202 protein-coding genes, 8 tRNA genes, 3 rRNA genes, 1 other RNA gene, 3 pseudogenes and 1 riboswitch (1 of these 218 only partly in view) are annotated in these 230,686 nt (G+C 60.1%); of the genes and pseudogenes, 108 read left to right on the plus strand and 109 right to left on the minus strand.

Translation table 11 applies throughout. The annotated features are described in order from the left end of the window. The first annotated feature begins 585 nt into the window (after positions 1–585). From AABM52_RS25380 to AABM52_RS25450, 15 genes are all read left to right on the plus strand, one after another. A complete protein-coding gene (locus AABM52_RS25380) occupies positions 586–1,902 on the plus strand; it encodes a UDP-glucose/GDP-mannose dehydrogenase family protein (protein WP_347908867.1) in 1,317 nt (438 codons plus the stop codon). A 166-nt stretch (positions 1,903–2,068) separates the two neighbouring features. After that, the gene (gene alg8, locus AABM52_RS25385) at positions 2,069–3,553 is read left to right on the plus strand and encodes a mannuronan synthase (RefSeq protein ID WP_347912686.1); all 1,485 of its coding nucleotides are present in this window, start codon (positions 2,069–2,071) and stop codon (positions 3,551–3,553) included. A 36-nt stretch (positions 3,554–3,589) separates the two neighbouring features. Continuing rightward, positions 3,590–4,759 (plus strand): alginate biosynthesis protein Alg44, encoded by a 1,170-nt coding sequence (locus AABM52_RS25390; protein WP_347908869.1) that lies wholly within the window; start codon positions 3,590–3,592, stop codon positions 4,757–4,759. 15 nt (positions 4,760–4,774) lie between these two features. Continuing rightward, positions 4,775–6,274, plus strand: coding sequence for an alginate biosynthesis TPR repeat lipoprotein AlgK (gene algK / locus AABM52_RS25395; RefSeq protein WP_347908870.1), 1,500 nt, complete (start codon positions 4,775–4,777; stop codon positions 6,272–6,274). Beyond that, on the plus strand, positions 6,271–7,758 hold the full coding sequence (locus tag AABM52_RS25400; RefSeq protein WP_347908871.1) for an alginate export family protein: 1,488 nt from the start codon (positions 6,271–6,273) through the stop codon (positions 7,756–7,758). The genes algK and AABM52_RS25400 overlap by 4 nt, the downstream gene beginning before the upstream one ends. A 26-nt stretch (positions 7,759–7,784) precedes the next feature. After that, positions 7,785–9,359 carry a mannuronan 5-epimerase AlgG gene (algG, locus tag AABM52_RS25405; protein ID WP_347908873.1) on the plus strand — a complete coding sequence of 525 codons (1,575 nt, stop codon included), beginning with the start codon at positions 7,785–7,787 and terminating at the stop codon, positions 9,357–9,359. A gap of 10 nt (positions 9,360–9,369) precedes the next feature. Further along, the gene (locus tag AABM52_RS25410) at positions 9,370–10,821 is read left to right on the plus strand and encodes an alginate O-acetyltransferase (RefSeq protein ID WP_347908875.1); all 1,452 of its coding nucleotides are present in this window, start codon (positions 9,370–9,372) and stop codon (positions 10,819–10,821) included. 8 nt (positions 10,822–10,829) lie between these two features. Further along, the gene (locus tag AABM52_RS25415; RefSeq protein ID WP_347908877.1) at positions 10,830–11,954 is read left to right on the plus strand and encodes a mannuronate-specific alginate lyase; all 1,125 of its coding nucleotides are present in this window, start codon (positions 10,830–10,832) and stop codon (positions 11,952–11,954) included. Between the two features lie 258 nt (positions 11,955–12,212). Next, on the plus strand, positions 12,213–13,778 hold the full coding sequence (locus AABM52_RS25420; protein WP_347908878.1) for an MBOAT family protein: 1,566 nt from the start codon (positions 12,213–12,215) through the stop codon (positions 13,776–13,778). A gap of 11 nt (positions 13,779–13,789) precedes the next feature. Further along, positions 13,790–14,962 (plus strand): alginate O-acetyltransferase, encoded by a 1,173-nt coding sequence (locus AABM52_RS25425; protein ID WP_347908880.1) that lies wholly within the window; start codon positions 13,790–13,792, stop codon positions 14,960–14,962. A 14-nt stretch (positions 14,963–14,976) separates the two neighbouring features. Further along, positions 14,977–15,633 (plus strand): alginate O-acetyltransferase AlgF, encoded by a 657-nt coding sequence (locus AABM52_RS25430; RefSeq protein WP_347908882.1) that lies wholly within the window; start codon positions 14,977–14,979, stop codon positions 15,631–15,633. 214 nt (positions 15,634–15,847) lie between these two features. Then, positions 15,848–17,299, plus strand: coding sequence for a mannose-1-phosphate guanylyltransferase/mannose-6-phosphate isomerase (locus AABM52_RS25435; RefSeq protein ID WP_347908884.1), 1,452 nt, complete (start codon positions 15,848–15,850; stop codon positions 17,297–17,299). A 288-nt stretch (positions 17,300–17,587) separates the two neighbouring features. Further along, positions 17,588–18,052, plus strand: coding sequence for a multidrug transporter (locus AABM52_RS25440; RefSeq protein WP_347908886.1), 465 nt, complete (start codon positions 17,588–17,590; stop codon positions 18,050–18,052). A gap of 33 nt (positions 18,053–18,085) precedes the next feature. After that, complete coding sequence (locus AABM52_RS25445; protein WP_347908888.1) at positions 18,086–18,910, plus strand: SDR family oxidoreductase; 825 nt, start codon at positions 18,086–18,088, stop codon at positions 18,908–18,910. Positions 18,911–19,059: 149 nt separating this feature from the next. Beyond that, entirely contained in the window at positions 19,060–19,458 is a 399-nt protein-coding gene (locus tag AABM52_RS25450) for a DUF4440 domain-containing protein (protein WP_347908890.1), read from the plus strand. A 9-nt stretch (positions 19,459–19,467) separates the two neighbouring features. Here AABM52_RS25450 and AABM52_RS25455 read toward each other — a convergent pair whose 3' ends face one another. The 4 genes from AABM52_RS25455 to AABM52_RS25470 all read right to left on the minus strand — a co-directional run bounded on the left by AABM52_RS25455 (position 19,468) and on the right by AABM52_RS25470 (position 24,391). Next, positions 19,468–20,331: an HlyD family secretion protein gene (locus tag AABM52_RS25455; RefSeq protein ID WP_347908892.1), complete on the minus strand. Its 864-nt coding sequence runs from the start codon at positions 20,329–20,331 to the stop codon at positions 19,468–19,470. A 39-nt stretch (positions 20,332–20,370) separates the two neighbouring features. Then, positions 20,371–20,571, minus strand: a complete 201-nt coding sequence (locus AABM52_RS25460) for a DUF1656 domain-containing protein (protein ID WP_028623388.1) — start codon at positions 20,569–20,571, stop codon at positions 20,371–20,373. Then, positions 20,561–22,753 carry an FUSC family protein gene (locus tag AABM52_RS25465; protein WP_347908894.1) on the minus strand — a complete coding sequence of 731 codons (2,193 nt, stop codon included), beginning with the start codon at positions 22,751–22,753 and terminating at the stop codon, positions 20,561–20,563. Before AABM52_RS25465 ends, AABM52_RS25460 begins: the two co-directional genes overlap by 11 nt. Before the next feature lie 138 nt (positions 22,754–22,891). Further along, positions 22,892–24,391, minus strand: a complete 1,500-nt coding sequence (locus tag AABM52_RS25470) for an efflux transporter outer membrane subunit (RefSeq protein WP_347908896.1) — start codon at positions 24,389–24,391, stop codon at positions 22,892–22,894. A 191-nt stretch (positions 24,392–24,582) separates the two neighbouring features. On the opposite strand from AABM52_RS25470, the gene AABM52_RS25475 reads away from it, so the two are divergent. The 7 genes from AABM52_RS25475 (at position 24,583) to AABM52_RS25505 (ending at position 34,570) form a co-directional block, all read left to right on the plus strand. After that, a complete protein-coding gene (locus tag AABM52_RS25475; protein WP_008050110.1) occupies positions 24,583–25,551 on the plus strand; it encodes a LysR family transcriptional regulator in 969 nt (322 codons plus the stop codon). 581 nt (positions 25,552–26,132) lie between these two features. Then, on the plus strand, positions 26,133–27,293 hold the full coding sequence (locus tag AABM52_RS25480; RefSeq protein WP_347908898.1) for an efflux RND transporter periplasmic adaptor subunit: 1,161 nt from the start codon (positions 26,133–26,135) through the stop codon (positions 27,291–27,293). Then, positions 27,290–30,391, plus strand: a complete 3,102-nt coding sequence (locus AABM52_RS25485; protein ID WP_347908900.1) for a multidrug efflux RND transporter permease subunit — start codon at positions 27,290–27,292, stop codon at positions 30,389–30,391. Before AABM52_RS25480 ends, AABM52_RS25485 begins: the two co-directional genes overlap by 4 nt. 8 nt (positions 30,392–30,399) lie before the next feature. Further along, on the plus strand, positions 30,400–31,077 hold the full coding sequence (locus AABM52_RS25490; protein ID WP_056726212.1) for a heavy metal response regulator transcription factor: 678 nt from the start codon (positions 30,400–30,402) through the stop codon (positions 31,075–31,077). Then, complete coding sequence (locus tag AABM52_RS25495) at positions 31,067–32,431, plus strand: heavy metal sensor histidine kinase (RefSeq protein WP_347908902.1); 1,365 nt, start codon at positions 31,067–31,069, stop codon at positions 32,429–32,431. Before AABM52_RS25490 ends, AABM52_RS25495 begins: the two co-directional genes overlap by 11 nt. A gap of 164 nt (positions 32,432–32,595) precedes the next feature. Continuing rightward, positions 32,596–32,820: a hypothetical protein gene (locus tag AABM52_RS25500; protein WP_347912687.1), complete on the plus strand. Its 225-nt coding sequence runs from the start codon at positions 32,596–32,598 to the stop codon at positions 32,818–32,820. Between the two features lie 247 nt (positions 32,821–33,067). Beyond that, positions 33,068–34,570 (plus strand): sensor domain-containing diguanylate cyclase, encoded by a 1,503-nt coding sequence (locus tag AABM52_RS25505; RefSeq protein ID WP_347908904.1) that lies wholly within the window; start codon positions 33,068–33,070, stop codon positions 34,568–34,570. A 173-nt stretch (positions 34,571–34,743) separates the two neighbouring features. Here the strand turns inward: AABM52_RS25505 and lpxC are convergent, their stop codons facing one another. The 18 genes from lpxC to rsmI all read right to left on the minus strand — a co-directional run bounded on the left by lpxC (position 34,744) and on the right by rsmI (position 54,268). Then, positions 34,744–35,655: a UDP-3-O-acyl-N-acetylglucosamine deacetylase gene (gene lpxC / locus AABM52_RS25510; RefSeq protein WP_007939852.1), complete on the minus strand. Its 912-nt coding sequence runs from the start codon at positions 35,653–35,655 to the stop codon at positions 34,744–34,746. Between the two features lie 112 nt (positions 35,656–35,767). Then, positions 35,768–36,961 (minus strand): cell division protein FtsZ, encoded by a 1,194-nt coding sequence (gene ftsZ / locus AABM52_RS25515; protein ID WP_347908906.1) that lies wholly within the window; start codon positions 36,959–36,961, stop codon positions 35,768–35,770. Positions 36,962–37,034: 73 nt separating this feature from the next. Then, the gene (gene ftsA / locus AABM52_RS25520) at positions 37,035–38,294 is read right to left on the minus strand and encodes a cell division protein FtsA (RefSeq protein ID WP_007989901.1); all 1,260 of its coding nucleotides are present in this window, start codon (positions 38,292–38,294) and stop codon (positions 37,035–37,037) included. Positions 38,295–38,309: 15 nt separating this feature from the next. Beyond that, positions 38,310–39,179, minus strand: coding sequence for a cell division protein FtsQ/DivIB (locus AABM52_RS25525; RefSeq protein WP_347908908.1), 870 nt, complete (start codon positions 39,177–39,179; stop codon positions 38,310–38,312). Between the two features lie 4 nt (positions 39,180–39,183). Continuing rightward, the gene (locus tag AABM52_RS25530) at positions 39,184–40,167 is read right to left on the minus strand and encodes a D-alanine--D-alanine ligase (RefSeq protein WP_347908909.1); all 984 of its coding nucleotides are present in this window, start codon (positions 40,165–40,167) and stop codon (positions 39,184–39,186) included. Further along, positions 40,164–41,624 (minus strand): UDP-N-acetylmuramate--L-alanine ligase, encoded by a 1,461-nt coding sequence (murC, locus tag AABM52_RS25535; RefSeq protein WP_108214920.1) that lies wholly within the window; start codon positions 41,622–41,624, stop codon positions 40,164–40,166. The genes AABM52_RS25530 and murC overlap by 4 nt, the downstream gene beginning before the upstream one ends. After that, positions 41,617–42,687 (minus strand): undecaprenyldiphospho-muramoylpentapeptide beta-N-acetylglucosaminyltransferase, encoded by a 1,071-nt coding sequence (gene murG / locus AABM52_RS25540; protein WP_347908911.1) that lies wholly within the window; start codon positions 42,685–42,687, stop codon positions 41,617–41,619. The genes murC and murG overlap by 8 nt, the downstream gene beginning before the upstream one ends. After that, positions 42,677–43,894, minus strand: a complete 1,218-nt coding sequence (gene ftsW, locus AABM52_RS25545; protein WP_046041925.1) for a putative lipid II flippase FtsW — start codon at positions 43,892–43,894, stop codon at positions 42,677–42,679. Before ftsW ends, murG begins: the two co-directional genes overlap by 11 nt. Next, entirely contained in the window at positions 43,891–45,237 is a 1,347-nt protein-coding gene (murD, locus tag AABM52_RS25550; protein WP_347908913.1) for a UDP-N-acetylmuramoyl-L-alanine--D-glutamate ligase, read from the minus strand. Before murD ends, ftsW begins: the two co-directional genes overlap by 4 nt. A gap of 6 nt (positions 45,238–45,243) precedes the next feature. Continuing rightward, entirely contained in the window at positions 45,244–46,326 is a 1,083-nt protein-coding gene (gene mraY / locus AABM52_RS25555) for a phospho-N-acetylmuramoyl-pentapeptide-transferase (protein ID WP_015096766.1), read from the minus strand. Continuing rightward, the gene (murF, locus tag AABM52_RS25560) at positions 46,326–47,693 is read right to left on the minus strand and encodes a UDP-N-acetylmuramoyl-tripeptide--D-alanyl-D-alanine ligase (protein ID WP_347908915.1); all 1,368 of its coding nucleotides are present in this window, start codon (positions 47,691–47,693) and stop codon (positions 46,326–46,328) included. Before murF ends, mraY begins: the two co-directional genes overlap by 1 nt. Continuing rightward, complete coding sequence (locus tag AABM52_RS25565) at positions 47,686–49,149, minus strand: UDP-N-acetylmuramoyl-L-alanyl-D-glutamate--2,6-diaminopimelate ligase (RefSeq protein ID WP_204932066.1); 1,464 nt, start codon at positions 49,147–49,149, stop codon at positions 47,686–47,688. The genes murF and AABM52_RS25565 overlap by 8 nt, the downstream gene beginning before the upstream one ends. Next, the gene (locus tag AABM52_RS25570) at positions 49,149–50,888 is read right to left on the minus strand and encodes a penicillin-binding protein 2 (protein ID WP_347912688.1); all 1,740 of its coding nucleotides are present in this window, start codon (positions 50,886–50,888) and stop codon (positions 49,149–49,151) included. Before AABM52_RS25570 ends, AABM52_RS25565 begins: the two co-directional genes overlap by 1 nt. After that, a complete protein-coding gene (gene ftsL / locus AABM52_RS25575; protein ID WP_007998257.1) occupies positions 50,888–51,181 on the minus strand; it encodes a cell division protein FtsL in 294 nt (97 codons plus the stop codon). The genes AABM52_RS25570 and ftsL overlap by 1 nt, the downstream gene beginning before the upstream one ends. Continuing rightward, complete coding sequence (gene rsmH, locus AABM52_RS25580; RefSeq protein ID WP_086790170.1) at positions 51,178–52,119, minus strand: 16S rRNA (cytosine(1402)-N(4))-methyltransferase RsmH; 942 nt, start codon at positions 52,117–52,119, stop codon at positions 51,178–51,180. Before rsmH ends, ftsL begins: the two co-directional genes overlap by 4 nt. Positions 52,120–52,121: 2 nt before the next feature. Then, complete coding sequence (gene mraZ, locus AABM52_RS25585) at positions 52,122–52,577, minus strand: division/cell wall cluster transcriptional repressor MraZ (protein ID WP_103396242.1); 456 nt, start codon at positions 52,575–52,577, stop codon at positions 52,122–52,124. 356 nt (positions 52,578–52,933) lie between these two features. Beyond that, positions 52,934–53,287, minus strand: an RNA gene (gene rnpB, locus AABM52_RS25590) — RNase P RNA component class A. A 75-nt stretch (positions 53,288–53,362) separates the two neighbouring features. Then, entirely contained in the window at positions 53,363–54,268 is a 906-nt protein-coding gene (gene rsmI, locus AABM52_RS25595; protein WP_162130270.1) for a 16S rRNA (cytidine(1402)-2'-O)-methyltransferase, read from the minus strand. Between the two features lie 177 nt (positions 54,269–54,445). On the opposite strand from rsmI, the gene AABM52_RS25600 reads away from it, so the two are divergent. The 4 genes from AABM52_RS25600 (at position 54,446) to AABM52_RS25615 (ending at position 57,892) form a co-directional block, all read left to right on the plus strand. Then, positions 54,446–56,257, plus strand: a complete 1,812-nt coding sequence (locus tag AABM52_RS25600) for a penicillin-binding protein activator (RefSeq protein ID WP_347908918.1) — start codon at positions 54,446–54,448, stop codon at positions 56,255–56,257. Further along, complete coding sequence (locus tag AABM52_RS25605; RefSeq protein WP_008045939.1) at positions 56,257–56,619, plus strand: YraN family protein; 363 nt, start codon at positions 56,257–56,259, stop codon at positions 56,617–56,619. Before AABM52_RS25600 ends, AABM52_RS25605 begins: the two co-directional genes overlap by 1 nt. A 104-nt stretch (positions 56,620–56,723) precedes the next feature. Beyond that, entirely contained in the window at positions 56,724–57,317 is a 594-nt protein-coding gene (locus AABM52_RS25610) for a phosphoheptose isomerase (protein ID WP_028624534.1), read from the plus strand. Beyond that, positions 57,314–57,892 carry a BON domain-containing protein gene (locus AABM52_RS25615; protein ID WP_046041915.1) on the plus strand — a complete coding sequence of 193 codons (579 nt, stop codon included), beginning with the start codon at positions 57,314–57,316 and terminating at the stop codon, positions 57,890–57,892. Before AABM52_RS25610 ends, AABM52_RS25615 begins: the two co-directional genes overlap by 4 nt. Before the next feature lie 51 nt (positions 57,893–57,943). Here AABM52_RS25615 and AABM52_RS25620 read toward each other — a convergent pair whose 3' ends face one another. The 7 genes from AABM52_RS25620 to rplM all read right to left on the minus strand — a co-directional run bounded on the left by AABM52_RS25620 (position 57,944) and on the right by rplM (position 62,833). After that, a complete protein-coding gene (locus AABM52_RS25620) occupies positions 57,944–58,357 on the minus strand; it encodes a ClpXP protease specificity-enhancing factor (RefSeq protein ID WP_007998247.1) in 414 nt (137 codons plus the stop codon). 16 nt (positions 58,358–58,373) lie between these two features. After that, complete coding sequence (locus AABM52_RS25625) at positions 58,374–58,991, minus strand: glutathione S-transferase N-terminal domain-containing protein (protein WP_007905304.1); 618 nt, start codon at positions 58,989–58,991, stop codon at positions 58,374–58,376. 150 nt (positions 58,992–59,141) lie between these two features. Beyond that, positions 59,142–59,924, minus strand: a complete 783-nt coding sequence (locus AABM52_RS25630) for a cytochrome c1 (protein ID WP_320401561.1) — start codon at positions 59,922–59,924, stop codon at positions 59,142–59,144. Continuing rightward, positions 59,924–61,135: a cytochrome bc complex cytochrome b subunit gene (locus AABM52_RS25635; protein WP_008045954.1), complete on the minus strand. Its 1,212-nt coding sequence runs from the start codon at positions 61,133–61,135 to the stop codon at positions 59,924–59,926. The genes AABM52_RS25630 and AABM52_RS25635 overlap by 1 nt, the downstream gene beginning before the upstream one ends. Beyond that, positions 61,135–61,728 (minus strand): ubiquinol-cytochrome c reductase iron-sulfur subunit, encoded by a 594-nt coding sequence (gene petA, locus AABM52_RS25640; protein ID WP_347908922.1) that lies wholly within the window; start codon positions 61,726–61,728, stop codon positions 61,135–61,137. Before petA ends, AABM52_RS25635 begins: the two co-directional genes overlap by 1 nt. Before the next feature lie 269 nt (positions 61,729–61,997). After that, positions 61,998–62,390, minus strand: a complete 393-nt coding sequence (rpsI, locus tag AABM52_RS25645) for a 30S ribosomal protein S9 (RefSeq protein WP_122604830.1) — start codon at positions 62,388–62,390, stop codon at positions 61,998–62,000. A gap of 14 nt (positions 62,391–62,404) precedes the next feature. Then, entirely contained in the window at positions 62,405–62,833 is a 429-nt protein-coding gene (gene rplM, locus AABM52_RS25650) for a 50S ribosomal protein L13 (protein WP_007917032.1), read from the minus strand. A gap of 245 nt (positions 62,834–63,078) precedes the next feature. On the opposite strand from rplM, the gene AABM52_RS25655 reads away from it, so the two are divergent. Continuing rightward, on the plus strand, positions 63,079–64,119 hold the full coding sequence (locus tag AABM52_RS25655) for an NADP(H)-dependent aldo-keto reductase (protein WP_347908925.1): 1,041 nt from the start codon (positions 63,079–63,081) through the stop codon (positions 64,117–64,119). A gap of 8 nt (positions 64,120–64,127) precedes the next feature. Here AABM52_RS25655 and AABM52_RS25660 read toward each other — a convergent pair. Together AABM52_RS25660 and AABM52_RS25665 are read right to left on the minus strand one after the other, a co-directional pair. Continuing rightward, a pseudogene (locus AABM52_RS25660) lies at positions 64,128–64,205 on the minus strand (outer membrane lipoprotein carrier protein LolA); the annotation flags it as partial. A gap of 17 nt (positions 64,206–64,222) precedes the next feature. Next, positions 64,223–65,359 (minus strand): acyl-CoA dehydrogenase family protein, encoded by a 1,137-nt coding sequence (locus AABM52_RS25665; RefSeq protein ID WP_347908927.1) that lies wholly within the window; start codon positions 65,357–65,359, stop codon positions 64,223–64,225. Positions 65,360–65,580: 221 nt separating this feature from the next. On the opposite strand from AABM52_RS25665, the gene AABM52_RS25670 reads away from it, so the two are divergent. The 5 genes from AABM52_RS25670 to AABM52_RS25690 all read left to right on the plus strand — a co-directional run bounded on the left by AABM52_RS25670 (position 65,581) and on the right by AABM52_RS25690 (position 72,013). Beyond that, positions 65,581–66,501, plus strand: coding sequence for a GlxA family transcriptional regulator (locus AABM52_RS25670; RefSeq protein ID WP_347912689.1), 921 nt, complete (start codon positions 65,581–65,583; stop codon positions 66,499–66,501). Between the two features lie 199 nt (positions 66,502–66,700). Further along, on the plus strand, positions 66,701–68,647 hold the full coding sequence (locus AABM52_RS25675; protein WP_347908929.1) for an FAD-dependent oxidoreductase: 1,947 nt from the start codon (positions 66,701–66,703) through the stop codon (positions 68,645–68,647). 207 nt (positions 68,648–68,854) lie between these two features. Next, positions 68,855–69,742: a nitrilase family protein gene (locus tag AABM52_RS25680; RefSeq protein WP_347908930.1), complete on the plus strand. Its 888-nt coding sequence runs from the start codon at positions 68,855–68,857 to the stop codon at positions 69,740–69,742. Between the two features lie 16 nt (positions 69,743–69,758). Next, positions 69,759–70,952, plus strand: coding sequence for a hypothetical protein (locus AABM52_RS25685; protein WP_347908932.1), 1,194 nt, complete (start codon positions 69,759–69,761; stop codon positions 70,950–70,952). A 77-nt stretch (positions 70,953–71,029) separates the two neighbouring features. Continuing rightward, positions 71,030–72,013 (plus strand): asparaginase, encoded by a 984-nt coding sequence (locus AABM52_RS25690; protein ID WP_347908934.1) that lies wholly within the window; start codon positions 71,030–71,032, stop codon positions 72,011–72,013. Between the two features lie 104 nt (positions 72,014–72,117). Here the strand turns inward: AABM52_RS25690 and zapE are convergent, their stop codons facing one another. From zapE to AABM52_RS25705, 3 genes are all read right to left on the minus strand, one after another. Next, on the minus strand, positions 72,118–73,212 hold the full coding sequence (zapE, locus tag AABM52_RS25695) for a cell division protein ZapE (protein ID WP_347908936.1): 1,095 nt from the start codon (positions 73,210–73,212) through the stop codon (positions 72,118–72,120). Between the two features lie 90 nt (positions 73,213–73,302). Next, entirely contained in the window at positions 73,303–74,658 is a 1,356-nt protein-coding gene (locus tag AABM52_RS25700) for a tryptophan--tRNA ligase (protein ID WP_347908938.1), read from the minus strand. Between the two features lie 24 nt (positions 74,659–74,682). After that, entirely contained in the window at positions 74,683–75,312 is a 630-nt protein-coding gene (locus tag AABM52_RS25705) for an alpha/beta fold hydrolase (protein ID WP_347912690.1), read from the minus strand. A gap of 144 nt (positions 75,313–75,456) precedes the next feature. Between AABM52_RS25705 and AABM52_RS25710 the strand changes: the two genes are divergently transcribed. After that, positions 75,457–75,891, plus strand: a complete 435-nt coding sequence (locus AABM52_RS25710; protein WP_007989833.1) for a YhcB family protein — start codon at positions 75,457–75,459, stop codon at positions 75,889–75,891. Between the two features lie 272 nt (positions 75,892–76,163). Here the strand turns inward: AABM52_RS25710 and AABM52_RS25715 are convergent, their stop codons facing one another. The 7 genes from AABM52_RS25715 to AABM52_RS25745 all read right to left on the minus strand — a co-directional run bounded on the left by AABM52_RS25715 (position 76,164) and on the right by AABM52_RS25745 (position 86,757). Then, on the minus strand, positions 76,164–76,904 hold the full coding sequence (locus AABM52_RS25715; protein WP_347908940.1) for an OmpA family protein: 741 nt from the start codon (positions 76,902–76,904) through the stop codon (positions 76,164–76,166). Between the two features lie 103 nt (positions 76,905–77,007). Continuing rightward, on the minus strand, positions 77,008–77,649 hold the full coding sequence (locus AABM52_RS25720; protein ID WP_347908942.1) for an MBL fold metallo-hydrolase: 642 nt from the start codon (positions 77,647–77,649) through the stop codon (positions 77,008–77,010). 86 nt (positions 77,650–77,735) lie between these two features. Beyond that, on the minus strand, positions 77,736–80,474 hold the full coding sequence (locus tag AABM52_RS25725) for a LuxR C-terminal-related transcriptional regulator (protein WP_347908944.1): 2,739 nt from the start codon (positions 80,472–80,474) through the stop codon (positions 77,736–77,738). 176 nt (positions 80,475–80,650) lie between these two features. Then, positions 80,651–82,015: a DUF1329 domain-containing protein gene (locus tag AABM52_RS25730; protein WP_223465954.1), complete on the minus strand. Its 1,365-nt coding sequence runs from the start codon at positions 82,013–82,015 to the stop codon at positions 80,651–80,653. Positions 82,016–82,043: 28 nt separating this feature from the next. Then, a complete protein-coding gene (locus AABM52_RS25735) occupies positions 82,044–83,945 on the minus strand; it encodes a DUF1302 domain-containing protein (protein ID WP_347908945.1) in 1,902 nt (633 codons plus the stop codon). A 338-nt stretch (positions 83,946–84,283) separates the two neighbouring features. After that, positions 84,284–85,966 (minus strand): fatty acid--CoA ligase, encoded by a 1,683-nt coding sequence (locus AABM52_RS25740; protein ID WP_008045977.1) that lies wholly within the window; start codon positions 85,964–85,966, stop codon positions 84,284–84,286. A gap of 161 nt (positions 85,967–86,127) precedes the next feature. Next, positions 86,128–86,757, minus strand: a complete 630-nt coding sequence (locus tag AABM52_RS25745; protein WP_110658928.1) for a LysE family translocator — start codon at positions 86,755–86,757, stop codon at positions 86,128–86,130. A gap of 91 nt (positions 86,758–86,848) precedes the next feature. On the opposite strand from AABM52_RS25745, the gene AABM52_RS25750 reads away from it, so the two are divergent. From AABM52_RS25750 to AABM52_RS25760, 3 genes are all read left to right on the plus strand, one after another. Then, entirely contained in the window at positions 86,849–87,814 is a 966-nt protein-coding gene (locus tag AABM52_RS25750; protein WP_347908946.1) for a 2-hydroxyacid dehydrogenase, read from the plus strand. A gap of 33 nt (positions 87,815–87,847) precedes the next feature. Next, entirely contained in the window at positions 87,848–88,846 is a 999-nt protein-coding gene (locus AABM52_RS25755; RefSeq protein WP_347908947.1) for a class I SAM-dependent methyltransferase, read from the plus strand. Positions 88,847–88,886: 40 nt separating this feature from the next. Continuing rightward, positions 88,887–89,009, plus strand: a riboswitch (yybP-ykoY riboswitch). 90 nt (positions 89,010–89,099) lie between these two features. After that, positions 89,100–89,684 (plus strand): TMEM165/GDT1 family protein, encoded by a 585-nt coding sequence (locus AABM52_RS25760; protein WP_008016665.1) that lies wholly within the window; start codon positions 89,100–89,102, stop codon positions 89,682–89,684. Between the two features lie 78 nt (positions 89,685–89,762). Here the strand turns inward: AABM52_RS25760 and AABM52_RS25765 are convergent, their stop codons facing one another. Further along, positions 89,763–90,593: a M48 family metallopeptidase gene (locus AABM52_RS25765; protein ID WP_347908948.1), complete on the minus strand. Its 831-nt coding sequence runs from the start codon at positions 90,591–90,593 to the stop codon at positions 89,763–89,765. A 271-nt stretch (positions 90,594–90,864) separates the two neighbouring features. Here AABM52_RS25765 and AABM52_RS25770 point away from each other — a divergent pair, with 271 nt between their 5' ends. Continuing rightward, a complete protein-coding gene (locus tag AABM52_RS25770; RefSeq protein WP_347908949.1) occupies positions 90,865–93,006 on the plus strand; it encodes a methyl-accepting chemotaxis protein in 2,142 nt (713 codons plus the stop codon). A gap of 19 nt (positions 93,007–93,025) precedes the next feature. Here AABM52_RS25770 and AABM52_RS25775 read toward each other — a convergent pair whose 3' ends face one another. From AABM52_RS25775 to AABM52_RS25785, 3 genes are read right to left on the minus strand one after another with little or no spacing between them, the layout of a single operon-like run. Further along, positions 93,026–93,649: an SOS response-associated peptidase gene (locus AABM52_RS25775; protein ID WP_154909519.1), complete on the minus strand. Its 624-nt coding sequence runs from the start codon at positions 93,647–93,649 to the stop codon at positions 93,026–93,028. A gap of 35 nt (positions 93,650–93,684) precedes the next feature. Further along, positions 93,685–93,945, minus strand: a complete 261-nt coding sequence (locus AABM52_RS25780) for a DUF2007 domain-containing protein (protein ID WP_008045983.1) — start codon at positions 93,943–93,945, stop codon at positions 93,685–93,687. A 9-nt stretch (positions 93,946–93,954) separates the two neighbouring features. After that, on the minus strand, positions 93,955–94,137 hold the full coding sequence (locus tag AABM52_RS25785) for a CPXCG motif-containing cysteine-rich protein (protein WP_223536451.1): 183 nt from the start codon (positions 94,135–94,137) through the stop codon (positions 93,955–93,957). A 139-nt stretch (positions 94,138–94,276) separates the two neighbouring features. Between AABM52_RS25785 and AABM52_RS25790 the strand changes: the two genes are divergently transcribed. Further along, on the plus strand, positions 94,277–95,443 hold the full coding sequence (locus tag AABM52_RS25790; RefSeq protein ID WP_347908950.1) for a 1-acyl-sn-glycerol-3-phosphate acyltransferase: 1,167 nt from the start codon (positions 94,277–94,279) through the stop codon (positions 95,441–95,443). Between the two features lie 76 nt (positions 95,444–95,519). Here the strand turns inward: AABM52_RS25790 and AABM52_RS25795 are convergent, their stop codons facing one another. Next, positions 95,520–95,798 (minus strand): hypothetical protein, encoded by a 279-nt coding sequence (locus tag AABM52_RS25795; protein WP_347908952.1) that lies wholly within the window; start codon positions 95,796–95,798, stop codon positions 95,520–95,522. 190 nt (positions 95,799–95,988) lie between these two features. Between AABM52_RS25795 and AABM52_RS25800 the strand changes: the two genes are divergently transcribed. Beyond that, entirely contained in the window at positions 95,989–96,195 is a 207-nt protein-coding gene (locus AABM52_RS25800; RefSeq protein WP_033052291.1) for a hypothetical protein, read from the plus strand. A gap of 102 nt (positions 96,196–96,297) precedes the next feature. On the opposite strand, the gene AABM52_RS25805 is transcribed toward AABM52_RS25800, so the two are convergent. Then, positions 96,298–96,882, minus strand: a complete 585-nt coding sequence (locus AABM52_RS25805; RefSeq protein ID WP_347908954.1) for a YajG family lipoprotein — start codon at positions 96,880–96,882, stop codon at positions 96,298–96,300. A gap of 204 nt (positions 96,883–97,086) precedes the next feature. Here AABM52_RS25805 and AABM52_RS25810 point away from each other — a divergent pair, with 204 nt between their 5' ends. After that, a complete protein-coding gene (locus AABM52_RS25810; RefSeq protein ID WP_347908956.1) occupies positions 97,087–97,326 on the plus strand; it encodes a hypothetical protein in 240 nt (79 codons plus the stop codon). A gap of 738 nt (positions 97,327–98,064) precedes the next feature. Further along, complete coding sequence (mqo, locus tag AABM52_RS25815) at positions 98,065–99,573, plus strand: malate dehydrogenase (quinone) (protein WP_347908958.1); 1,509 nt, start codon at positions 98,065–98,067, stop codon at positions 99,571–99,573. Between the two features lie 66 nt (positions 99,574–99,639). On the opposite strand, the gene AABM52_RS25820 is transcribed toward mqo, so the two are convergent. The 4 genes from AABM52_RS25820 to AABM52_RS25835 all read right to left on the minus strand — a co-directional run bounded on the left by AABM52_RS25820 (position 99,640) and on the right by AABM52_RS25835 (position 101,619). Then, positions 99,640–99,927: a PA4642 family protein gene (locus AABM52_RS25820; RefSeq protein ID WP_347908960.1), complete on the minus strand. Its 288-nt coding sequence runs from the start codon at positions 99,925–99,927 to the stop codon at positions 99,640–99,642. A gap of 63 nt (positions 99,928–99,990) precedes the next feature. Continuing rightward, a complete protein-coding gene (locus AABM52_RS25825; RefSeq protein WP_347908962.1) occupies positions 99,991–100,476 on the minus strand; it encodes a hypothetical protein in 486 nt (161 codons plus the stop codon). A gap of 108 nt (positions 100,477–100,584) precedes the next feature. Beyond that, positions 100,585–101,058 carry a WbuC family cupin fold metalloprotein gene (locus tag AABM52_RS25830; RefSeq protein WP_347908964.1) on the minus strand — a complete coding sequence of 158 codons (474 nt, stop codon included), beginning with the start codon at positions 101,056–101,058 and terminating at the stop codon, positions 100,585–100,587. 3 nt (positions 101,059–101,061) lie between these two features. After that, a complete protein-coding gene (locus tag AABM52_RS25835) occupies positions 101,062–101,619 on the minus strand; it encodes a hypoxanthine-guanine phosphoribosyltransferase (protein ID WP_150728000.1) in 558 nt (185 codons plus the stop codon). 164 nt (positions 101,620–101,783) lie between these two features. Here AABM52_RS25835 and upp point away from each other — a divergent pair, with 164 nt between their 5' ends. Next, positions 101,784–102,422 carry a uracil phosphoribosyltransferase gene (gene upp, locus AABM52_RS25840; RefSeq protein WP_347908966.1) on the plus strand — a complete coding sequence of 213 codons (639 nt, stop codon included), beginning with the start codon at positions 101,784–101,786 and terminating at the stop codon, positions 102,420–102,422. A gap of 2 nt (positions 102,423–102,424) precedes the next feature. After that, positions 102,425–103,699, plus strand: coding sequence for a uracil-xanthine permease family protein (locus AABM52_RS25845; RefSeq protein ID WP_046041878.1), 1,275 nt, complete (start codon positions 102,425–102,427; stop codon positions 103,697–103,699). Positions 103,700–103,877: 178 nt separating this feature from the next. Here AABM52_RS25845 and hemH read toward each other — a convergent pair whose 3' ends face one another. Continuing rightward, positions 103,878–104,900, minus strand: coding sequence for a ferrochelatase (gene hemH / locus AABM52_RS25850; protein WP_347908968.1), 1,023 nt, complete (start codon positions 104,898–104,900; stop codon positions 103,878–103,880). Positions 104,901–104,913: 13 nt separating this feature from the next. Then, positions 104,914–105,816 carry a TIGR01777 family oxidoreductase gene (locus AABM52_RS25855; RefSeq protein WP_347908969.1) on the minus strand — a complete coding sequence of 301 codons (903 nt, stop codon included), beginning with the start codon at positions 105,814–105,816 and terminating at the stop codon, positions 104,914–104,916. A 196-nt stretch (positions 105,817–106,012) separates the two neighbouring features. Here AABM52_RS25855 and AABM52_RS25860 point away from each other — a divergent pair, with 196 nt between their 5' ends. The 7 genes and pseudogenes from AABM52_RS25860 to AABM52_RS25890 all read left to right on the plus strand — a co-directional run bounded on the left by AABM52_RS25860 (position 106,013) and on the right by AABM52_RS25890 (position 111,803). Beyond that, positions 106,013–106,999, plus strand: a complete 987-nt coding sequence (locus AABM52_RS25860; protein ID WP_347908970.1) for an NAD(P)/FAD-dependent oxidoreductase — start codon at positions 106,013–106,015, stop codon at positions 106,997–106,999. A gap of 154 nt (positions 107,000–107,153) precedes the next feature. Continuing rightward, the gene (locus AABM52_RS25865) at positions 107,154–108,113 is read left to right on the plus strand and encodes a DUF523 and DUF1722 domain-containing protein (RefSeq protein ID WP_347908972.1); all 960 of its coding nucleotides are present in this window, start codon (positions 107,154–107,156) and stop codon (positions 108,111–108,113) included. Then, the gene (locus tag AABM52_RS25870) at positions 108,113–109,054 is read left to right on the plus strand and encodes a MerR family transcriptional regulator (RefSeq protein ID WP_347908973.1); all 942 of its coding nucleotides are present in this window, start codon (positions 108,113–108,115) and stop codon (positions 109,052–109,054) included. The genes AABM52_RS25865 and AABM52_RS25870 overlap by 1 nt, the downstream gene beginning before the upstream one ends. Positions 109,055–109,075: 21 nt before the next feature. Next, entirely contained in the window at positions 109,076–110,518 is a 1,443-nt protein-coding gene (gene phrB, locus AABM52_RS25875; protein WP_347908974.1) for a deoxyribodipyrimidine photo-lyase, read from the plus strand. Positions 110,519–110,523: 5 nt separating this feature from the next. Next, positions 110,524–110,619 (plus strand): annotated as a pseudogene (locus AABM52_RS25880) (nuclear transport factor 2 family protein); the annotation flags it as partial. Next, positions 110,616–111,398 (plus strand): SDR family NAD(P)-dependent oxidoreductase, encoded by a 783-nt coding sequence (locus tag AABM52_RS25885; RefSeq protein WP_347908976.1) that lies wholly within the window; start codon positions 110,616–110,618, stop codon positions 111,396–111,398. The pseudogene AABM52_RS25880 and the gene AABM52_RS25885, both read left to right, overlap by 4 nt. A gap of 99 nt (positions 111,399–111,497) precedes the next feature. Next, entirely contained in the window at positions 111,498–111,803 is a 306-nt protein-coding gene (locus tag AABM52_RS25890) for a YkgJ family cysteine cluster protein (RefSeq protein WP_007981864.1), read from the plus strand. Positions 111,804–111,925: 122 nt separating this feature from the next. Here AABM52_RS25890 and AABM52_RS25895 read toward each other — a convergent pair whose 3' ends face one another. The 6 genes from AABM52_RS25895 to hemA all read right to left on the minus strand — a co-directional run bounded on the left by AABM52_RS25895 (position 111,926) and on the right by hemA (position 117,300). Next, on the minus strand, positions 111,926–112,444 hold the full coding sequence (locus tag AABM52_RS25895; protein ID WP_347908978.1) for an acyloxyacyl hydrolase: 519 nt from the start codon (positions 112,442–112,444) through the stop codon (positions 111,926–111,928). 123 nt (positions 112,445–112,567) lie between these two features. Further along, positions 112,568–113,359 (minus strand): glutamate racemase, encoded by a 792-nt coding sequence (gene murI, locus AABM52_RS25900; protein WP_347908980.1) that lies wholly within the window; start codon positions 113,357–113,359, stop codon positions 112,568–112,570. Then, a complete protein-coding gene (locus AABM52_RS25905; RefSeq protein ID WP_347908982.1) occupies positions 113,352–114,107 on the minus strand; it encodes a molybdopterin-synthase adenylyltransferase MoeB in 756 nt (251 codons plus the stop codon). The genes murI and AABM52_RS25905 overlap by 8 nt, the downstream gene beginning before the upstream one ends. Continuing rightward, positions 114,101–114,931, minus strand: coding sequence for a peptide chain release factor N(5)-glutamine methyltransferase (gene prmC, locus AABM52_RS25910; RefSeq protein ID WP_347908984.1), 831 nt, complete (start codon positions 114,929–114,931; stop codon positions 114,101–114,103). Before prmC ends, AABM52_RS25905 begins: the two co-directional genes overlap by 7 nt. Beyond that, on the minus strand, positions 114,932–116,014 hold the full coding sequence (gene prfA / locus AABM52_RS25915; protein ID WP_347908986.1) for a peptide chain release factor 1: 1,083 nt from the start codon (positions 116,012–116,014) through the stop codon (positions 114,932–114,934). It abuts the gene before it with no gap. Continuing rightward, on the minus strand, positions 116,011–117,300 hold the full coding sequence (hemA, locus tag AABM52_RS25920) for a glutamyl-tRNA reductase (protein ID WP_347908988.1): 1,290 nt from the start codon (positions 117,298–117,300) through the stop codon (positions 116,011–116,013). The genes prfA and hemA overlap by 4 nt, the downstream gene beginning before the upstream one ends. Before the next feature lie 233 nt (positions 117,301–117,533). On the opposite strand from hemA, the gene AABM52_RS25925 reads away from it, so the two are divergent. The 8 genes from AABM52_RS25925 to ychF all read left to right on the plus strand — a co-directional run bounded on the left by AABM52_RS25925 (position 117,534) and on the right by ychF (position 124,451). After that, positions 117,534–119,258, plus strand: a complete 1,725-nt coding sequence (locus AABM52_RS25925) for a tetratricopeptide repeat protein (protein ID WP_347908990.1) — start codon at positions 117,534–117,536, stop codon at positions 119,256–119,258. Between the two features lie 4 nt (positions 119,259–119,262). Beyond that, positions 119,263–119,880, plus strand: coding sequence for a lipoprotein insertase outer membrane protein LolB (lolB, locus tag AABM52_RS25930; protein ID WP_347908992.1), 618 nt, complete (start codon positions 119,263–119,265; stop codon positions 119,878–119,880). Position 119,881: 1 nt separating this feature from the next. Beyond that, complete coding sequence (gene ispE / locus AABM52_RS25935; RefSeq protein ID WP_347908994.1) at positions 119,882–120,733, plus strand: 4-(cytidine 5'-diphospho)-2-C-methyl-D-erythritol kinase; 852 nt, start codon at positions 119,882–119,884, stop codon at positions 120,731–120,733. 36 nt (positions 120,734–120,769) lie between these two features. Then, a tRNA-Gln gene (locus AABM52_RS25940) sits at positions 120,770–120,844 on the plus strand. Positions 120,845–120,890: 46 nt separating this feature from the next. Further along, positions 120,891–121,832 (plus strand): ribose-phosphate pyrophosphokinase, encoded by a 942-nt coding sequence (locus AABM52_RS25945; RefSeq protein WP_003171603.1) that lies wholly within the window; start codon positions 120,891–120,893, stop codon positions 121,830–121,832. A 142-nt stretch (positions 121,833–121,974) separates the two neighbouring features. Next, positions 121,975–122,574 carry a 50S ribosomal protein L25/general stress protein Ctc gene (locus AABM52_RS25950; protein ID WP_056726277.1) on the plus strand — a complete coding sequence of 200 codons (600 nt, stop codon included), beginning with the start codon at positions 121,975–121,977 and terminating at the stop codon, positions 122,572–122,574. Positions 122,575–122,743: 169 nt separating this feature from the next. Further along, complete coding sequence (pth, locus tag AABM52_RS25955; protein ID WP_046030136.1) at positions 122,744–123,328, plus strand: aminoacyl-tRNA hydrolase; 585 nt, start codon at positions 122,744–122,746, stop codon at positions 123,326–123,328. A 22-nt stretch (positions 123,329–123,350) separates the two neighbouring features. Next, positions 123,351–124,451 (plus strand): redox-regulated ATPase YchF, encoded by a 1,101-nt coding sequence (gene ychF / locus AABM52_RS25960; protein WP_347908996.1) that lies wholly within the window; start codon positions 123,351–123,353, stop codon positions 124,449–124,451. Positions 124,452–124,654: 203 nt separating this feature from the next. Here ychF and AABM52_RS25965 read toward each other — a convergent pair whose 3' ends face one another. Continuing rightward, the gene (locus AABM52_RS25965; protein ID WP_347908998.1) at positions 124,655–125,872 is read right to left on the minus strand and encodes an MFS transporter; all 1,218 of its coding nucleotides are present in this window, start codon (positions 125,870–125,872) and stop codon (positions 124,655–124,657) included. 334 nt (positions 125,873–126,206) lie between these two features. Between AABM52_RS25965 and AABM52_RS25970 the strand changes: the two genes are divergently transcribed. Continuing rightward, positions 126,207–128,264 (plus strand): methyl-accepting chemotaxis protein, encoded by a 2,058-nt coding sequence (locus AABM52_RS25970; RefSeq protein ID WP_347908999.1) that lies wholly within the window; start codon positions 126,207–126,209, stop codon positions 128,262–128,264. Positions 128,265–128,280: 16 nt separating this feature from the next. Here the strand turns inward: AABM52_RS25970 and AABM52_RS25975 are convergent, their stop codons facing one another. Next, positions 128,281–129,186 (minus strand): LysR substrate-binding domain-containing protein, encoded by a 906-nt coding sequence (locus tag AABM52_RS25975; protein ID WP_347909001.1) that lies wholly within the window; start codon positions 129,184–129,186, stop codon positions 128,281–128,283. Positions 129,187–129,414: 228 nt separating this feature from the next. Here AABM52_RS25975 and AABM52_RS25980 point away from each other — a divergent pair, with 228 nt between their 5' ends. The 6 genes from AABM52_RS25980 to AABM52_RS26005 all read left to right on the plus strand — a co-directional run bounded on the left by AABM52_RS25980 (position 129,415) and on the right by AABM52_RS26005 (position 135,028). After that, positions 129,415–130,533 (plus strand): ABC transporter ATP-binding protein, encoded by a 1,119-nt coding sequence (locus AABM52_RS25980; protein ID WP_347909002.1) that lies wholly within the window; start codon positions 129,415–129,417, stop codon positions 130,531–130,533. Between the two features lie 15 nt (positions 130,534–130,548). Then, complete coding sequence (locus tag AABM52_RS25985) at positions 130,549–131,469, plus strand: ABC transporter permease (RefSeq protein ID WP_347909004.1); 921 nt, start codon at positions 130,549–130,551, stop codon at positions 131,467–131,469. Then, positions 131,466–132,275: an ABC transporter permease gene (locus AABM52_RS25990; RefSeq protein WP_160390431.1), complete on the plus strand. Its 810-nt coding sequence runs from the start codon at positions 131,466–131,468 to the stop codon at positions 132,273–132,275. Before AABM52_RS25985 ends, AABM52_RS25990 begins: the two co-directional genes overlap by 4 nt. A gap of 27 nt (positions 132,276–132,302) precedes the next feature. Further along, a complete protein-coding gene (locus tag AABM52_RS25995) occupies positions 132,303–133,349 on the plus strand; it encodes an extracellular solute-binding protein (RefSeq protein ID WP_347909006.1) in 1,047 nt (348 codons plus the stop codon). Positions 133,350–133,409: 60 nt separating this feature from the next. Next, positions 133,410–134,864: an amidase gene (locus tag AABM52_RS26000; RefSeq protein WP_347909008.1), complete on the plus strand. Its 1,455-nt coding sequence runs from the start codon at positions 133,410–133,412 to the stop codon at positions 134,862–134,864. Positions 134,865–134,951: 87 nt separating this feature from the next. Further along, positions 134,952–135,028, plus strand: a tRNA-Met gene (locus AABM52_RS26005). Between the two features lie 168 nt (positions 135,029–135,196). Here AABM52_RS26005 and AABM52_RS26010 read toward each other — a convergent pair. The 7 genes and pseudogenes from AABM52_RS26010 to AABM52_RS26040 form a co-directional block, all read right to left on the minus strand. Beyond that, positions 135,197–136,375 (minus strand): aminotransferase class I/II-fold pyridoxal phosphate-dependent enzyme, encoded by a 1,179-nt coding sequence (locus AABM52_RS26010; RefSeq protein ID WP_347909010.1) that lies wholly within the window; start codon positions 136,373–136,375, stop codon positions 135,197–135,199. A 49-nt stretch (positions 136,376–136,424) separates the two neighbouring features. Beyond that, positions 136,425–137,114 (minus strand): ABC transporter permease subunit, encoded by a 690-nt coding sequence (locus AABM52_RS26015; protein ID WP_347909011.1) that lies wholly within the window; start codon positions 137,112–137,114, stop codon positions 136,425–136,427. Between the two features lie 13 nt (positions 137,115–137,127). Beyond that, positions 137,128–137,841, minus strand: a complete 714-nt coding sequence (locus tag AABM52_RS26020; RefSeq protein WP_347909013.1) for an ABC transporter permease subunit — start codon at positions 137,839–137,841, stop codon at positions 137,128–137,130. Between the two features lie 36 nt (positions 137,842–137,877). Then, positions 137,878–138,654, minus strand: coding sequence for a transporter substrate-binding domain-containing protein (locus AABM52_RS26025; protein ID WP_347909015.1), 777 nt, complete (start codon positions 138,652–138,654; stop codon positions 137,878–137,880). 54 nt (positions 138,655–138,708) lie between these two features. Continuing rightward, positions 138,709–139,473: pseudogene (locus AABM52_RS26030) on the minus strand (ABC transporter ATP-binding protein); the annotation flags it as partial. A gap of 101 nt (positions 139,474–139,574) precedes the next feature. Continuing rightward, positions 139,575–141,158 (minus strand): amidohydrolase, encoded by a 1,584-nt coding sequence (locus tag AABM52_RS26035; RefSeq protein WP_347909017.1) that lies wholly within the window; start codon positions 141,156–141,158, stop codon positions 139,575–139,577. Between the two features lie 19 nt (positions 141,159–141,177). Continuing rightward, on the minus strand, positions 141,178–142,779 hold the full coding sequence (locus tag AABM52_RS26040; protein WP_347909019.1) for a 5-guanidino-2-oxopentanoate decarboxylase: 1,602 nt from the start codon (positions 142,777–142,779) through the stop codon (positions 141,178–141,180). 276 nt (positions 142,780–143,055) lie between these two features. Here AABM52_RS26040 and AABM52_RS26045 point away from each other — a divergent pair, with 276 nt between their 5' ends. Continuing rightward, the gene (locus AABM52_RS26045; protein WP_347909021.1) at positions 143,056–144,174 is read left to right on the plus strand and encodes a succinylglutamate desuccinylase/aspartoacylase family protein; all 1,119 of its coding nucleotides are present in this window, start codon (positions 143,056–143,058) and stop codon (positions 144,172–144,174) included. Between the two features lie 40 nt (positions 144,175–144,214). Here the strand turns inward: AABM52_RS26045 and AABM52_RS26050 are convergent, their stop codons facing one another. Continuing rightward, complete coding sequence (locus AABM52_RS26050) at positions 144,215–145,324, minus strand: DUF2817 domain-containing protein (protein WP_347909023.1); 1,110 nt, start codon at positions 145,322–145,324, stop codon at positions 144,215–144,217. 166 nt (positions 145,325–145,490) lie between these two features. Here AABM52_RS26050 and ggt point away from each other — a divergent pair, with 166 nt between their 5' ends. Further along, positions 145,491–147,323, plus strand: a complete 1,833-nt coding sequence (gene ggt / locus AABM52_RS26055) for a gamma-glutamyltransferase (protein ID WP_347909025.1) — start codon at positions 145,491–145,493, stop codon at positions 147,321–147,323. Between the two features lie 73 nt (positions 147,324–147,396). Here ggt and ddlA read toward each other — a convergent pair whose 3' ends face one another. Continuing rightward, on the minus strand, positions 147,397–148,491 hold the full coding sequence (ddlA, locus tag AABM52_RS26060) for a D-alanine--D-alanine ligase (protein ID WP_347909027.1): 1,095 nt from the start codon (positions 148,489–148,491) through the stop codon (positions 147,397–147,399). A 165-nt stretch (positions 148,492–148,656) separates the two neighbouring features. On the opposite strand from ddlA, the gene AABM52_RS26065 reads away from it, so the two are divergent. Continuing rightward, the gene (locus AABM52_RS26065) at positions 148,657–149,466 is read left to right on the plus strand and encodes an AraC family transcriptional regulator (protein ID WP_347912691.1); all 810 of its coding nucleotides are present in this window, start codon (positions 148,657–148,659) and stop codon (positions 149,464–149,466) included. 76 nt (positions 149,467–149,542) lie between these two features. Further along, positions 149,543–149,911, plus strand: a complete 369-nt coding sequence (locus AABM52_RS26070; RefSeq protein ID WP_046041843.1) for a cupin domain-containing protein — start codon at positions 149,543–149,545, stop codon at positions 149,909–149,911. A 12-nt stretch (positions 149,912–149,923) separates the two neighbouring features. Here AABM52_RS26070 and AABM52_RS26075 read toward each other — a convergent pair whose 3' ends face one another. The 3 genes from AABM52_RS26075 to AABM52_RS26085 form a co-directional block, all read right to left on the minus strand. Next, positions 149,924–150,523, minus strand: coding sequence for a flavin reductase family protein (locus AABM52_RS26075; protein ID WP_347909029.1), 600 nt, complete (start codon positions 150,521–150,523; stop codon positions 149,924–149,926). A gap of 106 nt (positions 150,524–150,629) precedes the next feature. Beyond that, positions 150,630–151,946, minus strand: a complete 1,317-nt coding sequence (locus AABM52_RS26080) for a PAS domain-containing methyl-accepting chemotaxis protein (protein ID WP_347909031.1) — start codon at positions 151,944–151,946, stop codon at positions 150,630–150,632. A 117-nt stretch (positions 151,947–152,063) separates the two neighbouring features. Further along, entirely contained in the window at positions 152,064–153,377 is a 1,314-nt protein-coding gene (locus tag AABM52_RS26085) for an MFS transporter (protein ID WP_347909033.1), read from the minus strand. A gap of 201 nt (positions 153,378–153,578) precedes the next feature. On the opposite strand from AABM52_RS26085, the gene AABM52_RS26090 reads away from it, so the two are divergent. The 3 genes from AABM52_RS26090 to AABM52_RS26100 all read left to right on the plus strand — a co-directional run bounded on the left by AABM52_RS26090 (position 153,579) and on the right by AABM52_RS26100 (position 156,936). Then, complete coding sequence (locus AABM52_RS26090; protein ID WP_347909035.1) at positions 153,579–154,997, plus strand: TIGR00366 family protein; 1,419 nt, start codon at positions 153,579–153,581, stop codon at positions 154,995–154,997. Positions 154,998–155,092: 95 nt separating this feature from the next. Then, a complete protein-coding gene (locus AABM52_RS26095; protein ID WP_347909037.1) occupies positions 155,093–156,265 on the plus strand; it encodes a hypothetical protein in 1,173 nt (390 codons plus the stop codon). A gap of 146 nt (positions 156,266–156,411) precedes the next feature. Then, positions 156,412–156,936 carry a lysine methyltransferase gene (locus tag AABM52_RS26100; RefSeq protein WP_347909039.1) on the plus strand — a complete coding sequence of 175 codons (525 nt, stop codon included), beginning with the start codon at positions 156,412–156,414 and terminating at the stop codon, positions 156,934–156,936. Positions 156,937–156,942: 6 nt separating this feature from the next. Here AABM52_RS26100 and can read toward each other — a convergent pair whose 3' ends face one another. Beyond that, positions 156,943–157,587, minus strand: a complete 645-nt coding sequence (gene can, locus AABM52_RS26105) for a carbonate dehydratase (protein WP_347909041.1) — start codon at positions 157,585–157,587, stop codon at positions 156,943–156,945. Positions 157,588–157,755: 168 nt separating this feature from the next. On the opposite strand from can, the gene AABM52_RS26110 reads away from it, so the two are divergent. Further along, positions 157,756–158,148: a serine kinase/phosphatase gene (locus AABM52_RS26110; RefSeq protein ID WP_347909043.1), complete on the plus strand. Its 393-nt coding sequence runs from the start codon at positions 157,756–157,758 to the stop codon at positions 158,146–158,148. A 45-nt stretch (positions 158,149–158,193) separates the two neighbouring features. Here the strand turns inward: AABM52_RS26110 and rimI are convergent, their stop codons facing one another. Together rimI and AABM52_RS26120 are read right to left on the minus strand one after the other, a co-directional pair. Then, positions 158,194–158,646, minus strand: a complete 453-nt coding sequence (gene rimI / locus AABM52_RS26115) for a ribosomal protein S18-alanine N-acetyltransferase (RefSeq protein WP_347909045.1) — start codon at positions 158,644–158,646, stop codon at positions 158,194–158,196. After that, positions 158,639–159,385, minus strand: a complete 747-nt coding sequence (locus AABM52_RS26120; protein WP_347912692.1) for an energy transducer TonB — start codon at positions 159,383–159,385, stop codon at positions 158,639–158,641. The genes rimI and AABM52_RS26120 overlap by 8 nt, the downstream gene beginning before the upstream one ends. Before the next feature lie 219 nt (positions 159,386–159,604). Between AABM52_RS26120 and mksB the strand changes: the two genes are divergently transcribed. The 3 genes from mksB to mksF are packed head-to-tail and all read left to right on the plus strand — an operon-like array spanning position 159,605 to position 164,422. Beyond that, positions 159,605–160,894, plus strand: coding sequence for an Mks condensin complex protein MksB (mksB, locus tag AABM52_RS26125; protein ID WP_347909047.1), 1,290 nt, complete (start codon positions 159,605–159,607; stop codon positions 160,892–160,894). Then, a complete protein-coding gene (gene mksE / locus AABM52_RS26130) occupies positions 160,884–161,585 on the plus strand; it encodes an Mks condensin complex protein MksE (protein ID WP_347909049.1) in 702 nt (233 codons plus the stop codon). The genes mksB and mksE overlap by 11 nt, the downstream gene beginning before the upstream one ends. After that, a complete protein-coding gene (mksF, locus tag AABM52_RS26135; protein WP_347909051.1) occupies positions 161,582–164,422 on the plus strand; it encodes an Mks condensin complex protein MksF in 2,841 nt (946 codons plus the stop codon). Before mksE ends, mksF begins: the two co-directional genes overlap by 4 nt. A gap of 212 nt (positions 164,423–164,634) precedes the next feature. Here mksF and AABM52_RS26140 read toward each other — a convergent pair whose 3' ends face one another. From AABM52_RS26140 to mrcB, 17 genes are all read right to left on the minus strand, one after another. Next, complete coding sequence (locus AABM52_RS26140; RefSeq protein WP_347909053.1) at positions 164,635–166,938, minus strand: MlaD family protein; 2,304 nt, start codon at positions 166,936–166,938, stop codon at positions 164,635–164,637. Further along, positions 166,931–167,554: a paraquat-inducible protein A gene (locus AABM52_RS26145; protein ID WP_046043780.1), complete on the minus strand. Its 624-nt coding sequence runs from the start codon at positions 167,552–167,554 to the stop codon at positions 166,931–166,933. The genes AABM52_RS26140 and AABM52_RS26145 overlap by 8 nt, the downstream gene beginning before the upstream one ends. Next, positions 167,541–168,200, minus strand: a complete 660-nt coding sequence (locus tag AABM52_RS26150) for a paraquat-inducible protein A (protein WP_347909055.1) — start codon at positions 168,198–168,200, stop codon at positions 167,541–167,543. Before AABM52_RS26150 ends, AABM52_RS26145 begins: the two co-directional genes overlap by 14 nt. A 148-nt stretch (positions 168,201–168,348) precedes the next feature. After that, positions 168,349–168,464, minus strand: a 5S ribosomal RNA gene (gene rrf / locus AABM52_RS26155). A 151-nt stretch (positions 168,465–168,615) separates the two neighbouring features. After that, a 23S ribosomal RNA gene (locus AABM52_RS26160) occupies positions 168,616–171,509 on the minus strand. Between the two features lie 234 nt (positions 171,510–171,743). Next, positions 171,744–171,819 (minus strand) — tRNA-Ala (locus tag AABM52_RS26165). A 10-nt stretch (positions 171,820–171,829) separates the two neighbouring features. Beyond that, positions 171,830–171,906, minus strand: a tRNA-Ile gene (locus AABM52_RS26170). Between the two features lie 122 nt (positions 171,907–172,028). Beyond that, positions 172,029–173,565, minus strand: a 16S ribosomal RNA gene (locus tag AABM52_RS26175). Together the 16S, 23S and 5S rRNA genes with 2 tRNA genes alongside form the textbook arrangement of a ribosomal RNA operon. 486 nt (positions 173,566–174,051) lie before the next feature. Next, the gene (gene msrQ, locus AABM52_RS26180) at positions 174,052–174,672 is read right to left on the minus strand and encodes a protein-methionine-sulfoxide reductase heme-binding subunit MsrQ (protein WP_347909057.1); all 621 of its coding nucleotides are present in this window, start codon (positions 174,670–174,672) and stop codon (positions 174,052–174,054) included. Next, positions 174,672–175,685, minus strand: a complete 1,014-nt coding sequence (gene msrP, locus AABM52_RS26185; RefSeq protein WP_347909060.1) for a protein-methionine-sulfoxide reductase catalytic subunit MsrP — start codon at positions 175,683–175,685, stop codon at positions 174,672–174,674. Before msrP ends, msrQ begins: the two co-directional genes overlap by 1 nt. 63 nt (positions 175,686–175,748) lie before the next feature. Then, on the minus strand, positions 175,749–176,606 hold the full coding sequence (pssA, locus tag AABM52_RS26190; RefSeq protein WP_056728609.1) for a CDP-diacylglycerol--serine O-phosphatidyltransferase: 858 nt from the start codon (positions 176,604–176,606) through the stop codon (positions 175,749–175,751). A 144-nt stretch (positions 176,607–176,750) separates the two neighbouring features. Continuing rightward, a complete protein-coding gene (gene ilvC / locus AABM52_RS26195; protein WP_007948647.1) occupies positions 176,751–177,767 on the minus strand; it encodes a ketol-acid reductoisomerase in 1,017 nt (338 codons plus the stop codon). 45 nt (positions 177,768–177,812) lie between these two features. Beyond that, the gene (gene ilvN / locus AABM52_RS26200; protein WP_003176102.1) at positions 177,813–178,304 is read right to left on the minus strand and encodes an acetolactate synthase small subunit; all 492 of its coding nucleotides are present in this window, start codon (positions 178,302–178,304) and stop codon (positions 177,813–177,815) included. Between the two features lie 2 nt (positions 178,305–178,306). Next, positions 178,307–180,031 carry an acetolactate synthase 3 large subunit gene (locus AABM52_RS26205; protein WP_347909063.1) on the minus strand — a complete coding sequence of 575 codons (1,725 nt, stop codon included), beginning with the start codon at positions 180,029–180,031 and terminating at the stop codon, positions 178,307–178,309. Between the two features lie 483 nt (positions 180,032–180,514). After that, positions 180,515–180,850: a YqcC family protein gene (locus tag AABM52_RS26210; protein ID WP_347909065.1), complete on the minus strand. Its 336-nt coding sequence runs from the start codon at positions 180,848–180,850 to the stop codon at positions 180,515–180,517. Further along, a complete protein-coding gene (locus AABM52_RS26215; protein ID WP_347909067.1) occupies positions 180,850–181,587 on the minus strand; it encodes a hypothetical protein in 738 nt (245 codons plus the stop codon). The genes AABM52_RS26210 and AABM52_RS26215 overlap by 1 nt, the downstream gene beginning before the upstream one ends. Positions 181,588–181,603: 16 nt before the next feature. Continuing rightward, on the minus strand, positions 181,604–183,922 hold the full coding sequence (gene mrcB / locus AABM52_RS26220; RefSeq protein ID WP_347909069.1) for a penicillin-binding protein 1B: 2,319 nt from the start codon (positions 183,920–183,922) through the stop codon (positions 181,604–181,606). Between the two features lie 116 nt (positions 183,923–184,038). Between mrcB and AABM52_RS26225 the strand changes: the two genes are divergently transcribed. The 4 genes from AABM52_RS26225 (at position 184,039) to AABM52_RS26240 (ending at position 187,349) form a co-directional block, all read left to right on the plus strand. After that, entirely contained in the window at positions 184,039–185,595 is a 1,557-nt protein-coding gene (locus tag AABM52_RS26225) for a bifunctional aminoglycoside phosphotransferase/ATP-binding protein (RefSeq protein WP_347909071.1), read from the plus strand. A 91-nt stretch (positions 185,596–185,686) separates the two neighbouring features. Continuing rightward, positions 185,687–186,031, plus strand: coding sequence for a pentapeptide repeat-containing protein (locus AABM52_RS26230; protein ID WP_347909073.1), 345 nt, complete (start codon positions 185,687–185,689; stop codon positions 186,029–186,031). Positions 186,032–186,277: 246 nt separating this feature from the next. Next, a complete protein-coding gene (locus tag AABM52_RS26235; RefSeq protein WP_008053897.1) occupies positions 186,278–186,550 on the plus strand; it encodes a TfoX/Sxy family protein in 273 nt (90 codons plus the stop codon). Between the two features lie 481 nt (positions 186,551–187,031). Next, the gene (locus tag AABM52_RS26240) at positions 187,032–187,349 is read left to right on the plus strand and encodes a Rieske (2Fe-2S) protein (protein WP_347909075.1); all 318 of its coding nucleotides are present in this window, start codon (positions 187,032–187,034) and stop codon (positions 187,347–187,349) included. Here the strand turns inward: AABM52_RS26240 and sfsA are convergent. Together sfsA and AABM52_RS26250 are read right to left on the minus strand one after the other, a co-directional pair. Then, positions 187,346–188,059: a DNA/RNA nuclease SfsA gene (gene sfsA / locus AABM52_RS26245; RefSeq protein WP_347909076.1), complete on the minus strand. Its 714-nt coding sequence runs from the start codon at positions 188,057–188,059 to the stop codon at positions 187,346–187,348. The two genes, AABM52_RS26240 and sfsA, sit on opposite strands and share 4 nt — an antisense overlap. Continuing rightward, complete coding sequence (locus AABM52_RS26250; protein WP_347909078.1) at positions 188,059–189,231, minus strand: pyridoxal phosphate-dependent aminotransferase; 1,173 nt, start codon at positions 189,229–189,231, stop codon at positions 188,059–188,061. The genes sfsA and AABM52_RS26250 overlap by 1 nt, the downstream gene beginning before the upstream one ends. Before the next feature lie 333 nt (positions 189,232–189,564). On the opposite strand from AABM52_RS26250, the gene dksA reads away from it, so the two are divergent. The 16 genes from dksA (at position 189,565) to AABM52_RS26330 (ending at position 210,248) form a co-directional block, all read left to right on the plus strand. Beyond that, a complete protein-coding gene (dksA, locus tag AABM52_RS26255; RefSeq protein WP_347909079.1) occupies positions 189,565–190,005 on the plus strand; it encodes an RNA polymerase-binding protein DksA in 441 nt (146 codons plus the stop codon). A gap of 77 nt (positions 190,006–190,082) precedes the next feature. Continuing rightward, entirely contained in the window at positions 190,083–190,973 is an 891-nt protein-coding gene (gene gluQRS / locus AABM52_RS26260; RefSeq protein WP_347909082.1) for a tRNA glutamyl-Q(34) synthetase GluQRS, read from the plus strand. A 77-nt stretch (positions 190,974–191,050) separates the two neighbouring features. After that, positions 191,051–191,227, plus strand: a complete 177-nt coding sequence (locus AABM52_RS26265) for a hypothetical protein (RefSeq protein WP_003176118.1) — start codon at positions 191,051–191,053, stop codon at positions 191,225–191,227. Further along, positions 191,211–194,165, plus strand: coding sequence for an ATP-binding protein (locus AABM52_RS26270; RefSeq protein ID WP_347909084.1), 2,955 nt, complete (start codon positions 191,211–191,213; stop codon positions 194,163–194,165). Before AABM52_RS26265 ends, AABM52_RS26270 begins: the two co-directional genes overlap by 17 nt. A gap of 22 nt (positions 194,166–194,187) precedes the next feature. Then, positions 194,188–195,627: a sigma-54 dependent transcriptional regulator gene (locus AABM52_RS26275; RefSeq protein WP_347909086.1), complete on the plus strand. Its 1,440-nt coding sequence runs from the start codon at positions 194,188–194,190 to the stop codon at positions 195,625–195,627. A gap of 805 nt (positions 195,628–196,432) precedes the next feature. Then, positions 196,433–197,833 carry a polynucleotide adenylyltransferase PcnB gene (locus AABM52_RS26280; protein ID WP_347909088.1) on the plus strand — a complete coding sequence of 467 codons (1,401 nt, stop codon included), beginning with the start codon at positions 196,433–196,435 and terminating at the stop codon, positions 197,831–197,833. Between the two features lie 3 nt (positions 197,834–197,836). Continuing rightward, positions 197,837–198,322: a 2-amino-4-hydroxy-6-hydroxymethyldihydropteridine diphosphokinase gene (gene folK / locus AABM52_RS26285; protein ID WP_347909090.1), complete on the plus strand. Its 486-nt coding sequence runs from the start codon at positions 197,837–197,839 to the stop codon at positions 198,320–198,322. 267 nt (positions 198,323–198,589) lie between these two features. Continuing rightward, entirely contained in the window at positions 198,590–199,390 is an 801-nt protein-coding gene (panB, locus tag AABM52_RS26290) for a 3-methyl-2-oxobutanoate hydroxymethyltransferase (protein WP_095965623.1), read from the plus strand. Then, positions 199,387–200,247: a pantoate--beta-alanine ligase gene (gene panC / locus AABM52_RS26295; RefSeq protein ID WP_347909092.1), complete on the plus strand. Its 861-nt coding sequence runs from the start codon at positions 199,387–199,389 to the stop codon at positions 200,245–200,247. The genes panB and panC overlap by 4 nt, the downstream gene beginning before the upstream one ends. A 132-nt stretch (positions 200,248–200,379) precedes the next feature. Next, a complete protein-coding gene (gene panD, locus AABM52_RS26300) occupies positions 200,380–200,760 on the plus strand; it encodes an aspartate 1-decarboxylase (protein WP_003228271.1) in 381 nt (126 codons plus the stop codon). 223 nt (positions 200,761–200,983) lie between these two features. Beyond that, complete coding sequence (gene pgi, locus AABM52_RS26305; protein WP_347909094.1) at positions 200,984–202,648, plus strand: glucose-6-phosphate isomerase; 1,665 nt, start codon at positions 200,984–200,986, stop codon at positions 202,646–202,648. Between the two features lie 193 nt (positions 202,649–202,841). Then, positions 202,842–204,779 (plus strand): acetate--CoA ligase, encoded by a 1,938-nt coding sequence (acs, locus tag AABM52_RS26310; RefSeq protein ID WP_347909096.1) that lies wholly within the window; start codon positions 202,842–202,844, stop codon positions 204,777–204,779. 54 nt (positions 204,780–204,833) lie between these two features. Further along, entirely contained in the window at positions 204,834–205,706 is an 873-nt protein-coding gene (locus AABM52_RS26315) for an oxygenase MpaB family protein (protein ID WP_347909099.1), read from the plus strand. 181 nt (positions 205,707–205,887) lie between these two features. Continuing rightward, positions 205,888–206,904, plus strand: coding sequence for a class I SAM-dependent methyltransferase (locus AABM52_RS26320; protein WP_347909102.1), 1,017 nt, complete (start codon positions 205,888–205,890; stop codon positions 206,902–206,904). Positions 206,905–206,964: 60 nt separating this feature from the next. Continuing rightward, the gene (locus AABM52_RS26325; RefSeq protein WP_347909103.1) at positions 206,965–209,955 is read left to right on the plus strand and encodes a DUF748 domain-containing protein; all 2,991 of its coding nucleotides are present in this window, start codon (positions 206,965–206,967) and stop codon (positions 209,953–209,955) included. After that, a complete protein-coding gene (locus AABM52_RS26330; RefSeq protein ID WP_347909105.1) occupies positions 209,955–210,248 on the plus strand; it encodes a DUF2845 domain-containing protein in 294 nt (97 codons plus the stop codon). The genes AABM52_RS26325 and AABM52_RS26330 overlap by 1 nt, the downstream gene beginning before the upstream one ends. 158 nt (positions 210,249–210,406) lie before the next feature. Here AABM52_RS26330 and AABM52_RS26335 read toward each other — a convergent pair whose 3' ends face one another. After that, positions 210,407–210,763 (minus strand): BON domain-containing protein, encoded by a 357-nt coding sequence (locus AABM52_RS26335; protein WP_347909107.1) that lies wholly within the window; start codon positions 210,761–210,763, stop codon positions 210,407–210,409. Positions 210,764–211,063: 300 nt separating this feature from the next. Further along, positions 211,064–211,483 (minus strand): pilin, encoded by a 420-nt coding sequence (locus tag AABM52_RS26340; RefSeq protein ID WP_347909110.1) that lies wholly within the window; start codon positions 211,481–211,483, stop codon positions 211,064–211,066. Positions 211,484–211,710: 227 nt separating this feature from the next. Here AABM52_RS26340 and AABM52_RS26345 point away from each other — a divergent pair, with 227 nt between their 5' ends. Genes AABM52_RS26345 through yacG form a run of 4 tightly spaced genes read left to right on the plus strand, consistent with a single transcriptional unit; the run spans position 211,711 to position 214,619 of the window. Beyond that, positions 211,711–212,928, plus strand: coding sequence for a type II secretion system F family protein (locus AABM52_RS26345; RefSeq protein ID WP_347909112.1), 1,218 nt, complete (start codon positions 211,711–211,713; stop codon positions 212,926–212,928). A 1-nt stretch (position 212,929) separates the two neighbouring features. Next, the gene (locus AABM52_RS26350) at positions 212,930–213,802 is read left to right on the plus strand and encodes an A24 family peptidase (RefSeq protein WP_347909114.1); all 873 of its coding nucleotides are present in this window, start codon (positions 212,930–212,932) and stop codon (positions 213,800–213,802) included. After that, on the plus strand, positions 213,799–214,422 hold the full coding sequence (coaE, locus tag AABM52_RS26355) for a dephospho-CoA kinase (RefSeq protein WP_347909116.1): 624 nt from the start codon (positions 213,799–213,801) through the stop codon (positions 214,420–214,422). Before AABM52_RS26350 ends, coaE begins: the two co-directional genes overlap by 4 nt. Beyond that, positions 214,419–214,619 (plus strand): DNA gyrase inhibitor YacG, encoded by a 201-nt coding sequence (yacG, locus tag AABM52_RS26360; RefSeq protein ID WP_007970539.1) that lies wholly within the window; start codon positions 214,419–214,421, stop codon positions 214,617–214,619. The genes coaE and yacG overlap by 4 nt, the downstream gene beginning before the upstream one ends. 35 nt (positions 214,620–214,654) lie before the next feature. On the opposite strand, the gene AABM52_RS26365 is transcribed toward yacG, so the two are convergent. Both AABM52_RS26365 and AABM52_RS26370 read right to left on the minus strand, forming a co-directional pair. Beyond that, positions 214,655–215,344 (minus strand): energy-coupling factor ABC transporter permease, encoded by a 690-nt coding sequence (locus AABM52_RS26365; protein ID WP_347909118.1) that lies wholly within the window; start codon positions 215,342–215,344, stop codon positions 214,655–214,657. Between the two features lie 71 nt (positions 215,345–215,415). Beyond that, positions 215,416–216,348 (minus strand): LysR family transcriptional regulator, encoded by a 933-nt coding sequence (locus AABM52_RS26370; protein WP_347909119.1) that lies wholly within the window; start codon positions 216,346–216,348, stop codon positions 215,416–215,418. A 121-nt stretch (positions 216,349–216,469) separates the two neighbouring features. Here AABM52_RS26370 and AABM52_RS26375 point away from each other — a divergent pair, with 121 nt between their 5' ends. After that, positions 216,470–216,712 carry a DUF2790 domain-containing protein gene (locus AABM52_RS26375; protein ID WP_347909121.1) on the plus strand — a complete coding sequence of 81 codons (243 nt, stop codon included), beginning with the start codon at positions 216,470–216,472 and terminating at the stop codon, positions 216,710–216,712. A gap of 9 nt (positions 216,713–216,721) precedes the next feature. Here the strand turns inward: AABM52_RS26375 and AABM52_RS26380 are convergent, their stop codons facing one another. Genes AABM52_RS26380 through AABM52_RS26390 form a run of 3 tightly spaced genes read right to left on the minus strand, consistent with a single transcriptional unit; the run spans position 216,722 to position 220,574 of the window. Beyond that, positions 216,722–217,990 (minus strand): OprD family porin, encoded by a 1,269-nt coding sequence (locus tag AABM52_RS26380; protein ID WP_347909123.1) that lies wholly within the window; start codon positions 217,988–217,990, stop codon positions 216,722–216,724. Between the two features lie 16 nt (positions 217,991–218,006). Further along, positions 218,007–219,227, minus strand: coding sequence for a benzoate/H(+) symporter BenE family transporter (locus tag AABM52_RS26385; protein ID WP_347909125.1), 1,221 nt, complete (start codon positions 219,225–219,227; stop codon positions 218,007–218,009). A gap of 3 nt (positions 219,228–219,230) precedes the next feature. Further along, the gene (locus tag AABM52_RS26390) at positions 219,231–220,574 is read right to left on the minus strand and encodes an aromatic acid/H+ symport family MFS transporter (RefSeq protein WP_347909127.1); all 1,344 of its coding nucleotides are present in this window, start codon (positions 220,572–220,574) and stop codon (positions 219,231–219,233) included. Between the two features lie 219 nt (positions 220,575–220,793). Between AABM52_RS26390 and AABM52_RS26395 the strand changes: the two genes are divergently transcribed. From AABM52_RS26395 to AABM52_RS26405, 3 genes are all read left to right on the plus strand, one after another. Next, positions 220,794–221,420, plus strand: coding sequence for a DUF1780 domain-containing protein (locus AABM52_RS26395; RefSeq protein ID WP_007970534.1), 627 nt, complete (start codon positions 220,794–220,796; stop codon positions 221,418–221,420). Positions 221,421–221,524: 104 nt separating this feature from the next. Further along, entirely contained in the window at positions 221,525–221,698 is a 174-nt protein-coding gene (locus AABM52_RS26400) for a DUF3094 domain-containing protein (RefSeq protein WP_007970531.1), read from the plus strand. Positions 221,699–221,758: 60 nt separating this feature from the next. Beyond that, positions 221,759–223,057 (plus strand): NAD(P)/FAD-dependent oxidoreductase, encoded by a 1,299-nt coding sequence (locus tag AABM52_RS26405; RefSeq protein ID WP_347909130.1) that lies wholly within the window; start codon positions 221,759–221,761, stop codon positions 223,055–223,057. A 176-nt stretch (positions 223,058–223,233) separates the two neighbouring features. Here AABM52_RS26405 and AABM52_RS26410 read toward each other — a convergent pair. The 7 genes from AABM52_RS26410 to rluD form a co-directional block, all read right to left on the minus strand. After that, positions 223,234–223,310 (minus strand) — tRNA-Pro (locus AABM52_RS26410). 95 nt (positions 223,311–223,405) lie between these two features. Next, a tRNA-Lys gene (locus tag AABM52_RS26415) sits at positions 223,406–223,481 on the minus strand. A 5-nt stretch (positions 223,482–223,486) separates the two neighbouring features. Continuing rightward, positions 223,487–223,563: transfer RNA gene (locus tag AABM52_RS26420), tRNA-Pro, on the minus strand. Between the two features lie 9 nt (positions 223,564–223,572). Further along, a tRNA-Asn gene (locus AABM52_RS26425) sits at positions 223,573–223,648 on the minus strand. A gap of 300 nt (positions 223,649–223,948) precedes the next feature. Then, entirely contained in the window at positions 223,949–226,513 is a 2,565-nt protein-coding gene (gene clpB / locus AABM52_RS26430; protein ID WP_347909132.1) for an ATP-dependent chaperone ClpB, read from the minus strand. A gap of 130 nt (positions 226,514–226,643) precedes the next feature. Beyond that, the gene (gene pgeF, locus AABM52_RS26435) at positions 226,644–227,369 is read right to left on the minus strand and encodes a peptidoglycan editing factor PgeF (RefSeq protein ID WP_347909134.1); all 726 of its coding nucleotides are present in this window, start codon (positions 227,367–227,369) and stop codon (positions 226,644–226,646) included. Continuing rightward, positions 227,366–228,328 (minus strand): 23S rRNA pseudouridine(1911/1915/1917) synthase RluD, encoded by a 963-nt coding sequence (rluD, locus tag AABM52_RS26440; RefSeq protein WP_008052092.1) that lies wholly within the window; start codon positions 228,326–228,328, stop codon positions 227,366–227,368. The genes pgeF and rluD overlap by 4 nt, the downstream gene beginning before the upstream one ends. 151 nt (positions 228,329–228,479) lie before the next feature. On the opposite strand from rluD, the gene AABM52_RS26445 reads away from it, so the two are divergent. From AABM52_RS26445 to AABM52_RS26460, 4 genes are all read left to right on the plus strand, one after another. Then, on the plus strand, positions 228,480–229,502 hold the full coding sequence (locus tag AABM52_RS26445) for an outer membrane protein assembly factor BamD (protein ID WP_347909136.1): 1,023 nt from the start codon (positions 228,480–228,482) through the stop codon (positions 229,500–229,502). A gap of 125 nt (positions 229,503–229,627) precedes the next feature. After that, positions 229,628–229,861 (plus strand): PP0621 family protein, encoded by a 234-nt coding sequence (locus AABM52_RS26450; protein ID WP_347909138.1) that lies wholly within the window; start codon positions 229,628–229,630, stop codon positions 229,859–229,861. 106 nt (positions 229,862–229,967) lie between these two features. After that, complete coding sequence (locus tag AABM52_RS26455) at positions 229,968–230,210, plus strand: hypothetical protein (RefSeq protein WP_347909140.1); 243 nt, start codon at positions 229,968–229,970, stop codon at positions 230,208–230,210. After that, positions 230,207–230,686, plus strand: partial view of a sigma-54 dependent transcriptional regulator gene (locus AABM52_RS26460; protein ID WP_347909142.1) — the 5' portion only. Its footprint extends 858 nt past the window's final position; the window shows 480 of its 1,338 coding nt (coding positions 1–480); it begins with the start codon at positions 230,207–230,209; its stop codon lies off the right edge, out of view. Before AABM52_RS26455 ends, AABM52_RS26460 begins: the two co-directional genes overlap by 4 nt.

The following is a 230,686-nucleotide window of genomic DNA, read 5'->3' on the forward strand; positions in this document are numbered from 1 at the left end:
CGAAACGGTAAGTGCTATCAGTTTGAGAGCAGTGCCATCTTTCTCAATATTTCAAAAAATTTCAGATTTCGCGATGAGCGGACTGGAACTATGTCAAAACGCGCCGCTCATACCACCCGTAACGATTCTCGCCGAGCGTGTACGAGATAACTTACGCAGATAAGCGATTCTTGTAGCGAAGTTGTAATACTAACTTGCGCTGACTAATCACTGATTTGGACAACAGCAAGCGGACAGGAGATAACGCGGCATGACTATCCCCTACAAGGCCACGGCAGCGCCCCTATAAACGTGCTCACCCGAGCCCCCAAGCGCTTGATCCACGGGCTTTCGGCCTGAGATCAAGCGTGCAACACCTTTTTGCACCTGCATCCCCTGAAAGGAGGATCGGCTGCATAACAGGGCAAATCATAACAACAAGGCCTAGTTGCGCACACCTTGAGTGCATTTATTTAGACACTCGTAACTTATATGCCAGCACACGGCATTGTTGCGCCTGAAAGTCGCACTTGCGAGTGCACTAAAACCGCTGAACACCATTAACTCCGGCCATCTAATGGCTTGATCAATACAGAGGTAATTGCGATGCGCATCAGCATTTTTGGTTTGGGTTACGTCGGCGCAGTATGTGCCGGTTGCCTGTCTGCACGGGGCCATGACGTCGTTGGCGTCGATGTGGCCAAAGACAAGATCGATATGATCAATGCCGGCAAATCGCCGATCGTTGAACCGGGTCTGGGTGAACTTCTGGCCCAGGGCATCCAGACAGGTCGTCTGCGTGGCACCACCAACTTCGCCGAGGCGATTCGCGACACCGACCTGTCGATGATCTGCGTGGGCACGCCGAGCAAGAAGAACGGCGACCTGGAGCTGAACTACATCGAAGCCGTGTGCCGCGAAATCGGTTTTGTCCTGCGTGACAAGACCACCCGCCACACCATCGTCGTACGCAGCACCGTGCTGCCAGGCACCGTGGCCAACGTGGTCATCCCGATTCTCGAAGACTGCTCCGGCAAGAAGGCCGGTGTTGATTTCGGCGTGGCCGTGAACCCTGAGTTCCTGCGCGAAAGCACCGCCATCGCCGACTACGACCAACCGCCAATGACCGTCATCGGCGAATTCGACAAGGCGTCCGGCGACGTTCTGCAATCGCTGTACGAAGAGCTCGACGCACCGATCATCCGCAAGGACATCGCGGTCGCCGAGATGATCAAGTACACCTGCAACGTGTGGCACGCCACCAAGGTCACCTTCGCCAACGAAATCGGCAACATCGCCAAGGCCGTCGGCGTCGACGGTCGCGAAGTGATGGACGTGGTCTGCCAGGACAAGACCCTCAACCTGTCCCAGTACTACATGCGCCCAGGCTTCGCCTTCGGCGGCTCGTGCCTGCCAAAAGACGTGCGTGCCCTGACCTACCGCGCCAGCTCCCTGGACGTGGAAGCCCCGTTGCTCAACTCGCTGATGCGCAGCAACGAATCCCAGGTGCAGAACGCTTTCGACATCGTCTCCAGCCACGACAAACGCAAAGTCGCCCTGCTGGGCTTGAGCTTCAAGGCCGGCACCGACGACCTGCGCGAAAGCCCGCTGGTCGACCTGGCGGAAATGCTGATCGGCAAGGGCTACGACCTGAGCATCTACGACAGCAACGTCGAGTACGCCCGCGTTCACGGTGCGAACAAGGACTACATCGAGTCGAAGATCCCTCACGTCTCGTCCTTGCTGAACTCCGATTTCGACGCGGTGATCAACAACTCCGACGTGATCATCCTCGGCAACCGTGACGAGAAATTCCGCGCCCTGGTGCAGGAAGTTCCACACGGCAAGCAGGTGATCGACCTGGTGGGCTTCATGTCCAAGGCCACCAGCACAACTGCCCGCACTGAAGGCATTTGCTGGTAACCACGGTTCCGTAGGAGCTGGCGAAGCCTGCGATCCTTTGGCGCCTTCAGGGGCGCCAAAGGTTCCTGGATCGCAGCCTGCGGCAGCTCCTACGGGCTGCTTTCTACGCCTGCCAAAACCCCATCGGGCCACCCCAAAGGCTCGCCCGAGATCGAGACGGATGCAGATTATGCACAGGCTAAAGCACGGCCTACTCCAGGCCGCCGGTTGGCTGTTCTACCTGAGTTTACTGATGGGCCTCGCCATGGCGTTGCCCGTGTCCACGTTCGACTCCGAGTCGAAGGACTTCATTTTCCTGATTGGCGCCGTAGGTATCTGGCGCTACTCGATGGGTGCCACGCACTTTGTGCGCGGCATGATTTTTCTGTACATCGTCTACCCGTACCTGCGGCGCAAAGTGCGCAAGCTGGGCAAAGCGGCTGACCCGTCCCACGTGTTCCTGATGGTCACCAGTTTCCGCATCGATGCCCTGACCACCGCGCAGGTCTACAGCTCGGTGATCCGCGAAGCCATCGACTGCGGCCTGCCGACCACCGTGGTCTGCTCCATCGTGGAGATGTCCGATGAGCTGCTGGTCAAAAGCCTGTGGAACCGGATGAACCCGCCGTCCCGGGTCAAGCTCGACTTCGTGCGCATTCCGGGCACCGGCAAACGCGATGGCCTGGCCTACGGCTTCCGCGCCATCTCCCGGCACCTGCCGGATGATCGCGCAGTGGTCGCGGTGATCGATGGCGACACCGTGCTGGCCGAAGGCGTGGTGCTCAAGACTGTGCCGTGGTTCCAGCTGTTCGGCAACGTCGGTGGCCTGACCACCAACGAATTCTGCGAAGTGCGCGGCGGCTACATCATGAGCGAATGGCACAAGCTGCGTTTCGCCCAGCGCCACATCAACATGTGCTCGATGGCCTTGTCCAAGCGCGTGCTGACCATGACCGGCCGCATGTCGGTGTTCCGCGCCACCGTGGTCACCAACCCGGACTTCATCGCCGACGTGGAAAGCGACTCGCTGCAACACTGGCGCCTGGGTCGCTTCAAGTTCCTAACCGGCGATGACAAGTCGAGCTGGTTCAGCCTGATGCGCCTGGGCTACGACACGTTCTACGTGCCCGACGCGGCGATCAACACCGTTGAACACCCGCCGGAAAAGAGCTTCATCAAGGCCAGCCGCAAACTGATGTTCCGCTGGTACGGCAACAACCTGCGGCAGAACTCCCGAGCCCTGGGCCTGGGGATCAAACGCCTCGGCGTGTTCACTTCGGTAGTGCTGTTCGACCAGCGCGTGTCGATGTGGACCTCGCTGCTGGGCCTGACCGTGGCGCTGATCGCCAGCTTCAAGTACGGCACCGCGTTCATCCTGGTGTACCTGCTGTGGATCGGCATCACCCGGTTCATCCTGACCTTGTTGCTGTCGTGCTCCGGACACCGGATCGGCCCGGCCTACCCGGCGATTCTCTATTACAACCAGATCGTCGGCGCGCTGGTGAAGATCTACGTGTTCTTCCGCCTCGACCAACAGTCCTGGACTCGCCAACCCACTTCTCTGACCCGTGATCTCGCCAGCTTTCAACGTTGGTTCAACACCTGGTCGTCTCGGACCATGACCTTCTCTGCCGGCAGCATTTTTGTCGCCGTGCTGCTGTTGATGGTCTGACCGAACTCGCCTGAATTAACTAGGAAAACGCCCCCTATGAATACCGCCGTCAACGCCAACGTAGTGCACGAATCCGAAGCCCAGCGCCAACATGCCCGAGTGAAAATCCCGGCCAAGTTGCGTTTCTTCGGCCCAGACCGGACGCCGGTCGAAGCCCGGGTGATCGACCTGTCCGCCGGTGGCCTGGCGTTCAACGCCGGTCAATTGCCGCTGAAGATGGGTGACGTGTACAAGGCCCGCCTGCAATTCGTCATCGACAACCTCGGCCTGGCCATGGACGTCGAGTTGCAGGTCCGCTCTTTCGATCGCGAGACCGGACGCGCCGGCTGCCAGTTCCAGAACCTGGAACCACGGGACATCTCGACCCTGCGCCACCTGATCACTTCGCACCTGGCTGGCGACATTGTCAGCGTGGGTGAAATGCTGGCGACCCTGCAGCGCGACAATTTCACCAAGGCGCGCAAGTTGAAGGACGGCGGCCACGGCATGACCGCGTTCGGCCGCATGAAAGCCGTGACCTTCAGCCTGGGGATCTTCGTTGTCGGCCTGGCTGCATTCGGCTTTGTTTTCAAATCGGTGTACGGCATGTACTTCGTCAGCCACGCCCAGGCTGGCCTGGTCAGCGTGCCGGGCGTGAACATCACCATGCCCCGCGACGGCACCGTGCAGAGCCTGGTGAAAGCCGACGGCGTGGCCGCCAAGGGCGCACCGCTGGCGACCTTCAGCACCAGCATGCTCGACGTGCTCAAGGGCCATCTGGACGAAGACCAACTGCAACCGGCCAAGGTTGAAGAACTGTTCGGCAAGCAGATGACCGGTACCCTGACCTCGCCTTGCGACTGCACCGTGGCCCAGCAAATGGTCGCCAACGGTCAGTACGCCAGCAAGGGCGACGTGATCTTCCAACTGGTGCCGCGCAACAGCGAAGCCAATGTTGAAGCGCGCTTCTCCTATCGCCAGTTCGGCGACGTACGCCCGGGTACTTCGGTGCGCTTCCAGATCGCCGGCGAGGACAAGAGCCGCACCGGCAAGATCGTCAGCAGCACCAGCCTGAAAAGCGCCGACCTGTCCTCGGACATCCGCGTGCTGATCCAGCCGGACGAAACCCTGGACAGCTCCCTCGCCGGCCGCCCGGTGGAAGTGAACAGCGACCGTGGCCCGAACCTGAACTGGCTGATCGACAAAGCCATGGCTGTCGGTCTTTAAGTCGAGGACATGCCTGTGACTACTCCAACCCTCAACACGCCGCCGACCCTGTGGGAGCGAGCCAGCTCGCGATGGGATCGACGCGGTCTGTCTGATGCACCGAGTCGCCTGCTTCGCGAGCAGGCTCGCTCCCACATGGGGTCTCTGTGTGCCGTTGCATTGGCGGTGAGCCTGGCCGGTTGCGCCGGCCTGCCCGACCAGCGCCTGGCCAACGAAGCGCTCAAGCGCGGTGACACCACCACTGCAGCGGCGAACTATCGGCAACTGGCAGACCTGGGCTACAGCGAAGCCCAGGTCGGCCTGGCCGATATCCAGGTCGACAGCCGTGACCCGGCGCAGATGAAACAGGCCGAGGCGACTTACCGCGCCGCGGCCAGCGTTTCGCCGCGCGCCCAGGCGCGCCTCGGTCGCCTGCTGGTGGCCAAGCCCGGCTCCACCGAAGCGGAACAACACGAAGCCGAAACCCTGTTGAAAAAAGCCGCTGCCGCAGGCGAAGGCAACACGCTGATCCCGCTGGCGATGCTGTACCTGCAATACCCGCACAGCTTCCCCAACGTGAATGCGCAGCAGCAGATCAGCCAATGGCGTGCCGAGAACAAACCGGAAGCAGGTCTGGCGCAGGTGCTGCTCTATCGCACCCAGGGCACCTATGACCAGCATCTGGATGACGTGGAAAAAATCTGCAAGGCCGCGCTCAACACCAGCGACATCTGCTACGTCGAACTGGCCACGGTCTATCAGAAACAGGCCAAGCCAGAGCAACAGGCCGAGCTGATCAAGCAGATGCAAGCGGCTCATGCCCAAGGCACCGTTTCGGCGCAGCGCGTCGACAGCGTCGCCCGCGTGCTCGCCGATGCGTCACTGGGCAAGACCGACGAGAAAACCGCGCAGTCGCTGCTCGAACCGATCGCACCGGGCTACCCGGCGTCGTGGGTCACCCTCGCGCAACTGCTCTACGACTTCCCGGAACTGGGCGACGTCGACCAGATGATGAAGTACCTGGACAACGGCCGCGCCGCCGACCAGCCCCGCGCCGAACTGTTGCTGGGCAAGCTTTACTTCGAAGGCAAACTGGTGCCGGCCGACGCCAAGGTCGCCGAAGCGCATTTCCAGAAAGCCGTTGGCCGAGAAGTCGCTGCCGATTACTACCTCGGCCAGATCTATCGCCGTGGCTACCTGGGCAAGGTCTATCCACAGAAGGCCCTCGACCATCTGTTGACCGCTGCGCGCAACGGCCAGAACAGCGCCGACTTCGCCATTGCCCAACTGTTTTCCCAAGGCAAGGGCACCAAGCCTGATCCGCTGAACGCCTACGTCTTCAGCCAACTGGCCCTGGCCCAGAACACTCCGCAAGCCACCGAGCTTGCGCAAACAATCCAAACGCAATTGCCGCCCGACCGGTTGGCCGAAGCCCAACGCCTGTTGAAACAAGAACAGGCCGTGCGCGGTGCCCTGAGCCCGAACACGCCGGAAATGCATGCCCTGCAAGAAGAAGATGGCGAGGAATCCCAATGAAGTTGAATCCATTCATGAAGGCCGGCATTGGCCTGACATTCGCGCTGATCTGGTCTTGCCCGACGCTTGCTGCGATGACTGAGACCAAGAACTTTGGCCTCGAGGTGAAGGTTACCGGCCAATCCGAAGACGACAGTGACCTCGGTACCCAGAGCGGTGGCGACGTCAACGGCGTCGGCCTCGACTTGCGTCCATGGATCTATGGCGAAAGCGGCGCGTGGAGCGCCTATGCCATGGGGCAAGCCGTGACGGCCACCGACATCATCGAGACGGACACCTTGCAAGGGACCGCCAGCGATGGCACCACGCCCACCGACAACGGTGATCGCAAGACCAAGAAAAACTACCTGGCCATGCGCGAATTCTGGGTCGGTTACAGTGGACTCACGCCGTATCCGGGCGAGCAGTTGAAGCTCGGTCGCCAACGCCTGCACAACGCCGACGGCCAATGGCGCGACACCAACATCGAAGCCCTGAACTGGACGTTCGACACAACCCTGTTGCGCGCCAACGTCGGGGTCGCCGAACGTTTCAGCGAGTACCGCACCGACCTCACGGAACTCGCCCCGAAAGACAAGGATCGCCTGCACGCCTACGCCGATGCTTCGTATCAGTGGACACCGGGCAACTGGGTCGGTATTCGCGGTCATCATACCCACGACAACGGCAAGCTCGACTACCCGGAACCGGGCGTGCCGGCCGATTCGCTGGACAAGAAACAGAACGGTGACATCAGCTGGATCGGCCTGACCGCCGACAGCGACGCCTATAACTGGCGCAATACCAACACGGTCAATTACTGGGGCAGCATCACCGGCATGAGCGGTGACATCGACAAGGTCAACCCGCTGAACGCCGATGGTACGTCGCCGGCCGAAGCCAAGCGCGGTGAAAACCTCAACGGCTGGGCCACCGATATCGGCGTGCGTCTGCGCCTCGACCCGCAATGGCAAGTCGGTGCCGCCTATGCCCGAGCCAGCGCCGAGTACGAACAGAACGGCCTGGAAAGCAACCGCTCGAACTACACCGGTACGCGCTCGCGGGTTCATCGTTTCGGCGAAGCCTTCCGTGGCGAAATGCAAAACATGCAGACCGCGACGTTGTTCGGCTCGTGGATGCTCAACGACGAATACGACGCAAGCCTGATCTACCACAAATTCTGGCGCGTCGACGGCAACAAGCCGATCGGCAGCAATGGCATCAACGCGGTGGAAAACAACACCGATGACGCCACCGGCGCCATTCTTTCCACCACGTCCCTGCCGCTGAACGATGGCGAGAAAGACCTCGGTCAGGAGATGGACCTGGTGGTCACCAAGTACTTCAAGCAAGGCCTGTTGCCGGCGGCGTTGAGCCAGTCGATCGACGAGCCTTCGGCCCTGGTGCGCTTCCGTGGTGGCGTGTTCAAGCCAGGCGATGCGTACGGCAAGGAAGTCGATTCGTACATGCACCGCGCGTTCATCGACGTGATCTGGCGCTTCTGATGCACATTGCGAAGGGAGTCTCCCAGATGAATCATCCAGCCCGAAAAGGCTCGATCAGCCTGTTGGCCGGCGCGATGCTGCTGGCCAGCATGACTGCCTTCGCCAACGTGGAACCGGCGAAGCCGGTAACCACGGCCAAGGAACTGCAACAGGCCAAGACCTACACCGTCAGCAGCGCACCGACCGCGCCGCTGGAACTGGCCACGCCAAAACTGCCGGACGTTTCCGGCTACACAGCCGAAGCCATCGCCGCGAAGATCGTGCGCAGCAAACCGGGCAAGATCAGCCTGCGCCGGATGATGCAGGAAGACGCCCTCAAGGACTTCATCGGTGGCGACAACAAGATGGCCGAGTGGGTGGTGCGTCAGCACGGCATCCCCCAGGCGATCTTCGTAGACGACGGCTACATGAACCTCAAGGACCTGGCGAAAAAGGTCCCCAAACAGTACTTCAGCGAAACCTCGCCGGGTGTGTTCCTGGCGAAGTTGCCGATCGTGGTCGGTCGTCACGGCATTCTGGAAATCGACAAGCAGACCCAGGAACTGCGCCTGTCCCAGGAGGCCGGTTCGTTCCTGGTCAACGACGGCCAGCTGTTCGTTCGCGATACCAAAATCACTGGCTGGCGCGAGAAGGACAACGGTCCGGCGACGTTCAACTCGCCCAAGGAATTCCGTCCGTTCCTGCTGTCCTGGGGCGGCACCGAGACCTACATCGCCAACAGCAAGATCGCCAGTTTCGGCTACGCCAACAGTAAGTCCTATGGTGTGAGTATTTCCCAGTACACGCCGAACATGGCCAAGGTGCTCAAGCGCCCTGAGCCGACCGGCTGGATCGTCGGTTCCGAATTCTCGGACATGTGGTACGGCTTCTACTGCTATGAGACCCGCGACTTCGTGGTCAAGGGCAACACCTACAAAGACAACATCGTCTACGGCATCGACCCGCACGACCGTTCCCACGGTCTGATCATTGCCGACAACACGGTGTACGGCACCAAGAAGAAGCACGGGATCATTATTTCCCGTGAGGTCAACGACAGCTTCATCTTCAACAACCGCAGCTACGACAACCACCTCTCGGGGCTGGTGATCGACCGTAACAGCGTAAACAACCTGATTGCCCACAACGAGATCTACCAGAACCACACCGACGGCATCACCCTCTACGAGAGTGCCGACAACCTGTTGTGGGGCAACCGCGTGTTGAGCAACAAGCGCCACGGCATCCGCATTCGTAACAGCGTGAACATTCGCCTGTACGAAAACGTCGCCATGGCCAACGGCCTGACCGGTGTCTACGGGCACATCAAGGACCTGAGCAACACCGACCGTGACATCAAGCTCGACCCGTTCGACGCCCAGGTGTCGCTGATCGTGGTGGGTGGTGAACTGGCAGCCAACGGCAGCGGGCCGCTGTCCATCGACTCGCCGCTGAGTGTCGAGCTGTATCGCGTGTCGATGCTCGCGCCGGCCAAATCCAGCGGCATCAGCTTCACCGGCATCCTTGGCGAGCGCCAGGATGAAATTCTCGACCTGCTGGTGCGCCAGCAGAAAGCCGTGCTGATCGACCCTGTCGAACGCCAGACCGAAATGCGGGACTGAGGATAATCTTATGCACCCACACTTGATCAAATTACTCAGCCTGTCGGCCCTGACCGCCGGCATTCTCGCGGCCAGCGGCGGTGTTCGCGCCGATGAAGTCAAAGCACCCAGCTTCACTGCGGAGCCTTGCTGCAGCCTGTGCCCGGCTGCTCACGATGCGAAGAACTACACCACCCGTTATCAGCAGAACTTCACCACGCTGGTACAGGCCCAGGGTGACTGGCTGTTCCGTACGCAAGAAGACTTGCGCACCGAATTCGACACCACGCCCGCCGGCTACAAACGCATGAAACAACTGCACGATGCGTTCAAGAGCAAAGGTGTGGAACTGGTTGTCGTGTACCAGCCGACCCGTGGCCTGGTGAACCGCAACAAGCTCAACCCGGCTGAGAAGGCCAGCTTCGACTTCGACAAGGCGCTGAAGAACTACAAGTCCATGCTCGGTCGTTTCGCGCAGATGGGCTACGTGGTTCCGGACCTGTCGCCACTGACCAACGAGTCGCTGCCCGACACCCTGCCCGCCCACGATTTCTACTTCCGTGGCGACCAGCACTGGACCCCGTACGGTGCTCAGCGCACGGCAAAAATCGTCGCCGAGAAGGTCAAGCAATTGCCTGAATTCGCCGACATTCCCAAGCGCGAATTCGAGACCAAAAAGTCGGGTCGCATGGGCAAGACCGGAACCTTGCACAACATGGCCGGTCAACTCTGTGGCACCAGCTACGCGATCCAGTACATGGATCAGTTCACCACCGAGCCGAAGGGCGAAGCGGGCGATGGCGATCTGTTCGGCGATTCCGGCAACCCGCAAATCACCCTCGTGGGTACCTCCCACAGTGGCAAGAACTACAACTTCGCCGGTTTCCTCGAAGAGGCCATCGGCGCCGACATCCTCAACGTGGCGTTCCCAGGCGGCGGCCTGGAAGGTTCGATGCTGCAGTACCTGGGCAGCGACGAGTTCCAGAAGAACCCGCCGAAAATTCTCATTTGGGAATTCTCGCCGCTGTACCGCCTCGACCAGGAAACCATCTACCGCCAGATGATGGCGCTGCTGGACAACGGTTGCGAAGGCAAGGATGCACAGATGTCCGGCAGCGCCACGCTCAAGCCGGGCAAAAACGAGTTGATGGTCAACAGCAAGAACATGGACCTGCGCAACGCTAGTCACCAGGTCGACATCCGCTTCGCCGACACCTCGGTGAAAACCCTGCAAGCCACCCTCTGGTACATGAACGGTCGCCACGAGGACATCAAGATCGAAAAACCGGAAACCTCCGAGACTGACGGGCGTTTCGCTTTCGAGTTGCGCACGGACGAAGACTGGGCCTCGCAGAACCTGCTGGCCGTTGAAGTCCAGGGCCCGGAACAAGCGGGTGCCGCGCCACAGAAAGTCGAAGCGAAAATCTGCAAACGCAACGTATTCCCGGGCGCCGAACAGCGTACTGCTTCGGTCGGGCAATGAGGTCTGCTATGCGCTATCCGAAATTTTCAACACTGTTGGCACCGACGCTTTTGAGCGTGGCGATGTTCGCCGGGGCCACGCAAGCGGCTGCGCCACTGCGTCCACCCCAGGGCTATTTTGCGCCTGTGGATAAATTCAAGACGGGCGACAACAGCGAAGGCTGCGATGCGATGCCGACGCCGTACACCGGCTCGTTGCAATTTCGCAGCAAGTACGAAGGTTCGGACAAGGCCCGCGCGACCCTGAACGTGCAGTCGGAAAAAGCCTTTCGCGAAAGTACCGCCGACATCACCAAGATCGAGCGCGGCACCAGCAAGCGCGTGATGCAGTTCATGCGTGACGGTCGCCCGGAACAACTGGAATGCACGTTGAGCTGGCTGACGGCCTGGGCCGAGGCCGATGCCTTGATGTCCAAGGACTTCAACCACACCGGCAAGTCGATGCGCAAATGGGCGCTGGGCAGCATGGCTTCGGCGTATATCCGCCTGAAGTTTTCCGACTCCCACCCGTTGGCCACCCATCAACAGCAAGCGCAGTTGATCGAAGCCTGGTTCAGCAAGATGGCCGACCAGGTGGTCAGCGACTGGGACAACCTGCCGCTCGAGCAGACCAACAACCACTCGTACTGGGCGGCCTGGTCGGTGATGGCCACTTCCATCGCCACCAACCGCCGCGACCTGTTCGACTGGGCAGTGAAGGAATACAAGGTCGGCGCCAACCAGATCGACGCAGACGGCTACCTGCCCAACGAACTCAAGCGCCAGCAACGGGCCCTGGCCTACCACAACTACGCCCTGCCGCCACTGGCGATGATCGCCAGTTTCGCCCAGGTCAACGGTGTGGACTTGCGTCAGGAAAACAATGGCGCACTCAAACGCCTGGGTGACCGGGTGCTGGCCGGGGTGAAAGACCCGGGTGAGTTCGAGGAAAAGAACGGCAAGGAACAGGACATGACCGACCTGAAAGAGGACATGAAATTCGCCTGGCTCGAACCGTTCTGTTCGCTCTACACCTGCTCGCCCGAGGTGCTGGCGAAGAAGCACAAGATGCAACCGTTCAAGACCTTCCGCCTCGGCGGTGACCTGACCAAGGTCTACGACCCGGCCAATGAAAAGGGCAGCAAGGGTTCTTGAGGTTTAACACGATCCAATGTGGCGAGGGGGCTTGCCCCCGTTGGGGTGCGCAGCGCCCCCAGATCCTGACAACGCGGTAATTCAGACAGAGCGCGCGGACAGGTATTACGACTGCTTCGCAGCCGAACGGGGGCAAGCCCCCTCGCCACAGGTTCAGTGTCAGGTGTGAGTTTTTTGTGTGTTACCCCCCAGTTTTTCTTGGGGGGTTTGGGGGGGCCGTTGGCCCTTGACTGTTGGTTCAAACAAGGAGAGATCGGGATGGTTTTTTCGTCCAACGTGTTCCTGTTTTTGTTCTTGCCGATCTTCCTCGGCTTGTACTACCTGAGCGGGCAACGCTATCGCAATTTGCTGCTGCTGATTGCCAGCTACGTGTTCTACGCCTGGTGGCGTGTGGACTTCCTCGCGTTGTTCGCCGGCGTCACGCTGTGGAACTACTGGATCGGCCTGAAAGTCGGTGCCGCCGGGGTCAGGACCAAACCGGCACAGCGCTGGCTGCTGCTCGGCGTGGCTGTCGACCTGTGCATCCTCGGCTACTTCAAGTACGCCAACTTCGGCGTCGACAGCATCAACGCGATGATGACGTCGGTGGGTCTTTCGCCATTCATCCTGACCCACGTGCTGCTGCCGATCGGGATCTCGTTCTACGTCTTCGAGTCCATCAGCTACATCATCGACGTCTACCGTGGCGATACCCCGGCGACCCGCAACCTGATCGACTTCGCGGCGTTCGTGGCGATCTTCCCGCACTTGATCGCCGGCCCCGTGTTGCGCTTTCGCGACCTGGCCGACCAGTTCAACAACCGCACCCACACCCTCGACAAGTTCTCCGAGGGCTGCACGCGGTTCATGCAGGGTTTCATCAAGAAAGTCTTCATCGCCGACACCCTGGCGGTGGTGGCCGACCACTGCTTCGCCCTGCAAAACCCGACCACGGGCGATGCATGGCTTGGCGCCCTGGCGTACACCGCGCAGCTGTATTTCGACTTCTCCGGTTACAGCGACATGGCCATCGGCCTGGGCCTGATGATGGGTTTCCGCTTCATGGAAAACTTCAAGCAGCCGTATGTCAGCCAGTCGATCACCGAGTTCTGGCGGCGCTGGCACATCAGCCTGTCGACCTGGCTGCGTGACTATCTGTACATCACCCTCGGCGGTAACCGTAAGGGCACGCTGATGACCTATCGCAACCTGTTCCTGACCATGCTGCTCGGTGGTCTGTGGCACGGCGCGAACATCACCTACATCGTCTGGGGGGCGTGGCACGGCATGTGGCTGGCGATTGAAAAAGCCATCGGCCTGAACACCTCGCCACGCAGCTTCAACCCGATCCGCTGGGCACTGACCTTCCTGCTGGTGGTGATGGGCTGGGTGATCTTCCGCGCGGAAAACCTGCACGTCGCCGGGCGCATGTACGGCGCGATGTTCAGCTTCGGCGACTGGTCGCTGTCGGAACTCAACCAGGCCAGCCTCACCGGTCTGCAAGTGGCGACCCTGATCGTGGCTTACGTGACCCTGGCGTTCTTCGGCCTGCGGGATTTCTACACCAATCAGCCTCCGGTCAAGACCAAGCCTGCCGTGAACGTCGACACCGACGGCCCGGCCGCTGCGACACCGGGAACGATCAAGGCCGTGCCTGGGGATAACCCGGCGAGCATCCACCAGCCTGGCTACACCGTCGGCGTCGAAGCCCAGGTGCAACCGGCCTACTGGACCGCTGACTGGTCGCGCTACGTGATGCGTGCGCTGGTGCTGCTGCTGTTCATTGCCTCGATTCTCAAACTCTCGGCGCAAAGCTTCTCGCCGTTCCTTTACTTCCAGTTCTGAGGGATCTGACCATGACCCGCTCATTACGCATCTTCTACATCGCGCTGTTCCTGGTGACCCTGCTGGTGCTCGGTCTGTGGTCGGTGCGCAGCTTCTTCGGCTTCAGCACCAACGCCGATGCGACGGTGCTCAACGGTCGCTGGACCAAGGCCGTGGAAACGCACTACGACGACGAGTTCCCGATCAAGCGCCTGGGCACCAACCTCTGGGCCGCGCTGGATTTCAAACTGTTCAACGAAGGTCGTCCAGGCGTGGTGCTCGGTCGCGACCAGTGGTTGTACAGCGATGAAGAATTCCACCCGGTGGTCAACGAAGAGCTGAACCTGCAAGGCAACTACGCGCTGGTCGAAGGCGTGCGCCAGACCTTGAAGGAAAAAGGCGTGCAACTGGTGATGGCAGTGGTGCCGGCCAAGGTGCGCCTGTACCCGGAACACCTCGGTGAAGTGAAACCGGCGAGCATCCACGCCAACCTCTACAAGGATTTCCACCAGCGCCTGGCCGCCGACCGGATTCCGGCCCCTGACCTGCTCGGCCCGCTGCAACAGGCCAAGCAGGATGGCCAGCAAGTGTTCCTGCGCACCGACACTCACTGGACGCCGCAAGGCGCCGAGATCGCCGCCAACCGTCTGGCCAAAACCATCGCCGACAAGTACCCGCTGAGCGGCGAGCCGCAGCGCTTCGTCACCGAACCTGCGGAGACCATCACGCACAAAGGTGACCTGCAGTTGTTCCTGCCGCTCGACCCGCTGTTCGAAAACCTGATGCCGGCGCAAGAGCCACTGCAAAAGCGCAACACCGTGGCAGCGGATGACCAGCCGGCCGGTGACGATGCCCTGTTCGCCAACACCGAAGTGCCGGTGGCCCTGATCGGCACCAGCTACAGCGCCAACCCCAACTGGAACTTCGTCGGTGCGCTCAAGCAAGCGCTGCACAGCGACGTGGTCAATTACGCCGAAGACGGCCACGGCCCGATTCTGCCGATGCTCAGCTACCTCAAGAGCGATGCCTTCAAGAACAGCCCGCCACAGGTGCTGATCTGGGAGTTCCCTGAACGATATCTGCCTGTGAACAACGAAATCGGCGACGCCGACCCGCAGTGGGTCGCAGAGCTTAAACAAGCCGGCGCCCGCCAACAAAACGTAGCCATCAACAAATCCGAGACGCCCGACCGGGCGCAAAACTGAAAGAGAGGTACACCATGACTTTCACTACAACTCCGCGTCGTCTCGCCAAACGCATTGCCCTGGTTGCCGGCCTCAGCGTGCTGTCGGTACAAGCTTTTGCCGGTGGCGACGCCGCCCTGTACGGCCCGACCGCACCGAAAGGCTCGACCTTCGTGCGTATCTACAACGCGAGCAACTCCGAAGTCAGCGCCACCGTCGGCAGCACCAACCTGAGCGATGTCGCGCCACTGTCGAGCAGTGACTTCAGCTTCATGCCGGGCGGCGACTACAGCGCCAAGGTCGGTAGCCAGAGCCTGCCGGTGAAACTGGCCGGCGACCACTATTACACCCTGGTCAACAACGCCAGCGGCGTACCGCAACTGATCGAAGAGCCGCCGTTCAAGAACAAGCAGAAGTCCCTGGTACGCGTGCAGAACCTGAGCGACAAGGCGCTGACCCTGAAGACCGCCGACGGCAAGACCGACGTGGTCCCGAACGTTGCGCCCAAGGGCCGCGGCGAGCGTGAAATCAACCCGGTGAAGGTCAGCCTGGCCTTGTACGACGGCACCACCAAAGTCGGCGACGTGAAACCGGTCGCCCTGGAGCGCGGTGAAGCCGCGGTGCTGTACGTCACCGGCAGCGGCAGCAGCCTGTCGCCGGTCTGGGTGAAACGCCCGGTGTCGACGCGCTAATCAATTTGCCTGACTGACGCCGCTCCCCTTGTAGGAGCGAGCCTGCTCGCGATAGCGGACTGACATCCAATAATGATGTCGACTGACACACCGTCATCGCGAGCAGGCTCACTCCTACAGGGGACCGCAGCGTCAATCCGGACACGAAACAAAAACAAGAGTGAAACGACAGAACGCAGTAGCTCTAACCAATCGATATTCAAGGAGTAACAACATGATTCCGGTGATCTTGTCAGGTGGTAGCGGCTCACGTCTTTGGCCGCTTTCCCGCAAACAATTCCCCAAGCAGTTCCTGGCCCTGACCGGCGAACACACCCTGTTCCAGCAAACCCTGGAACGCCTGGTGTTCGAAGGCATGGACACGCCAATCGTGGTCTGCAACAAGGACCACCGCTTCATCGTCAACGAGCAATTAGCGGCGCGCAAACTGGAAACCCAACGCATCCTGATGGAACCGTTCGGTCGCAACACCGCGCCGGCCGTGGCCCTGACTGCGATGATGCTGGTCAGTGAAGGTCGCGACGAGCTGATGCTGGTACTGCCGGCCGACCACGTGCTGGAAGACCAGAAGGCCCTGCAACGCGCCCTGGCCCTGGCCACCGTCGCCGCCGAAAACGGTGAAATGGTGCTGTTCGGCGTGCCGGCCACCAAGCCGGAAACCGGTTATGGCTACATCAAGTCGACCAACGACTCGCTGCTGCCTGAAGGCGTCAGCCGCGTCTCGCACTTTGTCGAAAAACCCGACGTGAAGCGCGCCACCGAGTTCGTTCAGTCCGGCGGTTACTTCTGGAACAGCGGCATGTTCCTGTTCCGCGCCAGCCGCTTCCTCGAAGAGCTGAAGAAGCACGATCCGGACATCTACGACACCTGCCTGCTGACCCTGGAACGCAGCCATCAGGATGCCGACACCATCACCTTCGACGAAGCCACCTTCGCTTGCTGCCCGGACAATTCCATCGACTACTCGGTGATGGAAAAAACCCAACGCGCCTGCGTCGTGCCGCTGACCGCCGGCTGGAGCGATGTCGGCTGCTGGTCGTCGCTGTGGGAAGTCAATGAAAAAGACGCCAACGGCAACGTCACCAAAGGCGACGTGGTGATCCAGGACAGCCGCAACTGCATGATCCACGGCAACGGCAAACTGGTGTCGGTGATCGGCCTGGAAAACATCGTCGTGGTCGAAACCAAGGACGCCATGATGATCGCCCACAAGGACAAGGTCCAAGGCGTGAAGCAGATGGTCAACACCCTCAACGAACAGGGCCGCACTGAAACCCAGAACCACTGCGAGGTCTACCGTCCGTGGGGCTCCTACGACTCTGTGGACATGGGCGGTCGTTTCCAGGTCAAGCACATCTCGGTCAAACCGGGCGCGTGTCTGTCGCTGCAGATGCACCACCACCGCGCCGAACACTGGATCGTCGTCAGCGGCACCGCTGAGGTGACCTGTGACGAGAACGTGTTCCTGCTGACCGAGAACCAGTCGACCTACATTCCAATCGCTTCGGTGCACCGTTTGCGCAACCCGGGCAAGATTCCGTTGGAGATCATCGAGGTTCAATCGGGCAGCTACCTGGGCGAAGACGATATCGAGCGGTTTGAAGATATCTACGGTCGCTCGACGCCGGTTGAGCGTGGCGTGGCGGTGAAAACCATCGCGCAGTAACGCTCAGTAAAACAAGAAGCCCTCGTCCAGCCTGCTGCGTCCCTATCCGCAGCAGGCTGGGCGGGGGCTTTTTTTGCATTGGTTTTTTGCAGTGCCTCGACTGGCCTCTTCGCGAGCAGGCTCGCTCCCACAGGGTTTTGGGTTGATCACAGATTTTGTGCCAGGCTCGGTCCAATGTAGGAGCGAGCCTGCTCGCGATGGGGCCAGTCAGCACACCATGAATCGCCCATCGCCAACCCCACCTGCGCTTAGGTAGGATGACCCTCTCTATTCCCGAGATTTCACGTCATGTTCATCGGCGTCCTGCTGGTCATCACCTGGCTGATCCTGTTGCTGCGCTATCCGGCCAAGGCCTTGCCCGTATCCCTGGCGGCTGCCGTGGGGCTGGGCATCGTCGCGACCTGGGTCATCTGGATGGACCACCGCGAACTCAAGCAACTGCAGCGCCTGGAGTTGCGCATCAGTTACGCACCGCAGCAGTGTCCCGCCGATCGCCCATTGAAATTGACCCTGAACAACGGCAATGACGTGCCGCTGACTGAGTTGCGCTGGCGGGTCGCGGCGTATGCACCGGGCGATACGGTGAACCTGGCCGACAATCAATATACCGCCCCGCGTTATCGTGGCCCCGGCGAACTGCAGGCCGGTGGCAACTGGGAAGACTGTTTGCCGCTGCCGCCACTGCGTCCTGGCTACCGTCCGGAAACCCTGGAGTTTCGCGCCGAGCGATTGCAGGGTAGTTTTTCCGACTGATCCCTCCCCCATTTTTTGCACAAGGAATGCGCCATGCCCGTTGCGTTGATTACCGGTTGTTCCAGCGGCATTGGCCGCGCCCTTGCCGATGCGTTCAAGGTCGCCGGCTATGAAGTCTGGGCCAGTGCGCGCAGGGCCGAAGATGTCGCCATGCTGAGCGCTGCCGGATTTACCGCCGTGCAACTTGACGTCAACGACGGTGTAGCCCTTGAGCAATTGAGCGAGCGCATCAACCAGGAATGCGGTGGTCTCGACGTGCTGATCAACAACGCGGGTTATGGCGCCATGGGGCCGCTGCTCGATGGCGGCGTACCGGCCATGCAACGCCAGTTCGAAACCAATGTGTTCGCTGTCGTTGGCGTCACTCGCGCGATGTTTCCCGTGCTGCGCCGGAGCAAAGGATTGGTGGTGAATATCGGCAGTGTTTCGGGTGTGTTGGTCACGCCATTCGCCGGCGCCTACTGCGCCTCGAAAGCCGCCGTGCATGCCTTGAGCGATGCCTTGCGCATGGAACTGGCGCCATTCGGCGTGCGGGTCATGGAAGTCCAGCCGGGGGCCATCGCATCCAGCTTCGCCAGGAATGCCGGGCACGAAGCCGAGCAACTGATCAGCGAAAAATCGCCATGGTTCCCGCTGCGCGAAGGCATACGCGCCCGGGCTAAAGCCTCTCAGGACAACCCGACCCCGGCCAATGAATTCGCCGCAGGTTTGCTCAAGGCTGTACAGCAGGACAAGCCGCCGCGACTGATTCGCCTGGGCAATGGCAGCCGCGCGCTGCCGCTGCTGGCCGGGTTGTTACCCAAGGGGCTGCTGGAATCAGGGCTGATGAAGCGGTTCGGGTTGCGTGGGCATCTCTGAGACCGATTCGCCTGCAATCGCGAGCAAGCTCGCTCCCACAAGGATTTTTGGTGTGAATGCTATCTATGCCATCCAGCAGAACCCTGTGGGAGCGAGCTTGCTCGCGATGACGCGAGCACCAACACTGCAAAACTCCAGGAAACGCTAGCATGACCGACTACACCGAATACTTCGAAGAAGTGATCCAGGCCCACGTGGCCATCGAACAATGGCTGGCCGAAGAACGCGACGCATCCGAACTCGAAAAACTGCTGACACGTTTTTCTCCGCAGTTCTCCATGGTCTCGCCACTCGGCAGGGTGCTGGATTTTGACGCGCTGAACGAATTGTTCACCCTGGCGGGCGGCAAGAAGCTCGGGTTCCGCATCGAGCTCAGCGAGCTACGCGGTATTGCGCTGTACGACGGCGGCGCGACCGTGAGTTACCGCGAGCAACAGACCGATGCCACCGGGCTGCATTCGGATCGTCGCTCGACCGTAGTGTTCGAGAAGCAGGCGGATGGCCGGGTGATCTGGCGGCATTTGCATGAGACGTTTTGCAAGGAGTGAACCTCTGTCTTATGCACCATCACCTTGCTTGACCACCACCGTACAAGTAATCCCCGCCGCCAACAGCACCCCCTCCGGCACTTCATCGATGTGAATGCGCACCGGCACTCGTTGCGCCAGACGCACCCAGTTGAACGTCGGGTTCACATCGGCAATCAGCTCTCGGCTCTCCGGGTTGTCGCGGTCGTAGATTCCGCGAGAAATGCTTTCCACATGACCCTTGAGCACTTCGCCGCTCATCAGTTGCATGTCGGCCTTATCTCCGACGCGCACATGGGGCAGCTTGGTTTCTTCGAAGAAGCCGTAGACCCAGAACGAGTTCATGTCGACCACGGCCATTTTCGCCTCGCCGATTCGCGCGTAGTCGCCGCGATGCACATTGAGGTTGGTGACGTAGCCATCCACCGCTGCACGGACTTCAGTGCGCTTGAGGTTGAGTTCGGCGGCTTCCAGTTGCGCCTGGGCCTGCTGGTAATCGGCCAGGGCCGAGTCGGCGAGGTTACTGGCGTCGTCACGGTTTTCCCGGGAGATCACCAGGTTGTCCATATCGGCGCGACGATGGGCGTTGACCTTGCGCATCTCCCAGGTCGCCTTGCGCGATGCCACCAGGCTTTGCGCCTGCTTGACCGCCAGACGGTAGTGCTCGGGGTCGATCTGCATCAACAAATCGCCCTTCTTCACCAACTGGTTGTCGCTCACCGGCACGTCCACCACTTCGCCGGTGACGTCGGCGGCGACGTTGATGATATCGGCGCGCACGCGGCCGTCACGGGTCCATGGCGTGTTCATGTAGTGCTCCCACAGGGAGCGGCCGATCCACAGCGCGAGGGCCAGCACCAGCAAGGTCGCGAGCAGGCTGAAAAACTTTTTCATCGGGGCATTCTTCAGAGATAGAGAGTCAGTGATAGAGAGTCAACGGTAGACAGTCAGCGCCAACGCGCCGAACAGACAGGCAAACAGGCTCAGGCGCAGCAACGCCGGATGCCAGAAAAAACGGTACAGGTCGAACCCGGACAGGAACCGGTCCAGCGCCCAGGCCAGCGCCGCCGCGATGAAAAACATCAGGGTCATGGTCGGCATGTACACGCCGTGGAAGGCGATTTCACGAGGCATGTGCAAGTCCTTGTGGCTGGCTGCTTGCGAAGGCAGCGAGCGGTGATTGCGGATCGAGCAGCGAGGTGCGGATGAAGTGCAGGTAGCTCTTCACCCGGCGCAACGCCGAGGTATCGAAGTGCGGGGCGAAGGGTTCGTCGGTGGACTGCACACGGCTGATCGCATGATCGACAGCTATCAGCGCGCGTTCCAGGTTGCTGCTGTTCGGTTGCAGGAACAGCCGCACCAGCGCCCGCCCCATCACCCGGATCGCCTGGCGCCACGGCTGGGATTCGGCGTAGGCCGGGTGCACCGGCAGAGTCGCCTGTTCCTTGCGCAACTCGATGATCGCGTGGCCGACCTCCAGCACCACGAACATCCAGCGCAGCAAGTCCCGCTGCACTTGCGGTTGACCCGCCGCGAAGCCGTAGGCCTGATGCACCAGATCGCGGGTGCGGCTTTCGAAACTCGACGCCAGTCCCTTGAGCTTGCCGCTGATGGCGTACACCACCTGACCACGCAGGTCCTGCTCCAGCCGACGCCACAGCCAGCGGCTGTTGGGCGGCAGAATGATCGCCCCGGCCGCTGCGCACACCAGCATGCCCAGCACCATGGCGATGTAGTCGTTGATGAAGGTGTAGGGGTTGTAGACCGTGAGGTTGTCCGGCACCGAACCGGTGCTGAAGAAGATCAGCAAGCCCAGGCCGACGCCGACGTACTGCGGCCGCGAAGTCAGGAACGAGCCGAGTACGATCACCGGTGCGAGCATCACGCACAGCAACGGAAATCCGTCGATCCACGGGAAAATGAAAAACATCTCGACGAAGCCGATCAGCGCCCCGAGCAATGTCCCGCACGCCATCTGAAAGGCCATGCGCTTGGGGTTCGGGGTGGCGGCGGACAGGCCCACGGTCGCGGCGGCAATCAGGGTCATGGTCGCGCCGCTCGGCCAGGCGGTTGCCACCCAATAGCTGCCCAATACCGCCAGAATGAACGCTGCGCGAATCCCCGATGCTGCCGCCGCCATCCAGTTGGTTTGCGGAGTGAACGGCTCGTCCCAGCGTTCCCGTTCGTGACTGTGATCGGCCAGGGAGGCGTGGGTCTGTGCATAACTGTGCAGGTCGTCGACGAAGCGATAGAGCAGTTCGTAGGCGGTGTGGAAATCCAGTTGCCCGGCATCGCTCGGATTGCTCTGCTGGAACGTCGCCCGCAGACAACGTACCCGCGCCGGCAACCCTTCCTTGTAGGCGCTCAGCACCGTGACCAGGCGCGCCGCATCGGCGCTGGTCAGGGCACGACCGCTGAAGCCGTCGAGCAATTCGGCGAGGTCCTGCAAGCCCGGCTTGATCGCCGCCACTACCTGGTCAGCTGCGCTGCTGCGCAGGCGTTCGAGCAACTGGTGCAAGGCATTGAAGCGCGTGGTGATGCCCATGAACTCGCTGTTCAGGCGACTGAGGCGGCCATTGCGCCGACGCATGTGCGGGTCCTCGAACACAGTAACGCTACGCAAGCCTTCCAAGCCCACGGCTTCGGCGATGAAACGCACATTGCCGGCCTCGAACGCCTCGCGCTGGCTGCGACCGCGCAAGCCATCGGTGACGAACAGGGCGAACACGCCAAAGCGCTGATACAAGGCATTGCGCATCGCCGCGCTCGCCGATTGCGGCAGGATGGCGGCACTGACCAGTGTCGAACAGAGAATGCCCAGCGAGATTTCCAGCACCCGCCAGACCGCCGCCATGAACGCACCCTCCGGGTGGGCCAGCGCGGGCAAGCCGACCATCGCCGCGGTGTATCCGGCGAGTACGAAACCGTAGGCGCGGAAGTTGCGGCAGCGGGCGGCGCCGGCGGTGCAGATACCGACCCAGATCGCCAGAGAGCCGAGGAACAGTTCAGTGTTCTGCGCAAACAGGGCGATCAGCGCGACCATCACCGCCGACCCGGCCAGGGTGCCGAGAAAACGATAGAAACTCTTGGCGAACACCTGGCCGCTTTGCGGCTGCATGACGATGAACACGGTGATCATCGCCGTGCGCGGTTGCGGCAGCTCCAGGCGCATGGCCAGCCATAGCGTCAGGAATGCCGCGAACAGCACCTTGAAGATGTAGACCCAGGTCACGCCGTCACTGCGTGCCCAGTCGAAGAAACCCCGACGCCATTCCAGGGAGTACAGCCAGCGCAAGGGTGCGGGCAAGGGAGTCATCAAATCCTGCTCAGTAAATTCCAGTGAAAACCGGAACCTGTGGGAGCGAGCTTGCTCGCGATAGCGGTGTGTCAGGCGACATGGTTGCTGACTGACACGCCCTCTTCGCGAGCAAGCCCGCTCCCACAGGTTTTGTGTTCAACGCAAAAGGCTCGGAGTTTTCGGCGCCTGGGTCTGTTCGGCGTTCGGCACGTCATTACCGGCACCAAGACCACCGCCGAGCGCCGTCACCAATTGCGCATGGGCGCTCAATCGCGCCGCCTGAACCTGCTGCTGCACTTGCTGCTGCTTGAACAACAAGGTCTGGGCATTGAGCACGTTGAGGTAGTCGGTGAGGCCACGCTGGTAGGCGATCATCGCGATGTCGTAGGTCTTCTGCGCCGTGGCCACCGACTCGGCGGCGAAAGCCTGTTGCTTGTCCATGGACTCGCGACGGATCAACTGGTCGGAAATGTTTTTCAGCGCGTTGACCAGGGTCTGGTTGTACTTGGCCACGGCGATGTCATAACCCGCCGAGGCTTCACCCAGCTCCGCACGCAAGCGTCCGCCATCGAAGATCGGCAACGAAATCGCCGGCCCCACGCTGTAGTTGAGTTTCTTGCCGGTCAAGAACTCCAGGGCCCCACCGCCAGTGGCCATGTAGCCGAGGCTGCCGACCAGATCGACGTTCGGGTAGAAACCGGCATGGGCGACATCGATACCCCGCGCCTGCGCCGCCACTTGCCAGCGACTGGCGACCACGTCCGGGCGTTGGCCGAGCAATTGCGCCGGCAGCGACGATGGCAGTTTCAGTGGCGCACCCAGCGACAGCGTCGGCCGCTGCAACTGGGCGCCCTCCCCCGGCCCTTTGCCGGCGAGGGCGGCGAGCTGGTTGCGGCTCAAGGCGACTTCTTCGTCGAGGGCGTCGATCTGGCGATGGGTTTCCGGCAGCGGCGTCTCGGCCTGGCTGACCTCGAAATGAGTGCCGATCCCCCCGTTCAGGCGTTTTTGCGCCAGCTCGAGAATCTGCTGTTGCTGCTTCAAGGTCGCTTCGACGATGTCCCGCTGAGCGTAATGCAACGACAGCTCGATGTAGACCCGTACGATGTTGTCCTGCAATTCGAGCTGAGCCTGGCGCGCTTCGGCGACGCTCATGTGCGCCATGTCCACGGCACGCTCGGTGGCATTGCTTTCACGGCCCCAGAGGTCGAGGGCATAGCTGAAACCCAGCGCCGCGTTATTGTCCCAGGTGGTGCTGTTGGCCAGCTCACCGGGGCCATAGAACTGGTCGGTAGGCCAGTTGTGACGCTTGAGGGTGGCATCGCCATTGATCTGCAGCGACTCGGCCGCTTCGGCCACGCTGGCCATGGACCTGGCCTGACGCACCCGGGCGGCGGCCATGGCCAGGGTCGGGCTGCCTTGCAGGGCGAGGTCGATCCAGCGATTCAGTTGCGGGTCGCCATAGGCTTGCCACCATTGCGCCGTGGGCCAGTGCGCATCCTGCGCGGCGCTCTGGATCGCTTCGTCGGTGGCCAGTGAATTGGCCTCCAGCGCCTTGCCCTGCGGGGCAATACCTCCGGTTCCGATGCAGCCGCTGATTGCCAGGGTTAAAGCCAAAACACTGAGCGGCTGAAGCGCTCTGCTGATGCGACGCGGCACTGCTGCGATTTCCTGAAATAGGGGGAGGTACAAGTCGGGGCAATTCTATGGGGCGGCCTGAAAGGCGATAAGCTGGGATTCCTGTGAATCTTTGTTACCGTTAACGAGATAATCCGTTGGTAGATCTTTAGTCGCCTGTAAATAAACAGAAACTTCGTGTCACAATTTGTCATTCGACGAGAGAGCACCCTATGGACACTTTGCAAAACATGCGCGCCTTCAGTTACGTGGCCGAAGCCGGCAGCTTCACCGCCGCCGCCGTACAACTGGACACCACCACGGCCAACGTCTCGCGCGCGGTCTCCAACCTGGAAGCCCACCTGCAAACCCGCCTGCTCAACCGAACGACCCGCCGTATCGCCCTGACCGAAGCCGGCAAGCGCTACCTGTTGCGCTGCGAACAGATCCTGGCCTACGTCGAAGAAGCCGAAGCCGAGGCCAGCGACGCCCACGCACGCCCGGCCGGGCAACTGAAAGTGCACACCATGACCGGCATCGGCCAGCACTTCGTGATCGACGCCATCGCCCGCTACCGCAAGACCCACCCGGACGTGACCTTCGACCTGACCATGGCCAACCGCGTGCCGGACCTGCTCGACGAGGGCTACGACGTGTCCATCGTCCTCGCCAGCGAACTGCCGGACTCGGGTTTCGTCTCCCAGCGCCTGGGCATCACCTACAGCATCGTTTGCGCCTCCCCGGCCTACGTCAAAACCAACGGCTGCGCACAAAAACCCAGCGACCTGCTCAACCACGCCTGCCTGCGCCTGGTCAGCCCGGTGATTCCGCTGGAGAAGTGGGCCTTCGACGGTCCCGACGGCCAGGAAATGGTCACCATCAACAGCTCACCGTTTCTGGTGAACTCCGCCGACGCGATGAAATCCGCGATCATCAGCGGCATGGGCGTTGGCGTCCTGCCGCTATACGCCGCGATAGAAGGCCTGCGCAACGGCACACTGGTGCGCGTGATGCCCAACTACCGCTCACAGGAACTGAACCTGTATGCGATCTACCCGTCGCGCCAGTACCTGGATGCGAAGATCAAGACTTGGGTCGAGTATTTGCGTGGATCGTTGCCGGAATTGCTGGCCGCGCATCAGGCGGAATTGGCGGCGTATGAACTGAGCGGGAGTCTGGGTGGGGTTCGGGTGGCGAATTGATGATCTCTCGGCTAATGGATTGATTCTTTGTGGGAGCAAGCTCGCTCCCACAAAAGAGCAAAAACGGATCGGCGTACACCCGTTGCTTCTCACCACTCATCAGGCCGAGCATTAGCTCGCCTGCAGCTTTTGATCTTGATCCACCCGCCCCCTCGGAAGGCTGAGTGGAGGCGTTCATCCGGGGATTGGCGCGCAGCGCCGTTCGACGCAGTCGAACTCATTGCATGTAGGTCGTCGCGAAGCAGACTGGAGGGCAATGCCCCCGGATGAATGCCGGAGCGAAGGAACCCCGAGCCCAGGCGAGGGGCCGTACGTTCGGGGCGAGCGCTTTTTTTGCTTACTTTTTTTGAGGCGCTTGTTAAAAAAAGTGAGTCGCCGTCAGGGCGAAACCCTAAGTCGCCGTTACCGAAGCAACGGATATGTACTCAATCAAAAAAGCAGCCTGGTCGGCCCAGTGGCCGCCAAGACCAGACCAAGCAGCAAACTGACAGCGCCGTCAGTTAGCCGTCACCCTCCTGACCGGCAAACAGGTTTATAAAGGAAAATACCAACCGACCACCCAGCCCCGGCGCCCCACTCGCATGCGAATCCAGAAAAACCCCGCCCTGCTCGTCGCCCTTCTGATCGTCCTGGCAGCGCTGGGCCTGTGGTACGCCAACAAACCGGCCAAGGCCAAACTCGCCACCCCCACCGCCATCCCCGTGCGCGTGGTCGCCGTCGCCGAAAAAGACGTACCGCGCTACGTCAGCGGCATCGGTTCGGTACTGTCCCTGCACAGCGTCGTAGTCCGCCCGCAAATCGACGGTATTCTCACCAAAATCATGGTCAAGGAAGGCCAACTGGTGAAAAAAGACGACCTGCTGGCCACCATCGACGACCGCTCGATCCGCGCCAGCCTCGACCAGGCCCGGGCTCAACTCGGAGAAAGCCAGGCCCAGCTGCAAGTGGCGCTGGTCAACCTTAAACGCTACAAACTGCTGAGCGTTGACGACGGCGTTTCCAAGCAGACCTACGACCAGCAACAGGCGCTGGTGAACCAACTCAAAGCCACCGCCCAAGGCAATCAGGCTTCAATCGATGCAGCTCAGGTACAACTTTCCTACACACAGATTCGTTCCCCGGTGACCGGTCGTGTCGGCATTCGCACGGTGGACGAAGGCAACTTCCTGCGCATGACCGACACCCAAGGCCTGTTCACGGTGACCCAGATCGACCCGATCGCCGTGGAGTTCTCCCTGCCGCAGCAAATGCTGCCGACCCTGCAGGGCCTGATCAACGACCCACAGCATGCCCGGGTCAAGGCCTACATCGGTGCCGACACCGATGGCGAAACCGGCAACCTGCTCGGCGAAGGTCACCTGACCCTGATCGACAACCAGATCAACGCCAACACCGGCACCATCCGCGCCAAGGCCGAATTCGACAACGCCGGGCAGAAACTCTGGCCGGGCCTGCTGGTGACAGTAAAAATTCAGACAGCACTGGATAAAGATGCACTGGTCGTACCGCCCAACGTCGTTCAGCGCGGCCTCGATCAACATTACGTCTACCGGCTCAAGGGTGACAAAGTCGAAACCGTACCCGTGCAGATGGTCTATCAGGACAGCCGCCTGAACATCATCAAAGGCGTGCAGGCTGGCGATCAATTGGTCAGCGATGGCCAATCGCGCCTCAAGCCCGGTTCGGTGGTACAGGTGCTGACCGAGCCGCCGCAGGTGGTGCAATCGGAGCCGACGCCATGAAGGGCCACGGCTCGATCTCGGCCTGGTGCATCGATCACCCGGTCGCCACCATTCTGCTGACATTTGCCTTGGTATTGCTGGGCGCGATTGCCTTCCCGCGCCTGCCCATCGCGCCGCTGCCGGAAGCGGAATTTCCGACCATCCAGGTCGCGGCACAATTGCCCGGTGCCAGCCCGGAAACCATGGCGTCGTCGGTGGCCACGCCCCTGGAAGTGCAGTTCAGCGCCATTCCCGGCGTGACCCAGATGACATCGAGCAGCGCCCTCGGCTCGACCATCCTGACCCTGCAATTCACCCTCGATAAAAGCATCGACACCGCGGCCCAGGAAGTCCAGGCAGCGATCAACACCGCCGCGGGCAAACTGCCCAAGGACATGCCGAACCTGCCGACCTGGCGCAAGGTCAACCCGGCCGACAGCCCGGTGCTGATCCTCAGCGTCAACTCGTCGCTGATGCCAGGCCCTGAGCTCAGCGACCTGACGGAAACCCTGTTGTCCCGTCAGCTCAGTCAGGTCGACGGTGTCGGCCAGGTGGCCATCACCGGTCAGCAACGTCCGGCGATCCGCGTACAGGTGTCCGCCGACAAACTCGCCGCCATCGGCCTGACCCTGGCGGACATTCGCCTGGCGATCCAGCAGACCAGCCTCAACCTGGCCAAAGGGGCGCTGTACGGCGAATCGAGCATTTCAACCCTGTCGACCAACGACCAGTTGTTCCACCCCGACGAATACAGCCAGTTGATCGTTTCCTACAAGGACGGTGCACCGGTTCACCTCAAGGATGTCGCGAAAGTCGTCAACGGTTCGGAAGATGCCTACGTTCAGGCGTGGGCGGGTTCGCAACCGGGCGTAAACCTGGTGATCTTCCGCCAGCCAGGCGCCAACATCGTCGAGACTGTGGATCGCATTCAGGCCGCGCTGCCGGCGCTGCAAGCGATGTTGCCGGCCTCGGTGCAGGTCAAGGTGTTGATCGACCGCACCCAAACTATCCGCGCTTCGCTGCACGAGGTGGAAATCACCTTGATGATCGCCGTGATGCTGGTGGTGGCGGTGATGGCGCTGTTCCTGCGCCAACTGTCGGCCACGCTGATCGTGTCGGCCGTGCTCGGTGTGTCGCTGATCGCCAGCTTTGCGCTGATGTACGTCATGGGCTTCAGCCTGAACAACCTGACGTTGGTGGCGATCGTGGTCGCCGTGGGGTTTGTGGTGGACGATGCGATCGTGGTGGTGGAGAACATCCACCGACATCTCGAGGCCGGCGACGGCATGCGTGAGGCGGCGATCAAGGGCGCCGGCGAGATCGGCTTTACCGTGGTGTCGATCAGTTTCTCGCTGGTGGCGGCGTTCATTCCGCTGCTGTTCATGGGCGGCGTGGTCGGCCGGCTGTTCAAGGAGTTCGCCCTGACCGCCACCTCCACCATCATGATTTCGGTGGTGGTTTCGCTGACGCTGGCACCGACCCTCGCTGCGCTGTTCATGCGCGCGCCGGTACATCACGCCCACGACAAACCGGGGTTCGGTGAGCGCCTGTTGGCGTGGTACGAAAAGGGTCTGCGCCGCGCCCTCGCCCACCAGAAATTGATGATCGGCGTGTTCGGTTTGTCCCTGGGGTTGGCGGTTGCCGGGTACATCTTTATCCCTAAAGGTTTCTTCCCGATCCAGGACACAGGCTTCGTCCTCGGTACTACCGAAGCAGCTGCGGATATTTCCTACGGCGACATGGTGAAAAAACACCTGGCGATGGCCGAAATCGTCGCCGCTGATCCTGCGGTTCAAGCATTCTCTCACTCAGTGGGCGTGTCGGGCAGCAACCAGACCATCGCTAACGGCCGCTTCTGGATCGCCCTGAAAAAACGTGGAGACCGAGACGTTTCGGCCAGCGAATTCATTGACCGGATTCGCCCGCAACTGATGAAAGTCCCGGGCATCGTCCTGTACCTGCGTGCCGGGCAAGACATCAACCTCAGCTCAGGCCCGAGCCGCGCCCAGTACCAATACGTGCTCAAGAGCAACGACGGTGCGACCCTCAGCACCTGGACCCAACGCCTGACGGAAAAACTGCGCGGCAATCCGGCGTTCCGCGACATTTCCAACGACCTGCAACTGGGCGGCAGCATCACCCACATCAGCATCGACCGTAGTGCCGCGGCACGTTTCGGCCTCACCGCCAGCGACGTCGACGAAGCCCTGTACGATGCTTTCGGCCAGCGCCAGGTCAATGAATTCCAGACCCAGATCAACCAGTACAACGTGATTCTGGAACTGGACACCAAACAGCGCGGCAAGGCCGAAAGCCTCAACTACTTCTACCTGCGCTCGCCACTGAGCGGGGAAATGGTGCCCCTGTCGGCCTTGGCCCGGTTCGATGCGCCGACCATCGGCCCGCTGTCCATCGCCCATGACGGGATGTTCCCTGCGGCCAACCTGTCGTTCAACCTGGCTCCCGGCGTGGCGTTGGGCGATGCGGTGATCATGCTCAATCAGGCCAAGGCCGACATCGGCATGCCGACCGCCATCAGCGGCAACTTCCAGGGTGCGGCCCAGGCGTTCCAGAGTTCGCTGGCCAGCCAGCCGTGGCTGATCCTGGCGGCGCTGGTGGCGGTGTACATCATTCTCGGCGTGCTCTACGAGAGCTTCGTGCACCCGCTGACGATCATTTCGACCTTGCCTTCGGCGGGCCTCGGCGCGGTGATCATGCTGTGGATTTGCGGCCAGGACTTTTCGATCATGGCGCTGATCGGGCTGGTGTTGCTGATCGGTATCGTGAAAAAGAACGGCATCCTGATGATCGACTTCGCCCTCGAAGCGCAGCGCAATGGTGGACTGTCGCCTGAGGAAGCGATTTTCAAGGCCTGCATCACGCGGTTCCGGCCGATCATCATGACCACCCTCGCCGCCCTGCTCGGCGCCCTGCCGCTGATGCTCGGCTATGGCACCGGCGCCGAGTTGCGCCAGCCCCTGGGGATCGCGGTGGTCGGCGGCTTGCTGGTGAGCCAGGCGCTGACGTTGTTCACCACGCCGGTCATATACTTGTGGCTGGAGCGGCTGTTCCATCGACCAAAACCTGCGCCACAACCGGTGCTGGCGACCACAGACTGAGGCGGGTCATGCGCGTTCTGATTATCGAAGACGAAGAAAAAACCGCGGACTATCTGCATCGCGGCCTGACGGAACAGGGTTTCACCGTGGATCTGGCCCGCGATGGTGTGGAAGGCCTGCACCTGGCGCTGGAGAGCGACTACGCGGTGATCGTCCTCGACGTGATGCTGCCGGGCCTCGACGGCTTCGGCGTGTTGCGCGCCCTGCGTGCGCGCAAGCAAACCCCGGTGATCATGCTCACCGCCCGCGAGCGTGTGGAAGATCGCATCAAGGGTCTGCGTGAAGGCGCCGATGACTATCTGGGCAAACCGTTTTCCTTCCTGGAACTGGTGGCACGCCTGCAAGCGCTGACCCGGCGCAGCGGCGGCCATGAACCGGTGCAAGTGAGCATTGCCGACCTGTGGATAGATTTGATCAGCCGCAAGGCCACCCGCGCCGGTACACGTCTGGACCTGACCGCCAAGGAGTTCTCGCTGCTCAGCGTGCTGGCCCGGCGCCAGGGTGAAATCCTCTCGAAAACCGCCATCGCCGAGATGGTTTGGGACATCAATTTCGACAGCGATGCCAACGTCGTCGAAGTCGCGATCAAACGCTTGCGGGCCAAACTTGACGGGCCGTTCGAAGAGAAACTGCTGCACACCATTCGTGGCATGGGTTATGTGCTGGAGAGCCGTGGTGTCCAGTAACTCGATCGCGCTGCGTCTGAGCGGGATGTTTACGCTGGTGGCGCTTCTAGTGTTCCTGTTGATCGGCTGGGCGCTGTACCAGCAGGTCGACAAGGGCCTGGGTCTGTTGCCCGAAGCCGAGCTGGACGCGCGCTACAGCGTGCTCGAATCCACGGTCGGCCGTTACGGCACGCCCGAGCACTGGGTGAAAATCAACAACAAGCTCAACCTGCTGAGCGAAGAAGACAAACGCATCAGTTTCTGGATCATCAGTGGCGATTCGCACTACGAATACGGCAACCCGACACCACAGATCCGCGCCTTTGCCCAAGGGCCGCTGGGCACGCGCGACATGCATCTGCCGGAGCACCCGTATCCGCTGAAAGTGCTGGTCAGCGAGTTCCCGGCCAAGGACCAGCGCCCACCGCTGCGCTTCATGATCGCCATCGACACCGAAACGTTTTTCCATACCCAGCATCACCTGCTGGTCGCGCTGATCAGCCTGGCGATTGTCGGCGTGCTGCTGGCCTCGGCACTGGGTTATTGGGTGGCGCGGATCGGCCTCAAGCCGCTGATCAAACTGTCCCAGGAAGCCCAGCGGCTGGCCCCGCCGTTGCGCTCGGGGCGCTTGCGTTTGTCACCGTTGCCGCCGGAACTCGATCAATTCGTCAGCTCGTTCAACTCGACCCTGGAACGGGTCGAGCAGGCCTACTCGCGCCTTGAATCGTTCAACGCCGACGTCGCCCACGAACTGCGCTCGCCATTGACCAACTTGATCGGCCAGACCCAGGTCGCGTTGACCCGCGGACGCTCCGCCGAGCATTACTTCGAAGTGCTGCAATCGAACCTCGAAGAGCTTGAGCGACTGCGTTCGATCATCAACGACATGCTGTTCCTCGCCAGCGCCGATCAGGGCAGCAAGGCGACCAAACTCACCTCGACTTCGCTGGCCGATGAGGTGGCCACGACCTTGGAATATCTGGACTTCATTCTCGAAGACGCTCAGGTCCAGGTCGAGGTCAGTGGTGACGCGCAGGTGTGCATCGAGATCGCCCATCTGCGTCGGGCGTTGATCAACTTGTTGAATAACGCGGTGCAGCACACCGCGCCCGGGCAGGTGATTCAAGTGCGGATCGAAGCCCAGGAGCATCAAGTCAGCATCGGCGTCGCCAACCCCGGCTCGCCGATTGCCAGTGAGCATCTGCCGCGTCTGTTCGAACGCTTCTACCGGGTCGATGCATCGCGCAGCAACAGCGGCCACAATCACGGTCTGGGGCTGGCCATCGTCAAGGCGATTGCGCTGATGCATGGCGGGGATGTGTTTGTGCGCAGTGATCATGGGATGAATACGTTCGGCATTCACCTTCCAGTCTGATTCCCCCCTCCCACATTGGATTTGGCTTGAACACATACAGGCGGCCAATCAACTATTGCCATAACAGCAACAGTCCTTTCATGAATCCGCTCTTTTTCCCCTCGCCTCATATCCTTATCTTTGCCCGCACCAAACAGCACTTGCCAAGCAAGAAGGTTTTAAAGATGTCCAACAGTATGGGTATTGCCAGCGCTTTCGTTTTGTCCTCTTTGTTCCTGTCGCCGTTGGCGATGGCTGAAGAATCGCAGACTTTCGTCGCGCATAACGCCGCACGCGCTGCAACCTTTGAAGAGCATCAGATCGAGATGACGGCCAAGGCTGCGCAAGACTCCCAAGCCCCGCAGGCATCCAGCATCCAGGCCCAGCCACGGGCCGAGAAAGACAGCTGACCGGCACCGGTCACTCCCGTTTCCCTCGACACTTTTCATCGGCTCTTCCCTTTGAAAAGTTGTCTTCAAAGCCGCTGCTGTCAGCGGCTTTTTTTATAGTGGCGACTCGACCTTCATTGCAATTTTTGAAACGAAAGTCACTGACGCCCACACCATTGATCAATCGTTCGATCAACAGGAACGATTCACTCGGCTGCTACGTTTATGCAACTACGCTTAGAGCGTCCCTTTAGCAGACGTCAGCCCTATGACCGCAAGCCGCACCGCACATTTTCAAGGCCCGCCCGGGCGACCCGAGATCATGGTGATCCTCGGCAGCACCCTGACTGTCATCTCGATCCTGTGCATCGTCACTTACCTGCTGATCCGCGAGCACGCCAATGCCCAGCAGACCGCCACACGCAGCGCGACCACCATTGCGCAACTGATCGATGCCGATGTCCTGCGTACGGTCGAGCTCTATGATTTGACCTTGCAGGGCCTGATCGCCGCCGCCCAACGGGACGACCTTAAACAGGTTTCGCCGCAGATCCGTCATCTGGTGCTGTTCGACCGCTCTACTACCGCACGCTACAAGGGTGACATCCTGCTGCTGGACAAGCACGGCGACGTGCTGGCCGACTCATCATTGATCGAGCCGAAACCGGGCAACTTCGCTGACCGCGATTATTTCCTGGCCCATGTCTTCAATCGCGACACCGGCATGTTTATCAGCCGGCCGTTCAAACCACGCTGTGACTGCGATGACAGCGACGAATGGCGCATCAGTTTCAGCCGGCGCATTTCATCGCCCACGGGTGAGTTTCTGGGGGTCGCGGTGGCGTCGATGCGCATGAGCTACTTCGATCAACTGTTCAACAGCCTCGACATTGGCAACGGCAGTACGCTTGGCATCATCAACGATGACGGGATTCTCCTGGCGCAGAAACCGTACCGTGAGCAAAACGCCATCGGCAAAAGCATCTCCAGCCGCCCCAACGTCGTACGCATGCTGCGCGAGCGCAGCGGCACCTTTGAAAGCGTGTCGAGTGTCGACCATCAACAGCGCCTGTACACCTTTACCCGGGTCGGCAACCTGCCGCTGACCGTCATCGTGGCCCTTTCCATCGACGAAGTGTTCGCCACCTGGAACCGCACGGCCTATGCGATCAGCGGTGCAACAGGGGTTTTGTGCATCGGCCTGTTGTGGCTGACCTGGCTGCTCTGCCGGGAGCTGCGACGGCGCCAAAGTGCCGAGCAGGAATTGGCGCAACTGGCGGCCACCGATGCCTTGACCGGCGTGGCCAACCGTCGCTCCCTTGATCAGACCCTGCGCCATGAATGGTTTCGCGCTCAGCGCAGTGGCAAACCGTTGTCGTTGCTGATGATCGATGCCGATCACTTCAAGGCCTTCAATGACCGGCACGGGCATCAGGCCGGCGACGACGCCTTGCGGGCATTGGCCGAGGTCATCCGCGCCAATGTCCATCGCCCGGCGGATCTGGTGGCTCGCTATGGTGGCGAGGAGTTTTCGGTGATCCTGGCCGAAACTGACAGTGAAGGCGCGAAGCAGATCGCCGAGCACATCCGCGAGGCGGTGCAGAAGCTGCCGCTGGTGGACCCCGGTGAGCCACCGATGAGCGTAAGTATCGGTATTGCCACCTGGACGGCGGCCAGCGATATCAACCTGGAGCAATTGCTGTTCAGTGCGGACAAGGCGCTGTATCAGGCCAAGGAAGGGGGACGGAACCGGGTGGTGTGCGCCAGCTGATTTTTTTGTTGAGTGGACGGACGTCATCGCGAGCAGGCTCGCTCCTACAAGGGAATGCAATCCACTGTGGGAGCGAGCTTGCTCGCGATGAGGCCAGCCCAGGCACTACAAACTTCGGATATAAAAAAAGGCCACCCGAAGGCAGCCTTTAAAAAACTAGAGAGGTTTTTTGCTTACACCGCCGCAACCGGACGCATGTAAGAGATTGGTGCGGTGCTGGCGTCTTCGAACGTCACGACTTCCCAGGCATCTGTCTGCTCAATCAACTTGCGCAGCAGCTGGTTGTTCAGTGCGTGGCCGGACTTGAAGCCCTTGAACTCACCAATCAGGCTGTTACCCAGCAGGTACAGGTCACCAATTGCATCGAGGATCTTGTGCTTCACGAATTCGTCTTCATAGCGAAGGCCGTCTTCGTTCAGTACGCCATCGGCGTCGACCACGATTGCGTTTTCAACGCTGCCGCCGAGTGCGAGGTTGTGCTTGCGCAGGTACTCGATGTCACTCATGAAACCGAAAGTACGGGCGCGGCTGACTTCTTTTACGAACGAAGTGCTGGAAAAATCCACGCTTGCACTTTGGGTACGGTCCCGGAAAACCGGGTGATCGAAATCGATCTCGAAGCTCACCTTGAACCCTTCGAAAGGGACGAAAGTGGCGCGCTTGTCGCCGTCTTCCACTGTCACTTCACGCAGGATGCGGATGAATTTCTTGGCGGCGTCCTGTTCTTCCAGGCCTGCCGATTGAATCAGGAATACGAAAGGTCCAGCGCTGCCATCCATGATCGGGACTTCGGACGCGGAGAGCTCGACGTAGGCGTTATCGATGCCCAGGCCAGCCATGGCCGAGAGCAAGTGCTCTACCGTGTCCACTTTGACGTCGCCATTGACCAGCGTCGTCGACATAGTGGTTTCACCGACGTTTTCCGCGCGGGCAGGAATCTGCACCACAGGGTCGAGGTCAGCGCGACAAAACACAATGCCAGTGTCGACAGGCGCAGGCTTGAGGGTCAGGTAGACCTTCTCCCCGGAGTGCAGGCCTACACCTGTGGCACGGATAATATTTTTCAGTGTGCGTTGTTTAATCATGGCTTGGGCCGCTTCAGCGCAAATTGCGAACTGGTATCAACAAAGGCTGGCGATGATAGCAGACCGAGCCTTTGCTGAACACCAATCACCTTCATAGCCCTGATACATTCCATCAATCGGCCTGACGACGCAGGAAAGCCGGGATGTCCAGGTAGTCCAGGTCATCTTGCGGATTCATCTTCGCGGCAGTCGCAGCACCGGCCTGGGCCTGGTTGCGCATGACGGTCGGACGGTCCAGGTCACGGTAGTTCACCGCTGGAGCTTCCTGACGAACAGGGGCCTGTTGTTGTGGCTGTGCAGCCATCGAAGTGTGAACGGTGTTGTCGATGACCTTCACAGGCTTCTCGATTTTAGCGCCCAGACCTGTGGCAACGACAGTTACGTGCAGCTCGTCGCGCATGTCCGGATCGATAACGGTACCGACCTTGACCATAGCGTGCTCGGAAGCGAAGGCTTCGATGATGCTACCCACGTCGGAGTACTCACCCAGGGACAGGTCAGGACCGGCGGTGATGTTCACCAGGATGCCGCGAGCGCCTTGCAGGTTCACGTCTTCGAGCAGCGGGTTGCGAATGGCCGCTTCGGTGGCTTCGCGTGCACGGTTCGGACCGCTGGCGCAGCCAGTGCCCATCATCGCCATGCCCATTTCGCTCATCACGGTACGCACGTCGGCGAAGTCGACGTTGATCATGCCCGGACGCTTGATGATGTCGGAGATACCGCGAACGGCACCGGCCAGTACATCGTCAGCCTTGGCGAAAGCCGACAGCAGGCTTGCGTCTTTACCGAGGATGGTCAGCAGCTTCTCGTTGGGAATGGTGATCAGCGAGTCGACGCTTTCAGACAGCAGACGGATGCCTTCGTCGGCGATCTGCATGCGCTTGCGACCTTCGAACGGGAACGGACGAGTCACGACCGCAACGGTCAGGATGCCCATTTCCTTGGCCACTTCGGCGATGATCGGCGCAGCACCGGTACCGGTACCTCCGCCCATGCCAGTGGTGATGAACACCATGTTGGTGCCCTGCAGGACTTCGGCAATGCGCTCACGGTCTTCCAGAGCGGCTTGACGGCCGACTTCAGGGTTGGCGCCAGCGCCCAGGCCCTTGGTCACGCCCGTGCCCAGTTGCAGGATGGTCCGCGCGCCGATGTTTTTCAGCGCTTGAGCATCGGTGTTGGCGCAGATGAACTCGACGCCTTCGATGTTGCTCTTGACCATGTGGTTGACAGCGTTGCCGCCGCCACCGCCGACACCGATAACCTTGATTACCGGGCTTGCGGGGATGTTGTCTACGAGTTCGAACATTTTCCCTCTCCTTTACATTCTCTAGTTTTTTCGCCTACTGCGTGCTTCGGTGTAACGGTATTGCGGTAAATCTTCAGAAATTGCCCTGGACCCACTTCTTCAGGCGGTCCAGCAGAGGAGCCTGTGGCTCTTCGTTGCTGTAGCTGTCGCGGCTGCCGATGCCCGAGAACGAGATGCCATCGGACTGCTTCTGCAGGCCGTACATCAACAGGCCGACGCCGGTGGAATAGATCGGGTTGCGCACTACGTCATCCAGACCTTTCACGCCATGAGGCACGCCCAGGCGCACCGGCATGTGGAAGATTTCCTCGGCCAGTTCGGTAGCGCCTTCCATCTTCGACGTACCGCCGGTCAGCACGATGCCGGCCGGGATCAAGTCTTCGTAGCCACTGCGGCGCAGTTCGGCCTGGATCAGCGTGAACAGTTCGTCGTAGCGCGGCTCGACCACTTCGGCCAGGGCCTGGCGGGACAGCTCGCGCGGCGGACGGTCGCCGACGCTTGGCACCTTGATGGTTTCACCGGCACCGGCCAGCTTGGCCAGGGCGCAGGCGTAGCGGATCTTGATTTCTTCGGCGTACTGGGTCGGAGTGCGCAACGCCATGGCGATGTCGTTGGTCACCTGGTCACCGGCAATCGGGATCACCGCGGTGTGACGGATCGCGCCTTCGGTGAAGATCGCGATGTCGGTGGTACCGCCACCGATGTCCACCAGGCACACACCCAGCTCTTTCTCGTCATCAGTCAGTACCGAGTACGCGGAAGCCAGTTGCTCGAGAATGATGTCGTCGATTTCCAGACCGCAGCGGCGCACGCATTTTTCAATGTTCTGTGCGGCGTTGACGGCGCAGGTGACCACGTGGACCTTGGCTTCCAGACGCACGCCGGACATGCCCAGCGGTTCGCGGACGCCTTCCTGGTTATCGATCACGTAATCCTGCGGCAGGGTGTGCAGCACGCGCTGGTCAGCCGGGATCGCCACGGCCTGGGCAGCGTCGAGCACGCGCTCAAGGTCGGCAGAGCTGACTTCGCGATCACGAATCGCCACGATGCCGTGGGAGTTCAGGCTGCGGATGTGATTGCCGGCCACGCCGACGAACGCCGAGTGAATGCGGCAACCAGCCATCAGCTGCGCTTCTTCGATGGCGCGCTGGATCGATTGCACGGTGGATTCGATGTTCACCACCACGCCTTTTTTCAGGCCACGGGACGGATGGGTACCGATCCCGACGATTTCCAGCGTGCCGTCGTCCGCGACCTCGCCCACCAACGCCACCACCTTGGAGGTGCCGATATCGAGACCGACGATCATTTTGCCGCTTTGCACGTTTGCCATGGGTCCTGCCTCTTCTTAATTCTTCGCGACAGCGGGTTGGGCTGCCGTGGGCGCTACAGGTTCCCGCCAGCCAACAGCGAGGCCGTTGGCGTAGCGCAGATCGATGCGCGCAATGTTCGTAATCTGTTCTTTGAGCGTCTTGTCATAGATGGCGATGAAACGGCGCATCTTTTCCACCTGGTTGCCGCGTCCCAGCAGCAGTTCGATCCCGGGACCCGCGCTGCCGGGGCCGGTGGTCAGGAACCAGCTGCCGCGATCACGCAGCTCCAGGCGTGCAATCGAGAAGCCCAGTGGCCTGAGCATCTGGCTCAGCACCTGGTATTGCTGCATCACTTGCTGTTGAGCCCGCTGTGGGCCGAACAGCTGTGGCAGGTGTTCATAGTTCGCCAGCTCGCGCGGGGTGAAGGCCTGGCCCTGGTTGTTCAACAGCGACTCGTCGCCCCAACGGGCCACCGGCAGTTGTTCTTCCAGGCGGATCACCACTTGATCCGGCCACACCCGGCGCACTTCGGCGTGGGCAATCCATGGCATCGTTTCCAGCTCGGTGCGCATGCTCGCCAGGTCGATGGTGAAGAAGCTCGACGCCACGTAAGGGGCAATCCGCTGCTGCACTGCTTGCTGGCTGATGTAACTCAAGTCGCCTTGCACGTTGATCCTGGTGATCGGCCGGTCGGCATACGGCAACAACCGTGTCGCGCCTTCGTAAGTACCGAACCCCAACGCCACCAGCAGTACCGGCCAGAACAACGCTTTGAGAAAACCGAAGTTTGCTTTTGGCAGGCGCGCGGACATCGGCTCTTTGGCCACCATTCGGCTGGCACCCCGCGGCACCGGCTTGCGGCCGGTCGGTGCGGTAGGCTGATGTCTGAGCTGAGCGCCTTGCATGGCCTTAACCTCTCGTCGACTCTTGGTTACCGGCAGTGTTGCCGGCAACGCTCTCGGCCAAAATGGCCAGGACCAGTTGCTGGAAATCCAGACCGGCGGCACGGGCCGCCATCGGCACCAGGCTGTGATCGGTCATGCCCGGTGCAGTGTTGACTTCCAGGAACCAGAACTGCCCGTCGGCGTCCTGCATCACGTCTGCCCTGCCCCAACCGGCGATACCCAGCGCTTCACAGGCTTTCGCCGTGAGGTCCATGAGTTCCTTTTCCTTGGCGCTGTCAAGACCGCACGGAATGCGGTACTGGGTATCGTTGGCGATGTACTTGGCGTCGTAGTCGTAGAAGCTGTGCGTCGTGCCCAGGGCAATCGGTGGCAACACCTGGTCACGCAGGGTGGCGATGGTGAACTCCGGACCGTGAATCCATTGCTCGACCAACACTTGCGAATCGTAGGTACTGGCCGCTTTCCATGCGTCGATCAATTCGGACGCGGAACTCACTTTGGCCATCCCGATACTTGAACCTTCATGGGCCGGTTTGACGATCAAAGGGAAGCCCAGTTCCGTCGCCGCCGAAATACAATCGGCCTCGCTGCTCAGTACCGCGTGACGTGGGGTCGGAATGCCCAGGCTGTGCCAGACCTGCTTGGTGCGCAGTTTGTCCATGGCCAGGGCCGACGCCAGGATGCCGCTGCCGGTGTACGGAATACCCAGGCATTCGAGCAGGCCCTGCATGCTGCCGTCTTCACCGCCACGGCCGTGGAGGATGATGAAGGCGCGGTCGATCTTTTCGCTCTGCAGACGCTGCAGCAGGTCATCGCCGACGTCGAGGCCGAACGCGTCCACACCGGCGCTTTGCAGTGCGTCGAGAACAGCGTTACCCGACTTCAGGGACACTTCGCGCTCGGCACTCTTGCCGCCGAACAGCACGGCGACGCGGCCGAAGTCTTTCGGCGCGATCGTGGAGACCAGGTTGGCGTAGGCAGCACTCATTTCAACTTCCCCTTCTCCGGCGCGGCAACGGCACCGGCGAACAACTCACTTTTCAACAGTTTTGGTGCGAGACCGCCGATATCGCCGGCGCCCTGGCACAGCAGGATGTCGCCGGCGCGCAGCAGCGGCTTGACCACTGGCGCGAGGTCGACACCACGCTCGATGTAGATCGGGTCAAGCTGACCACGCTGACGGATGCTGTTGCACAACTTGCGGCTGTCGGCCCCCGGAATCGGCTCTTCGCCGGCCGGATAGACTTCCATCAGCAGCAGGACGTTGGCATCGGCCAGCACATTGACGAAATCGTCGTACAGGTCACGGGTGCGGCTGTAACGGTGCGGCTGGTAGACCATCACCAGGCGGCGCTCCGGCCAGCCACCGCGTACGGCCTTGATCACGGCCGCGACTTCCGTCGGGTGGTGACCATAGTCATCGACCAGCATCACATTGCCGCCGTCCACCGGCAGTTCGCCGTAGACCTGGAAGCGTCGGCCGACACCCTGGAACCCGGACAGGCCCTGGACGATGGCTTCATCGCTGACGCCTTCGTCGGTGGCGATGCAGATGGTCGCCAGTGCGTTCAATACGTTGTGATTGCCCGGCATGTTGACCGAAACATCCAGCGGCTCGCGGTCAGGGCGCAGCACGGTGAAGAAGGTCTGCATGCCTTGCTGGCGCACGTTGATGGCACGCACGTCGCAGTCTTCGCCGAAACCATAGGTGACCGTCGGGCGTTTGACCTGCGGGAGGATTTCACGCACCACCGGATCGTCCAGGCACACCACCGCCAGACCGTAGAACGGCAGGTTGTGGAGGAACTCGACGAAGGTTTTCTTCAGTTTGTTGAAGTCACCGTCGTAGGTCGCCATGTGATCGGCGTCGATGTTGGTGACCACGGCCACCAGCGGCTGCAAGTGCAGGAAGCTGGCGTCGCTTTCGTCGGCTTCGGCGATCAGGTAGCGGCTGGTGCCGAGCTGGGCATTGGTGCCCGCAGCGTTCAGGCGTCCACCGATGACGAATGTCGGGTCCAGGCCACCGGCCGCGAATACCGAAGCGATCAGGCTGGTGGTGGTGGTTTTGCCGTGGGTACCGGCAACGGCGATGCCGTGGCGATAACGCATCAGCTCAGCCAGCATCTCAGCACGCGGCACCACCGGGATACGGCGTTCCAGCGCGGTAGCGACTTCCGGGTTGGACGTGTTCACGGCGCTCGACACCACCAGCACGTCAGCGGCTGCGGCGTTCTCGGCGCGATGGCCGATGAAGATCTGCGCCCCGAAGGACTCCAGACGCTCGGTCACCGGCGAAGCCTTCAGGTCAGAGCCGGACACTTCATAGCCCAGGTTCAACAACACTTCAGCAATCCCGCACATGCCCACACCGCCGATACCGACGAAGTGGATGCGGCGGATGCGGCGCATTTCCGGTTGCGGCATGGCTTTCTGACTCTCAACCATGGGCCACCTCCAGGCAGCTATCGACCACGTTACGGGTGGCATCGGGTTTGGCCAGGCGGCGTGCCGCGGTAGCCATTTCGTTGAGTCGTTGTGGTTGCATCAGGACCTCTGTCAGGCGAGCGGCAAGATCCGCTGCGCCAGTCGTTCTTTGTGGCATCAGGAAGGCTGCGCCTTCGCGGGCCAAATATTCGGCGTTGCGGGTCTGGTGATCGTCGATGGCATGGGGCAAAGGCACCAGCATCGAGGGCAGACCGGCGGCGGCCAGTTCACTGATGGTCAGCGCGCCTGCGCGACATACCACCAGGTCGGCCCAGCCGTAGGCTTGGGCCATGTCTTTGATGAAGGGCTGCACCTGCGCCTCGACGCCAGCCGCGCGATAGCGCTCTGCAGTCACTTCATCGTGGTTTTTGCCGGCCTGATGGAACACTTCCGGACGCAAGTCGGCAGCGACTTGCGACAGGGATTCAGGCAGCAACTTGTTCAACGGTTCTGCGCCCAGGCTTCCACCCAGGATCAGCAAACGCGCCTTGCGACCGGCCAGGGCAGGTCGCGATGTCTCGAGGAACAGCTCGGTGCGCACCGGATTACCGGTGGTCCGGCGGCTGTCCGACAGGGTAAAGGTGTCGGGGAACGCTTCACAGACTCGGGCGGCAAACGGCACCAGCAACCGATTGGCGGTACCGGCCACGGCGTTCTGTTCGTGAACGATCACCGGCACACCGGCCAGTTTGGCCGCGACACCGCCAGGACCGGTCACAAAGCCACCAAAGCCCACGACGCAGACCGGTTGCAGACGGCGAATGATCGCCCGCGCCTGCCAGACCGACTTGAGCAACATGAACGGCGCCTTGAGCAGGGACAATTTGCCCTTGCCCCGCAGACCGCTGGCGTTGATCCGGTGCAGTTCGATACCGGCCGCCGGCACCAGATCGTTCTCGATCCCACGCGGGGTGCCGAGCCAGTGCACGGTATAGCCGCGCGCCTGGAATTCGCGAGCACAGGCCAGCGCCGGGAATACGTGGCCACCGGTGCCGCCAGCCATGATCATGACGTTAGCGCCCATGGTTCGGCTCCTCGGCGAAGTCGCTCTCATGGAACTCCATCTCTTCACTGCCCAGGTGGGTTCGACTTTCCCACTCGATGCGCAGCAACAAGCCGAGACAGGCACAGCAGATCACCAACGAACTACCGCCATAACTGAGGAACGGCAGGGTCAGACCCTTGGTCGGCAGCAGACCGACGTTTACACCGATGTTGATCAGGAATTGACCGATCCACAGGAACGACAGGCCGTAGGCAACATAAGCGGCGAAAAACTGCTTGGCCTTTTCAGCCCACAGTCCGATGTACATGCCACGAATACACACGAAGACGAACAGTGCCACGGTGCACAACGAACCCACTGCACCCAGCTCTTCGGCCAGGACCGAGAAAACGAAGTCAGTGTGGGCTTCCGGCAGGTAGAACTGTTTCTGCACGCTGTTGCCCAGGCCGACGCCCAACCATTCGCCGCGACCGAAGGCGATCAATGCCTGGGACAACTGATAGCCGGCGCCGAACTGGTCGGCCCACGGGTCGGCAAAGTTGGTCAGACGCGCCATTCGATACGGCTGCATCTGAATCAACAGCACCACCGCGCCGACAGCCAGGACCACCATCAGGGAAAAACGGAACAGCCCGACGCCGCCAAGGAACAGCATCGCCGCTGCGGCCCCCATCATCACGACGGTGGCACCGAAGTCCGGCTCCATCAGCAGCAGACCCGCCATCGGCAGCAGCACGATGAACGGCTTGAAGAAGCCCATCCAGCTTTCACGCACTTCTTTCTGGCGACGCACCAGATAACCGGCGAGGTAGATCACCACGAACACCTTGGCGATCTCGGAAGGCTGGACGTTGAAGAAACTGAAGCCGATCCAGCGCATCGAACCGTTAACCTCACGGCCGATCCCCGGAACGATCACCATCACCAGCAAGCCGAACGCACCCAGCAGCATCAGCCAGCCCAGGCGTTGCCAGGTAGCGATCGGGATCATCATGGTGACGATGCAGGCACCCAGGCCCAGCACCACGTAAATAAGGTGGCGAATCATGTAGTACAGGGCGCTGCCCGACTGCACGGCCGCCACTTCGGTCGATGCCGAGGCGATCATGATCAGCCCCAGGCCGAGAAGCGTCAGGCAACCGGCGAGCATCGGGAAGTCGAGGTCGATACCGCGCCCGGTGATGAGCGGCGATGGATACGGCTTGATGATGCCTTTGAGGCTCATGCCAGATCCTCCACGACTTTGACGAACTGGTGACCACGGTCTTCATAGTTCTTGAACATGTCGAAACTGGCGCAGGCTGGCGACAGCAGCACCACGTCGCCCGGCTGGGCGGCGGCGCGGCATTGCTCGACAGCTTCGATCAGGGAGCCGACGCGGATCAGCGGTACGGCATCGCCGATGGCCTGGCCGATCTTGTCGGAGTCACGGCCCATCAGGACCACAGCGCGGCAGTTGGCCGCCACCGGATCGCGCAGGTCCTTGAACTCGGCACCCTTGCCGTCGCCACCGGCGATCAGCACGACCTTGCCGTCGATGTCCGCGCCCAAACCTTCGATGGCCGCCAGTGCGGCGCCGACGTTGGTGGCCTTGGAATCGTTGTAGTAGCCCACGCCGTCGAGGTCACGGACCCACTGGCAGCGATGCTCGAGACCGGCGAAGGTGCGCAGGCTCGACAGCATGGCATCGAACGGCAGGCCGACTGCATGGCCCAGGGCCAGGGCCGCCAGCGCGTTGGACTGGTTGTGGGCGCCGCGGATCTTCAATTCGCGCACCGGCATCAGGTTCTGGAATTCGAAGGCCAGGTATTTCTCGCCGTCTTCTTCACGGATGCCAAAGGCCTTGAAATCGGGTTTGCTCAGGCCGAAGGTCCAGCATGGCTGCCCTTCGCCTATCAACGGACGACTCAGGGCATCCTGGCGATTGACCACGAACTGTTTGGCGCCACGGAAGATCCGGTGCTTGGCCAGGTGATAGGCCGGCAGACCGCTGTAACGGTCCATGTGGTCTTCACTGACGTTGAGCACGGTCGCCACTTCGGCGTTGAGCTGATCGGTGGTTTCCAGCTGGAAACTCGACAGTTCCATCACGTACAACTCGATGTCGTCGCTGAGCAAGTCCAGCGCCGGAGTACCGAGGTTGCCACCGACGGCAACACGCTTGCCCGCCGCAGCCGCCATCTCGCCGACCAGCGTGGTCACGGTACTTTTCGCGTTGGAACCGCTGATGGCCACGATCGGCGCCTTCGCGTTACGCGCGAACAGCTCGATGTCGCCGGACAACTTCACGCCACGGGCGGCGGCGGCCTGCAGGGCCGGGGTCGCCAGCGCCAGGCCGGGGCTCACGTAGAGCTCGTCGGCACGGCACAGGAATTCGACGTCCAGCTCGCCACAACGCACTTCCACATGCGGATAGTCACGCTTGAGCGTGGCCAGTTCCGGTGGGTTTTCCCGCGTATCGGCCACTGCAAACGCCACGCCCCGGTTCGCCAGGAAGCGAACCAGGGACATGCCGCTCTTGCCGAGGCCGACAACGATGCGGAAGTGGTCAGAAGCGATCAGAGACACGTATTTCTACCTCAGCTTCAGGGTGGCAAGGCCGATCAGCACGAGAATCACGGTGATGATCCAGAAACGGACGATCACGCGCGGCTCGGGCCAGCCCTTGAGTTCAAAGTGGTGGTGAATGGGCGCCATGCGGAATACACGGCGACCGGTCAGTTTAAAAGAGGCAACCTGAATGACGACTGACAGGGTTTCCATCACGAACACGCCGCCCATGATGAACAGGACGATTTCCTGACGGACGATCACTGCGATGGTGCCCAGGGCCGCGCCCAACGCCAGTGCGCCGACGTCACCCATGAAGACTTGTGCCGGATAGGTGTTGAACCAGAGGAAGCCCAGGCCTGCTCCGATCAGTGCGCCACAGAACACGATCAATTCACCGGCGCCCGGTACGTAAGGAATCAGCAGGTATTCGGCGAATTTCACGTTACCCGACAGGTAGCAGAAAATGCCCAGGCCACCACCGACCATCACGGTCGGCATGATCGCCAGGCCGTCGAGGCCGTCGGTCAGGTTGACCGCGTTGCTCGAACCGACGATCACGAAATAGGTCAGGACGATAAAGCCTGCGCCCAGCGGAATGCTGTAGTCCTTGAGCATCGGCAGGATCAGGGTGGTTTCCACCGGCGTGGCGGCAGTCATATAAAGGAAGATCGCCGCGCCCAAGCCGAATACCGACTGCCAGAAATACTTCCAGCGGCTCGGCAAGCCACGGGAGTTTTTCTCGATGACCTTGCGGTAGTCGTCGACCCAGCCGATGGCGCCGAACAGCAGGGTCACCAGCAACACGACCCAGACGTAACGGTTGCTCAGATCAGCCCACAGCAGGGTGCTGACACCGATGGACGACAGAATCAGCGCGCCGCCCATGGTCGGCGTACCCGACTTGGACAGGTGCGACTGCGGGCCGTCGTTGCGAACGGATTGACCGATCTGACGGTTCTGCAACGTGCGGATCATCCATGGGCCATAGCACAGCGACAAGACCAACGCGGTCAGTACACCGAGAATCCCGCGCAGGGTCAGGTACTGGAAGACCGCGAAGCCTTTGTAGAACTGTTGCAGATACTCCGCTAGCAGCAGCAGCATTAATGTTTCTCCAGACTGGACCCGCACAAGGCGGCGACGACGTTTTCCATCGCAGCGCTGCGCGACCCCTTGATCAAAATGGTGGTATTTGTGTCTTGCTCGGCGCCCAGGGCCTTGATCAGCTCAGCCTGCGTGCTGAAGTGAAAAGCCTGTGGACCGAAAGCGTTCACGGCGTGAGCCATCATCGGCCCGACGGCGTACAGCGCAGAAACCTTGCCACGGGCGTACTCGCCCACGTCGCGATGCCCCTGCTCCGCCCATTCGCCCAACTCGCCGATATCCCCGAGCACCAGGACGGTGCGACCGGAAAAGCCGGCCAGTATATCAACGGCAGCGCACATGGAGGTGGGGTTGGCGTTGTAAGTGTCATCGATCACGCGCATGCCATTGCTGGCCAGTTGCGCGACGGTGCGGCCCTTGACCGGCTGCACCGCGCCAAGGCCGGTGGCGATACCGAACAGCGACACACCCAGGGCATGGGCGGCAGCGGCGGCGGCCATGGCATTGGCGACGTTATGGGTGCCGAGCAGGTTCAGTTGAACGCGCTCCGAGCCTTCAGGGCTGTGCAGGTTGAACGCCGGGCAGCCGCGGGCATCGGTGGCCAGGTCACTGGCGTAGAAATCGGCGCTGGTGTTGCTCAACGCAAACGTCAGCACTTTTCGATCACCGGCGCGGGCCTTCCAGATACCGAATGCCTTGTCGTCGAGATTGAGAACGGCGACGCCATCGGCATCAAGCCCTTCGATGATCTCGCCCTTGGCTTCGACGATTTTTTCCGGACCGCCGAACTCGCCAACATGGGCGGTCCCGGCATTGTTGAGAATGGCCACGTGCGGCCTGGTCAGGCCGACGGTGTAGGCAATTTCACCCAGGCGCGAAGCACCCAGTTCGATCACGGCAGCGGTGTGTTCCGGCGCCAGTTCGAGCAAGGTCAGCGGCACGCCGAGGTCGTTGTTCAGGTTGCCACGGGTGGCCAGCACTGCACCGCGCGTACGCAGGATGCTCGCAAGCATCTCCTTGACCGTGGTCTTGCCGCTGGAACCGGTGACGGCCGCGACCGGATAGGTGTAGGCGGCGCGATTGAGCGCGCCCAACTGGCCCAGGGCCTGGCGGGTGTCGCTGACCAGCAACTGCGGCAGCGTGCTGTCGGCGACTTCACGCTCGACCAGCGCAGCCACGGCGCCCTTGGCGGCGACTTCATTCAGATAGTCATGACCGTCAAAACGCGGACCGGTCAGGGCAATGAACAGCTGACCCGGCTTGATCGCACGGCTGTCGATGCTGACGCCGTCGAAGCTGGCATCGGCCGACACCAGGCGAGCATTCAGTGCACCGGTCAGTTCACTCAGTTTCAAGGCCTTAAGCATGGGCCACCTCCCACGCGGTCAAGGCGTGATCGGCCTCGACCAGATCGGAAAAGGCATGACGCTCACCGTTGATTTCCTGATAGTCCTCGTGACCTTTACCGGCCAGGACAATCACGTCATCCACCGAAGCACTGGCGATCAGTCGGGCAATCGCCTGGCCACGACCGGCAACGAACTCCACTTTATCCACAGCCGTGAAACCGGCACGGATGTCATCGAAAATCACCGATGGATCTTCAGTACGCGGGTTGTCGTCGGTCACCAGCACGCCATCGGCCAGGCGCTCGACCACTTCGGCCATCAACGGACGCTTGCCGCGATCGCGGTCGCCGCCACAGCCGAACAGGCACAGCAACCGGCCCTTGGCGTGTGGACGCAGGGCCAGCAGTACTTTTTCCAGGGCATCCGGGGTGTGGGCGTAATCGACCACCACCAGCGGCTGCGAACCACCGCCCAGACGCTGCATGCGCCCGGCTGGGCCTTCAAGCTTCGGCAGAACCTTGAGGATTTCGTCCAGGGCGTAATCCAGACCGAGCAACGCGCCGACCGCCGCCAGGACATTGCTCAGGTTGAAGCGACCGAGCAAGGTGCTGCGCAGGTGGTGCTCGCCCTGTGGCGTGACCAGCGTGGCGCGCACGCCTTCATCGTCGAATTGCGCCTGACGGCAATACAGGTAGGCACTGGAATCTTCCAGGCTGTAGGTGATCAACCGCGACTCGCGCTTGTCGGCGGCCAGTTGCCGGCCGAACTCGTCGTCGAGGTTGACCACCCGGCATTTCAAGTCGTTCCAGGCAAACAGCCGGGCCTTGGCCTCGCCATAAGCCTGCATGGTGCCGTGGTAATCCAGGTGATCGCGAGACAGGTTGGTCATCACTGCCACATCAAACGCCAGTGCGGTCACGCGGCCCTGGTCCAGGCCATGGGAAGAAACTTCCATGGCGACGGCTTTGGCGCCGGCCTTTTTCAGGTCCGCCAGGGTCGCTTGCACGGCAATCGGATTCGGCGTGGTGTGCAGGCCGCTTTCCAGCGCGCCGTAGAAACCGGAACCGAGCGTGCCGACCAAGCCGCAGTGCTGGCCGAGCAGGTCCAGTGCCTGGGCAACCAATTGAGTCACGCTGGTCTTGCCGTTGGTGCCGGTCACGCCCACCAAGTTCAGGTGATGGCTTGGCTCGCCATAAAAACGCCCGGCGATGTCCGACAGCTGGGCCGCCAGACCTTTGACCGGAATCAACGGCACTTCAGTGATCGGCAGGACTGTGGCGCCTTCTACTTCATAGGCCACCGCGGCAGCACCGCGCTGCAAGGCGTCGGCAATATGCGCGCGGCCATCGAATTTCCCGCCAGGCACGGCGAGGAACAGATCACCCGCGCGCACATTACGGCTGTCCAGGGCGAGCTCGCGAATCAGCAGATCGTGGCCGGCGTGAGGGAAAATCTTGTTCAGGCTCAGAGACATCAGCCGCGCCCTCCATTGGCTTTCAGCGGAACGACCGGTGTTGCGTTCGCTTGTTGTGTAGGTGGCAGGTTGTCCGGGGTAATGTTCATCAGACGCAGGGTGCCCGACATCACGCGGCTGAACACCGGCGCGGAAACCAGGCCACCGAAGTAACCGGCCTTGGTCGGCTCGTCGATTACGACCACTATGGCGTAACGCGGATCGCTCATCGGGCCGAAGCCGGCGAACAGCGAACGGTAGGAGTTCTCGGCGTAACCCTTGGTACCGACCGAGGTTTTACGCGCAGTACCCGACTTGCCGCCCACGTGATACGCCGGCACCTGCGCACGGAATACACCGCGCGGGGCCTCGATCACTTGCTGCAGCATGCCTTGCATGGTTTTCGCGACCGCCTCCGGCAGCACCTGGGTGGTTTGTGGCGCCTTGTCGGTCTTGATCAGGGTCAGCGGTGCGAGGCGACCGTTGTTGGCCAGGGCCGAGAAGGCATGGACCAACTGGATCGCGGTCACGGAAACACCGTAGCCATAGGACAGCGTCGCCGTCTCGGCCTTGCGCCACTCGCGGTAGTTCGGCAGGTTGCCGACGCGCTCGCCCGGGAAGGCCAGGCCGGTGTCCTGGCCGAGACCGACTTTCTGCGCCAGACGGAAAATCGTTTCGCCGCCGATATCGAACGCGACCTTGCTCATGCCGACGTTACTGGAATTGATCAGGATGCCGGTCAGGTCGAGCACCGGACCTTCGGTCTTCGACACGTCCTTGATGGTGTACTTGCCAATCTGCAGGGAGCCCGGATACACCTCGACGGTGTCGCTCGGTTTCCAGCGGCCGGTTTCGATGGCGGCGCTCATCGAGATCGCTTTCATGGTCGAGCCTGGCTCGAACACGTCGATCATCGCGCGGTTACGCATCATCGCCGGCTGCAGGTTGCGACGGTTGTTCGGGTTGTAGGTCGGCTGGTTGACCATCGCGAGAATCTCGCCGGTCTTCACGTCCATGATCACCAGGCTGCCGGCCTTGGCGCCGTTCTCGATGATCGCGTTACGCAACTCGCGGTTAGCCAGGTATTGCAGGCGCAGGTCAATGGACAACGCCAAGGGCTTTCCGGCCTTGGCGTTTTTGGTGACCTGGACATCCTTGATCAACCGGCCGCGCCGGTCCTTGATGACTTGTCGTTTACCCGGCACCCCGGCCAGCCATTCGTCATAGGCCAGCTCGATACCTTCCTTTCCATGGTCATCGATGTCGGTAAAGCCGACCATATGCGCGGTCACTTCACCGGCCGGATAGAACCGGCGGAACTCTTCGATGCCATAGACGCCTGGCACTTTCAGATCGAGCACCGCCTGGCCCTGCTCAGGCGTCAGCCCGCGCACCAGGTAAATGAACTCTTTATTGGCTTGCGCCTCAAGGCGCTCGGCCAAGGCTTTAGGATCTTGCCCCAGCGCAGCGGCCAATGCTGGCCACTTCTCTTTGGCCGTTTGCATTTCCTTGGCATTGGCCCAAAGGGTGGTGACCGGAGTACTCACGGCCAAAGGCTCGCCGTTACGGTCGGTGATCAGACCACGGTGAGCCGGAATTGGAATATGACGAACGCTGCGGGCATCGCCCTGGCCTTTAAGGAAGGCACGGTCGACCACTTGCAAATCGATGATGCGCCAGGCAATCGCGGCCACCATGATACCGAGTAAACCCAGCACCACGCGGAACCGCCAAGGAAAGAGTGCACCTTCGAGTTTCATCATGGCGCCACCATCTTCACGTCAGCAGCACCGGGGATGTGCATTTTCAGCTGTTCAGTAGCCAGCACTTCGATACGGCTGTGGGCGGTCCAGGTGCTCTGCTCCAGAATCAACCGGCCCCACTCCGCCTGCGCCTTGTCGCGCACGCTCAGTTCGTTGTACAGCGAATTCAATAGCTGACGGTTCCAGTGGGCGCTGTAGGACACGCCGATGGCCGACACGAGTACGCCGACAAACAGCAGCAGCATGAAGAAGCTTCCGCCGGGCAATGGCTTGGCGAAAAGCTTGCTCACCGCAGCTTCTCCGCCACACGCATGACAGCGCTACGCGAACGTGGGTTGGCTTTGAGTTCGGCGTCGGAGGCCGTCTGCGCTTTGCCATGGATTTTGATTTTCGGTTCGAAGGCGACATGCCGAACCGGCAGGTTGCGCGGCAGGTTGTCGGCTTCGCCTTTGACCAGCTTGCGCATGAACAGTTTGACGATACGGTCTTCCAGCGAATGGAAGCTGATCACCACCAGGCGACCGCCCACTTCCAGGCATTCCAGAGCGGCTTCGAGGCCGGTTTCCAGATCACCCAGTTCGTTGTTGACGTGAATACGCAATCCCTGGAAGGCGCGGGTTGCAGGGTTCTTGCCCTTTTCCCACGCCGGGTTGGCGACCTTCAGGACTTCGGCCAGGTCACCGGTGCGCTCGAATGGCTTGATGTCGCGGCGCTCGGCCACGGCACGGGCCATGCGGCCGGAGAAACGCTCTTCGCCGTATTCCTTGAACACCCGGGCGATTTCTTCTACAGGCGCGGTGTTGACGAATTCGGCGGCGCTGATGCCACGGGACGGATCCATGCGCATGTCCAGCGGGCCGTCGTTGAGGAAGCTGAAGCCGCGCTCCGGGTCGTCGAGCTGTGGCGAAGACACGCCCAGATCCAGCAGAACGCCGCTGACCTTGCCGGCCAGGCCGCGTTCGGCGACTTCCGAACCGAGCTCGGCAAAGCTGCGCTGCACAACGACAAAGCGGCCGTCTTCGGCCGCTAGCGTCTGCCCGGTGGCAATCGCTTGTGGATCTTTATCGAATCCGAGCAACCGACCATCGGGACCGAGCTGGCTGAGGATCAACCGGCTGTGTCCGCCGCGCCCGAACGTGCCGTCCAGATAGCAGCCATCAGGACGTACGGCGAGAGCCTCGACGGCTTCGTCAAGCAGTACGGTGATGTGGTTAAAGCCGCTATCAATAGTCACAGGATCAAATCACGCAGTTCTTCAGGCATCGCGCCCGGTTGTTGTATGGCAGCCAGGTCAGCGGCAGAAACCGCGTTCCAGGCATCCTCGTCCCACAATTGGAACTTGTTCAGTTGGCCTACCAACATTGCGCGCTTATCCAACTTGGCATATTCACGAAGACGCGGCGGAACCAGAAAACGACCACTGCCATCGAGCTCGAGGTCGACGGCATTACCAATCAGTAAACGTTGCAGGCGGCGGTTCTCTTCGCGAAGCGAAGGCAGTGCGCGCAGTTTGGTTTCAATAATTTCCCACTCATCGAGGGGGTAAACACACAAACAAGGATCAACGGCATCAATTGTCACGATTAACTGACCGGAGCTGCGCGAATCGAGCTCGTCACGGTACCGGCTCGGCATTGCGAGACGGCCCTTTGCATCGAGACTGATAGCGTTGGCTCCGCGAAACACGTCAGCGTTTCTCCAAATTCTAGCGTTTTGAGTTCAAAAAACCCACTTCATGCCACTTTCCGCCACTTGCGCACACTATAGGAATGCGCCCACCACACCGTCAAGGCGCGGAGTAAAGGAAAACCCTTACAGAACTGAGATTTAGGAGCATTAACGGAGGGACAACGAGAATCCGGCGGATGAAACTGCCCAATAACTTGAATCAGCACAGGAGGCTGCGTTCAGAAGTTAAAGTAATTTATTAAGAGTAAGATTTTTTTGGTATTACAAAAGAGGTTCTGCGGATGATTGTGTAAGGAGGGAAATTGCTATCACTTGCCCCCCTGCTCAATGATTCAAGCAGAGGAAAGAAAAAGGTGGAGAGTCGATCTGTAAGCCGGGTTCTGTCTTGAACAGTCATTCGTCTACGATGGCCATCACTGGACATCTTTAGCAACCTACCCGGTCCCAGCGCGGGCCACGCCTTGGGACCCTATTTGGTCTTGCTCCAAGTGGGGTTTACCTAGCCACGAACTGTTGCCAGACGTGCGGTGCGCTCTTACCGCACCTTTTCACCCTTACCGGCGCCGAAGCGCTTAGGCGGTTATTTTCTGTGGCACTTTCCGTAGGCTCACGCCTCCCAGGCATTACCTGGCACTTCGCCCTATGGAGCCCGGACTTTCCTCCCCCCCCTAATTTTCATAGAGGGCAGCGACTGTCCGATCGACTCTCCGCCGCGAAGGTTACCGGCACAGCGCCCGAAGAACAAGCGCCAAGCGCCATTGAGCACGCCTGTGCGTCGGGTTTTACTCGCCCTTCTGCTGATCCAGCGCGATCTGGTACAGCACATTCTTTCGCTCGCCGGTGATTTGCGCCGCCAATGCCGCCGCACGCTTGAGCGGCATTTCTTCGAGCAACAGGTTGAGGATGCGCATCGCCTCGCTGCTGACGGCACCTTCCTCCTCGGGCGCGGACCAGCCCGCCACCAGCACCACGCACTCGCCACGCTGCTGGTTGCTGTCCGACTCGACGAACTCGCGCAGCTCAGCCAGCGGCAGCCCCTTGAGGGTCTCAAACGTCTTGGTCAGCTCACGGGCAAGCAGCGCCGGGCGCTCGGGACCGAACACCAGCTCCATGTCTTGCAGGCATTCGAGGATGCGGTGTGGAGCTTCATAGAAGATCAATGTGCGAGGCTCTTCCTTTACCTGTTCGAGACGCGCACGCCGCCCCACGGCCTTGGCCGGGAGGAAACCTTCGAAAATGAATCGGTCGGAAGGTAGCCCTGCCGCCGACAGCGCGGCAATCAACGCGCAGGCACCCGGAACCGGCACCACATTGATGCCCGCCGCCCGGGCCTGCCGCACCAAGTGATAACCCGGATCGGAAATCAGCGGCGTCCCGGCATCGGAAATCAACGCCACGTTGTCACCGGCAAGCAGGCGAGTGATAAAGCGACTACCTTCATCACGCTCGTTGTGCTCATGGCAGGCCGCCAATGGCGTCGAGATACCGAAGTGTTGCATCAAGCGCTGGGAATGACGGGTGTCTTCCGCGGCGATCAAGGCCACTTCACGCAGAATCTTCAGCGCCCGCGCACTGATGTCATCCAGGTTGCCGATGGGCGTCGCCACCACATAAAGCGAGCCAGCAGCGGAATTCAAAGCACCTGGAGCAGTCAAAGCGCACACCTCATGATCGGTAAAAGTCGCCATTGTAGCGCGTAGCGAGACTCACGATACCCGCAAGCAAACGAGGTATCGGCGACCGTTTGTGCGCTGGCGCAACATTTACACCAGCTAAATTGATCGATTCACGCCAGTAACATCGCGCCCCGGCCAGTGCTTGGGTACAATTCCACGCTAATTTGATCGAGTATCAGGAACGCTTACATGATCGCTTGCCTGCGGCTGTTATCTGCCCTCTGCCTCGCTGCCTTGCTGGCGGCTTGCGCCAGCTCGCCCTCGTCCAGCCTTGGCGAACTTCCACGGACACCGGATGCCAGTATCGAGCAACTGCTTGAGAAGGCCTCCCAAAGCAAATCACCGGAAGATGCCGCCTTGCTGCGCTTGAGCGCTGCCGACCTGGCCTATCACCAGGGCAATGCCGGCCAGTCCGCGCAAATCCTGCAACAGGTTCCTGTCGAACAGCTCAAGCCGGGGCCACAGATTTTCGCCAATACCCTGGCGGCTGAACTGGCCATGACCCGCAACCAGCCCAAGGCCGCGCTGGCCGCCTTGAGCCATCCAAGCCTGCAATACTTGAGCGAACTGCCGGTCGAACAACAGGTCCGCACCGGCACCGTTCACGCCCGCGCACTTGAAGCCGATGGCCAGACCCTCGCCGCCGCCCGCGAGCGCATTTTCATCGCCCCGATGCTCAAAGGCGAAGCTGCGAGCAAAAACCACGAAGCCATCTGGACTCTGATCGCCTCGCTGCCGACCAATCAGCTGCAGCCAAACACCACCGACGATCTCGGCGGCTGGATGGCCCTGGCGCTGGCGGTGAAATCCGCCGGCACCCTGGAGCAACAACAGGCCGCCATCGACAACTGGCGCGCGCAGAATCCGAAGCACCCGGCAGCCGTTCAATTGCCGCAGCCACTGACCCAACTCAAGGAGCTGGCCAGCCAGCCCCTGAGCAAGATCGCCTTGCTGCTGCCTCAGGACGGCCAACTGGCCTCGGTCGGCAAGGCACTGCGCGACGGCTTCATGGCCGCTCACTACCAGGCCCAACAGGCCGGGCAGAAACCACCCGCCATCGAGTTCTATGACAGCTCGCGCCTGACCTCCATGGACGAGTTCTACCGCAAGGCCCAGGCCGATGGCGTACAACTGGTCGTCGGCCCGCTGGAAAAGCCGCTGGTCAAACAGCTGAGCACTCGCCCGCAATTGCCGATCACTACCCTGGCGCTCAATTACAGCGAAGGCGATCAAGGCCCGGCGCAGTTGTTCCAGTTCGGCCTTGCCGCTGAAGACGAAGCCCGCGAAGTGTCGCGCCGCGCTCGCGCCGACGGCCTGCACCGCGCAGCCATCATGGTGCCGAAAGGTGAATGGGGCGACCGCGTGCTCAAGGCGTTCAGCCAGGATTGGCAAGCCAATGGCGGCACCATCGTCGCCACCGAACGCGTCGACCAGCCGGTCCAGCTGGCCCAGCAGATTGCCGACATGTTCCAGCTGCGTCAGAGCGAAGGTCGCGCCAAGAGCCTGCAAAGCACCGTTGGCTCGCAAGTGGCTGCCCAGCCATCGCGCCGCCAGGACATCGAGTTCATTTTCCTCGCTGCAACGCCGCAACAGGCCCAGCAGATCAAACCGACCCTGAACTTCCAGTACGCAGGCGATGTTCCGGTCTACGCCACCTCCCACGTGTTCAGCGCCAGCGGTGACGTCAACCAGTACAACGACATGAATGGCATTCGCTTCTGCGAGACACCATGGTTGCTGGACGCCAATGATCCACTGCGCCGCCAGGTCACCGCCCAGTGGCCACAAGCCGCCGGCAGCCTGGGGCGCCTGTATGCCATGGGTGTGGACGCCTATCGCCTGGCGCCACGCCTGGGCCAGCTCAAGTCACTGCCGGACAGCCGCATCGACGGCGAGTCGGGCAGCCTTGGCATGTCTCAGAGCCAGCGGGTCGTGCGCCAGTTGCCATGGGCCGAGTTCACCAATGGCCAGATTCAGCGCCTGCCGGACACCGCTCGCTGATGCCCGACAGGTCACGCCAGCAAAGCGGCAAGGATGCCGAGCGCCATGCGCTCGAGCATCTTCAACAACAGGGTCTGCGCCTGCTGGCGCAGAACTGGTTGTGTAAACGCGGCGAGCTTGATCTGGTCATGCTAGATGGCGATACAGTAGTATTCGTTGAAGTCCGCTACAGAAAAAATACTCAATGGGGCGGCGCGCTCGATAGCATCGATGAGCGCAAACGGCAAAAACTGATTTTCGCCGCGCAATATTTTCTTCAGCGCGAGCCGCGCTGGGCCAATTCCCCTTGCCGCTTCGACGTGATTGCCATCGACAGCAACCTCGATCAATTGAACTGGCTACAGAATGCCTTCGACGGCTGATCGCCGGCATTGCGAACCGGACACTATCACCCAACACTTTTGCTCTTTGCTTTGCGGGCTGCACATTCACGTGCCGAACAGCCGCGCTACTTAAGGTCACACAGATGGACATGCAATCCCGAATTCGCCAGCTTTTTCAGGCCAGTATCGACACCAAGCAACAGGCGATGGAAGTACTTGCACCGCACATCGAGCAAGCCAGCCAGGTCATGGTCAACGCCCTGCTCAACGAAGGCAAAATGCTTTCCTGCGGCAACGGCGGCTCTGCCGGCGATGCCCAGCACTTCTCGTCCGAGCTGCTCAATCGCTTCGAACGCGAGCGCCCGAGCCTGCCAGCCATCGCCCTGACGACCGACAGCTCGACGATCACCTCGATCGCCAACGACTACAGCTACAACGAAATATTCTCCAAACAGATCCGTGCACTCGGCCAACCGGGCGATGTGTTGTTGGCTATCTCCACCAGCGGCAACTCGGCCAACATAATTCAAGCGATCCAGGCCGCACATGATCGCGAAATGATTGTCGTAGCTATGACGGGACGTGATGGCGGCGGCATGGCGTCGCTGCTGTTGCCCGAGGACGTCGAGATTCGCGTACCGGCCAACGTCACCGCTCGTATTCAAGAAGTCCACCTGCTGGCGATCCACTGCCTTTGCGACTTGATCGACAGCCAATTGTTCGGGAGTGAAGAATGACCCCTAATCGCCTTGGCCTACTGGCCTTGACCCTGTGCCTCGGCATCAGCGGCTGCACCTCGGTGGTGACCGCCAGCCGTGAAGCACCGATTGAAGATGACCGCGGCACTCGCACACTCGGCAGCAAGATCGACGATTCCCTGATCGACACCAAGGTTGGCGTGAACGTCGCCAAGGCCGACCCGGCCCTGGATAAGGATTCGCACATCGTCGTCACCAGCTTCAACGGTGTCGTGCTGCTGGCCGGGCAAACGCCACGCGCTGACCTCAAGGCCAAGGCCGAACAGGCCGCCGCCGCTGTCCAGCGCGTGAAACAGGTACACAACGAACTGCAAGTCCTGCCACCCTCCTCGTTGCTGGCACGCCAGAACGACACCTGGCTGACCACCAAGATCAAGGCCCAGATGCTCACCGATGCGAACATCCCTGGCTCGCGCATCAAGGTTGTCACTGAAAACGGCATCGTCTACATGCTGGGCCTGCTGACCAAGCAGGAAGCGGCGCAGGCGACCAACCTGGTTCAGGGCGTTTCCGGCGTGCAGAAGATTGTGAAGTTGTTCGAGTACATCGACTGACCTGCAATCCCGCGCAATAAAAAAGGCGATCCATCTGGATCGCCTTTTTTATTACTTCACCACTTTCAGACTTGGGCGACCGCTTGGACGCGGTGGCTCACTGTCGGGTGGCGGTAGATCATCATCCGGTTCGATCTCGTCATCCTCGCCCATCGGCGATTCCAGATCGAACACCATGCCCTGGCCATTCTCCCGGGCGTAGATACCCAGGATCGAAGCAATTGGCACGTACAAGGTGTGCGGTACGCCACCAAAGCGCCCTTCGAAACTGACCGCCTCGTTATCCATGTGCAAATGACGCACGGCTTGCGGCGATACGTTCAGGACGATCTGTCCGTCACTGGCAAACCCCTGAGGCACCTGCACCGACGGATACTCGGAATTGACCAGCATGTGCGGGGTGCAATCGTTGTCCACAATCCACTCATAGAGCGCACGGACCAGATAAGGTCGACTGGAGTTCATAACGGCTCCTTAAGCCTTAGCGCATGTCGCGTTCGACGCCAGACAGACTTGCCTGGAAAGCCTCACGCGCAAACGAGCGCTCCATGTAATCAAGCAGCGGCTTGGCCGGCCGCGGCAGTTCTATACCCAAAATCGGCAATCGCCAGAGTATTGGCAATAGGCAGCAATCCACCAGACTTTGTTCCTCGCTGAGGAAAAATGGCTTGTCAGCGAACAACGGCGACACACCCGTCAGGCTTTCGCGCAGCTCTTTACGAGCGACAACGCGGGCTGCTTCCTTGGTCCGTGAATCCAGGATCAGATCCACCAGGCCACACCAGTCACGCTGAATACGATGAATCAGCAGACGACTGTTGGCACGCGCCACAGGATAAACCGGCAGTAAGGGCGGGTGCGGGTAACGCTCATCCAGATATTCCATCACCACAGTCGACTCCCACAACGCCAGGTCGCGATCGACCAGTGTGGGCAGACTGCCATAAGGGTTCACTTCAATCAGTTTAGGTGGCTGGCGACCAGCCTCCACGTAAATGATCTCGGCGCTGACACCCTTCTCTGCCAGTACGATGCGCACTCGGTGGGAATAGTGGTCGGCGGGGTCGGAGTAACAGGCCAACCGATTGGTCACGCCCATGGCGATCCTCCTCGCTTGTAGAAATTATCGAAAGCTCAAAAACGAGCGCGCCCAGAGGGCGCCTCCCGTAACGACTGGATCACCAGTTTCGCTACATCTTCGGAGGCGCCCTTGGGCGCGCGCGATTAACAGCAATAGCTTGAAGCTTTATCAGTGCACGTCTTTCCAGTATTCGCGCTTGAGCAGGTAAGCGAAGACGAAGAAGAACGCCAGGTACAACAATACGTACGTACCGATGCGCTGATGTTGCAGCTTAACCGGGTTAGCCGAGTAAGCCAGGAAGGTTACCAGATTCTTGACCTTCTCATCGAACTGCTCTGCAGTCAGGGCACCGCTTTTCGGCACGATGGTCAGTTGATCGCACGCTTCATGAGTCAATGGCGTGCCGGTCAACGGATCAAATTGCTTCTTGCCGTCTTCGACGATCTGAACCTGCTTGCAACCAACCACCTGGCGACCTTGCAGGCCGGCCAGGACGTTAGGCATGCCCACGTTCGGGAAGACCTTGTTGTTCACGCCCCATGGGCGCGCAGGATCTTCGTAGAACGACCTCAGGTAACCGTAGAGCCAATCGGTGCCGCGAACACGAGCAACCAGGGTCAGGTCCGGCGGCGCCGCACCAAACCAGGCCTTGGCGTCCGCAGGCTGCATGCCGATGCTCATGTGGTCGCCGATCTTGGCGCCAGTGAACATCAGCTTCTCGAGCATCAACTCATGGGGAATGCCCAGGTCGTCGGCAACACGCTCGTAGCGTTGAAACTTGGCACTGTGGCAACCCATGCAGTAGTTGGCGAACGTACGCGCGCCGTCCTGCATGGCTGCTTTATCGGAAACATCGATGTCGACTTTTTCCAGCTCGGGGCCACCGTGTTCAGCTGCGAAAGCAAACACTGGCAGCGCAGCAAGCATCAATACAGCAAATAGTTTTTTCATCAGCCAGTCACCCTTTCCGGAACCGGTTTGGTCTTCTCGAGCCTGGTGTAGAACGGCATCAGAATGAAGTAGGCGAAGTACAGGAAGGTACATACCTGCGACAGCAACGTACGCTCAGGGGTTGGGGCCAATACGCCCAGCACGCCCAGGATCACGAACGAGATGCAGAACACCCAGAGCCAGATCTTGCTCAGCCAGCCCTTGTAGCGCATCGACTTGACCGGGCTACGGTCCAGCCACGGCAGGACGAACAGCACGGCAATGGCCGCACCCATGGCGATTACGCCCAGGAGCTTGTCCGGAATCGCACGCAAGATGGCGTAGAACGGGGTGAAGTACCAGACCGGAGCGATGTGCTCTGGGGTCTTGAAGGCGTTCGCCACTTCAAAGTTCGGCTTTTCGAGGAAGTAGCCGCCCATTTCCGGGAAGAAAAACACGATCGAGCAGAAGATGAACAGGAACACCACCACACCGACGATATCTTTCACGGTGTAGTACGGGTGGAAGGCAATGCCATCCAGCGGTATGCCGTTTTCGTCCTTGTGCTTCTTGATGTCCACGCCGTCCGGGTTGTTCGAACCGACTTCGTGCAAGGCCAGGATATGCAGCACCACCAGACCCAGGATAACGATCGGCAGGGCAACCACGTGCAGGGCGAAGAAGCGGTTCAGGGTAATACCGGAAATCAGGTAGTCACCACGGATCCACTGGGTCAGGTCGTTGCCGATGACCGGGATCGCACCGAACAGCGAGATGATCACCTGGGCACCCCAGTAGGACATCTGGCCCCACGGCAGCAGGTAGCCCATGAAGGCTTCGGCCATCAGCGCCAGGTAGATCAGCATGCCGAAGACCCACACCAGCTCACGCGGCTTCTGGTACGAACCGTAGAGCAGGCCACGGAACATGTGCAGATAGACCACGATGAAGAACGCCGAAGCGCCGGTGGAGTGCAGCAGGCGCAGGATCGAGCCGTACTCGACGTCGCGCATGATGTATTCGACGGAAGCGAACGCTTCTTCCGCCGACGGGTTGTAGCTCATGGTCAGCCAGACACCGGTGACGATCTGGTTGACCAGAACGAGCAGCGCCAGGGAGCCAAAGAAGTAGAAGAAGTTGAAGTTCTTCGGAGCGTAATACTTGCTGAGATGGTCTTCCCACATCTTGGTGGCGGGAAAGCGTGCATCAACCCAATCCATGAACTTGCTCATCACGCTTTCTCCGTATCGACGCCAATGATAATAATTTCATCGGTCTCATAGGAATGCGGGGGAACTGGCAGGTTCAAAGGCGCAGGCTGCGACTTGTAGACGCGACCGGCCAGATCGTAGTGGGAACCGTGGCAAGGGCAGAAATAGCCGCCTACCCAGTCTTTACCCAGATCCGCAGGTGCCACTTCGGGACGGAAGGTCGGCGAGCAACCCAGGTGCGTGCAGATACCGATCAGCAGCAGGACCTCAGGCTTGATCGAACGGTTTTCCGGATCAACGTAAGTCGGTTGTGTCGAGTTCTTGGAGGTCGGGTCAGCGAGCTGGCCCTCGATCTTCTTCAGATTCCCCAGAATTTCCGGTGTACGGCGGACGATGAACACCGGCTGGCCGCGCCACTCAGCAATCATCTGCTGGCCTGGCTCGATCTTGCTGACATTCACTTTCACCGGTGCACCTGCGGCTTTCGCCTTGGCACTGGGAAACCATGACCCCACGAACGGGACCGCAGCCCCCACCGCTCCTGCAGCACCCACCACGGATGTGGCTGCTACCAAGAAGCGACGCCGGCCTGCATTCACGCCGTCATTGCTCATTCAGTCCTCTCCCATCAGCTTTGTGGCCTGTTAAATCAGGCATCTACTAAGTAAAACTATGTACTTATAAAAATTTTGCCGAATGGTAATGAAAAGCCCCAATTCTGACAAGGTAATTACCGGAGCCCATCACCCCCAAGCCTTGTAGTATAGGGCGTCTGCGGATGTGGCAAGTTGTCACAGCGCAATTCTTTGATAAATCGCAGACATAAAAAAACGCCCAGCTCCGCGAGGAAACTGGGCGTTCTTTTTTTGAACGTGAAAGCGAATTAACGCTTCGAGTACTGCGGACGCTTACGCGCTTTACGCAGACCGACTTTCTTACGTTCAACTTCACGAGCATCGCGGGTTACGAAGCCGGCTTTACGCAGGGCGCTGCGCAGAGTCTCGTCGTAGTCCATCAGAGCACGAGTGATGCCGTGGCGGATTGCGCCAGCCTGACCACTCACACCACCGCCGATCACGGTGACGTAGATGTCGAACTTCTCGACAGTCTCAGTCAATTCCAGCGGCTGACGAACTACCATGCGGGCAGTTTCGCGGCCGAAGAAATTTTCCAGCGAACGGTTGTTGATGGAGATGTTACCAGTACCCGGACGCAGGAAAACGCGTGCGGTTGCGGTCTTGCGACGGCCAGTGCCGTAATTTTGAGTCGCCGACATAATGTACTATTCCGTTAAAACTTCAGTTCTTGGGGCTGCTGAGCAGTATGTGGGTGTGCAGCGCCCGCATAGACTTTCAGCTTACGGTACATGTCGCGACCCAGCGGGTTCTTAGGCAGCATGCCTTTGACCGCGGTCTCGATCACGCGCTCAGGGGCCTTGGCGATCAGCTTTTCAAAGTTGATCGACTTGATGCCGCCCGGGAAACCGGAGTGGGAGTAGTACATTTTGTCAGTGGTTTTAGCACCGGTAACACGGATCTGCTCAGCATTGATTACGACGATGTAGTCGCCGGTGTCAACGTGAGGAGTGTACTCAGGCTTGTGCTTGCCACGCAGACGGCTCGCGATTTCGGTGGCCAGACGACCCAGGGTCTGACCAGCAGCGTCGACGACAAACCAGTCGCGCTTTACTGTTTCCGGTTTAGCAGTAAAAGTCTTCATTCTTTATAGCCTCAGGGGCCGCCCTGTAAATTAGACGGCGGATCTTACTGAATAGTGCGTACTTTGACAAGTCAAAGGCAGCCGGATACAGACGCTTTCGGGGGCTCGGGTCGGCGCGTCCGTTCAACGGCAAGATTCTTCGGCGGCGGCGCATCACTTCCACTGCAGAAAGAGGTGCGCAATTATGCAGATTGCGAAAAATAATTCAACCTGCTTTTATGATTGTTTTGCCCAAGGAGCAGCCGATGGACTATCGCCAGCTAGGCCGGACCAATCTGAACGTGAGTGCCCTCTGCCTCGGAACCATGACCTGGGGCGAGCAAAACAGCGAGGCAGACGCCTTCGCCCAGATTGAGCGAGCCAAGAGCGCCGGGATCAACTTCATCGACACCGCCGAGATGTACCCGGTGCCGCCCAAGACCGAAACCTACGCCACCACCGAACGCTACATTGGCAACTACTTCAAAAGTCGCGGCGACCGCGCCGACTGGATCCTGGCCAGCAAGATCGCCGGCCCCGGCAACACCATCGACTACATTCGCGATAAAAACCTGCGCCACAACCGCCAGCACATCACCGAAGCGGTGGACGCCAGCCTCCAGCGCCTGCAGACCGATTACATCGACCTGTACCAACTGCACTGGCCGGAGCGCAGCACCAACTTCTTCGGCCAACTGGGCTACAAGCACAAGATCGAAGCCAACCTGACTCCGCTGGAAGACACCCTCGAAGCACTGGACGAGCAAGTCCGCGCCGGCAAGATCCGCCACATCGGCCTGTCCAACGAGACGCCATGGGGCACCATGCGCTTCCTGGCCCTGGCCGAAGCCCGAGGCTGGCCGCGCGCGGTGTCGATCCAGAACCCGTACAACCTGCTCAACCGCAGCTTCGAAGTCGGCCTGGCGGAAATCGCCATCCGCGAGCAATGCGGCCTGCTCGCCTATTCGCCCCTGGCGTTCGGTTTCCTGTCAGGCAAGTACGGAGGTGGCGCCCGCCCGCCAAAAGGTCGCCTGAGCCTCTACAGCCGCTTCAGCCGCTATTTCAACCCGCAGTCGGAAGCCGCCTGCAGCCGCTACGTGGCCCTGGCCCGCGAGCACGGTCTGGACCCGGCACAAATGGCCCTGGCGTTCGTGACGCAGCAGCCATTCGTGACCAGCAACATCATTGGCGCGACGACGATGGGGCAACTGGAGAGCAACATCGCCAGTTTCGACTTGAAGCTGTCGGAGGAGGTGCTGGAAGGGATCGAGGCGATTCACAAGGATCATCCGAATCCGGCTCCATAATCCCCATCTGTAGGAGCGAGCTTGCTCGCGAAAAACCTGAGCACACCGTAGTGTGTCAGGCTGTCAGCGTTATCGTTGACGACCATCGCGAGCAGGCTCGCTCCTACAATGATCTGGCAATAATCTCCTTCATGATTTCATTGGTGCCGGCATAGATCCGCTGCACCCGCGCATCCGCCCACGCCCGGGCAATCGGGTACTCCCACATGAACCCGTAGCCACCGTGCAACTGCACGCACTCGTCGAGCACCTTGCATTGCAGGTCGGTGCCCCAGTACTTGGCCATCGCCGCCGTCGGCACGTCGAGCTTGCCTTGCAGGTGCAGCTCCAGGCAGCGGTCGACGAAGACCCGGCCGATCTGGATTTCCGTGGCCATCTCTGCCAGTTTGAACCGGGTATTCTGGAAGTCCGCGATCGACTTGCCGAACGCCTTGCGCTCGCGGGTGTAGTCCAGCGTCCATTGCAGCGCCGCTTCCGCTGAAGCCAACCCGCCAACGGCCACGGTGAGGCGCTCCTGGGGCAACTCCTGCATCAGGTAGGCAAAGCCCATCCCGGCCTGACCCAGCAGGTTTTCCTTGGGCACACGCACGTCCTGGAAGAACAGCTCCGAGGTGTCCTGGGCTTTCATCCCGACCTTCTCCAGGCGCTTGCCCTTGTCGAAGCCCGGCGTATTGGCTTCCACCAGAAACAGACTGGTGCCCTTCGCACCGGCCTTCGGATCGGTCTTGGCGACGACGATCACCAGATCGGCCAGGTAGCCATTGGTGATAAAAGTTTTCGAGCCGTTGATCACGTACTCATCGCCATCGAGCACGGCCGTGGTTTTCACCCCTTGCAGATCGGAACCGGCGCCCGGTTCGGTCATGGCGATCGCGGTAACCATCTCGCCGGATACCAGTTTCGGCAGGTATTTATGCTTCAGCGCTTCACTGCCGTAATGCAGGATGTAGGGCGCCACGACGTCCGAATGCAGGGAAAAACCGATGCCGGTCAGGCCCAGTCGCCCCACTTCTTCGATCACCACCGCGCTATAGAGAAAGTCCGCCCCCAAGCCGCCGTACTCTTCCGGCAAGTGCGAGCACAGCATCCCCGCCTCCCCTGCCTTGTTCCACAGTTTGCGGTCGATATAGCCCTGTTTTTCCCATTGCCCATGGAACGGCACCGCCTCTTTTTCAAGGAACGTCCGCACGCTGTCGCGGAAAAGCTCGTGCTCGGGACTGAACAGGGTTCTGGGGATCATGCGGCACCTTTTCTTTGTTTTTAGAAGGAGTTGACCTCCAGAGACTATGCCTCGCTTCCGATACAGGACACTGGACACATCCGACAAAAAATAAGACGATCCAGCCGTCTGGTGACCACTTCCCCCTATAAAAATAAAGTTGAATTATGTCTAACCAAGCCTCCACGCCCCTGCGGCGCGTCAGCATCCTGGCCATCGACCGGGTTTTCGCTTCCACCCTCATGCAAGCCAAGGATTTCTTCCACCTCGCCAGCCTGCGCTACGGCAAACAGCTGGGCCAGGGCCTGACACCGGCGTTCGAAACCCGCCTGGTCAGCCCCGACGGCAAACCGGTCAACACCTTCAGCGATGTGGTGATTCCGGTGGATGGCGGGCTGGAAAACGCCGACATCATCATTCTTCCTGCGTTCTGGGACGATTTCGACAGCCTCTGCAAGCGTTACCCGCAAGTCCTGCCCTGGCTGCGCCAGCAACATGCACGCGGTGCCGTACTGTGCGGCGAGGCCACCGGTGTTTTCTGGCTCGCCGAAGCCGGGCTGCTCAATGGCAAGGAAGCGACCACCTATTGGCGCTTCTTCAATGCCTTCGCCGAACGCTTCCCACAGGTCCAGCTCAATCAGGACAAGCACCTGACCGACGCCGATAACCTGTACTGCGCCGGCGGCACCACCTCGGCATGCGATTTGTACATCTACCTGATCGAACGCTTCTGCGGCGCCAACGTGTCCCAGGCCGTGGCCCGGGACATCCTCTATGAAGTGCAGCGCAGCTATTCACCGGGCCGGATTGGATTCGGCGGGCAGAAGCTGCACCAGGACGTGATCATCCTGCAGATCCAGCACTGGCTCGAAGAACACTTCGCCGACAAGTTCCGTTTCGAGGACGTCGCCCGCGAGCACGGCATGAGCATCCGCAACTTCATGCGCCGCTTCCAGACCGCCACCGGCGACAAGCCACTGCATTACCTGCAACGCCTGCGCATCGAAACCGCCAAGGGCTTGCTATCCGGCAGCCGCAAGAGCATCAAGACCATCAGCTATGAAGTTGGCTATGACGATGCGAGCTTCTTCGCCCGGTTGTTCCGCCAGCACACGGAGTTGTCGCCGAACCAGTATCGGCAGCAGTTTCAGCAGGCTGCGTAGCCGAACCCCAGCTGACTGTGGGAGCGAGCCTGCTCGCTCCCACATAGAATCTTGCACCGGCCACACAGTTCTTTCGCTGTGCATTTTCCTACGCAAAAAGCGGAATACAGAGCGCCGAAGAACCCAACCCCGCCCACAGACGCAGCCCCTTAAAAAACGTCAAAATCTTCCCTGCAAACACCATCAGGGAAGATCAACCATGACTATAGGATCAAGCTACAACTACCCTTCATACATCGCCAAGGAGGCCACCCGAACAAAGCGCTCGGCTAAAAACAAATGGGCGGCTCGCTTTCCCAATCCGCCGGATTTGTGCTTTGACTATCGTGCACTGGTAGAACAGGAAAACGGCATCGCCAAGGCAACTGACCCGCAACATAAAATTTGCATCATCGGCGCCGGCGTCACAGGCCTGACCGCCGCCAGAGAACTCTATCGCTGCGGCTTTACACATATCACTCTCATCGAACAATCCAGACGCATCGGCGGCAGGCATCTGACCGTTCCCGGTAGCCAAAACTCGGCAGCAAGCCATACACCGTTTGAAATGGGCGCAATGCGCATGCCCTTCTTCAACCGTGCGGATGAGCCACCGACAGAAGGTCGGTCGCTGATGGCTTATTACGCCAATCAATTTGAATTGGCGTTTTCAGACTTCGCCAACCCCGGTAGCCAATGGGTTAACTCGACAGGCATCTATCTCCGAGAGGGCAGCATGGGCGGCGGGTCGGCGCCGCAAATGTTGATATGGAAAAACGAAGACGGCGTCACACCGCCTCCCGGCGATGAATTGCAAAAGGTTTATTCCAAGTGGAAAGCCTTTGCCGATCGCATGACCCGCCACGTTGCTGAGCTTTATGCGAGCCAGGAATGGGAAGCCATATGGGCTTCTATCGTTGAAAAATACGAGAGTGTCTCGTTCCGCGACCTGGTCAGCATGCCAGCACTGGAAACTTGGGATCGCCGCTTACCCGGGGATTTCGGCGGAATGGGAATGTCTGCGCAAGAGTCCGCAATTTTTTACGCAATAGGTATAGGTGACGGTAGCTGGGGAGCTTTTTACGACGTCTGCTGCCTCTACCCTCTGCGTACTGCGATTTTCGGTTTCAGCAGCCAATTGCAACTGATCCATGGTCGAGTGGACTCAAACGGCGATCCACTGGATTCGCCCTACCTGAATAGCGAAGCCGTTTTTGACTCAATGGGGCAGAGTTTCGACAGACCCCGCTACATCGGCCTCGCGGCTTTGGACGAATGCCTGCTGTTTGTGAAAACCGACGAAACCGGAAAGTCCCTCTACGAACATTGCCTCGAAAGAAGCAATGGGTTTCTCACCGACTCATCCGTCACAAAACTGGAAAAGCTGAACAATCAAAAAATACGCGTCTACTACAACTGGAAACACAGTCAACCCGAGCAAATCCAGGAGCAATTTGATGACTTTGACTCGGTCATCATGACACTACCCTCCTGGCTGATTGAAACTCGAATCAAGCTCGAAAATTTCACCCGAGAGATGCTGCCTTTCGAGACGATTAACGCCTACAAAACCGCACACTGGGAAACTAGCTGCAAAGTGTTTGCACCGCTGAAAAAATCATTTCTCTCGAAAAACAAAAACATCCCGCAAGCCATCGTAACCGACAGTTTCATCCATGATGTCTATACCTACCGCTACAACGACAATTACAGCTATGACTGCATCCTGCTGAGTTATACCTGGGAAGATGACGCAACCAAGCTCGCCTCATTCAGCGATAAGGAGCTGGTATCAAAGTGCGCCGAAGAGCTGGATCGCATACTCATGAACTCTGCCAACGTCCAGGAAAAAATCTCTCCCTACATAGGCATTGATCAAGCAGTGGTTCAGCGTTGGATCACTGATAAAAATGCTCTGGGTTGTGCCAAGCTTTACCGACCGGGCACCTACTACGATGCCGTCGGCCTGATGAAGTACAACCGGGACTTTGCTCATGTATCTGGCTTGTATTTGTCCGGCGAGTCATTTTCCGTCGATGCCGGTTGGACGGAGCCATGTTTTCGCGGTGCTGTCGATGCAGTGATTCATATCTGCAACAAAACCGCCGCGACCTTCAATGGCGGATTTTCCTTGAGCGACTACCCGCACTACCAACTCAAAATCTGATCACATCCCCGTTCCAGAGCCATGCAAGCAATACATGGCTCTACCTCTCGCGCCGGCTACCCACTGCCATCAAACATCACCCTGATCCATTTTCGGACAAGGACTACGACCTAAACGGAAGTAGCTGACTTACACCCCACTCCTGATTCCCCTCTTATACACACGCCATTTAACAGTTTGAAAAACAATAAAAAGAGGAACGACGGAATGACTGAGCCAACAAGCCCTGTTCGTGTAGCAGTCGTGCAATTCGATCCACAAGTCGGCATCGAGAAATGTGTAAGTAATCTGCGTCGCAGCCTGGAATTGGCGCTTGAAGCGGTAAACGGCGGTGCGAACCTCATCGTTCTGCCCGAGCTTTCCAATACCGGCTATTTCTTCAGCAATCGACAGGACGCCTTCGCCCATGCCGAAGCGGTTCCCGCAGGGCCAAGCGTGCAATGCTGGATCGACTTCGCCCGCGAACACAACGTTTACCTCGTGGCCGGTCTGGCCGAACGCGACGGCATGCGACTCTTCAACACCGGCGTTCTGGTGGGACCAGACGGTTTTATCGGCAAGTACCGCAAAGCCCATTTGTGGAATCTGGAAAAGCTCTGGTTCACACCCGGCGACCTGGGTTTCCCGGTTTTCGACACACCGATCGGCCGCATCGGGCTGTTGATCTGCTGGGACATCTGGTTCCCGGAGGTGCCACGAATCCTCGCCCAGCAGGGCGCAGACATCATTTGCAGCCTGAACAACTGGGTCTGGACACCGCCGCCGCTATTCGACGATGCCGGTAAGTGCATGGCGTCGTATCTGACGATGACCGCCGCTCACGTCAACAACGTGTTTATCGCTGCCGCCAGCCGGATCGGCGAGGAGCGCGGCGCGCGCTACCTGGGTTGCTCGTTGATTGCCGGAACCAACGGCTGGCCGATTGGCGCCGTGGCTTCGGCAGACAGACAGGAAATCCTGTTTGCCGATATCGACCTGACCACCTCCCGCAGTGCGCCTATCTGGAACAACCTGAACGACCTGCATCGCGATCGCCGAGCCGATCTTTACGATCAGATGCTCGGCTACACCCAGCACCCTTGCCTTCCACGTTGATCAGGAGGCCTACCGCATGGAAGTTACAACCGACAAAAAACAACAATCGCGCAAATCACCGATTGATGCAGCCGTCGTCCTGCTAATGATCGGCGCGACACTGCTGATCGTCTGGCTTTCTTTCAGCAACCGGACTTTCTGGGGAGCGCATTGGCCCGGGTACGGCGACATGGTATCGCTGCTACCCGAACCGAGTGCCTGGCTGCGTTGGGTGTTAGGTGACATCAGCGAGGTGGCTTTCTACAAACACGAGTTCGCCTCGATCGGCCTGCTGGCAGGCGCTTATCTGGCTTACTGGGCGAATCGAACGGGGAAATCCTGGCAAGGATTTACCATCTCCTACGGAACGGGACTTTGGCCTTGGCTGGTCACCAGTTCGTTGCTCGGGCTACTGCTGAGCAATCTGCTGTGGGGCTGGACGGTGACAGCCACAACCTGGCAACCCACATTCGTAGCATTCGTCTCGCTGCCAGCGGCGATGGTGCTGATGTTTGGCGGAGGCTGGAAGGTCACGATCAACGGCGCACTCATGGGCGCCGTATTCGTCACACCGATGTGCCTGCTGATCGTCAACTACGTGTGCCAACCGCTGGCCTTGCCTGCAGTGATTGGCAATGTGCTGGGCATGGCGATTGCCAGCGTCCTGGCGTTTCTGTTTTGCCGCTATTGGCCGAACCTGGTGAAATCCAGCTCGTCGCAAACGCCACCCGCCTCGATTGCTCCCGCCAAGGCGCCCGACTATGGCGTCATCTGGAGCGTGCGCCGGATTCTGGCGGACTTTTCCGAAGCACCGTTCTTCGGCAATGAACTGGCCAGCCTTGGCCTGATACTGGGTGCATTGCTGGCGTACAGCTTGAACCCTTCAAGCCCCGCGTACGGATCGGGCCTGTTGCTGCACATCATCGGCGCGCAGGCATTGGCCTCAGCCATCGGCGTGCTGATCTGGCGTCAACAATGGATGTTGCGCGGCTGGTATCCCACTTACATCCCGCTGGTTTCGGTGGTGCCCGCGGCGATCCTGACCTATGGCGGCAGCTGGCAGATTATCGTCTCAAGCGCACTGCTGGGGGCATTAGTCGCACCACCGCTGGCCTGTGTGATTGCCAGGAAATTACCGGCCGACATGCACGCCTACATCGCCAATGTACTGTCGATGGCCATCAGCACACTGCTGATCGTGCCGCTGATCGGTTTTTTGATCGCTGATTAATGCCCCAGCCATTCGGCTGTATCGCGGCCCCAAAAGCGGATACAGCCACTTTTCATTACAAACAAGCGAGGTATCCCATGGACCTGCCCAAACTGTCCATCGCGGCACTTGGCGGCACGGTAAGCATGCAAGCGAGCAATGCCGGTGAAGGCGTCATCCCGACCGTCAGCGGCGAAACCCTGCTGACTTCCATACCGGAACTGACGACACTGGCCGGAGTTACCGTCGAGACCCTCGGCCTGCTGCCCAGTGCGTCCCTGGATTTCGAGTTTTTGCTGTACGTATTGTCCTGGGCTGAGTTTCAGGTCAAACAGGGCGCCGTTGGGGTCGTGATAACCCAGGGCACCGACACCCTCGAAGAAGCCGCGGTGTTTTTGGATTACCTGTGGCCCTACGACACCCCCTTGGTGCTGACCGGTGCCATGCGTTCCGCAGCGCAGCCAGGTGCCGATGGACCGGCCAATCTTCTGGATGCATGTCGCGTTGCCTTGGCGCAGAACAGCCGGCAGCGCGGTGTCCAGGTCGTGATGAACGGACAGATTCATCAAGCGTGCAGCGTACGTAAAACCGATTCGCTGGCATTGCAGGCGTTTTCCTCTCCGGTCGTGGGGCCCGCGGGCCTACTGTTGGAAGACCGTGTTCGCTACCTGCGCCCGCCGGGGCCGCGCACGGTGTTACCTTTGCCGCAACAGACCACACAGAAGGTTGCGCTGCTTGAGGCCTCACTTTCGGCCGACACCCTGCTACTGGAAAATATTCTCGCACTCGATTACGACGGGCTGGTGATCGGCGGTTTCGGCGCCGGCCACATCTCGCAGCGCTGGGCGACAATGATTGAGCATATTGCCGAACGAATCCCCGTGATCATTGCGACCCGAACCGGCTCAGGCTCCACTGCACGAGCCTCTTACGGTTTTGGCGGTGGTGAAATGGACTTGATCCGCAAGGGGGTATCGATGGCGGGTTTTCTATGTCCGCGAAAAGCCAGAATTCTGCTTTGGCTGCTGCTGGGTTGCCAACGGCAGCACGAGCTTGCGCAGCATCTCAACGAGGACATTTGACTTCAAAACAATGTACAAACCTGTGGGCGGAGGATTTGCGCTGACAAAAAAGGCCTGCAATTGCAGGCCTTTTTTATTTTCCGAATCGTGCTTTTTTGAACAGCTTATGGCTTGTGCGCCCGGGCCAGGAATTCGTGGGATTGCATTTCCAGCAGTCGGCTGAGGGTCCGCTGGAACTCGAAGTTCAGGCGACCACCCGTGTACAGGTCCTTAAGCTCGACTTCGGCGGAAATGATCAGCTTCACGTTACGGTCGTAGAACTCGTCGACCATGTTGATGAAGCGTCGGGCGATGTCGTCGGTGGTGACGCTCATCTGCTCGACATCGCTGAGCAACACGGCGTGGAAGATCTTGCCCAGTTCGATGTAGTCGTTCTGGCTGCGCGGGCCGTCGCACAGTTCACGGAAGTTGAACCAGGCCACGTCATCGCAGGTGCGCAGGGCACGAATTTCACGGTTTTCGATCATCAGCACGTCATTTTCGACCGCTGCTGTGCATTCCGGCGTCAGCGCACGGAAGCTCTTGCGCAGGCTTTCGTTGGCGGCTTCGTCGAGTGGATAGTGGAACAGCTCGGCTTGTTCGAGGTGACGCAGACGATAGTCGACGCCGCTGTCGACGTTGACGATCTCGGTGTTCTGCTTGATCAGCGCGATGGCCGGCAGGAAGCGCGCGCGTTGCAGGCCGTCCTTGTACAGGCCGTCCGGCACGATGTTCGACGTCGCGACCAGGGTCACGCCGTTCTTGAACAGTTCTTCCATCAGGGTGCCAAGGATCATGGCGTCAGTGATGTCGGAAACGAAGAATTCATCGAAACAGATGACCCGGGCTTCGGTGGAGAAACGCTTGGCAATGATGGTCAGCGGGTTTTTCTCGCCGCCCAGGGTCTTCATCTCTTCGTGCACGCGCTTCATGAAGCGGTGGAAGTGTGTACGGGTCTTTTCCTTGAAGGGCAGCGCTTCGAAGAAGGTGTCCACCAGGTAAGTCTTGCCGCGACCTACTCCGCCCCAGAAATACAGGCCCTTGACCGGGGTCTGATCCTTCTTGCCAAACAACTTGCCCAGCAGGCCCGGCTTGTTTTGCTCGGCCGCGACCAGGTCGTCGTACAGGCGCTGCAAATGACGCACGGCAGTTTCCTGTGCGGCGTCATGGAAGAATTCCGGGCGTTTCAGATCAGCTTGATATCGTTCTAGGGGCGTCATAATTCGTTAGCAAGGCAACAAAAACGGGCCGACACTGTAGCGACGACCCCGAGGAATGGCAATCGGCCCTTGGTCGGGCCGAACCGTTGTTTATTCCTGAACCGGCGTCAGGGCAATGCGCAAGGCTTCGATGGCCGTGTCACGCGCGGCGCTGTCGGCGAAGGTCGGGCTATCGGCAACGCACTCGCCTTCCAGCCAGACGCTGAAGCCCAGGGCTTCACTGCGCACGTCCAGATCCTGGCCCGCTTGCAGTTGCTTGGTCACTTGCCCAGCAGTTTTACCGTCGGCGAAGTTGCGCGACAGCAGCAGTTGTTCGCCATCGGCCGCCAGCAGACGGAAGCGGAAACTGCCGTCGTCTTCGCGGAAGCTGACAAAACGTGCAGCCTTCACGGCTTTCTTCTTGGTGGTCGCCGCTACTTGAGCCTGGGCAACAAAGGAGCGCAGGCCCACTGCCTCACGCAGTTCGTTGAGGAACGGAGTCGCTACCGCACGGGCCTTTTTTGCGCCGTGTTGCAGGATGTCTTCCAGATCCGCCGGGCGCTCGATCAGCTGGTTATAACGCTCGCGGGACTCGCCCAGTTCACTGTCCAGCAACTGGAACAGACGATTCTTCGCCTCGCCCCAACCCAGGCCCTGCAACAGTTCGCTGCGGAACTCGACGGCTTGCGCCGGGGTGGCGAACGCCTGGAACAGAGTGAACAGGTGCGAATTGTCCGGATCCTTGGCTTCGCCCGGCGCGCGGGAGTCGGTGACGATCCGCGAAATCGCGTCCTTCATCTCTTTGGCGCTGCTGAACAGCGGAATGGTGTTGTCGTAGCTCTTCGACATCTTGCGGCCATCCAGGCCCGGCAACGTGGCGACGCTCTCTTCGATCAACGCCTCGGGCATGGTGAAGAACTCTTTACCCTGGCCAAACAGGTGGTTGAAGCGCTGGCCGATGTCGCGGGCCATTTCCACGTGCTGGATTTGGTCACGACCGACCGGCACCTTGTGCGCATTGAACATCAGGATGTCCGCGGCCATCAGCACCGGGTAGCTGTACAGGCCCATGGTGATGCCCGCGTCCGGGTCTTCACCGGTCTCGACGTTCTTGTCCACCGAAGCCTTGTAGGCGTGGGCGCGGTTGAGCAGGCCCTTGGCGGCAACGCAGGTCAGCAGCCAGGTCAGCTCGGGGATTTCCGGGATGTCGGACTGGCGGTAGAAAGTCACGCGCTCGACATCCAGGCCACCGGCCAGCCAGGTCGCGGCGATTTCCAGACGCGAGCGTTGGATGCGCAGCGGGTCATCGCACTTGATCAGGGCGTGGTAGTCGGCCAGGAAGTAGAACGAATCGGCATTGCTGTCACGGCTGGCGACGATCGCCGGGCGGATGGCGCCAGCGTAGTTGCCCAGGTGCGGTGTGCCGGTGGTGGTGATGCCGGTGAGGATACGGGTACGAGTCGTCATGGGTAATCGCTTGTCAGACTGCAATCAATTCGAGAGACGCGGCAGGATCAGATCCTTGAGATCGGTCAGCTTGCCATGAAAAAAGTGTCCGCATTCTGCCACTTTCAGCAGCTCATGGGGGCGTTCGAGCTTGTCGGACCATTCGTAAACAACTTGTGGATCGATCACTTCGTCGGTTTCCGGCTGGATCAGGGTCAGTTCGCCCTGTTGCGGCAGCTGATCCTGATCGCCCAGGCGCATGACCGCCGGCGCGACCATGAACAGGTGCTTGAGCTGCTCGCCCTTCGCTTCCAGACGTCCACCGAGACTTGCTGCAACAAATCCACCGAAGGAGAAACCGAACAGGGTCAGCGGCAATTCCGGGTGTCTGGCCCTGAACCACTCGGCCACAGCCTGGGCATCATCGACTTCACCGGTACCCATGTCGTGGGTGCCTTCGCTGGCGCCGACTCCACGGTAGTTGAAACGCAAAGTAATCAAACCGGCATCACGCGCGGTACGTTGCAGGGTCGATACCACTTTGTTGAGCATGGTGCCGCCCTGCACCGGGTTCGGATGACAGATGAGCGCCAGGCCGCGCGGCTGCTCATTATCCAGATAAAGAGCTTCCAGTTGACCCACCGGGCCATCAATCACTACAGGGGTTTCACGCATAAGCAAGGAAGGAACTCCGTGACCTCGGATCGGGTCGACTCGTCTAGCAAATTGTCTGTGGCTGTCTATTGCGAGTGAATCGCGGTATACAGCGCAGGTTCGAGCCGTTAACGTAAAGCAAAGCCGTTTATAGAGGAAGGACTCGTGGAACACTCGCTCTTAGTTTGGTTGTTACCGACTCTTGCCCTGGTTGTGGGTGTCGCCATTGGGTTCCTGATCGCTCGCGTTGCTCCGAACGCCGCGCCCAGCCGCACGCAGCGTCAGCTGGACGACATTCAGGAACGTTTCGACAGTTATCAGAACGAGGTGGTGACCCACTTCAACAGCACCGCGACACTGGTCAAGAAACTGACTCAGAGCTATCAGGAAGTGCAGGACCATCTCGCCGAGGGCGCCAACCGCCTGGCCCTGGACGAACAGACTCGCCAACGCCTGCTGGCTTCCCTGCATGCCGATGCGGCACAGGCACCCCGTGAACGCCTGACGCCGCCGCGCAATCAGGAACCGCCTCGCGACTACGCACCGAAAGCCCCGAACGCGCCGGGCATGCTCGATGAGCATTATGGCCTGAAGAAGTAAGCAGGTTTCGCGCATGGCAAAAAGCCCCCGGACAATCACTTGTCCGGGGGCTTTTTTGTTTCTGATCCTGTATCTCCGATGCCCACACTGGCCCCTTCGCGGGCAAGCCCGCTCCCACAGGGTTATGTTTTGAATACAGATTTTGTGTAGGACATCGCCCCCTGTGGGAGCGAGCTTGCTCGCGATGGGGCCGGAACTGACGATACAAAAAAGCCCGCCTGATCTGTTTAGAATCGAGCGGGCTTTTTTACGCCAGGGGTTCAATCAGACGATCAAGGGTACTGCTGAACCTGACCTTGCTGCTGACCACCATACTGCTGGCCCGGAATCGCCTTGAGGTTGACCTCTACACGGCGGTTCTGCGCCCGGCCATTGACGTCAGCGTTGCTGGCAACCGGGCTGTCCGGGCCGGCGCCACGAGCGCTCAGGTTGGCGCCGCTGACACCTTGCGAGGTCAGGTAGGTTGCCACGCTCTGCGCACGACGCTGGGACAGGTCCATGTTGTGCTGACGAGCGCCGGTGCTATCGGTATAGCCGACGATCTCGATCTGGTTCTGGTTGAACTCTTTCAGCGAGCCCGCCAGGTTATTCAGCGGCTGATAGAAACCTGGGGCAATGTTCGCCGAATCGGTCGCGAATGTGATGTTGCCCGGCATGATCAGCTTGATCTGGTCGCCCTGGCGCTGCACTTCAACTCCGGTGTTGGCCATGCTGGCGCGCAGCTTTTTCTCTTGCTGATCGGCGTAGTAGCCGTAGCCGGCGGCGGAAGCACCGACCACCGCAGCACCGATCAGCGCGCCCTTGCCACGGTTATCGTGGTTGATGGCAGCACCGGCCAACGCACCGGCCAGAGCGCCGAGGCCACCGTATTTCGCGGTCTTGCTCATGCCTTCGGAGCCGCTATCCGTCTGGCCCTGAGCCTGGCCCTGACCGCCGTATGGGTTAGGCGAGGCACAACCGGACAAAACGGCCACAGCGGTAGCGAGAATAATCAAACGACGCGTGGTGAACATGTAAAGCTCCTACTTTTTTGCATTCTGTGGTGCAACGGACCAAGGCATCAGCCTTTGCGGGCGTTGGATCATGTTAATGGGTAAAAATTCCGAATGTTACAAATCAGCCCCGAACAAAGGGGTTCTCGCGCATTTCATCGCCCAGACGGGTATCCGGACCATGCCCGGTCACCACGGTGGCGTCTTCGTCGAGGGTGTACAGCCGCTGCTTGATCGAACGCACGATAGTCGCCTGGTCGCCGCCCCACAAATCCGTGCGCCCGACGCCGCGACGAAACAGCGTATCGCCGGCAATCAGCAGCTTGGCCTCGGAAAACCAGAAGCTCATGGAGCCCGGTGTATGACCCGGCGTGTGCAGTGCCACGCCACAGCCGCAGGCCAGTTCTTCATCATCGGCCAGCCAGCGATCCGGGGACGGCACCGGGGTATAGGGAACGCCGAACATCTGGCACTGCATTTCCAGGTTGTCCCACAGAAACTGGTCTTCCTTGTGCAAATGCAGGGTCGCGCCGGTTTTCTCCTTGAGTTGGCCGGAAGCCAGGAAATGATCGAGGTGCGCGTGGGTGTGAATGATGCTGACCACTTTCAGACCCAGTGCGTCGAGCCGTGCCAGGATCAGCTCATGATTGCCACCCGGATCGACGACGATGGCCTTTTTCGTTACCGGATCGCCGATGATCGTGCAGTTGCACTGCAAAGGGCCGACGGGGAAGGTTTCGCGAATGAGGGTGGGTTGCGGAGTCATCGGGGCCTGCTCGATAAACGGGGACAAGCGATTTTCGCACAATTGGGCAGCGAGCCAATGACTGCGATGGGTAACATGAAAAATCCTTAACCCAACACCCCCAATTCCTTGGCCCGCGCCACCGCCTGCGTACGCCGCTCGACCCCGAGCTTGCTGTTGATATGGCTGGCGTGGGTCTTGACCGTATGCAGGGAAATAAACAGCTGATCGCTGATTTCCTGGTTCGAACAGCCCTGGGCGATCAATCGCAGGACCGCCATTTCCCGGGTGCTGAGCTGTTCCGCGGCCGCGCAGGACTCCAGCCCGGGACGGGCAACCAATGCCGGCAGTTTTTCACTGAGACTCAGGGAAACGGGGGTTGGCTGACAGTTTTGAAGCTGCGCACGCAGCCAGTCCGGGTGCTCGGCCAACAAGCCCTCGAAGGGTTGCAGTCCCCCTCCGCCGGCGGCGTCCAGCGCCTGGGCCAGTGCCTTGCGTGCTTCCGGTTCTCGCCCGCTGCACAGCAACAACGCCACTTTCTGGGTCAGTGCCATGGCACTGAGCATCTGCCGGCCGCTTTGCTGGCCATGTTCGAGCAGCGCATTCAAACGCCCTTCGGCCAGCATCGGCTGGCCCTGGATGACGTCGAGCAAGGCTTGTTGCAATTCGATATGCAGCGGCAATTGCGGGTGGAATTCCGGTGGTGCCGCCCCGTTTTCGCCGTTATAGGTCTGCCCCAGGCGCGCCAGCCAGGCTTCGGCCAGATCGGTGCGCCCCTGGGCCAGCCAGAGTTCACATTTGACCAGGGTGATCATGGCCAGGTAGTAGATCGGTGGCACGTCCCAGATGTGCATGAGCCGTTCGGCTTCGGCAAGCTCGGCAAAGGCCTTGGCGAACTCGCCGCTGCTGCCTTCCAGCCTGGCAATCACGCAGTGGCCGATCAGCACGCTGATGTCACGGCAGGCGCGCGCCTCGCTCAAGCCGGCCTGCAATCGCACCCGCGCCGCTTGTGGCTGCATGCGCAGGGCCAGCAAAAAACCTTCGTATAAGGTCAGCCGGGCGCGAACCGCATACAGCCGTTGCGCAGGCAAGCTCTGCAGGCGCTGCATTCCCTGACGGACTTCTTCCAGCGCCCGACAGATTTCCCCGCGCGTTTGCAGCACCCGGGCGCGGTCGTAGTGCGCCAGTGCTTCGAACAAGGGGTTGCCGACCCGTTGCGCCAGCTCCAGCGATTCGCGGTTAAGCCCTCGTGCCCGCCACAAATCACCGTCGGCAATGGCCAGGTTGGACAAGGTCGAGAGGCACATCAGCCGCTGGCCGTAACGCTTGGGCGGAAGACTTTCCAACGCTTCGCCGCAGTACTGCAGCGTCAGTTCGCGGTTGCCGCGCCCACGGGCAATGATGCCGCTCAACGCCAGCCATTGAGCCAGCATGGACTTCTGGGCGGTGGCCGATGGAGCAGGCAGGAAGCGGCTCAAATGGCTGGCCAGTTCTTCTGCGGCATCCAGTTGGCAAGCCATCCCCAGCGCCCAGCTATAGAGTACGATCAGTCGCGGCGTGCTGATCAGCAAGCTGTCAGGCAAGTCCATTTTCCAGCGCAGCAACATGCCGACGTTCTGCTCGGCCAGCAGTTGCTCTTCGGAGAGGTTCTGCACCAGGTTCGCCGCGACGTCCAGATGACCGGCACGCAAGGCCTGCTCCACGGCCTCATCGAGCAGGCCCTGGGCATTGAACCAGCGGCAGGCACGCAGGTGCAGGCTGGCGGCCGGCACCATCGACTGGGAAGTCGGGCGCGTGCGCAACAGATCGGAAAACAGGTGGTGGTAACGATACCAGTGGCCGTGTTCGTCCAGCGGCACCAGGAACACTTGGTGGGCGAGCAGGAAGCGCAGGATCTCCCCGCTGTCGTGGGCGTCGCGAACGGCATCGCACAGTTCGCTGCAAAAACGTTCCTGGGGCGCCGTGTCATAGAGGAACGACTGGACCTCGGCGGGCAGGCAATCGATGACTTCTTCGAGCAGGTAATCGCGGATCAGCCCTTCCCCGCCGTGCAACGATTGCGGCAGCGCGCCATCGGTGCCCGCCTCCGAGGCGGCCAGCAGCCAGAAGCGTAACCCCGCGACCCAACCTTCGCTGCGCTGGATCAGGTTTTCCAGTGCCTCACCGCGCAGGGAGCTGCTGTGCCGGTCGAGCAGGCTCAAGGCCTCGTCATGGGTCAGGCGCAGATCCTGTTCATGCAACTCAAGTAATTGCCGCGACAGCCGCAGCCGTGCCAGATGCCAGTCGGGACGCTGGCGACTGGTGACCATCACCAGCAAGCCATCGGGAAGATGATTGAGGAAAAATTGCAGGCAGCGGTCCAGCACCGGCCCCTGGGCCAGATGATAATCATCCAGCACCAGCAGCAATGGCGTCGCGGTGGACAGGTGTTCGGCCAGTTCGTCGAGCAGGCCGTCCAGCCATTCTTCGAATGCGAAAGGCTGATGGCGCTGGCGCATTTTCAACAGCCCGAGGGATTGCCTGCCCAGGTGCGGAAAATAGTCCTGGAGGCCTTCCAGCAGGCGCTCGAGAAAACGTCCCGGGTCACTGTCTCGCGGGCTCAACCCCAGCCAGAGACTTTGCCAGTGCGCCGGCAACCCCTGACAAAACTCCACCGCCAACGAACTCTTGCCGAACCCTGCCGGTGCGCTGACCAGCAACAGCCTGCCACCGAGCCCGGCACTCAGGCGCTCGCACAAACGTGGACGCAGCACATGGCCGTCGGGCAACGGCGGGCGGAAGAAGCGCCCGTCGAGTGTCGCGACAGCAACGTTTGCAGAACCTGGGGGTGTAGACAAATCAGTCATAGCCGGCTCTTGTTTGAATTGCAGGTGGCGGCGTTGCAGATGTCCGCAGACTAGCCGTAAACGGATAGGGAATGAAGGTAATTGCTACAAATGGCTACAAAAAGTCTACAAGCAAAAAAAAACGCCCCGAACCAGTCGGGGCGTTTTCAGAGGGTGCAGCCTCTACTCAGTCCACCTTAGCGAACACCGTCCTGACGCAGGGCGGCCGGGGTGAAGTCGCTGGTGGTGGCCTGGAAGCCGAAGTCATAGGCCGACTTCTCTTCGTTCTTCATGCCCAGTGCCAGGTAACGACCCGATTGCAGGTCATACAGGGCTTCGAGGGCATACCACGGCACTTGCTTGTCGTAGTAGTTCTCGGCATGGGCCTCACCTACACGCCACAGTTGGCCACGACCGTCGTAATGGTCGATGACCGCTGCTTGCCAGGTATCTTCGTCGATGTAGAAGTCACGCTTGGCGTAGATGTGACGCTGACCTTCCTTCAGGGTTGCAACCACATGCCACACACGGCGCAGTTCGTAACGCGCCAGGTCCTGGTTGATGTGACCGGCCTTGATGATGTCGGTGTACTTGAGGCTCGGGTCGTCGAGCTTGTAGGCGTCGGAGGCGATGTACATCTCTTTCTTGCCTTCGAGCTTCCAGTCGTAACGATCCGGTGCACCGTTGAACATGTCCAGGTTATCGGAGGTACGCAGGCCATCGGCCGCGGTACCCGGGCCGTCATAGGACACTTGTGGCGCACGGCGCACACGGCGCTGACCGGCGTTGTAGACCCACGCCGAACGCGGTTCCTTCACCTGATCGAGGGTTTCGTGCACCAGCAGTACACCACCGGCCAGTCGTGCCGGGGCAGTCACTTTCTGCTTGAAGTAGAACAGGATGTTGCCCGGGTTTTTCGGGTCGTAGTCCTTCATCTTGTCGCGGAACACGAACTGGTCCTGGAAGTACACCAGGCTGAACGAACCGTTCGGCTGCGGCGTGGCCTGGGTCACCAGGCGGGTCACGCTGCCCCCGCGATAACGGGTGATGTGGTTCCAGATGACTTCTACGCCGCTTTTCGGAATCGGGAACGGCACGGCGGTCTCGAAGTTTTCCAGGCCGTTGCCGCCGGACACCAGGTTGGTGTTGGTGGCGTTGCGCTTGATGGCAGCGAAAACGTCATCCGGCACGGTGGCACCGCGATGGGACGGATAGACCGGCATCTTGAAGGTTTCCGGGTAGCGCTTGAACATCGCGTACTGGCCCGGGGCGAGCTTTTCCTTGTACTGGTCGACGTTCTGCGCCGTGATGGTGAACAGCGGTTTTTCGCTGGCGAACGGATTGGACAGGAAACCTTTGCTGTCGACCGTACCGGCGTTCTTCGCCATAGGCTTCCAGGCCGGGATCGAACCGTCGGCGTTACCCGCCATTTCAGCGCCCATCGGGGTCAGGCTCTTGCCCAGTTTGTCGGCCTCGGCCTGGGGTACCGCCGCGATCACGCTGGTCGCCAGCAGCGAAAGGCCCAGAACACCGGCGTGGAACAGACTCTTTGTTATTTTCATATGTGTGTTCGTCCTGAAAATACTGTGCTTAGAAGTTCACGCCGAGGCTGAGCGCAACGAAGTCGCGGTCATCCACGGTGGTGTACTTGCCGTCGAAGAAGTTGGTGTAGGCCAGGCTCGCGGTGTAGGTGTTCTGGTACTCGGCGTCGACACCCAGGCTCACCGCCTTGCGGCCTTCCTCGAAGTTGCCGCCAGGGCCAGGGGAGTAACCGCTCACGTCATGGGACCAGGCAACGTTCGGCTTGAGGTTCACACCGGCAAACACGTCGTTGTATTCCCAGATGGCGCGACCGCGGTAGCCCCACGAAGTTGGGGTAGTGAAGCCTTCGTCAGTGCAGTTGCGGCTGCGGTTGTTGGTCGGCGTACCCGGGCCGGCACCGTTGATGGTACTGGTGTTGAGCGCCACGCAGGTATCGAGCGCGCCAGAGGCTGGCAACTCACCCGGGCCGTAGACCGGATCGCGGCCATAACGAACGTCGGAAGTGCTTTCCAGGCCGCCAACGTGGGTCACGCCCACTTCGCCCACCAGGGTCAGACGGCTGGCGCCCATGACCTGGTCGAAGAAGTGCGTCAGGGTGGTCTGGAACTGGGTGACTTCCTTGCGACGATACCCGTGCAGGTCCTGACCCGGCACGCCGGTAAGCAGCGATGCATTGGTCAATGGATTGTTCGGGTTGTTGTTGCCCAAAGGACGGATACCGGAGAACAGGATGTCGGTGGAGTTGAGCTGCACTGGCGCGTTCGGACGGTAGCTGATCTCACCGCTCCACGCCGTACCGGTAGGCAGGGTGGTGGAGAAGCTCAAGCCATACAGGCGAATGTCCTCGGGGTATTCGATGAAGTATTGCGAATTACCGGCCACCAGCAGTGGCCCGAGTGCCGCGAACGGGCCGGGCAACGCTCTGGCCGTGTTGTAGACCGACTGCGGCGCACCGGTGGCGCTGAAGATCGGCGCACGGCTGTGGTAGTTCATGAAGTAGGCGCCGAACTCGGTGTCCAGCGGATCGAACATGTACTTGAAGGACGCGCCCCACTGGCCGCTGTCACGGGCATCGCGATCGCCGCCACGACGCACCAGAACACCCTCTTCGTTGACGTTAACGCCGTTGGCGGCCAAAGGCCCCAGGGCAATGGCCGGAATTTGCGAGCGCTTGTTCAGCACACGCAGGTTGTCGTCGCAGCCGTCGGCAACGATGTCCGGCTGGGAGAAGAACGTGCCGCAGTTGTCGACGACGGTCTGGTCCCATTCAATTTGGTAGAACGCTTCGGCCGACAGGTTTTCGGTCAGGCTCTGGGACACATAGAACATGTTGACCGGGATCAGGCCTTCCTTGATCTCGGCACCCGGACGGCGGAACGCGGACACGTCGATCGGGTTGATCGAGTTGATGCCACCACCGATGAAGGTGCTTTCACCCCAGCTCACGACCTGCTTGCCCAGACGCACGGAGCCTGGCTGATCGGCAATGGAGTAGTTGTGGTAGACGAAGGCGTCGAGGATCTGGCCGCCGGCGGACTTGGCGCCTTCCTTGCGGCCCTCGTCGCTGATGTCCTTGAACGGACGGCTTTCGTCCTTCAGTTCGAAGTCGTACCAGTATTTGCCACGGACGAAAACACCGGTATCGCCGTATTTCAGTTCAAGGTCATGGATGCCCTTGAAGATCTTCGAGAAGGTTTCCCCGCTCTTGAAGTTCAGGTGACCGTCATCAGAAGTCTGGGACAGACCCTTGCCGCCGTTGTTGACACCAATGAGGTTCTTGTTCGGCTGCTCGGTAGACCAACTGGCACCAACCGACAGGGATGAGTCGAACTGACCTTCGATTTCTCCGACGTTGAAACTGACGCCGAATGCTGGCCCGGCGAGCGTAGAGGCAAGACTGACAGCCAGGGGCAGTTTCGCCCGGCGCCAGAACTGGTTTACTGATGTCATCGACGCTACTCCATGTGCATTTTATTTTTATGGCAAGAGCACTTCTAAAAACGCTGTGGATAACCGGGAGCCATGGCATCCCAAAGTCATTCCAAAGTTGCATCGCCCCGGTTCGTGCGGTTGCCCCGTTCTTAAAAATCCTTGAGAGGACTATAGCCAGCAGGTAGTAGCGCTTGATCCCTCTAAAGTGTGATTTGCAGTTGCCAGCCACTCTGGAACAGTCCTTTCGCCAGTCCGACACCCGTCGGCACGGCAAGGATGGCTGAAAATTTCGATTTAACAAGCCAAGCGCTTGCTTGGTGGGGCTGGCGTGCCCCTTCGGGCACGCCGGGAGACGCTTAAAGCGTCGAGAGGAAGGTGCTGTTGGTGGCTTGCCATTCGCTGATGTCGACACGAATGCGCTTCTTGTCGAGTTTGCCGACGCTGGTCTTGGGAATTTCAGTAACAAGGGCGATCTGGCTCGGAATTGCCCACTTGCTCAGGTGCCCCAGTTCCACAAACGGCTTGAGGTGTTCCTTGAGTTCCCGCGCCCCGATTGCATGCCCCTCACGCAGCACCAGCAGGGCAAACGGCCGCTCGCCCCACTGCGGATCGGGAATCCCCACCACTGCTACCTCGCGTACCGCCGCATGACGGCTGATCAGGTCTTCCAGGTCCAGGGAGGAGATCCACTCGCCACCGGTCTTGATCACGTCCTTGATCCGGTCACGAATGTCGATCACGCCCATGCTGTCCAGGGTCGCCACGTCACCCGTGTGCAGCCAGCCTCCGGCCCAGAGTTCGGCACCCTTCTGCGGCTCGTTGAAATACCCCTCGGTCAGCCATGGCGCGCGTAACACCAGCTCGCCCTGGGTCTCGCCATCGGCGGGCAGGAAGTTGCCCTCGGTGTCGACGATCGCCGCCTCCACCAGTGGCCCTGGCACGCCGGCCTTGATCCGGTAAGTGGTGCGTTCGTCTTCGGTACCGGCCATCAGCTCATCGTTCAAGTGCGCGCACGAAACCAGTGGCCCGGTTTCCGACATGCCATAGGCGGCGGTCAACTGAATGCCTTTGGCCTTGGCCGCCTCGTACAACGTGCGGTTCAGGGCGCTGCCGCCGATGACGATTTTCCAGCCACCGAAGTCGACGTTCTGCGCGGCCTTGGCATTGAGGACCATCTGCAAAATGGTCGGTACGCAATGGGAGAAGGTGACCTTCTCCTTGCGCCACAACTCCACCAGGTACTCCGGGTCATAGCGTCCGGGATACACCTGCTTGAGCCCGAGCATGGTCGCCACATACGGCAAGCCCCAGGCGTGGACGTGGAACATCGGGGTGATCGGCATGTACACGTCGTTGGTGCCCAGCAGGCGCACGCTATCGATCGCACCCATGATGGTCGACACGCCCATGGTATGCAGCACCAGTTGCCGATGGGTGAAGTACACACCCTTGGGATTGCCGGTGGTACCGGTGGTATAGAACGTGGTCGCGACCGAGTTTTCGTCGAAATCCTCGAAGTCGTACTGCGGGCTCGCCGCGGCCAGCAGCTGTTCGTATTCGCCGACAAGGTTCGGCAGGTCCGCGGTTTTTTCCGGCAGGTCAGTCAGCAGCAGGGTTTTGTCGACCGTGGTCAGATGCCCCTCGATGGCCTTGTAGAGGCCGACGAACTCGCTGTTGACCAGCACAAAGCGGTCCTCGGCGTGGTTCATGGTGTAGAGGATCTGTTCCGGCGACAGGCGCACGTTGATGGTGTGGATCACCGCGCCGATCATCGGGATGGCGAACATGCATTCCAGGTAACGATGGCTGTCCCAGTCCATCACACCCACGGCATCCCCGGGCTTGACCCCCGCCGCTGTCAGCACGTTGGCCAGGCGGGCCACCCGTTCGATCAGGGTCGGGTAGCTGTAGCGCAACTTGTCGCGGTAGATGATCTCGCGGGTTTTTTCATAACGGGCACCGGACATCAGCAGTCGCTTGATCAACAGCGGGTACTGGTAAGCGCCTTCGGCCGGGGGGATAACGCGAGTCTGCAACATAATAATCCCTTTAATCTGACTGCACGGTCGTGACTGAAAGTACGCACTGTAGTGCCCTTGAACGCCAGCCAAATCAGCCAAAGGAATGATTTGCAGAACCCTGCAGATACTAGCGTTGCGCCACTACCCACAGGGATTCTCGATCTGTAGTAACTACGGAATCAATGCATCTCGGTAAAAGCCAGCTTCACACCAATCGCAATCAGCACCGCACCCATGGTCCGGTCGAACCAGTGACCCATACGGGCAAAACCGGCGCGTACGCGCTGCTGGCTGAACAACATCGCCACCAGGCAGAACCAGGCCGCTGTCGCCGCCGCCAGGTAAACCCCGTAACCGGCCTGCACAGCCAGCGGCGTGTGCGGGTTGATCACCACGGTGAACAGCGAGAGGAAGAACAGCGTAGCTTTCGGGTTGAGGCCGTTGGTGACGAAACCTGAGGTGAAGGCACCACGGGCGGTGCGCTCACCGGCTTCCTTGTGAAGGTCGTCCGCCACAGGCTTGGCCGGTTGCGCGCGCAGCGCTTTGTAACCGATGTACAGCAGGTAAGCGGCAGCGGCCCATTTCAAGGCATTGAACAGCACGATCGACTGGGACACGATCAGGCCGATACCCAACAGCGAGTAACCCACGTGCAGGAAAATCGCCGTCCCCACACCCAGCGCGGTCCAGGTGCCAGCGCGGCGACCGTGGGTAACACTCTCGCGCACCACCACGGCAAAGTCCGGGCCGGGGCTGGCCACGGCCAGCAGGTGAATCAGGGCAACGGTCAAGAACTCTGTCCAATACATGGGGGCTCCTTTAGGCCAAGCGTAACTATTTATTTCATCTGATAGGCTCGGCAGATTACGCCTTCAGTTCAATGCACAAAAGGTACAGTTGATGACGAACACTCGCCGCGCCGTATTCCTCGACCACCCGTCCCTGGATCTCGGCGACCTTGACCTTGACCCGCTGCGCAGTTGTTTCAGCGATTTGCAGCTGTTCGCCCAGACCTTGCCCGATCAAGTCATCGAACATCTCAAGGGCGCCACCGTCGCCATCAGTAACAAGATCCTGATCGATGCCGCCGCCATGGCCGCCAGCCCTGATCTCAAGCTGATCCTGATCACCGCCACCGGCACCAACAATGTCGACCTCGCCGCCGCCCGCGCCCACGGGATTACCGTGTGCAACTGCCAGGGTTACGGCACACCGTCGGTGGCGCAGCACACGATCATGCTGCTGCTCAACCTGGCCACTCGCCTGGCCGATTATCAAAAAGCCGTCGGCGATGGCCGCTGGCAGCAGTCCAAACAGTTCTGTTTGCTGGATTACCCGATCGTCGAACTCGAAGGCAAAACCCTTGGCCTGCTCGGCCATGGGGAATTGGGCGGTGCAGTCGCACGGCTGGCTGAAGCCTTCGGCATGCGTGTTCTACTGGGGCAAATTCCCGGACGCCCTGCCCGCCCGGACCGCCTGCCACTGAATGAACTGTTGCCACAGGTCGATGCCCTGACTCTGCACTGCCCGCTCAACGAGCACACCCGCCACTTCATCGGCGCCCGCGAGCTGGCCTCAATGAAACCCGGCGCGTTCGTGGTCAACACCGCACGCGGTGGATTGATTGATGAACAGGCACTGGCCGACGCATTGCGCAACGGGCATCTGGGCGGCGCCGCCACTGACGTGCTGAGCGTCGAGCCTCCCGTCAACGGCAATCCGCTGCTGGCCCACGATATCCCGCGCCTGATCGTCACCCCGCACAACGCCTGGGGCAGCCGCGAAGCGCGCCAGCGAATCGTTGGCCAAGTAACCGAAAACGCACTGGGATACTTCAGCGGTAAGGCGCTGCGGGTCGTCAGTTGATAAACTGCAGCACTTTTTTCCAAGGGAGCAGTTATGGATCCGCGCAGTGAAGTACTGCTTCGTCAGGCCGAGTTATTCCAGGGTTCGGTGCTGTTGGCCGGCTTGCCCGCCGACGACTTGCTGGGCCGTCTGCCCGATGCTCATGGCTGGTGCTGGCACGCCGGCGATCAGGCCGCGCTGGACGCCCGCTTTGCCGAGCGCAGCCATTTTGGTGTGAATGCACCGGAGCGCGAGTTCGACAGCGCCGTGGTGTTTCTGCCCAAGGCCAAGGACCTGACCGACTACATCCTCAACGCCCTCGCCTCACGGCTGGCCGGCCGCGAGTTGTACCTGGTCGGCGAGAAAAAAAGCGGCATCGAAGGTGCCGCCAAACAACTCAACCCGTTCGGCAAGCCGCGCAAACTCGACAGCGCGCGCCACTGCCAGCTCTGGCTGGTCACCGTGGCCAACGCGCCTGAAGCCAAACCGCTGGAAAGCCTGGCGCAGACCTACGAACTGCCGCTGGCCGAAGGCCCGCTGAAGGTCATCAGCCTGCCGGGGGTGTTCAGCCATGGTCGCTTGGATCGCGGTAGTGCGCTGCTGCTGGAGCATCTGGACAAATTGCCCAGCGGTCACTTGCTCGATTTCGGTTGCGGCGCAGGAGTCTTGGGCGCGGCAGTGAAACGTCGTTACCCGCACAACCAGGTCACGTTGCTGGATGTGGATGCCTTTGCCGCTGCCAGCAGTCGCCTGACCCTGGCTGCCAATGGTCTGGAAGCCGAGGTGATTACCGGTGACGGAATCGATGCCGCGCCGATGGGTTTGAGTGCGATCCTGAGCAACCCGCCGTTCCATGTCGGCGTGCACACCGACTATTTCGCAACAGAGAACTTGCTGCGAAAAGCGGCCAAACATCTGAAAAACGGCGGCGAACTTCGCTTGGTAGCGAACAGTTTCCTGAAGTATCAACCGTTGATCGAAGAGCATCTTGGCGTGTGTGCGATCAAGGCCGAAGGACAGGGTTTCAGAATCTACCGGGCAAAGCGCGGCTGAAAATTTGTACTTGCCGAATGGATTTTGCCAAGGCAGAATCCGCTCCGTCCTAGGGGAGTAGTCTCCCACGAGCGCCACGCTCGTCCGGCATGCGTCAACATACTTGGTCCTCAGACCATGGCGCATGCGACCCAAGCATCCACATCAGATGGATCGCAGGGTTTGACAAGACCTATGACACGAACACCTTACCCGGGGCGGGAAGGCTGTACGTGTCATAGCCGTGTCGACCCGCCCCTTAGGAAAACCCCTGATGCTGGATTCACTACTCGTACCTACCGCAATCGTTGCCTTGGCCGAAATCGGCGACAAGACGCAGCTGCTCGCGCTCATCCTCGCTGCCCGTTTCCGCAAGCCCTGGCCGATCATCGCCGGTATCGTCGCCGCGACCCTGGCCAACCACGCAGCCGCTGGTGCAGTCGGTGCCTGGGTCGGCAGTTTCTTCTCGGATACGATGCTGCACTGGATCCTCGCCGCGAGCTTCGCCGCCACGGCGCTGTGGACCCTGGTCCCGGACAAGATGGATGACGACGAGGCCAGCACCGCCCGCAAGTTCGGGCCGTTCCTGACCACGTTGATCGCGTTTTTCCTGGCGGAAATCGGCGACAAGACGCAGATCGCGACCGTGATGCTGGCTGCGCAGTATCCGGAGCTGTGGCTGGTGATCATCGGTACCACCCTCGGCATGCTGATTGCCAACGTGCCCGTGGTACTGGCCGGTAACTTTGCTGCAGACAAATTGCCATTGACCCTGATCCGTCGACTGGCGGCGTCGGCGTTCTTCATCCTGGCGATTGTCGCGGTGTACAAGGCGATGCAGAGCAGCGGGTGGGTTTGACGCGATAGGTCGATAGACCGCGTTATCGTTCATCGCGAGCAAGCTCGCGATGGCGGTAGCGGCCTCACCGCATAGACATCAGGACTTCTTGGCCTGTTCGTACAAAGGCATGACCTTCGGAATCGCCGCCTGCAACGCAGCGATACGACTCGACGACGCCGGGTGAGTGCTCATGAACTCCGGTGGCGCACCTTCCGAAACCTTGCTCATCTTGTTCCACAGGGTGATCGCGGCATTCGGGTTGTAACCGGCGCGGGCGGCCAGTTCCAGGCCGATCAGATCCGCCTCGTTTTCATTGGCGCGGCTGTTGGGCAAGGTCATGCCGTAGTTGGCCACGGTATCAGCCAGGGCCATGGAGTCCTGCCCCAGCCCCAACAAGGCACCGGCGCCCTGCTTGGCCATCTCGATGCCGTAAGCCTTGGACATCGCTTCACGACCGTGCTCGCGCAGGGCGTGGGCGATTTCGTGGCCCATGATTGCGGCGATTTCATCGTCAGTCAGCTTCAGGGTGTCGATCAGCCCGGTGTAAAAGATGATCTTGCCGCCTGGGCCGCAGTTGGCGTTGAGCTCATCGCTCTTGATCAGGTTGACTTCCCACTTCCACTGGGCCGCATCCGGACGGAAGTTCGGCGCCTGGGCAATCAGCCGGTCGGCAATCGCCTGAACCCGCCGGGCTTCATTGCTGGTCTTGTCCAGTACACCTTTGCTGGACGCCTCGCCCACTGTCTTCTGATAGGACTGGGCGTACATCTGGTCGACTTCTTGCTCGGACAACATGCTGAACATGTACTGCTTGCGCTCAACACCTACAGCGCCGCCACTGGTGGTATTGACCGACTGGCAACCGCTGAGCAACAGCGCTGCGCCCAGCGCTGCGCCCAGCGCACTGACAACCAAAATCTTGTTCATCAAAAAAACCCCTGAAAACTTGCCGCGTATCCTAGGCGTGGAAATGCATCGACGCCAGATACAATGGACGTAAGACGCACAATTTGGACAAAGCTCTCATCGCCGTAGAAAAAAATTCACATACAGCGACAGCCCGCAGCCCATCACGCGCGCATTGATTCAATTACGACATCCGCCACGCAAAAACAGTCATTTCAACCGCCCACGCTCATGCCCGCCCGTCACCCTGCCGATACACCTGGGCAGACGTCTTTTCCCGTGCGGAGCCCCCATGAAATTCAAGTCGATCCAGTTTTCCGTGGCGGCCCTTGCCGGCGCCATTGTCCTAAGTGTCGTGGCTGCGCTAGTGGTGTACGCGCTGTTCTCCGGCGCCCGGACCCAAGACATGGTCCAGGAACGGACCCAGGCCCAATTCGAGCAAGTCATCGAACAACGCCTGACGTCCCTGGCGCAGACCCAGGTCAGCCAGATCCAGCGTGAGCTCGAAGCGCCGCTGCTGATTGCCGGCGGACTGGTGCGGGTCAACGCCCTGATCGGCACACCGGGTGCCGATGGCCAGCCGGCCCTGAGCCTCAGCCGCGAACAACTGATCGGCCTGATCAAGGAAAACGTGGTCAAGAACCCGAAAATCCTCGGCACCTACATCGGCTGGGAAAAAGGCGCACTGGATCACAACGACGCGGCCTACGTCGGCACTCAAGTGGTCGGCATCGACGCCGCCAACGGGCGCTTCCTGCCTTGGTGGTTCCGCAACGACGACGGCACCCTGGGCCTGGACAAGCTGGTGGACGTCGACGACCAGAAAACCCTGTCCACCGGCGTGCGCGCCAGCGAGTACTACCTGTGCTCGAAAGAAACCAAAAAATCCTGCGTGATCGATCCGGCGCCTTATAAGGTCGGCGACAAAGTCGTTATGCTCGCCTCCTTTATTGAGCCAATCATGCTCAACGGTGCCTTCCAGGGCATCGTCGGCGCCGACCTGTCGGTGAACTTCATCCAGGAAATGCTCCTGGGCGCCAACCAGAAACTCTACAGTGGCGCCGGGGAAATGGCCCTGATCGGCGGCAATGGCCGGATCGTTGCCTACACCAAGGATCCGAGCAAATTCGGCGAGAAGGTCAGCGACATCCTCGACAGCAAACAGATCGCCAACATGGCCAATCTCAAGCGCGGCGAAGTCACCTATACCGTCGACAAGGCCCAGGGCCGGATAGAGTTGTACCTGCCGTTCGGCATCGGCCAGACCGATGCCCGCTGGACCCTGATGCTGCAGTTGCCGCTGAATGCCGTCATGGCCGACCTGCAAAAACTCCAGGCCGACCTGAACGCGCAGCGCACATCCGACACCTTCGGCATGGCCATGGTCGGCCTGGTGATTGCCGGTATCGGTTTGCTGGTGATCTGGCTGGTGGGCCACGGCATCGCCCGCCCGCTCAAGCAGATGGTGGCCATGCTCGACGATATCGCCCAGGGCGAAGGCGACCTGACCCGACGCCTGACCAGCGACCGCGCCGACGAACTGGGCTCGATCGCCAAAGGCTTCAACACTTTTCTGGCCAAGTTGCAGGCGATGATCACCCAGGTGGTGACATCGGTACAGAGCGTCAGCGATTCGTCGGAACACACCGCCGACATCGCCATCCGCACCAACACCGGCGTACACAAGCAGATGGCCGAGATCGATCAGGTGGCCACCGCCGTGCAGGAAATGACCGCCACCGCCCAGGACGTGGCGCGCAATGCGACTCAGGCTGCGCAGGCCGCCAGCCATGCCGATCAGGCCGCCAGCCAGGGCATGCAGATCGTGCGCGACACCTCGAATTCGATTGGCGCCCTCGCCGTGGAAATCGGCCGCGCCGTGGGCGTGGTGCAAACCCTGGCCAAGGACAGCGAAAACATCAACGCCATCCTCACCGCCATCCGCGGGATCGCCGAGCAGACCAACCTGCTGGCCCTGAACGCGGCCATCGAAGCCGCCCGCGCCGGTGAACAGGGCCGGGGTTTTGCCGTAGTGGCCGACGAGGTGCGCAACCTGGCGCAGAAGACGCAAAAGGCCACCGAAGAAATCCAGACCATGATCCAGCAGTTGCAACAAGGCACGCGGGATGTGGTGCGAGTCATGGAGGACAGCCAGAACCGCACGGACGAAAGCGTGCAGCACGCGGCCAAGGCTGCCGAAGCGCTGGAAACCATCACTCAGGCGGTGTCGGTGATCAACGACATGAATACCCAGATTGCCAGTGCGGCCGAAGAGCAAAGTGCGGTGGCGGACGACATCAACCGCAACGTGATCAACATCGGCCAGGTAGCCAATGAAGTGGCCGGCGGGGCGGATGAGTCGAGTGCGGCCAGTGCGGATCTGACCAGGTTGGCCGAGCAGCAGCGGCGGTTGATCAATCAGTTCAGGGTTTGATCCGAAGCCGCCCAATAACTCAACCCGGAGTGAGACACTCCGGCCCATTGAGCTTCGGATCATTCACCATGTTGGCCAGCACCCGTTCGCGCAATGCGGCAGGTTCACTGGCCAGTAAGGCTTGCAAAGCATGCAACGGCGTCTCGGGATCCAGCCACACGGCCTGCCCTGCCTCATCAAGAATCAACGGCCGCCGCTGGCTCGCCGCCGGCTGGGTAATCACCGCGGTACTCAGCCACACCTGTTCCTGAACCGGATACGCCTCCCAGATCGCCGCAAAAAACAGCGACGAGCCCTCCCCCGGTGTCAGCCAATACGGGCGCTTGCGCGTCGTACCACGCCATTCGTAGAAACCATTGGCCGGCAACAGGCAGCGGCGCTCGCGCAAGGCCTGGCGAAACATTGGCTGTTCGGCAACGGTTTCGGCGCGAGCGTGGGCCGGGGTGCGGGACAAATCGGTCAACCAGGGTGGCGTCAGGCCCCAGCGGGCACGGGCCAGCGTGCGCTGGCCGTCTGGCTCGGCCCGCAGCATCAACACCGAATCATTGGGGGAAATGTTCCACTGCGCCTGCTGGTCGGCGGGAAAACCGGGCAGCGCTGCGAAGGCGGGGTTCCAGCGAAACAGGGCATAACGTCCACACATGGGGCAACACGGCTCTTGATCAAACGAACGCCAGCCTAACAGACCAGCGTGCCGGGAAAGCTGTCCGGTTCATCGCCGGACAGCGGCAGCGCGGCATTGTACGCGGTGATCAGCTCGCGGGCGTATGCAGCCTGATCGTTCTCGACCGACAGCCCGAGCAGGCCATAGATCGGCAACTCGCCGCTGCCACCCAGCAAATCACGGCCCACCAGATGCGCCTCGATACCCTCGCTGGCGAGCATGCCTTGCAACAACTCGCCTTCCATCAGGTTTTCCGGATCGTAGATGCGCTGCATACACGCTCCTCACTCGTTTTCGCTGAACACTTCGAGATGCCATTCCTCTTCATGAACCTGCAGCACGAAGGTTATCGGCCGGCAGCACACCTGGCAGTCTTCAATATAGGTCTGATCGCCACCGGACAAATCCAGCGTCGTCTCGACTTCCTCACCACAATACGGACATTCATATTGCGTAGTTTCCAGCATCGCGGTCTCCCAGGTGACTTGTGCGTATAATCGCCGGTCTATTTGCAGGGCTATTTTTGTCTGGCTACTTTTTCAGACCGTGCCCCGCCGGTTTTCGATCAAAACCATTACTTACCCTAGCCGTTTCTAACAAGAGAGCATGATGGGCGAATTCGATGCCATCCGACCTTACGACGACAGTGAAGTCCCGGCAGTGCTGGCACGACTGCTCGGCGACAAGGCGTTTCTAGATATCCTCACCCACTTCCGCTTCCCGCGTTTCGCCGGCGCTTTAGGCTGGGCACTCAAACCTCTTATAGCCCATCGGTTGCGCCGTGAGTTTGCCGGCATTACCTCGGTGGCCACGTTACAGGACAAAGTCGAACATTACGTCGACCATACCATCGAGCGCGCCACCGACGGTGTCACCTATACCGGGGTGGAGCAATTCAAATCCGGCAGCGCCTACCTGTTCATCGCCAACCACCGCGACATCGTGATGGACCCGGCCTTCGTCAACTATGCCGTGTACCACGCCGGTCTGCCGACCCCGCGTATCGCCATTGGCGACAACCTGCTGCAAAAGCCCTTCGTCAGCGACCTGATGCGCCTGAACAAGAGCTTCATCGTGCACCGCTCGATCAGCGGACGCCGGGAGAAAATGGCGGCTTATCAACTGTTGTCGGCATACATCAACCATTCGATCCGCAACGATTGCGCCTCGATCTGGATCGCCCAGGCCGAAGGCCGTGCCAAGGACGGTGACGACCGTACCGAATCGGCGATCCTCAAAATGTTCCACATGAGCCGCAAGGACGAGCCGTTCGGCGAAGTCATTCAGTCGCTGAACCTGACCCCGGTGTCGATCAGCTACGAGTACGACCCGTGCGACCAGGCCAAGGCCCGCGAGCTTTACATCCGCGCCACCACCGGCAGCTACACCAAGGTACCGGGCGAGGATGACGTGAGCATCGCCAAGGGCATCACCGGCTACAAGGGCCGGGTGCACGTGAACTTTGCCGCGCCGATCACCGAACTGTTCGAAGACACCAAGCAACTGGCGGTCGAAATGGACAGGCAAATCCTCAGCGGATACCGTCTGTTCCCGGTGCACTACCTGGCTTACGCGCAGTGGAAAGACGCCGATCCGCAGTTGCAGGTGCCGAAAGCCGCCGAAGTGTTCCCAGCCGAGGAACTGGCCAGGGCCCAGGAAGAATGGCAGCGCCGCCTGGACGCCTGCCCTGAAGAGCATCGTCCATTCCTGGTGCTGCAATATGCGACACCGGTGCGCAATCAATACCGGGTGAAGGCTGGGTTGCCGCTGTAAGCGGTTTCGGCTGGATGTAAAAACGGCGCCCTCGAGGCGCCGCTTTTGTATCAGTTCACCACAGGTTTGCGGTTATTCAGACCTGAGTGCTGATCCACGACACCAGCAGCGCCATCCCCATGCAGGCAAAGCCGAAGATGTAGAAAAAACGGTTCATGCGCAAGGTCGCCCAGTCCAGCGTGGGCTCTGCGTTGGGGCTGCTCTGGCGCTGCGCCTGCAAACTGGCCATCGCGCGCTGTTCGCGACGACGGGTGGCGTGCAGCAACCAGCCGCCCGGAAAGGCAAAGAGCAAGGCCAGCAGATTGATCAATTTGGCGGGATGGGCGGAAAACAGCGTCATCAAGTGCAGCGACATCACAAACCTCAAGTAAAACAGGTGGCAGGTGCCGGGCCGGCGACCGCGGCGCGGATTCTACCGAAAGCGCCCACGCCTGCCCTCTGTTTCCGACAAATAACGAAGCTTTTGATCAATGGCTGTCCTGAGTCACGGCTTCGTCATCTGTATCGGCGAACATGCGCGCCTCGAAACCGACACGGATCACGTCATGCTCCACGCCGAAAACCAGGATCGCCTTTACCTCATCACCCCCAGCGAAGAACAACAAGCCCTCGTCGGCAGCCTCGCCTTCAACGTTCAGGACCGCCATTGGCTGGTGTATTGCGCACTCGGTGGCCACCAGCATGCGGATTTGCCGGAGGCGGATTTGCTGACGGGCGTGAGCGTGCTGGACTTTTACTCGCAAGCTGCCTGACACCCTTGATCCCCTGTGGGCCGGTGTACATCAATAAAAAACGCAGGCATGAAAAAGCCCGGGACCATCGCTGGCACCGGGCTTTTTCGCATCCAATGAAGATTATTCGCCGAGAATCTGACCCACGGTCGGGTCCTTGAACAGGCGGGTCAACGCATCGCTCAGCACATCGCTGACCAACTTGGTGTTGGTTTCCTGGTTCGGCGCCATACCGAAGCGCTGGTCCAGGGACGAACCATAACGGCCGCTGTAGCGACGGTTGGCGTTCTGTACATCGGAGCGGAAGGTCGCGCCGATGGTGGCTTCGGTCACGTACATGCCTTCCTTGGGCGACTGGTACTTCAACTCTGCCAGGGTCACGGTCAGTTGCGGTGCATTCATGGCATTGTTCGTCGGGGTAAAGCCCAACAGACGCACGGCGGCTTCAGCCTGGGCCTGCAGCTTCGGCAGGATCTGCGCGCCCTGCACGGTGATTGCGCTGGTCTCCGGATACAGGCCACCACGGGTGCCCAGTGTCGGCGACGGGCGACCGTCCACTACACGCACCACGACGGGCTGGCCATGGCCGACCGGGGCCAACTGGGCGGTCAGCTTGGGTTCCGGGCTCAGTTGTTGCGGGCTGTTGGCGCAGCCAACCAGGGTCAAACTGGTCACAGTGATCAAACCGAACAACAGGCGTTGCAACATGCTCTTCTCTCCAGAATCAGGCACAAACAGGCCGGCAGTATAGCGGTGCGCCACTGCGGGTAACCAGCACCTCACAGTGTTTGATGAAATCTCTGACACCCCCCAGGCAATGCGGTTCCTGTCACACAGATGTCACCACTCATACACTTGCACGTAATGGCCTACAGGCAATCTTCTCGGCAGACACCCAAACGGTATTTCGCCATGCGCCATCTGATCTCTCTGTTCGCGCCACGCCCATTGCATCGCTGCTTCGCCCTGCTCGACCGCAACGGCCGCTGCCAGGCCTTCAGGCAGTGCAGCCTCCAGCCCATGGGCGATGGCTGGGTTGAAATCGAAGAGATCCGCCTGAACTGGCTGAATCAGCCGCTGCCTGCCGGTGCCCGTGTCGTTTCGCAGCAGCGCCAGCCACGCTCGCGGGCGCAGCATCTGATGACGACCTGACCAAACACCTAATAAAAGTCATTAAACACGACCATTTCCCTGCGTTTCTTAGATACAATCTCCCCCCGATTATAAGGACGTCTCCTGATCGGGCCTCGCAGCATCGTCAATGCGCTTGTATTGACACCCCGCACCGCCCACAGAGAGCCGCCCACACAGATCGAGTGAAGCTGGCGCGCTTGCTGTTTTGTTGAGCAAAACCTCCACTTTTCGCGAATCTGCAGAGCTGTCATTACGCTCGGTCACTGAGCTGTTTGCCCGTTTTGCCTGCCCTGTATCCCATGGCGGCAATCCTTCCGGGCACGGTGCCAGGCTGGGACAGCCCTTTTTTGAGGTTCACGTCTTCAAAAGAGCGTGAAAAAAACGGGTTTTCACAACTTCACAAGAGTGTGGCGAGCAAATGAATAGTTTTGCGTCTGAACATGCACCATTAGCGTCTACAACAGCCCAACGACACAGGACCGAGTATTCCTCGAACACCGGAGCCTGAAGCCTGTCCGCTACGGATTTGGTTGCACAAACGGATGTATCGACCATAAGTCGAATTGCCTCCCGCGCGCTGAAATGAGTTCATATGGCTCATAGGCCCGGCAGGTAGCGTCCGTCGAAGTTGCGATAAATTGCGAAGATTCGGACATGGCGATACTGCCATGAGATCCAGGGGCATCACTGACTCGCCCCGGAACGCCTGGCAGCCATGCCGACAATTTGGTGCTGCAGATTTTGGAGACGCGTTAAATGGCGCATAACGAAGCAGTCGACGTAGTACTGGTTGGGGCCGGCATCATGAGTGCCACCCTTGCAGTGCTGCTCAAAGAGCTCGACCCCGCGATCAAGCTGGAAGTCGTCGAGCTGATGGATTCCGGTGCCGCGGAGAGTTCCAACCCGTGGAACAACGCCGGTACCGGTCACGCCGGGCTGTGTGAGCTCAACTACACGCCGCAGGCCGCCGATGGCGCCGTCGACATCAAGAAAGCCGTGCACATCAACACCCAGTTCGAGGTGTCGAAGCAGTTCTGGTCGTATTTGACCAAGAAAGGAACGTTCGGCTCGTGCAAATCGTTTATCAGCCCGGTGCCACACCTGAGTTTCGTTCAGGGCGACAGCGGCGTGTCCTTCCTCAAGGAACGCTTCAAGGTGCTGAGCAAGCACCACGCCTTCTCGGACATGGAATACACCGAAGACAAGGCCAAAATGGCCGAGTGGATGCCGCTGATGATGCCTGGCCGCGATCCTGGCGAAACCCTCGCCGCGACCCGCGTGATCAATGGCACCGACGTCAACTTCGGCGCCCTGACCAACCAGTTGCTCAAGCACCTGACCAGCGCACCCGATGCCCAGGTCAAGTACTGCAAGCGCGTGACCGGCCTCAAGCGCAGCAATGGCGGCTGGACTGTCAGCATCAAGGACGTCAACAGCGGCAACACCCGTGAAGTCGACGCCAAATTCGTCTTCCTCGGCGCTGGCGGTGCCGCACTGCCACTGCTGCAAGCCTCGGGCATCGAAGAAAGCAAAGGCTTCGGCGGCTTCCCGATCAGCGGCCAATGGCTGCGTTGCGACAACCCGGAAGTGGTCAAGCATCACCAGGCCAAGGTCTACAGCCAGGCTGCCGTAGGTTCGCCGCCAATGTCCGTGCCGCACCTGGACACCCGTGTGGTTGAAGGCAAGACGTCCCTGCTGTTCGGGCCGTATGCTGGCTTCACCACCAAGTTCCTCAAGCACGGCTCCTTCATGGACCTGCCGATGTCGGTTCGCGCCGGCAACATCGGGCCGATGCTGTCCGTGGCAAAAAACAACATGGACCTGACCAAGTACCTGGTCAGCGAAGTGATGCAGTCGATGGAGCAGCGCCTGGAATCCCTGCGCCGCTTCTACCCTGAGGCGAAAGCTGAAGACTGGCGCCTGGAAGTGGCCGGCCAACGGGTGCAGATCATCAAGAAAGACCCGAAGAAAGGCGGCATCCTGCAATTCGGTACCGAACTGGTCGCGGCCAAGGACGGTTCCCTGGCGGCACTGCTCGGCGCTTCGCCGGGTGCCTCGGTGACCGTTTCGATCATGCTTGAGCTGATCGAAAAATGCTTCCCGAGCAAAGCCAAGGGCGAATGGGCTACCAAACTGGCAGAGATCTTCCCAGCCCGGGAAAAGGTTCTGGAAACCGACGCTGCGCTGTATCGCAAGATCAACACGCAGAACAACGTTGCCCTGGAACTGGTTGAAGCCAGCAGCGAGACCGAAAGCTACGCTTGATTCGGCCTTATGAAAAACGCCCCGTTCTCACCGAGAGCGGGGCGTTTTTTTATGGCTGAAATTTACTCAGCCGCGAGCTTTTTCGATCAGCTCGATGTAATCCGGCGCATTGCGCTGATCCTGGATCAGGTCAACGAAGGTTTTGCCGTGTTCATCCTTGCCATCCACGTCGTAGCCGGCCTCGACGAAGAACGTCAGAAAGCGCGCGAAATCGTCGATGCGCAGGCCACGGTAGGCCTTGACCAGTTTGTGCAGGGACGGAGAAGTCGCGTCGACCGGTTCGAAATCGAGGAACAATTTGATCTGCACATCGCCGATCTCGTCACCAATCACTTGTTTTTTATCTTTACGCATTGCCGACTCCAGCTCGCAGACATTTCACGGGGCGGGCAGTTTACCCCTGCGCGGGCTCAAGGCTCAACGCGGACGAGTGCTACCGGTGTGCAGATCGGCCCAGACATGGCCATTGGCGTAGCTGAGAAACTGGCAATACACCGTGTCGTTGCGCAACAAGTCGATCACCACCCGGTATTGCGCAAGCGGGTAATAGAGGGTCAGGGTCTTGCTCGGCACGTCGTAAACCGGCTTTTTCAGGCTTTTGCTTTCACCATCGAAGTTGACCAGCACCTGGCTGATGGTGGCGCCCTTGTTCAGGGATTTGCCCTTGAGACGAATCATCAGCGGCGAAGTGACCGGAATCGGCTGTTGATTGGATTGACGCTGGCTGCCTACCACCACCGAATAATCGGTGACCTGCATCAGTTGTTGCTGCTCAGGCTCGCTGTCACGCAGGGTCAGGTCATCGGGCGGCAGGAACTGCGCATGCATGGGCGCCGGCGCGGCAGCCAGGGGCAGGCTGAGGGTCAGCAACAGGGCGGCGCAGCTGCGGGTAAAAGGGCTCATGGCAGGCTCTGGAGGGCGGGGCCGAGCACTTTAGCATGAGCTAACAGGACTGAATCGGCGAACACATCCCTTGTGGGAGCGAGCCTGCTCGCTCCCACAAGGTGGAGATCAATCGAACTGCGCGCGCATCCAGGCCTGATACTCGGCAACACCGGGCTCACCCTCGCGCGGTGCCCAATGCGCCAGCTCACCTTCACCGACCGGGCGGTAAGGACCGGCCTTGCATTCGAACATCAGGCTGTCGGCCTCGAGCACCACCAAACCGTGGAACACACCGGTTGGCAGGTCCACGCCAACACAGTCGCCACCGGCCTGCAGCACGGTCTTGCTCAGCACCGCGCCGGTCTCATCAAAGATCAACACACCCAGCCGCCCCTTGAGGACCAACAGGGTTTCGGCCTTGTTGTCGCCCAAATGCCGGTGAGGCGGGACATAGGTGGACGGCTGCAACCCCACCGCCATGCGATGGCAAGCGTCTTCCATCTGATGGAAGTTGTGATGCTGGCGCCCACGAGGATTGGCCGCGGCTTTCCCGGCCAGCTCGGCAAACAAGGTCTGATCCAGAAAGCGAGGCGCATCCATGTCTTACATTCCTTTAACGGCGAAAATCCCGTTGGCGTTACGCCAGTAGCCTTTGTAGTCCATGCCGTAACCGAAGATGTAGCGGTCGATACACGGCAGACCGACGAAGTCGGCCTTGAGGTCCGGGCGGGCCTTGCGGTCGTGGTCTTTGTCGATCAGCACGGCGGTGTGCACTTTGCGGGCACCGGCGTGTTTGCAGAAGTCGATGATCGCGCCCAGGGTGTGACCTTCGTCGAGGATGTCGTCGATGATCAGCACGTCACGGTCGATGAACGACACTTCCGGCTTGGCTTTCCAGAACAGGTCGCCGCCGCTGGTTTCGTTGCGATAGCGGGTGGCGTGCAGGTAGGACGCTTCCAGCGGGAAGTGCAGGTAGGTCAGCAGCTTGCCGGAGAAAATCAGCCCGCCGTTCATCACGCAGAACACCACCGGGTTGCTGTCGGCCATTTGTTCGTTGATTTGTGCACCGACGCGGGCGATGGCCGCTTCGACTTCAGCTTCGGTGTACAGGCAGTCAGCCTCTCGCATGATTTGACGGATATGCTCGAGATCAGCGGACATGGCGCTCTCCAAGGGGGGACGGGTTCGGAAAAGCGGGCAAAGGTACGCATCCCGAACGGCCAGATCAAGCGTTTGTGGACTAACGTACTGTATGTCTATAGGACAACACCCTCGGATAGATTAATCTAGGCCGGTTTTTTTGCCCGCTGCCGGAGCCATTCCCCATGCCCATCCATGAGATCCGCCACCCGCTGATCCGTCATAAACTTGGCCTTATGCGCCGTGCAGACATCAGCACCAAGAATTTCCGTGAGCTCGCTCAGGAAGTCGGCGCCCTGCTGACCTACGAAGCCACCAAAGACCTGCCGCTGGAATCCTACGATATCGAAGGCTGGTGCGGCACTGTGTCGGTCGAGAAAATCGCCGGCAAGAAGATTACTGTCGTGCCGATCCTGCGTGCAGGCATCGGCATGCTTGAAGGCGTGCTCAGCCTGATCCCGGGCGCCAAGGTCAGCGCCGTGGGCGTGGCCCGCAACGAGAAAACCCTCGAAGCCCACACCTACCTGGAAAAACTGGTTCCGGAGATCGACGAACGCCTGGCCATGATCATCGACCCGATGCTCGCCACTGGCGGCTCGATGGTTGCCACCATCGACCTGCTGAAAAAGGCCGGGTGCAAGGACATCCGCGCCATGGTGCTGGTTGCCGCCCCGGAAGGCATCGCCGCCGTAGAGAAAGCTCACCCGGACGTGATCATCTACACCGCTTCCATTGATCAAAAACTGAACGAACACGGTTACATCATCCCAGGGCTGGGCGATGCTGGTGACAAGATCTTCGGCACCAAGCAGAAGGACGCGTGACCATGCAGCAAGAGTTCAACGATCCGCTCTGGCGCACGGTGCTGTCGGGTGCACAGATGCTGTTCGTGGCCTTCGGCGCCCTGGTGTTGATGCCGTTGATTACCGGTCTCGACCCGAACGTGGCGCTGTTCACGGCCGGCCTGGGGACGATCCTGTTCCAGATCGTCACCGGGCGTCAGGTGCCGGTGTTCCTGGCATCGAGCTTTGCCTTCATCACCCCGATCATTCTCGCCAAGGGCCAGTTCGGCCTGGCCGCGACCATGGGCGGCGTGATGGCGGCAGGTTTCGTCTACACCTTCCTCGGCCTCGCGGTGAAGATCAAAGGCACTGGCTTCATTGATCGCCTGCTGCCGCCGGTAGTAATTGGTCCGGTGATCATTTCGATCGGCCTGGCCATGGCGCCGATTGCCGCCAACATGGCCATGGGCAAGGCCGGCGACGGCAGCGAATTGATTCATTACCAGACGGCGATGATGATCTCGATGCCCGCACTGCTGACCACACTGATCGTCGCGGTATTCGGCAAGGGCATCTTCCGTCTGGTGCCGATCATTTCCGGCGTGCTGGTGGGCTTTGGCATGGCGTTCTACTTCGGAGTGGTCGATACCGCGAAGATTGCGGCGGCACCTTGGTTTGCCATCCCGCACTTCACCGCACCGGAATTCAACTGGCAGGCGATTCTGTTCATCGTTCCAGTGGCCCTGGCCCCGGCCATCGAGCACATCGGCGGCGTGATTGCCGTGGGTAGCGTGACCGGTCGCGATTACCTGAAGAAGCCCGGCCTGCACCGCACCCTGCTCGGCGACGGCATTGCCACCACGGCGGCCGGTCTGTTCGGCGGTCCGCCCAACACCACCTACGCCGAAGTGACCGGCGCGGTCATGCTGACCAAGAACTACAACCCGAAAATCATGACCTGGGCGGCGATCTTTGCCATCAGCCTGGCGTTCATCGGCAAGTTCGGCGCACTGCTGCAAAGCATTCCTGTGCCGGTGATGGGCGGGATTCTGTGCCTGTTGTTCGGTTCGATTGCGGCAGTGGGGATGAACACGCTGATTCGCCACAAGATCGATCTGGGCGAGGCGCGCAATCTGGTGATTGTCTCGGTGACCCTGGTGTTCGGGATCGGCGGCGTGCTGATCGGCACCGGCACCGGCCCGGACGATTTCGGCCTCAAGGGCATCGCGCTGTGCGCGGTGGTGGCGATCGGCTTGAACCTGATCCTGCCGGGCAATGACAGCTGGAAGCACAAGAAGGCGGATGAGCCGCTGATCTAAAGCATCACGCGATACCCTGTGGCGAGGGGGCTTGCCCCCGTTCGACTGCGAAGCAGTCGTAAATCCAGCGAACGCGGTCTTTCAGATGACTCGCGGTTGAAGGATTCAGGGCCGCTTCGCGACCCAACGGGGGCAAGCCCCCTCGCCACAACAGCCCGTCAACCCACAGCTTGTATGCCTACAATGCAATCGGTGCTCTTTCGCACAACGCACTCAACGCCCGCGCCCAATGCGGATCATCGTTGAGGCACGGCACCAGCACCAGGTCCTCTCCCCCCGCTGCGCGGAATTGCTCCTTGCCGCGATCACCGATCTCTTCCAGGGTCTCGATGCAATCGGCAACGAACGCCGGGCACATCACCAGAACCTTTTTCACGCCGCTTTTAGCCAACTCATCGAGGCGCGCTTCGGTGTAGGGTTCAATCCATTTGGCGCGCCCCAAGCGTGACTGGAACGACACCGACCACTTGCCCTCCGGCAACCCCATGCGCTTGGCGAACTCGGCCGCCGTACGCAGGCACTGGCCGCGATAACAGGTGGCAACCACTTCCGGCGGCGCGCCGGCGCAACAATCACCACCACCCTCGAAACTGTGACCGGGGTTGAGCTTTTTCAGATGCCGTTCCGGCAACCCATGAAAACTCATCAGCAAGTGATCGAAGTCCTGCTGCAAATGCGGCCGGGTCGTGGCCACCAGCGCATCGAGGTATTCCGGTTGGTCGTAGAACGGCTGTAGCACCGACAGCTGAACGTCGAGGTTTTTCTCGCGCACCACACGCCTGGCCTCTTCGATGACCGTAGTCGTGGTGCTGTCGGCAAACTGTGGATAAAGCGGCGCCAGCGTAATCCGCTTGTGCCCCGCCGCGACCAGGCGCACCAGCGTCGATTCAATCGACGGCTCGCCGTATCGCATCGCCAATTCGACCGGGCCGTGCTGCCATTGACGGGTCATCGCTTGTTGCAAGCGACGGCTGAGCACCACCAGCGGCGAGCCCTCTTCCCACCAGATCGAGGCATAAGCATGGGCCGACTGCTCGGGACGCTTGATCAGGATCAGCGACACCAGCAGCCGTCGAACCGGCCATGGCAGGTCGATCACGTACGGGTCCATCAGAAATTGATTGAGGTAACTGCGCACGTCCGCCACCGAGGTGGAGGCAGGCGAGCCCAGGTTGACCAGAAGCAACGCGTGATCGGTCATGCAACGTCCTATTTCAAAGGCGACCGGACAGATCGTCCAGAGCCGCGCGCAAATCCGTGAACTTAAAAGTGAAACCAGCCTGTAACAAACGCGCCGGGGTAGCCCGTTGGCCGCCCAGTAACAGCAACGACAACTCGCCCAGCCCTACCTTCAATGCGAAGGCCGGCATCGGCATGAACGTCGGGCGATGCAGCACGCTGCCCAACGCCTCGGCAAACTCGCGGTTGCGCACCGGCTTGGGCGCGCACGCATTATAGGGACCGCTGGCCTCGTTGCGATGCAGAAGAAAATCAATCAGGGCGATTTGATCGTCGATATGAATCCATGGCATCCACTGCCGGCCGTTGCCGATCGGGCCTCCCAGGCCCAGTTTGAACGACAGTAACAGCCGCGACAAAAAGCCGCCCTCGGCCGATAGAACCAGCCCGGTACGGACAAGGATGACGCGAATACCCAACGCCTCAGCCCGCTGTGCAGTCTCTTCCCAGGCGATGCACAACTGGCTGGCGAAATCTTCGCTGACCGGCCCCGAGTCCTCGCTCAGTTCGCGCTCGCCACCGTCGCCATACCAGCCGACAGCCGAACCGGAAATCAAAACCTGTGGTTTCTGTTCACGGCTTTCCAGCCAGGCCAGCAGGGTTTCGGTCAGCGAGATGCGACTGCTCCACAACAGGGCTTTGCGTTTGTGCGTCCAGGGCCGGGCGGCTATCGGCGCACCGGCAAGATTGATAATCCCATCGACAGGTTCCTGCCCGAGATCCTCCAGACGGGCGATTCCACGCACTTGGGCACCACATATTTTCGCGACATTTTCAGGTTGGCGACTCCAGACTGTCAGGCGATGACCCTGGCCCAACCAGTGCCGGCAGAGCTGACGTCCTATCAAACCAGTACCGCCGGTCAGCAATATGTGCATGACTTCTTCCTCGCGTGGCGTTTTACCTTGTCCATTAGTCTATTTTTATAAGCAGGGATCTTTAGTATCGAGCAGGCGCTATGTTTAACAATAGGCCAAGCCGTCAGATCGAGAACGCTAAAAGTTATACCAAAAAACAATATTGTACAGGTTTAAACCCCGGCGTAGTCTGTACAGAAAGGTAAACGAGGCCCCTATGACTGTACCTATCGCAATCATCGGCACCGGCATTGCCGGACTCTCCGCCGCCCAAGCCCTGACTGACCTCGGGCATGTGGTTCAACTGTTCGATAAAAGTCGCGGCAGCGGCGGGCGCATGTCGAGCAAGCGCAGCGATGCGGGTGCCCTGGACATGGGCACGCAGTATTTCACTGCCCGCGACCGGCGTTTTGTCAATGAAGTCCAGCGCTGGCAAGCCAAGGGCTGGGTCGCCGAGTGGACGCCGCAGCTGTACACCTACCACGGCGGCCAACTCAACCTGTCGCCGGACGAGCAGACCCGCTGGGTCGGCACCCCCCGCATGAGCGCCATCACCCGCGCCCTGCTCGGTGACCTGGAAGTGCATTTCGCCTGCCGGATCACCGAGGTCTATCGCGGTGAAGAGCACTGGCACCTGCAGGACGCCGAGGGTTTCACCCACGGACCGTTCAGCCATGTGGTCATCGCCACGCCAGCCCCACAGGCCACGGCCCTGCTGGCATCAGCGCCGAAACTCGCCGGAGCCGCCGCCGGGGTGAAAATGGACCCGACCTGGGCCATCGCCCTGGCCTTCGAAACGCCGCTGGAAACGCCCATGGAAGGCTGCTTCGTACAGGACAGCCCCCTCGACTGGCTGGCCCGCAACCGCAGCAAACCCGGACGCGACAACACCCTCGACACCTGGGTGCTGCACGCCACCAGTGCCTGGAGTCGCCAGCACATCGACTTGTCCAAGGAAGCGGTGATCGAACAGTTGCACGGCGCCTTCGCCGAACTGCTGCACGATTCCATGCCCGCGCCGAGCTTCAGCCTCGCCCACCGCTGGCTCTACGCCCGCCCCGCCAGCAGTCACGAATGGGGCACCCTGGCCGATGCCGACCTGGGGCTGTACGCCTGTGGCGACTGGTGCCTGACCGGACGCGTCGAAGGGGCCTGGCTCAGCGGTCAGGAAGCCGCCCGCCGCCTGCATGAGCACCTGCAGTAAAGAGCATCGATCCGAGCAAATCGCTGCTGTCGCCCTGGACAGCAGCCCGTCAAAAACCTATACAAAAAAATTGACTTGTATAGCTTCGAATCTATGATGAAGTTATCTTGTACAAACAAAAATGTTTGTACAAGTTCAGATTCGAGGTGCTCCGATGCTCCACTCCCCCACCAAACCGAAAATCGCCATCAGCGCCTGCCTGATGGGGCTCGACGTGCGCTACAACGGTGGGCACAAGGAGTCGCGGCTGTGCAGCCGCACCCTCACTGATTACTTCGATTTCATCCCGGTCTGCCCGGAAGTGGCCATCGGCCTGGGCGTCCCCCGCCAACCGATTCGGCTGGTGGGCAGTGCAGATCATCCCGAAGCCGTGGGCACCCTCGATCACAACCTTAACGTGACGCAACCACTGAACACCTACGGCCGGGACATGGCAGCGCAGCTGGGGGATATCTGCGGCTACATCTTCATGCAAAATTCCCCGTCTTGCGGCCTGGAGCGGGTCAAGGTCTACCACGCCAACGGCGCACGTGCGGACAGTGGCGGGCGCGGGATCTACGCCCGGGCCTTCTGCCTGCGGCACCCGGACTTGCCGGTAGAGGAAGACGGCCGGCTCAACGATCCGGTGCTGCGGGAAAACTTCCTCACCCGGGTGTTCGCCTACAGCGCATGGCAGCAACTGCGCCAAGAGGGCCTGACCCGGCGCGGTCTCACGGACTTTCACTCGCGCTACAAATACCTGCTGATGGCCCACAACCCGGTGCAATACAAAACCCTGGGCCACTTGCTGGGCAACATGGGCAAAACCGATCCGCAGGAACTGGGCCCCCGCTATTTCAGCGAACTGATGGCGGCGCTGAAAAAATGCGCCACCCGCCGCACTCACACCAACGTCCTGCAACACCTCAGTGGCTACCTGAAACAGGCCATCAGCGGCGAAGACAAGCAGGAAGTGCAGCACGTGATCAGCCAGTACCGCTTGGGCATCGTGCCGCTGGTGGTACCGCTGACACTGCTCAAGCATCACTTTCGCCAACACCCCGATCCGTACATCGCACAGCAGGTTTACCTGCAACCGCACCCGGAAAACCTCAGCCTGCGAAACGCCATCTGATGAAAAAAGCACTCGACACCAGCTCCCGCGAAGACCTCGGCGATGACTTTAAAAAGGCGCTGGACGAAGGCTGGCTGCCGATCCGTGAAGTGGCGCGGCAAACCGGGGTCAATGCCGTGACCTTGCGCGCCTGGGAGCGACGCTACGGTCTGATCGTGCCGCTGCGCACGCCCAAGGGCCATCGGTTGTTCTCGGCCGACCACGTACAACGCATCCAGGCCATCCTCACCTGGCTCAACCGTGGCGTTGCGGTCAGCCAGGTCAAGCCATTGCTCGACACGCCGCATGCCTTCAGCGAGTCCGTCGACAACGATTGGCACGCCTTGCTGCAAACGTTGCTGCAGGCGGTCAGCCGCTTGCAGGAACGTGCCCTGGATGACAGCGTCAATCAGGCGATGGCGCTGTATCCGCCGCGAACCCTGTGCGAGCAATTGCTGATGCCCTTGCTGGCCGCTCTGGAGCAACGCTGGCAAGGCCAGTTCGGGGCGCAGATGGAGCGGGGCTTTTTTTGTGCCTGGCTGCGCAGCAAGTTCGGTGCGCGTATCTACCATAACAATCGTCAGTTGCGCACCGCGCCGCTGCTGCTGGTCAACCACTCGGACCTGCCCATGGAGCCGCACCTGTGGCTAACGGCCTGGCTGATCAGCAGCGCGGATTGCCCGGTGGAGGTCTTCGACTGGCCGCTGCCTGTCGGAGAACTGGCATTGGCGGTCGAACTTCTGCAACCCCGCGGGGTTCTGCTGTACTCAAGCAAAGCCCTGAATCCGGCGAAGCTGCCGAAACTTTTCAAAGGCGTCAGTTGCCCAAAAATGATTGCGGGACCAACGGTATGCATCCACCACACCGAGTTATCCGCAAGTACTGCCGAGATCGCTGACTTGTACCTGGCCGAAGATCCGTTGTCGGCACATCAGGCACTCGTTCAGCGCGGGCTGATTTAAATGAATAGCGTGGGCACCAAAATGCAATTGATCTGGCTGCGCAGCGACTTACGCCTACATGACAACACCGCCCTCTCGGCCGCCGCTACGCGCGGCCCTTGCGTGGCGGTGTATCTGCTGAGTCCGGAACAATGGCTGGAACACGACGATGCGCCCTGCAAAGTGGACTTCTGGCTGCGTAACCTGCGCGAGTTAAGCCGCGAACTGGGTCAACTAAACATTCCCCTACTGATCCGCCGGGCACCCCGCTGGGAAGACGCTCCAAGCGTATTGCTGAACCTGTGCCGACAATGGCAGGTCGACGCGTTGCACCTCAACGACGAGTACGGCATCCACGAGTCCCGTCGCGATGCAGCGGTCGCCCGGACGCTACAGGCCGAAGGCGTCGAAGTTCACCGCTACCTCGATCAATTGCTGTTCAAGCCCGGGAGCGTGCTGACCCGCACCGGCACTTACTTTCAGGTCTTCAGCCAGTTCCGCAAAGTCTGCTACGAACGACTGCACCACTCGCTGCCCAGCCTGGTCCGCGCGCCGCACAAACAAGCGCCGCTGAACATTGCCAGCGATCCGATCCCCTTGAGTGTCGACGGTTTCGCAATACCCGCTGACAACCTGCGCAACCTGTGGCCGGCGGGTGAAGCCCAAGCCCGGCATCGCCTCGACAGCTTTAGCGATGCACAGATCGAACACTATCAAAGCGAACGGGACTTCCCGGCGAAGCCCGGCACCAGTCAGCTTTCCGCCTATCTCGCCGCCGGGGTGATCTCTCCTCGCCAATGCCTGCACGCGGCCTTGAACAGCAATCAGGGCGAATTCGAAAGCGGCAACACCGGCGCCGTCACCTGGATCAACGAGCTGCTGTGGCGCGAGTTCTACAAACACATCCTGGTGGGCTACCCACGGGTATCCCGACACCGCGCGTTTCGCCCGGAAACCGAAGCACTGGCCTGGCGCGATGCCCCCGAAGAACTGGCCGCCTGGCAACAGGCGCGTACCGGCTTGCCGATCATCGACGCCGCCATGCGCCAACTGCTGGCAACCGGCTGGATGCACAACCGCCTGCGCATGGTGGTGGCGATGTTCCTGACCAAAAACCTGCTGATCGACTGGCGCGAAGGCGAACGCTTTTTCATGCACCATCTGATCGATGGAGACCTGGCGGCGAACAATGGTGGCTGGCAGTGGAGTTCCTCCACCGGCACCGACTCGGCGCCTTACTTCCGGATTTTCAACCCGCTGAGCCAGTCGGAAAAATTCGACCCCGACGGCGTGTTCATCAAGCAGTGGTTGCCGGAACTGGCCGGGCTGAATAAAAAAGACGTGCACAACCCCGCCAATCTCGGCGGCCTTTTCGGTGTGGTGGATTACCCCTCACCGATCGTCGACCTGGGTACTTCCCGTACGCGTGCGTTGACGGCATTCAAAAACCTGCCCTCGCGGCAATACGCCGCCGTTGGGTCATGAATGACCGCCACCGGGATGACTTCGATGCCGGGGCTTTGCATTATGAACATTTACCCGTATTGGGCTGGGTAACTGCCTGGCTGAAAAGGAGATTGGGATGAGTCGTACACTCGCACGACGATACTGGCTGACAGGTGCCAGCAGCGGCATCGGTGCCGCCCTGGCCGAAGAAATCCTAAAAACCGGTGCGCACCTGGCCGTCAGTTCGCGCACCGTGGCACCACTGAAAGACTTGTCGCTACGTTACCCGGGGCAGGTGCTGGTGGTCGCCGGAGACCTGACCAACAGCCAGGCCGTACGCGAGATCGGCGAGCAGATTGCCGAGGACTGGGGCTCGCTGGACACCGTGATACTCAACGCCGGCACCTGCGAGTACGTGGATGCCAAGCAGTTCGATACCTCGATTGTCGAGCACGTGGTGCGTACCAACCTGTTGGCCAGCAGTTTTTGCATCGACGCCGCACTGCCTTTGCTGCGTGCCGGCACCGCACCGCATCTGGTAGCCATGGCCAGTACGGTGACCTACCTGCCGCTGCCCAAGGCAGAAGCCTGCGGCACCTCGAAGGCCGGGCTGCGTTACCTGTTCGAGTCCCTGCGCATCGACCTGGCTCCGGAGGGCATAGAACTCACGGTGATCAGCCCCGGGGTTGTCGAGACGCCGCTGACGGCGAAAAACGACTCCCCCATGGCCTTGAGCTGGCCGGTGGACAAAGCCGCACGGCACATCCTCGAAAAACTCAAGGACCGTCCGCTGGAGATCGCTTTCCCGGCAGCGTTCATGACCGCCCTCTGGCCACTCGCCAAACGGCCGGACCAAGTGAAACTGGAGATCGGCAAACCCATGGTGCGCAGCCAGCCACCGATCAAGGATCAACCCTGAAAAGCGCCATAATCGGCGGCGGTATCCTGGACGTTCCGATACTTGAGCGTCCGTCCGACCTTTCACACAGCACTCGGTGACTGCCTTACACTGCGCGCCATGAAAACCATCCCCCATACGCAAATCGCGGAACCCGCGGTCACCTGCTCGACCTGTGCGGCCTGCTGCTGCCAGCTCGAAGTCATGTTGATCACCGATACGGGTGTGCCTGAACGGTTCATCGATACCGATGACTGGGGCGGGGAAGTGATGCTGCGCCTGGATGACGGCTGGTGCGCCGCGCTGGATCGCAACACGATGATGTGCACCATCTACGAAAAACGCCCGCTGATCTGCCGGGAGTTCGAGATGGGCGCACCGGAGTGCATCGACGAACGCCAGGGGATTTCGACGGCGTATCGCTGAACTGGAAAACAACACAGCTCCTGTAGGAGCGAGCCTGCTCGCGATTGCTGACTGTCAGCCAACCAAGCAGGCAACTGACACACCGTCATCGCGAGCAGGCTCGCTCCTACAGGGGGATGCAATTACAACGGCAACGTGTAATGCAGCGAGTAGCTTTCTACACCGTCGTTGGAACTGGCGAGCCCGGCATTGGAATAGTGCGTCGCACGGATCCCGACTTCATGACCGCCATTGAAGCGCAGGCCAAAACCGAACCGGTCTTCAAACTGGAAAGAACTGCCAATGTTGTTGTCTTCGAGTCGGGTATTGGAGAACGCCGCCACGCCAATGCCTGCTTCAACGTAGGGTTTGACGTTCTGGCCGGCAAACTCGTAAACGAACACCGGAGAGAACGACAGGCTGTTATTGCTTGAGGTCTTGTCGCCTTCCCAGTAGGTGTAGGCGCCGCTCCAGTAACCGGTCACGCGACCAACGTCACTCTGCAACCAGCTCTGGTCCCAATCGAATTGCATGCCCAATCGATACGTCATGGTCGAATCGCTGGTCTGACCAACCGCGAACTCCACACCTGCCGCCTGCGCGGTAAAAGTGTGCCCCATCAGTGCGGCCGCAATCGCGGCCAAGCAGAATAGTCGCTTCACTAGAAACTTCCTTTTGCGAACGATTTCGTATGGTTTTTTTGTTGCCAAGCCCTGCAAAACAATAGAAGTCAGCGATTTATCAGAAGTTCACCCCGACTCTTCGTATTCCCCCCGGACAGCCTTCTACCTGTTGAAGCTTCGCACAACGCCAGAGGTATTCCACAGTATCGGCAAGATATTTCTGAAATGAAGCGGATCGGCACTGGTCCAGAACTGCGCCTCACGGACCGGCCCCTCGGCAAGCAGCTCGCCTTCGGTCAGTAGACGCTGAAGTTGCCGTGCGACGGCGGCACCGGTGTCGATCAGGCTGATGTCATCGGGGATCATCTGCCGCAGCATCGGTTTGAGAAAGGGGTAATGGGTACAGCCGAGAATCAGGGTGTCCGCGCCGGCGGCCAGCAGTGGCAGAACATACCCGGCCAGCAGCTGGCGCAACTCGGGGCTGCGCAGATCGCCGCTTTCAATCAGCTCCACCAGCCCGGGACAGGGTTGGGTGATCACCTTCACGTCCGTGGCGAAGCGGTCGAGCAACGCGGCGAACTTGGCGCTCTGCAAGGTACCGGTGGTGGCCAGCACTCCCACCACGCCGGAACGGGTTGCGGCGGCGGCCGGCTTGACTGCCGGCTCCATGCCGACGATGGGCCATTCCGGATAGTCGCGACGCAAGTCGGCGACACCGGCAACCGTCGCCGTGTTGCACGCCAGCACCAGGGCCTTGGCGCCCTGTTGCCGAAAGAAGTCGGCCATCACGCTGCAACGTTGCTGGATAAATTCCGGGGTTTTCTCGCCGTAGGGAACATTCCCGCAGTCGGCGACGTACAACAGAGACTCATTGGGCAGCAAACGCTGGATCTCGGCCAGTACCGAGAGCCCGCCGACACCGGAGTCGAACACGCCTATCGGCGCTTCACGCATTTTTCGCCCCACAGACGCTGCAACCCGGATCGCGCTTGACCCGCAATTCACGGAAGCGCGTGCCCAAGGCATCGATCAACAACAGGCGCCCCACCAGCGGTTCGCCGAATCCGGCCAACAATTTCAGCGCTTCGAGCGCTTGCAGACTGCCGACCAGCCCCACCAGCGGACCGACCACGCCGGCCTCGCTGCAGGTCAATTCGGCTTCGCTGCCGTGCCCGTATAAACAGTGGTAGCACGGACTCTCCGGCCGACGCGGATCGAACACCGACAGTTGCCCTTCAAGGCGAATCGCCGCGCCGCTGACCAGCGGTTTGCCGGCCGCCACGCAAGCGGCGTTGACCGCTTCACGGGTGGAAAAATTGTCAGAGCAATCGAGGACCAGATCCACTCCGGCCACCACGGCCGCCAGGGAATCTTCATCCAGCGCCGCGCGATGGGCGATCAGTTGAATCTCGGGATTGATTGCCGTCAGGCGCTTGATTGCCGAATCGACCTTGGTCATGCCGACGCTGTCGGTGTCGTGAATGATCTGGCGTTGCAGGTTGGTCAGGTCGACCGTGTCGAAGTCCGCCAGATGCAACTCACCCACACCCGCGGCCGCCAGATACAGCGCCACTGGCGCGCCAAGGCCGCCAAGACCGACGATCAGTACGCGGCTCTCCTTGAGCCGCAACTGACCGTCGATATCGATATGTTGCAGCAGAATCTGCCGGCTGTAACGCAGCAACTCCTGATCATTCAGCACGGCAGGCGCCCCAGACTGATGCGTTGGTGACCGCCCAGATCGGTGCGGCTGTGGACTTCTTCAAAACCCCGGGTCAGCAGCAAATCGCGAACTGCCTCGGCCTGATCATAGCCGTGTTCGAGCATCAGCCAGCCACCCGCCTCCAGATGATCCGGTGCCTGGGCGACGATCAGGCGCAGATCGTCGAGCCCGTCGACACCCGCCACCAGGGCGCTGGCCGGTTCGAAGCGCACATCGCCCTCGACCAGATGCGGATCGGTCGCTGCGATATACGGCGGATTGCTGATGATCAGCTGAAAACGCTGACCTTCCAGGGCGCTGAACCAATGGCTGCTCAGTACCTTGGCGTTGTTCAGGTGCAGGCGCTGGCGATTGCGTTCGGCCAGGGCCACGGCTTCCAGCACACGATCCACGGCGGTGACGTTCCAGGCCGGACGCTCGCTGGCCAGGGCCAGGGCGATGGCACCGCTGCCGGTGCCGAGGTCGAGTACCTTGGCCGGAGTGGCCGGCAACAGTTCCAGCGCGGCTTCCACCAGCAGTTCGGTGTCCGGACGCGGGATCAACGTGTGCGGCGCCACTTCCAGGTCCAGCTTCCAGAAACCCTGCTGGCCGAGGATATAGGCCACCGGCTCTCCGCTGCGGCGACGCTGCAAATATTCGGCGAACGTAAGCGCCGCTTCGCTCGGCACGATGCGCTCCGGCCAGGTGTGCAGGAAACTGCGGGACTTGCCCAACGCCGCCGCCAGCAGCAATTCGGCATCCAGACGCGCCGTCGGCGAGTCGGGTAAATCGGCGGCGCGCAACAAACTGGCAATGATCGTCATTTACTCACCTATCGCTGCCAGTTGATCGGCCTGGTACTCGGCCAGCAACGGCTCGATCACCGCCTCGACGCCGCCGGCGAGGATCTCGTCGAGGGAATACAAGGTCAGGTTGACCCGGTGGTCGGTGACCCGGCCCTGGGCAAAATTGTAGGTGCGGATGCGCTCGGAACGGTCACCGGAGCCGACCAGCAACTTACGCTCACTGGCGATGGCGTTGGCTGCAGCGGAGGTCTGCTGATCGTTCAGCTTGGCCGACAACCAGGACATCGCCCGGGCGCGGTTCTTGTGCTGTGAACGTTCTTCCTGGCACTCGACGACAATGCCGGACGGCAAGTGCGTGATACGGATCGCCGAGTCGGTCTTGTTGACGTGCTGGCCACCGGCGCCGGAGGAGCGATAGGTATCGACGCGCAGGTCGGCCGGGTTGATCTCGATGGTTTCCTGTTCGTCCGGCTCGGGCAGTACCGCCACGGTGCAGGCCGAGGTGTGGATGCGGCCCTGGGATTCGGTCGCCGGAACCCGCTGCACGCGGTGCGCGCCGGATTCGAACTTCAGCTTGCCGTAGACATTGTCGCCCTCGACCCGGGCAATCACCTCTTTATAGCCGCCGTGTTCACCTTCGTTTTCCGAGAGGATCTCCACCCGCCAGCCACGACGCTCGGCGTAACGCGAATACATGCGGAACAGGTCGCCGGAGAAAATCGCCGCCTCGTCGCCGCCGGTACCGGCACGGATCTCGAGGAACACGTTGCGCCCGTCGTTCGGGTCCTTGGGCAGCAGCATGCGTTGCAGGTCAGCTTCGAGCGTGACCAGGCGCTCCTTGGCCTCGCGGACTTCTTCCACGGCCATTTCACGCATGTCCGGGTCGCTGTCCTTGAGCAGTGCCTGGGCACCTTCGAGGTCGTCCTGCACTTTCAGCAGTGCTTTATAGGCGCCCACGATCGGTTCAACTTCCGCGTACTCCTTGGAATAGGTGCGGAACTTGTTCTGATCGGAAATGACCTCGCCGTCGCCCAGCAGGGCAGTCAATTCCTCGAAACGGTCCTGGAGGATATCCAGCTTATTGAGCAGTGACGCTTTCATTGCGGTTTTTTATCCGAAAAGCTATCCGATGAGCCCTCACCGAGGGCAAAGAGTTCCTGGGCCATCGCCAGCGCATCCAGGCGACCTTCGGCAGAGAGCTTTTTCAACTGCACGCTCGGTGCGTGCAACAGTTTGTTGGTCAGCCCGCGGGCCAGTTGCACCAGCACCTCTTCGGCACTGGTGCCGTTGGCCAGCATGCGCTGGGCCTTTTGCAATTCTTCGTCGCGCAGGCGTTCGCTCTGTTGACGATAAGCCTTGAGCACGTCCACCGCCGCCAACTCGCGCAGGCGGACCATGAAGTCTTCGGCACCGATCGAGACCATCTCTTCGGCGGCCTGGGCTGCGCCCTGACGACTCTTGAGGTTCTCGGCGACCACTTCGTGGAGGTCGTCGACGCTATAGAGGTAAACGTCGTCCAGTTCGCCGACTTCTGGTTCGATGTCACGGGGAACAGCGATATCCACCATGAAGATCGGTTTGTGCTTGCGCAGTTTCAAGGCGCTTTCCACCGCTCCCTTGCCCAGGATCGGCAACTGGCTGGCGGTGGAACTGATGACGATATCGCTGCGCACCAGTTCTGCCGGAATATCCGACAACAACACCGCATGGGCACCAAACTGTTCAGCCAGAATGCTCGCGCGCTCCAGGGTACGGTTGGCGACCACGATGCGCTTTACACCCAGGTCATGCAGATGGCGGGCGACCAGGGTGATGGTCTCGCCGGCGCCGATCAACAAGGCCTGGCTGCGTTGCAGGTCGCTGAAAATCTGCTTGGCCAGGCTCACTGCGGCAAACGCCACCGATACCGGGTTCTCGCCGATGGCCGTGTCGGTGCGTACCTGCTTGGCCGCATTGAACGTGGCCTGGAACAGCCGCCCGAGCAACGGCCCGATGGTGCCGGCCTCGCGAGCCACGGCATAGGCCGATTTCATCTGGCCGAGAATCTGCGGTTCGCCCAACACCAGCGAGTCGAGCCCGGAAGCGACCCGCATCATGTGACGAACTGCCGCATCATCTTCATGCACGTAGGCGCTTTCACGGAGCTCGTCATAGCTCAAATGATGATATTCGGCCAGCCAGCGCAGCACGATGTCCGCCGACAGGTGATCCTGTTCTATATAGAGTTCACTGCGATTGCAGGTGGAGAGGATCGCAGCTTCGCGGCTGTCGGTGAGTCGGCAGAGCTGCTGCAAGGCCTCAACCAGCTGCTCAGGGGTAAAAGCCACGCGCTCGCGGACGTCTACTGAAGCAGTCTTGTGGTTAATACCGAGTGCAAGGAAGGCCATTCAAAGTCGCTGATTGTGACGTGAAGCCGACAATTGTCCTACTTCGACGGAATCAGAACAACTACTCGATATCTATCGCGCCGGTAGACGAGGCCGACGTTGCGAGCGGTTCTCGTTTAAAGGATCGCCCAGAGTCGTCTATCGGGTTGGCAGGTAAATTGCCGGGCCGGTTATGTTTGGCCGAAAGCTTGTGTCATGATGATCCGACCGCAGGTTAGTCGTCCTCCTCCTATATGAATAGATCCTCCGCGTTGCTCCTCGCTCTTGTCTTCCTCAGCGGCTGCCAGGCCTTGGCACCCGTTTCGTCGGACGGTACGCCGCCGGCTGAAGACAGCACCCCGGCCCCTGAAAAGCCCAAGGTCTACAGCTCATTCAGCGAGGAAACCATCTTCAGCCTGTTGAGCGCCGAACTGGCTGGCCAGCGCAATCGTTTCGACATTGCCCTGGACAACTATGTGACCCAGGCCATCAACACCCAGGATCCGGGTATCTCCGAGCGGGCATTTCGTATCGCTGAATATCTGGGCGCCGACCAGGCAGCCCTGGACACCGCGCTGATCTGGGCCAGGAACGCCCCCGACGACCTCGAAGCCCAACGCGCCGCCGCCGTGCAACTGGCACGCGCCGGGCGTTATGACGATTCCATGGTCTATATGGAGAAAGTCCTGCAAGGCAAGGGCGACACCCATTTCGACTTCCTTGCGTTGTCCGCGGCCGACACCGACCAGGACACCCGCAACGGCTTGATGAAAAGCTTCGACCGTTTGTTGCAGCGTCATCCGGACAACAGCCAGCTGATTTTCGGTAAGGCCTTGCTGATGCAACAGGATGGCGATGCCAAAGGCGCGTTGAAGCTGCTGGAGGACAATCCGCCTGAAGACGGCGAAATCGCGCCGATCCTGCTGCGCGCGCGGCTGTTGCAAACCCTGAATCGCGGTGACGAAGCCTTGCCGCTGCTGCAAAAAAGCATCAAGAAATACCCGGACGACAAGCGCCTGCGCCTGACTTACGCGCGAATGCTGGTTGAACAGGACCGCATGGACGACGCCAAGGCCGAGTTCTCGAGCCTGGTCCAGCAATACCCGGAAGACGATGAACTGCGTTATTCACTGGCACTGGTCTGCCTGGAAGCCAAGGCCTGGAACGAGGCCAAGGGGTATCTTGAAGACCTGATCGCCCGGGAAAGCCACGTCGACTCGGCACACCTGAACCTTGGCCGCATCGCCGAAGAACAGAACGACCCGCAAGGCGCGCTGATCGAATACGCCAAGGTTGGCCCGGGCAGCGACTACCTGCCGGCGCAATTGCGTCAGGCCGATATCCTGGTCGACAACGGCAAGACCGCCGAAGCCCAACGCAAACTGGCGGCAGAGCGCGACGAGCAGCCGGATTACGCGATCCAGTTGTACCTCATCGAAGCCGAAACCCTGTCCGCCAACAATCAGGGCGACAAGGCCTGGAACGTTCTGCAACAAGCCTTGCAGCAATATCCGGACGATTTGAATCTGCTCTACACCCGCGCCATGCAGGCGGAAAAACGCAATGACCTGGCGCAGATGGAAAAAGACCTGCGCACGATCATCAAGCGCGACCCGGACAATGCCATGGCGCTGAACGCCCTCGGCTATACCCTGTCCGACCGCACCACGCGCTACGCCGAAGCCAAGGCCCTGATCGAACAGGCGCACCAGATCAGTCCGGAAGACCCGGCGGTACTCGACAGCCTTGGCTGGGTGAATTACCGCATGGGCAATCTCGACGAAGCCGAGCGCCTGCTGCGCCAGGCCCTGGAACGCTTCCCCGACCAGGAAGTCGCCGCTCACCTGGGCGAAGTCCTGTGGGCCAACGGCAAACAGCGCGAAGCGAAACAAATCTGGGGCAAGTTCCTCAAGGAACAGCCTGACAGCCCGACCCTGCGCGGCACCATCAAACGCCTGACCGGATCAGAGACTCTTTAAGATTATGTTTTTGCGCCATTTCATTGTTTTCAGTTTTATCGCCCTGCTCGCCGGTTGTGCGGGCCTGGGTCCCCGCGAATCGGTCGAGGGTCACGGCAACCCCGCCCAATGGCGCGAGCACAAAGAGCAACTGACCGGCCTCGATGGCTGGCAGATCGACGGCAAGATCGGCATCCGCGCCCCGAAAGACTCGGGCAGCGGCACGCTGTTCTGGTTGCAGCGCCAGGATTACTACGACATTCGCCTGTCCGGACCACTGGGCCGCGGCGCGGCTCGCCTGACCGGACGTCCGGGCAAGGTGTCGCTGGAAGTCGCCAACCAGGGACGCTACGACGCGCCGAATCCGGAAGTGCTGCTCGAAGAGCAGCTGGGCTGGAAGTTGCCGGTGTCCAACCTGGCCTGGTGGGTGCGCGGGCTTCCGGCTCCCGGCAGTAAAAGTCGCCTGACCCTGGACAGCGACAGCCGCCTGGCCAGCCTGGAACAGGATGGCTGGAAGGTCGACTACACCGCCTACACCCAGCAAAACGGTTACTGGCTGCCCGAGCGCATCAAGCTCAGCGGCACCGACCTTGATGTCACGCTGGTGATCAAGGTCTGGCAACCGCGCAAACTGGGGCAATGACATGCCGGACAATCGCCTGACGCTGCCCTCGCCGGCCAAACTCAATTTGATGCTGCACATTCTCGGTCGCCGCGAAGACGGCTACCACGAACTGCAGACGATGTTTCAGTTTCTCGATTACGGCGACGAAATCACCTACGCCCTGCGCGATGACGGTGTCATTCAATTGCACACCGAGTTCCCGGGCGTCCCCCACGACAGCAACCTGATCGTCAAGGCCGCCAGAAAACTTCAGGAGCAATCCGCTTGCTCGCTGGGCGTCGATATCTGGATCGACAAGATCCTGCCCATGGGCGGTGGCATCGGTGGCGGCAGCTCAAATGCGGCAACAACATTGCTTGGTTTGAATCATCTGTGGCAATTGGGATGGGATGAAGATCGCCTGGCCGGGCTGGGGTTGACGCTGGGCGCCGACGTCCCGGTTTTCGTACGTGGCCACGCGGCTTTCGCCGAGGGCGTGGGGGAGAAACTGACCCCTGTCGACCCGGAAGAACCGTGGTATCTGGTGCTGGTGCCGCAAGTCTCTGTAAGTACGGCAGAAATTTTTTCAGATCCGTTGTTGACACGTAACACTCCTCCCATTAAAGTGCGCCCCGTTCCCAAGGGAAACAGTCGTAATGACTGCTTGCCGGTGGTAACAAGGCGTTATCCAGAGGTACGTAACGCTTTGAATTTGTTAGGTAAATTTACCGAAGCAAAACTCACCGGAACTGGAAGTTGTGTGTTTGGGGGCTTCCCAAGCAAAGCTGAAGCTGATAAAGTCTCGGCCCTTCTTACAGAGACCCTTACAGGGTTTGTAGCAAAAGGAAGCAACGTTTCGATGTTGCATCGCAAGCTGCAAAGTCTGCTCTAAAGGAACCGATTACTGGGTAATCGTTGCAACAGATACAGGGGCGTCGCCAAGCGGTAAGGCAGCAGGTTTTGATCCTGCCATGCGTTGGTTCGAATCCAGCCGCCCCTGCCATTTTCCTATACTCATCCAGGTTACCCTCAGCCTTCAGGTACTGCGCGTGTCCAAGATGATGGTCTTTACGGGGAACGCTAACCCCGATCTGGCTCGACGTGTCGTACGTCAGCTGCATATCCCTCTCGGTGACATCTCTGTCGGTAAATTCTCCGACGGCGAAATTACAGCCGAGATCAATGAAAACGTCCGCGGTAAAGACGTCTTCATTATTCAGCCGACTTGCGCTCCGACCAACGATAACCTGATGGAACTGGTAGTGATGGCTGATGCCTTCCGCCGCTCCTCGGCTACTCGTATCACTGCTGTTATTCCTTACTTTGGTTATGCCCGTCAGGATCGCCGTCCGCGTTCCGCACGTGTGGCTATCAGCGCGAAAGTCGTGGCTGACATGCTTACCGTAGTCGGCATCGACCGTGTCCTCACGGTTGATCTGCATGCTGACCAAATCCAGGGTTTCTTCGATATTCCGGTAGATAACATCTACGGCTCCCCGGTTCTGGTGGATGACATCGAAGATCAGCGCTTCGAAAACCTGATGATCGTGTCCCCGGACATTGGCGGCGTCGTGCGTGCACGTGCCGTTGCCAAATCCCTGGGTGTGGATCTCGGGATCATCGACAAACGCCGTGAGAAAGCCAATCACTCTGAAGTGATGCATATCATCGGTGATGTCGAAGGGCGTACCTGTATTCTGGTCGATGACATGGTCGATACCGCCGGCACCCTGTGCCACGCGGCCAAGGCCCTGAAAGAGCATGGCGCTGCCAAGGTTTTCGCCTACTGCACGCACCCTGTGCTGTCGGGTCGGGCGATCGAAAACATCGAAAATTCCGTGCTGGACGAGCTGGTGGTAACTAACACCATCCCGCTGTCCGCTGCAGCACAAGCCTGTGCGCGTATCCGCCAACTGGATATCGCACCGGTAGTTGCCGAGGCGGTCCGCCGCATCAGCAATGAAGAATCGATCAGCGCGATGTTCCGCTAAGGGCCCTGCCCTTCTCGAAATGTCTCGTTGACGAAAAGCGCCCCGCCCCGGCATTCCTGTCGGGGCGGGGCTTTTTTGCCCATATCGCCTTTAGCGCTGGTCGCAAACGCTGGGGCGAGTGTGGTTATTTTGGAGATACAACATGAACGATTTTACCCTGAATGCTGAAGTGCGTTCCGACCTGGGGAAAGGTGCGAGCCGCCGCCTGCGTCGTCTCGCCGCCCTGGTTCCAGCTGTAGTTTACGGTGGCGAAAAAGCCCCTGAATCCATCAGCATGCTGGCCAAAGAAGTTGCCAAACTGCTCGAAAACGAAGCGGCTTACAGCCACATCATCGAGCTGAACGTTGGTGGCACCAAGCAGAACGTCGTGATCAAAGCCCTGCAGCGTCACCCGGCCAAAGGCCACGTGATGCACGCTGACTTCGTTCGCGTAGTAGCTGGCCAGAAACTGACCGCTATCGTTCCAGTGCACTTCATCAACGAAGAAGCACCGACCAAGAAAGGCGGCGAAATCTCGCACGTTGTTGCAGAGATCGAAGTTTCCTGCCTGCCGAAAGATCTGCCTGAGTTCATCGAAGTCGACCTGGCTAACGCTGAAATCGGTTCGATCATTCACCTGTCGGACCTCAAGGCTCCTAAAGGCGTTGAGTTCGTGGCCCTGGCACACGGTGATGACAAGGCTGTTGCCAACGTCCACGCTCCACGTGTTGCTCCAGAAGCTGCAGAAGGCGCTGCAGAGTAATTTTACTCTGTACGCCGGAGTGACCGGAAACATCGCGGACTAGAGCATAGCGAGAAAGCGGGCGAGAACGCGGAGTTTACATCATGGTAAATGAGCAATTTTCGTCCACTTTCGCCGCTTTCCCTGATTGCGGCGATGTTATCCACCACTCCAAGGAAGGGCCCCTATCGTGACTGCCATCAAACTGATCGTTGGCCTGGGAAATCCAGGCGCTGAATACGAACAGACCCGGCATAACGCAGGGGCCCTTTTTGTTGAGCGCATCGCGAACGCACAAGGCGTGAACCTTGTGGCGGACCGCAAGTATTTCGGCCTGACCGGGCGCTATTCGCATCAGGGTCAGGATGTTCGTCTGCTGATTCCCACCACGTACATGAACCGCAGCGGCCAGGCCGTGGCGGCACTCGCCGGTTTCTTCCGCATCAAGCCTGAAGAAATCCTCGTGGCGCACGACGAACTCGACCTGCCACCCGGCGTTGCCAAGCTCAAGCAGGGCGGCGGCCATGGCGGTCACAACGGGTTGCGCGACATCATTGCGCAACTGGGCAATCAGAATACCTTTCATCGCTTGCGGCTTGGCATTGGCCACCCGGGCGTTGCCAGTATGGTTTCAAATTTCGTCCTGGGTCGTGCGCCACGCGCCGAACAGGAAAAACTCGATGCCAGCATCGACTTTGCCCTCGGCGTGCTGCCGGATATCCTCGCCGGGGAATGGAACCGCGCGATGAAAAACCTGCACAGCCAGAAGGCCTGACTCTTATCCGAGGGGAAACACCATGGGATTCAATTGCGGCATCGTCGGCCTGCCTAACGTCGGCAAGTCCACCCTGTTCAACGCCCTGACCAAATCCGGGATCGCGGCCGAGAACTTCCCCTTCTGCACCATCGAACCCAACAGCGGTATCGTGCCGATGCCGGATCCGCGTCTGGAAGCCCTGGCGGCCATCGTCAATCCAAAGCGCATCCTGCCGACCACCATGGAATTCGTCGACATCGCTGGCCTGGTTGCCGGCGCGTCGAAAGGTGAAGGCCTGGGCAACAAGTTTTTGGCCAACATCCGTGAAACCGATGCCATCGCCCACGTGGTCCGCTGCTTCGAAGACGAGAACGTGATTCACGTCTCCAACAGCGTCGACCCGAAACGCGACATCGAAATCATCGAGCTGGAACTGATCTTCGCCGACCTCGACAGCTGCGAGAAGCAACTGCAGAAAGTCGCACGTAACGCCAAGGGCGGTGACAAGGATGCAGTGGTCCAGAAAGGCCTGCTGGAGCAATTGATCGCTCACTTCACCGAAGGCAAGCCAGCACGCAGCCTGATGAAGAACATGGGCACCGACGAGAATGCGGTGATCAAGGGCTTCCACCTGCTGACCACCAAACCGGTCATGTACATCGCCAACGTCGCTGAAGACGGTTTCGAGAACAACCCGCACCTGGACGTGGTCCGCGCCATCGCCGAAGAAGAAGGTGCCGTGGTTGTTCCTGTGTGCAACAAGATCGAAGCGGAAATCGCCGAACTCGATGACGGCGAAGAAAAAGACATGTTCCTCGAAGCCCTGGGCCTCGAAGAGCCTGGCCTGAACCGCGTGATCCGCGCCGGCTACGAAATGCTGCACCTGCAGACCTACTTCACCGCCGGTGTCGAAGAAGTCCGCGCCTGGACCGTCCGCGTCGGTGCCACCGCACCTCAAGCCGCTGGCGTGATCCACACCGACTTCGAAAAAGGCTTCATCCGCGCCGAAGTGATCGCCTACAACGACTTCATCCAGTACAAGGGCGAAGCCGGTACCAAGGAAGCCGGCAAATGGCGCCTGGAAGGCAAGGACTACATCGTCAAAGACGGCGACGTGATGCACTTCCGCTTCAACGTGTAACGTTATACAGAGCGAAGCACACACCCAAGAAAAAGCCGCGTTTGATACGCGGCTTTTTTGTGCCCGAAACAATCATCCGCCACACCACCAATTCCCTGTAGGAGTGAGCCTGCTCGCGATAGCAGACTGTCAGTCGACTGAATCGCCAACTGACACACCATCATCGCGAGCAGGCTCGCTCCTACATTGGGAAATGTGTTGGGTCAGGCCTTTTTGGTTCGCGGCAAGAAGATCGCCAACACCCCGAACAACGGCAAAAACGAACACAGGTAGTACACGTATTCGATGCCGTGAATGTCCGCCAGATGTCCGAGCAGCGCCGCACCAATCCCGCCGAAGCCGAACATCAGGCCGAAGAACACCCCGGCGATCATCCCTACATTGCCCGGCACCAGTTCCTGGGCGTACACCACGATGGCCGAGAACGCCGAGGCGAGGATGAAACCGATGACGACGCTGAGGATGCTGGTCCAGAACAGGTCGACATGGGGCAGCAACAATGTGAACGGTGCAACGCCGAGGATCGAGAACCAGATCACCGCCTTGCGCCCGATCTTGTCGCCGATCGGCCCGCCGAAGAATGTCCCCGCCGCGACCGCGCCGAGAAACAGGAACAGGTGCAACTGCGAACTGGCCACCGACAGGTCGAACTTCTCGATCAGGTAGAAGGTGAAGTAGCTGGTGAGGCTCGACATGTAGAAATACTTGGAGAACACCAGCAACCCGAGTACCACCAGCGCGCTGGTCACTCGGCCCTTGGACAGGCCGTGAGTCGCCGCCTGGCCTTGCTTGAGCTTGAACAGGTTCAAGTGGTTGGCGTACCAGCGGCTTATCCGGTAGAGCACGAACAGCGCAAATACCGCGAACAGGCCGAACCAGGCCACGTGCCCTTGACCGTAGGGAATGATGATCGCCGCCGCCAGCAACGGGCCGAACGCCGAGCCTGCGTTACCGCCGACCTGGAAGGTCGATTGCGCCAGCCCGAAGCGCCCGCCCGAAGCCAGGCGCGCCACGCGGGACGCTTCCGGGTGGAAGGTCGATGAACCGATGCCGATCAGCCCCGCCGCCAACAGGATTAGCGGGAAACTGGCGACCACCGACATCATCAGAATGCCGACCAGAGTGCAGACCGTACCCGCCGGCAACAACCACGGCTTGGGATGACGGTCGGTGTAGTAGCCGACCCATGGCTGCAGCAGCGAGGCCGTCAACTGGAACGTCAGGGTGATCAGGCCGACCTGGGTGAAGGTCAGGCCATAGTTGGCCTTGAGCATCGGATAGATCGACGGCAACACCGACTGGATCAGGTCGTTGATCAAATGCGCCAGCGCTACGGCGCCGATGATGCGCATCACCAGGGGACTGCCTTGGGGTGTAGCGGACGCCGGCACTGAGCCGGACTGGGCGTTGCTGATGGCCATGGGAATTTCCAGACAACAAGAGGTACAAACGTGCAGGTGCGTCAATGTGCCATTTTTCAGTGCGGCAACGCCATCCCCTTAGCCTGCTAACGACTTGGTTTTTTCATCGCCATAACCTTGATGGCGCAAAGCCATGGTCTGAATCTTGCCTTCCTTGTCTGCTTGAACGCGGCTTCCTTACAAAGGAGACCGACAATGGGAAGTTTCGCTACAGAGTCGGCCTACAGAGCGGACAAGGGTGAACTTTCGAGGCCTTTTTAGAGGGCACGAGTCGGGGGTGCGACAACCTCCGACGCACGCCAATAGTGCGTGGTGTCCAGAGGAGTCTTGGGGCATGCAGGCTTTTTTATCACCGGGGATCGGGTTGCTGGGGCGTTTTGGCTTCGCTCGTAAATTCCAGCTGTTGTTTCTGCTGTTTATCTTGCCGCTGGCCGGCAGCCTGTGGATGATCGGCCAGGATTATCGCGACAAACTCAACCTGATCTCCGGCGAACGCGCCGGGGTGCGGCAACTGCTTGCGCTCGATGCGCTGGATGACCTGCTCGCCGCCCAGCGTGATCGCGCCGCCCGATGGCGCGCCACGGAAACCAATCGCCAACCAACGCCGGCCACCCTCGCCGCGATGGCCGCCTTCGATGCGGTTCAGCCTGCCGTCAGCCAGGCCACTGCCGAGTTGGGCAATGCCCTGCAAAAAGAAAGTGCCGAGGGCGAAACCCTGTCGCGTTATCAGGCCCTGCAAACCGCCCTCGATGGCCTCGACTCAAAAAGCCTGAGCAATGTCGGCTGGTGGCCGGATGGCTATGATCGCTTCACCAACGCCTTGAGCGCCCTGCAAGCCTTGCGCGAGCAGATCGCCATGGACAATCGCCTGACGCTGGCGCCGTGGCTGGAAACCTACTTGCTGACGCAGATCTCCACCCAGCATGCGCCAGACCTGATCGAACGGGTCGGTCGTCTGGCGGCGGTAGGTCAGGCCTCGGTAGTGTCCGGGCAGTTCACCCTGCAAAGCCGCCTGCAACTGCGCGACCTGCGCAGCCGCATCGGCGATGCGCGCGAGCAGTTGGTAAAAACCGCTGGCCTGCTCGAAGCGCGCTTGCCCAGCGCCCTGCAAACCTGGGCCGAGCAATACCATGACAGCCTCAAGCGCCTCGATGCGGGCCTGAAGGTGCTGGATGACGGCGTGTTCGGCGGCAGCATCAACCTCAAGCCGGACGACTTCGAACGCAGTCTCGATGCCCTGCTCTCCGACCTTGCTTCGTTGCGCCAACAGTCGCTGGTGTCGCTGGATCAACGCCTGGATTACTACCACGGTTCGGCGATCCGCCAGTTCATTGTGGTGGCCGCCGTGTTGGGCTGTCTGCTGTTGGCAGCGCTGTATCTGTTCATCTGTTTGCAGGCCTCGATCCGCCGCAGCGCCAGCGGCATCACGGTGCTGGCCGAGGCCCTGCGCGATGGCAATCTGAGCCTGCAAGTGCCGGTTCAAGGCCGGGACGAACTGGCGGTCATCAGCACCGCGCTGAACGTCGCCGTGGTGCAACTGCGCACCAGCCTGCAAGGGGTGGATCACGAAACCCTGCAACTGAGCAACGCGGTACAAACCCTCAATCATCATTCCAGCGATGCCTTGGGCGAAGTCGAAGCCCAGCAGCTGCAGATCAGCCAGATTGCCGCTGCGGCGACGCAACTGGCCGCCACCTCCCAAGGGGTGGCCCGCAGTTGCGAAGAGGCGTCCGGCAGCGCCCAGCACACCCGGCGCATAGCCGCCGACAGCAGCCGTGACAGCCAGCGCACTACCGCGAGCATCCAGCAACTCAATCAACGCCTGAACGAGACCGCTGCGGCACTCGGCCGGGTCAGTGAACAAGGGCAGCAGATTCAACTGGTGGTCGACACCATTCGCGGCGTCGCCGAGCAGACCAACCTGCTGGCACTCAACGCCGCCATCGAGGCGGCTCGGGCGGGCGAGCAAGGGCGTGGCTTCGCGGTGGTGGCCGATGAAGTGCGCAGCCTGTCGCAACGCACGCAGTCATCGACCGCACAGATTGCCGGCACGGTCGACAGCCTGCGCAACACGGTGAATGAGGCCGTCAGTCTGATGCAAGCCGCGTGCAGTCAGGCAGAGAGCGATGCACAAGCGGTCACCGGCCTCGGTGAACGGCTCGGGGAAATCGCCAGTGCAGTGCAGAGCGTCACCGATACCCTGGCGCATATCGCCACGGCGGTGGAGGAACAGGCCAGTACCGCCGACGAGGTCAGCGGCAATATCCAGCAGGTCGATCAAGCGGCGGTGCGCTTGCTCGAAGGTGCCCGCGCGGTGAACCAGGCAGCGGACACCTTGAGCCACGGCAGCAAGGCCCTCAGCGACAATACCGGGCGCTTCCGTTTGAGTTGAGTCCGCCAAGGACTTCTCAGGCGCGGATCACCGCCTCCGGGAAGTCCTGCTCCAGCTCGCTCTTGAGCCAGTCGATAAACCACGCCACGTCCGCCGAGAGCTCGGCGGACGGCGTCAGCACCCGATAGCTTTCCAGCTTCACTTGCGCGTCCACCACCCGCACCAGCTTGCCGCTATGGAGTTCCTCGCGCACCAGCACCTCGTTGGCCAGCGCGATGCCCTGCCCGCTCTCGGCCACCGACAATGCGTGGTCGTTGTTGACGTAGAGCATGTCCGAATTGAGGTGGATGTCGAGGTCGTTGGCGGCGAACCACAGGTTCCACCACTCGCCGTCATCGACGTGGATCAGGTTGTGCTTCACCAGGTCCGCGGGGCTGTCGATGGGCTCGACGCTGGCCAGATAATCGGGGGAACAGATCGGAAACACTCGAGGACAAATCAGGCTGGTGCGCGAGTGGGCGTATTGGCCGTCCACCCCGTAGACGATGCCCAGGTCAGCGCTTTTGCCATCCACTTCGGTGAAGGTCGAATTGGGTTCGATGGCGAACTTCAAGCCCGGGCGCAGATGACGCATGGCCTCGATGCGCGGCATCAGCCAGCGCTTGGCGAACCCCGGCACCACCATGATGCGCAGCCAGCGTTCGGCGTGTTTTGGCTGCGCCTCTTTTCCGGCCTCGATGATCAGCTGCAAGGCGGCGGTGATCTTGCGGTGGTACTTCTCCCCCGCCACCGTCAGGTTGACCCCGCGAGAGGTGCGCTCGAACAGTTGGATGCCCAGCCAGTCTTCCAGCAACTTCACGTGGCGGCCGATGGCCGGCTGGGTCACGTGCAGGGCCTTGGAGGCTTCGACATAGCTGCCCAACCGGGCCGCGGCATCAAAGGCACGCACCGCGTTGAGCGGCGGCAAACGGTGGTCAGGCATGGTTTCCGGGCGCCTTCTGCTGTTAAATTTTTTAACAGCCCCTATGTTAAAATTGAAGTTTCGCCCCCGCAACCCCTCGCTGATAATCGATCCACAGCAGAACAAAAAAACAGCTGGTTACAACACCCGAACGCAATCTCGATCCTGCCCAGAAAAATAATATCCATGGCCCGACGACTCTGCTGTTTTCAGCACGTGCGCAGGCGATGGGGGAATCGGAGGTAACGCATGAATGCCCTGCATTCGCTGCAAACGCTGGCGGTTTCCATCCGCTCAGTGCGCAAAGTCTACGGCGATCCAAAGACTGGCCCGGTGGCGCTCAAAAGCATCGACCTGGACATTCGCGACAACGAATTCTTCACCCTTCTCGGCCCTTCGGGCTGCGGAAAAACCACGCTCCTGCGGATGATCGCCGGGTTCGAATTCCCTACCGAAGGCGAGATTCTGCTCTACGGCGAAAACATCGCCGATCGCCCGCCGTTCCAGCGCCCGGTCAACACGGTGTTCCAGCATTACGCGCTGTTCCCGCACATGACCATCGCCGAGAACCTGGCCTTCGGCCTTGAGTCCCACCCGATGGGCAAAGTCCTGAACAAAACGCAAATGGCCGAACGGGTGCGCGAGATGCTCGCCCTGGTGCAGATGGAGCGCTTTGCCAACCGCAAGCCGGCGCAGCTGTCCGGCGGTCAGCAACAGCGCGTCGCCCTGGCTCGCGCATTGGCGCCGCATCCAAAAGTCTTGCTGCTCGACGAACCGCTCTCGGCGCTAGACCTCAAGCTGCGCCAGGCCATGCGCGAAGAGCTGAAAACCATTCAAGCCCGCACCGGCATCACCTTCATCTTCGTCACCCATGATCAGGAAGAAGCCCTGACCATGTCCGACCGCATCGCCGTGTTGTCCGAAGGCGAAGTGCAGCAGGTCGGTCGTCCGGAAGACATCTACGAACGCCCGCGCAATCGCTTTGTCGCGGACTTCATAGGTGAAACCAACTTCATCGAAGGCACGGTAACCCGCGTCGAAGGCGGCCTGGCCTGGTTCGCCGGCCCGGCCGGTCATCCGCTGCCTGCACAGCCGTGCAGCGATGTGCGGGTCGGGGCCAACGTCACATTGTCCGTGCGCCCCGAGCGTCTGCATCTGGTACCGGGCAATACCGAATGTGCCTTGCCGTGCCGGATCGAAGCGCAGATCTACCTCGGCACCGACCTGCAATACCAGGTCAGCCTGAGCGACGGTTCGCGCCTCACCGTGCGCACCCCCAACTGCGTCGACCAGAGCAAGCGTTTCGCCGTCGGCAGCCAGGCCGGTCTGTTGTTCGACCAGGGCAGCGCCAGCGTCCTGCACGATTGAGCACGAGGAATTGCCATGCACGCTTTACCGATTGCCAACACGCTGGAACGTCGGCGGGCCTTTCAGAGCTTTCTCGGGGTCAGCCCCGCGCTGATCGCCATCGGCCTGTTTCTGATCGTGCCGATCCTGATCGTCATCGGTTACTCGCTGATGGAGGCCAACCCCTACGGTGGGGTGAACAAGGTGTTCAGCAGTGACGCCTACACCTCGCTGCTGTTCGAGCGGCAACTGGATGACAGCCTGGCCTTCGCCGACTCCTACCTGATCATCGCCCTGCGCTCGATAGGTATCGCCGGGCTGACCACTCTCATCACTTTGCTGATCGGTTTTCCGGTGGCGGTGTGGCTGGCCATGCAGCCGCCCCACCGCCGCGGTCTGCTGATCTTTCTGATCACCGTGCCGTTCTGGGCCAACCTGCTGATCCGCACCTATGCGTGGATTCTGCTGCTGCGCAACACCGGGGTGATCAATAACAGCCTGATGGGCCTCGGGGTCATCGACCAACCGCTGCAACTGCTCTACACCGACGGCGCGGTGCTGCTGGGGCTGGTTTATACCTACGCGCCCTTCGTCGTGCTGCCGATCTACGCCACCCTGGAAAAAATGGACATCCGCCTGCTCGAGGCCGCTCAGGACCTCTACGCCGGACGCGTTCGAACCCTGCGCAAGGTGGTGTTACCGATCGCCAAACCGGGAATTCTCGCCGGCGCCATCCTCACCTTCGTGCCTTGCCTGGGCGCGATGATCGCCCCGGAACTGCTCGGCGGCGGCACGCGGATGATGCTCGGCAACCTGATCTTCCGCCAGTTCAGCGATGCGCGTAACTGGCCATTCGGCGCGGCCCTGTCGCTGGTGCTGATGGCGGCGGTGATGTTGGTACTGACGGTGTATGCCTTGCGTGCCGAGCGCCAGCGCATCGCCAAAGGAGGTGCGTGATGATCGGCCTGTTCAAACGCAACACGCTGGGCGTGCAGGACTTCCCCGGCTTCGGCGGATTCAGTTTCCTGTTCTACCTGTACCTCTACGCGCCGATCGTGGTGCTGGTGGTGTTCTCGTTCAACGCCAACCAGTCGGCCACGGTGTGGACCGGTTTCAGCCTCGACTGGTATCGCGCGGCCTTCGCCAACCAGGCCCTGCGCCAGGCGGCCGGCAACAGCCTGTTGATCGCAGTCTGCGCCAGCATGGTCGCCACGGCCATCGCCACCCTCGCCGCCCTCGGCACTTCACGAGGGGCGAAGTTCAAGGGCCTGCAACTGTCCATGGGCGCGATCATGTTGCCCCTGGTGCTCCCGGAAATCGTGGTCGGCGTCGCCACCCTGGCGCTGTTCTCCACCATCGGTCTGTCCCTGGGCTACGGCAACCTGATCATCGCCCATACGGTGTTCTGTATTCCGTTTGCCTTTCTGCCGATTCGGGCTCGCCTGAACGACATGGACCTGTCCCTGGAGCAAGCCTCGGCCGACCTGTATGCCGGCCCGTGGCGGACCTTCCGCAAGGTCACCCTGCCGCTGCTGATGCCGGGGATATTCTCCGGGCTGATGCTGGCCTTCATCGTCTCGCTGGATAACTTCGTGATCTCGATGATGGTCTCCCAGGCCGGCACCACGACCTTGCCGATCTTCATCTTCGGCCTGTTGCGCATGGGTGTGACACCGGACGTCAACGCCGTCTCGACCCTGATCCTGGGTGTCTCGGTGCTGTTCGTCACCCTTTCCTATCTGCTGGGCAAAAAGAAAACCTGAACCTTCTACGCACTGTGGGGAAATAGCATGAGCAAGTTGATTGCAAGCATCGGTACTTCGTTGTTCCTGACTTTACCGCTGACCATGGCCGGCAGCGTTCAGGCCGCGGAAAAACTCAACGTGGTGAGCTGGAGCGGTTACTTTTCGCCGGAGATTCTCGCCAAATTCCAGAAGCAGACCGGCATCGAAGTCACCGTCGACTCCTACGATTCCAACGAAACCCTGCTGGCCAAATTGAAACAGGGCGGTGCCGGTTATGACGTGGCGATCCCGTCGCACCAGTTCGTGCCGATCCTGATCAAGGAAAAACTGCTGGAGCGCTTCGACCCGGTCAACGAGCCCTACTACGCCAGCGTCGTCGACAACCTGAAAAAACCCACCTGGGACCCGGAAGGCGCTTACTCGGTGCCGTTCATCTGGGGCACCACCAGCGTGGTGCTCAACACCGAGCGTTACAAGGGCCCTGCCGACAGCCTCAAGGTGCTTTACGAGCCGCCGGCCGAGCTGCAAGGGCGGATCAACATGTTCGACTCGGTCAGCGACATGGTGGACATGGCCAGCCTGTATCTGAACATCCCGCTGTGCAGCGAAGACCCGAAGCAGATGCAGCAAATCCTGACCCTGCTCAAGGCGCAGAAACCTTTCGTCAAGACCTACAGTTCCAAGGCCGGTTCGATCCGCGAAAACCTCGCCTCGGGTGAAATCGACATGTCGACCTTCTGGGGCGGCTCGTCGATGCGCGCCCGGGAGATGAAACCGAGCCTGAAATACCTGTACCCGAAAGAAGGTGTGCTGGCCTGGGTCGACAACATGGTCATCCCGACCGGCAGCAAGAACCCGGCGAACGCCAAGGCCTTCATCGCGTTCCTCAGCCAGCCTGAAAACGCGGCGATGACCCAGAACTTCCTCAAGCACCAGAGCCCGATCAGGGGTGTGGAACCGTTCCTCGATGCGGGCCTGAAGGACGCGCCGGAGCTGCACATTCCCGAAGGCACCAACGTGGTGTTCAGCAAGACCTGCGGCGAAGGCGCGATCCGCCTGGCCGATCGTCTCTGGACCAACCTGATGCGTTGATCTCTACCGCCCCGACGCGATGACGGGGCGTTTTTCCAGCCGTCTGAAAGGCCGCTTGCAATGAACTCTAATAACATCAGCGAACTGGTCCTGTTGCAGGCCCACGAGCTCGCCGAACGCATCCGCCTGCGCCAGGTTTCCTGCCGGGAAGTGATGCAGACTTATCTTGCCCACATCGAACGCTTCAACCCGCAGGTCAATGCGCTGGTGAGCCTGCAAGCGCCAGAAGACCTGCTGGCCCAAGCCGATATCCGCGACGCCGAACTGGCGAAAGGTCATTACCGTGGCTGGATGCATGGCTTGCCCCACGCGATCAAGGACTTGTCCCTGACCCGCGGCATCCGCACCACCCTCGGTTCGCCGCTGTACAAGGACTTCATCCCCGAGCGCGACGGCATCATGGTCGAGCGGATCAAGGCCGCCGGCGCAATCATCATCGGCAAGAGCAACACCCCGGAATTCGGCCTCGGTTCGCAAAGCTATAACCCGTTGTTCGGCGCGACCGGTTGCGCCTACGACCCGAGCAAGACCGCTGGCGGCAGCAGCGGTGGCGCGGCGGCGGCGCTGGCCATGCACCTGGTGCCGGTGGCCGACGGCAGCGACATGATGGGCTCGCTGCGCAACCCGGCGGCGTTCAACAACATCTTCGGTTTCCGTCCCTCCCAGGGCCGCGTGCCCTTCGATGACAGTGCCGATCTGTTTATCGACCAACTCGGCTACGAAGGCCCCATGGCCCGCAGCGTGCGCGATGCCGCGTTGCTGTTGTCGGTGCAGGCCGGAGCCGATGCGCGGGCGCCACTGTCCATTGCCGAATCGGGTAACGCCTTTGCCGCGCCGCTGGATCGGGACTTCAAAGGCGCGCGTCTGGGCTGGCTCGGCGACTTCAACGGCTACCTGCCGATGGAGCAAGGCATCCTCTCGCTGTGCGAGAAGGCCTTTGCCGACTTCGAAAGCCTGGGTTGCCACATTGAACCGGTTCAGTCCGAATTCGCGCCAGAGAAGCTGTGGAGCAGTTGGCGGACGTTGCGCCACTGGATGGTCGCTGGCTCGTTGGGTGCGACTTATGCCGACCCGCAAAAACGGGCGCTGTTGAAACCGGAAGCCTGCTGGGAAGTGGAGAACGGCCTGAAACTCTCGGCCACCGATGTGTTTGCCGCCTCGGTGACGCGCAGCGACTGGTATCGGGCGATCTCCAGGCTATTCGAAAAATACGACTACCTGCTGCTGCCCAGCGCCCAGGTGTTCCCGTTCGATAAAGCCCAAGCGTGGCCAACGTCCATCGAAGGCGTGACCATGGACACTTATCATCGCTGGATGGAAGTGGTAATTCCCGCCACGCTGTCGGGCTGCCCGGTGGCCAACGTGCAGGTAGGCTTCAACCAGAACGGTTTGCCCATGGGCCTGCAAATCATCGGCAAACACCAGGCCGACTTCGCTGTCCTGCAATTGGCGCACGCGTACGAACAGGCCAGTCGTTGGTTCCAACGCTGCCCTTCGCCGCTGCTCGGAAGGTAGATTTTGATAAACGGTTGAAAGCGTAGAGAAATATTTTAGATTTATGCTTGACGCATCCCCGTTACCGGTGAATAATGCGCGCCACTTGGCTACATAGCTCAGTTGGTTAGAGCATAGCATTCATAATGCTGGGGTCCGGGGTTCAAGTCCCTGTGTAGCCACCAAGTACTAAAAACGGCTTACCGCAAGGTAGGCCGTTTTTTTATGCCCCGAGAAAAGTACGGGGCGACAACAGGAAATCCTGTGCCGCCCCGTTGACGTTATTGCCCCGGATTGGAATGGCTGCCAAGTCCGACAGGGACTGATGCCCTACCCCCGTGGCAGCCGCACCATCACTTCGAGCGAAGGCGTTCGATGAAGCCTGCGATTCGACCGCAGGCATCGCTGAGCGCTGCGTCGGATACCGTGAACGAGATGCGTACGAAGCCAGCGGTGCTGGTGCCAAAAGCGCTGGCATCGAGTACGGCAACACCGGTTTCACGGAACAGTTGCCAGGCAAAGTCCGTGCTCGACAGGCCCGTCTCACGCACATCCACCAGCATGAACATGCCAGCCTCAGGCACCTTGCACTTGAGCAGCGGCACATGGCGCAAACCTTCGGCCACCAGGTCTCGACGCCGACGGTAAAGAGCCCGCCCTTCCCCGACCACTTGCTCATCCAGTTCCAGCGCCTTGAGCGCAGCGGCCTGAATGAACCCCGGCAAGCCGTAGAGCATGCACAGCAACAGGTTATCGAGGTGACCGATCAGCTCTTGCGGCCCCACCACCCAGCCGACTCGCCAACCGGTCATGGCGTGGGATTTAGACAGGCTGTTCAAGATGACGGTGCGCTCGGCCATGCCCTCAAGGGTGGCCACGCTCTGGTGCGGACGGTCATAGGTGAGCTGACCATAGACTTCGTCGCTGATCACCCACAGGTTATGGCGTTGAGCGATCAGCGCAACGGCCTCCAGTTCCTCGCGGGTGTAGACGTTGCCGGTAGGGTTGTTCGGCGTGGCCAAGGCAATACCACGAGTCTTGTCGGTGACCACCGCTTCGAGCGCGGCCAGGGTCAGGCGGAAGTCTTCTTCGGCCGGCTGGGCAATCGGCACCAGGCGTGCGCCGGAGGCCTGGATGCTCGCCTCGTAGGTCAGGTACATGGGCGCGGGCACCAACACTTCATCGCCTTGCTCAAACAGGCACATGGCCGTGGCGTACAAACCGTTCTGCGCACCAGCGACCAATGCCACGTTGTCGGCAGACACAGACTGACCCAGCAACGCCGATTGCTTGGCAGCAATTGCCTCGCGCAGGGCCGGGCGCCCGATCACGTGGGTGTAGTGGGTGTCGCCCTCATGGATCGCCTGAACCGCTGCCGCGCAGATTTCATCGGCCGTGGCAAAGTCCGGGTCGCCGATGCTCAACACGATCGCATCTTCACCGCGAGCCTGTGCATCACAGGCCGCGTAGTGAATGTCCCAGGCGGTGACGGTTTCGCCGCTGATGCGTTTGACCATGGACGAATATTTCATATGAAACTCCTTATAAGCCCTTGGGCCGATGTATCCATCGACCTTGAAGTCAGGCCTGACGTTGCGGCGTTTTGCCTATCCGGGCAAAACCTTGCTCAATGACAATCGCCAGGATGATGTAGATCACCGCCACCACCAGCAGCGGCTCATAGACGCGCAATGTTTGCGAACGCACCAGGTTTGCCGCCCCCAGCAGGTCGGTGACCGCCACGGTCGAGGCCAGTGCCGTGGCCTTGAGCAGCATCACGCTTTCCCCGGCCAATGTCGGACGCAGCATCTGCAAGGCGCGCGGCATCCACACCCGGCGCAACACCAGCCAAGGGCGCATGCCGTAGGCCCGTGCGGCTTCCAGTTCGCCACGCGGTACCGCGCGCAAGCCACCGCGCAACACTTCACCGACGTACGCGGAAACGCTCAAGGTCAGCGCGAACGCCACGTACCAGAAGCCTTCTCGCAAGTACGGCCAGAACATACTGCCGCGAATCAACGGGAAGCTCGCAAAAACACTGCCCACGCCGTAGTACAACACGTAGATCTGCACCAGCAGTGGCGTCCCCCGCAGCACGCTGGTGTAAAAGCGCAGGCCGTTGGATAGGAAGCGGTTCTTCGACAAGCGCCCGAGCGCCACAAGCACTGCCATGAAAAAGCCGATAACCCCGGAGATCAGCAACAGCTGCAGGGTCAGTCCGGCGCCCTTGACCAGCTCCTGGTAAAAATTGCCCAGCCAATGAAAGTCCATACTCGCCCTCCCCTTATGCGTGCCGTGGCATCCAGCGTTCGAAGCGCACTTCGACCCGCCGGAAGACCGAACTGGAAACCAGCGTGATCAGGTAATAGAACGCCGCCACGGCGAGGTAGAACAGCAAGTAGTGCTTGGTCGATGCCGCCGCCTGACGACCCGCTGTCAGCAATTCGCTGTAACCCACCACACTGATCAAGGCGCTTTCCTTGACCAGCACCAGCCACAGGTTGGATAACCCGGCGATCGCGAAGGGCAGCATGCACGGCAGAATCACCCTTCTCACCAGCAAGCTGCGGGAGATTCCGTAGGCGCGCGCCGCTTCAATCTGACCGTGGGGGATGGACTCGATCGCACCGCGAATGATTTCCCCCGAATAGGCGCCCTGCACAATGCCCAACACCACCACGGCAGCCATGAACCCGTTGATCTCGACGCTCGGCTGGCCGAATGCGGCCAGCGTCAGGTTGATCAGATCGGCACCGGCGTAATAGAGCAGCAGGATCAGCAGCAATTCCGGCACCGCGCGGTAGAGCGTGGTGTAGCAATTGGCGCAAACGACCATCCAGCGCGGCCCCTTGAGCTTGGTCATGGCCACGACCAGGCCGATGGCCAGCCCCAGGACAAAAGCCCCCAGGGAAATCCCCAGGGTCTTGACCATCCCCTGGGCCAGGGCCTGGAGCCAGCCATCGCTGAAGAACAGCCGGGAAATATCAGAAAGTGTCATGAGCACACCTGTGTTGGGTTTGCCTGAAGAAGCTGATTACTCAAGGGCCGAGATATCAGACTTGAAGTAGCGCTCACGGATCTTTTCGTAGCTGCCATCGGCACGCAGCGATTGCAGCGCCACGTTCAAACGCTCGCGCAGGGCATCGTTGCCTTTGCGCACACCCGCGCCCACACCGTCGCCAAACAGCGGGTCAAGCGGGGCCACGCCTTTGCTGGCGAGCATCGAGTTGTCGGGGTTGTCCAGCAGCGGTTCGACCACCAACTGGTCGGCCAGCATGATGTCGACGCGACCACTGCGCAGGTCGGCGAGGATGTCGTCCTGGTCGTTGTAATAACGGATGGTTGAGGTTTCGCCGTAGTACTTCTTGACGAACGCAGCGTGGGTGGTCGAACCCTGCACACCAATGATCTTGCCCTTGAGGCCGGCCGGGGTCGGTTCGAGTTCCATGCTGCGATCACCGATCCACAGTGCACGGGTGAAGAAGTACGGCTGGGTGAAATCGATCACTTGCTGACGCTCGGGAGTGATCGACAACGAGTTGAGCACCACGTCCACCTGTTGCGACTTCAGGGCCGGGATCAGGCCGTCCCAGGACATTTCGTTAAGGCTGCAATCGGCCTTCATGCGCTCGCACACCGCGGTGATCATCTCCGGTTCAAAGCCACTCCACTCGCCCTTGCCGCTCTTGAACGAGAACGGCGGGTAAGGTTCCAGGGCGATACCGAACACCAGTTTGTCAGCGGCGAACGAGGTACTGGCGATGCCGGCCAGCAGGCAGGCTTGCAGGGTGATCAACAGAGTTTTCTTCATGTTTTGATGCCTCTTTTCAGGTTGTAGTTATCGAGGTGAAAACATCAGTGCGGGTTATCCGCGGTTGTCCTGGGCCATTACGAATTGCCGGCAACGCTCACTGCGTGGATCGAGCAATACCTGCTGCGGCGTGCCCTCTTCTTCGATCCGGCCTTGATGCAGATAGATGACCTTGCTCGATACGTCCCGGGCAAAGGCCATTTCGTGGGTGACCAGAATCATCGTCCGCCCCTCTTCGGCGATGCCCTGAATCACCCGCAACACTTCGCCCACCAGCTCAGGGTCAAGGGCCGAGGTCGGCTCGTCGAACAGCATCACTTGCGGGCGCATGGCCAGAGCGCGGGCAATCGCTACGCGCTGTTGCTGGCCACCGGACAGAAACGAGGGATACACGTTTCGCTTGTCGATCAGGCCGACTTTTTCCAGCAAGTGTTCGGCATGCGCCGTGGCTTCCTTGCGGTCCTCGCCGAGTACGTACACCGGCGCTTCGATAACGTTTTCCAGTACGGTGCGATGGGGCCACAGGTTGAAACTCTGGAACACCATGCTCAAACGCGTGCGCAGACGCTCGACCTGACGCGGGTCAGCGATCTGCGCAACGCCACCGCGCCCGGTCTTCAAACGCACTTCTTCGCCGTTGATTCTCAGGCTGCCGCTGCAGGGGATTTCCAGCAGGTTGATGCAACGCAGCAAGGTACTTTTGCCCGAACCACTGGAGCCGATCAGCGAGACCACTTCGCCCTCTTTGGCGCGCATCGAAATGCCCTTGAGCACGTGGTGATCGGCATAGCTCTTGTGCAGGTCATCGATGGCGACGACTGCGGTGTCAGTGTGTGGCTGGGGGATATTCACGTGGGTGAGTGCTTGCACGTCTGGATCCTCGAATTCTGATTGTTCAGGCAGGCCGGGCAACGCCACGACTACTCGTCGTCACGCGCCGGGATCCACCACTCTTCGCCACGCACGGTGCGTATGTACTCCGGCCAGCGGAAGCGATGGGGGGCTTGAAAGTCGGCCGGCAACAGCGGCGCCTGCCAGTGCTCACCGCCGATGCCGCCGCCGGTGCGCTGGTTGAACTCGTCCTTGGCAGCCTTGAGCAAATCGTCGTTGCAGAACAGGTCGAGCAAGGTGTTGGCAATGGTTTTCGCCGCCACTTCGATCATCGGATCGATGGTCTGCGGTATGCCGCCCAAGGCATTGGAAACCCAATCCGGGTACACATGGCCGGCGGGGGCGCTGAGCATCGGGCGGGCCACCAGCAGACGCACGGTCGGGCAATGCCAGGTGTATTCGGGGTAGTCGTCGGAGGTCAGGTACTTCTGCCATGCCGGCATTTGCAGGCGTATCTGCCGTTCGCATTCCTGCGGGTCGATCAGTTGTTCGGTGGCCGGCAGGAAAGGTTCCGCCATCGGTTCCAGACCGAGATTGCTCTGGATCTCACGGGCAATCTCACAGGCTTCTGTACCCCATCGCGGTGCGCCGACGGCGGCCAGGTTGCTGTATGTCGCCCGCGCCAGCACATGGTTGGGCAGACCGCCACGGGACTTGCAGACCCAAGTCTTTTTCCACTGGCAACCGGTGGCCATCGCCGCAGCGGCGGCGTTGTTATCCATCACCTGGGAAATGGTTTCGGCCTGCTCGATCGAATCGCAACGCAGCAGGTACTGGATCTGTGACAGGTGCGGTGGCAGGTTGTCGGCGGTGGCCTGCCCGGCCGTCAGGATGGCCTCGTTGTAACTCCACAAACCGGTGAACGGCAGGGTCGAACGGCGCAGGCTCTCGTTGAGGTTGTAGAAGTGCATCAGCGCATCGTTGGCGCCCGGTGCCCGCGCAGCCAGGTGATTCTGCGGGATCGGACTATAGCGGTCGGCGGCAATCCAGTTTTCCGGGTCTTCGCAGGTGAAGCTGTAGATGTAGGCGTAAGCAATGCCGCAATGGGTATCCCAGGTGGTGGTGTTGTTCAGCGGCAACATGTAGGTGGGGTGAAAGCTGATGGCCGCATCCAGGTTGTCGTAGTAACCCTTGGCCGCGTGTACGGGTTTGGACGCACGGAGCTTTTCCGCCGGCTCACCAAAGAAACGAATGGTGCCCTCGATGCCGAACTCAAGCATCGCCGCCTTCGCCGCGAGCACCCCGCCCAACGCGCTGATACCCAGCGCAGAGTGCGGATCGGTGTGGCCCGGGGCGAACCGCGACAAACCTTCGCGGGGCATCTTGCGGGTAGTGGCAGCCTGGCAATTACCGGGGACCGCATCGTATTCGGCGTAGGTCGCCAGCACCGGTCCCTGGCCATTACTGAAGGTTGCGCAAAACGCGGTGGGCATGCCGCCGCTGTTTTCTTCGACGGTGAAACCTTCCTTGCGCAACAGATCCACATACCAGGCACATGACTTGTACTCGCGAAACGCGGGCTCCGCGTAGTGCCAGATGATCTGGTGCCAATCCGATAACTGCTGACGATGCTGGTCGATCCACTTCAGGGCAAATCTCTTCTGCAATTCCATGCGGTTCACTCCTAACGGTTCAGGCAGACAGGAAAGCGGCGGCGTCCAGTTCCAGCAGAATCGGTTGACGGGTGTGGACCTGGCTGGCAAGTACCTCGCGCAACTGCTCAAGGCTGCTAATGCCGATGTGGGCGACGTGGCAGGACTTGGCCAATGCGGCAAAGTCCGGTGGCAGGATGTCCACGCCCAATGGGGGAATATCGCGGTTGGTCATGTAGTCGCGGATTTCGGCATAGCAGTGGTTGTTCCACAGCACCACGATCACCCCCAACTCCGCTTCACGGGCAGCGATCAGTTCGGCACTGGAGAACTGCACGCCACCATCGCCGACCACCGCCACCACGGGACGATCAGGCGCGGCGAGCTTGGCGCCGATGGCCGCCGGCAAGCCGTAACCCAAGGTGCCAAAGCCTGTGCCGGCGTTGAACCAGCTGTTGGCTTGCGGGGCGCGATAACCCAGCGCGCCCTGATACACCGGCTGGGTCGAATCGCCGACCACGATCGGTGCGGGCAGGCTGTCGCGCAGGGTGTCGAGCATCTGCTGCATGATGTTCTGCTTGCTGCTCCAGCCGGACCGTTCGGCAGCATTGACCTGTGCTACACGCTGATGGGCCCAGTCGCTGGCGCAAGCTTCAGGCACTGCCGTCAGGAGCGCTTGCAGCCCTTGCCCGGCATCGCCCAGCAAGCCCACGTCGGCGCGAGCCGCCCCCAGGATCTGCAAGGGATCGATGTCCAGGCGAATCAGCGGCGCATTAAGTGACAGCGGCCCCAGACCGAAGAAGTCGTAATCGGTTTCCCCCAATTCGGTACCGACCGCCAATACCACGTCGGCTTCGGCAAACAGTGCACGGCCATGAGCCGACGACTGAACCCCGTCGAGCAACAGCGGGTGCTCCGGCGCCAGCAGGCCACGGGCATTGGTGGTCAGGGCGACCGGCGCCTGCAACTTTTCCGCCAGCGCCTGCACCAGCGGGCCTGCGCCTCGGGCGCCGCCACCGGCGAGGATCAACGGCTTGCGCGCCGCCGCCAGCAGTTTCACCGCCGCCGCAATATTCGCCGCCGCCGGCGCCGGGGCTTGCGGCAAGGTACGTGGGCGCAGGTCGAGGTTGTCGGCCGGAATTTCCAGCACGTCCAACGGAATTTCGATGTGCACTGGACGCGGGCGGGCACAGCCGAACAGTGCGAAGGCGCGGGCAAGCACTTCCGGCAATTCATCGGGCCGCTGCAAGGTATGGCTGAAGGCGCAGACCCCGGCGACCACTGCACGCTGGTCGGGCATTTCATGCAGGTAGCCGTGGCCCAGGCGTTGATGTTCGCGGCGGCTGGTGGTGGAAATCACCAGCATCGGCACCGAGTCGGCGTAGGCCTGGCCCATGGCGGTGAGGATGTTTGTCATGCCGGGGCCGGTAATGATAAAGCACACGCCGGGCTTGCCGCTGGCACGGGCATAGCCGTCCGCCATGAAGCCTGCACCCTGTTCGTGACGCGGGCTGATGTGGCGCAGAGAACTGCCGTGCAGCCCGCGATAAAGCTCGACCGTGTGCACACCGGGAATGCCGAACACCGACTCCACGCCGTAGCCTTCAAGTAACCGGACGAGCGCCTGGGCACAACTGGTCATGCGAGCACCTCTTTATTCTTATTGGGAATTCCAGGCTCACAGAGACCTGAACCGAGGGCCCTAGTATTGGTGACGAAACGATTACATCAATCGAAATAAATTTGCGTCACTGTCAAATTTTATTGAACGGTCTTATGGCGCATTTGGACGTTTCACTGCCGGTCAATGGATCATTTTGCTCACCAGTGACGGGCAAATTATTCGATTGTTGGGGCCACTCATTTTCATAAAGATGGAAACTTCGGCACTTGCCCCCTCTGTCTCAAGGAACGCTTTATGCGCGTCGAGCATCAGCCCCTGTTGACCCGCAACCCCTGTACCCAGCGGCACCTGATCAGCGTCCATTACGGCCAGCCCGGACGCGCCGGCAAGGTTTATCTGCAAGCCAGCCTGCACGCCGACGAATTGCCCGGCATGCTGGCGCTGCATCACCTGCGTGGAATGCTCGACAGTGCCGAGGCTCGCGGACAGATCCTCGGGGAGATCGTGCTGGTCCCCATCGCCAATCCGATTGGCCTCGAACAGACCTTGATGCACGACGCGATGGGGCGTTTCGATTTCAACAGCGGTGAGAATTTCAATCGCCGTTATCCTGATTTGGCCGAGACGATCAGAGATCGGTTGGCCCATGAACTGACCGGGGATGCCGATGCAAACCGGCAGATCATTCGGCGCGCCATGGCCAGTGCCCTGAAACAGATCCGCCCGACCAGCGAGATCGACTCGATGCGCCAGGCACAATTGCTGCTGGCCCACGACGCCGATTTCGTCCTCGACCTGCATTGCGATGCCCAGGCCGTGGTTCACCTGTATGCAGAAACGCCCTGTTGGTCGCAGATCGAACCGCTGGCACGCTACATCGGCGCACAGGCCAGCCTGCTGGCCAGCGGTACGGGCGCTGGCTCGTTTGACGAGGCATGCGGTCAACCCTGGTGGCGTCTGGCCGAAGCGTTTACCGGACGCTTTCCAATCCCTTCCGGCTGCGTCGCCTCCACCGTCGAGTTACGCGGCGAAGCGGATGTCGATCATGCATTGGCCCGCGTCGATGCCGCCGCCCTCTACGCCTTCCTGCAACACCGGGGCATCCTCGCCGGCACACCGCCGCCGATGCCAGCCCTGCTCCAGCCCGCGACACCCTTCGATGGCTCACTGACCTTGCGCGCCCCCTGCGCCGGGCTCGTGGTGTTCCTGCACAAACCCGGCGCGTGGATCGAGCGTGATGAGCCGGTGGTGCACGTCATAGACCCCATCACTGGCGCTACGCAGGTTGTATGCAGCTCCACCCGTGGCGTGATGTACATGCGCAGTGCGATTCGCTTTGCGGCGGCGGGGGTTGAATTGTGCAAAGTGGCCGGGGCTACGGCACTCGAAGGCGGTGTGATGGTTTCGGCGTGATGGCGCGCGTGCCGCGCGGCCATCGAGCCACTGAGGGGTGTCAGTTGCGAACCGTCGGTAATGCCGACAACGCCCGCTCCCAGATCTGCCAGGTGCGCAGCCAGACCATCGCCTGCCAATCGCTGTCGGCGGGATAGAACTGCTCGAGCAGATTCAGCTTGATCTCGCGCCCTGTTGCGTCATTCGGGTTGCCGTGCAGATGCAGCCAGTGATCATCGCGCAGATGACGGTGAACCTCCGGCCCCGGATAAGTCCCGCACTCGATGACAAACGGCATCAGCCGCACCTGCGGCAGCGCATTGATCAGCGCCTGCGAGGTATAGCCGGTGGCCGTTGCCGCCACACCGGTTTCGCTCAGGGTGTCGGCACCGGTTTGCAGGCTGTAGAGCCACGGGCCATAAATCGCCTGCGCATCCGCCAGCGCCGGATAGGCGGACTCGGTGATGGTCAACAACATCGGATGACCGTACTCGCCAGCGCCCGTGTGCAAGTCGAAACACATGGCGACCTCGGCATGGGCCACGTGCTTCTGCACGATCTCGTGCAACGTGCGGTTCGACCAGCTCGGCGCCAGCCCGCCGAAAAACAGGCCGTCGGGATGAGCATGCTGACCGCCCTCGACAATCGACATGACCGCCGGCCAGCCGTGCAGGCGAATCTGCTCGTCGAGCAAGGCATCGGCACGATCACGCTGCGGACCTTGCAACTGCGGGCAGGCATAGATTTCATGCAGGGCGTTGTAGGCCCGGTTGTCTGGCAGCGGTCGCTGGAAATCCAGGTGATTGCGGTTCAGGTCGATATTGTCTTCGTTGACCCGGCGCAACCACGCCATGCCCCAAGGGTTGATGGCATGGATCATGACCACGGCGACATCCGTTGGCAGGGAACGCTTGCCCAACTCCTGCAGCCATTTGATCTGGCAGCCCGAGCCGTAGAAGCCTTCGACCCCATGAGTGCCGCTCAACGCGATCAGCAGGCGCTTGGCGCCCGGATCCCCCAGCACCGCCACATCGGTACCCAGGGCTTCGCCGAACGGTCCTTTGAGCGGGTGTGGGTATTCCGTCAGCGTTGCGCCTGCCGTGGTCGCAGCGGCCAGGAACTGTTCACGCTGGGTGCGATAGCTGGACTGGGTGGGGAACTCGGTATGCATGTCTGCCTCTTGTTGATTTTCCGGCCTGCCTGTTGGCAACGACCCTACAGAAAATCCCGCCATTGATGAAGGACAAAAACGTCGGTGCCGCAGGACTCGGTTTGCGTCCCTCCCGGTCGGCCGATAAAGTCGGCTGATCGTAGATCCAACGGACGGAGTACCCCACGTGTTCTCAACCTTTCCTTTGCGCCGCTATCGCCTGCCAGCCCTGGTTCTGCTCGCCAGCGCCTTGACCCTTACCGCATGCAACAACGCTTCAGTCCCGACGCTGCCACTCGCTCCGGAAAGCGCTTCCGGCTTCCGCACCGACCTGAAAACTCAACACGCCGAGAAATACATGGCAGCGGCAGCCAACCCGCTGGCGGCCGAAGCCGGGCGGGAGATGCTGCGCCGGGGCGGCTCGGCCATCGACGCGGCGATTGCGATGCAAGCAGTGTTGACGCTGGTCGAGCCACAGTCTTCGGGCATCGGTGGCGGTGCATTGATCGTACTCTGGGATGGCAAGGCCGTGCGCACCTACGACGGGCGTGAAACCGCCCCGGCCGGCGCTACCGAGAAGCTTTTCCTGCAAGCCAATGGACAACCGATGGGGTTCACCCAGGCGCAGATTGGCGGCCGCTCGGTGGGCACACCCGGCGTGCTGCGCGCCCTGGAACTGGCCCATCAAAAACACGGACGCCTGCCCTGGGCGCAGCTGTTTGAACCAGCCATCCGGCTCGCCGAACAAGGCTTCGCCATTTCGCCACGCCTGCACCAGTTGATCGCCGCGGATTCGTCCATGCCGCGCTCAGCGGAAATGATGGCTTACTTCCGTAATGCCGATGGCAGCCCAAAAGCCGTCGGCACAAACTTGAAGAACCCGGCACTCGCCGCCGTGTTCAAACGCATCGCCCATGAAGGCCCGGATGCCCTGTACAAAGGCCCGGTCGCCGAGGAAATCGCAGCCAAGGTGCAGGGTCACGCGAACCCCGGCAGCCTGTCCCTGACCGACCTCGCCAACTACCAGGCCAAGGAGCGCGCGCCGCTATGCACCGACTACAAGCGCTGGCAAGTCTGCGGCATGCCGCCGCCGTCATCGGGGGGGATCGCCGTGGCGCAGATCCTCGGCACGCTGCAAGCCCTGGAGACTCGCGATAAACGCCTGGCGCTGGCACCGCTGAAGCCGGTTAAAACCACAACCCCGGCCGGTATCGAGCCCGACCCGCAAGCGGTGCACCTGATCGCTGAAGCCGAACGCCTGGCCTATGCCGACCGCGCTCAGTACGTCGCCGATACCGACTTCGTGCCCGTGCCGGTCAAGGGCCTGGTCGACCCGGCCTACCTCGCCAGCCGCGCCGCCCTGATCGGCGAACGCAGCATGGGCACGGCCAGACCCGGCACGCCGCCGGGCATCCGGGTGGCCTATGCGCCGGACCGTTCGCCGCTGCGGATTTCCACCTCGCAAGTGGTGGCCGTCGATGACGCCGGCGGCGCCGTGTCGATGACCACCACCATCGAGTCGGCGTTCGGCTCGCACATCATGGTTCAGGGCTTCATGCTCAACAACGAGATGACCGACTTCTCGTTCATCCCCGAGGAAAACGGGCAAAAAGTCGCCAACCGCGTCGAGCCCGGCAAACGCCCGCGCTCCTCCATGGCCCCGACCCTGATCTTCGACCGCCAGAGCGGCGAGTTCCTCGCCACCGTCGGCTCCCCAGGCGGCTCGCAAATCATCGAATACGTGGCCAAATCCACCATCGGCCTGCTCGACTGGAACCTCGATGCCCAAGCCGCCATCAACCTGCCCAACTTTGGCAGCCGCAACGGCCCGACCGAACTGGAACAGGGACAGTTCAGCCCGACGCTGATTCAGGCGCTGAAAGACAAAGGGCACAGCGTGAGCGAGATCGACATGACCAGCGGGACCCAGGCGATTGTTCGGGTCAAGGACGCCCAAGGGAAAGCGTCGCTGACAGGCGGGGCCGATCCGCGGCGTGAAGGGCAAGCGTTGGGGGATTGAGTCGTACATGGGGATGAGAAAGGGCTTACCGGTGGGTAGGCCCTTTTTATGTACAAGCGAAAATCAGCAGCGCTTATCGACTGATCTTCAACCCCTGCCGAACCTGGTGCTTTTCCTGCGCCAGCTCGATCAGTCGCGTCACCAGTTCGCTGTAGGTCATGCCGGTGGCCTGCCACAGTTTCGGGTACATGCTGATGCGAGTGAAGCCGGGCAGCGAGTTGATTTCATTGATCAGCACTTCGCCGCTGTCGATCAGGAACACGTCGACACGGGCCAGGCCGGAGCAGCCCAGTACCTGGAACGCTTCGACGGCCAGGGCGCGAATGCGCTCGCTGGCTTCGACGCTGATATTGGCCGGCACCACCACTTCAGCAGCCGTGTCGTCGATGTACTTGCTGTCGTAGGAATAGAACCCGCTGCGCACCACGATCTCGCCGCAGCCACTGGCGATGGCGTCTTCGTTGCCGAGCACCGCGCACTCAATCTCGCGGCCGCTGACGGCAGACTCGATCAACACCTTGGTATCGAAACTCAAGGCCAGTTCCACCGCAACGATGTACTCAGCCTCGTCGGTGACCTTGCTCACACCCACGGAGGAGCCCTGGTTCGCCGGTTTGACGAACAGTGGCAAACCCAACTTGCCCCGCACCTCGGCAAAACCGGTGCGCGCCGCCGTGGCGCGGGTCAATGTCACGAACGGCGTCACCGCCAGGCCGGCATCGCGCAGCAGGCGCTTGCTGATGTCCTTGTCCATGCACACGGCCGAGCCGAGCACATCGGAGCCGACAAACGGCAGATCGGCCATGCGCAGCAAGCCTTGCAGGCAACCGTCTTCACCGAGGGTGCCGTGGACAATCGGGAAGATCACATCGACGTGACCAAGCATTTCCTGGCTGGAGGTTTCCACCAGTTGCTGACTGGCTTTGCCCGGCACCACGGCCAGTTCGCGATTGGACTGATTGAGGGCGATCAGCGCCGGGTTTTCCTGGTTCAGCAAAAAGTTGGAAGGGTCATTGAGGTGCCAATGGCCCTGTTTGTCGATGCCGATCAGCACCGGCTCGAAGCGTGAACGATCCAGCGCATCGACGATGTTTTTCGCCGACTGCAACGACACCTCATGCTCGGCCGAACGGCCTCCGAAAATGATCCCCACACGCAATTTGCTCATGACTTGGCCTCATCCTGACAAATAAAAAACGACCTGTAGCGAATGCGCCCCACAGTGCAGTATTTGCCCTTGGTTTTCTAGCGGGCATGCCGCCATCCGATCAGAAGACAGGGAACCGCTGGCTGAGTTACCGTGTTGCACATCAAACTCAAGACAATCATCACCATGGCCAAGCGTCCGCCTCGCAATGACTGGTTCCTTCGCGCGCCCGATGTCGGCGGGCTGCAGCGTTTCGAGGCGTTTTTTGCCGGCCATGGCTACGACCTTCACCGCCACGACACCTATGCCATCGGCCACACCCTGGCCGGGGTGCAGAGCTTTCAGTATCGCGGCGGCTGGCGTCACAGCCTGCCGGGCGCAACGATCGTGCTGCACCCGGACGAAGCCCACGATGGCGAAGCCGGCACCGAGTCCGGATTCCAGTACCGGATGATGTACATCGAACCGGCGCTGATCCAGCAGATGCTCGGCGGGCAGGCGCTGCCGTTCATCAAGACCGGGCTGTCGAACGATCCCCGCCTGTTCGCCGCCACGGGCGCGTTGCTGCGCAGCCTGGATTGCCCGCTCGATCCACTGGAAGAGCAGGATGCGCTGTTCGATCTGGCGCAAGCCATGAGCGCGGTTTCCGGTGCGCCGGGCAAACGCTCGGGTTTCGATTACGTGGCCGCGCAGCGTGCGCGGGAATACATCCACGGCGCCCTGGATCGCACCGTGACCCTGGATGAACTGGCGCAGCACAGTGGTCGGGATCGCTGGAGCCTGTCCCGGGATTTTCGCCTGTTGTTCGGTACCAGCCCCTACCGCTACCTGACCATGCGCCGCCTGGACTTGGTCCGTGCGCTACTGATTCAGGGTCAGAGCCTGGTCAGCGCCGCGCTGATCGCAGGCTTCACCGACCAGAGCCACATGACGCGGCAATTTCGCAAAACCTACGGCCTGTCACCGGCCCGCTGGATGAACATGCAGCGCCGTTGAGCCACGCACAATCGTACAAGAAGGACGTTGAGTCGCTGGCTATCGTGGGTATACCAACCACCGCGAGAGCTGTTTCATGAACGCTTACGAAAGCCTGAACTTCGCTGAAAAAATCAGCCGGATCGATTCCCACTGGTCGCCCCGGGTCATCGCCGAAATGAACGACTACCAGTTCAAGGTGGTGAAGCTGCTGGGGGACTTTATCTGGCACGACCACCTCGATACCGACGAAACCTTCATCGTGCTCGAAGGCCGGTTGCGCATCGATTTTCGCGATGGCCACGTGCTGGTGAACGCCGGGGAAATGTACGTGGTGCCCAAAGGCGTCGAACACAAGCCCTGTGCCGAGCAGGAGGTAAAACTTCTGCTGATCGAACCCAAGGGCGTACTCAACACCGGCAGTGAAGGTGGTGAACGCACAGCCGAGAATGATGTGTGGATTTAAGCGTTGACCGGCTCAAGCCTGCAAAGTCTTGCCGTCCACCGGCTCGCCAATGGTCAGGAAATGCCCGCCCGCCACGTGGTGCAAGGTGCGCAAGGCATCTTGCCCTTCGAAGTGCCAGCGCCCTTCGCTGAACACACGTTCGTCTGCCTGTGCGGCAATCACTTCGGCCAGGAACAGATCGTACTGCTGGTGATTGTTCGGCTCCGGCAACAGGCGACATTCCAGCCAGGCCACGCAGCCTTCGAGCATCGGCGCATCGACCGACTCGCCAGTGAAGGTCTGCAAGTCGTAGGTCTCAAACTTGTCGCGCCCCTGGCCTTGGGTCAATTCCAGGCCGGAGGTCGAACCGACGGTCTGCACAATGTCGGCCTGGGCAGCGCACGGAACGTTCAGCACAAAAGTGCCCGAGGCTTCCAGCAACTGGCGAGTCCAGGTGGACTTGTCCAGCACCACGGCAATTTTCGGTGGTTCGAAATCCAGCGGCATGGCCCAGGCGGCCGCCATGATGTTGCGCTGGCCACCGTGGGCTGCGCTGACCAGCACAGTCGGGCCATGATTGAGCAGACGATAGGCCTTGGACAAGGGAACCGGTCGGCGATGGGAAACGCTCATGGATGTCTGCTCCTGGGGAAAAGAGCCGATTGTAACGGGATAAAACACGCTGAAATGAAAAGATCGCCAATGGCGATCTTTTCATTCGGCGGGCAGAACGCGGGGCTCAACTCACCAACTGATTGGCAAACTGCCCCACCGCGTTGACCACTTTCTGCGCGCCGTCCTGGATCTCGACAATCACCGTACCCGCTTCCGCCGCCAGCGCCAGGCCCTGTTCGGCCTGAAGTTTGCCATCGGTCATCAGGGCCACGGCGTTGCGCGCCATGTCCTGATTCTGCCGCACCACAAGGACGATTTCGTCCGTGGCCTGGCTGGTGCGCGAAGCCAGTTGCCGAACCTCATCCGCGACCACGGCAAAGCCACGCCCCTGCTCGCCCGCACGCGCCGCTTCGATGGCCGCGTTGAGCGCCAGCAGGTTGGTCTGTTCGGCAATGCCGCTGATGGTTTTGACAATGGTACCGATCACCAGCGATTGCTCGTTCAGGGCCTCGATGCCATCACCGGCGGTTTGCATATGCCTGGCCAGATCGCGCATCACGTCCACGGCCTGGGTCACCACAGCGTTACCGCGCTGGGCGCTTTGGTCGGTTTGCTGCGAGGTGCTGTAGGCGATGTTGGCGGCCTCGGCGACGGCCTGTTCCTGATTGACCTGATCGGTAATCACCGTGGCGAACTTCACCACTTTGTAGAGCTTGTTGTTGGCATCGACCACCGGGTTGTAGGACGCCTCCAGCCAGACCGTACGACCATGGCTGTCGACACGTTTGAAACGCTCGGCCACGTACTCGCCCGTGTTCAGGCGACGCCAGAAATTCTGATACTCGGCACTGTTGTACTCCTCCGGCAGGCAGAACATGCGGTGATGCTTACCCTTGATCTGCGCGAGGCTGTAACCCATGCCACTGAGGAAGCGGTCATTGGCCGTCAGCACGTTGCCGTTGAGGTCGAATTCGATCACCGCCGTGGAGCGCACCAGTGCGCCGATCAGGTTCTCGTGTTCGCGGGAGGCCTCGATGGTGCGGGTCAGGTCGCTGGAGAAAATCGAAAAATGCCTGATCCGCCCATCCGCCGAGCGCACCGGTTGCAGGATCGAGCGCAACCACGCTTCCTGGCCGTTACCGCGCAACAGGCGCACTGCGCCGGCGAAGTGTTCGCCACGGGTCAGCGCGTTCTTGAAACGCAGCTGGAATTCATCGGATTTCACGTGATCCGGGACCAACTCGTCGATGTGTCGGCCAATCAGGTCGCCGCTCTTGTACTGCATTTCGCCAAGGAAGTTCTGATTGACCGACTGAACCCGTCCATCGCTGTCGAGGGTCAGCACCAGCATCTCGCTTTCCAGGCTTTCCTTCACTTGCTGAAGGCTGGAGAGTTCTTCACGAAGAGCCGACAGCTCCTGCTTCAAGCGTTTATTGAACATGGGAAAGCACCGATGGACAGGGGTAGAAAGCGATATGCAGCCTAACCATCGGCCTTGGAAACATTTACTTAAGCGTGTTTCAGGTTTGTCCTACAAAAATAGTTGTGATGCGCACAATCAATGCGCGCCAGCAGTGGAACAGCCTGCGATTCTCGGCATCCGTGCACCGAAATAAGCCGCGCTGCCCACGCCCACGACCCCCATCACCGCACTGAACATCACGCAGATCCACGGACTCCACGGCATCAGACCGATCAACAGCAGCGGTGTGACACTCGCCCACGCGGCGTAGGCAATGTTGTAGGTGAACGAGATACCCGAGACGCGAATCCGCGCCGGGAACAGGCTGACCATCACCGATGGCACCGCGCCGACCACCCCGCAGGACAGCCCTGCCACGGCGTAGGCCAGGCCGATCCAGTCGCCGCCCGTGATCAGGCAGGCATACAGCACGCCGATGCCCAGCGGCAGCAGCAGGCTATAGAGCATCACTGTGCGCCAGGCGCCGATGCGGTCGACCAGCAGCCCGGCGAGCACGCAGCCGATGTTCAAGAACACGATGCCCAGTGCGCTCAAGGCGAAGGTATGGCTGGCGGTCATGCCAAAGGTTTTCTGCATCATGGTCGGGGTGATGACCACGAACACCACCACGGCCGAGGTCAGCACACAGGTGAGAATCATCGCCGGCAAAATGGCCAGGCGATGCTCGCGCAAGACCGTGCGCAGCGGCAGTTCGCCAGCCGCCTCGCGTTGTGTCTGCATGGCCATGAACACCGGGGTTTCGCTGAGCCAGCGACGCAGCCAGACGCCAATCACACCAAACACGCCGCCGAGCAGAAACGGGTAGCGCCAGGCGTAATCGAGGATTTCCGCCGGGGTGAATGCCTGCGCCAGGAAGGTCGCGGTCAATGCGCCGATCAGATAGCCGAAGGTCAGCCCCGCCTGCAAGAATCCCAGGGCATAGCCGCGATGGGCGATGGGCGCGTGCTCGGCGACGAATACCCAGGCACTGGGCACCTCGCCGCCCACCGCCGCGCCCTGGAGGATGCGCAGGGCCAACAGCAGCAAGGGAGCGAAATAACCGATTTGCGCATAGGTCGGCATGATCCCGATCAGCAGGCAGGGCAACGCCATCATCAGGATGCTCAGGCTGAAGACTTTCTTGCGCCCCAGACGGTCGGCGAAGTGCGCCATCAGGATGCCACCCAGCGGTCGCGCCAGGTAACCGGTGACGAAGATCCCGAAGCTTTGCAGCAGGCGCAGCCACTCGGGCATTTCCGGCGGGAAGAACAACTGGCTGAGGGTCAGGGCGAAAAACACGAAGATGATGAAGTCGTAGATTTCCAGCGCCCCGCCGAGGGCGGCGAGCCCGAGGGTCTTGTAGTCCGAGCGGTTGAACGGCGTCGGGCGCGAATCGGTGTTGGCAGTCATGAAAAAGAACTCTGGCACAGGCAAAAACCAAGGCGCCCATGGTCTACGCAAACGCACCGGCGGACAACCCGTTAGACCAAAGTCCCATAGCCACGAAACAGCCCCGCAAAAAACCTCGGTTTGAATTAATGTTGGTGTCTGTCCAGACGGGCGGTTACTGCCCCGAAGACCACAACAAACATAAAAATCCGAGGTACCCCCGTGGCCGCTGATATCGAAGATAGCCGCTCCGCCCGCTTTGCCCTGCGCTGCTCAAGTTTTGCCGAACGCTGGTTTCCCGACTCCTGGGTGTTTGCTGCCCTGGCGGTGATTATCGTGGCCCTGGCCACCATGGCGATGGGGGCCAAGCCCACCGATGCTGCGATGGCCTTTGGTGATGGCTTCTGGAGTCTGATCCCCTTCACCATGCAGATGGCCTTCGTGGTGATCGGCGGTTATGTGGTCGCCAGTTCGCCCCCGGCGGTGAAGCTGATTGACCGTCTGGCCAAACTGCCGAAAAACGGCCGCTCCGCCGTGGCCTGGGTCGCGTTGATTTCGATGGTCGCGTCGTTGCTGAACTGGGGCCTGTCCCTGGTGTTCGGTGGTTTGCTGGTGCGCGCCCTTGCCCGCCGTACCGACCTGAAGATGGACTATCGCGCCGCTGGTGCTGCCGCCTATCTGGGGCTTGGCGCGGTGTGGGCCTTGGGCCTGTCGTCGTCCGCAGCACAGTTGCAGGCCAACCCGGCGAGCCTGCCGCCGTCCATTCTGTCGATCACCGGGGTGATTCCATTCACGCAGACGATCTTTCTCTGGCAGTCCGGCGTGATGCTGCTGGCCTTGATCGTCATTTCGCTGATCATTGCCTACGCCACCGCCCCTGGTCCGAACTCGGCGCGTGATGCCAAGGCCTGCGGCGTCGATCCGAGTTTCAACCTGCCGCCGCTACAACCGCGCACCCGTCCCGGCGAATGGCTGGAATACAGCCCGCTGCTGATGATCCTGCTGGTGCTGCTGGCCGGTGGCTGGCTGTTCCACGAGTTTGCGACCAAACCGGCGATCAGTGCGATTTCCGGGCTGAACACCTACAACTTCCTGTTCATCATGCTCGGCGCCCTGCTGCACTGGCGCCCGCGCAGCTTTCTGGACGCCGTGGCCCGCGCAGTGCCGACCACCACCGGTGTGTTGATCCAGTTCCCGTTGTATGGCTCGATCGCGGCGTTGATGACCACGGTCAAGGGCGCCGATGCGCAGACCCTGGCGCACCACATCTCGACCTTTTTCGTCAGCATTGCCTCCCACGACACCTATGCCCTGCTGATGGGCGTGTACTCGGCGATCCTCGGCTTCTTCATTCCGTCCGGTGGCGGCAAGTGGATCATCGAAGCGCCGTACGTCATGCAGGTGGCCAATGACCTGAACTATCACCTGGGCTGGGCGGTACAGATCTACAACGCCGCCGAAGCCTTGCCGAACCTGATCAACCCGTTCTACATGCTGCCGTTGCTGGGCGTGCTGGGGTTGAAGGCGCGGGACCTGATCGGCTTCTCGTTCGTGCAGTTGCTGGTACACACGCCACTGGTGCTAGTGTTGTTATGGGCACTGGGGACGACGCTGGCGTATTTGCCGCCGGTCATGCCGTAACCATAAAAAAGGGCCGATATTGATATCGGCCCTTTTTGTTTCGCCCTGTCTGTTTCAGTAACTGCTGGTCTTAATACGCTGAAAAGGATCTGAGCATGTTCAAACTCGCGGCACTCACTCTCTCGGCCCTCACCCTGAGCACAACCGCCCACGCCGATGTCAATTTGAAGCTGGGCAGTACCGAGCGCGTTACCCGTCTCTTCGCCTATCCCAACAACTGCAACGTGATCTGCTTTCGCAACTGGACGCTTGAGCAAACCGTCGAGCATTACCTGACCCAAAGTGTGCAGCGTGATGGCTACGGCGACGCGAAGGTTCTGGTCAAGACAGACAATGGTCAGCTCCACGCAGAAATCATCGGTGTGCCCGACGGCTATGAAAAACCATTGGCAGCGCTGCTCGACGCCGGTGACCTGGCCTACAACGGCGCCAGCAAGCTGAATGCCGATGGCAAGTGGGCGTACAGCTGGTATCTGTTCCTGCCGCTGGGCATGGCCCTGGAAAACCGAAAAAGCGTCGAACTGCTGCACTTCCCTCCAGACTATTCGCTGACCCAGGCCCAGGATTACCTGAGGTCCGCCACTACGGATCGCTGGGCCACGCTGCTGACCGCCAACGGCATCCCGGCCGGGCAGACGCCGGGCTACCAGACGATCATCGACATCGCCCCGATTGCCGCGCCGTCCAACGCGGGCAAGGACCTCGAAGGCGTCTACGGCTACTTCAAGGATTACCAGACCACCATGGTCAAGGAAGTCAGCCTGAACGCCAGCGGCGCAGCCCTGCCGATGGTCGCCTTCGGTACACCGGTGCGTAACTGGATCAAAGAGCAATACGGGCAGACGGTGAACGTGTTGAGCCTGGTCCAGATCACCCCGGACAACGGCGTGAAAGTCCCCGTGTTGGGCTCCAACCACCCAAGCTACATTTGGTATGCCGCCGATCCGGCCAGCTACACCGGCAGTGACGCCCAGGCCAAAGCTGATGCGGCAGGCCTGAAAGTCATGGGCCAGGATTTGAGTGCTGCGTGCTGGCAGGCCACCATGGGCCGCCAACCGGACAGCAATCCGGATCTTGAGCTCAATACCTGCAGGCAAACCTGGCAAGTGGCCCAGAAAGAAAAAACCTGCGAGCTGTTCTACACCTCGATCCGCAACCTGTCCCCCCAGCAGGCTGTGGGTAAATGCGCGACAGCTTCGATCGTGTCCCAGCTTAAGCAGCTCAAGGCCCCGGCGCCAGCCACGGCAAAGCCTGCTCCGCCGTTGTAATCCGATGAACGGCGGTCACATCTGTCACTTATGACAGTAGACCGCCCGTAGTAACTGCGAGAGGCTTGGGCTGAATCCATGTGCTGCCTTGCTGACAGGACCGTCGGCGCAAGGAAGTCGCAGCACCCTAGCAGACAGGGATCGTTATGAAAGCTCACGCCCCTCAACTAAAACACCCACAACCGCCGCAAGGTGTTTACCCCTTTTCGGAGCTGCCCGTCCGCCTGGGATTTCCTTCCCTGGCCGACTTCGAAATCATTGAAAACGCCAAGGGTGAAGCCACGGCTGTTGCCGCACGGCGCGAATTCCCGCGAATCACTCGTCTCTGCCGGGCGTCGGGGCACTTGCTGCCCTATCGCTGTCGGCATACCCGCCAGCTCGCCCCCGGCGTGCACGTCTATGACCCGCGTTTCTGCGGGCTGTTGCGACACTCTTGCGACCCCAATGTCTTTCTGGACTTGAGCGAGTTGTGGTTATGGACGCTGAAGGACATCAGCAAGGGCGACTGGCTGACCATGGACTTCGCCGCCAGCGAAGACAAACTGCAACGCCAATTCGCCTGCCAGTGCGGCTCATACGAGTGCCGTGGCTGGATTACCGGCTACGATGAAGAGCCGAACGCCGACGGCCAGCTGTTTTTGCAACAGTGGCGTCGGCGAAGTCTGTATTGAAGGGTTTTACAGAGGTTCGAACGGACGCAGGCGGTACTGCGGCGGCAGTTGCTCGAAACCGCTGATGGTCGCGTTCAGGCTCTTCCAGCGGCCATCCTTGATGCCGTAGATGCAGCCGTGGATCGACAGGCTCTGCCCGCGGTGCCAGGCGTTTTGCACAATACTGGTATGCCCGACGTTGGCCACCTGCTGGATCACGTTGAGCTCGCAGAGGCGGTCGACGCGCTCCTCTTCGGTAGCGTATTTGGCCAGTTCTTCGCGTTTTTCATAATAGAGATCGCGAATCGAACGCAGCCAGCCGTCGATCAGGCCGAACTGGCGATCTTGCATCGCCGCACGCACACCGCCGCAGCCATAGTGGCCGGTGACCAGGATGTGTTTGACCTTGAGTACATCGACCGCGTACTGAATCACCGACAGGCAGTTCAGGTCCGTGTGCAGCACGACGTTGGCCACATTACGGTGTACGAACAGATCGCCCGGCAGCATGCCGACGATCTCGTTGGCCGGCACCCGGGCGTCGGAACAACCGATCCACAGGAACTCAGGGGTCTGTTGGCGAGCCAGCTTGGCGAAGAAGTCAGGATCTTCCTCTTTGATCGCAGCGGCCCAACGCTCGTTGTTATCAATCAGATCTTGTAATTCGTTCATGCTTTGAAGCCTCAAGAATGATGCGCAGCTTTGACTGACAACCGTCCGTCGGGGTCACGCGCGAAATGCAGATGCTCTCCTGATCCGGTACTCGGGGCTCCATGCCGGTGGAATTCTCGGTAGCCACGAGGGTCAACCGTAGTAAGGCCTACAGTATGAGGAATTGCCATGAATGATTCACGACGTCCGTACGATGCGGTGCAACCGGAACCCGTCGACGACAACGAAGACCGCATGGGCTCGGTGCGTGAGCTGGATTTCGACACCGAAGAACCCAGCGCCAGAATCGGTGACGAACTGCCGGAAAAGGAGCGCGAGCAACGGATGCCGCGCCAGCGCGGACGCGAATCGGGCCTGACCGGTGACCATCAACCGACCGACGACGACCTGAGCCCGGAAACCCTGATCCGTGAAGACGGTGCCCGGGATGCCCATGAGGCGGGCAATGACAGCCGCGCGGATTGGGACCTGAGCATCGTCGACGAGGACGATATCGGCGGTGGCAATGGCCTGGATGAGGCTGAGTTGGCGCGGCGCGATCCGCTAGACAAAAAACGTTGATCCTGTGGCGAGGGAGCTTGCTCCCTCGCCACAATGGATGACGCTTCAATCCACCAAAGTGCAGGCCATGACCACCGCATCTTCGCGCCCGCCCACCGCCGGATAGTAATCCCGACGCCGGCCGATCTCGTTGAAACCATAGCGCTCATACAGCCTGAACGCCGCGGTATTGCTGTCGCGCACTTCCAGGAAACACTCCCGCGCGTCGGCCTTGTAGGCAATCGACATCAAATGCTCAAGCAAAGTCAGCCCCAGGCCACGGCCCTGGTTTTCCGGCTTGACCGTGATGTTCAGCAGGTGTGCCTCGTCGAGGATGAGCTGCACCACACCGTGGCCGACCTGCTGCTGACCTTCGAACATCAGCCAGATCTGATACTTGCCCAGGCCATCGAGGAAAATCCCGCGGGTCCACGGGTGGCTATAGGCCGCGTATTCGATTTTCAGTACAGTTTCCAGGTCCGCCTCGGTCATCGGGCGAAACGATACAGCGTCACTCATTCGATTCTTTCCAGCGCGCCATCAGCCGACGCATGGCTTGCCAGACATCAGCCTTACGCTGTGGCTCTTCCATTAATAATTCCAGGCCCGGCACCGCCCAGGCCGAGCCCAGGCCTTCGATCTGCAACTCGCGATTGAACGCCTCGGCATCCGCTTCGCCGGCAAATCGCACCGCAGGCAGGCCGATCAGCCACAAGCAGGCGCAGGGCGTTTCTTCCATGCGCACCGAGAGAAAACCTTGCACGAAATCGCGGGCTGCTTCCGGGCCCTGATCCATCGTGCCACGCACCAGCAGCGGCCAACGCACCGGCTCACCGACGATCTGCGGGCTGTCCGGCAGACCGGCGGCGCGCAGCATGTCCTTGAGCAGCAGATAGGCAGGATCGCGAGTCTGGAAGGGTTCGCCTGTGGGTAACTCCACCAGCAGCAGGCAACGCCCGGCCCGCAGCAACTGCAGGGCGAAACGCGGTGGCGGCACGATAGGTGCCTTGACCACGGCTGGCGTCTCTTCGGCCTCTTCCACCGGTTTGGCCCCGGTGCGGGTGCTGGCCAGCGATGGCCGTGGCACCTCGATCTTCGCCCGCTCGGCGGGTTTGACCACCGCTGCCACGGGCACTTCAGCCACAGGCGTCGGTGCAGCAGGCGCCACAACCTCGGGCTCTGGCATGTCCAGCAGCTCGGGCCGCGACGGCGCAGCAAAGGGCAATTCGGTGCGCGGCAGCCAGTTGACCACCTGCATGGCGGCCAGATAAGCGCGACGACGGGACTCGATAAGCAAAGGTCGGCCACTTGTGGATAACTAAAGTGCGCTGATTCTACCGCCGTTCGCTCAAGATCGCCCGCAGTTGATCGATGCACTTTACCGAAAAGAAGGCGACAGCCCGTCCCGAGATTGAATCGCATCGCCCCCGATGCAGTACAATCGCGGCTTTTAATCGCCAACCAGCCGGCCATTCCGATGATCGAACCCAAGCGCGTCTTGCGCGCCCTCGCTGAACACTGGGCACTTCTGGAGCCACTGTGCGAGCACTTCGACCAAGGCACACTGAGCCTGAACGAACTGCGCACGCAACTGGCCGCCCAGCAACTCGACAGTACGCCGCAGGACATCACCAGCCTGCTGGATGTGTGGATTCGCCTCGATATTCTGGTTCCCGTGGCCAAAAGCCCGAACCGTTTCGAGCTCAATGCGCAGATTCACGACTTCCTCGCCTACCTGCGCCGTGAACACCGGCTGGGCCTGTGCCTGGAAATCGAAGCCTACCTGCGCCACCTCGAACGTCTGGCCGGTTATATCCAGGACGCCTTCGATATCCGCGACGGCAACGACCTGGCCCGCCAGTTGCGCCTGCTCGACATGCGCGTGCGTGATGTGCTGAAAAAACTCGATAACGACGAACAGGCACTGGTGGCCGTCGCCGAACGGGCGAAAACCAGCGACCGGCAGATTCCGCTGCGCCAGCGTTACGCTGAAGTGCTGGCGACCTGGGACGAATACGTCGAGCCGATGATTGATCTGGTGAACGCCGACGGCGCCTTCGAACAAGGCGTGCGCAAGGTCGAAACCGTCCTGCTGAAGATGCTCAGCGAACAGCAGCGCCTCGGCCACCTGGTCGACGATGACATGCTGCTGCGCACCCACGCGCGCATCCTCGAAATGCAGACCAGCGCCCAGTTGACCCTGCGTCATGCCCGCGAACTGCTGCTGCCGCTGCGTGAAGAAGCGCGCCGGCACAACGCCGTGACCCGTGGCGCCGCATTGGCCTTGTCGATGATCCGTCGCAAGGGCATCGACGCCGTGCCACAAGCGGCAATGCCGATGTTCACCCGTCCACAAAGCACCTTCCTCGGCAGTGCCAGCCAGGTCGAAGCCTACGTTTATGCCTTGGCCCGCTTCGAACCGAAACCGGCACGCTTCCCCAAGGCGCACAAGACCCAGAAAGGCGAAGCGCCACGGGCGCCACGCACCGTTCGGGAAATGCTCGAACGCTGCGAAGACGCCTTGCCGATGCCGGACCTGATGACCTGGCTGCTGGAGCAGGAACCGGACGGCGCCACCGACGAATTGCTGTACTGGTTCTCGCGCCTGTCGCGGGAGAAACGCTTCAAGCGCGAGCGTCTGGAACGTCGCCAATACCATACTCACGAGCACCAGGTCAGCCTGCGCTCCTTCGCCCTGCTCTCGGTCAGCGATGCCACCGAGAATTCTGCGAGCACCCTCTATGGAAGTACTTCGCATGCAACTTGATCTTTCCGAACTGTCCCATCTGGCACCGATCTTTCGCGAGCTGTTCAAGGGTTATCACGTCAGCCGCCGCGATCCGGAGCTGTACGCACAGTTGTCGAACTTTCAGGACCAGTACCGCACGCTGTTCAAGGCCCTGGGCTTTGAACTGGTTTGCGACACCCGCGGTTTCTACTACTTCGTGCCGGACCTCGCTGCCGCCGCGGTGAACAAGACCGCCCAGCGTCTGGCGCTGTTCACCTTCATCCTCGTCGAGCACCTGGCCGACCAGGGCCGTGACCCGATCTCCGTGCTCGATGGCGGCAGCCTCGGCCGCGATGAGCTGCCGTCGTTGCTGGAAAAGTACCGTGACCTGTTCATCCAGGCCGAAGTGCAGACCCAGGACGAGCTGGAAGAAAAGATCATGCGCCGCATGACCCAGCTTGGTTTCGCCAGCGAAGAAAACGGCATCTACCGTTTCCTGCCGCCAATGCACCGCTTCCTCGATGTGTGCCTGTCAGTGCAGCAGGACCGCGATCTGGCCGCCAGCCTGCACAGCGTCCTGCCGTTGCCGGTGCCGGTGCTGATCGACGAAGACAGCGACGAAAAACTGCTGCAGACCGACGACCCGCTCGACCTCGCAGAATTTGAAGATGAAAGCGAAGAAGACGCCCTGGCCCGCGCCATCGCCGAAGAACAGGAGCTCGACGCATGAGCAAGGAACGTTACGGCATCCACCGCTTTGCCCTTTTGAACACCGCCGGCTACAGCCTCGGCCTGTTTCCGCTGGAAGAGCCGTTGTCGGTCTACGGCGCCAACAACCTCGGTAAATCCGCCTCGATCAACGCCTTGCAGTTCCCGATCCTGGCGCGCATGTCGGACATGAGCTTCGGCAAGTACAGCCTGGAGCAGTCCCGGCGCTTCTACTTCGCCTCGGACACCAGTTACATCCTGGTCGAAGTGAATCTGCCCCACGGCCCCCACGTGATCGGTGTGGTCGGCCGCGGCCCGGGCGGCGGTTTCGGCCATCAGTTCTTTGCCTATGCCGGCAAGCTGGACCTGGCCCACTACCAGAAAAACGACACCTGCCTGCGCCAGAAAGAACTGTTCACCAACCTTGAGCGCGAAGGCCTGAAAGCCTACGAACTCAAGCCGGACGAACTGCGCCGCTTGCTGGTCGGCGGTCACACTTCGATCCCGCTGGACCTGACGCTGATTCCATTGCGTTCCACCAGCGAGCAGAGCCTGAAGACCTTCCGCGCCCTGTTCATCAACCTGCTGCACATGCGCGAAATCACCGCGGCCAAGCTCAAGCAACTGTTCCTCGATGCCTTCGAACACAGCCTGCGGTCCGGCAGCGTCGATTACATCGCCGCGTGCGAAGAAGCGTTCCGCGATGTACGACGCATGGAGCAGGACTACAACTCGCTGGTCGCCGCCGGCCCGCTGGTCGAAGCCTTGGCCAACGGTGTGAAGCAACGCGACATCCTGCGCGGCAAGCTGCACCGGATCTCTCCGCTGCTCGATTCGCTGCTGGGCACCTGGTCGGACTACGCCAGTGCGCGCAAGGAAGAGCTGACCATTCAGGCCGAACACTACCGCAACGAGCAGGACGCCCTGCAAAACGATCAGCGCGGCGGTACCCAGGAACTGATGCGCCTGGAGCGGGAAATCACCGGCATCCAGCGCTGGCTCGGCGAACTGTCGGTGCTCAAGCATCGCTTTGCCCTGGTCGATGACGTCAAGGTGCTGGAGCAGCAACTGCTGGCCGCCAAGGACGCCCACGACGAACTGGCCGGTGCACTGGCACAGTCCCGCCAGTTCAGCGCCGAAGATCTGGAAGAGCGTCTGCGGGATCTGGAAAAACGCCTGAAGTCGGTCAAGCAGCAACTCGATCACGCCGACAACAACAGCTACGCCCGTCTACGTGAAGAATTCTCGCAGCAAGACGTCGAACGCCTGATGCGCCTGTTCAACAGCGCGCTGTTCAGCCTGCCGCTAGGCGAACACGGCATCACCCTCGACGAAAACGGCGACTGGGTGAAATCCGTGGAGCTGATCCTCGACGGCTTCAAAGGCGAACGCTTCGAAGTGCCGGGCCTGTCCATCGACATCTCGCATATCGAACCGCCGGCATTGCAGGCCCTGGCTGACCGCGCGGCATTGCGCGACCAGAAAGAGCGCCTGGACAAAGAACTCAAGCAACTGAAGACCCAGCAAGCCGTGGCCGCCGACCGCGCCGCGAGCAAGACCCAGACCGAAGCGCTGTACCAGCAAGTGCTGGATGCGCAGAAAGCCCTGGAAGACTTCCGTCGCGCACAAACCCTGAGCGCCGAGGAAGGCGACAAGCTGGAACAGTTGGCGCAGATGGAAGCCGCTCAGGACGAATTGAAGCGCTCCAGCGATGCCTTTACCGAACGCGTTCAGCAACTGTCGGCCAAGCTGCAACTGGTCGGCCGCCAGATCGGCGACATGGAAGCCAAGCAACGCACCCTTGACGATGCCCTGCGCCGCCGTCAGTTGTTGCCTGCGGACCTGCCGTTCGGCACACCATTCATGGACCCGATCGACGATTCCATGGACAACCTGCTGCCGCTGCTCAACGACTACCAGGATAGCTGGCAAGGCTTGCTGCGGGCCGATGGCCAGATCGAAGCGCTGTACGCTCAGGTGCGCCTCAAAGGCGTGGCCAAGTTCGACAGTGAAGACGATATGGAGCGTCGCCTGCAACTGCTGATCAACGCCTATGCGCACCGTACCGACGAAGCCCTGACTCTGGGCAAGGCTCGCCGCGCCGCCGTGACGGACATCGCCCGGACCCTGCGCAACATCCGCAGCGACTACGACAGCCTCGAACACCAACTGGCACTGTTCAACCGCGAGATCAACAAACGTCAGGTCTCCAACCTGCAAAGCTTCCGCATCGTGCTCGCCCCGAACAAGGAAGCGCTCAAACACATCGACCAGATCATCCACAGCGCCGGTCAGTACGAAGAAGGCGAAACCCTGTCGGTCTTCGACCTGAGCCAAAGCGCCGAGCAGGACAACAAGAACGAAGAGGCCAAGGAATACCTGGCGCGGCTGGTGGCGGCCAACCACAACCAGCTCGGCCTCAAGGACCTGTTCGAACTGGCGTTCGAGATCACCAAGGTCAACGGCCAACCGGTGATCCACACCGACATCGACGGCGCCGCGTCCAACGGCACTACCATGACCATCAAGGCGCTGACCAACATGTACTTGTTGCTGCACTTGATGGACCGTGACCAAGCCGGTCGCGTGCGCCTGCCGTACTACCTCGACGAGGCGGCGGACATCGATGAGAAGAACCAGGCGGCATTGCTGGAAACCAGCCTGCAACTGGGTTTCGTGCCGATCCTGGCGAGCGTGAAGCCGCAGGTCTGCGCCAGTGTCGCCATCGACCTGGAAGGCGGCAGCGGCCCGGCTGGTATCTACATCGATGAGGCGGACTGGAAGTACATCCGTCGTCACGACCAGGTGAAGGCGACGGTCAACGAACAAGCGGATGAACCGGAGCTGGATGCGGTCTGAGGCTTGAATCGAAGGCGATAAAAAAGGCCGCGGTCCAATGGATCGCGGCCTTTTTCATAGGTGTGTCATTTAGTCTTGCAGTGAACTTCAGGGCCTCTTCGCGGGCAAGCCCGCTCCCACAGGATTACCGGTTGATCACAGATTCTGTGTACAACGCAGTTTTCTGTGGGAGTGGGCTTGCCCGCGAAGACGGCGGCACAAGCACCATCAAACTACTTACCGAGCGAAATCTTCGGCGCCCAGGTCAGCCACTCCGCTTCAAACTTGTCGAACAGCGCAAACGTCTGCTCCGGTCGCGCCGGGCTGCCCATGCCCTCGCCATCCGGCGTGGCAAAGGCGACGCCGCCCTGAATCATCGTCTCCAGTGATTCAGTACGCACCGTTGCACCTCTGAACAGACCGACATCGAAGTCGAAACCGCTGGTGTTCCAGAACCGTGTACCGCTGCGTACCAGTGGCGCGTACTTCGGCTCGATCAGGATATGGATCAGTACGCGATCAGCGGTCTGGCCCAGCTCATAACCGGTCACCTTGCCCACAGTGATTTCGCGATAGGTCACTGGTACCCCGGCCTTCAGCGAACCGCGACGGGCTGCGCTCAGCACCAGACTCAATCCCGCTTCCTGCTTGGCAGTTTCGGGCGCGGCGGCCAAAGCGACAAAGTTCTTCTGCGGTCCCAGGTTCTTCAGCGCCGGTTGCACCTCGATGTATTGCCCGGTCACCAGGGTTTCGAGGTTGGACGTCTTGATCAGGCCCAGCTCAGGCTTGACCACCCAGAACTGACTGCCGACCCGGGCGATGCGCTCCGGCACTTCGGTAATCCGCGCGGTCAATAGCACCGATTGCAGATCTTCGCTGAGGTCGACATCCTCCACCTTGCCGACATCCAGCCCCTTGAAACGAATCGGCGTGCCGGTACGCAGGCCATCAGCGCGATCGAGCTTGAGCGTGATGACTTCGCCTTTCTGCGTGGCGTCTTCATGGTTCGCGAACAGACGGAAACGTGGAATACGCTTCTGCAACGGGGCTTTTTCCTGTGGGGTCTCGAAGGCAATGCCGCCGGCCATCAAGCTCTGCAGCGACTCGCTTTTAACCTGGACCCCGCCGGTCAGTCCGCCCGTGAGGGTGATGCCACTGGCGTTCCAGAAGCGCGTCGAAGCGTTGACCAAGCCTTCGTATTCCTTCTCGATGTGCACGCCAATGATCAGTTGCTTCTTGGTGCGCGAGAACTGATAGCTCTGTACGGAGCCGACTTTGACCTGCTTGTAGAGAACCGGGCTGCCGACTTCCAGCGAGCCGAGATTTTCCGTGAACAACACCAGGTGCAAGCCCGGTGCACGCAGATCCAGCGGCGGCGCCTTGGCCCGGGCTACAAACTCCCGTTGTGGTGCCGAACCCTTGTCGCCAGGCCGTACAGCGATGTAGTTGCCTTTGACCAACGCCTCGAGTCCGGTAATCCCCGCCAGGGAAATCGAGGGTTTGACCACCCAGAACTGGGTGCCTTCGACCAGGTAATCTTCGGCCAATGGGTCCATCGTCAATTCGGCGGTGGCCCCGGACAGGTCAGGATCGACCTTCAGCGCCTTGAGATTGCCGACCTGAATGCCTTTGTACATCACCGGCGTACGACCAGCCTGCAAGCCTTCGAAGTCGCTGAGCTTGACCTTGATCCGGATACCGGCCGCCGCTGCATCGAAGTCTTCATAGAGCCTGAACGGCAGGCTCGGGTCGGTAGGCGGGCTGTCCTTGCGGTTTTCAGGTGTAGCGAACGCAATACCACCGGCGACGATGCTGGCCAAGGATTCACTGCGAACCTTCACACCCGACAGATTGGCGTCGATGCTGATGCCGCTGGCGTTCCAGAAACGTGTGTGCTTGCGCACCAGTTTGGCGTAAGTCGGTTCAATGAAGACCTTGAGTTCGACGGTGCTCTGGTCCTCGGACAACACATAGCTTTTGATCTGGCCCACTTTGATCTGTTTGTAAAACACCGGACTGCCACGGTTCAGCGAACCCAGGCGGTCAGCCTTGATGGTCAAGTGCAGACCGGGCTGGGCATCGGAAAGCGGCGGTTCCTGGGCCAGGGCCTTGAACTTGCGGACAGGCTCGCCTTCCCCCGGGCTGATGGCAACATAGTTACCTGAAACCAGCGTCTCAAGGCCGGTAATACCTGCCAACGTAACGCTCGGCTTGACCAGCCAGAAACGCGTGCTGGTTCGCAGGTATTGCTCTACGTCCTTGTTCATTTCGATGCTGGCGATCACGCCTTTGGAACTGCCTTCGTCATCGAGCTTGAGGCTTTTGACCTTGCCGACCGACATGCCTTTATAGACAACTTCGGTCTTGTTGGCCTGAATGCCCTCGCCGCTCTCGAAACGCACCTGAATCTCGATACCGGTCTCGTTATAGGCACGCCAGCCGAGCCAGCCGCCGATGATCAAGGCGATCAGGGGCAACACCCAAATGGCAGACCAGTTCGAAGCCGGTCGGGTTTTCGCTACAGGCAAATCAGTCATGGTCGTCGTCCGACTCCGTGTTATCCCAAATCAGTCGGGGATCAAAAGTTACCGCGGCAAGCATCGTCAGAATCACCACCGTGGCGAATGCGATGGCGCCAAGATTGGCTTCGATACTGGCAAGCCGCCCAAAATTCACGACCGCCACGAGGATGGCGATCACAAATATATCGAGCATCGACCAGCGGCCGATGAACTCAATGAAACGGTACATCCAGATACGCTGGCGAGCCGAAAGGGGCTGACGGCGCTGCACGGAAAACAGCAGCAGGCCGATGCCCACCAGCTTGAAGGTGGGCACCAGGATACTGGCGATAAACACCACGGCCGCAATGGGGAACATGCCGTAGTGCACCAACTCGATCACACCCGCCATGATCGTGCTGGGCGCACCTTTGCCCAGGGAGTTCACGGTCATGATCGGCAACAAGTTGGCCGGTATGTAGAGAATGGCGGCGGTAATCAGCAATGCCCAGGTGCGCACCAGGCTATTCGGGCTGCGGGCATGCACCAGCGCCCCGCAGCGCGTACAGACTTGCTCATCGGTATCAGCTTCCTGCCTGTTCAATTCATGGCATTCCTTGCAAATCAGAATGCCTGCATCAATCGCCCGCATGGGCATCTTCTCCTGATAACGCCTGCCAGATCTGGTGAGGCGACATTACGACCTCGAGCCAGACTTGAATCAGCAACATTCCAATGAAGCACACAAGGCCGAGGCCTACGGTGATGGCTGCCATATCTGCCAGTTTTACGATCGCCACCAGAACGCCCATGAAGTAAACCTCGAGCATCCCCCATTCGCGTATATGGTGATAAATGCGATAGAGCAACAAACCGTAGCTGCGTCCGACATCGAAACGGATACTCAACAATACGGCCAGCTGGCAAAGCAGCTTGAGCAGCGGGATCCCCATGCTGCACAGGAACACAATCAGTGAAACGCTTTGCATGCCCGTGTCAAAAAGGGCGACAACCCCGCTCCAGACAGTGTCTTGCGAAGATTGCCCGAGTAGATTGAGCTGCATGATGGGTAAAAAGTTCGCCGGAATAAACAACAACAAGGCGGCGATGACCAGGGCGAGACTGCGCTGTACGACGTTGTAGCGATTGGCATAAAGCTCGTAGCCACAGCGCGGGCACAGGGCTTTTTCGCCATGGGCGAGTTCGGGTTTACGCATGAGCAAGTCGCACTCATGGCAAGCAACCAGATTTTCTAGTGGTAATTCTGACAGCCCTTGGGCGTCAACCGGATCCGGCATAAAGGCTCTGATTCTGAAAAAGTTGGACCTATTCTAGTGCCATGAGCTGAAAATAACTGTGCAAAATGTGCAATGACCAGCCCTGTTTTTTTCACGCACAAAAACAAAACCCCTACCTGCATACGCAGATAGGGGTTTCGGAATTTAATCTTGACGATGACCTACTCTCACATGGGGAAACCCCACACTACCATCGGCGATGCATCGTTTCACTGCTGAGTTCGGGATGGGATCAGGTGGTTCCAACGCTCTATGGTCGTCAAGAAATTCGGGTACTGACTCGTGACCGGATGGCCTCGCTTCAGCAAATTGGGTATGCGATAGTTTGGTGTTTTGTGAGTATCTCGAACTTTCGGTTCGTTTCGTCTTCACACACCGCAATCTGGCCTTTCGACGCAAATTGCTTGGGTGTTATATGGTCAAGCCTCACGGGCAATTAGTATTGGTTAGCTCAACGCCTCACAGCGCTTACACACCCAACCTATCAACGTCGTAGTCTTCGACGGCCCTTCAGGGGACTCAAGGTCCCAGTGAGATCTCATCTTGAGGCAAGTTTCCCGCTTAGATGCTTTCAGCGGTTATCTTTTCCGAACATAGCTACCCGGCAATGCCACTGGCGTGACAACCGGAACACCAGAGGTTCGTCCACTCCGGTCCTCTCGTACTAGGAGCAGCCCCTCTCAAATCTCAAACGTCCACGGCAGATAGGGACCGAACTGTCTCACGACGTTCTAAACCCAGCTCGCGTACCACTTTAAATGGCGAACAGCCATACCCTTGGGACCGGCTTCAGCCCCAGGATGTGATGAGCCGACATCGAGGTGCCAAACACCGCCGTCGATATGAACTCTTGGGCGGTATCAGCCTGTTATCCCCGGAGTACCTTTTATCCGTTGAGCGATGGCCCTTCCATACAGAACCACCGGATCACTAAGACCTACTTTCGTACCTGCTCGACGTGTCTGTCTCGCAGTCAAGCGCGCTTTTGCCTTTATACTCTACGACCGATTTCCGACCGGTCTGAGCGCACCTTCGTACTCCTCCGTTACTCTTTAGGAGGAGACCGCCCCAGTCAAACTACCCACCATACACTGTCCTCGATCCGGATAACGGACCTGAGTTAGAACCTCAAAGTTGCCAGGGTGGTATTTCAAGGTTGGCTCCACGCGAACTGGCGTCCACGCTTCAAAGCCTCCCACCTATCCTACACAAGCAAATTCAAAGTCCAGTGCAAAGCTATAGTAAAGGTTCACGGGGTCTTTCCGTCTAGCCGCGGATACACTGCATCTTCACAGCGATTTCAATTTCACTGAGTCTCGGGTGGAGACAGCGCCGCCATCGTTACGCCATTCGTGCAGGTCGGAACTTACCCGACAAGGAATTTCGCTACCTTAGGACCGTTATAGTTACGGCCGCCGTTTACCGGGGCTTCGATCAAGAGCTTCGCGTTAGCTAACCCCATCAATTAACCTTCCGGCACCGGGCAGGCGTCACACCCTATACGTCCACTTTCGTGTTTGCAGAGTGCTGTGTTTTTAATAAACAGTCGCAGCGGCCTGGTATCTTCGACCGGCGTGGGCTTACGGAGCAAGTCCTTCACCCTCACCGGCGCACCTTCTCCCGAAGTTACGGTGCCATTTTGCCTAGTTCCTTCACCCGAGTTCTCTCAAGCGCCTTGGTATTCTCTACCCAACCACCTGTGTCGGTTTGGGGTACGGTTCCTGGTTACCTGAAGCTTAGAAGCTTTTCTTGGAAGCATGGCATCAACCACTTCGTGTTCTAAAAGAACACTCGTCATCAGCTCTCGGCCTTAGAATCCCGGATTTACCTAAGATTCCAGCCTACCACCTTAAACTTGGACAACCAACGCCAAGCTGGCCTAGCCTTCTCCGTCCCTCCATCGCAATAACCAGAAGTACAGGAATATTAACCTGTTTTCCATCGACTACGCTTTTCAGCCTCGCCTTAGGGACCGACTAACCCTGCGTCGATTAACGTTGCGCAGGAAACCTTGGTCTTTCGGCGTGGGTGTTTTTCACACCCATTGTCGTTACTCATGTCAGCATTCGCACTTCTGATACCTCCAGCAAGCTTCTCAACTCACCTTCACAGGCTTACAGAACGCTCCTCTACCGCATCATCCGAAGATGATACCCGTAGCTTCGGTGTATGGTTTGAGCCCCGTTACATCTTCCGCGCAGGCCGACTCGACTAGTGAGCTATTACGCTTTCTTTAAAGGGTGGCTGCTTCTAAGCCAACCTCCTAGCTGTCTAAGCCTTCCCACATCGTTTCCCACTTAACCATAACTTTGGGACCTTAGCTGACGGTCTGGGTTGTTTCCCTTTTCACGACGGACGTTAGCACCCGCCGTGTGTCTCCCATGCTCGGCACTTGTAGGTATTCGGAGTTTGCATCGGTTTGGTAAGTCGGGATGACCCCCTAGCCGAAACAGTGCTCTACCCCCTACAGTGATACATGAGGCGCTACCTAAATAGCTTTCGAGGAGAACCAGCTATCTCCGAGCTTGATTAGCCTTTCACTCCGATCCACAGGTCATCCGCTAACTTTTCAACGGTAGTCGGTTCGGTCCTCCAGTTAGTGTTACCCAACCTTCAACCTGCCCATGGATAGATCGCCCGGTTTCGGGTCTATTCCCAGCGACTAGACGCCCTATTAAGACTCGCTTTCGCTACGCCTCCCCTATTCGGTTAAGCTCGCCACTGAAAATAAGTCGCTGACCCATTATACAAAAGGTACGCAGTCACCCAACAAAGTGGGCTCCCACTGCTTGTACGCATACGGTTTCAGGATCTATTTCACTCCCCTCTCCGGGGTTCTTTTCGCCTTTCCCTCACGGTACTAGTTCACTATCGGTCAGTCAGTAGTATTTAGCCTTGGAGGATGGTCCCCCCATATTCAGACAAAGTTTCTCGTGCTCCGTCCTACTCGATTTCATGACTAAGAGATTTTCGCGTACAGGGCTATCACCCACTATGGCCGCACTTTCCAGAGCGTTCCGCTAATCTCAAAGCCACTTAAGGGCTAGTCCCCGTTCGCTCGCCACTACTAAGGGAATCTCGGTTGATTTCTTTTCCTCAGGGTACTTAGATGTTTCAGTTCCCCTGGTTCGCCTCTTGCACCTATGTATTCAGTACAAGATAACCATCTTATGATGGCTGGGTTCCCCCATTCAGACATCTCCGGATCAAAGTCTGTTTGCCGACTCCCCGAAGCTTTTCGCAGGCTACCACGTCTTTCATCGCCTCTGACTGCCAAGGCATCCACCGTATGCGCTTCTTCACTTGACCATATAACCCCAAGCAATCTGGTTATACTGTGAAGACGACATTCGCCGAAAATTCGATTGAGCTCCTAAGAGCAACTCACAAATTTTACCTTAGCCTGATCCGTTACCAGTGAAAGTAACGTTCAGTCTATCTTTCTATCACATACCCAAATTTTTAAAGAACGATCTAATCAAAAGACTAGAAATCAATATTCTCATCGGAATACTCATTTCTAAACTTTCAGAAGCAGTTATATGGTGGAGCCAAACGGGATCGAACCGTTGACCTCCTGCGTGCAAGGCAGGCGCTCTCCCAGCTGAGCTATGGCCCCATAACAAAATTGGTGGGTCTGGGCAGATTCGAACTGCCGACCTCACCCTTATCAGGGGTGCGCTCTAACCAACTGAGCTACAGACCCAATTTCGAGCGCGTAACTGTTAGCTTGGAGCTATCAGCTTGGAGCTTAAAGCTGCTTCTATCGTCTTCTTCAATGAATCAAGCAATTCGTGTGGGAACTTATGGAGCAGCTGAGTCGTCGATTAAGGAGGTGATCCAGCCGCAGGTTCCCCTACGGCTACCTTGTTACGACTTCACCCCAGTCATGAATCACACCGTGGTAACCGTCCTCCCGAAGGTTAGACTAGCTACTTCTGGTGCAACCCACTCCCATGGTGTGACGGGCGGTGTGTACAAGGCCCGGGAACGTATTCACCGCGACATTCTGATTCGCGATTACTAGCGATTCCGACTTCACGCAGTCGAGTTGCAGACTGCGATCCGGACTACGATCGGTTTTGTGGGATTAGCTCCACCTCGCGGCTTGGCAACCCTCTGTACCGACCATTGTAGCACGTGTGTAGCCCAGGCCGTAAGGGCCATGATGACTTGACGTCATCCCCACCTTCCTCCGGTTTGTCACCGGCAGTCTCCTTAGAGTGCCCACCATTACGTGCTGGTAACTAAGGACAAGGGTTGCGCTCGTTACGGGACTTAACCCAACATCTCACGACACGAGCTGACGACAGCCATGCAGCACCTGTCTCAATGTTCCCGAAGGCACCAATCCATCTCTGGAAAGTTCATTGGATGTCAAGGCCTGGTAAGGTTCTTCGCGTTGCTTCGAATTAAACCACATGCTCCACCGCTTGTGCGGGCCCCCGTCAATTCATTTGAGTTTTAACCTTGCGGCCGTACTCCCCAGGCGGTCAACTTAATGCGTTAGCTGCGCCACTAAGAGCTCAAGGCTCCCAACGGCTAGTTGACATCGTTTACGGCGTGGACTACCAGGGTATCTAATCCTGTTTGCTCCCCACGCTTTCGCACCTCAGTGTCAGTATCAGTCCAGGTGGTCGCCTTCGCCACTGGTGTTCCTTCCTATATCTACGCATTTCACCGCTACACAGGAAATTCCACCACCCTCTACCATACTCTAGCTCGTCAGTTTTGAATGCAGTTCCCAGGTTGAGCCCGGGGCTTTCACATCCAACTTAACGAACCACCTACGCGCGCTTTACGCCCAGTAATTCCGATTAACGCTTGCACCCTCTGTATTACCGCGGCTGCTGGCACAGAGTTAGCCGGTGCTTATTCTGTCGGTAACGTCAAAACACTAACGTATTAGGTTAATGCCCTTCCTCCCAACTTAAAGTGCTTTACAATCCGAAGACCTTCTTCACACACGCGGCATGGCTGGATCAGGCTTTCGCCCATTGTCCAATATTCCCCACTGCTGCCTCCCGTAGGAGTCTGGACCGTGTCTCAGTTCCAGTGTGACTGATCATCCTCTCAGACCAGTTACGGATCGTCGCCTTGGTGAGCCATTACCTCACCAACTAGCTAATCCGACCTAGGCTCATCTGATAGCGCAAGGCCCGAAGGTCCCCTGCTTTCTCCCGTAGGACGTATGCGGTATTAGCGTTCCTTTCGAAACGTTGCCCCCCACTACCAGGCAGATTCCTAGGCATTACTCACCCGTCCGCCGCTGAATTCAGGAGCAAGCTCCTGTCATCCGCTCGACTTGCATGTGTTAGGCCTGCCGCCAGCGTTCAATCTGAGCCATGATCAAACTCTTCAGTTCAAACATCTTTGGGTTTTGAGAAAACCCTAAACTTGGCTCAGCAATCGTTGGTTACATCTTTGATTTCTCGCGGAGTAACTTGTGATGCTGATAATCTGTTGACTAGCAGTCTGACTCCACAAGCACCCACACGAATTGCTTGATTCAGTTGTTAAAGAGCGGTTGGTTAAGATCTTTCGTCTCAACCGAGGCGCGCATTCTACAGCAGCCTCATTTGCTGTCAAGTGGTATTTTTCAGAAGTTTTCCAAGTTTCCTTTTCAACTTCAACCACTTGCGCTTCAGATCTCTCATCAGCGGGAGGCGAATTCTACAGCGTTACACACTGCTGTCAACACCTCTTTTTCAACTCCCTTTCGGCTTCGATGAACTGAAGCAACCTGCTGCCGAAAACTGCGTAACTCTTTGTTTACCAAGGAGTTTTCCGTTTCGACTGCGCCGGAAGTGGGTCGAATTATAGACACCTGGAATCTGCCGTCAACCACTATTTACGCCTTTTTGGCAGAAGAGCCCTTTTTAGCCACTAAACGCGGGATTCGACGAGCCAAAGGCGGTAGCCGCAGCACTAACAGCAATGCACCTATGGATGCATAGATCACCCACTCCTTGAGGTCCGCGCGCACAATCCAGAGCATATGCAGTAATCCAAGCCCGAGAATGACATACGCCAGGCGATGCAACGTCTTCCAGCGGGCACCCAATAGTCGCTGACTGTATCGATTGGAAGTCACCGCCAATGCCAGCAATCCAAGAAGACCCAACACCCCGACAATAATGTAAGGCCGCTTGCGCAACTCGACTCCCAGCTGCGACCAGTCAAAACCAAGTATGAATGCGCAATAACTACTGAGGTGGAGCAGCACATAGGCAAAGCACCACAATCCCAACTGTCGCCGCACGGCATTCCACCCCGCCCAACCGGTGAGTTTCTGCAAAGGCGTCAAGCTCAAGATTACGAGCAGCAGAACAAGCGCCCCCAAACCCAGCCGGTCGACCAGTACCTTGCCCGGATCCGGCCCGAGAACATCCCCCCAGGCTTGGTACAACCACAGCAGCGGCCACACCAGCACCACGACAAAGACACCGACACGCCAAAACCGATAGCGCATCAGTAGTTCTTCCTCAGGTCGAGCCCCGTATATAGAGAGGCGACTTCTTCTGAATAGCCGTTGAACATTTGCGTATCGCGCACATTGGGCTTGAACAAACCACTGGGCAGGCGGCGCTCACGTGCCTGAGTCCAGCGAGGATGGTCAACAGTGGAATTCACGTTCGCATAAAAGCCATATTCATCTGCTGCAATGCTCTGCCAGGTGGTTTTCGGCTGCTCGCTGACCAGACTGATGCGCACGATGGACTTGATGCTCTTGAATCCATATTTCCAGGGCACCACCAAACGCAGCGGCGCCCCGTTCTGATTTGGCAATTCACGCCCGTACATGCCGACCGCAAGAATCGCCAACGGGTTCATCGCTTCATCCAGGCGCAGCCCTTCTATATACGGCCATTCGATCAAGGCAAAACCGGAGCGCTGACCCGGCATGCTTTTGGGATCCTGCAGGGTTTCGAAGCGGATGAATCTGGCTTTCGAGGTCGGCTCGACTTCCCTGAGCAAGGCCGAGAGGGGAAAACCGATCCAGGGAATGACCATCGACCAGGCTTCCACACAGCGCAAACGGTAGATTCGCTCCTCCAGCTGATACGGTTTCATGAAGTCTTCGAGCGCATACCGCCCGGGCTTACCCACCTCCCCGTCCACCACCACCGACCACGGCTCCGTCTTCAGCGTGCCAGCATTTGCGGCCGGATCACCTTTATCGGTGCCGAACTCGTAGAAGTTGTTGTAGTGGGTCGCGTCCCTGAACGGCGTGATCGCCTCATCCTTGACGGCAACCGCCCCCCACTTGACCGAGGAAAGCTTTTCGCTGAACCAGGAAGGCGCCTTGCCTGGCTCGACGTCCGCATAACGCGCCACATCCTCGGCAGCCGCCCACCGAGGAAGACCGCTCACGGCCAAACCGGCAACAGCAACACCCAATACATTGCGTCGAGAAAGATAGATGGATTCAGGCGTGACATCCGACTCATGGCAGTCGGATGCTTTAGGGACTTTGATCAGCATGGCTACTCCGCAGTATTGGAGAACAGATGCACCAACAGACTGCGGAGTATGAGGGAAATTACATCACTCGACGCTTTTACGCCGACGAAGATGTAACAGGTATTGAACCGGGCCGGACGCGGCATAGGCAAGGAAGACCAGCAGCAGAATCCGCGGCGGATCACTGAAAACGACCGCGAACACCAGCACCACGGCGAGAATCGCCACAAAAGGCACTCGCCCCTTCAGGTCCAGCTCCTTGAAGCTGTTGTACTTGATGTTGCTGACCATCAGCATGCCGGCCGCCGCCACCATCAGCGCAACCAGGAAGGACATCTTGGAACCCTGGATGCCGTAGTCACTGAACGCCCAGACGATACCTGCAACCACACCCGCAGCGGCGGGACTGGCCAGACCGATGAAGTAGCGCTTGTCCGCGGTGCCGACCTGGGTGTTGAAGCGTGCGAGACGCAATGCCGCGCCCGCCACATAGATGAAGGCGACCATCCAGCCAACCTTGCCCATGTCACCCAAGGCCCAACCGAAGGCCAGCAATGCCGGGGCAACACCAAAGGCAACCATGTCCGACAGCGAGTCATACTCGGCACCAAAGGCGCTCTGGGTATTGGTCATGCGGGCCACGCGCCCGTCAAGACCATCGAGCACCATGGCGACGAAGATCGCGATGGCCGCGAACGCGAAATACTTGCTGGCATTGGCCGAGTCACCGGCACTCAAGGCCGCCTGGGCGCTCATCGAGTTGATGATGGAATAGAACCCTGCGAACAGGTTCGCAGTGGTGAACAGATTCGGCAGAAGATAGATACCACGATGCCGGACTTTACGACCTTCAGCGTCATGCCCCTCCTCGACATGTTCATCGATGGGCAGCAGGCTTTCGGCGTCAGAAGCCTGGTTTGGCTCTTCGGGGCGTTCGCTCATGGACATTACCTTGCAACGGGGTGGAAAGTTTGGACAGGTGTCTGGGACGACGGTTCGGCCGCAAACGATGCAGCTTTATACCAGAACCGGCCTCTCAAACGAAAAAACGCGGCCTAGGCCGCGTTTTTCGTACAAGCGCGTGACTTAGTTTTTAGCTTTGTCGACGATCTTGTTGGCACCGATCCACGGCATCATGGAGCGCAGTTGCTCGCCGATGATTTCGATACCGTGAGCGGCGTTGTTACGACGCTTGGCGGTCATCGAAGGATAGCCGGTAGCGCCTTCGCTGATGAACATCTTGGCGTATTCGCCGTCCTGAATACGTTTCAGGGCGTTGCGCATGGCCTGACGGGATTCGGCGTTGATGACTTCAGGGCCGGTCACGTACTCGCCGTATTCGGCGTTGTTGGAGATCGAGTAGTTCATGTTGGCGATACCGCCTTCGTACATGAGGTCAACGATCAGCTTCAGTTCGTGCAGGCACTCGAAGTAGGCCATTTCCGGCGCGTAGCCAGCTTCAACCAGGGTTTCGAAACCGGCTTTCACCAGTTCAACGGTACCGCCGCACAGAACGGCTTGTTCGCCGAACAGGTCGGTTTCGGTCTCGTCCTTGAAGGTGGTTTCGATGATGCCGGTACGACCACCACCAACGCCTGCAGCGTAGGACAGAGCGACATTCTTGGCGTTGCCCGAGGCGTCCTGGTAGATAGCGATCAGGTCAGGGATACCGCCGCCTTTCACGAACTCGGAACGTACGGTGTGGCCCGGGGCCTTCGGCGCGATCATGATCACGTCGAGGTCAGCGCGCGGCACAACCTGGTTGTAGTGGATCGCGAAACCGTGGGAGAAGGCCAGGGTGGCGCCTTTCTTGATGTTCGGCTCGATTTCGTTCTTGTACAGGGCGGACTGGAACTCGTCCGGAGTCAGGATCATGACCAGGTCAGCAGCAGCAACAGCGGAAGCAACGTCAGTTACTTTCAGACCGTGGGCTTCAGCCTTGGCAACAGTGGCCGAACCTTTACGCAGACCAACGGTCACGTCAACGCCGGAGTCTTTCAGGTTGCACGCTTGAGCGTGACCCTGGGAACCGTAACCGATGATGGCAACTTTCTTGCCCTGGATGATCGACAGGTCGCAGTCTTTTTCGTAATAAACTTTCATGAAATTCCCCTATATCAGGCCGTTCAGGCCATTCGCTAATTTGGTTTAGATGCTGAGTACTTTGTCGCCGCGGGCAATACCGGTGACGCCACTGCGGACGGTCTCCAGAATCGAAGCGGTGCCAATGGACTGAATGAAGCTGTCGAGCTTGTCGCTGGTACCGGTCAGTTGAACGGTATACACGCTGGCGCTGACATCGACGATCTGTCCACGATAAATATCGGTGGTGCGCTTGATCTCGGCGCGCTGGGCACCGGTGGCCTTGACCTTGACCAGCATCAGTTCGCGCTCGATGTGAGCACTCTCCGACAAGTCGACCAGTTTTACCACTTCGATCAGTTTGTTCAGGTTCTTGGTGATCTGTTCGATGACTTCATCGTGACCGACCGTGGTCAGCGTCAGACGCGACAGGGTCGGGTCTTCGGTTGGCGCCACGGTCAGGCTTTCGATGTTGTAGTTGCGCTGCGAGAACAGGCCAACCACACGAGACAGAGCGCCCGGTTCGTTTTCCAGAAGCAAGGAAATAATGTGCCGCATGATTAAGTACGCTCCGTCTTGCTCAGCCACATATCGCGCATGGAGCCGTCTTTGATCTGCATCGGGTAGACGTGCTCGCTGGTATCGACCGAAACATCGATCACTACCAGGCGATCCTTCATGGCGAACGCTTCTTCCATCTTCGACTTCAAATCTTTCGAATCGATGATGCGCATGCCGACGTGACCATAGGCCTCTGCCAGCTTGACGAAATCAGGCAACGACTCCATGTAGGAGTGCGAATGACGGCTGCCGTAGCTCATGTCCTGCCACTGGCGAACCATACCCAGCACACCGTTGTTCAGGATGACGATTTTTACCGGCAAACCGTATTGCAAGCAGGTCGACAGTTCCTGGATGTTCATCTGGATACTGCCTTCGCCGGTGACGCAAACTACGTCGGTATCCGGGAAGCTCAACTTGATGCCCATGGCGGCCGGGAAACCGAACCCCATGGTGCCCAGGCCGCCGGAGTTGATCCAGCGGTTGGGCTTATCAAACGTGTAGTACTGCGCAGCGAACATCTGGTGCTGGCCCACGTCCGAAGCCACAAAGGCGTCGCCCTTGGTCACTTCGCACAGGGTTTCGATCACGGTCTGCGGCTTGATGACACTGCCGTCGCCCTTGTCGTAAGGGAACAGGCCGCGATCACCACGCCACTCATCAACTTGCTTCCACCAGCTGGCTACAGACTCCTTGTTAGGGGTCTCGCCGATTTCCTTGAGGATCGCAACCATTTCGGTCAGGACGCTCTCGACCGGACCCACGATAGGCACGTCGGCCTTGATGGTCTTGGAAATCGAAGCCGGGTCGATGTCGATGTGAATGATCTTGGCGTTCGGGCAAAACTTCGAAGCGCCGTTGATTACACGGTCATCGAAACGCGCACCGACGGCGAGGATCACGTCAGCATGGTGCATCGCCAGGTTGGCGGTGTAGCTGCCGTGCATGCCGAGCATGCCGATGAACTGACGGTCGGTGCCAGGGTAGGCGCCCAAGCCCATCAGGGTGTTGGTTACTGGCAGGTTAAGCATCTTCGCCAGTTCGGTCAGCGGCGCGGAGCCACCACCGAGAATCACGCCACCGCCTGCGTACATGACTGGACGCTTGGCCGCCAGGAGCATTTCTGCCGCCTTGCGGATTTGCCCGGAGTGACCGCGAACGGCCGGGCTGTAGGAGCGCAACTTGGCTTTTTTCGGGAAGACGTATTCGAACTTCTCGGCCGGGTTGGTCATGTCTTTCGGGATATCGACAACGACCGGGCCAGGACGACCGGATTGCGCCAGGTAGAAAGCCTTCTTCATGACTTCCGGGATTTCCGACGCGTGCTTGATCATGAAGCTGTGCTTCACGATCGGCCGGGAGATACCGATCATGTCGGTTTCCTGGAACGCATCGGTACCGACCATGGTGCTAGGCACCTGACCGGAAATGATCACCATCGGAATGGAGTCCATGTAGGCCGTGGCGATACCGGTGATGGCGTTTGTTGCGCCAGGACCGGAAGTCACCAGTACCACGCCGGCTTTACCGGTGGCACGGGCGTAGCCGTCAGCCATATGGGTAGCCGCTTGTTCGTGACGAACCAGGATGTGGGTCACTTCCGGTTCTTTGAACAGGGCATCGTAGACATGAAGAAGAGCACCACCCGGGTACCCGTAGATATATTTGACGCCTTCGTCACGCAAGAAGCGGACGAGCATCTCACCGCCAGATAAAAGCTCCACGTTGCTCACCTCTAAAACGCCAGAATACCGCCCACGAAAAATGGGACGGGTCTTAATAGGTTTACTTCTCGGCAGAGCATGAGCGACGGTGGTCGCCGACTACGTCAGCACTGACTGAGCAAGTATTGGGATCGTCCCAAGTGTTGCGGGGCTTTCCCACCCAGCGCGAGGTAACGCGTTGCGGGTGTAACAGGTCGACGCGGATATGCGCCTCATGATCTGCTGAGAGGGTCTGCTTCTGGCAGTCCCTGTACAGCGGACTTTGGATTCTTCTGTTTCGTCCTTCGCAAGTCAAGTCGTCTATGTGCTTTATTCTACTAAGCACATGAGAACGCAAGAAAAAACCCGTAAATCAGCCCTGTGTTAGCTTCGATTGCGCAACTTTTAGCAAAAAATTGGCACGCGCATGCACTTACCCGGCAACGGCCGACAAAATAGAGAGATATTGTGAACAACTGCCAGCGGACGCTGGCAGCTTCTGGCTCAGCGGGACGCGGTGATCAGTTGATCGAATTCTTTGAGCAGCACCTGTAACTGCCGATCCTTGCCCTGGACATTGCGCCCGGCAAAGACCATCTCAGCCATTTCCTGAATGCCCGAAGCATTGGGTAGCGGCAAATCCTGCTCGAGGATCATCTTCATGCGTGGCAGGAAGATCCATTGCAGCCATTGCTCGAAATCCAGTGTGTCGACCGAAAACGGCTCGACACTGGAAAGCGCTTCGGCAGAGGGCGGGACTTCATCCCACCACCCTTGCACCCGCAGCTCGCGCTCGATCAACAACAGTTGATCGGCGATTTTCAGAAAGCGCGCATCCATCACAGCGTTACCTTGGCCTTCTGACGAGCCAATGCCGCGCCCTGGGAGTCACCCTGTTTATCGCGCGCCTGGCCAATCAGTTCCCACAAGTTGGCCTGAAGGGCTGGACGGCCATTGGCCAAGGTCAGCCCACGGCGAGCGAACTGCTCGGCCTGGGCGGCATCGCCCTGAGCCATGCGCACCTGAGCCAGACGGTAAAGCACCTGCGGCTCGCGCGGTGCAACGCGCTGGGCGCGTTCGAGGCTGGAGGAGGCACCATTGAGATCACCGCCCGCCTGTTGCTGTTGAGCGGTGGTCAGCAAAGCCAATACCGGGCCGTCCAGCTGCTCGTCGGCAGAAAGTCCGCCCGCACTGGCCGAGGGAATCCCGCTTGGCGACGAAGGCATGCTGTAGCTGCCCTGATTGATCGGTGCCGACTGGACCGGCGACGTGTCAATCGGCCCCGGCGTGATCGGACCCGGGGTAATCGGCGTGGTGCTGATCGGCGTCGACGTCGTTGCCGCGCCTGGCACCATTACCACTACGCCGCTGTCACCTTGCGGAATCGCCTGGGTCCGCGACTGACCTTGCGCTGGGCGCTTGACGGTCGTCTGGCGGAAACCGCCATTGGCCGAGATCCGCTCACTGTTGGACACGGCGGTGCCGGAATCCACGACCGGAATCGAGCCACGTTGTACGGAGGAACAACCGCTGAGCAAAGCTACGGCGGCAACCGCTGGAATCAACCACTTGTTCACTTGAAACCCTCTTTGCTTAATTCATCCAGCCTTTGACCCAGTCCATCACCGACTCTGCAGGGCTTTCACCACCACAAGCGGCGCCGGGAGGCGGTTCGCTGCCGCGAATATACGGCATCTGCACGGCACCCGGGCAACCGGCGTCAGAACCTTGCCCGGTTCGCGAATCCACCCAGGCCTGAACGATATTATCCGGCTGCGGCATGTCCAGCGGCAACGGGTCGGCCTTGCGCATGAAGCTGGTCCAGACCTGCAAGGCCCCGGTGGCGCCGGTGAATGGCGTCTTGCCGTTGTCGTCGCGACCCAGCCAGACCACCGCCAGCAAGTCCTGGCTGAAACCGGCAAACCAGCTGTCGCGCGAGTCGTTACTGGTACCGGTCTTGCCCGCCAGGGTCAGGGTCCTTGGCAGCACGTTATAGACCGAGCTGCCGGTACCTTCACGCATCACCCGCTGCATGGCGCTCTGGATCAGGTAAATGGAGGCTGGATCGAAACGCTGCTGAATCTGGAACGGATAACGCTTGAGCGGCTCGCCCTCGGCAGTCAGCACGCTACGAATACCGCGCATCGGCGTATTGAAGCCGCCGTTGGCGAGGGTCTGGTACATGGTCGCCACTTCGATCGGCGTCATGCCGCCGGCCCCGAGCAACATCGACGGGAAGGCCGGGAATTCGCGCGTCACACCCAGGCGCTCCACCGTCTTCAGGACGTTCGGCACACCAACCGCCAAACCGAGACGCGCGGTCGACAGGTTGTAGGAATGCGCAAGGCCTTGATAGAGGAACACCGTACCGTGAGAACGACGATCGTAGTTCTGCGGTTTCCAGACCTGACCGTCCGCGCCTTTGACCGAGAAGGACTCGTCCGACAGCCAACTGGTCAATGTGTATTGGCTCGGTTTCTCCAGCGCGGTCAGGTAAACCGCCGGCTTGATCAGCGAGCCGATCGGCCGTACCGCATCCAGCGCCCGGTTGAACCCGGCAAAGCTGGCCTGGCGACTGCCGATCATGGCCTGCACTTCCCCGGTCTCCGGGTTGGTCACGACCATTGCCGCTTCGACGTCATCGGAACCCTTGCGCCCCGCCAGACGCTTGAAGGTGTCGTCGACCGAGGCTTCAGCCTTCATCTGCAGGATCGGGTCGAAACTGGTAAAGATCCGCAGCCCTTCCTCGGTCAAGTCTTCGTCGCGATAGTCTTCGCGCAACTGACGCTTGACCAGATCGAGGAAGCCGGGGAACGAGCTGTCCGCCAGACTGCCGCGCTTGGTCACGCCCAGCGGCATTTTCTTCGCTGCCTCAACCTGCTCGGCAGTCGCGACGCCCTGCTCCTGCAGTACATCGAGTACCAGGTTGCGTCGCTCGAGGGCACGCTCCGGATAACGACGGGGGTTATAGGAAGAAGGTCCCTTGACCATGCCCACCAGCAGCGCGACCTGATGCAGCTTGAGCTCGGCCAGCGGCTGGCTGAAGAAGAACTGGCTGGCCAGACCGAAACCGTGCACCGCGCGCTGACCGTCCTGCCCGATAAACACTTCGTTGAGGTAAGCCTCAAGGATTTCGCGCTTGTCGTAATGCAGTTCAAGCAGCAGCGCCATCATCGCTTCGGTGAGTTTGCGGCTCAGGCTGCGCTCGTTTGTCAGGTAGAAGTTCTTGACCAATTGCTGAGTCAGGGTACTGCCGCCCTGGCGCATGCGCCCGGACGAACCGTTGACCCAGATTGCACGGGCGATCGACTTCGGCGACACACCAAAATGATGATAAAAGTCGCGGTCCTCGACCGCCACCAGCGTTTCAAGCAAGTACGGTGGCACCTGATCGATCTTGATCAGAATCCGGTCTTCGAGGTTTTTCGGGTACAGGCCGCCGATCAGCAGCGGCTCCAGGCGCACCACCGAGAGCTTCGAGCCTTTTGCCCCCGCCAACTCGGCCACGTAATCGCCGGAGAAACGCACCCGCACCGGTTGCGCTTGCTCCATGCCTTCATAGAACTGGAAGCCACGGGTGTTCAGATCAACGGTATTGCCGTTGACCGACGCCGCCCCCGGACCATTGGCCACGCTTTCACGGCGATAGCCCAGGGCATCGAGTTCGGTCAGGAAGTCATCCCGGCTCAGCTTCTGTCCGACGAACAGCTCGAGCGGGCGCGCGTAAACCTTCGCCGGGATGGTCCAGCGCTTGCCGGAGAACTTCTCCTGGACGATTGCATCAAGGTAAACGGCGAATCCGGCCAGCACCACAAGGGCGACCAGACTGAGTTTAATGGCCCAGCCCAGCCACGGGCGCAGGCCCCTGGAGGGTGGTTTTTTCGGGGTGCGGGGAGTTCGAGTACGAGTCATGGCGGCGGATTATACGCACTTTATTCATCCCCAACAGGAGCGCTCCGAGGTTTGCGTCAAGCGGACTTGCAGCCATAATGACGGCCTTGAATTTTCCAGACTCTGAAGGATCGCCTGTGAGCCAGTCCCTGATCGCTGCCCTGCAAAACCCTGCCCTCTACCCGCATCCTGTAGAGGGACTCCAGGTCATCGAGACCCATATTTCATGGGTACTGCTCACCGGCCCCTATGCCTATAAAGTGAAGAAGCCGGTCAATTTCGGTTTTCTCGATTTCACCAGCCTTGAGGCTCGGGAACACTTTTGCACTGAAGAGCTGCGCCTGAACCAGCGCCTGACCGACGATTTGTACCTCGAAGTGCTGCCCGTCACCGGCAGCGTCGAGGCTCCGCAACTGGGCGGCGAAGGCCCGGCCATCGAGTACGTACTGAAGATGCGCCAGTTCCCGCAAACCGGCTTGCTCAGCACCCTGCAAGCCAATGGCGAACTGACCACCGCACACATCGACGAGATGGCCGAGCAAATCGCCCGTTTCCACCTCAACGCACCTAAAGTGCCGGCCGGGCACGAAGCCGGCACCCCGGACAGCGTCATGGCGCCGGTGCGGCAGAACTTCGAACAGATCCTTCCGTTCCTCAGCGATAAAGCCGACCTGTTGCAACTCGACGCCCTGCAAGCCTGGGCCGAAAGCAGCTTCGAACGCCTCAAGCCGCTACTCGCCCAGCGCAAGGCCGACGGTTTCATTCGTGAATGCCACGGTGATATCCACCTGGGCAACGCAACCGTGATCGACGGCAAGGTCGTGATCTTCGACTGCATCGAGTTCAACGAACCGTTTCGCTTTACCGACGTTTATGCCGACACCGGGTTCCTGGCGATGGACCTGGAAGATCGCGGCCTGAAGTGCCTGGCGCGTCGTTTCATCAGCCAGTACCTGGAGCTGACCGGCGACTATCGCGGCCTCGAACTGCTGAACTTCTATAAAGCCTACCGTGCACTGGTTCGCGCCAAGGTTGCCCTGTTCAGCATGCCGGCCGACGCCACTGCGGTGCAGCGCGCCACAACCCTGCGCCAGTACCGCAACTACGCCAACCTGGCGGAAAGCTACAGCACCATTCCTTCGCGCTTCATGGCCATTACCAGCGGCGTTTCCGCAGTCGGCAAGAGCCATGTCGCCATGCGCCTGGTCGAAGCCCTGGGCGCAATTCGCCTGCGCTCCGACGTCGAGCGCAAGCGCCTGTTCGGCGAGCAAACCGTCGAGAACGACGTGCAGGCCGGCATCTACAGCGCCGACGCCAGCACCGCGACCTATGCCCGCCTGCATGAAATCGCCGACGTCATTCTGCGTGCAGGCTTCCCGGTGGTGGTCGACGCCACCTACCTCAAGCGCGATCAACGTGACAGCGCAGCGAAGGTTGCCGAAGCCACCGGCGCCCCCTTCCTGATTCTCGACTGCAATGCGCCACAGGCCGTGATCGAAAGCTGGCTGGCCATGCGTCAGGCAGACAAGAAAGACCCGTCCGACGCCACCCTGGCGGTTATCGCAGCCCAGCAAGCCAGCCGTGAAGCGCTGACACCCGCGGAAATCCTCTGCAGCAAGCGCGTCCAGACCAATGAAAGCGGGACGCTCGATACAGTCGTGGAACAGATTCGCCAGCGCCTGCCAGGCCTGTAAGAAACTATTTCGGTCGTGAGGTCCGCACTGGCTTCACGACCGTCAAATAGTGGCACTATACTGGCGTCATAAAACCATCAGGTGATGCGACATGAGCCAGCCTAAACTTCTCGACACACCGCTATATGCCCTGCTGCACAAAGACGACATCAAAGGCTTCAACAGTGAACGCCCCAAGGATGGCTCCATCGACATGGTGGGTGGAGATTTCCGGGGGCTGGACCTGCGCGAGCTGAATGCCGACGGCGTGGATTTCAGCGACGCCTACTTCCGTTCCGCCGACTTGCGTGGCATCGATTTTCGCAAAGCGAACCTGGAAGGCGCGAGCCTGGCTCACGCGCAGATCTCCGGTACGTACTTTCCGGTGGAACTCAGTGCCGACGAAATCCTGATGTCGATGAACTTCGGCACGCGATTGCGCTATCGCACCCGCTGATCATCGTCGCTGACTGACACGTCCGGCGCCTCTCGTTGCGCTGGACTGCGGGGATGCTCGCCCTTAATTCCAGATTCTTCCCAGCCTCTTTCTCCCGCGCTCATAGACTTATTCACGCACTGCCGATACTCGTTTCTTAGAAGCATTTGCGACGTAAACGAGCAAACAATCACGCTTTTCCTACTGATGGCTACACTCCTCAGAAGATTGCCCACGCTCTCCATTCGGCCATCGCAAGGAGGCTTGATGAATGATGAACTGCAACACCTGAAGAATCTTGGCAAGACGTCAGCGCAATGGCTGCATGCCGTGGGCATCCATAGCGCCTCGGACTTGCGTCGCCTCGGGGCGGTGGATGCTTATCGGGCCGTGCGCACGCGCGGTTTTCGGGCGTCCAAGGTGTTGTTGTACGCAATTGAAGGCGCCCTGATGGACGTTCACTGGAATGATATTCCAGCCGAGCGCAAGGAAGCCCTGAACAAACAGCTGGAAGCCATTTCTACACGCCACAAGAATTGATCCGACAAATTTTTTCTGAAACTTTTCGGCCTTAAACCCAATGATTACTAGGCCTGCAGACGTAAATCCGGCGAATCGCAAAGAAATCGAAAGACAGCGGTTGACATGGTAATGAGAATCGATATGATTATCACAACTGGTCGCGAGACTGGTCGATATTCTGAAAAGCCCTTGGTTCGGACTCTCGGATTATCTCCTCATCAGGCTAATCACGGTTATTTGACCCGGCTCTTGCCGGGTCTTTTTTTGCCTGTGGAAAAGTATTGGCATGATTCAGTGATGGATGTCTTGTGCAGATCAAACTGACGCGGGTGGTGAGTTGTATAACGGCCTCCCTTGAATAATTCCCGGGCATCGAAGCAGCCGGCCAAGTATCCTCGACGACAGGCACTTGTACCCGACCGGCAAGGCAGCCATTTGATAGCATTCAACCCTCAAGCTCGACCATATCCGGTCACGAGCCGCGGGACCGAGGATAGACATGAAGTTGCTTTGCGCAGGTGCCGAGCTGGCCAATGACAGCAGCCGCGGGTTCGACATCGATGGCCAAAAGTTTTTTGCAGTGCGCCGCAGCGGGCAGGTTTATGTCTACATCAATCGCTGCCCGCACCGGGGCGTTGCCCTGGAGTGGCATCCCGACCAGTTTCTCGACCCCAGCAACAGCCTGATCCAGTGCGCCACCCATGGCGCACTGTTCCTGATCGAAGACGGTGAATGCGTCGCCGGTCCTTGCGCGGGGCAAGCCTTGACCAGCGTGGCCTGCCGCGAGGATGAACAAGGGGTCTGGATCAGCCTTTAGCTGCCCGTCAGCACGTCCAGACGTCGGTCGACCAGCATTTCTTCGTGGCTCAATCGCACACCATAAGCCAACACCTCGACCCCGCAGGCAATCGCCTCACGCAAGGCCTGTGCATAAGCCGGATCGATTTCCTGCGCCGGACGCACGGCCTCGATGTCGGTCAGGCAAACGCAGTACAACTGCACCGCGCGAATTCCGTCCCTGGCCAAGTGGGCCAGCTCCCGCAGATGCTTGGCGCCACGCTGGGTGACCGCATCGGGAAACGCCGCCACCGCCGTACCGTCGAAGCCCAGGGTCACGCTTTTGACTTCGACGTAGGCCGGCCCTTCGGGGTAATCGAGGCGGAAATCGATACGACTGTTTTCCTGACCATAAGCCACTTCGCGCTTGAGCCCGGTAAAACCGTTCAGCTCGGTGATGACGCCCGCTCGCAGCGCCTCTTCGATCAAACCATTGGCGCGGGCGGTGTTCACGCAAAACAGCCGCCCTTGCGGGGTTTCACCGACCTCCCAGGTACCAGGCAACTTGCGTTTCGGGTCATTGGAGCGAGTGAACCAGACCTGCCCGCCTTCGACCTGACAATTGAGCATCGAGCCTGTGTTCGGGCAGTGAATGGTCAGCAATTCGCCGCCAACGGTTTCGATATCGGCGAGAAAACGCTTGTAACGTCGGATCAGGCGCCCTTCTTCGAGGGGAGGATGAAAACGCATCAGCCTTGCCAGCTCCGCAACCCACGGGCAATGCGCTCGACCGCCTCCTGCAGACGCTGCAGATTTTGCGTATAGGCGAACCGCACATGATGTCCGGCCTGATAACGCCCGAAGTCCAGCCCCGGGGTGAATGCCACATGTTCGGTCTCGAGAAAATGTTTACAGAACGCGAAGGCATCGCCGCCGAACTTGCTGATATCGGCGTACAAGTAGAACGCCCCTTCCGGCTCCACGGCTATGCCGAAACCCAATTCACGCAAGGCCGGCAGCAGGTAATCCCGGCGCCGCCCAAATTCGGCGCGACGCTCTTCGAGAATGCTGATGGTTGCCGGCTCGAAACAGGCCAGTGCCGCGTACTGCGCCATGCTTGGAGCACTGATGTAGAGGTTCTGGGCGAGCTTTTCCAGCTCACCGATGGCTGCGTCGGGGGCCACCAGCCAGCCGAGCCGCCAACCGGTCATCCCGAAGTACTTCGAAAAGCTGTTCAGAACGAATGCACTGTCGTCGACTTCCAGTACGCTGGCCGCATCGGTGCCGTAGGTCAGGCCGTGATAAATCTCGTCGACCACCAGATGTCCGTGGCGCTCCTTGATCGCGACAGACAGCTTCGCCAGCTCGTCTCGGGTCAGGATCGTGCCGGTCGGATTGGCTGGCGACGCCACCAGTGCGCCGACGCTGTCGTGGTCCCAATGACGCTCGATCAGGCCCGGCGTCAATTGATAACGCACATCCGGGCCGACCGGCACCAGCTGTGCCGCGCCTTCGACCAGTCGCAGGAAGTGCCGGTTACACGGGTAGCCCGGGTCCGCCAGCAGCCAGTGTTTACCGGGGTCGACCAGCAAGGCGCTGGCCAGCAGCAGCGCGCCGGAGCCGCCTGGCGTGATGAGGATGCGCCGCGGGTCGATGTTCAAACCATAACGCTGCTGATAAAAGCCCGAAATGGCCTCGCGCAGCTCCGGAATGCCGCGCGCGGCGGTGTAACGGGTCTTCCCCGCTGTCAGGGCAGCCTGGCCGGCCTGGATGATCGGTTCGGCGGTGGTGAAGTCCGGCTCGCCGATTTCCAGGTGGATCACATCGTGGCCGGCCGCCTGCAATTCATTGGCCCGCGCCAACAGCGCCATGACATGGAAAGGTTCGATCGCGCGACTGCGAGCACTGTAGGACTGAGCCATTGGCCTTCCTTCAACGAAAAAAAAACCGATTCTACCCAAGCGCAGGAACGAGCGAGAACCTAAAGCGGTCAGAGGCCTTGTAACCCCGATCACAAACGACTCAAGCGCGCGCGCAAGGTTTGACTAAAATCAATAATTGAGCAGAGTTCCAGAGCCACCAGACAACGGTTTGTCATCATTCGCAAGCAGCATGTGCCGCGAGCTTCACATCCGGGAGTAGCGCGGCCCGAATTGATCTGGTAAGTTCGCCCGCTTGCAGCCGCAGGGCCGGCAGGTGTCGGTGATGGAGCAATCCTGCGCAGATGGATTACAAGAGTAGAGGCGGTCTATTTCATGTCCACCCAAGCAAAGCAGCAAAACCAGACGATCAGCGGCTTCGAGCCCTATGTTCAGAAATCCGGCGAAGAGTACATGGGCGAGCCCATGCGAAAGCACTTCACCAAGGTCCTGAATCAGTGGAAAAAAGAGCTGATGGAAGGTGTCGACAAGACCGTGGACCACATGAAGGACGAAGCGGCCAACTTTCCTGATCCGGCAGACCGTGCCAGCCAGGAAGAGGAATTCGCCCTCGAACTGCGTGCCCGCGACCGTGAACGCAAGTTGATCAAGAAGATCGACAAGACACTTCAGTTGATCGAAGACGAAGAGTACGGCTGGTGCGAATCCTGCGGCATCGAGATTGGCGTCAAGCGCCTCGAAGCGCGCCCTACCGCCGACCTGTGCATCGACTGCAAGACCCTGGCGGAAATCAAGGAAAAGCAAGTCGGCAAATAATTGCGACTTGAACGAAGAACGGAGCGTGCGAACGCTCCGTTTTTGTTTCTGATGTTTGTATGGCCCCGAATGCATCCATGACCGCCAACACCCCCTACATCGGGCGCTTCGCCCCCACCCCTAGCGGCCATCTGCATTTCGGCTCGCTGGTTGCCGCTCTGGCCTCCTACCTCGACGCACGCTCGGTGGGTGGACGCTGGCTGATGCGCATGGAAGACCTTGATCCACCCCGCGAGGAACCCGGTGCCCAGGCGGCCATTCTCAAGGCACTGGAAAGCTATGGCTTCGAGTGGGATGGCGACCTGGTTCGCCAAAGCGAGCGGCACGACGCCTACGCAGAGGTGCTCAATCGCCTGTTCAATCAAGGCCTGGCCTATGCCTGCACCTGCTCGCGCAAACAGCTGGAGCCATATCACGGGATTTATCCGGGGCTGTGCCGCAATGCTGGCCATGACACTGACGATGCGGCCATCCGCCTGCGCGTACCGGAACTGGAGTACCACTTCATCGACCGAGTGCAGGGCCAATACCGCCAGCATCTGGGCCGGGAAGTCGGCGATTTCGTGATCCGCCGCCGCGACGGGCTCTACGCCTATCAATTGGCCGTGGTCCTGGACGATGCCTGGCAGGGCATCACCGATATCGTTCGCGGTGCCGACCTGCTGGACTCCACGCCCCGCCAGCTCTACCTGCAAGAACTGCTCGGCCTGCCTCAACCGCGTTATCTGCACATCCCGCTGATTACCCAGCCTGATGGCAACAAACTCGGCAAGTCCTACCGTTCGCCGCCTTTGACCGAGGATCAGGCAACGCCCCTGCTGCTGCGGGCGCTACGGGCGCTGGGACAGAACCCTGGAACCGAACTGACGTACGCCACGCCACGGGAAGTGCTGAATTGGGGCATTGCCCACTGGGATGCCTCACTGATCCCGCGCACACTGAACCTGCCCGAGGCACAGCTATTGTGATCGCACTTGCAGTGGCGCGCCCATCCGTTACCATCGCCGCACGTTTTCGGGCACGCGCATAAAAAAGAGAGGCCGGGATGTACATCTATCGCTTGGTCCTGCTTTTGGTAGTGGGGATTTACCTGTTTTCCCCGGCCATCATGGATTGGTGGATCGACGCCACTGGCGCCTGGTATCGCCCTTATCTGCTCTGGCTGATTCTGATCGTCGTGACCTTCATCCTGCAGAGCCAAAAAGATGCCGATGAGCTTTAGCCTGACCCAGATGATCCTGATCAGCGCCGCGTACCTGGCGGTGCTGTTCGGTGTGGCCTGGATCAGCGAACGGGGCATGATTCCCCGGGCGATCATTCGCCACCCGCTGACTTACACCCTGTCACTGGGTGTCTACGCCAGTGCCTGGGCGTTTTACGGCACCGTGGGCCTGGCCTATCAGTACGGCTACGGTTTTCTGTCCAGCTACCTGGGCGTTTCCGGGGCATTCCTGCTGGCGCCGGTGCTGCTCTACCCGATCCTGAAGATCACCCGTACCTATCAACTGTCATCGTTGGCGGACCTGTTCGCCTTCCGCTTCCGCAGTACCTGGGCCGGTGCGCTGACCACGATTTTCATGCTGGTCGGCGTACTGCCGCTGCTGGCCTTGCAGATTCAGGCGGTCGCCGACTCAATCGGCATCCTCACCCAAGAGCCGGTACAGCATCGCGTGGCCCTGAGCTTCTGCGCACTGATTACGCTGTTCACGATTTTCTTCGGCTCCCGCCACATTGCCACCCGCGAAAAGCATGAGGGCCTGGTGTTCGCGATTGCCTTCGAGTCAGTGATCAAGCTGATCGCCCTCGGCGGTGTCGGGTTGTATGCGCTGTACGGCGTGTTCGACGGCCCGCAACAGCTTGAACTGTGGCTACTGCAAAACCAGACCGCGCTCGCCGCCCTGCACACGCCTTTGCAGGAAGGCCCGTGGCGTACGCTGTTGCTGGTGTTCTTCGCCTCGGCGATCGTGATGCCGCACATGTATCACATGACCTTTACCGAGAACCTCAACCCGCGCTCGCTGGTCAGTGCGAGCTGGGGCCTGCCGCTGTTCCTGTTGCTGATGAGCCTGGCGGTGCCGCTGATTCTTTGGGCCGGCTTGAAACTGGGCGCCACCACCAACCCGGAATACTTCACCCTGGGCATCGGCATCGCCGCCAACAACAAGGCCTTGGCGTTGCTGGCGTATGTCGGCGGGCTGTCCGCCGCCAGTGGCCTGATCATCGTCACCACACTGGCGCTGTCCGGGATGGCCTTGAACCACCTGGTGCTGCCGCTGTATCAACCACCGGCAGAAGGCAACATCTACCGCTGGCTGAAGTGGACCCGCCGGGCGCTGATCGTCGCGATCATCATGGCCGGTTACGGCTTCTACCTGATGCTCGGTGCCGAGCAGGACCTGGCCAACCTCGGCATCGTCGCTTTCGTCGCCACGCTGCAGTTCCTGCCGGGCGTGCTCTCGGTCCTGTACTGGCCGACCGCCAACCGTCGCGGCTTCATCGCCGGCTTGCTGGCCGGCATCCTGGTGTGGCTGGTGACCATGCTGTTGCCGCTGGTCGGCAACCTGCAAGGCTTCTACATTCCGCTGCTGAACATGATCTACGTACTGGACGACACTAGCTGGCACATGGCGGCGATTGCCTCGCTGGCGGCCAACGTGCTGATGTTCACCCTGATCTCGTTGTTCACCAATGCCAGCACCGAAGAGGCCAGCGCTGCCGAAGCCTGCGCCGTGGATAACGTTCGCCGCCCGCAACGCCGGGAACTGCACGCCGCCTCACCCCAGGAATTCGCCACGCAACTGGCCAAGCCACTGGGTGCAAAAGCGGCGCAGAAAGAAGTGGAACAGGCACTGCGCGATCTCTATCTGCCTTTCGACGAACGCCGACCCTATGCCCTGCGTCGCTTGCGTGACCGCATCGAGGCCAACCTCTCCGGCCTGATGGGTCCGAGCGTGGCCCAGGACATGGTCGAGACGTTCCTGCCGTACAAGGCCGGCGGCGAAAACTACGTCACAGAAGACATTCACTTCATCGAAAGCCGCCTCGAGGATTACCACTCGCGCCTGACCGGCCTGGCCGCCGAACTCGATGCCCTGCGCCGCTACCACCGCCAGACCCTGCAGGAATTGCCGATGGGCGTTTGCTCGCTGGCCAAGGATCAGGAGATCCTCATGTGGAACAAGGCCATGGAGGAACTCACCGGCATCGCCGCGCAACGCGTGGTCGGTTCGCGCCTGAGTACCATTGCCGACCCATGGAAGGACCTGCTGCAAGGTTTCATCAATCTGCCGGACGAGCACTTGCACAAACAGCACCTGGCCCTCGACGGCCAGACACGCTGGCTGAACCTGCACAAAGCGGCGATCGACGAACCTCTCGCGCCGGGTAACAGTGGCCTGGTGTTGCTGGTGGAAGACCTGACCGAAACCCAGATGCTCGAGGACAAACTGGTGCATTCCGAGCGCCTGGCCAGCATCGGTCGACTGGCGGCCGGCGTGGCCCATGAAATCGGCAACCCGATCACCGGTATCGCGTGCCTGGCGCAGAACCTGCGCGAAGAACGTGAAGAAGACGGCGAACTGAAGGAAATCAGCGGCCAGATCCTCGAGCAGACCAAACGCGTGTCGCGCATCGTCCAGTCGCTGATGAGCTTTGCCCATGCCGGCAGCCATCAGCACAGCGACGAGCCCGTCTGTCTGGCCGAAGTGGCACAGGATGCCATCGGCTTGCTGGCCCTGAACCGACGCAATTTCGAAGTGCAATTCTACAACCTGTGCGACCCCGATCACTGGGTCGAAGGCGACCCGCAACGGCTGGCCCAGGTATTGATCAACCTGCTGTCAAACGCCCGTGACGCCTCGCCTCCCGGCAGCGCGGTACGGGTCAAGAGCGAAGCCGGCGAACACACGGTCGATCTGATCGTGGAAGACGAAGGCAGCGGTATTCCGTCGAGCATCATGGACCGATTGTTCGAACCTTTCTTCACCACCAAGGACCCTGGCGAAGGCACCGGTCTGGGCCTTGCACTGGTCTATTCCATCGTTGAAGAGCATTATGGACAAATCACCATCGACAGCCCGGCTGATGTTCAAAGCCAACGCGGCACCCGAATCAGGGTTACCTTGCCGCGTCATGTCGAAGCGACGTCCGCTGTGAACTGAGACCGTCGAGAGTATCGAATCAATGCCGCACATTTTGATCGTCGAAGACGAAACCATTATCCGCTCCGCCTTGCGCCGCCTGCTGGAACGTAACCAGTACCAGGTCAGCGAAGCCGGATCAGTGCAGGAAGCACAAGAACGCTTCACCATTCCCTCGTTCGACCTGATCATCAGTGACCTGCGCCTGCCGGGCGCGCCCGGCACGGAGTTGATCAAGCTCGCCCAAGGCACGCCGGTGCTGATCATGACCAGCTATGCCAGCCTGCGCTCGGCGGTCGATTCGATGAAAATGGGCGCGGTGGACTATATTGCCAAGCCATTCGACCATGACGAAATGCTGCAAGCGGCCGCACGCATCCTGCGTGACCGACAAACAGTACAAGCCGGCGGTGAAACGGTTGCCGGCAAAGCCGCCAACGGTGCGGCGAAATCCGGTACCGACAACAGCAACGGTGAAATCGGTATTATCGGCTCGTGCCCACCGATGCAGGACCTGTACGGCAAGATCCGCAAAGTGGCACCGACCGACTCCAACGTTCTGATCCAGGGCGAATCGGGTACCGGTAAAGAACTGGTGGCGCGCGCCCTGCACAACCTGTCCAAACGCGCCAAGGCGCCGATGATTTCGGTGAACTGCGCGGCCATTCCGGAAAGCCTGATCGAGTCCGAACTGTTCGGCCACGAAAAAGGCGCATTCACCGGCGCCAGCGCCGGGCGCGCCGGCCTGGTGGAAGCGGCGGACGGCGGCACCTTGTTCCTCGACGAAATCGGCGAACTGCCACTGGAAGCCCAGGCTCGCTTGCTGCGCGTATTGCAGGAAGGCGAAATTCGTCGTGTGGGCTCGGTGCAGTCGCAAAAAGTCGATGTGCGCCTGATCGCCGCGACTCACCGCGACCTCAAGAGCCTGGCGAAAATCGGCCAGTTCCGCGAAGACTTGTATTACCGCCTCCACGTTATCGCGCTGAAGCTGCCGGCCCTGCGTGAACGCGGTGCGGACGTCAACGAAATCGCCAATGCGTTCCTGGCGCGGCAAAGTGCGCGAATCAACCGCACCGACCTGAAATTCGCCGCGGATGCCGAGCAAGCCATTCGTCACTATTCCTGGCCGGGCAACGTGCGTGAACTGGAAAACGCCGTCGAGCGCGCCGTCATCCTGTGCGAAAGCCCGGAAATTTCCGCCGAGCTACTGGGCATCGACATCGAACTGGGTGACCTGGAAGACGAGGAGTTCATTGGCCTGGCGCCCCAACAGGGCAACGGCAACACCAGTAACAGCAACCACGAACCGACCGAAGACCTCTCGCTGGAAGACTATTTCCAGCATTTCGTCCTCGAGCATCAGGACCACATGACCGAAACCGAGTTGGCCCGCAAGCTCGGGGTCAGCCGCAAATGCCTGTGGGAGCGCCGTCAGCGCCTGGGCATCCCGCGGCGCAAGACCGGGGTAGCCAGCGAAAGCTGAACCGCTCCTGTCTCATGTGCGGGTAACACGTGACATTGTGAAAAAACTGTTACCTCAGCTTTTTCACGTAACAGAAGCCGGGGCTTACGGTAACGAAGCCCCGGCTTTTTTTGGCCCTCGAAATACCTGCCGACCGGCCTAACCCCTTGTTTTATTGGGTTTCGCAAAAGTTGGCACGCACCCTGCTATATGTTTGGTACAAGAACAATAACAAGCAATGCACAAGACAATAAAAATAAGACGAATCGACTCACGCACAATAAAAACAAGACGGCGAGAGGCGCAGCTAACTGATTCTTTTGGAGAGGCGTTGTATTTGGGGCTTGCCCCACGACCAGGCCGAGAACAACAAAAAACTGTCTTAAGACAGAGCCTGTACTGGTTGGATCGGAAGATCACTGCAATTCAGCGACCAAAGCAATCCGTTTGCTCTTGGCTCCCGATTGGGAGGGTCATGAAGGAAAGCTTCATGGCGAGGGCACTCAACAAAAACAAGAAGCCCGAAACCAAAAATAAAAATAGAGCATGCAACTACTTCTTGGGGAGCTTCGGCTCCCCTTGTGGTTTGTGGCGAGGGGGCTTGCCCCCGTTCCAGTGCGCAGCACTGGCATGATTTCCGAATCGCTCAAGAGCTTGGGGCTGCTTCGCAACCCGTCCATCGCGAGCAAGCTAGCTCCTACATCCTGCGGCCTACAGCTCATATCTGCTGTGTCCTACACCATCCCCCGACTAAATGCTAGAATCCCCGCCCATCATGCGGTCATTCTTCTGTTATGGCCGAATATTCCTTCAAACAGTGCATCCCATGCTGAAGAAGCTGTTCCAGTCATTCCGTACTCCCAAGCGTCCTACGCAACACATTCGCAGCACGCCTGAAGTGCTCAACAGCGGCCAACACTCGCTGCAGAAGGCGCAATTCAGCCGTTACGCGGTGAATATCGTTGAACGCCTGCAGAGCGCCGGTTATCAGGCTTACCTGGTTGGCGGTTGCGTGCGCGACATGCTGCTGGGTATCACACCGAAAGATTTCGACGTTGCCACCAGCGCCACACCCGAGCAGGTACGGGCCGAATTCCGTAACGCACGAATCATCGGGCGCCGGTTCAAGCTGGTGCACATCCACTTCGGCCGCGAAATCATCGAAGTCGCGACCTTCCGCGCCAATCACCCGCAGAACGAAGACGAGGAAGACAGCAATCAGTCTTCGCGCAACGAAAGCGGGCGCATCCTGCGCGATAACGTCTACGGCACCCTGGAAGAAGACGCGCAACGTCGCGACTTCACCATCAATGCCTTGTATTACGATCCGGTCAGCGAGCGCATCCTCGACTACGCCAACGGCGTACACGACATCCGCAACCACCTGATCCGCCTGATCGGCGATCCGACGCAACGCTACCAGGAAGACCCGGTACGGATGCTGCGGGCCGTGCGTTTTGCCGCCAAGCTGAACTTCGGCATCGAAAAACACAGCGCCCTGCCGATCCGCGGCCTGGCGCCGATGCTGCGCGAGATCCCGTCGGCCCGCCTGTTCGAAGAGGTACTCAAGCTGTTCCTCTCCGGCCATGCCGCCGATACGTTTGAAATGCTGGTCGACCTGCAGTTGTTCGATCCACTGTTCCCGGCCAGCGCCGAAGCACTGGAATACAACCCGACGTACACCCACACCCTGATCAGCGAAGCCCTGATCAATACCGACCTGCGGATCAAGCAGAACAAACCGGTGACCCCGGCGTTCCTGTTTGCAGCCCTGCTCTGGCCTGCCCTGCCGGCCCGCGTCTTGCGCCTGCAGGAACGTGGCATGCCGCCGATTCCGGCGATGCAGGAAGCGGCGCACGAGCTGATTGCCGAACAGTGCCAGCGCATCGCGATTCCGAAACGCTTCACCATGCCGATCCGCGAGATCTGGGACATGCAGGAACGCCTGCCCCGCCGCAGCGGCAAGCGTGCCGATCTGTTGCTGGACAATCCGCGTTTCCGCGCCGGCTACGACTTCCTGCTGCTACGCGAAAGCGCCGGCGAGCAGACTGATGGCCTGGGCGAATGGTGGACGGACTATCAGGACGCCAACGAAAGCGAGCGCCGCGACATGATTCGCGACCTCAGCGGCAAGGACGAAGGCACGGGCGCCCCGCGCAAGCGTCGCCGTAGCGGTGGTTCCAAGCGCAAACGCGCCGCTGGCGCCTCGAGCACCACGGGCGAGTAATCCATGGAACGCATCTACATCGGCATGGGCAGCAATCTGGCTGACCCCGCCGAACAATTGCGCAGCGCCGTCGAGGCGCTGGCGCACTTGCCGCAGACGGAGCTGGTCGGGGTTTCTGCGTTTTATCAAAGCGACTCGCTGCTACCCGGACAACCGCGCTACACCAATGCAGTGGCTGCTCTCGACAGCACGCTGGCGCCGCTGGACCTTCTGGATGCCTTGCAGGCCATCGAAAATGGCCAGGGTCGCGAGCGTCTTGAGCGCTGGGGGCCACGCACGCTGGACCTCGACATCTTGCTGTTCGGTGATCGCCTGATCGACGAACCGCGCCTCAAGATTCCCCATTACCACATGCAGGAACGGGCCTTCGTGCTATATCCGCTGGCGGAACTGGCACCCGCGGATCTGCGCCTGGCCGATGACCGGACCTTGGCCGAACTGCTGAAGACATGCCCGTTCGTCGGCCTGGAACGCCTGCCCCCGACGTGACACAAATCCTCCTGTGGGAGCGCGGCATCTGCTGCTGAATCGCATCAGTTACCCCGGTAACACCCCACCCGTAACAATGCGGTAACACACGCAATTGACTTCCCTCGTTCTCCTCACGACTATAGGCGTCCCGCTGCCGCCAACACGGCGTTCAAGGGCGCAATCCAGGCCTTAAAAGCACGACGAAAGAGCGTGCGCCTGTATTCAACGAAGAATCACGCGCGTTACTCGCAGTAGTTTCCACAGCGCCTGAATGAGGAACTTTTCATGCCAGCCATCACCCTGACCACCCTGCAAGGTCTGAAGCAAAAAGGTGAAAAGATCACCATGCTGACCTGCTACGACGCGACCTTCGCCCATGCCTGCAACCAGGCCGGTGTCGAAGTGCTGCTGGTGGGCGACTCCCTCGGCATGGTTTTGCAGGGTCACGACAGCACCTTGCCTGTCACCACTGCAGAAATGGCTTATCACGTGGCCGCCGTCAAACGCGGTAACAGCGATGCCCTGATCCTCGCCGACCTGCCTTTCATGGCCTACGCCACCACCGAGCAAGCCATGACCAACAGCGCCCTGTTGATGCAGGCCGGCGCGCACATGGTCAAGGTTGAAGGGGCGTTGTGGCTGGCCGATTCAATTCGCCTGCTGGCCGAACGCGGCATCCCTGTCTGTGCGCACATGGGCCTGACACCGCAGTCGGTGAACATCCTGGGCGGCTACAAGGTCCAGGGCCGCAATGAAAACCAGGCGCGGCAGATGCGTGCCGACGCGATTGCTCTGGAACAGGCTGGCGCGGCAATGCTGCTGCTCGAGTGCGTCCCGAGCGAACTGGCGGAAGAAATCACCCAGGCGGTGAAGATTCCGGTGATTGGTATTGGCGCCGGCAATCGCACCGATGGCCAGGTACTGGTTCTGCACGACATGCTGGGCCTGTCCATTACCGGCCGCGTGCCAAAATTCGTGAAAAACTTCATGACTGGCCAGACCAGCATTGAAGCGGCATTGAATGCCTACGTGACTGAAGTCAAAGCGGCAACTTTCCCTGGGATCGAACACGGATTCTCTGCATGAACACCGTAAAAACCGTACGCGAACTGCGGGCCGCCGTGGCCCGAGCCCGTAGCGAAGGCAAGCGCATCGCCTTTGTGCCAACCATGGGCAACCTGCACAGCGGCCATGTGGCGCTGGTGACCAAAGCCTCCCAACGGGCGGACTTCGTGGTTGCGAGCGTTTTCGTCAACCCGCTGCAATTCGGTGCTGGCGAAGACCTCGACAAGTACCCGCGCACCCTCGCTGCCGACCAGGAAAAACTGCTCCAGGCCGGTTGCCATCTTCTGTTTGCCCCCACTGTTGAAGAGATGTACCCCGACGGCATGGCCGGCCAGACCCGCGTCAGCGTCCCGCAATTGTCCGAAGGCCTGTGCGGCGCCAGCCGTCCGGGGCATTTCGAAGGCGTGGCGACGGTAGTCAGCAAGCTGTTCAACATGGTCCAGCCGGACCTGGCGATTTTCGGCGAGAAAGACTTCCAGCAACTGGCGGTGATTCGCGCGCTGGTTCATGACCTGAACATGCCGATCCAGATCATCGGTGAACCCACTGTTCGCGCTACCGATGGCCTGGCGCTGTCGTCACGCAACGGTTTCCTCAGCGAAGAGCAACGCGCTGTGGCACCGGTGGTCTACCGCACGCTGAATGCGATCGGCGAAGCGATCAAGCAGGGCGATCGCGACTACCCGGCGCTGATCGGCACCCAGATCAAACAGCTCGAAGCAGCCGGCCTGCGTCCTGACTATCTGGAAATCCGCCATGCCCTGACCTTGCGCCCGGCGACGGCACAGGACCGTGACCTGGTGATTCTGGCGGCGGCGTTCCTCGGTACGACGCGGTTGATCGACAACCTGCACCTGAACCTCGACGCGCCAAACTGAACACCGAAAAACCTGTAGGAGCGAGCAGGCTCGCTCCTACAAGGGAATCTGCGCCGGTTTCCAAGCCGTATTGCCGCCCACAACCCCTTCGGGCAAACTGCCCGCCGTTCGATTCCGACCTGGGAAATACTCATGCACGCCATCATGCTCAAAGCCAAGCTGCATCGCGCCGAAGTCACCCACGCTGTACTCGATTACGAAGGCTCCTGCGCCATCGACGGTGAATGGCTGGACCTGTCCGGCATTCGTGAGTACGAACAGATCCAGATCTACAACGTCGACAACGGCGAGCGCTTCACCACCTACGCCATCCGTGGCGAAGAAGGTTCGCGCATGATCTCGGTCAACGGCGCCGCCGCGCACAAGGCCAAGGTTGGCGATCGCGTGATCATCTGCGCTTACGCTCATTACAGCGAAGCCGAACTGCTCAACTTCAAGCCGCGCATGCTCTACATGGCACCGGGCAATGAACTGAGCCACACCAGCAACGCCATTCCGGTCCAGGTCGCCTGATCCAAGCCTGTCTCTTCCGTTTGTCGGACCATTCCTAACTTCGATGTTAAAAAAGTACCGGAAACAGGTCAGACAAAGTCAAGACAGATCATTGCGCGGGGTTTACTGTAGTCGCCCTGCGCCATGAAATCGTGTCGACGCAGTTGACCGGAACGCCCACCCGCAGCGCTCCGGGATTTTTAGTGTTCAAAAGGCCGTTCAAGTAATAAGGAAACCCGCAGCGATGGCGTATTACCGCACTCCTCACGACGTTACCGCTCTGCCTGCCTGGCAAGCGTTGAATGACCACCGCCAAGCCATGCAGGATTTCAGCATGCGCGAAGCCTTCAATGCCGATCCGCAGCGTTTTACTCAATTCACCCTCAGCAGCTGCGGCCTGTTTCTCGACTATTCGAAAAACCTGATCAACGCCGAGACCCGCAACCTGCTGGTGGGCCTGGCCAACGAAGTCGACCTCAAGGGCGCGATCAAATCGCTGTTCGATGGCGAAATCGTCAACTCTTCCGAAGGTCGTCCGGCCCTGCACACGGCCCTGCGCCGCCCGGTCGGCGACAAGCTGTCGGTCAACGGCGTCAACGTGATGCCCGAAGTGCACAAGGTGCTGAACCAGATCACCGACCTCGTCGGCCGTATCCACGACGGTCTGTGGCGCGGCTACACCGAGAAGCCGATCACCGACGTGGTGAACATCGGCATCGGCGGCTCCTTCCTCGGCCCTGAGCTGGTGTCCGAAGCCTTGCTGTCTTACGCCCAGAAAGGCGTGCGTTGCCATTACCTGGCGAACATCGACGGCAGCGAGTTCCACGAACTGACCATGAAGCTGCGCGCCGAGACCACGCTGTTCATCGTCTCGTCGAAATCCTTCAACACCCTCGAAACCCTGAAGAACGCCCAAGCTGCCCGTGCCTGGTATCTGGCCCAGGGTGGTTCGGAAGCCGAGCTGTATCGCCACTTCATCGCGGTATCGAGCAACAACGCCGCCGCCGTAGCCTTCGGCATCCGCGAAGAGAACATCTTCCCGATGTGGGACTGGGTTGGCGGGCGCTACTCGCTGTGGTCGGCCATCGGCTTGCCGATTGCCCTGGCCATCGGCATGTCGAACTTCAAGGAATTGCTGTCCGGTGCCTACACCATGGACCAGCACTTCCAGAGCGCACCGTTCGAACAGAACATGCCGGTGCTGCTGGCCTTGCTCGGCGTGTGGTACGGCAACTTCTGGGGCGCGCAAAGCCACGCGATCCTGCCGTACGATCACTACCTGCGTAACATCACCAAGCACCTGCAACAGCTGGACATGGAATCCAACGGCAAGAGCGTGCGCCAGGACGGCAAGCCAGTGTCCACCGACACCGGGCCGGTGATCTGGGGCGGCGTCGGCTGCAACGGTCAGCACGCCTACCACCAGTTGCTGCACCAGGGCACCCAACTGATCCCGGCCGACTTCATCGTGCCGATCGTCAGCTTCAACCCGGTGTCCGACCACCACCAGTGGCTGTACGCCAACTGCCTGTCGCAGAGCCAGGCGCTGATGCTCGGCAAGACCCTGCCCGAGGCCGAAACCGAACTGCGCGACAAAGGCATGAGCGAAGACGATGTACAGAAACTCGCGCCGCACAAGGTGATCCCGGGCAACCGTCCGAGCAACACCCTGGTGGTCGAACGCATCAGCCCGCGTCGCCTCGGCGCACTGGTGGCGATGTACGAGCACAAAGTCTTCGTGCAAAGCGTGATCTGGGGCATCAATGCCTTCGACCAGTGGGGTGTGGAGCTGGGCAAAGAGCTGGGCAAAGGCGTCTACAACCGCCTGGTCGGCAGCGAAGAAACCCCGGCCGAGGACGCCTCGACCCAAGGGCTGATCAATTACTTCCGTGGTCGTCACCGCGGGTAATCTGACACCGCCCTGCTGCACCTTGTGGGAGCGAGCCTGCTCGCGAATGCGGTTTGTCAGTCGACTTTGATGTTGACTGACCCAACGCTATCGCGAGCAGGCTCGCTCCCACAGTTGTTTTGTGTACGGCTTGAACCCTTTGACCTCTCGGCGCATCTTTATCTTTGTCGCAAAACAAGAATAAGGAACCGTCATGTTCGATATCAGCACGTTCCCCAAAGCCGATGCCGTCCGCCGGGCCGCACAATTGAGTCAAGACGACTATCAGCGCCTGTACCGCCAATCCGTCGAACACCCCAGCACCTTCTGGGCCGAACAGGCCACGCGCTTTCTCGACTGGAGTGCTCCCTGGGAAACCGTCCAGCGCTACAACCTGAAAACCGGTGAAGCCAGCTGGTTTGCCGGTGCGCAACTGAACGTCAGCTACAACTGCATCGACCGACACCTGGAGAAACGCGGCGATCAGGTCGCCATCATCTGGGAAGGCGACGACCCGGCCGACTCCACCTCCATCACCTACAAAAAACTGCATGAAAACGTCTGCCGCCTGGCCAACGTGCTGAAAAGCCGTGGCGTGAAAAAAGGCGACCGCGTGTGCATCTACATGCCGATGATTCCCGAGGCGGCCTACGCCATGCTGGCCTGTACCCGCATCGGTGCGGTGCACTCGGTGGTGTTCGGCGGTTTCTCCCCGGACTCGTTGCGCGACCGCATTCTCGACGCCGACTGCCGCACCGTGATCACTGCCGATGAAGGCGTGCGCGGCGGCAGGCCCGTGCCACTCAAGCAGAACGTCGACAAGGCGCTGCAAAGCTGCCCGGACGTGAGCACCGTGCTGATGGTCGAGCGCAGAAATGTACAAGTGAACTGGGTCGAAGGACGGGACATCAAGTACCAGCAGGCCCTGCGCGAAGCCAGCACCGATTGCCCGCCCGAGCCGATGGACGCCGAAGACCCGCTGTTCATCCTCTACACCTCCGGCAGCACCGGCAAACCCAAAGGCGTACTGCACACCACCGGCGGCTACCTGCTGCAAGCTGCGATGACCTTCAAGTACGTACTGGACTACCGCGACGGCGAAGTCTTCTGGTGCACCGCCGACGTTGGCTGGGTCACCGGCCACAGCTACATCGTCTACGGTCCGCTGGCCAACGGCGCGACCACGCTGATCTTCGAGGGCGTGCCGAGCTACCCGACGACCTCGCGATTCTGGCAGGTGATCGACAAGCACAAGGTGAACATTTTCTATACCGCCCCGACGGCCCTGCGCTCGTTGATGCGAGAAGGGCCCGCAGCGTTGAAGGGAACCTCCCGCGCCAGCGTCAGGCTACTCGGTACAGTCGGCGAACCGATCAATCCGGAAGCGTGGGAGTGGTACTTCCATGAGGTCGGTGAAGAGCGCTGCCCGATCGTCGATACCTGGTGGCAGACCGAAACCGGCGGCATCATGCTCAGCCCGCTGGTCAGTGCGCAATGGATCAAGCCTGGTTGTGCGACACAACCGATGTTCGGCGTACAACCAGTGCTGCTCGACGAGCAGGGCAAGGAAATCAAGGGCGCCGGCAGCGGCGTACTGGCCATAAAGTCCAGTTGGCCGGCGCAGATCCGCAGTGTCTATCGCGACCCGCAACGCATGGTCGACACCTACTTCAAGCCCTACCCCGGCTACTACTTCACCGGCGATGGCGCGCGGCGCGATGAAGATGGCGACTACTGGATCACCGGGCGCATCGACGATGTGATCAACGTGTCCGGCCACCGTATCGGCACCGCCGAAGTGGAAAGCGCCCTGGTGCTGCACGAGAGCATCGCCGAGGCCGCTGCAGTCGGTTACCCCCACGACATCAAGGGCCAGGGTATCTATGTCTTCGTCACGCCCATGAACGGCGTCGAAACCAACGAGGAACTGAAGAAGGAATTGCTGGCCCTGGTCAGCAAGGAAATCGGCAGTTTCGCCAAACCGGACTTGATCCAGTGGGCACCGGCCTTGCCGAAAACCCGCTCAGGCAAGATCATGCGGCGCATCCTGCGCAAGATCGCCTGCAACGAACTGGACAGCCTGGGCGACACTTCGACCCTGGCTGACCCGAGCGTGGTACAAGGCTTGATCGATAAACGCCTGAATCAATGACGTACTGGCCTTTGTAGGAGCGAGCCGGCGCCTACAGAAAATTACAGAGTGACCATGGAATTCATCCGCACCCGCATCGAAACCCAGATCATGAGCCTGACCGGTTTATCCCTGGGCAAACTCGACCTGGAAAACCCCAAGGGCGACCCCGGGCTGTTCGGGCCAGACTCGGTGAGCTGGCAAGTCCATGGCGATTTCAGCAGCATGCTGATCGGTGGCATCAGCGCCCTGATGCTGCAGGCCCTGCACCCGCTGGCATTGGCCGGGGTCTGGGACCATTCGAACTTTCGTGAAGACATGCTCGGCCGCTTGCGCCGCACCGGGCAGTTCATTTCCGGCACAACTTTCGGTTCTCGGCAGGATGCCGACTGGTTGATCGAAAAAGTCCGCACCATCCATTTGCAGATCACCGGCACGGCGCCGGACGGACGTGCCTACGCCGCCAGCGACCCCCAATTGCTGACGTGGGTGCATGTGGCGGAAGTCAGCAACTTCCTCGCCGCGCATTTGCGCTATCGCAACCCGCACCTGTCCCCGGTCGATCAGGATCGCTACTACGCTGAAATCGCCCTGGTCGCCGAGCGCCTCGGGGCCCGGGATGTGCCCCGTTCGCGGCAGGAAATAGCCGACTACCTTGAGCGCATCCGTCCACAGTTGCTGTGCGATGAACGCAGTCGGGAAGTCCTGCGCCTGCTGCTGAACGCCCCCTCCCCCAGTCGCCTGGCCAAACCTTTCGGCGGCCTGATGATGCAGGCCGGGATCGATCTGCTGCCGGACTGGGCCAGCGACATGCTCGGCGTCAGCCAGAACCCGCTGCAACGCAAGCTGATCCGCGCCAGCGTCAATCGCAGTGCGCCGATGCTGCGCTGGGCGGTGCGTAATGGGTCGGTGCAGCGGGCCAAGCGGCGGATGGGTTTACTGACCTAGCAGGTATTGCTGCGATTTTTTCTGTGGCGAGGGGGCTTGCCCCCGTTGGGCTGCGAAGCGGCCCCAAGCTCTCGAGCGTTTCCGAAATTTTGCCAGTGCTACGCACTGGAACGGGGGCAAGCCCCCTCGCCACAGTGTTAAACTCCCGCGCCAAATTCCCTCCTCCTGCAAGGCGCCCAGCATGTCTTCCTTGAATCAGGCGCTGCGCGCCGCCCTCGATCAACGCCAGGACCTGCTCGCCGAACTGCACCAGCAAGGTACCGATTGCTATCGCCTGTTCCACGGCAGCCAGGAAGGCGCCGGTGGCCTGACCATCGACCGCTACGGCCCGCAACTGCTGGTGCAAAGTTTCCACCAGGCGCTGGAGCGCGAGACGCTGCTGCAACTGCACGAAGCGATCAATCAACACCTGGGTTTTGAAACCCTGCTGGTCTACAACGACCGCTCCCGTGGCAACTCGCGCATCGATCGTGAAGACATCGTCTACCGCGCCGACGAAGCCGCCCTGCAAGACCTGGTCGGCCACGAATGGGGCCTGAACTATCGGGTGCGCGGTCGCCATGCCGGACAGGACCCGCTGCTGTTCCTCGACCTGCGCAACACCCGCGGCTGGGTCAAGGATCACAGCCAGAACAAAAGCGTGCTGAACCTGTTTGCCTACACCTGTGGTGTCGGCCTCAGTGCCGTCACCGGTGGCGCGCGGGAGGTGTGCAACCTGGACTTCGCCGAAGGCAACCTGGCGGTCGGGCGGGAGAACGGCCAACTCAACCCGCAGTTACCGACCATGGAATTTATCCAGTCCGACTACTTCCCGGCCATTCGCCAACTGGCCGGCCTGCCGATCAGCCAGCGCCGCGGGCAAAAACTGCCGAGCTATCAGCGCCTGGAACAGCGCCAGTACGATCTGGTGCTGCTGGACCCTCCAGCCTGGGCCAAGAGCGCATTCGGCACCGTCGACCTGCTGCGCGACTACCAGAGCCTGCTCAAACCGGCCCTGTTGACCACCGCCGACAACGGCGTGCTGATCTGCTGCAACAACCTGGCGAAAGTCAGCATGGACGACTGGCGCGAGCAGGTTTTGCGTTGCGCGGAGAAGGCCGGGCGGCCGGTGCGTGAGTGGAGCGTGATGAAGCCAGGCGCCGACTTCCCGTCGCTGGATCAGCAACCACCGCTGAAAACCCTGATTCTGCAGCTCTGACCGGCGTCAGAGAAATCTGAAAATTCATGAACAGGCCGATCACTTCGGAACCGGAAACGCATGCCATACTCCAAGGCACTCCGATTCAGACAGATGAAGCCGCACATGTACAAAGGATTGATTCGCGCCCTCGGCGCCTTGTTGACTGCTCTGGCCCTCTACAGCTTGCTGGGTTTTCTGATTTTACCGGGTGTCGCATTGCGCGTTGCCAACCAGCAACTGGCCAACTACGCCACCACACCCGCCACGATCCAGCGGATCGAATTCAATCCGTTCAGCCTTGAACTGACCCTTTGGGGCTTGAACATCGGCGAACCCGGCAAGCAGCAGGTCGGTTTCGAGCGCTTGTACGCCAACCTGCAATTCGACAGCCTGTGGACCAAGGCGGTGCACCTGTCCGATGTCGAACTGGACAAGCCCAAGACCGAAATCCTGTTCAGCAAGGACGGCAAACTCAATCTGCTTGGGCTGTTCAAACTGCCAGCGAGCGAACCCACGCCGGCCGACCCTAACGCCAAGCCGTTTCCGCTGCGCATCGAACGGATCAAACTGGCAGGCGGCGCCGTGCATTTTGAAGATGCCCGGCCCAGCGAGCCCATCGAGTTTCTCTACGACACACTCGATTTCGAACTGAAGAACCTCAGCACCCTGCCCGATGACAGCGCCGACATGACCCTGGTGGCCGTCGGTCCCAATGGCGGACAGATCGACTGGACCGGCAACTTCAGCCTGATCCCGATCGCCTCCGAAGGTAAGTTGAAAATCACTGATGGCAAGATGAAAGCCTTTTGGCCCTATGTGCGCGATGCCGTGCCACTGGACCTCGAAAACGGCGTCATGAGCATCAGCACCGACTACAAACTCAATCTGGCCAAGGAAACCGAGCTGCTGCTGAACAATGTAGCGGTCAGCATCGCCCCCTTTGCGATCAAGGCGCCGGATGGCCGGCCGCTGGTAAAGCTCGAACGCCTGGACGTCAGCGAAACCACCGTGGACCTGGCCAAGCAGCAAGTGGTGGTCGGCAAGATCCGCAGCCACAAACTGGAAACCTGGGCCGCGCTGGAATCGGACGGCCAACTCGACTGGCAGAAACTGTTCGCCAGCCAACCGTCAAAACCCACCGCAAAAGCCAAGGCGGATGCCGAACCGGCCAGCACTCCGGCGGCGGCAGACTCACCCAAGCCTGAACCGGCCGCCCCAGGCAAACCCTGGCAGGTGCTGCTCAAGGATGTGCAACTGCGCGACTACAAGGTGCATCTGGCGGACCGCAAGGCACAACCCGCCGTCGCCCTGGATCTGGCTCCGCTGAACCTCGACCTGCAAAACTTCGACAGCCTCAACGGTTCACCCTTTACCCTCAAGCTCGATAGCGGCGTGGGCAAGCAAGGCAGGATCATGGCCGACGGTGAGGTCAACCTGGCCCCGGTCAGCGCCAGGCTGAAGGTACAGACCAAGGACATCGACCTGCGGGTCGCCCAGTCCTACATCACACCGTTCATTCGCCTGGAACTGCGAAGCGGCATGCTCGGCAGCGATCTGGCGGTCAACCTGAAAAGCACCGAGCCCCTGGCGTTCAACGTCACTGGCCGCGCCCAGGTCGATCAGTTGCATACCCTGGACACCCTGAAAACCCGCGACTTCCTCAAGTGGCAACAAGTCGTGGTCGAAGGCCTGAACTATCAGCATGGGGACAGCCTGTCGATCGACAAGATCAACCTGTTGCAGCCCTACGCGCGCTTCATGATCAACGATGATCGCACCACCAACATCGATGACCTGCTGATTCCCCAGCCGGCGGACTCCGGGGCAAAACCGGCGGCCAGCAAACCGGCCAGCAAAGAGAAACCGCTGGGCATCCACATCGGCGGCATATTCATCAATGACGGTTCGGCCAACTTCGCCGACTTCAGCCTGACCCCGAACTTCGCCACCGCCATCCAGCAACTCAACGGGCAGATCGGCACCATCGACAGCCGCCAGCCGAAACCGGCCAGTGTCGACGTCAAGGGCAAGGTCGATCGCTACGCGCCGGTGACCATCAAGGGCTCGGTCAATCCGTTCGACCCGATGGCCAGCCTCGACATCGCCACCAGCTTCAAACGCGTGGAACTGACCACACTGACGCCCTACTCCGGCAAGTTCGCCGGCTACCGTATCCGCAAGGGCCGGCTCAATCTCGACCTGCACTACCAGATCACCAAGGGTCAGCTCAAAGCTGAAAACAAAGTAGTGGTCGAACAGCTGCAACTGGGTGAAAAAGTCGACAGTCCGGATGCCGTGAGCCTGCCGCTGAAACTGGCCATTGCCTTGCTCAAGGACGTCGATGGCAAGATCTCCATCGAACTGCCGGTCACCGGCGACCTGAACAACCCTCAGTTCAGCGTCATGCCGATTATCTGGCAGACCCTGCGCAATCTGGTCGTCAAAGCCGCGGCAGCACCGTTCAAACTCATTGGCGGGCTGGTCAACGGTGGTGGTTCGGAAGACCTGGGCAGCGTTTCATTCGCAGCGGGCTCCAGCGAATTGGGCAAGGATGCCGAAGGTGCCCTGGATAAACTGTCCAAGGCGCTCAAGGAACGCCCGGCCCTGCGCCTGGAAATCGAAGGCACCGCCGCCCAGAGCAGCGATGGCCCGCTGATCGCCGAACAACGCCTGGAGCGTGAATACCAGTACAACTACTACAAAATGCTCCAGCGCCGCGGTGACAAAGTCCCGGCCCAGGCTTCGTTGCTGGAAGTGCCGGACGGGGAAAAAGGCCCGCTGCTTGAAGGTATCTACCGCACCCGCCTGAAAACTCAGCCCCCTGCCGAATGGAAGGACCTGGGCAAGGAAGAGCGCACCGCAAAAATGCGTGCCGAGGTGATCAAGTTCTGGAGTACCAGCGACGTGCTGTTGCGTCAACTGGGCCAGGAACGCGCCAGCAGCATCAAGGATTACCTGGTCGACAAGGCCCAACTGGAAGATGACCGGGTGTACTTCATCGACGCCAATCTGGGCGAGGCGCAAAGCGACGGCCGCGTGGTGACGCCGATGCATCTGGACGCCGAGTGATGATTCGGCGGCTGGCAGGCCTGGTCCTGGCGCTCTCCGCCAGTCAGGCCTGGGCGGCCGATACCCTGCGCTGTGGCAGCCAGTTGATCAGCGTCGGCGATCGCTCGAGTGAGGTCCTGCAGAAATGCGGGGAACCGGTCAGTCGCGACTTGCTGGGGTACAAGCGCAGTGCAGATCGGCGCGAAGAGTTTCAGGTCGAGGAATGGACCTACGGACCGAATGGCGGGATGTATCAATACTTGCGGTTCGAAGGGAATCAGCTGAAACAGATCACCAGCAAACGCGGAAACTGACCCCACCCCCTATTCATGTCAACACTCTTCAATGTGGGAGCGAGCTCGCTCCCACAATTTATTTTCAGCGCACCACATAAAACAGGCCCCGGCAAAAATGCGCGGGGCCTGTGGTAGCCAACATTCGTTTGGCTCCGGTCCAGGCGAGAAGCCTTGCCTTACTGGGCTTTCAGGCCGTCAGCGGAGACCGCCTTGACGCCTTTGATTTTCTTGGTGATGGCCACCGCAGTCGTTTTCTGAGCTTCAGTAACGGCGACAGTCGACGACAGCGATACAACACCCTTGTTGGTTTCAACTTTGATGTCGGTACCTGGAATGCCTTTCTCAGTCATCAGGTCACTTTTAACTTTGGTGGTGATCCAGGTATCGGAAGTAGCTTCTGTAGCCTTGGTCATTTCACCCGCCGCCAGGGTCATTGGAGCCTGGGTGGCTTGAGTGGTCTGGGCGAATGCCGCGTTTGCCATGGTCAGGGTCAGCGCGGTAGCAGCAGCGGCAGTGATAGCGAACTTCTTCATACGAGTAACTCCTGTTTTTCGGAAAGTCTGCCGGGTGTCTTGTCGGCAGGGTTACCTGGGATATTGCGAACGCTGTGCCAACTTTGAAACTGAAAGTAAAACCTTATTAATCAACAAGTTACAGAATCAGCCAATTTTCGAAATCATGCAAAATGCACGAGAAGCACAAACACTGCATGCAAGTTGCGGGTTTATGGAAAGTTCCTAAGATGCTGAAATTTCTGAGCTTTGCCTGCGGCATTTGACGACGGGTCGACAAACAGGAAAATCCCCGCCAAAGCGGGGACTTGATTCAGCAATTCATGCAGCAGAACCGGAACAACCTTTAGGCAAGTAGTCGTCGGTAACGCTGCTTTTACATGACCAGCCTTTGGCTTCGTCCCGTGTCAGGGTGACGGTTTTGCCCTGGATCACCCCCGGGGCATTGTGCAACGTACAAACGATGGATCCCGCCCCCGGCGTTGTAGCCGTCACTGACAGGGTGCAATGGTTGGTCGATGTCTCGCCGGCGGGCGCCACGTTGGCAATTGTCGGGGTTTCCCCCTGGCTGATCACATCCTCGAACGGCACCTTCATTGCCGTCAGCTCGGCCAGCGCCGCCGTGACCTTGGCCCGGGCCTGATACTTGGAATACATCGGCAGGCCCAGTGTTGCCAGGATCCCGATGATCGCTACCACGACGAGTAACTCGATCAGGGTAAAACCTTTCTGATTGTTCATGTACAAGCTCCATGCATGAGTCGAAGGCTCATGACCTGCCCCATGGCAGCACAGCCTGTGCCAAGGCCAGAAGCCCCTGTTGGCAGGGGGCGTGGTGGTCGCAAAGCCCTTACCTACTACGTGGACCAGCACTATCTGACGTTTTTTGTCACCTCACCCGGGTGGGTTTGGCCCCGTCCCTTGACTAGGCTATAAGAGCAATTCAATCGGGATACCCAGGACTGAACATGGCGGTCAAGGCAGCGAAAATCAGCGTGTATGCATGGGAAGGCATCGACCGCAAAGGCACAAAAGTGACCGGCGAACTCAGCGCTCAAAACCCGGCGCTGATCAAGGCGAAGCTGCGCAAACAGGGCATCACTCCCGGCAAGGTCCGCAAGAAAAACCATTCGGTTTTCAACATGGGCAAGCGTATCAAGGCCCAGGACATTGCCCTGTTCACCCGGCAAATGGCGACAATGATGAAGGCCGGCGTGCCGTTGTTGCAGTCGTTCGACATCATCGGCGAAGGCTTCGACAACCCGGCCATGCGCAAGCTGGTGGACGAACTGAAACAGGAAGTTGCGGCAGGCAGCAGCTTCGCCGCCGCCCTGCGCAAGAAGCCCCGGTATTTCGATGAGCTGTATTGCAACCTGGTGGATGCCGGCGAGCAGGCCGGTGCCCTCGACACCCTTTTGGAGCGGGTCGCGACCTACAAGGAAAAAAGCGAAAGCCTCAAGGCCAGGATCAGAAAAGCCATGACCTACCCGTTGGTGGTGGTGTTCGTCGCGGCGATCGTCACCGGGATTCTGCTGGTCAAAGTCGTGCCGCAGTTCGAGTCGGTGTTCAAAGGCTTTGGTGCCGAACTGCCGGCCTTCACCGTGATGGTCATTGGCCTGTCGCAATTCATGCAGGCCTGGTGGTGGGTGGTCCTTGGCGCGCTGGTCACGATGGCATTCGGCGTGCGCCACGCCCTCAGGAGATCCCCGGCCTTCCGTGACCGAATGGACACCTGGCTGCTGAAACTGCCGCTGGTGGGCACCCTGATGCACAAGTCCGCCGTGGCCCGGTTCGCCCGTACGCTGTCGACCACTTTCGCTGCCGGTGTACCACTGGTGGAGGCCCTGGAATCAGTGGCCGGCGCGACCGGCAATGTCGTGTTCAAGCGCGCGGTATTGCGCATCCGGCAGGACATCTCGACCGGCATGCAATTGAATTTCGCCATGCGCACCAGCGGCGTTTTTCCGAACATGGCGATACAAATGACCGCCATCGGCGAGGAGTCTGGCACCCTGGACGCTATGCTGGACAAAGTCGCGGGGTTCTACGAAGACAACGTCGATAACATGGTCGATAACCTCACCAGCCTGATGGAGCCGTTCATCATGGTGGTGCTGGGTGTTATCGTCGGTGGACTGGTAGTTGCCATGTACCTGCCCATCTTCCAACTTGGCTCAGCGATCTGACATGCCCTTGAATGAAATCCTGACTCACTCTGCGCTGGCCTTTGTCCTTCTTGCAGGCATCACCGGCCTGCTGGTCGGCAGTTTCCTCAATGTCGTGATCTGGCGCCTGCCGAAAATGCTCGAACGCGACTGGCGCGAGCAGGCCCATGACATTCTCGGGCTGCCTGGCGAAACGCCGCTGCCGACCTACAACCTGTTGCTGCCCCACTCCCAGTGCCCGCACTGCGGTCACCGAATCCGCGCCTGGGAAAACATCCCGCTGCTCAGTTATGTGTTTTTGCGCGGCCGCTGTTCAGCCTGCGCGGCAGCGATCAGCCCGCGCTATCCGTTGACCGAACTGGCCTGCGGCCTGTTGTCGGCGTTTGTTGCCTGGCACTTCGGCTTCGGTTGGCCGGCCGGCCTGATGCTGATCCTGAGCTGGGGTCTGCTGGCGATGAGCCTCATCGACGCCGAACATCAGATATTGCCGGACATACTGGTGCTGCCATTGATCTGGCTGGGGTTGATCGTCAACAGTTTCGGCCTGTTCGTGTCGTTGCACGAGGCGCTTTGGGGAGCGATCGCCGGCTACGGCCTGCTGTGGTCGGTGTTCTGGCTGTTCAAGCTGATCACGGGCAAGGACGGCATGGGCTACGGTGATTTCAAGCTGCTGGCGATGCTGGGCGCCTGGGGTGGCTGGCAGATTTTGCCGCTGACTATCCTGCTGTCCTCGCTGGTGGGTGCCATTATCGGGCTGGTGCTACTGCGCTGGCGCAATGCAAAAACCTCGACGCCGATCCCTTTCGGTCCCTATCTGGCCATTGCCGGCTGGATTGCATTGCTCTGGGGTGGTCAAATAACCGACCTCTATTGGCAGTTTGTCGGTTTGAAATGAATAGCCCTGTGGAAAAACCCTGGATTCTCGGCCTGACCGGCGGCATTGGCAGCGGCAAAAGTGCGGCCGCCCAACACTTCATCGACCTGGGCGTGCATGTGGTCGACGCCGATCATGCCGCTCGCTGGGTAGTGGAACCCGGCCGCCCGGCACTGGCAAAAATCGCCGGGCACTTCGGCGCCGGCGTGTTGCAGGCCGACGGGCAACTGGACCGCGCCGCGCTGCGCAAATTGATCTTCGAGGTGCCTGAAGAGCGCCGCTGGCTGGAGGCCCTCCTGCACCCGCTGATCGGCGAGGAGATCGCTCACCACCTGGCGCTGGCAAAATCGCCTTATGCGATTCTGGTTTCGCCGCTGCTGATCGAGTCCGGGCAATACGCCATGACCCAACGGGTGCTAGTGATCGATGCCCCCGAACAATTGCAGATCGAACGCACCCTGCAACGTGACCAGACCAGCGAACAGCAGGTCCAGGCGATCCTCAAGGCCCAGTCCAGCCGTCAGGATCGCGTGAGCCATGCCGACGACGTCGTGGTCAATGACCGCGACCTTGCCTGGCTGCACAGCGAGGTCGAACGCCTGCATCACTTTTATCTTTCTTTGCGTGGAGGCCAGTCATGAGCCAACCAACAACCGTCGAATGCCCAACCTGTGGCGCCCCCGTGGAATGGACCGCCGAGAGCAAATTCCGGCCATTCTGCTCCGACCGCTGCAAACTGATCGACCTGGGCGCCTGGGCTTCCGAAGAACACAAGATTCCAGTGGCTCCCGATGCCGAGGACGAGATGTTCAGCGGCGACTTCGACCCGCGCCACTGATCCATAGAGAGGGCGATTCCAGGTTTTGATGTGGATCAGGACTTGGGATCGTCGTCCTTCCAGGGAGCCGAGAGGTAGCGTGTGCGGTTGAACGTCTCAAGCCACTCCGGACAAAACACGACCAGCGCACTGACGATCATGCCGTTGATAAACGCTTCGGGGAAAATGATCAGCCACAGGTAACCGACAAAATCCTCAAGCCAATACGGCATCTCGAAACGCTCGTCGAACCACAGCAACCACAGCCCCAGCAGCAGGCACAGCAACGCCGACAGCGCGGCGGCAAAGAAACCGGACACGAAGATATACACAAAGGGATTTCGCGGCTGAGCACGCTCCACCAGAATGGCGCAGCACTCGGTGACCAGTACCGGCAGCGCAATCAACAGCGCGCCATTGACCCCGACCGCCGCCAGGTCCTGTCGGCCGAGCAGCACCAGCCCCGTTTGCGCCACCAACCCGCCAACCAGCGCCAGCGGCCAGTCCAGCAGTAGCGTCACCGCTGTCATGCCGATGAAGTGGTAAGACACGCCGGTATCAAAGTCGCGCCGCACCAGCCACAACAGAAACAACGCAAACACCGTTCCAAACAGCAGATGCTGACGTCGACTGTCGGTGAACAGTTCAACCCACGGCGTGCGACAGATCGCCCAGAACAACACCGGCACATAGATCAGCCAGCCGACCGCAAGGCTTTGCGATGACAGCAACTCTGCACCGATCATGGCTACGCGCGCCTCCCAGGCGAAGAACAACAGGCACCCAGTCTACACCGCCGCTCACCGGCCCTTCGACTTCAGGCCCAATGCCGCGGATCGTTCATCACCGCGTCATGTTCGGCGAACAGCTTCGGTAGCTCAGACTTGAGAAAGTCCACCCAGGTGCGGACCTTGGCATCGAGAAAGCGTCGCGAAGGATACAGCGCATAAACATTGCGTTCGCGCAGGCGCCATGCCGGTAACACGCGCAGCAAAGTGCCGTCGCTCAAGGGCCGCGTCGCGGTGTAGAACGGCAGCAGGCTGATGCCCATGCCCGCCTCCGAAGCCTTGACCATCGACTCGGCAACATTGCACTGAAAGGTCTTGGCCGGGCTGACGGAGTGCTCGCCGTGCTCGTCCTGGAACAGCCATTGATCGCTGTACAGCGGGTCGAGCATGCGCAGGCATTGATGATCGTTCAGCGCCAACGGCTGCTGCGGCACACCCCGGCGTTGCAAGTAAGCCGGGGAAGCACAAGGCACGCTGTAGATCTGCCCAATGGCTTGCGCAACCATTTGCGAGTCGGCCAGTTCGGGCGCTATCGAAATCACCACATCGTGGCCCTCCTCCAGCGGGTCGGGATTGCGCTGCGACAAGGTCAGCTCGAACACCACATCGGGATAAAGCTCGCTGTAGCGGGCGATCAACGGCGTGAGCAGCACACCCAGGCCGTTCATGCTGTGCACCCGCAGGCGTCCGGCCGGATTGATATGAGCGCCACGGGCCTCGGCCGTCGCCTCATCCATGGCTTCGACGATTTGCCGGCTGCGCAGCAGGAAGCGCTCGCCGGCATCGGTCAGGCTCAAGCGCCGCGTGGTGCGTTGCAGCAGTCGCGCCTGTACATGTTCCTCCAGATCCGCCACCAATCGGGATACCTGCGCGGTCGACAGATCCAGCGCATCGGCAGCCCCGGTGAAACTGGCGCAGTCCACCACGCGGATGAACACGCGCAAGTTGTTAAGCACATCCATAAGCCTCCTTCGAGCGGTGATTGTTACGTTTCATGTAAGGCTGCATCCGCCGTTCGCCCCTTTATCCGTCGGTGGCAACGACTAAAATTCAGACATCGAAACCGACACGGAGCACGCCAACATGAAAACGTTGATCAGCCTGTTGCTGACCGTCATCGCCACCTCGGCCATGGCCGCCGACAACGAGCCCCTCGCGGTCCTGTACAACCCGGCGCAGCCGCTGGACATCGCCAAGGTGGTTTCTGTGTCCGACACCGCGACCGCGTGCGGGGTGGTACCGGCGACCATGGAGTATGTCGATCATCAGGGCCAGACCCACCGCGTGACCTACGACGTCATGGGTGATTGCACCAGCAACCTGTGATCACCGGGCTCACAGCAAGGTCCACGTGTAGCTGAGGATCAAGCGGTTCTCGTCGATATCACTGCGGTAGTTGGAGCGCGCCATCGCGTTGCGCACACGAATGCCCAAACCTTTGAGGCTGCCGCTCTGCAACACATAGCCGATATCCAGGTCACGCTCGCGATCCTTGCCTTCATAACCCTTGCCGGTATCGACATTGTTGCCGCTGATGTAGCGCACGGTACTGGTCAGCCCCGGTACGCCGAGCGCCGCGAAGTCGTAGTCGTAACGCGTCTGCCAGGAACGCTCATCGGTGAAGGCGAACTCGTAGGTCGGCACTTCGTTGCCCAGTGGTGAGATGTTGGCGAACACCCGTGGGAACGCGCTGTCGCCGAACATGCCCTGATAGCCGACGTAAAACGTATGGCCGCCACGCTTGGCCGACAGCAACGAGAAGAACGCCTGGTTGTCGATGTTGCCCAGCAGTTTTTTGCCGTCCTCGCGCGAATCGTAGTAACCGAGGTTGGCGCCGAGGACCCAGTCGCCCACCGGTTCACTGTGCTTTAAGCCCAGAAAACGCTGGTTGTAGATATCTTCCAGTTGCCCGTACCAGGCGCTGACCGAACTGCGCTTGTCGTTGAAGACATAATCGGCGCCGGCAAAATTGAAACCGTCACTGCTGACCTGACGCTGCGGCACGTGTCCCAGCATCGCTTGCATCTTTTCGTCGCCAGCCTCGTTGCGCAGGCTGGTCGAACTCAAGTGACCACCTTGCAGCGTCAGGCCATTGATCTCGTTGGAGGTGATGCTTGCGCCCTGATAACTCGGTGGCAGCAGGCGAATATCGCTGAATGCCAACACCGGCAGATTGGGTTGCAACTCACCGACTTTCAGCTCGGTTTTGGAGTAGCGCATCTTCAACGCGCCTTCCAGGCGGCTGTAGTCGTCTGCCGCGCGGCCGTCGCCCTGCACCGGCAGCAAACCGGTATTGGTCCGGTCCGGGGCGCTGTCAAGCTTGAGGCCGAGCAAGCCGATGACGTCCACCCCAAAACCGACGGTGCCCGGGGTGTATCCGGACTTCACGTTGAGGATGAAACCCTGGGCCCACTCTTCAGCCTTCGATTGCTGGTTGGCGCCGACGATGTCGGAATAGTCGCGGCTGAAGTAGTAATTGCGCGCCTGCAACGTCGCGGTGGTGTCTTCGATAAAGCCTTTTTCAGCAGCCATCGCGCCGGTGGAGAAACTCGAGACGACAGCCAGGGACAACGCCGAACCGGTTGTTGGGAGAATCTGTTTCATCGTTTTTCTCTTATTGTTATTGATCGACTGGTTGAAGGACTTCAGTTGCAGTGGATTTGCGAGGGAGAACGGGACGACGGGCGCTCAACAGCACATGGGTGACCATGCCGAAAATCAGCCCCCAGAACGCCGCGGACAAACCGAACAACGACATGCCCGAAGCCGTGACCAGAAAGGTCACCAGCGCGGCTTCACGATCGCTCGGCACCGCCATCGCGCCCGTCAACGCGCCGGCAATAGCGGCGAACAGGGCCAGCCCGGCCAGCGCCGCGATCAACTCTTTGGGGAATGCTGAAAACAGCGAGACCAGCGTGGCGCCGAAGATCCCCAGCAGCAGGTAGCACAGGCCGCCGACCACCCCGGCCACATAGCGTTTGCGAGGATCTTCGTGGGCTTCGCGACCGGTGCAGATCGCCGCGGTGATCGCCGCCAGATTCAGTCCATGGCAACCAAACGGCGCCAGCAGTGCCGTGCCCAGCGCGCTACTGGCGATGATCGGGCTCGCCGGCGTTGGATATCCACTGGCGCGCAGCACCGCCATGCCAGGCACGAACTGACCGGTCAGCGCCACCATCACCAGCGGCAAGGCGATGTTCAGTATCGCGCCCAGGCTGAACTCGGGCGTGATCCACACCGGCGTGGCCAGGCCGATCACCAGCGCTTCACGATGCAAATCACCGGTGAACGCGGCAATCGAACAGCCCACCAGCAGCACCATCATCACTGCATAACGCGGCATCACCCGCTTGCAGATCAGGTAGCAGGCAAACATCGCCAGGACCAACACTGGCTTGTGCTGCATCGACACGAACAAGCCGGTGCCGAAACTGAACAGGATCCCCGCCAGCATCGCCGCCGCAATGGCGGCGGGCAGCTTGCTGATGATCCGGTCGAAAGCCCCCGAGAGGCCGACCACGAAAATGATCAGGCTGCTGACCAGATAAGCCCCCACCGCCTCTGCCATGGAGATGTCCGGTAATAGCGTCACCAGCAACGCCGAGCCCGGCGCCGACCAGGCGATGATCACCGGAACGCGGTAGCGCAGGCTCAAACCGATACCGAGCACGGCGCTGCCAATGGAGATCGCCCAGATCCAGGACGACAACACTTCCCGCGAAAGATGCGCCGCTTCTGCCGCCTGAAAGATGATCACCAACGGGCCGGCGTAGGAAATCACCGTGGCGATGAATCCAGCCACGGCGGCTGACAACGAGAAGTCCTGGAAAAACGCTTTCATGATTCAGGCACCGGTCGCTGACAACGCTGGGTTGACGCCAGCAGCGCTGCGTCGGCTGCTGATGGCGAACACGGTCATGGCCAGGGCCGCTACCGCACCGGGCAAGGCAAACGCCATGAAGTTCAGTTGCAGGGGCAAGCTGATCCCGAGCAAGGCACCACCCAGCAGCGGACCGACGATCGCCCCGTTGCGCCCGATACCCGAGGCCCAGCCCAGGCCGGTAGAGCGAATGGTCATGGAATAAAACTGCGCGGCGCAGGCGTACAACAAAATCTGCGAGCCAATGGTAGTGGCACCCGCAATGGCGATCAGCAGGTACAACACCGGCATCGGGCTGTTGAAGCCCAACAGGGTGATCGACACCGCCGCCAAGGCGAAAAACACCGCCAGCACCCGCGGCAGATTGAGTTTGTCGCCCAGCACCCCGCCACCGACCGCGCCGAAGATCGCCCCGAAGTTCAACACCAGCAGGAACGACAGGCTCGAACCCAGGCTGTAACCGGCGTTGGCCATCAGTTTCGGCAACCAGGAACTCAGCGCGTACACCATCAACAGGCAGCAGAAAAACGCCAGCCACAGCATCAGCGTGCGCAGCGCACGGCCTTCACGGAACAGCTGCAACACCGGGGTGCCCGTGCCTTTCACTTCAGCCATGTGCAATTGATCGGACGTTTGCGCGACGTAGGCAGGATCAATCCGCTGAAGAATGTTGCGAGCCTCTTCATTGCGCCCCTGACGCAACATGAAGCCCACCGATTCGGGCAGGAAATACATGATCAGCGGCAACAACAGCAACGGCAGGACCGCCACGTAAAACACCGACTGCCAGCCGAAACTCGGGATCAGCACAATGCCCAGTCCGGCGGACAGCATGCCGCCCACCGAGTAACCGCTGAACATGATCGCGACCAGCGTGCTGCGGATTTTTTTCGGCGCGTACTCGTTCATCAGTGCCACGACGTTAGGCATCACGCCGCCAATGCCGAGACCGGCAATGAAACGACACAGTCCGAACTCGGTGGGGTTTCGGGCGAAACCATTGAGCACGGTGAAACCACTGAAGAGCATCACGCAGATCGTGATGGTTTTTTTGCGGCCGATCCTGTCCGACAGCGGTCCGAAGAACAGCGCGCCGAACATCATGCCGAACAGTGCATAACTGCCCAGTGCACCGGCTTGCAGAGGACTGAGCCCCCACTCTTTCATCAGCATCGGCAAGACCACGCCGTAGATCACCAGATCGTAACCGTCGAAGATGATGATCAGGGCACACCAGAACAGCACCACCCAGTGAAAGCGGTTGAAGCGAGCGTTGTCGATAACCTCATGTACGTCGATCTTGCGCATGGCATATATCTCTTGTTGTTGTTTTTTTAGAGCGGCGGTAACACGGCTTACGTCCGTACAGCCGAGGGTAGAGGCGCCCGATACGTGGCAATAGCCAGTGAGCGCAGATCACTATCCGTTTTGTGCAGGGCCCTGGAACGGGCATGGGAACGGAAGGCTGTGAGCCTCTCCGACAAATTGTCTTCTTTGCGATCACATTTGAACGCTAAGCTTGGGCCTATGGATGACTCAGATTATTTACGCCTGCTGACCATCGCGGCCGAGCAAGCCAACGCGTTTCTGTCCAATGCCCGCAAATGGGAGCGTGAGCGTTGGGTTTGCCAGCGCCTGCTGCAAGGCTTGAACATTCCCTATCGCGCCGATGAGTTCGCCCCTGCCGGGGAGCCGCCGGATGTGTTGTTTCGTGATGCCAGTTTCGAGGTGTTCTTCGTGCTCGACGAGGGCCGGCGCCTCAACGATGAATGGCGCGACGAACTGCAACGCCGACGCAGCGCGTTTTCCCTGAGCCAACTGGTGCGCCGCGAGGCCAAGCCACGACGCATCCCCGCCAACGAGTTCTTGCTGCGATTGGCGCCGACCTTGCGCAAAAAAGCGCACAACTACAAAGAGCGCGGCATGGACTTGGGCGAGCTGGACATCATTGCCTTCGCCAGCCTCAAACGCGAAGTGCTGGACCTCAACAGCCATTTCCCGCCGCCGACCGAATACCTGCGCCAGGGCTGGCGTTCGCTGTCATTGGTTGGGCCGACATTCGCCCGCGTGCTGTTCGCTCACCCGGATGCGCCGGACTTCTTGCGCAGCAACCTGGGGCGCAGCATTGTGTTCGACGTCGGGATCAGCCTGTGAGCCTCGAGCCTTTCCCCGGTCAGCAGCTAAGCTCCGTTCACAGCTGAATAATTTCCCTGTAGCTTCTACACATTCAGCAACGTCTACTCCTGACGAGGCCCGATATGACCAGCCGCCTGAACCCCGACGACCAAAAGCATGTCGAAGAGTACCTGCAGTTGTCCCAGCACCAAGTCGAGCGCCGGCCTTTCCGGCCGTGGATGCTCCTTGTACTGGTATTGGCAGTGACCATTGGTCTGGGCCTGTTGAGCCGACTTATCAGTTACCTGACGCTATGAGCTGCCTTGCGCTCGCTTGGGTAACCGTACCGATTTCTTTTAGCCTTGCGAGTTATCCTTATGTCCCATCGTATTGTCATTGTCGGCGGCGGCGCCGGCGGTCTGGAGTTGGCTACCCGTCTGGGTAAGACTCTGGGCAAGCGCGGCACAGCCAGTGTGATGCTGGTCGACGCGAACCTGACCCACATCTGGAAACCGTTGTTGCACGAAGTGGCAGCCGGATCCCTGAACTCTTCCGAAGACGAACTCAACTATGTTGCCCAGGCGAAATGGAACCACTTCGAGTTCCAGCTGGGGCGCATGAGCGGGCTCGATCGCGCGAAGAAAAAAATCCAGTTGGCCGCCACCTATGACGAAGCCGGTGTGGAGCTGGTGCCGGCCCGTGAAGTGCCTTACGACTCGCTGGTAATCTCCGTCGGCAGCACCACCAACGATTTCGGCACCCAGGGTGCGGCGCAACACTGCCTGTTCCTCGACACCCGCAAACAGGCCGAGCGATTCCACCAGCAACTGCTCAATCACTATTTGCGCGCTCACGCCGGTCAGACCGACACGATCGAGCAAATCAGCGTGGCCATTGTCGGCGCCGGTGCCACCGGGGTCGAACTGGCCGCCGAACTGCACAACGCCGCCCACGAATTGGCAGCCTATGGCCTGGACCGGATCAAACCGGAAAACATGCACATCACCCTGATCGAAGCCGGACCACGGGTGCTGCCTGCCCTGCCGGAGCGGATTGGCGGGCCTGTGCATAAAACCCTGGAGAAACTCGGGGTCAACGTCATGACCAATGCTGCGGTCAGCGAAGTGACGGCCGAAAGCCTGATCACCGCCGACGGCCAAGTGATCAACGCAAGCCTGAAGGTCTGGGCCGCGGGGATTCGCGCACCGGGTTTCCTCAAGGACATCGACGGCCTGGAAACCAACCGCATCAATCAGCTGCAAGTGCTGCCGACCCTGCAAACCACCCGTGACGAGAACATCTTCGCCTTCGGTGACTGCGCCGCCTGCCCGCAACCGGGCAGCGACCGCAATGTGCCGCCACGTGCCCAGGCCGCTCACCAACAGGCTTCGTTGCTGGCCAAATCGTTGAAACTGCGCATCGAAGGCAAGGCACTGCCGGAGTACAAGTACACCGACTACGGCTCGCTGATCTCACTGTCGCGTTTTTCGGCTGTGGGCAACCTGATGGGCAACCTCACCGGCAGCGTGATGCTCGAAGGCTGGCTGGCGCGGATGTTCTACGTGTCGCTGTACCGCATGCACCAGATGGCGCTGTACGGGCCGTTCCGCACGGCGATGCTGATGCTGGGCAGCAAGATCGGGCGTGGCACCGAGCCACGCCTGAAACTGCACTAACACCTCAACCACTGTGGGAGCGAGCTTGCTCGCGATGACGGCCTGACATTCAACACATGTACTGAATGCCAGACCGCTATCGCGAGCAAGCTCGCTCCCACATTGGCTCAGGGTGTTCCGGAATTTCTTATGGACAAAAAAAATCCCCGTATCTTTCGATACGAGGATTTTTAATATGGTCGGGGTAAGGGGATTCGAACTCCTGACATCCTGCTCCCAAAGCAGGCGCGCTACCGGACTGCGCTATACCCCGGTAAAAAAAAGGCACCTTTGAAAGGCGCCTTCTTCGATCAGCGCTTTTGGCCTCTGATCTTAAGATTCGATTCCAGCGCTAACTGGTTTCAAAAATGGTGGGTCGTGTGGGATTCGAACCTACGACCAATTGGTTAAAAGCCAACTGCTCTACCAACTGAGCTAACGACCCAAAAATGGTCGGGGTAAGGGGATTCGAACTCCTGACATCCTGCTCCCAAAGCAGGCGCGCTACCGGACTGCGCTATACCCCGGTTTGAAATTGGCTCCGTGACCAGGACTCGAACCTGGGACCCAATGATTAACAGTCATTTGCTCTACCGACTGAGCTATCACGGAACTACACATTTCAATTTACAACTTTGAAGCTTTACTGCGTTCTCTTCGACCCGTTCGCATCGCTGCGTTCGTGTGTCTGAGGCGCGCTATTCTACAATCTTCAGCACCTCTGTCAACCCCCTAAATTGCTTTCAAGTTAATGATTTGCAACTTATTTTGGATTCCTGCTTGGGGAGCGGAAACCCTGGCGGGTGACTGACTGCGGGGCGCACTTTACAAGCCTTTTCCTTTGAGTTCAACAGCCTAACGAAAAAAAGGCCTCGTTATGCGAGGCCTTTTCGATTTTGCCGCGGTTCTGGATCAGACGAAGACGATTTCGTCGTTTTCCACCACACCATGAGCGGTATCGCCCGGCATGAATCGACCGGACAGAATCAGCTGCGCCAGCGGGTTCTCGATCCAGCGCTGGATGGCGCGCTTGAGCGGCCGTGCGCCGTACACCGGGTCGTAGCCGACCGCGATCAGCTTGTCCATGGCTTCAGGGCTGAGCTCAAGCTTCAGCTCGCGCTCTGTCAGGCGACTGCGCAGACGCCCCAACTGGATCTCGGTAATACCGGCGATCTGATCCCGCGCCAATGGCTCGAAGATCACCACTTCGTCGACCCGGTTGATGAACTCCGGCCGGAAGTGGCTGGAAATCGCATCCATCACCGCCGCGCGTTGCGCCTCACGGTCACCGACCAGTTCCTGGATCTGTACCGACCCCAGGTTGGAGGTCATGACAATCACGGTGTTCTTGAAGTCCACCGTGCGGCCGTGGCTGTCGGTCAGACGACCATCCTCGAGCACTTGCAGCAAGATGTTGAACACATCCGGGTGCGCCTTCTCGACTTCGTCCATGAGGATCACCGAATACGGCTTGCGACGCACGGCCTCGGTCAGGTAACCGCCCTCTTCGTAGCCCACGTAGCCTGGTGGCGCACCGATCAAGCGAGCCACGGAATGTTTTTCCATGAACTCGGACATATCGATCCGCACCATCGCCTCCTCAGTGTCGAAGAGGAATTCGGCCAGCGCCTTGCACAGCTCGGTTTTACCGACACCGGTCGGGCCGAGGAACATGAACGAGCCGCTCGGGCGATTCGGGTCGGACAACCCGGCGCGGGAACGCCGCACCGCGTTGGAAACCGCAACCACCGCTTCGTCCTGGCCGATCACACGCTGGTGCAACAGGCTTTCCATCTTCATCAGTTTTTCGCGCTCGCCTTCGAGCATTTTCGACACCGGAATACCGGTCCACTTCGACACGACTTCGGCGATCTCTTCTTCAGTCACCTTGCTGCGCAGCAACTGGTTTTCGGCCTTGCCGTGCTGGTCGACCATTTGCAGGCTGCGCTCCAGGTCCGGGATCACCCCGTACTGCAACTCGGCCATGCGGTTCAGGTCGCCTTTGCGGCGGGCCGCTTCCAGCTCCTGACGGGACTGCTCGATTTTCTGCTGGATCTGCGCCGAACCCTGGACTTCGGCTTTTTCCGAGTTCCAGATTTCTTCGAGATCCGAGTACTCACGCTCATGACGAGCGATTTCTTCCTGCAATTTCTCCAGACGCTTCTTCGCCGCGTCGTCGCTTTCTTTCTTCAGCGCCTGGGATTCCACCTTCAGCTGAATCAGGCGACGCTCCAGACGGTCCAGCACTTCCGGCTTGGAGTCGATCTCCATGCGGATGCGGCTGGCGGCTTCATCGATCAGGTCGATGGCCTTGTCCGGCAACTGCCGGTCAGTGATGTAGCGATGGCTGAGCTTGGCCGCGGCAATGATCGCGCCGTCGGTAATCGCTACCTTGTGGTGAACCTCATAACGTTCCTTGAGGCCACGCAGGATGGCGATGGTGTCTTCCTCACTCGGCTCGTCCACCAGTACTTTCTGGAAGCGCCGCTCAAGGGCCGCATCCTTCTCTATATATTGGCGGTACTCGTTGAGCGTGGTCGCACCGACACAGTGCAGCTCACCGCGGGCCAGGGCCGGCTTGAGCATGTTGCCCGCATCCATCGAGCCTTCGCCTTTACCGGCGCCAACCATGGTGTGCAGTTCGTCGATGAACAGGATGATCTGCCCTTCCTGCTTCGACAGTTCATTGAGCAGGGATTTCAGGCGCTCTTCGAACTCACCGCGATACTTGGCACCGGCAATCAGCGCCCCCATGTCCAGGGACAACAGGCGCTTGCCCTTGAGGCCATCCGGCACTTCACCATTGATGATGCGCTGGGCCAGTCCTTCGGCGATGGCGGTTTTACCCACGCCAGGCTCACCGATCAGCACCGGGTTGTTCTTGGTGCGACGTTGCAGCACCTGGATGGTCCGGCGAATTTCATCGTCACGGCCGATCACCGGATCGAGCTTGCCGTCTTCGGCGCGCTTGGTCAGGTCGACGGTGTATTTATCCAGCGCCTGACGGGACTCTTCGTGGTTCGGGTCGTTGACTGCTTCGCCACCGCGCAGGTTGTTGATCGCATTTTCCAGGGCTTTCTTGCTCACGCCCTGGCCGAGCAACAGTTTGCCGAGCTTGCTGTTCTCGTCCATGGCGGCCAGCAGCACCAGCTCGCTGGAGATGAACTGGTCGCCCTTCTGCTGGGCCAGACGGTCGGCCTGATTGAGCAGACGCGCCAGATCCTGCGACATGTTCACGTCACCGGTCGGGTTCTGGATTTTCGGTAGCTGGTCTAGCTCTTTGGTCAGCTCTTTACGCAGGCTGTTGATGTCGAAGCCCACCTGCATCAGCAGGGGCTTGATCGAGCCACCCTGTTGTTCGAGCAAGGCTTGCATCAAGTGCGCCGGTTCAATGGCCGGATGATCGTGGCCGACTGCCAGGGATTGGGCATCGGACAACGCTAACTGCAATTTGCTGGTTAAACGGTCTATACGCATGGGTCACCTTCCTTTTGAGCAGGCCGGACCTATAAAACATCCTGAATGAAGAAACCTGCCAGATACCACCATAGATGTGGTCGATTCTGGGAGTTTCAAGCGTCGAGACGTTGATGCAGGTCAGGGTAGCTTAGCGGGCGAGCCAGATCAGGGAGGCGAAGCGGCCGGTGCGAGGGGCACGGCGGTAAGAAAAGAAGCGCGGATCGGTCACGGTGCAGAATCCGCCGCCATACACAGCGGTGACGCCGCGAGCTGCCAGACGCAGACGCGCAAGCCTATAGATGTCGGCCATGAACTTGCCGGGGTTTTGGCTCGGTACAAAGGCCTCTGCCGCCTGCGGCAACTGCTGCACGAAGGTTTCACGCACTTCCGGGCCGACTTCAAAGGCTTGCGGGCCGATGGCCGGGCCGAGCCAGACCAATACCTCGGCAGGCGGTACCGCCAGACTGTCGAGGGTGGCTTCCAGCACGCCAGCAGCCAACCCGCGCCAACCGGCATGGGCCGCCGCTACGCGAGTGCCGGCACGGTCGCAAAACAGCGCAGGCAGGCAATCGGCGGTCATAGCAGCGCAGGCGACGCCCGGCGTTGATGTCCAGCTGGCATCAGCCGTATCCACTCGGCCAGGATCGGCATGGGCCACGACAATGCCGTGGACCTGCTGCAGCCAGGCCGGTTGAATGGAGAAATGATCGGTAAGACGACGGCGATTCTCGGCAACAGCTTCAGGGCTGTCGTCGACGTGATCACCGAGGTTGAGGCTGTCGAACGGCGCCAGACTGACGCCGCCCGCACGGGTGGTGACGCAGGCTTTGACCCCGGCCGGCGCGGGCCAGTCAGGAATCAGCCAGTCACTCATCCGATAAATGCCTCACGATCTTGTTTGAGCAGGGTCAGCAACCAGACGAAATCTTCCGGCAACGGCGATTCCCAGCTCATTCGCTGACCGGTGGTCGGATGATCCAGTTCCAGGAAACGCGCGTGCAACGCCTGACGCGGGAAGTTTTTCAGCGATTCGACCATGGTCGGGTTGGCTGCCGGCGGGATACGGAAACGACCGCCGTAGGCAGGATCTCCGACCAACGGGTAGTTGATGTGCGCCATGTGCACGCGAATCTGGTGCGTACGACCGGTTTCCAGCTTCACCCGCACGTGAGTGTGGGAGCGGAAACGCTCGAGCACACGGTAATGGCTGACGGCTTGCTTGCCACCTTCCATCACGGCCATGCGCTGGCGCTGCTGGCCGTGACGACCGATCGGCGCGTTGATCTTGCCACCCGCTGTCACCACGCCGATCACGATGCACTCGTAGATCCGGCTGACGCTGCGGCTCTGCAACTGTGTAACCAGCTGCGTCTGCGCTTGAATGGTCTTGGCCACCACCATCAGACCGGTGGTGTCCTTGTCCAGGCGATGCACGATACCGGCGCGGGGCACATTGATGATGTCCGGCACGTGGTGCAGCAAGGCGTTGAGCAAGGTGCCGTCGGCATGACCGGCAGCCGGGTGCACCACCAGGCCCGCAGGCTTGTTGATCACGAGGATGTCGTCGTCTTCGTAGACGATATCCAGGGCTATGTCTTGAGCGACCCATTCGCCCTGAGCTTCCTGCTCGGCAGTCAGCTCAAGGATGGCGCCGCCGTGGACGATGTCTCGCGGGCGGATAACCGCCCCATCCACAGTCAGGCGGCCGTCTTTGATCCAGGCGGAAAGGCGCGAGCGCGAGTGCTCAGCGAATAATTGTGCGGCGACTTGATCGAGGCGTTGGCCGCCCAATTCGGACGGCACCTCTGCGCGAAGTTCAATTTTATCGGACATGCTCAGACTAGGCGTCGGCACAGCCTTTGGTTTCGGCTGCGCGCTTGTGGTTAAATACGGCGTCTTTTGCCCCGAGGCTATTCAACGGGGCGCTCATCATAACAGGACGGCCACGCCCAAGACAGCGGCCGTCATAGGGACGCAAGCCGCCATGCAAGTGAAACACCTGCTGCTGATCGCCATCCTCGCATTGACCGCTGCTTGCTCATCGAAGGAAGTCGTAGACGAAAACCTCAGTGAAGTCGAGCTGTACCAACAGGCTCAAGCCGACCTGGACAATAGCAGCTACACCAGTGCCATCGCCAAGCTGAAGGCTCTGGAATCGCGTTATCCGTTCGGTCGCTATGCCGATCAGGCGCAACTCGAACTCATCTACGCCAACTACAAGAACACCGAGCCAGAGGCTGCAAAGTCCGCTGCGGAGCGTTTCATTCGTCTGCACCCACAGCATCCGAACGTCGATTATGCCTACTACCTCAAGGGCCTGACTTCTTTCGACCAGGACGTCGGCCTGCTGGCGCGTTTCCTGCCGCTGGACATGACCAAGCGTGACCCGGGCGCCGCCCGCGACTCCTATAACGAGTTCGCGCAGCTGACCAGCCGCTTCCCGAACAGCCGCTACGCGCCAGACGCCAAGCAGCGCATGATTTATCTGCGCAACCTGCTGGCAGCCTACGAAATTCACGTGGCCGATTACTACCTGACCCGTCAGGCCTATGTCGCCGCCGCGAACCGCGGTCGTTACGTGGTGGAAAACTTCCAGGAAACCCCTTCGGTCGGCGACGGCCTGGCGGTGATGACCGAGGCCTACCAGCGCCTGCACTTGGACGAACTGGCCGCCACCAGCCTGGAAACACTGAAGCTCAACTACCCGAACCACCCGACGCTGGTAGACGGTCAGTTCGTACCGACCGTGGCCGAGGCCGACAACCGTTCGTGGCTGAGCAAGACGACCCTGGGCCTGATCGAGTCCCGTCCGCCGCTGCCACCGGGCGAAACCCGCGCCAACCAGGACGTACAGAAGCAATTCCAGGACGCCAAGGACGCCATCCCGAGCGAGCTCAAGCCTAAAGACGACAATGGCGACGCGGTCGAAGAAGAAAATCACGAAGCGGAAGGCAACAACAGCGACCGTTCGTGGTTCAGCTACATGACCTTCGGCGTGTTCGACTGACACCCCGGGTTGTGAAAAAAGGGAGACTTTCGAGTCTCCCTTTTTTATTTCAGCGCTTTATTACACTGTGCGCCTGTCAGGTCCTTGGCTAAACTGCCGGATCATCAGTCGAAAAGCAGCTCACCATGCTTCGTTTATTGTTCTGGATTGCCCTGATTGCCGTTGCAGTGTGGTTCTGGCGCAAGTTCAAGGGTCAGGCTTCCACCCCCAGATCCCCTGCCGAGCGGGAAGCGGCGCCCATGGTCCGTTGCGCCCATTGCGGCGTCCACCTGCCCCGTGACCGCGCGCTGAGCCTCGACCAGCAATGGTATTGCAGCCAGGCTCATCTCGAGCAAGGCAAGGGCTCCAGTGGCCGCTGACACTTGAGCAGAAATGGCAGCCGTTTAAGGACTATCGCGCGCCCCCAAGGAACTGAAAGGTGTTGATCGACGTCTGACTCAGATTATTCAAGACCTCTCTCTGCGAATGAACCGGGTAATCGAAAACGTCCTGCATCTGCAGCACCGCGTGCAAATGCCGCCGCTACGGCTCGAGTTGAAATCACTGGAAATACTCAAAAATGAAGCCCCAGCCCGCCATATCAAGGGCCTGGGGTTTTATCTGTCCGGCCAGCCGGGCGAAAGCATTCTGTCCCGCCTAGACTTCAAGGCACGCCAGGAAAGCGGCTGCTTTTGCATGACCTATGCACACGGACGGAACCCACGTTGAACACGAGACCACGGCAAAAAGTCTTGATCGTCGATGACGAACCGGACATTCGCGAACTACTGGAAATCACCCTGGGCAGGATGAAGCTGGAGACGTTCAACGCCCGCAATGTCGGCGAAGCGCAATCTCTGCTCAAACGCGAAACCTTCGATCTATGCCTGACCGACATGCAGTTGCCGGACGGTACCGGTCTGGAGCTGGTGCAGCACATCCAGCTACGCCACCCTCAGGTCCAGGTGGCGATGATCACCGCCTATGACAGTCTCGAAAACGCGATCAATGTGCTCAAGGCCGGGGCGTTCGACTTCCTGACCAAACCGGTGGACCTTGCGCGCCTGCGCGAACTGGTCACCAGCGCCCTGCTGGTTCCTGCCCGAGGGGTCGCCATCGATCGACGCTTGTTGGGCGACTCACTGCCCATGCGCAACCTGCGCAAACACATCACCAAACTGGCCAGCAGCCATGCGACGGTATAT

The sequence above is a fragment of the Pseudomonas grandcourensis genome (assembly GCF_039909015.1).
GTDB classification, from domain to species: Bacteria; Pseudomonadota; Gammaproteobacteria; order Pseudomonadales; family Pseudomonadaceae; genus Aquipseudomonas; species Aquipseudomonas grandcourensis.

Excerpts from the sequence above, each read along its gene's own strand:
- AABM52_RS25380 (WP_347908867.1), top strand. The coding sequence starts at position 586 with ATGCGCATCAGCATTTTTGGTTTGGGTTACGTCGGCGCAGTATGTGCC.
- AABM52_RS25390 (WP_347908869.1), top strand. The coding sequence starts at position 3,590 with ATGAATACCGCCGTCAACGCCAACGTAGTGCACGAATCCGAAGCCCAG.
- AABM52_RS25400 (WP_347908871.1), top strand. The coding sequence starts at position 6,271 with ATGAAGTTGAATCCATTCATGAAGGCCGGCATTGGCCTGACATTCGCG.
- algG (WP_347908873.1), top strand. The coding sequence starts at position 7,785 with ATGAATCATCCAGCCCGAAAAGGCTCGATCAGCCTGTTGGCCGGCGCG.
- AABM52_RS25410 (WP_347908875.1), top strand. The coding sequence starts at position 9,370 with ATGCACCCACACTTGATCAAATTACTCAGCCTGTCGGCCCTGACCGCC.
- AABM52_RS25415 (WP_347908877.1), top strand. The coding sequence starts at position 10,830 with ATGCGCTATCCGAAATTTTCAACACTGTTGGCACCGACGCTTTTGAGC.
- AABM52_RS25420 (WP_347908878.1), top strand. The coding sequence starts at position 12,213 with ATGGTTTTTTCGTCCAACGTGTTCCTGTTTTTGTTCTTGCCGATCTTC.
- AABM52_RS25425 (WP_347908880.1), top strand. The coding sequence starts at position 13,790 with ATGACCCGCTCATTACGCATCTTCTACATCGCGCTGTTCCTGGTGACC.
- AABM52_RS25430 (WP_347908882.1), top strand. The coding sequence starts at position 14,977 with ATGACTTTCACTACAACTCCGCGTCGTCTCGCCAAACGCATTGCCCTG.
- AABM52_RS25435 (WP_347908884.1), top strand. The coding sequence starts at position 15,848 with ATGATTCCGGTGATCTTGTCAGGTGGTAGCGGCTCACGTCTTTGGCCG.
- AABM52_RS25440 (WP_347908886.1), top strand. The coding sequence starts at position 17,588 with ATGTTCATCGGCGTCCTGCTGGTCATCACCTGGCTGATCCTGTTGCTG.
- AABM52_RS25445 (WP_347908888.1), top strand. The coding sequence starts at position 18,086 with ATGCCCGTTGCGTTGATTACCGGTTGTTCCAGCGGCATTGGCCGCGCC.
- AABM52_RS25450 (WP_347908890.1), top strand. The coding sequence starts at position 19,060 with ATGACCGACTACACCGAATACTTCGAAGAAGTGATCCAGGCCCACGTG.
- AABM52_RS25455 (WP_347908892.1), bottom strand. The coding sequence starts at position 20,331 with ATGAAAAAGTTTTTCAGCCTGCTCGCGACCTTGCTGGTGCTGGCCCTC.
- AABM52_RS25460 (WP_028623388.1), bottom strand. The coding sequence starts at position 20,571 with ATGCCTCGTGAAATCGCCTTCCACGGCGTGTACATGCCGACCATGACC.
- AABM52_RS25465 (WP_347908894.1), bottom strand. The coding sequence starts at position 22,753 with ATGACTCCCTTGCCCGCACCCTTGCGCTGGCTGTACTCCCTGGAATGG.
- AABM52_RS25475 (WP_008050110.1), top strand. The coding sequence starts at position 24,583 with ATGGACACTTTGCAAAACATGCGCGCCTTCAGTTACGTGGCCGAAGCC.
- AABM52_RS25480 (WP_347908898.1), top strand. The coding sequence starts at position 26,133 with ATGCGAATCCAGAAAAACCCCGCCCTGCTCGTCGCCCTTCTGATCGTC.
- AABM52_RS25485 (WP_347908900.1), top strand. The coding sequence starts at position 27,290 with ATGAAGGGCCACGGCTCGATCTCGGCCTGGTGCATCGATCACCCGGTC.
- AABM52_RS25490 (WP_056726212.1), top strand. The coding sequence starts at position 30,400 with ATGCGCGTTCTGATTATCGAAGACGAAGAAAAAACCGCGGACTATCTG.
- AABM52_RS25500 (WP_347912687.1), top strand. The coding sequence starts at position 32,596 with ATGTCCAACAGTATGGGTATTGCCAGCGCTTTCGTTTTGTCCTCTTTG.
- AABM52_RS25505 (WP_347908904.1), top strand. The coding sequence starts at position 33,068 with ATGACCGCAAGCCGCACCGCACATTTTCAAGGCCCGCCCGGGCGACCC.
- lpxC (WP_007939852.1), bottom strand. The coding sequence starts at position 35,655 with ATGATTAAACAACGCACACTGAAAAATATTATCCGTGCCACAGGTGTA.
- ftsZ (WP_347908906.1), bottom strand. The coding sequence starts at position 36,961 with ATGTTCGAACTCGTAGACAACATCCCCGCAAGCCCGGTAATCAAGGTT.
- ftsA (WP_007989901.1), bottom strand. The coding sequence starts at position 38,294 with ATGGCAAACGTGCAAAGCGGCAAAATGATCGTCGGTCTCGATATCGGC.
- AABM52_RS25525 (WP_347908908.1), bottom strand. The coding sequence starts at position 39,179 with ATGCAAGGCGCTCAGCTCAGACATCAGCCTACCGCACCGACCGGCCGC.
- AABM52_RS25530 (WP_347908909.1), bottom strand. The coding sequence starts at position 40,167 with ATGAGTGCTGCCTACGCCAACCTGGTCTCCACGATCGCGCCGAAAGAC.
- murC (WP_108214920.1), bottom strand. The coding sequence starts at position 41,624 with ATGGTTGAGAGTCAGAAAGCCATGCCGCAACCGGAAATGCGCCGCATC.
- murG (WP_347908911.1), bottom strand. The coding sequence starts at position 42,687 with ATGGGCGCTAACGTCATGATCATGGCTGGCGGCACCGGTGGCCACGTA.
- ftsW (WP_046041925.1), bottom strand. The coding sequence starts at position 43,894 with ATGAGCCTCAAAGGCATCATCAAGCCGTATCCATCGCCGCTCATCACC.
- mraY (WP_015096766.1), bottom strand. The coding sequence starts at position 46,326 with ATGCTGCTGCTGCTAGCGGAGTATCTGCAACAGTTCTACAAAGGCTTC.
- murF (WP_347908915.1), bottom strand. The coding sequence starts at position 47,693 with ATGCTTAAGGCCTTGAAACTGAGTGAACTGACCGGTGCACTGAATGCT.
- AABM52_RS25565 (WP_204932066.1), bottom strand. The coding sequence starts at position 49,149 with ATGTCTCTGAGCCTGAACAAGATTTTCCCTCACGCCGGCCACGATCTG.
- AABM52_RS25570 (WP_347912688.1), bottom strand. The coding sequence starts at position 50,888 with ATGAAACTCGAAGGTGCACTCTTTCCTTGGCGGTTCCGCGTGGTGCTG.
- rsmI (WP_162130270.1), bottom strand. The coding sequence starts at position 54,268 with ATGGCGACTTTTACCGATCATGAGGTGTGCGCTTTGACTGCTCCAGGT.
- AABM52_RS25600 (WP_347908918.1), top strand. The coding sequence starts at position 54,446 with ATGATCGCTTGCCTGCGGCTGTTATCTGCCCTCTGCCTCGCTGCCTTG.
- AABM52_RS25605 (WP_008045939.1), top strand. The coding sequence starts at position 56,257 with ATGCCCGACAGGTCACGCCAGCAAAGCGGCAAGGATGCCGAGCGCCAT.
- AABM52_RS25610 (WP_028624534.1), top strand. The coding sequence starts at position 56,724 with ATGGACATGCAATCCCGAATTCGCCAGCTTTTTCAGGCCAGTATCGAC.
- AABM52_RS25615 (WP_046041915.1), top strand. The coding sequence starts at position 57,314 with ATGACCCCTAATCGCCTTGGCCTACTGGCCTTGACCCTGTGCCTCGGC.
- AABM52_RS25620 (WP_007998247.1), bottom strand. The coding sequence starts at position 58,357 with ATGAACTCCAGTCGACCTTATCTGGTCCGTGCGCTCTATGAGTGGATT.
- AABM52_RS25625 (WP_007905304.1), bottom strand. The coding sequence starts at position 58,991 with ATGGGCGTGACCAATCGGTTGGCCTGTTACTCCGACCCCGCCGACCAC.
- AABM52_RS25630 (WP_320401561.1), bottom strand. The coding sequence starts at position 59,924 with ATGAAAAAACTATTTGCTGTATTGATGCTTGCTGCGCTGCCAGTGTTT.
- AABM52_RS25635 (WP_008045954.1), bottom strand. The coding sequence starts at position 61,135 with ATGAGCAAGTTCATGGATTGGGTTGATGCACGCTTTCCCGCCACCAAG.
- petA (WP_347908922.1), bottom strand. The coding sequence starts at position 61,728 with ATGAGCAATGACGGCGTGAATGCAGGCCGGCGTCGCTTCTTGGTAGCA.
- rpsI (WP_122604830.1), bottom strand. The coding sequence starts at position 62,390 with ATGTCGGCGACTCAAAATTACGGCACTGGCCGTCGCAAGACCGCAACC.
- rplM (WP_007917032.1), bottom strand. The coding sequence starts at position 62,833 with ATGAAGACTTTTACTGCTAAACCGGAAACAGTAAAGCGCGACTGGTTT.
- AABM52_RS25655 (WP_347908925.1), top strand. The coding sequence starts at position 63,079 with ATGGACTATCGCCAGCTAGGCCGGACCAATCTGAACGTGAGTGCCCTC.
- AABM52_RS25665 (WP_347908927.1), bottom strand. The coding sequence starts at position 65,359 with ATGATCCCCAGAACCCTGTTCAGTCCCGAGCACGAGCTTTTCCGCGAC.
- AABM52_RS25670 (WP_347912689.1), top strand. The coding sequence starts at position 65,581 with ATGCAAGCCAAGGATTTCTTCCACCTCGCCAGCCTGCGCTACGGCAAA.
- AABM52_RS25675 (WP_347908929.1), top strand. The coding sequence starts at position 66,701 with ATGACTATAGGATCAAGCTACAACTACCCTTCATACATCGCCAAGGAG.
- AABM52_RS25680 (WP_347908930.1), top strand. The coding sequence starts at position 68,855 with ATGACTGAGCCAACAAGCCCTGTTCGTGTAGCAGTCGTGCAATTCGAT.
- AABM52_RS25685 (WP_347908932.1), top strand. The coding sequence starts at position 69,759 with ATGGAAGTTACAACCGACAAAAAACAACAATCGCGCAAATCACCGATT.
- AABM52_RS25690 (WP_347908934.1), top strand. The coding sequence starts at position 71,030 with ATGGACCTGCCCAAACTGTCCATCGCGGCACTTGGCGGCACGGTAAGC.
- zapE (WP_347908936.1), bottom strand. The coding sequence starts at position 73,212 with ATGACGCCCCTAGAACGATATCAAGCTGATCTGAAACGCCCGGAATTC.
- AABM52_RS25700 (WP_347908938.1), bottom strand. The coding sequence starts at position 74,658 with ATGACGACTCGTACCCGTATCCTCACCGGCATCACCACCACCGGCACA.
- AABM52_RS25705 (WP_347912690.1), bottom strand. The coding sequence starts at position 75,312 with ATGCGTGAAACCCCTGTAGTGATTGATGGCCCGGTGGGTCAACTGGAA.
- AABM52_RS25715 (WP_347908940.1), bottom strand. The coding sequence starts at position 76,904 with ATGTTCACCACGCGTCGTTTGATTATTCTCGCTACCGCTGTGGCCGTT.
- AABM52_RS25720 (WP_347908942.1), bottom strand. The coding sequence starts at position 77,649 with ATGACTCCGCAACCCACCCTCATTCGCGAAACCTTCCCCGTCGGCCCT.
- AABM52_RS25725 (WP_347908944.1), bottom strand. The coding sequence starts at position 80,474 with ATGACTGATTTGTCTACACCCCCAGGTTCTGCAAACGTTGCTGTCGCG.
- AABM52_RS25730 (WP_223465954.1), bottom strand. The coding sequence starts at position 82,015 with ATGAAAATAACAAAGAGTCTGTTCCACGCCGGTGTTCTGGGCCTTTCG.
- AABM52_RS25735 (WP_347908945.1), bottom strand. The coding sequence starts at position 83,945 with ATGACATCAGTAAACCAGTTCTGGCGCCGGGCGAAACTGCCCCTGGCT.
- AABM52_RS25740 (WP_008045977.1), bottom strand. The coding sequence starts at position 85,966 with ATGTTGCAGACTCGCGTTATCCCCCCGGCCGAAGGCGCTTACCAGTAC.
- AABM52_RS25745 (WP_110658928.1), bottom strand. The coding sequence starts at position 86,757 with ATGTATTGGACAGAGTTCTTGACCGTTGCCCTGATTCACCTGCTGGCC.
- AABM52_RS25750 (WP_347908946.1), top strand. The coding sequence starts at position 86,849 with ATGACGAACACTCGCCGCGCCGTATTCCTCGACCACCCGTCCCTGGAT.
- AABM52_RS25755 (WP_347908947.1), top strand. The coding sequence starts at position 87,848 with ATGGATCCGCGCAGTGAAGTACTGCTTCGTCAGGCCGAGTTATTCCAG.
- AABM52_RS25760 (WP_008016665.1), top strand. The coding sequence starts at position 89,100 with ATGCTGGATTCACTACTCGTACCTACCGCAATCGTTGCCTTGGCCGAA.
- AABM52_RS25765 (WP_347908948.1), bottom strand. The coding sequence starts at position 90,593 with ATGAACAAGATTTTGGTTGTCAGTGCGCTGGGCGCAGCGCTGGGCGCA.
- AABM52_RS25770 (WP_347908949.1), top strand. The coding sequence starts at position 90,865 with ATGAAATTCAAGTCGATCCAGTTTTCCGTGGCGGCCCTTGCCGGCGCC.
- AABM52_RS25775 (WP_154909519.1), bottom strand. The coding sequence starts at position 93,649 with ATGTGTGGACGTTATGCCCTGTTTCGCTGGAACCCCGCCTTCGCAGCG.
- AABM52_RS25780 (WP_008045983.1), bottom strand. The coding sequence starts at position 93,945 with ATGCAGCGCATCTACGATCCGGAAAACCTGATGGAAGGCGAGTTGTTG.
- AABM52_RS25785 (WP_223536451.1), bottom strand. The coding sequence starts at position 94,137 with ATGCTGGAAACTACGCAATATGAATGTCCGTATTGTGGTGAGGAAGTC.
- AABM52_RS25790 (WP_347908950.1), top strand. The coding sequence starts at position 94,277 with ATGATGGGCGAATTCGATGCCATCCGACCTTACGACGACAGTGAAGTC.
- AABM52_RS25795 (WP_347908952.1), bottom strand. The coding sequence starts at position 95,798 with ATGTCGCTGCACTTGATGACGCTGTTTTCCGCCCATCCCGCCAAATTG.
- AABM52_RS25800 (WP_033052291.1), top strand. The coding sequence starts at position 95,989 with ATGCTCCACGCCGAAAACCAGGATCGCCTTTACCTCATCACCCCCAGC.
- AABM52_RS25805 (WP_347908954.1), bottom strand. The coding sequence starts at position 96,882 with ATGTTGCAACGCCTGTTGTTCGGTTTGATCACTGTGACCAGTTTGACC.
- AABM52_RS25810 (WP_347908956.1), top strand. The coding sequence starts at position 97,087 with ATGCGCCATCTGATCTCTCTGTTCGCGCCACGCCCATTGCATCGCTGC.
- mqo (WP_347908958.1), top strand. The coding sequence starts at position 98,065 with ATGGCGCATAACGAAGCAGTCGACGTAGTACTGGTTGGGGCCGGCATC.
- AABM52_RS25820 (WP_347908960.1), bottom strand. The coding sequence starts at position 99,927 with ATGCGTAAAGATAAAAAACAAGTGATTGGTGACGAGATCGGCGATGTG.
- AABM52_RS25825 (WP_347908962.1), bottom strand. The coding sequence starts at position 100,476 with ATGAGCCCTTTTACCCGCAGCTGCGCCGCCCTGTTGCTGACCCTCAGC.
- AABM52_RS25830 (WP_347908964.1), bottom strand. The coding sequence starts at position 101,058 with ATGGATGCGCCTCGCTTTCTGGATCAGACCTTGTTTGCCGAGCTGGCC.
- AABM52_RS25835 (WP_150728000.1), bottom strand. The coding sequence starts at position 101,619 with ATGTCCGCTGATCTCGAGCATATCCGTCAAATCATGCGAGAGGCTGAC.
- upp (WP_347908966.1), top strand. The coding sequence starts at position 101,784 with ATGCCCATCCATGAGATCCGCCACCCGCTGATCCGTCATAAACTTGGC.
- AABM52_RS25845 (WP_046041878.1), top strand. The coding sequence starts at position 102,425 with ATGCAGCAAGAGTTCAACGATCCGCTCTGGCGCACGGTGCTGTCGGGT.
- hemH (WP_347908968.1), bottom strand. The coding sequence starts at position 104,900 with ATGACCGATCACGCGTTGCTTCTGGTCAACCTGGGCTCGCCTGCCTCC.
- AABM52_RS25855 (WP_347908969.1), bottom strand. The coding sequence starts at position 105,816 with ATGCACATATTGCTGACCGGCGGTACTGGTTTGATAGGACGTCAGCTC.
- AABM52_RS25860 (WP_347908970.1), top strand. The coding sequence starts at position 106,013 with ATGACTGTACCTATCGCAATCATCGGCACCGGCATTGCCGGACTCTCC.
- AABM52_RS25865 (WP_347908972.1), top strand. The coding sequence starts at position 107,154 with ATGCTCCACTCCCCCACCAAACCGAAAATCGCCATCAGCGCCTGCCTG.
- AABM52_RS25870 (WP_347908973.1), top strand. The coding sequence starts at position 108,113 with ATGAAAAAAGCACTCGACACCAGCTCCCGCGAAGACCTCGGCGATGAC.
- phrB (WP_347908974.1), top strand. The coding sequence starts at position 109,076 with ATGCAATTGATCTGGCTGCGCAGCGACTTACGCCTACATGACAACACC.
- AABM52_RS25885 (WP_347908976.1), top strand. The coding sequence starts at position 110,616 with ATGAGTCGTACACTCGCACGACGATACTGGCTGACAGGTGCCAGCAGC.
- AABM52_RS25890 (WP_007981864.1), top strand. The coding sequence starts at position 111,498 with ATGAAAACCATCCCCCATACGCAAATCGCGGAACCCGCGGTCACCTGC.
- murI (WP_347908980.1), bottom strand. The coding sequence starts at position 113,359 with ATGCGTGAAGCGCCGATAGGCGTGTTCGACTCCGGTGTCGGCGGGCTC.
- prmC (WP_347908984.1), bottom strand. The coding sequence starts at position 114,931 with ATGACGATCATTGCCAGTTTGTTGCGCGCCGCCGATTTACCCGACTCG.
- prfA (WP_347908986.1), bottom strand. The coding sequence starts at position 116,014 with ATGAAAGCGTCACTGCTCAATAAGCTGGATATCCTCCAGGACCGTTTC.
- hemA (WP_347908988.1), bottom strand. The coding sequence starts at position 117,300 with ATGGCCTTCCTTGCACTCGGTATTAACCACAAGACTGCTTCAGTAGAC.
- AABM52_RS25925 (WP_347908990.1), top strand. The coding sequence starts at position 117,534 with ATGAATAGATCCTCCGCGTTGCTCCTCGCTCTTGTCTTCCTCAGCGGC.
- lolB (WP_347908992.1), top strand. The coding sequence starts at position 119,263 with ATGTTTTTGCGCCATTTCATTGTTTTCAGTTTTATCGCCCTGCTCGCC.
- ispE (WP_347908994.1), top strand. The coding sequence starts at position 119,882 with ATGCCGGACAATCGCCTGACGCTGCCCTCGCCGGCCAAACTCAATTTG.
- AABM52_RS25950 (WP_056726277.1), top strand. The coding sequence starts at position 121,975 with ATGAACGATTTTACCCTGAATGCTGAAGTGCGTTCCGACCTGGGGAAA.
- ychF (WP_347908996.1), top strand. The coding sequence starts at position 123,351 with ATGGGATTCAATTGCGGCATCGTCGGCCTGCCTAACGTCGGCAAGTCC.
- AABM52_RS25965 (WP_347908998.1), bottom strand. The coding sequence starts at position 125,872 with ATGGCCATCAGCAACGCCCAGTCCGGCTCAGTGCCGGCGTCCGCTACA.
- AABM52_RS25970 (WP_347908999.1), top strand. The coding sequence starts at position 126,207 with ATGCAGGCTTTTTTATCACCGGGGATCGGGTTGCTGGGGCGTTTTGGC.
- AABM52_RS25975 (WP_347909001.1), bottom strand. The coding sequence starts at position 129,186 with ATGCCTGACCACCGTTTGCCGCCGCTCAACGCGGTGCGTGCCTTTGAT.
- AABM52_RS25980 (WP_347909002.1), top strand. The coding sequence starts at position 129,415 with ATGAATGCCCTGCATTCGCTGCAAACGCTGGCGGTTTCCATCCGCTCA.
- AABM52_RS25985 (WP_347909004.1), top strand. The coding sequence starts at position 130,549 with ATGCACGCTTTACCGATTGCCAACACGCTGGAACGTCGGCGGGCCTTT.
- AABM52_RS25995 (WP_347909006.1), top strand. The coding sequence starts at position 132,303 with ATGAGCAAGTTGATTGCAAGCATCGGTACTTCGTTGTTCCTGACTTTA.
- AABM52_RS26000 (WP_347909008.1), top strand. The coding sequence starts at position 133,410 with ATGAACTCTAATAACATCAGCGAACTGGTCCTGTTGCAGGCCCACGAG.
- AABM52_RS26010 (WP_347909010.1), bottom strand. The coding sequence starts at position 136,375 with ATGAAATATTCGTCCATGGTCAAACGCATCAGCGGCGAAACCGTCACC.
- AABM52_RS26015 (WP_347909011.1), bottom strand. The coding sequence starts at position 137,114 with ATGGACTTTCATTGGCTGGGCAATTTTTACCAGGAGCTGGTCAAGGGC.
- AABM52_RS26020 (WP_347909013.1), bottom strand. The coding sequence starts at position 137,841 with ATGACACTTTCTGATATTTCCCGGCTGTTCTTCAGCGATGGCTGGCTC.
- AABM52_RS26025 (WP_347909015.1), bottom strand. The coding sequence starts at position 138,654 with ATGAAGAAAACTCTGTTGATCACCCTGCAAGCCTGCCTGCTGGCCGGC.
- AABM52_RS26035 (WP_347909017.1), bottom strand. The coding sequence starts at position 141,158 with ATGGAATTGCAGAAGAGATTTGCCCTGAAGTGGATCGACCAGCATCGT.
- AABM52_RS26040 (WP_347909019.1), bottom strand. The coding sequence starts at position 142,779 with ATGACCAGTTGTGCCCAGGCGCTCGTCCGGTTACTTGAAGGCTACGGC.
- AABM52_RS26045 (WP_347909021.1), top strand. The coding sequence starts at position 143,056 with ATGCGCGTCGAGCATCAGCCCCTGTTGACCCGCAACCCCTGTACCCAG.
- AABM52_RS26050 (WP_347909023.1), bottom strand. The coding sequence starts at position 145,324 with ATGCATACCGAGTTCCCCACCCAGTCCAGCTATCGCACCCAGCGTGAA.
- ddlA (WP_347909027.1), bottom strand. The coding sequence starts at position 148,491 with ATGAGCAAATTGCGTGTGGGGATCATTTTCGGAGGCCGTTCGGCCGAG.
- AABM52_RS26065 (WP_347912691.1), top strand. The coding sequence starts at position 148,657 with ATGGCCAAGCGTCCGCCTCGCAATGACTGGTTCCTTCGCGCGCCCGAT.
- AABM52_RS26070 (WP_046041843.1), top strand. The coding sequence starts at position 149,543 with ATGAACGCTTACGAAAGCCTGAACTTCGCTGAAAAAATCAGCCGGATC.
- AABM52_RS26075 (WP_347909029.1), bottom strand. The coding sequence starts at position 150,523 with ATGAGCGTTTCCCATCGCCGACCGGTTCCCTTGTCCAAGGCCTATCGT.
- AABM52_RS26080 (WP_347909031.1), bottom strand. The coding sequence starts at position 151,946 with ATGTTCAATAAACGCTTGAAGCAGGAGCTGTCGGCTCTTCGTGAAGAA.
- AABM52_RS26085 (WP_347909033.1), bottom strand. The coding sequence starts at position 153,377 with ATGACTGCCAACACCGATTCGCGCCCGACGCCGTTCAACCGCTCGGAC.
- AABM52_RS26095 (WP_347909037.1), top strand. The coding sequence starts at position 155,093 with ATGTTCAAACTCGCGGCACTCACTCTCTCGGCCCTCACCCTGAGCACA.
- AABM52_RS26100 (WP_347909039.1), top strand. The coding sequence starts at position 156,412 with ATGAAAGCTCACGCCCCTCAACTAAAACACCCACAACCGCCGCAAGGT.
- can (WP_347909041.1), bottom strand. The coding sequence starts at position 157,587 with ATGAACGAATTACAAGATCTGATTGATAACAACGAGCGTTGGGCCGCT.
- AABM52_RS26110 (WP_347909043.1), top strand. The coding sequence starts at position 157,756 with ATGAATGATTCACGACGTCCGTACGATGCGGTGCAACCGGAACCCGTC.
- rimI (WP_347909045.1), bottom strand. The coding sequence starts at position 158,646 with ATGAGTGACGCTGTATCGTTTCGCCCGATGACCGAGGCGGACCTGGAA.
- AABM52_RS26120 (WP_347912692.1), bottom strand. The coding sequence starts at position 159,385 with ATGCAGGTGGTCAACTGGCTGCCGCGCACCGAATTGCCCTTTGCTGCG.
- mksB (WP_347909047.1), top strand. The coding sequence starts at position 159,605 with ATGATCGAACCCAAGCGCGTCTTGCGCGCCCTCGCTGAACACTGGGCA.
- mksE (WP_347909049.1), top strand. The coding sequence starts at position 160,884 with ATGCAACTTGATCTTTCCGAACTGTCCCATCTGGCACCGATCTTTCGC.
- mksF (WP_347909051.1), top strand. The coding sequence starts at position 161,582 with ATGAGCAAGGAACGTTACGGCATCCACCGCTTTGCCCTTTTGAACACC.
- AABM52_RS26140 (WP_347909053.1), bottom strand. The coding sequence starts at position 166,938 with ATGACTGATTTGCCTGTAGCGAAAACCCGACCGGCTTCGAACTGGTCT.
- AABM52_RS26145 (WP_046043780.1), bottom strand. The coding sequence starts at position 167,554 with ATGCGGGCGATTGATGCAGGCATTCTGATTTGCAAGGAATGCCATGAA.
- AABM52_RS26150 (WP_347909055.1), bottom strand. The coding sequence starts at position 168,200 with ATGCCGGATCCGGTTGACGCCCAAGGGCTGTCAGAATTACCACTAGAA.
- msrQ (WP_347909057.1), bottom strand. The coding sequence starts at position 174,672 with ATGCGCTATCGGTTTTGGCGTGTCGGTGTCTTTGTCGTGGTGCTGGTG.
- msrP (WP_347909060.1), bottom strand. The coding sequence starts at position 175,685 with ATGCTGATCAAAGTCCCTAAAGCATCCGACTGCCATGAGTCGGATGTC.
- pssA (WP_056728609.1), bottom strand. The coding sequence starts at position 176,606 with ATGAGCGAACGCCCCGAAGAGCCAAACCAGGCTTCTGACGCCGAAAGC.
- ilvC (WP_007948647.1), bottom strand. The coding sequence starts at position 177,767 with ATGAAAGTTTATTACGAAAAAGACTGCGACCTGTCGATCATCCAGGGC.
- ilvN (WP_003176102.1), bottom strand. The coding sequence starts at position 178,304 with ATGCGGCACATTATTTCCTTGCTTCTGGAAAACGAACCGGGCGCTCTG.
- AABM52_RS26210 (WP_347909065.1), bottom strand. The coding sequence starts at position 180,850 with ATGGATGCGCGCTTTCTGAAAATCGCCGATCAACTGTTGTTGATCGAG.
- mrcB (WP_347909069.1), bottom strand. The coding sequence starts at position 183,922 with ATGACTCGTACTCGAACTCCCCGCACCCCGAAAAAACCACCCTCCAGG.
- AABM52_RS26230 (WP_347909073.1), top strand. The coding sequence starts at position 185,687 with ATGAGCCAGCCTAAACTTCTCGACACACCGCTATATGCCCTGCTGCAC.
- AABM52_RS26235 (WP_008053897.1), top strand. The coding sequence starts at position 186,278 with ATGAATGATGAACTGCAACACCTGAAGAATCTTGGCAAGACGTCAGCG.
- AABM52_RS26240 (WP_347909075.1), top strand. The coding sequence starts at position 187,032 with ATGAAGTTGCTTTGCGCAGGTGCCGAGCTGGCCAATGACAGCAGCCGC.
- sfsA (WP_347909076.1), bottom strand. The coding sequence starts at position 188,059 with ATGCGTTTTCATCCTCCCCTCGAAGAAGGGCGCCTGATCCGACGTTAC.
- AABM52_RS26250 (WP_347909078.1), bottom strand. The coding sequence starts at position 189,231 with ATGGCTCAGTCCTACAGTGCTCGCAGTCGCGCGATCGAACCTTTCCAT.
- dksA (WP_347909079.1), top strand. The coding sequence starts at position 189,565 with ATGTCCACCCAAGCAAAGCAGCAAAACCAGACGATCAGCGGCTTCGAG.
- gluQRS (WP_347909082.1), top strand. The coding sequence starts at position 190,083 with ATGACCGCCAACACCCCCTACATCGGGCGCTTCGCCCCCACCCCTAGC.
- AABM52_RS26265 (WP_003176118.1), top strand. The coding sequence starts at position 191,051 with ATGTACATCTATCGCTTGGTCCTGCTTTTGGTAGTGGGGATTTACCTG.
- AABM52_RS26270 (WP_347909084.1), top strand. The coding sequence starts at position 191,211 with ATGCCGATGAGCTTTAGCCTGACCCAGATGATCCTGATCAGCGCCGCG.
- AABM52_RS26275 (WP_347909086.1), top strand. The coding sequence starts at position 194,188 with ATGCCGCACATTTTGATCGTCGAAGACGAAACCATTATCCGCTCCGCC.
- AABM52_RS26280 (WP_347909088.1), top strand. The coding sequence starts at position 196,433 with ATGCTGAAGAAGCTGTTCCAGTCATTCCGTACTCCCAAGCGTCCTACG.
- folK (WP_347909090.1), top strand. The coding sequence starts at position 197,837 with ATGGAACGCATCTACATCGGCATGGGCAGCAATCTGGCTGACCCCGCC.
- panB (WP_095965623.1), top strand. The coding sequence starts at position 198,590 with ATGCCAGCCATCACCCTGACCACCCTGCAAGGTCTGAAGCAAAAAGGT.
- panC (WP_347909092.1), top strand. The coding sequence starts at position 199,387 with ATGAACACCGTAAAAACCGTACGCGAACTGCGGGCCGCCGTGGCCCGA.
- panD (WP_003228271.1), top strand. The coding sequence starts at position 200,380 with ATGCACGCCATCATGCTCAAAGCCAAGCTGCATCGCGCCGAAGTCACC.
- pgi (WP_347909094.1), top strand. The coding sequence starts at position 200,984 with ATGGCGTATTACCGCACTCCTCACGACGTTACCGCTCTGCCTGCCTGG.
- acs (WP_347909096.1), top strand. The coding sequence starts at position 202,842 with ATGTTCGATATCAGCACGTTCCCCAAAGCCGATGCCGTCCGCCGGGCC.
- AABM52_RS26315 (WP_347909099.1), top strand. The coding sequence starts at position 204,834 with ATGGAATTCATCCGCACCCGCATCGAAACCCAGATCATGAGCCTGACC.
- AABM52_RS26320 (WP_347909102.1), top strand. The coding sequence starts at position 205,888 with ATGTCTTCCTTGAATCAGGCGCTGCGCGCCGCCCTCGATCAACGCCAG.
- AABM52_RS26325 (WP_347909103.1), top strand. The coding sequence starts at position 206,965 with ATGCCATACTCCAAGGCACTCCGATTCAGACAGATGAAGCCGCACATG.
- AABM52_RS26330 (WP_347909105.1), top strand. The coding sequence starts at position 209,955 with ATGATTCGGCGGCTGGCAGGCCTGGTCCTGGCGCTCTCCGCCAGTCAG.
- AABM52_RS26335 (WP_347909107.1), bottom strand. The coding sequence starts at position 210,763 with ATGAAGAAGTTCGCTATCACTGCCGCTGCTGCTACCGCGCTGACCCTG.
- AABM52_RS26340 (WP_347909110.1), bottom strand. The coding sequence starts at position 211,483 with ATGAACAATCAGAAAGGTTTTACCCTGATCGAGTTACTCGTCGTGGTA.
- AABM52_RS26345 (WP_347909112.1), top strand. The coding sequence starts at position 211,711 with ATGGCGGTCAAGGCAGCGAAAATCAGCGTGTATGCATGGGAAGGCATC.
- AABM52_RS26350 (WP_347909114.1), top strand. The coding sequence starts at position 212,930 with ATGCCCTTGAATGAAATCCTGACTCACTCTGCGCTGGCCTTTGTCCTT.
- coaE (WP_347909116.1), top strand. The coding sequence starts at position 213,799 with ATGAATAGCCCTGTGGAAAAACCCTGGATTCTCGGCCTGACCGGCGGC.
- yacG (WP_007970539.1), top strand. The coding sequence starts at position 214,419 with ATGAGCCAACCAACAACCGTCGAATGCCCAACCTGTGGCGCCCCCGTG.
- AABM52_RS26365 (WP_347909118.1), bottom strand. The coding sequence starts at position 215,344 with ATGATCGGTGCAGAGTTGCTGTCATCGCAAAGCCTTGCGGTCGGCTGG.
- AABM52_RS26370 (WP_347909119.1), bottom strand. The coding sequence starts at position 216,348 with ATGGATGTGCTTAACAACTTGCGCGTGTTCATCCGCGTGGTGGACTGC.
- AABM52_RS26375 (WP_347909121.1), top strand. The coding sequence starts at position 216,470 with ATGAAAACGTTGATCAGCCTGTTGCTGACCGTCATCGCCACCTCGGCC.
- AABM52_RS26380 (WP_347909123.1), bottom strand. The coding sequence starts at position 217,990 with ATGAAACAGATTCTCCCAACAACCGGTTCGGCGTTGTCCCTGGCTGTC.
- AABM52_RS26385 (WP_347909125.1), bottom strand. The coding sequence starts at position 219,227 with ATGAAAGCGTTTTTCCAGGACTTCTCGTTGTCAGCCGCCGTGGCTGGA.
- AABM52_RS26390 (WP_347909127.1), bottom strand. The coding sequence starts at position 220,574 with ATGCGCAAGATCGACGTACATGAGGTTATCGACAACGCTCGCTTCAAC.
- AABM52_RS26395 (WP_007970534.1), top strand. The coding sequence starts at position 220,794 with ATGGATGACTCAGATTATTTACGCCTGCTGACCATCGCGGCCGAGCAA.
- AABM52_RS26400 (WP_007970531.1), top strand. The coding sequence starts at position 221,525 with ATGACCAGCCGCCTGAACCCCGACGACCAAAAGCATGTCGAAGAGTAC.
- AABM52_RS26405 (WP_347909130.1), top strand. The coding sequence starts at position 221,759 with ATGTCCCATCGTATTGTCATTGTCGGCGGCGGCGCCGGCGGTCTGGAG.
- clpB (WP_347909132.1), bottom strand. The coding sequence starts at position 226,513 with ATGCGTATAGACCGTTTAACCAGCAAATTGCAGTTAGCGTTGTCCGAT.
- pgeF (WP_347909134.1), bottom strand. The coding sequence starts at position 227,369 with ATGAGTGACTGGCTGATTCCTGACTGGCCCGCGCCGGCCGGGGTCAAA.
- rluD (WP_008052092.1), bottom strand. The coding sequence starts at position 228,328 with ATGTCCGATAAAATTGAACTTCGCGCAGAGGTGCCGTCCGAATTGGGC.
- AABM52_RS26445 (WP_347909136.1), top strand. The coding sequence starts at position 228,480 with ATGCAAGTGAAACACCTGCTGCTGATCGCCATCCTCGCATTGACCGCT.
- AABM52_RS26450 (WP_347909138.1), top strand. The coding sequence starts at position 229,628 with ATGCTTCGTTTATTGTTCTGGATTGCCCTGATTGCCGTTGCAGTGTGG.
- AABM52_RS26455 (WP_347909140.1), top strand. The coding sequence starts at position 229,968 with ATGAACCGGGTAATCGAAAACGTCCTGCATCTGCAGCACCGCGTGCAA.